Annotated in this window: 190 protein-coding genes, 1 pseudogene and 4 riboswitches (1 of these 195 cut by a window edge); of the genes and pseudogenes, 85 read left to right on the top strand and 106 right to left on the bottom strand. The window is 62.6% G+C overall.

What is annotated here, in order from left to right; all coding sequences use genetic code 11:
* A protein-coding gene (locus M0D67_RS17755; RefSeq protein ID WP_266239313.1) for a LamG-like jellyroll fold domain-containing protein crosses the window boundary here: on the bottom strand, positions 1-2,178 show its 5' portion. It extends 21 nt beyond the left edge of the window; 2,178 of the gene's 2,199 nt are visible here — the first part of the coding sequence; the start codon lies at positions 2,176-2,178; its stop codon lies beyond the left edge, outside the window.
* Between the two features lie 799 nt (positions 2,179-2,977).
* Here M0D67_RS17755 and M0D67_RS17750 point away from each other — a divergent pair.
* The 7 genes from M0D67_RS17750 (at position 2,978) to M0D67_RS17720 (ending at position 10,143) form a co-directional block, all read left to right on the top strand.
* Positions 2,978-3,436 carry a DUF2501 domain-containing protein gene (locus M0D67_RS17750; RefSeq protein WP_266239312.1) on the top strand — a complete coding sequence of 153 codons (459 nt, stop codon included), beginning with the start codon at positions 2,978-2,980 and terminating at the stop codon, positions 3,434-3,436.
* 19 nt (positions 3,437-3,455) lie between these two features.
* Positions 3,456-4,673: a chromate efflux transporter gene (gene chrA, locus M0D67_RS17745; protein WP_266239311.1), complete on the top strand. Its 1,218-nt coding sequence runs from the start codon at positions 3,456-3,458 to the stop codon at positions 4,671-4,673.
* Positions 4,674-4,889: 216 nt separating this feature from the next.
* Positions 4,890-5,060 carry a hypothetical protein gene (locus tag M0D67_RS17740; RefSeq protein WP_166618380.1) on the top strand — a complete coding sequence of 57 codons (171 nt, stop codon included), beginning with the start codon at positions 4,890-4,892 and terminating at the stop codon, positions 5,058-5,060.
* Positions 5,061-5,166: 106 nt separating this feature from the next.
* On the top strand, positions 5,167-5,679 hold the full coding sequence (locus M0D67_RS17735; RefSeq protein ID WP_171928377.1) for a sigma-70 family RNA polymerase sigma factor: 513 nt from the start codon (positions 5,167-5,169) through the stop codon (positions 5,677-5,679).
* 11 nt (positions 5,680-5,690) lie between these two features.
* Positions 5,691-6,695: a FecR domain-containing protein gene (locus M0D67_RS17730; protein WP_266239310.1), complete on the top strand. Its 1,005-nt coding sequence runs from the start codon at positions 5,691-5,693 to the stop codon at positions 6,693-6,695.
* A 116-nt stretch (positions 6,696-6,811) separates the two neighbouring features.
* Positions 6,812-9,313, top strand: a complete 2,502-nt coding sequence (locus M0D67_RS17725) for a TonB-dependent receptor (RefSeq protein WP_266239309.1) — start codon at positions 6,812-6,814, stop codon at positions 9,311-9,313.
* 68 nt (positions 9,314-9,381) lie between these two features.
* Positions 9,382-10,143 (top strand): hypothetical protein, encoded by a 762-nt coding sequence (locus tag M0D67_RS17720; RefSeq protein ID WP_171928380.1) that lies wholly within the window; start codon positions 9,382-9,384, stop codon positions 10,141-10,143.
* A gap of 329 nt (positions 10,144-10,472) precedes the next feature.
* On the opposite strand, the gene M0D67_RS17715 is transcribed toward M0D67_RS17720, so the two are convergent.
* Positions 10,473-10,760: a DUF4148 domain-containing protein gene (locus M0D67_RS17715; protein WP_266239307.1), complete on the bottom strand. Its 288-nt coding sequence runs from the start codon at positions 10,758-10,760 to the stop codon at positions 10,473-10,475.
* Between the two features lie 290 nt (positions 10,761-11,050).
* Here M0D67_RS17715 and M0D67_RS17710 point away from each other — a divergent pair, with 290 nt between their 5' ends.
* From M0D67_RS17710 to M0D67_RS17700, 3 genes are read left to right on the top strand one after another with little or no spacing between them, the layout of a single operon-like run.
* Positions 11,051-14,296, top strand: coding sequence for an efflux RND transporter permease subunit (locus M0D67_RS17710; RefSeq protein WP_266239306.1), 3,246 nt, complete (start codon positions 11,051-11,053; stop codon positions 14,294-14,296).
* A 19-nt stretch (positions 14,297-14,315) separates the two neighbouring features.
* A complete protein-coding gene (locus tag M0D67_RS17705; protein WP_154565909.1) occupies positions 14,316-15,548 on the top strand; it encodes an efflux RND transporter periplasmic adaptor subunit in 1,233 nt (410 codons plus the stop codon).
* Between the two features lie 27 nt (positions 15,549-15,575).
* Entirely contained in the window at positions 15,576-17,024 is a 1,449-nt protein-coding gene (locus M0D67_RS17700; RefSeq protein WP_266239305.1) for an efflux transporter outer membrane subunit, read from the top strand.
* Here the strand turns inward: M0D67_RS17700 and M0D67_RS17695 are convergent.
* The 9 genes from M0D67_RS17695 to M0D67_RS17655 all read right to left on the bottom strand — a co-directional run bounded on the left by M0D67_RS17695 (position 17,005) and on the right by M0D67_RS17655 (position 29,261).
* Positions 17,005-18,588 (bottom strand): heavy metal sensor histidine kinase, encoded by a 1,584-nt coding sequence (locus M0D67_RS17695; protein WP_154565907.1) that lies wholly within the window; start codon positions 18,586-18,588, stop codon positions 17,005-17,007. The two genes, M0D67_RS17700 and M0D67_RS17695, sit on opposite strands and share 20 nt — an antisense overlap.
* The gene (locus M0D67_RS17690; RefSeq protein ID WP_154565906.1) at positions 18,588-19,265 is read right to left on the bottom strand and encodes a heavy metal response regulator transcription factor; all 678 of its coding nucleotides are present in this window, start codon (positions 19,263-19,265) and stop codon (positions 18,588-18,590) included. The genes M0D67_RS17695 and M0D67_RS17690 overlap by 1 nt, the downstream gene beginning before the upstream one ends.
* Positions 19,266-19,415: 150 nt before the next feature.
* The gene (locus tag M0D67_RS17685; protein WP_171928386.1) at positions 19,416-20,327 is read right to left on the bottom strand and encodes an ABC transporter ATP-binding protein; all 912 of its coding nucleotides are present in this window, start codon (positions 20,325-20,327) and stop codon (positions 19,416-19,418) included.
* Positions 20,328-20,406: 79 nt separating this feature from the next.
* On the bottom strand, positions 20,407-21,378 hold the full coding sequence (locus M0D67_RS17680; RefSeq protein WP_266239304.1) for an ABC transporter permease: 972 nt from the start codon (positions 21,376-21,378) through the stop codon (positions 20,407-20,409).
* A gap of 105 nt (positions 21,379-21,483) precedes the next feature.
* Positions 21,484-25,107: an urea carboxylase gene (gene uca / locus M0D67_RS17675; protein ID WP_266239303.1), complete on the bottom strand. Its 3,624-nt coding sequence runs from the start codon at positions 25,105-25,107 to the stop codon at positions 21,484-21,486.
* Complete coding sequence (locus tag M0D67_RS17670) at positions 25,104-25,760, bottom strand: urea amidolyase associated protein UAAP2 (protein ID WP_054042339.1); 657 nt, start codon at positions 25,758-25,760, stop codon at positions 25,104-25,106. Before M0D67_RS17670 ends, uca begins: the two co-directional genes overlap by 4 nt.
* Before the next feature lie 11 nt (positions 25,761-25,771).
* Positions 25,772-26,527: an urea amidolyase associated protein UAAP1 gene (locus M0D67_RS17665; protein WP_266239302.1), complete on the bottom strand. Its 756-nt coding sequence runs from the start codon at positions 26,525-26,527 to the stop codon at positions 25,772-25,774.
* 57 nt (positions 26,528-26,584) lie between these two features.
* A riboswitch (guanidine-I (ykkC/yxkD leader) is annotated at positions 26,585-26,742 on the bottom strand.
* A 512-nt stretch (positions 26,743-27,254) separates the two neighbouring features.
* Positions 27,255-28,313 carry an isopenicillin N synthase family oxygenase gene (locus tag M0D67_RS17660; RefSeq protein WP_266239301.1) on the bottom strand — a complete coding sequence of 353 codons (1,059 nt, stop codon included), beginning with the start codon at positions 28,311-28,313 and terminating at the stop codon, positions 27,255-27,257.
* Positions 28,314-28,322: 9 nt separating this feature from the next.
* Positions 28,323-29,261 (bottom strand): sugar phosphate isomerase/epimerase, encoded by a 939-nt coding sequence (locus M0D67_RS17655; RefSeq protein ID WP_266239300.1) that lies wholly within the window; start codon positions 29,259-29,261, stop codon positions 28,323-28,325.
* Between the two features lie 156 nt (positions 29,262-29,417).
* Between M0D67_RS17655 and M0D67_RS17650 the strand changes: the two genes are divergently transcribed.
* The 4 genes from M0D67_RS17650 to M0D67_RS17635 all read left to right on the top strand — a co-directional run bounded on the left by M0D67_RS17650 (position 29,418) and on the right by M0D67_RS17635 (position 32,942).
* Positions 29,418-29,786 carry a MarR family transcriptional regulator gene (locus M0D67_RS17650; RefSeq protein WP_266239299.1) on the top strand — a complete coding sequence of 123 codons (369 nt, stop codon included), beginning with the start codon at positions 29,418-29,420 and terminating at the stop codon, positions 29,784-29,786.
* Between the two features lie 117 nt (positions 29,787-29,903).
* Positions 29,904-30,037, top strand: a riboswitch (guanidine-I (ykkC/yxkD leader).
* A gap of 173 nt (positions 30,038-30,210) precedes the next feature.
* Positions 30,211-31,254 carry an ABC transporter substrate-binding protein gene (locus tag M0D67_RS17645; protein ID WP_266239298.1) on the top strand — a complete coding sequence of 348 codons (1,044 nt, stop codon included), beginning with the start codon at positions 30,211-30,213 and terminating at the stop codon, positions 31,252-31,254.
* 68 nt (positions 31,255-31,322) lie between these two features.
* Positions 31,323-31,778 (top strand): hypothetical protein, encoded by a 456-nt coding sequence (locus M0D67_RS17640; RefSeq protein ID WP_266239297.1) that lies wholly within the window; start codon positions 31,323-31,325, stop codon positions 31,776-31,778.
* 120 nt (positions 31,779-31,898) lie between these two features.
* The gene (locus M0D67_RS17635; RefSeq protein WP_028194510.1) at positions 31,899-32,942 is read left to right on the top strand and encodes a rod shape-determining protein; all 1,044 of its coding nucleotides are present in this window, start codon (positions 31,899-31,901) and stop codon (positions 32,940-32,942) included.
* Between the two features lie 10 nt (positions 32,943-32,952).
* Here M0D67_RS17635 and M0D67_RS17630 read toward each other — a convergent pair whose 3' ends face one another.
* From M0D67_RS17630 to atzF, 9 genes are all read right to left on the bottom strand, one after another.
* Complete coding sequence (locus M0D67_RS17630) at positions 32,953-33,702, bottom strand: GntR family transcriptional regulator (RefSeq protein WP_171928394.1); 750 nt, start codon at positions 33,700-33,702, stop codon at positions 32,953-32,955.
* Between the two features lie 36 nt (positions 33,703-33,738).
* Positions 33,739-34,125, bottom strand: a complete 387-nt coding sequence (gene hpxZ, locus M0D67_RS17625) for an oxalurate catabolism protein HpxZ (RefSeq protein WP_154565895.1) — start codon at positions 34,123-34,125, stop codon at positions 33,739-33,741.
* Positions 34,116-34,811 (bottom strand): cysteine hydrolase family protein, encoded by a 696-nt coding sequence (locus M0D67_RS17620; protein ID WP_266239296.1) that lies wholly within the window; start codon positions 34,809-34,811, stop codon positions 34,116-34,118. The genes hpxZ and M0D67_RS17620 overlap by 10 nt, the downstream gene beginning before the upstream one ends.
* Positions 34,808-36,445 carry an ABC transporter ATP-binding protein gene (locus tag M0D67_RS17615; protein WP_266239295.1) on the bottom strand — a complete coding sequence of 546 codons (1,638 nt, stop codon included), beginning with the start codon at positions 36,443-36,445 and terminating at the stop codon, positions 34,808-34,810. Before M0D67_RS17615 ends, M0D67_RS17620 begins: the two co-directional genes overlap by 4 nt.
* Positions 36,446-36,448: 3 nt before the next feature.
* Positions 36,449-37,183 (bottom strand): cysteine hydrolase family protein, encoded by a 735-nt coding sequence (locus M0D67_RS17610; protein ID WP_266239294.1) that lies wholly within the window; start codon positions 37,181-37,183, stop codon positions 36,449-36,451.
* 61 nt (positions 37,184-37,244) lie between these two features.
* Positions 37,245-38,171 (bottom strand): ABC transporter permease, encoded by a 927-nt coding sequence (locus M0D67_RS17605; protein WP_266239293.1) that lies wholly within the window; start codon positions 38,169-38,171, stop codon positions 37,245-37,247.
* The gene (locus M0D67_RS17600) at positions 38,164-39,279 is read right to left on the bottom strand and encodes an ABC transporter permease (RefSeq protein ID WP_266239324.1); all 1,116 of its coding nucleotides are present in this window, start codon (positions 39,277-39,279) and stop codon (positions 38,164-38,166) included. The genes M0D67_RS17605 and M0D67_RS17600 overlap by 8 nt, the downstream gene beginning before the upstream one ends.
* A gap of 57 nt (positions 39,280-39,336) precedes the next feature.
* On the bottom strand, positions 39,337-40,434 hold the full coding sequence (locus tag M0D67_RS17595) for a BMP family ABC transporter substrate-binding protein (protein WP_054042313.1): 1,098 nt from the start codon (positions 40,432-40,434) through the stop codon (positions 39,337-39,339).
* Between the two features lie 40 nt (positions 40,435-40,474).
* Positions 40,475-42,346 carry an allophanate hydrolase gene (gene atzF, locus M0D67_RS17590; protein WP_266239292.1) on the bottom strand — a complete coding sequence of 624 codons (1,872 nt, stop codon included), beginning with the start codon at positions 42,344-42,346 and terminating at the stop codon, positions 40,475-40,477.
* Between the two features lie 349 nt (positions 42,347-42,695).
* On the opposite strand from atzF, the gene ggt reads away from it, so the two are divergent.
* Positions 42,696-44,282 carry a gamma-glutamyltransferase gene (ggt, locus tag M0D67_RS17585; protein WP_266239291.1) on the top strand — a complete coding sequence of 529 codons (1,587 nt, stop codon included), beginning with the start codon at positions 42,696-42,698 and terminating at the stop codon, positions 44,280-44,282.
* 34 nt (positions 44,283-44,316) lie between these two features.
* Here ggt and M0D67_RS17580 read toward each other — a convergent pair whose 3' ends face one another.
* Positions 44,317-45,078: a GntR family transcriptional regulator gene (locus M0D67_RS17580; RefSeq protein ID WP_154565889.1), complete on the bottom strand. Its 762-nt coding sequence runs from the start codon at positions 45,076-45,078 to the stop codon at positions 44,317-44,319.
* Positions 45,075-46,040, bottom strand: coding sequence for a polysaccharide deacetylase family protein (locus tag M0D67_RS17575; protein ID WP_154565888.1), 966 nt, complete (start codon positions 46,038-46,040; stop codon positions 45,075-45,077). Before M0D67_RS17575 ends, M0D67_RS17580 begins: the two co-directional genes overlap by 4 nt.
* A gap of 316 nt (positions 46,041-46,356) precedes the next feature.
* Between M0D67_RS17575 and M0D67_RS17570 the strand changes: the two genes are divergently transcribed.
* From M0D67_RS17570 to M0D67_RS17550, 5 genes are all read left to right on the top strand, one after another.
* Entirely contained in the window at positions 46,357-47,415 is a 1,059-nt protein-coding gene (locus M0D67_RS17570) for an ABC transporter ATP-binding protein (protein ID WP_266239290.1), read from the top strand.
* A gap of 152 nt (positions 47,416-47,567) precedes the next feature.
* Positions 47,568-48,863, top strand: a complete 1,296-nt coding sequence (locus M0D67_RS17565; RefSeq protein WP_154565886.1) for a PotD/PotF family extracellular solute-binding protein — start codon at positions 47,568-47,570, stop codon at positions 48,861-48,863.
* A gap of 119 nt (positions 48,864-48,982) precedes the next feature.
* Entirely contained in the window at positions 48,983-49,897 is a 915-nt protein-coding gene (locus M0D67_RS17560) for an ABC transporter permease (protein ID WP_154565885.1), read from the top strand.
* Positions 49,898-49,899: 2 nt separating this feature from the next.
* The gene (locus tag M0D67_RS17555; RefSeq protein ID WP_266239289.1) at positions 49,900-50,793 is read left to right on the top strand and encodes an ABC transporter permease; all 894 of its coding nucleotides are present in this window, start codon (positions 49,900-49,902) and stop codon (positions 50,791-50,793) included.
* Between the two features lie 965 nt (positions 50,794-51,758).
* The gene (locus tag M0D67_RS17550; protein WP_266239288.1) at positions 51,759-53,033 is read left to right on the top strand and encodes an acyl-CoA dehydrogenase family protein; all 1,275 of its coding nucleotides are present in this window, start codon (positions 51,759-51,761) and stop codon (positions 53,031-53,033) included.
* A gap of 137 nt (positions 53,034-53,170) precedes the next feature.
* Here the strand turns inward: M0D67_RS17550 and M0D67_RS17545 are convergent, their stop codons facing one another.
* Positions 53,171-54,145 (bottom strand): aliphatic sulfonate ABC transporter substrate-binding protein, encoded by a 975-nt coding sequence (locus M0D67_RS17545; protein ID WP_266239287.1) that lies wholly within the window; start codon positions 54,143-54,145, stop codon positions 53,171-53,173.
* A gap of 185 nt (positions 54,146-54,330) precedes the next feature.
* Here M0D67_RS17545 and M0D67_RS17540 point away from each other — a divergent pair, with 185 nt between their 5' ends.
* From M0D67_RS17540 to M0D67_RS17520, 5 genes are all read left to right on the top strand, one after another.
* Positions 54,331-55,389, top strand: a complete 1,059-nt coding sequence (locus tag M0D67_RS17540; protein ID WP_266239286.1) for an LLM class flavin-dependent oxidoreductase — start codon at positions 54,331-54,333, stop codon at positions 55,387-55,389.
* Positions 55,390-55,491: 102 nt separating this feature from the next.
* Positions 55,492-56,010, top strand: a complete 519-nt coding sequence (locus tag M0D67_RS17535) for an SLATT domain-containing protein (RefSeq protein WP_266239323.1) — start codon at positions 55,492-55,494, stop codon at positions 56,008-56,010.
* Positions 56,011-56,470: 460 nt separating this feature from the next.
* A complete protein-coding gene (locus M0D67_RS17530; protein ID WP_154560433.1) occupies positions 56,471-57,241 on the top strand; it encodes a DUF4118 domain-containing protein in 771 nt (256 codons plus the stop codon).
* A gap of 3 nt (positions 57,242-57,244) precedes the next feature.
* Entirely contained in the window at positions 57,245-58,129 is an 885-nt protein-coding gene (locus tag M0D67_RS17525) for a carboxylesterase (RefSeq protein WP_154560434.1), read from the top strand.
* A gap of 80 nt (positions 58,130-58,209) precedes the next feature.
* Positions 58,210-59,007, top strand: a complete 798-nt coding sequence (locus M0D67_RS17520; protein ID WP_266239322.1) for a MipA/OmpV family protein — start codon at positions 58,210-58,212, stop codon at positions 59,005-59,007.
* 61 nt (positions 59,008-59,068) lie between these two features.
* Here the strand turns inward: M0D67_RS17520 and M0D67_RS17515 are convergent, their stop codons facing one another.
* Complete coding sequence (locus M0D67_RS17515) at positions 59,069-59,773, bottom strand: YceH family protein (RefSeq protein WP_154560435.1); 705 nt, start codon at positions 59,771-59,773, stop codon at positions 59,069-59,071.
* Between the two features lie 223 nt (positions 59,774-59,996).
* Here M0D67_RS17515 and M0D67_RS17510 point away from each other — a divergent pair, with 223 nt between their 5' ends.
* Both M0D67_RS17510 and M0D67_RS17505 read left to right on the top strand, forming a co-directional pair.
* Entirely contained in the window at positions 59,997-60,569 is a 573-nt protein-coding gene (locus M0D67_RS17510; RefSeq protein WP_154560436.1) for a helix-turn-helix domain-containing protein, read from the top strand.
* A 12-nt stretch (positions 60,570-60,581) separates the two neighbouring features.
* Entirely contained in the window at positions 60,582-61,109 is a 528-nt protein-coding gene (locus tag M0D67_RS17505; RefSeq protein WP_266239285.1) for a GNAT family N-acetyltransferase, read from the top strand.
* Between the two features lie 112 nt (positions 61,110-61,221).
* Here the strand turns inward: M0D67_RS17505 and M0D67_RS17500 are convergent, their stop codons facing one another.
* Positions 61,222-61,854, bottom strand: a complete 633-nt coding sequence (locus tag M0D67_RS17500; RefSeq protein WP_168435690.1) for a LysE family translocator — start codon at positions 61,852-61,854, stop codon at positions 61,222-61,224.
* 232 nt (positions 61,855-62,086) lie between these two features.
* Positions 62,087-62,180, top strand: a riboswitch (glycine riboswitch).
* Between the two features lie 174 nt (positions 62,181-62,354).
* Here M0D67_RS17500 and M0D67_RS17495 point away from each other — a divergent pair.
* Positions 62,355-63,566: a D-amino acid dehydrogenase gene (locus M0D67_RS17495; protein ID WP_266239284.1), complete on the top strand. Its 1,212-nt coding sequence runs from the start codon at positions 62,355-62,357 to the stop codon at positions 63,564-63,566.
* A 211-nt stretch (positions 63,567-63,777) separates the two neighbouring features.
* A complete protein-coding gene (locus tag M0D67_RS17490; RefSeq protein ID WP_266239283.1) occupies positions 63,778-64,044 on the top strand; it encodes a BON domain-containing protein in 267 nt (88 codons plus the stop codon).
* Here M0D67_RS17490 and M0D67_RS17485 read toward each other — a convergent pair.
* The 4 genes from M0D67_RS17485 to M0D67_RS17470 all read right to left on the bottom strand — a co-directional run bounded on the left by M0D67_RS17485 (position 64,041) and on the right by M0D67_RS17470 (position 68,353).
* Positions 64,041-65,213 carry an acetate/propionate family kinase gene (locus M0D67_RS17485; protein ID WP_266239282.1) on the bottom strand — a complete coding sequence of 391 codons (1,173 nt, stop codon included), beginning with the start codon at positions 65,211-65,213 and terminating at the stop codon, positions 64,041-64,043. The two genes, M0D67_RS17490 and M0D67_RS17485, sit on opposite strands and share 4 nt — an antisense overlap.
* Before the next feature lie 12 nt (positions 65,214-65,225).
* Positions 65,226-67,619, bottom strand: a complete 2,394-nt coding sequence (locus tag M0D67_RS17480) for a phosphoketolase (protein ID WP_266239281.1) — start codon at positions 67,617-67,619, stop codon at positions 65,226-65,228.
* 373 nt (positions 67,620-67,992) lie between these two features.
* The gene (locus M0D67_RS17475; RefSeq protein WP_101563197.1) at positions 67,993-68,199 is read right to left on the bottom strand and encodes a hypothetical protein; all 207 of its coding nucleotides are present in this window, start codon (positions 68,197-68,199) and stop codon (positions 67,993-67,995) included.
* 31 nt (positions 68,200-68,230) lie between these two features.
* Positions 68,231-68,353 carry a hypothetical protein gene (locus tag M0D67_RS17470; RefSeq protein ID WP_266239280.1) on the bottom strand — a complete coding sequence of 41 codons (123 nt, stop codon included), beginning with the start codon at positions 68,351-68,353 and terminating at the stop codon, positions 68,231-68,233.
* A gap of 324 nt (positions 68,354-68,677) precedes the next feature.
* Between M0D67_RS17470 and M0D67_RS17465 the strand changes: the two genes are divergently transcribed.
* A complete protein-coding gene (locus M0D67_RS17465; RefSeq protein WP_257021129.1) occupies positions 68,678-68,803 on the top strand; it encodes a hypothetical protein in 126 nt (41 codons plus the stop codon).
* A 34-nt stretch (positions 68,804-68,837) separates the two neighbouring features.
* Here the strand turns inward: M0D67_RS17465 and M0D67_RS17460 are convergent, their stop codons facing one another.
* The 4 genes from M0D67_RS17460 to M0D67_RS17445 form a co-directional block, all read right to left on the bottom strand.
* Positions 68,838-69,542: an HAD family hydrolase gene (locus M0D67_RS17460; protein ID WP_171927091.1), complete on the bottom strand. Its 705-nt coding sequence runs from the start codon at positions 69,540-69,542 to the stop codon at positions 68,838-68,840.
* A gap of 15 nt (positions 69,543-69,557) precedes the next feature.
* Positions 69,558-70,595, bottom strand: coding sequence for a phosphogluconate dehydrogenase (NAD(+)-dependent, decarboxylating) (gene gnd, locus M0D67_RS17455; protein WP_266239279.1), 1,038 nt, complete (start codon positions 70,593-70,595; stop codon positions 69,558-69,560).
* 404 nt (positions 70,596-70,999) lie between these two features.
* Positions 71,000-72,322 (bottom strand): sugar efflux transporter, encoded by a 1,323-nt coding sequence (locus M0D67_RS17450; RefSeq protein ID WP_266239278.1) that lies wholly within the window; start codon positions 72,320-72,322, stop codon positions 71,000-71,002.
* Positions 72,323-72,450: 128 nt separating this feature from the next.
* Complete coding sequence (locus tag M0D67_RS17445; protein WP_266239277.1) at positions 72,451-72,831, bottom strand: DUF2628 domain-containing protein; 381 nt, start codon at positions 72,829-72,831, stop codon at positions 72,451-72,453.
* 355 nt (positions 72,832-73,186) lie between these two features.
* Here M0D67_RS17445 and M0D67_RS17440 point away from each other — a divergent pair, with 355 nt between their 5' ends.
* Both M0D67_RS17440 and M0D67_RS17435 read left to right on the top strand, forming a co-directional pair.
* Positions 73,187-73,507, top strand: a complete 321-nt coding sequence (locus M0D67_RS17440) for a thioredoxin family protein (protein ID WP_054035427.1) — start codon at positions 73,187-73,189, stop codon at positions 73,505-73,507.
* A gap of 41 nt (positions 73,508-73,548) precedes the next feature.
* The gene (locus M0D67_RS17435) at positions 73,549-74,568 is read left to right on the top strand and encodes a class I fructose-bisphosphate aldolase (RefSeq protein ID WP_154560446.1); all 1,020 of its coding nucleotides are present in this window, start codon (positions 73,549-73,551) and stop codon (positions 74,566-74,568) included.
* 36 nt (positions 74,569-74,604) lie between these two features.
* On the opposite strand, the gene M0D67_RS17430 is transcribed toward M0D67_RS17435, so the two are convergent.
* The 3 genes from M0D67_RS17430 to M0D67_RS17420 form a co-directional block, all read right to left on the bottom strand.
* The gene (locus M0D67_RS17430; RefSeq protein ID WP_266239321.1) at positions 74,605-76,758 is read right to left on the bottom strand and encodes a hybrid sensor histidine kinase/response regulator; all 2,154 of its coding nucleotides are present in this window, start codon (positions 76,756-76,758) and stop codon (positions 74,605-74,607) included.
* Between the two features lie 303 nt (positions 76,759-77,061).
* Positions 77,062-79,278, bottom strand: a complete 2,217-nt coding sequence (gene glgX / locus M0D67_RS17425; RefSeq protein WP_266239276.1) for a glycogen debranching protein GlgX — start codon at positions 79,276-79,278, stop codon at positions 77,062-77,064.
* 282 nt (positions 79,279-79,560) lie between these two features.
* Complete coding sequence (locus M0D67_RS17420) at positions 79,561-80,019, bottom strand: response regulator (protein WP_171927094.1); 459 nt, start codon at positions 80,017-80,019, stop codon at positions 79,561-79,563.
* Positions 80,020-80,778: 759 nt separating this feature from the next.
* Here M0D67_RS17420 and M0D67_RS17415 point away from each other — a divergent pair.
* A complete protein-coding gene (locus tag M0D67_RS17415; protein WP_266239275.1) occupies positions 80,779-83,100 on the top strand; it encodes a PAS domain S-box protein in 2,322 nt (773 codons plus the stop codon).
* A gap of 19 nt (positions 83,101-83,119) precedes the next feature.
* On the top strand, positions 83,120-84,226 hold the full coding sequence (gene zapE / locus M0D67_RS17410; protein WP_266239274.1) for a cell division protein ZapE: 1,107 nt from the start codon (positions 83,120-83,122) through the stop codon (positions 84,224-84,226).
* 32 nt (positions 84,227-84,258) lie between these two features.
* On the opposite strand, the gene tkt is transcribed toward zapE, so the two are convergent.
* The 3 genes from tkt to M0D67_RS17395 form a co-directional block, all read right to left on the bottom strand.
* Positions 84,259-86,343 carry a transketolase gene (tkt, locus tag M0D67_RS17405; protein WP_266239273.1) on the bottom strand — a complete coding sequence of 695 codons (2,085 nt, stop codon included), beginning with the start codon at positions 86,341-86,343 and terminating at the stop codon, positions 84,259-84,261.
* A gap of 230 nt (positions 86,344-86,573) precedes the next feature.
* Entirely contained in the window at positions 86,574-86,819 is a 246-nt protein-coding gene (locus tag M0D67_RS17400; protein ID WP_093644253.1) for a DUF6723 family protein, read from the bottom strand.
* Positions 86,820-87,085: 266 nt separating this feature from the next.
* The gene (locus M0D67_RS17395) at positions 87,086-88,192 is read right to left on the bottom strand and encodes a porin (protein WP_266239320.1); all 1,107 of its coding nucleotides are present in this window, start codon (positions 88,190-88,192) and stop codon (positions 87,086-87,088) included.
* A 283-nt stretch (positions 88,193-88,475) separates the two neighbouring features.
* Between M0D67_RS17395 and M0D67_RS17390 the strand changes: the two genes are divergently transcribed.
* Positions 88,476-89,702 (top strand): AAA family ATPase, encoded by a 1,227-nt coding sequence (locus tag M0D67_RS17390; RefSeq protein ID WP_266239319.1) that lies wholly within the window; start codon positions 88,476-88,478, stop codon positions 89,700-89,702.
* A gap of 33 nt (positions 89,703-89,735) precedes the next feature.
* Positions 89,736-91,487, top strand: coding sequence for a cobalamin biosynthesis protein CobT (locus M0D67_RS17385; RefSeq protein ID WP_266239272.1), 1,752 nt, complete (start codon positions 89,736-89,738; stop codon positions 91,485-91,487).
* Between the two features lie 16 nt (positions 91,488-91,503).
* On the opposite strand, the gene M0D67_RS17380 is transcribed toward M0D67_RS17385, so the two are convergent.
* Both M0D67_RS17380 and M0D67_RS17375 read right to left on the bottom strand, forming a co-directional pair.
* Positions 91,504-92,133, bottom strand: coding sequence for a glutathione S-transferase family protein (locus M0D67_RS17380; RefSeq protein WP_266239271.1), 630 nt, complete (start codon positions 92,131-92,133; stop codon positions 91,504-91,506).
* A gap of 98 nt (positions 92,134-92,231) precedes the next feature.
* Positions 92,232-92,597 (bottom strand): nuclear transport factor 2 family protein, encoded by a 366-nt coding sequence (locus tag M0D67_RS17375; RefSeq protein ID WP_154560454.1) that lies wholly within the window; start codon positions 92,595-92,597, stop codon positions 92,232-92,234.
* Positions 92,598-92,697: 100 nt separating this feature from the next.
* Here M0D67_RS17375 and M0D67_RS17370 point away from each other — a divergent pair, with 100 nt between their 5' ends.
* The gene (locus tag M0D67_RS17370) at positions 92,698-93,651 is read left to right on the top strand and encodes a LysR family transcriptional regulator (protein WP_266239270.1); all 954 of its coding nucleotides are present in this window, start codon (positions 92,698-92,700) and stop codon (positions 93,649-93,651) included.
* A gap of 124 nt (positions 93,652-93,775) precedes the next feature.
* On the opposite strand, the pseudogene M0D67_RS17365 reads toward M0D67_RS17370, so the two are convergent.
* A pseudogene (locus tag M0D67_RS17365) lies at positions 93,776-94,609 on the bottom strand (class II glutamine amidotransferase).
* An 86-nt stretch (positions 94,610-94,695) separates the two neighbouring features.
* On the bottom strand, positions 94,696-95,373 hold the full coding sequence (locus M0D67_RS17360) for a MarC family protein (protein ID WP_154560457.1): 678 nt from the start codon (positions 95,371-95,373) through the stop codon (positions 94,696-94,698).
* 347 nt (positions 95,374-95,720) lie between these two features.
* On the opposite strand from M0D67_RS17360, the gene M0D67_RS17355 reads away from it, so the two are divergent.
* From M0D67_RS17355 to M0D67_RS17345, 3 genes are all read left to right on the top strand, one after another.
* Entirely contained in the window at positions 95,721-95,936 is a 216-nt protein-coding gene (locus tag M0D67_RS17355; RefSeq protein ID WP_154560458.1) for a DUF3311 domain-containing protein, read from the top strand.
* Positions 95,933-97,405, top strand: a complete 1,473-nt coding sequence (locus tag M0D67_RS17350) for a sodium:solute symporter (RefSeq protein ID WP_266239269.1) — start codon at positions 95,933-95,935, stop codon at positions 97,403-97,405. Before M0D67_RS17355 ends, M0D67_RS17350 begins: the two co-directional genes overlap by 4 nt.
* A gap of 135 nt (positions 97,406-97,540) precedes the next feature.
* Positions 97,541-98,188, top strand: coding sequence for a glutathione S-transferase family protein (locus M0D67_RS17345; protein WP_266239268.1), 648 nt, complete (start codon positions 97,541-97,543; stop codon positions 98,186-98,188).
* 65 nt (positions 98,189-98,253) lie between these two features.
* Here M0D67_RS17345 and M0D67_RS17340 read toward each other — a convergent pair whose 3' ends face one another.
* Entirely contained in the window at positions 98,254-99,099 is an 846-nt protein-coding gene (locus M0D67_RS17340; RefSeq protein ID WP_266239267.1) for a phytochelatin synthase family protein, read from the bottom strand.
* Positions 99,100-99,291: 192 nt separating this feature from the next.
* Between M0D67_RS17340 and M0D67_RS17335 the strand changes: the two genes are divergently transcribed.
* The 3 genes from M0D67_RS17335 to M0D67_RS17325 are packed head-to-tail and all read left to right on the top strand — an operon-like array spanning position 99,292 to position 100,851.
* The gene (locus M0D67_RS17335) at positions 99,292-99,567 is read left to right on the top strand and encodes a metal/formaldehyde-sensitive transcriptional repressor (protein WP_154560462.1); all 276 of its coding nucleotides are present in this window, start codon (positions 99,292-99,294) and stop codon (positions 99,565-99,567) included.
* 13 nt (positions 99,568-99,580) lie between these two features.
* Complete coding sequence (gene dmeF, locus M0D67_RS17330; protein ID WP_266239266.1) at positions 99,581-100,642, top strand: CDF family Co(II)/Ni(II) efflux transporter DmeF; 1,062 nt, start codon at positions 99,581-99,583, stop codon at positions 100,640-100,642.
* 2 nt (positions 100,643-100,644) lie between these two features.
* Complete coding sequence (locus tag M0D67_RS17325) at positions 100,645-100,851, top strand: DUF1289 domain-containing protein (protein ID WP_266239265.1); 207 nt, start codon at positions 100,645-100,647, stop codon at positions 100,849-100,851.
* 9 nt (positions 100,852-100,860) lie between these two features.
* On the opposite strand, the gene M0D67_RS17320 is transcribed toward M0D67_RS17325, so the two are convergent.
* The 3 genes from M0D67_RS17320 to M0D67_RS17310 form a co-directional block, all read right to left on the bottom strand.
* On the bottom strand, positions 100,861-102,006 hold the full coding sequence (locus M0D67_RS17320) for a GGDEF domain-containing protein (RefSeq protein ID WP_266239264.1): 1,146 nt from the start codon (positions 102,004-102,006) through the stop codon (positions 100,861-100,863).
* A gap of 1,208 nt (positions 102,007-103,214) precedes the next feature.
* Positions 103,215-103,559, bottom strand: a complete 345-nt coding sequence (locus tag M0D67_RS17315) for a cupredoxin family copper-binding protein (protein WP_171927107.1) — start codon at positions 103,557-103,559, stop codon at positions 103,215-103,217.
* A 29-nt stretch (positions 103,560-103,588) separates the two neighbouring features.
* The gene (locus M0D67_RS17310) at positions 103,589-104,545 is read right to left on the bottom strand and encodes a metallophosphoesterase (protein ID WP_154560467.1); all 957 of its coding nucleotides are present in this window, start codon (positions 104,543-104,545) and stop codon (positions 103,589-103,591) included.
* A gap of 240 nt (positions 104,546-104,785) precedes the next feature.
* Between M0D67_RS17310 and M0D67_RS17305 the strand changes: the two genes are divergently transcribed.
* Complete coding sequence (locus M0D67_RS17305) at positions 104,786-104,977, top strand: hypothetical protein (protein WP_154560468.1); 192 nt, start codon at positions 104,786-104,788, stop codon at positions 104,975-104,977.
* A 117-nt stretch (positions 104,978-105,094) separates the two neighbouring features.
* Complete coding sequence (locus tag M0D67_RS17300; RefSeq protein WP_154560509.1) at positions 105,095-105,829, top strand: hypothetical protein; 735 nt, start codon at positions 105,095-105,097, stop codon at positions 105,827-105,829.
* 168 nt (positions 105,830-105,997) lie between these two features.
* On the opposite strand, the gene M0D67_RS17295 is transcribed toward M0D67_RS17300, so the two are convergent.
* From M0D67_RS17295 to M0D67_RS17275, 5 genes are all read right to left on the bottom strand, one after another.
* A complete protein-coding gene (locus M0D67_RS17295; protein ID WP_266239263.1) occupies positions 105,998-108,172 on the bottom strand; it encodes a M1 family metallopeptidase in 2,175 nt (724 codons plus the stop codon).
* Positions 108,173-108,731: 559 nt separating this feature from the next.
* The gene (locus M0D67_RS17290; protein ID WP_199203035.1) at positions 108,732-108,968 is read right to left on the bottom strand and encodes a hypothetical protein; all 237 of its coding nucleotides are present in this window, start codon (positions 108,966-108,968) and stop codon (positions 108,732-108,734) included.
* 10 nt (positions 108,969-108,978) lie between these two features.
* Positions 108,979-109,635: a glutathione S-transferase family protein gene (locus M0D67_RS17285; RefSeq protein WP_266239262.1), complete on the bottom strand. Its 657-nt coding sequence runs from the start codon at positions 109,633-109,635 to the stop codon at positions 108,979-108,981.
* 46 nt (positions 109,636-109,681) lie between these two features.
* Positions 109,682-110,134: an SRPBCC domain-containing protein gene (locus M0D67_RS17280; protein WP_266239261.1), complete on the bottom strand. Its 453-nt coding sequence runs from the start codon at positions 110,132-110,134 to the stop codon at positions 109,682-109,684.
* Positions 110,131-110,466 carry a metalloregulator ArsR/SmtB family transcription factor gene (locus M0D67_RS17275; RefSeq protein WP_266239260.1) on the bottom strand — a complete coding sequence of 112 codons (336 nt, stop codon included), beginning with the start codon at positions 110,464-110,466 and terminating at the stop codon, positions 110,131-110,133. Before M0D67_RS17275 ends, M0D67_RS17280 begins: the two co-directional genes overlap by 4 nt.
* 136 nt (positions 110,467-110,602) lie before the next feature.
* On the opposite strand from M0D67_RS17275, the gene M0D67_RS17270 reads away from it, so the two are divergent.
* The gene (locus M0D67_RS17270; protein ID WP_171927111.1) at positions 110,603-111,508 is read left to right on the top strand and encodes a LysR family transcriptional regulator; all 906 of its coding nucleotides are present in this window, start codon (positions 110,603-110,605) and stop codon (positions 111,506-111,508) included.
* 30 nt (positions 111,509-111,538) lie between these two features.
* Here M0D67_RS17270 and M0D67_RS17265 read toward each other — a convergent pair whose 3' ends face one another.
* Entirely contained in the window at positions 111,539-112,162 is a 624-nt protein-coding gene (locus M0D67_RS17265; RefSeq protein WP_266239259.1) for an HAD family phosphatase, read from the bottom strand.
* A gap of 274 nt (positions 112,163-112,436) precedes the next feature.
* Between M0D67_RS17265 and M0D67_RS17260 the strand changes: the two genes are divergently transcribed.
* Positions 112,437-113,204 carry a YkgJ family cysteine cluster protein gene (locus M0D67_RS17260; RefSeq protein WP_171927144.1) on the top strand — a complete coding sequence of 256 codons (768 nt, stop codon included), beginning with the start codon at positions 112,437-112,439 and terminating at the stop codon, positions 113,202-113,204.
* A 32-nt stretch (positions 113,205-113,236) separates the two neighbouring features.
* Here M0D67_RS17260 and M0D67_RS17255 read toward each other — a convergent pair whose 3' ends face one another.
* The 3 genes from M0D67_RS17255 to M0D67_RS17245 form a co-directional block, all read right to left on the bottom strand.
* Positions 113,237-114,388, bottom strand: coding sequence for a branched-chain amino acid ABC transporter substrate-binding protein (locus tag M0D67_RS17255; RefSeq protein WP_171927113.1), 1,152 nt, complete (start codon positions 114,386-114,388; stop codon positions 113,237-113,239).
* A 131-nt stretch (positions 114,389-114,519) separates the two neighbouring features.
* Positions 114,520-115,749 carry an FAD-binding oxidoreductase gene (locus M0D67_RS17250; protein ID WP_171927114.1) on the bottom strand — a complete coding sequence of 410 codons (1,230 nt, stop codon included), beginning with the start codon at positions 115,747-115,749 and terminating at the stop codon, positions 114,520-114,522.
* Positions 115,749-115,871, bottom strand: coding sequence for a hypothetical protein (locus tag M0D67_RS17245; protein WP_266239258.1), 123 nt, complete (start codon positions 115,869-115,871; stop codon positions 115,749-115,751). Before M0D67_RS17245 ends, M0D67_RS17250 begins: the two co-directional genes overlap by 1 nt.
* A 306-nt stretch (positions 115,872-116,177) precedes the next feature.
* On the opposite strand from M0D67_RS17245, the gene M0D67_RS17240 reads away from it, so the two are divergent.
* Complete coding sequence (locus M0D67_RS17240) at positions 116,178-117,581, top strand: PLP-dependent aminotransferase family protein (RefSeq protein ID WP_154560478.1); 1,404 nt, start codon at positions 116,178-116,180, stop codon at positions 117,579-117,581.
* A 122-nt stretch (positions 117,582-117,703) separates the two neighbouring features.
* Positions 117,704-118,789: a TIGR03118 family protein gene (locus tag M0D67_RS17235; RefSeq protein WP_154560479.1), complete on the top strand. Its 1,086-nt coding sequence runs from the start codon at positions 117,704-117,706 to the stop codon at positions 118,787-118,789.
* Positions 118,790-118,880: 91 nt separating this feature from the next.
* Here M0D67_RS17235 and M0D67_RS17230 read toward each other — a convergent pair whose 3' ends face one another.
* The 5 genes from M0D67_RS17230 to M0D67_RS17210 form a co-directional block, all read right to left on the bottom strand.
* Positions 118,881-120,236: a sigma-54 dependent transcriptional regulator gene (locus tag M0D67_RS17230; RefSeq protein ID WP_266239318.1), complete on the bottom strand. Its 1,356-nt coding sequence runs from the start codon at positions 120,234-120,236 to the stop codon at positions 118,881-118,883.
* Between the two features lie 349 nt (positions 120,237-120,585).
* Positions 120,586-121,749 (bottom strand): epoxide hydrolase family protein, encoded by a 1,164-nt coding sequence (locus M0D67_RS17225; RefSeq protein WP_266239257.1) that lies wholly within the window; start codon positions 121,747-121,749, stop codon positions 120,586-120,588.
* 263 nt (positions 121,750-122,012) lie between these two features.
* Positions 122,013-123,158: a porin gene (locus M0D67_RS17220; protein WP_266239256.1), complete on the bottom strand. Its 1,146-nt coding sequence runs from the start codon at positions 123,156-123,158 to the stop codon at positions 122,013-122,015.
* Between the two features lie 479 nt (positions 123,159-123,637).
* Positions 123,638-124,636, bottom strand: coding sequence for a DUF4148 domain-containing protein (locus M0D67_RS17215; protein WP_266239255.1), 999 nt, complete (start codon positions 124,634-124,636; stop codon positions 123,638-123,640).
* Between the two features lie 327 nt (positions 124,637-124,963).
* Positions 124,964-125,863, bottom strand: coding sequence for a DMT family transporter (locus tag M0D67_RS17210; RefSeq protein WP_154560483.1), 900 nt, complete (start codon positions 125,861-125,863; stop codon positions 124,964-124,966).
* A 471-nt stretch (positions 125,864-126,334) separates the two neighbouring features.
* Between M0D67_RS17210 and treA the strand changes: the two genes are divergently transcribed.
* A complete protein-coding gene (gene treA, locus M0D67_RS17205; RefSeq protein ID WP_266239254.1) occupies positions 126,335-128,002 on the top strand; it encodes an alpha,alpha-trehalase TreA in 1,668 nt (555 codons plus the stop codon).
* A 116-nt stretch (positions 128,003-128,118) separates the two neighbouring features.
* Here the strand turns inward: treA and M0D67_RS17200 are convergent, their stop codons facing one another.
* The 4 genes from M0D67_RS17200 to M0D67_RS17185 all read right to left on the bottom strand — a co-directional run bounded on the left by M0D67_RS17200 (position 128,119) and on the right by M0D67_RS17185 (position 131,216).
* Positions 128,119-129,234 carry an alkene reductase gene (locus tag M0D67_RS17200; protein WP_154560485.1) on the bottom strand — a complete coding sequence of 372 codons (1,116 nt, stop codon included), beginning with the start codon at positions 129,232-129,234 and terminating at the stop codon, positions 128,119-128,121.
* A gap of 212 nt (positions 129,235-129,446) precedes the next feature.
* On the bottom strand, positions 129,447-130,082 hold the full coding sequence (locus M0D67_RS17195; protein ID WP_168435693.1) for a carbonic anhydrase: 636 nt from the start codon (positions 130,080-130,082) through the stop codon (positions 129,447-129,449).
* A 187-nt stretch (positions 130,083-130,269) separates the two neighbouring features.
* Positions 130,270-130,773, bottom strand: coding sequence for a lipocalin-like domain-containing protein (locus M0D67_RS17190; protein ID WP_154560486.1), 504 nt, complete (start codon positions 130,771-130,773; stop codon positions 130,270-130,272).
* Positions 130,774-130,955: 182 nt separating this feature from the next.
* The gene (locus M0D67_RS17185) at positions 130,956-131,216 is read right to left on the bottom strand and encodes a DUF1488 domain-containing protein (RefSeq protein WP_154560487.1); all 261 of its coding nucleotides are present in this window, start codon (positions 131,214-131,216) and stop codon (positions 130,956-130,958) included.
* A gap of 240 nt (positions 131,217-131,456) precedes the next feature.
* Between M0D67_RS17185 and M0D67_RS17180 the strand changes: the two genes are divergently transcribed.
* Positions 131,457-132,950, top strand: a complete 1,494-nt coding sequence (locus tag M0D67_RS17180; RefSeq protein ID WP_171927120.1) for an MDR family MFS transporter — start codon at positions 131,457-131,459, stop codon at positions 132,948-132,950.
* Between the two features lie 59 nt (positions 132,951-133,009).
* Here M0D67_RS17180 and M0D67_RS17175 read toward each other — a convergent pair whose 3' ends face one another.
* Entirely contained in the window at positions 133,010-133,897 is an 888-nt protein-coding gene (locus M0D67_RS17175) for a LysR substrate-binding domain-containing protein (RefSeq protein WP_166618187.1), read from the bottom strand.
* Positions 133,898-134,081: 184 nt separating this feature from the next.
* On the opposite strand from M0D67_RS17175, the gene speB reads away from it, so the two are divergent.
* Together speB and M0D67_RS17165 are read left to right on the top strand one after the other, a co-directional pair.
* Positions 134,082-135,068, top strand: a complete 987-nt coding sequence (gene speB, locus M0D67_RS17170) for an agmatinase (protein ID WP_266239253.1) — start codon at positions 134,082-134,084, stop codon at positions 135,066-135,068.
* Positions 135,069-135,123: 55 nt separating this feature from the next.
* Complete coding sequence (locus M0D67_RS17165; RefSeq protein ID WP_266239317.1) at positions 135,124-136,224, top strand: polyamine ABC transporter substrate-binding protein; 1,101 nt, start codon at positions 135,124-135,126, stop codon at positions 136,222-136,224.
* Positions 136,225-136,243: 19 nt separating this feature from the next.
* Here the strand turns inward: M0D67_RS17165 and cobM are convergent, their stop codons facing one another.
* The 4 genes from cobM to cbiE are packed head-to-tail and all read right to left on the bottom strand — an operon-like array spanning position 136,244 to position 140,172.
* Positions 136,244-136,972, bottom strand: a complete 729-nt coding sequence (gene cobM / locus M0D67_RS17160; protein ID WP_154560490.1) for a precorrin-4 C(11)-methyltransferase — start codon at positions 136,970-136,972, stop codon at positions 136,244-136,246.
* A gap of 46 nt (positions 136,973-137,018) precedes the next feature.
* A complete protein-coding gene (locus M0D67_RS17155) occupies positions 137,019-137,741 on the bottom strand; it encodes a cobalt-precorrin-6A reductase (protein WP_266239316.1) in 723 nt (240 codons plus the stop codon).
* Positions 137,738-138,826, bottom strand: a complete 1,089-nt coding sequence (locus tag M0D67_RS17150) for a cobalt-precorrin-5B (C(1))-methyltransferase (RefSeq protein ID WP_266239252.1) — start codon at positions 138,824-138,826, stop codon at positions 137,738-137,740. Before M0D67_RS17150 ends, M0D67_RS17155 begins: the two co-directional genes overlap by 4 nt.
* A complete protein-coding gene (gene cbiE, locus M0D67_RS17145) occupies positions 138,826-140,172 on the bottom strand; it encodes a precorrin-6y C5,15-methyltransferase (decarboxylating) subunit CbiE (RefSeq protein ID WP_154560493.1) in 1,347 nt (448 codons plus the stop codon). The genes M0D67_RS17150 and cbiE overlap by 1 nt, the downstream gene beginning before the upstream one ends.
* 84 nt (positions 140,173-140,256) lie before the next feature.
* Positions 140,257-140,436: riboswitch (cobalamin riboswitch) on the top strand.
* A 92-nt stretch (positions 140,437-140,528) separates the two neighbouring features.
* Here cbiE and M0D67_RS17140 point away from each other — a divergent pair.
* Genes M0D67_RS17140 through cobJ form a run of 4 tightly spaced genes read left to right on the top strand, consistent with a single transcriptional unit; the run spans position 140,529 to position 145,268 of the window.
* Positions 140,529-142,139, top strand: coding sequence for an oxidoreductase (locus tag M0D67_RS17140; protein WP_302273375.1), 1,611 nt, complete (start codon positions 140,529-140,531; stop codon positions 142,137-142,139).
* A complete protein-coding gene (locus M0D67_RS17135; RefSeq protein ID WP_266239250.1) occupies positions 142,132-142,758 on the top strand; it encodes a precorrin-8X methylmutase in 627 nt (208 codons plus the stop codon). Before M0D67_RS17140 ends, M0D67_RS17135 begins: the two co-directional genes overlap by 8 nt.
* A complete protein-coding gene (locus M0D67_RS17130) occupies positions 142,759-143,490 on the top strand; it encodes a precorrin-2 C(20)-methyltransferase (RefSeq protein ID WP_154560496.1) in 732 nt (243 codons plus the stop codon).
* On the top strand, positions 143,478-145,268 hold the full coding sequence (cobJ, locus tag M0D67_RS17125; protein ID WP_266239249.1) for a precorrin-3B C(17)-methyltransferase: 1,791 nt from the start codon (positions 143,478-143,480) through the stop codon (positions 145,266-145,268). Before M0D67_RS17130 ends, cobJ begins: the two co-directional genes overlap by 13 nt.
* 73 nt (positions 145,269-145,341) lie before the next feature.
* Here cobJ and M0D67_RS17120 read toward each other — a convergent pair whose 3' ends face one another.
* The gene (locus M0D67_RS17120) at positions 145,342-147,966 is read right to left on the bottom strand and encodes an AAA family ATPase (protein ID WP_171927127.1); all 2,625 of its coding nucleotides are present in this window, start codon (positions 147,964-147,966) and stop codon (positions 145,342-145,344) included.
* Positions 147,963-149,105, bottom strand: coding sequence for a DNA repair exonuclease (locus tag M0D67_RS17115; RefSeq protein WP_266239248.1), 1,143 nt, complete (start codon positions 149,103-149,105; stop codon positions 147,963-147,965). Before M0D67_RS17115 ends, M0D67_RS17120 begins: the two co-directional genes overlap by 4 nt.
* A 195-nt stretch (positions 149,106-149,300) precedes the next feature.
* Between M0D67_RS17115 and M0D67_RS17110 the strand changes: the two genes are divergently transcribed.
* From M0D67_RS17110 to M0D67_RS17095, 4 genes are all read left to right on the top strand, one after another.
* Positions 149,301-150,581, top strand: a complete 1,281-nt coding sequence (locus M0D67_RS17110) for a DUF445 domain-containing protein (RefSeq protein WP_154560500.1) — start codon at positions 149,301-149,303, stop codon at positions 150,579-150,581.
* 137 nt (positions 150,582-150,718) lie between these two features.
* Positions 150,719-152,671: an AI-2E family transporter gene (locus tag M0D67_RS17105; RefSeq protein WP_266239247.1), complete on the top strand. Its 1,953-nt coding sequence runs from the start codon at positions 150,719-150,721 to the stop codon at positions 152,669-152,671.
* A 220-nt stretch (positions 152,672-152,891) separates the two neighbouring features.
* Entirely contained in the window at positions 152,892-154,601 is a 1,710-nt protein-coding gene (locus M0D67_RS17100) for an FAD-dependent oxidoreductase (RefSeq protein ID WP_266239246.1), read from the top strand.
* 19 nt (positions 154,602-154,620) lie between these two features.
* Positions 154,621-154,812, top strand: coding sequence for a hypothetical protein (locus M0D67_RS17095; RefSeq protein ID WP_097396572.1), 192 nt, complete (start codon positions 154,621-154,623; stop codon positions 154,810-154,812).
* A 98-nt stretch (positions 154,813-154,910) separates the two neighbouring features.
* Here the strand turns inward: M0D67_RS17095 and M0D67_RS17090 are convergent, their stop codons facing one another.
* The 3 genes from M0D67_RS17090 to M0D67_RS17080 all read right to left on the bottom strand — a co-directional run bounded on the left by M0D67_RS17090 (position 154,911) and on the right by M0D67_RS17080 (position 158,028).
* The gene (locus M0D67_RS17090) at positions 154,911-155,894 is read right to left on the bottom strand and encodes a 2-dehydropantoate 2-reductase (RefSeq protein WP_266239245.1); all 984 of its coding nucleotides are present in this window, start codon (positions 155,892-155,894) and stop codon (positions 154,911-154,913) included.
* Between the two features lie 88 nt (positions 155,895-155,982).
* A complete protein-coding gene (locus tag M0D67_RS17085) occupies positions 155,983-156,774 on the bottom strand; it encodes a class II aldolase/adducin family protein (protein ID WP_266239244.1) in 792 nt (263 codons plus the stop codon).
* A gap of 54 nt (positions 156,775-156,828) precedes the next feature.
* Complete coding sequence (locus tag M0D67_RS17080; protein WP_266239243.1) at positions 156,829-158,028, bottom strand: amino acid aminotransferase; 1,200 nt, start codon at positions 158,026-158,028, stop codon at positions 156,829-156,831.
* Between the two features lie 217 nt (positions 158,029-158,245).
* Between M0D67_RS17080 and M0D67_RS17075 the strand changes: the two genes are divergently transcribed.
* Positions 158,246-159,187, top strand: a complete 942-nt coding sequence (locus M0D67_RS17075) for a LysR family transcriptional regulator (protein ID WP_154567022.1) — start codon at positions 158,246-158,248, stop codon at positions 159,185-159,187.
* Between the two features lie 88 nt (positions 159,188-159,275).
* Here M0D67_RS17075 and M0D67_RS17070 read toward each other — a convergent pair whose 3' ends face one another.
* Both M0D67_RS17070 and M0D67_RS17065 read right to left on the bottom strand, forming a co-directional pair.
* Positions 159,276-160,094: a helix-turn-helix transcriptional regulator gene (locus M0D67_RS17070; RefSeq protein WP_154567023.1), complete on the bottom strand. Its 819-nt coding sequence runs from the start codon at positions 160,092-160,094 to the stop codon at positions 159,276-159,278.
* A 141-nt stretch (positions 160,095-160,235) separates the two neighbouring features.
* Positions 160,236-161,126, bottom strand: coding sequence for a LysR family transcriptional regulator (locus M0D67_RS17065; protein WP_171927136.1), 891 nt, complete (start codon positions 161,124-161,126; stop codon positions 160,236-160,238).
* Positions 161,127-161,253: 127 nt separating this feature from the next.
* Here M0D67_RS17065 and M0D67_RS17060 point away from each other — a divergent pair, with 127 nt between their 5' ends.
* On the top strand, positions 161,254-162,462 hold the full coding sequence (locus tag M0D67_RS17060) for an MFS transporter (RefSeq protein WP_266239242.1): 1,209 nt from the start codon (positions 161,254-161,256) through the stop codon (positions 162,460-162,462).
* 140 nt (positions 162,463-162,602) lie between these two features.
* Here M0D67_RS17060 and M0D67_RS17055 read toward each other — a convergent pair whose 3' ends face one another.
* The 4 genes from M0D67_RS17055 to M0D67_RS17040 all read right to left on the bottom strand — a co-directional run bounded on the left by M0D67_RS17055 (position 162,603) and on the right by M0D67_RS17040 (position 165,959).
* Positions 162,603-163,499 carry a MipA/OmpV family protein gene (locus M0D67_RS17055; RefSeq protein WP_168435996.1) on the bottom strand — a complete coding sequence of 299 codons (897 nt, stop codon included), beginning with the start codon at positions 163,497-163,499 and terminating at the stop codon, positions 162,603-162,605.
* Between the two features lie 518 nt (positions 163,500-164,017).
* A complete protein-coding gene (gene msrA, locus M0D67_RS17050; RefSeq protein WP_266239241.1) occupies positions 164,018-164,761 on the bottom strand; it encodes a peptide-methionine (S)-S-oxide reductase MsrA in 744 nt (247 codons plus the stop codon).
* A 19-nt stretch (positions 164,762-164,780) separates the two neighbouring features.
* Positions 164,781-165,293, bottom strand: coding sequence for a peptide-methionine (R)-S-oxide reductase MsrB (msrB, locus tag M0D67_RS17045; protein WP_154567028.1), 513 nt, complete (start codon positions 165,291-165,293; stop codon positions 164,781-164,783).
* Positions 165,294-165,428: 135 nt separating this feature from the next.
* Complete coding sequence (locus M0D67_RS17040) at positions 165,429-165,959, bottom strand: Lrp/AsnC family transcriptional regulator (protein WP_154567029.1); 531 nt, start codon at positions 165,957-165,959, stop codon at positions 165,429-165,431.
* A 161-nt stretch (positions 165,960-166,120) separates the two neighbouring features.
* Here M0D67_RS17040 and M0D67_RS17035 point away from each other — a divergent pair, with 161 nt between their 5' ends.
* Positions 166,121-167,137 carry a 1-aminocyclopropane-1-carboxylate deaminase gene (locus tag M0D67_RS17035; RefSeq protein WP_154567030.1) on the top strand — a complete coding sequence of 339 codons (1,017 nt, stop codon included), beginning with the start codon at positions 166,121-166,123 and terminating at the stop codon, positions 167,135-167,137.
* A 413-nt stretch (positions 167,138-167,550) separates the two neighbouring features.
* On the opposite strand, the gene M0D67_RS17030 is transcribed toward M0D67_RS17035, so the two are convergent.
* Entirely contained in the window at positions 167,551-168,441 is an 891-nt protein-coding gene (locus tag M0D67_RS17030; RefSeq protein ID WP_171927878.1) for a LysR family transcriptional regulator, read from the bottom strand.
* A gap of 135 nt (positions 168,442-168,576) precedes the next feature.
* Between M0D67_RS17030 and M0D67_RS17025 the strand changes: the two genes are divergently transcribed.
* Positions 168,577-169,302 (top strand): pirin family protein, encoded by a 726-nt coding sequence (locus M0D67_RS17025; protein WP_171927879.1) that lies wholly within the window; start codon positions 168,577-168,579, stop codon positions 169,300-169,302.
* Positions 169,303-169,398: 96 nt separating this feature from the next.
* Positions 169,399-169,812: a DoxX family protein gene (locus M0D67_RS17020; protein WP_266239240.1), complete on the top strand. Its 414-nt coding sequence runs from the start codon at positions 169,399-169,401 to the stop codon at positions 169,810-169,812.
* 87 nt (positions 169,813-169,899) lie between these two features.
* Here M0D67_RS17020 and M0D67_RS17015 read toward each other — a convergent pair whose 3' ends face one another.
* From M0D67_RS17015 to prpR, 4 genes are all read right to left on the bottom strand, one after another.
* Positions 169,900-171,054 carry an alkane 1-monooxygenase gene (locus M0D67_RS17015; protein ID WP_266239239.1) on the bottom strand — a complete coding sequence of 385 codons (1,155 nt, stop codon included), beginning with the start codon at positions 171,052-171,054 and terminating at the stop codon, positions 169,900-169,902.
* A 577-nt stretch (positions 171,055-171,631) separates the two neighbouring features.
* Entirely contained in the window at positions 171,632-173,224 is a 1,593-nt protein-coding gene (gene ahpF / locus M0D67_RS17010; RefSeq protein ID WP_266239238.1) for an alkyl hydroperoxide reductase subunit F, read from the bottom strand.
* A 152-nt stretch (positions 173,225-173,376) separates the two neighbouring features.
* Complete coding sequence (ahpC, locus tag M0D67_RS17005; protein WP_054035375.1) at positions 173,377-173,940, bottom strand: alkyl hydroperoxide reductase subunit C; 564 nt, start codon at positions 173,938-173,940, stop codon at positions 173,377-173,379.
* A 148-nt stretch (positions 173,941-174,088) separates the two neighbouring features.
* Positions 174,089-176,086 carry a propionate catabolism operon regulatory protein PrpR gene (prpR, locus tag M0D67_RS17000; protein WP_266239237.1) on the bottom strand — a complete coding sequence of 666 codons (1,998 nt, stop codon included), beginning with the start codon at positions 176,084-176,086 and terminating at the stop codon, positions 174,089-174,091.
* 170 nt (positions 176,087-176,256) lie between these two features.
* Here prpR and M0D67_RS16995 point away from each other — a divergent pair, with 170 nt between their 5' ends.
* The 3 genes from M0D67_RS16995 (at position 176,257) to M0D67_RS16985 (ending at position 179,399) form a co-directional block, all read left to right on the top strand.
* Positions 176,257-177,138, top strand: coding sequence for an oxaloacetate decarboxylase (locus tag M0D67_RS16995; RefSeq protein WP_266239236.1), 882 nt, complete (start codon positions 176,257-176,259; stop codon positions 177,136-177,138).
* A 275-nt stretch (positions 177,139-177,413) separates the two neighbouring features.
* Positions 177,414-178,850: an MFS transporter gene (locus M0D67_RS16990; protein WP_266239235.1), complete on the top strand. Its 1,437-nt coding sequence runs from the start codon at positions 177,414-177,416 to the stop codon at positions 178,848-178,850.
* A 114-nt stretch (positions 178,851-178,964) separates the two neighbouring features.
* Positions 178,965-179,399: a GNAT family N-acetyltransferase gene (locus M0D67_RS16985; RefSeq protein WP_266239234.1), complete on the top strand. Its 435-nt coding sequence runs from the start codon at positions 178,965-178,967 to the stop codon at positions 179,397-179,399.
* Here M0D67_RS16985 and M0D67_RS16980 read toward each other — a convergent pair.
* Entirely contained in the window at positions 179,396-180,265 is an 870-nt protein-coding gene (locus M0D67_RS16980) for a 2OG-Fe(II) oxygenase (RefSeq protein ID WP_266239233.1), read from the bottom strand. The two genes, M0D67_RS16985 and M0D67_RS16980, sit on opposite strands and share 4 nt — an antisense overlap.
* Before the next feature lie 386 nt (positions 180,266-180,651).
* Here M0D67_RS16980 and M0D67_RS16975 point away from each other — a divergent pair, with 386 nt between their 5' ends.
* Entirely contained in the window at positions 180,652-181,296 is a 645-nt protein-coding gene (locus tag M0D67_RS16975; protein ID WP_266239232.1) for a cation diffusion facilitator family transporter, read from the top strand.
* Between the two features lie 8 nt (positions 181,297-181,304).
* On the opposite strand, the gene M0D67_RS16970 is transcribed toward M0D67_RS16975, so the two are convergent.
* From M0D67_RS16970 to M0D67_RS16960, 3 genes are all read right to left on the bottom strand, one after another.
* On the bottom strand, positions 181,305-182,186 hold the full coding sequence (locus tag M0D67_RS16970; protein ID WP_154561853.1) for a 2OG-Fe(II) oxygenase: 882 nt from the start codon (positions 182,184-182,186) through the stop codon (positions 181,305-181,307).
* Positions 182,187-182,294: 108 nt separating this feature from the next.
* A complete protein-coding gene (locus M0D67_RS16965; RefSeq protein ID WP_171927885.1) occupies positions 182,295-182,774 on the bottom strand; it encodes a nuclear transport factor 2 family protein in 480 nt (159 codons plus the stop codon).
* A 239-nt stretch (positions 182,775-183,013) separates the two neighbouring features.
* The gene (locus M0D67_RS16960) at positions 183,014-184,609 is read right to left on the bottom strand and encodes an MFS transporter (protein WP_266239231.1); all 1,596 of its coding nucleotides are present in this window, start codon (positions 184,607-184,609) and stop codon (positions 183,014-183,016) included.
* Between the two features lie 109 nt (positions 184,610-184,718).
* On the opposite strand from M0D67_RS16960, the gene M0D67_RS16955 reads away from it, so the two are divergent.
* From M0D67_RS16955 to M0D67_RS16945, 3 genes are all read left to right on the top strand, one after another.
* Entirely contained in the window at positions 184,719-185,594 is an 876-nt protein-coding gene (locus tag M0D67_RS16955; RefSeq protein WP_266239230.1) for a LysR family transcriptional regulator, read from the top strand.
* 133 nt (positions 185,595-185,727) lie between these two features.
* Positions 185,728-186,390, top strand: a complete 663-nt coding sequence (locus tag M0D67_RS16950) for a hypothetical protein (protein ID WP_266239229.1) — start codon at positions 185,728-185,730, stop codon at positions 186,388-186,390.
* 140 nt (positions 186,391-186,530) lie between these two features.
* On the top strand, positions 186,531-187,883 hold the full coding sequence (locus M0D67_RS16945; protein WP_266239228.1) for a DUF2325 domain-containing protein: 1,353 nt from the start codon (positions 186,531-186,533) through the stop codon (positions 187,881-187,883).
* Positions 187,884-187,902: 19 nt separating this feature from the next.
* Here M0D67_RS16945 and M0D67_RS16940 read toward each other — a convergent pair whose 3' ends face one another.
* Genes M0D67_RS16940 through M0D67_RS16930 form a run of 3 tightly spaced genes read right to left on the bottom strand, consistent with a single transcriptional unit; the run spans position 187,903 to position 189,538 of the window.
* Positions 187,903-188,301: a winged helix-turn-helix domain-containing protein gene (locus M0D67_RS16940; RefSeq protein WP_233464923.1), complete on the bottom strand. Its 399-nt coding sequence runs from the start codon at positions 188,299-188,301 to the stop codon at positions 187,903-187,905.
* A gap of 52 nt (positions 188,302-188,353) precedes the next feature.
* A complete protein-coding gene (locus M0D67_RS16935; RefSeq protein ID WP_266239227.1) occupies positions 188,354-188,995 on the bottom strand; it encodes a nitrogen fixation protein NifQ in 642 nt (213 codons plus the stop codon).
* Between the two features lie 54 nt (positions 188,996-189,049).
* A complete protein-coding gene (locus tag M0D67_RS16930; protein ID WP_266239226.1) occupies positions 189,050-189,538 on the bottom strand; it encodes a molybdopterin-dependent oxidoreductase in 489 nt (162 codons plus the stop codon).
* A 242-nt stretch (positions 189,539-189,780) separates the two neighbouring features.
* Between M0D67_RS16930 and M0D67_RS16925 the strand changes: the two genes are divergently transcribed.
* Together M0D67_RS16925 and M0D67_RS16920 are read left to right on the top strand one after the other, a co-directional pair.
* On the top strand, positions 189,781-190,656 hold the full coding sequence (locus tag M0D67_RS16925) for an extracellular solute-binding protein (RefSeq protein ID WP_266239225.1): 876 nt from the start codon (positions 189,781-189,783) through the stop codon (positions 190,654-190,656).
* Positions 190,657-190,684: 28 nt separating this feature from the next.
* Positions 190,685-192,523, top strand: a complete 1,839-nt coding sequence (locus tag M0D67_RS16920) for an ATP-binding cassette domain-containing protein (RefSeq protein WP_266239315.1) — start codon at positions 190,685-190,687, stop codon at positions 192,521-192,523.
* 72 nt (positions 192,524-192,595) lie between these two features.
* On the opposite strand, the gene M0D67_RS16915 is transcribed toward M0D67_RS16920, so the two are convergent.
* The 4 genes from M0D67_RS16915 to M0D67_RS16900 all read right to left on the bottom strand — a co-directional run bounded on the left by M0D67_RS16915 (position 192,596) and on the right by M0D67_RS16900 (position 196,604).
* A complete protein-coding gene (locus M0D67_RS16915; RefSeq protein ID WP_154561837.1) occupies positions 192,596-194,038 on the bottom strand; it encodes a nicotinate phosphoribosyltransferase in 1,443 nt (480 codons plus the stop codon).
* A 113-nt stretch (positions 194,039-194,151) separates the two neighbouring features.
* Complete coding sequence (locus M0D67_RS16910; RefSeq protein WP_266239314.1) at positions 194,152-194,763, bottom strand: isoprenylcysteine carboxylmethyltransferase family protein; 612 nt, start codon at positions 194,761-194,763, stop codon at positions 194,152-194,154.
* A gap of 288 nt (positions 194,764-195,051) precedes the next feature.
* A complete protein-coding gene (locus M0D67_RS16905) occupies positions 195,052-196,254 on the bottom strand; it encodes an AAA family ATPase (RefSeq protein ID WP_266239224.1) in 1,203 nt (400 codons plus the stop codon).
* A 62-nt stretch (positions 196,255-196,316) separates the two neighbouring features.
* Positions 196,317-196,604, bottom strand: coding sequence for a hypothetical protein (locus tag M0D67_RS16900; RefSeq protein WP_154561831.1), 288 nt, complete (start codon positions 196,602-196,604; stop codon positions 196,317-196,319).
* 1,248 nt (positions 196,605-197,852) lie between these two features.
* Here M0D67_RS16900 and M0D67_RS16895 point away from each other — a divergent pair.
* The 4 genes from M0D67_RS16895 (at position 197,853) to M0D67_RS16880 (ending at position 204,754) form a co-directional block, all read left to right on the top strand.
* Entirely contained in the window at positions 197,853-199,289 is a 1,437-nt protein-coding gene (locus M0D67_RS16895) for a sigma-54 dependent transcriptional regulator (protein ID WP_171927891.1), read from the top strand.
* Between the two features lie 218 nt (positions 199,290-199,507).
* Positions 199,508-201,184: an MFS transporter gene (locus tag M0D67_RS16890; protein WP_171927892.1), complete on the top strand. Its 1,677-nt coding sequence runs from the start codon at positions 199,508-199,510 to the stop codon at positions 201,182-201,184.
* Positions 201,185-201,373: 189 nt separating this feature from the next.
* A complete protein-coding gene (locus tag M0D67_RS16885; protein ID WP_266239223.1) occupies positions 201,374-201,724 on the top strand; it encodes an NIPSNAP family protein in 351 nt (116 codons plus the stop codon).
* Between the two features lie 357 nt (positions 201,725-202,081).
* Positions 202,082-204,754, top strand: a complete 2,673-nt coding sequence (locus tag M0D67_RS16880; protein ID WP_266239222.1) for a mechanosensitive ion channel family protein — start codon at positions 202,082-202,084, stop codon at positions 204,752-204,754.
* Here the strand turns inward: M0D67_RS16880 and M0D67_RS16875 are convergent.
* From M0D67_RS16875 to M0D67_RS16850, 6 genes are all read right to left on the bottom strand, one after another.
* Positions 204,693-205,544 (bottom strand): alpha/beta fold hydrolase, encoded by an 852-nt coding sequence (locus M0D67_RS16875; protein ID WP_266239221.1) that lies wholly within the window; start codon positions 205,542-205,544, stop codon positions 204,693-204,695. The genes M0D67_RS16880 and M0D67_RS16875 overlap by 62 nt on opposite strands.
* 172 nt (positions 205,545-205,716) lie before the next feature.
* Positions 205,717-207,993 (bottom strand): ATP-dependent DNA helicase, encoded by a 2,277-nt coding sequence (locus tag M0D67_RS16870; protein WP_266239220.1) that lies wholly within the window; start codon positions 207,991-207,993, stop codon positions 205,717-205,719.
* Positions 207,990-209,756 carry a VRR-NUC domain-containing protein gene (locus M0D67_RS16865; RefSeq protein ID WP_266239219.1) on the bottom strand — a complete coding sequence of 589 codons (1,767 nt, stop codon included), beginning with the start codon at positions 209,754-209,756 and terminating at the stop codon, positions 207,990-207,992. Before M0D67_RS16865 ends, M0D67_RS16870 begins: the two co-directional genes overlap by 4 nt.
* Positions 209,757-209,874: 118 nt before the next feature.
* The gene (locus tag M0D67_RS16860) at positions 209,875-211,671 is read right to left on the bottom strand and encodes a S10 family peptidase (RefSeq protein ID WP_266239218.1); all 1,797 of its coding nucleotides are present in this window, start codon (positions 211,669-211,671) and stop codon (positions 209,875-209,877) included.
* A gap of 257 nt (positions 211,672-211,928) precedes the next feature.
* Positions 211,929-213,116 carry a pyridoxal phosphate-dependent aminotransferase gene (locus tag M0D67_RS16855; protein WP_266239217.1) on the bottom strand — a complete coding sequence of 396 codons (1,188 nt, stop codon included), beginning with the start codon at positions 213,114-213,116 and terminating at the stop codon, positions 211,929-211,931.
* A gap of 136 nt (positions 213,117-213,252) precedes the next feature.
* Positions 213,253-214,734, bottom strand: a complete 1,482-nt coding sequence (locus M0D67_RS16850; protein WP_266239216.1) for an RNA polymerase factor sigma-54 — start codon at positions 214,732-214,734, stop codon at positions 213,253-213,255.
* 333 nt (positions 214,735-215,067) lie between these two features.
* On the opposite strand from M0D67_RS16850, the gene M0D67_RS16845 reads away from it, so the two are divergent.
* Both M0D67_RS16845 and M0D67_RS16840 read left to right on the top strand, forming a co-directional pair.
* Positions 215,068-215,406, top strand: coding sequence for a BON domain-containing protein (locus M0D67_RS16845; protein ID WP_154561813.1), 339 nt, complete (start codon positions 215,068-215,070; stop codon positions 215,404-215,406).
* A gap of 208 nt (positions 215,407-215,614) precedes the next feature.
* Positions 215,615-216,184 carry an aromatic acid exporter family protein gene (locus M0D67_RS16840; protein ID WP_171927919.1) on the top strand — a complete coding sequence of 190 codons (570 nt, stop codon included), beginning with the start codon at positions 215,615-215,617 and terminating at the stop codon, positions 216,182-216,184.
* On the opposite strand, the gene M0D67_RS16835 is transcribed toward M0D67_RS16840, so the two are convergent.
* Positions 216,181-217,134: an AraC family transcriptional regulator gene (locus M0D67_RS16835; RefSeq protein WP_266239215.1), complete on the bottom strand. Its 954-nt coding sequence runs from the start codon at positions 217,132-217,134 to the stop codon at positions 216,181-216,183. The genes M0D67_RS16840 and M0D67_RS16835 overlap by 4 nt on opposite strands.
* Positions 217,135-217,251: 117 nt before the next feature.
* Between M0D67_RS16835 and M0D67_RS16830 the strand changes: the two genes are divergently transcribed.
* The gene (locus tag M0D67_RS16830; RefSeq protein ID WP_266239214.1) at positions 217,252-217,608 is read left to right on the top strand and encodes a carboxymuconolactone decarboxylase family protein; all 357 of its coding nucleotides are present in this window, start codon (positions 217,252-217,254) and stop codon (positions 217,606-217,608) included.
* Between the two features lie 25 nt (positions 217,609-217,633).
* On the opposite strand, the gene M0D67_RS16825 is transcribed toward M0D67_RS16830, so the two are convergent.
* On the bottom strand, positions 217,634-218,683 hold the full coding sequence (locus M0D67_RS16825) for an aldo/keto reductase (protein ID WP_171927902.1): 1,050 nt from the start codon (positions 218,681-218,683) through the stop codon (positions 217,634-217,636).
* Positions 218,684-219,021: 338 nt separating this feature from the next.
* On the opposite strand from M0D67_RS16825, the gene M0D67_RS16820 reads away from it, so the two are divergent.
* From M0D67_RS16820 to pdeR, 3 genes are all read left to right on the top strand, one after another.
* Entirely contained in the window at positions 219,022-222,357 is a 3,336-nt protein-coding gene (locus M0D67_RS16820) for an autotransporter outer membrane beta-barrel domain-containing protein (protein ID WP_266239213.1), read from the top strand.
* Between the two features lie 173 nt (positions 222,358-222,530).
* The gene (locus M0D67_RS16815; RefSeq protein ID WP_266239212.1) at positions 222,531-227,093 is read left to right on the top strand and encodes a DEAD/DEAH box helicase; all 4,563 of its coding nucleotides are present in this window, start codon (positions 222,531-222,533) and stop codon (positions 227,091-227,093) included.
* Between the two features lie 240 nt (positions 227,094-227,333).
* The gene (gene pdeR, locus M0D67_RS16810; RefSeq protein ID WP_154561799.1) at positions 227,334-229,337 is read left to right on the top strand and encodes a cyclic di-GMP phosphodiesterase; all 2,004 of its coding nucleotides are present in this window, start codon (positions 227,334-227,336) and stop codon (positions 229,335-229,337) included.
* Positions 229,338-229,448: 111 nt separating this feature from the next.
* Here the strand turns inward: pdeR and M0D67_RS16805 are convergent, their stop codons facing one another.
* Entirely contained in the window at positions 229,449-230,336 is an 888-nt protein-coding gene (locus M0D67_RS16805; protein WP_154561797.1) for a crotonase/enoyl-CoA hydratase family protein, read from the bottom strand.
* Positions 230,337-230,686 lie beyond the last annotated feature (350 nt).

Here is a 230,686-nt window from a genome sequence, read left to right as displayed (position 1 = left end):
AATCTGCTCCGCACTAAGCGCGTTGCGGTAGATGCGAAACTCATCGATCAATCCGTTGAAATACGGATCGGCTGAAAATTGCGATCGCCCAATCCAGTTCTGGTTCGTGCTTTCCAGCCGGAACGGCGCAAACGACGTCGCCGTGTTGGAGCCGATCTCCGCACCGTTCAGATACAGCGTACCGACGCTGCCCGATAGCGTCACAGCGACGTGCGCCCACTGCCCGGTAGGCAGCGCGACATTGCCATTAATGTCCTGCTCACCGGAGCCACCATTAAGCGTGATAGCGAAGCGCGCGAATCCGTTATTGGCGCGCGGGGTCAGCATCATGTAGCGGCCCGTGCCTGAACCGAAATCAAATACACGTTCCCAGGTCTTCGCTGCGTTCCAGTACACCCACGCCGCGATCGTAAAGTCCGACACGTCGGCCACGAAGTTGTCCGGCAGGCTGACATAACCCGTGCTGCCGTCGAGCGACACGGCATTGCCCTTCTTGCCGACCGCCCTGCTCGCACCGCCGACCAGCGTGCCGGTATGTCCGTTCCCGCTCGAATCCGCCGCACTGGTGCCACTGCTTTCGTCGAATGCCAGGTAGGTCTGCAGTTGCACCGCCGTGGTCACAACGGCCTCGTTTGACGCAGCCGATTCGCCGACCGGTGTCACCGCGGTCACGACGTAGTAATAGGTCCCGGCCGCAATACCGCTGTCCGTATAGCTGAGCAGATCGGTAACACCATTCGCAATGGACACGTAGGGTCCGCCCGACGTGGTGCCGCGCTTGACGTTATAGCTCGTCGCGTACGCCGTGCCCCACCACGACAGGATGACGTGTCCTGCGCTTGCGATCGCGACGAGTGCGCTTGGCGCTGCACCGCTTGCGATCGCATCCAGCGTGCAGGTCAGCGTCCCGTAGCCCAGTTGGTCGTAGCCGCCGCTGTTCGGTCCATAGTTGCCTCCGCCACCTTCGGGCTGGACCAATGTCGCGAACTTCTGCGTGTAAGGCGCGGCCAATCCCTTGCGATTGACGTAGTGGTTGTAGACCAGCGCCCAGCAAGGCCGCACCGTCCCCTGAGCCGAGGTCGAAAACACCGTCTGGTTCACGTTGTCTACATTGTTGTAGCGGACATAGGGCACGGTATAAAAGGTCGTGCCCGACTCGATCAGGTTGCTTTTCGCAACGTACTCCGCCCCCATGAGGAACCGGTTGTTGTCGTAACCGTAGAGATCGACACCCTGATTCCAGGCCATTTCGCAGATCGCTCCCCCCAGCGCGATGCCGAGCGTGGCGTGTCCCTGGTCACGCCCTGACTCCTGCCATTGGCCCAGGTAGCCCGGATGGACGTAGTAGACGGCCTGCAAAATCGCGCCGTTGCCCGCGCCGCTTTTGAAGTACGTGACAGCTTCATCGAATAGCGACTGGTCGTCGCACAGCACACCGATAGCCATGATCGATGCCACGTTGCACAGATCCCAGTTGGCCCAATAGTGAGTCACCTCGGTGTTGTTGTGCCGATTGATGAAATCGTGGTTGATCGGATAGAAGACGTTGCGCATCATGCTCTGGAAGCGCGCGAAGTCGGCCGTCGCCCAGCCTGAATAAACGCGCATGATTTCACCGGCATTGGCGAATTCATAGCCGTAGATGCCGGCCGCGAGATCGGCGTTGGTATCGCCGCCGATCCCGGTCAACGTCGACGACCAGGCGTTCATGATCTGCACCGCCTTGTCGGCATAAGCGGTGTTGCCCGAGACTTTCCAGCGCAATGCGCATGCGTACGCCGCCGCGACGTCATTGAACAGCAAGGAGTAGTTCTGCGAATGCACTCCGTCGCTACCCCGATAGACGACCGCCTGTGGGCGCGGTGTCCACGACAGGCTTGCATGACTGTTCGAGATCAGGATGTTCCAGCTATCGATCCAGGGAGACGCTTGCGCCGTGACCTTCTGGCCCATCCGATCGAAGTCGGCTTGGGTATGCAGCAGACCTGGATGCACAAACGCGCTGGACGACGAACTGCTCAATACTGCAGCTCGTGATGCGGCCGCCGACAGCGATGACTGGCCCCCCTGAGCCGACGATGGTCCTCCACCGTCGCCGCCGCAAGCGGACAGGGCCAACGCGCCCAGGCTATACAGAAATGTGCGACGCGAAATGCCCTCGGCGATTTGTTCCTGCATCGCCACGGTGTCGGAATGTCCAGACCGTGTTTCAGGAGCGTCTGAATTTACGTGTGCTCGTTGTGTATCGACCTTGCTCGATTTCGATCTCGTCATGCGCTTCTTCACTCCCGATGAGACGGTCCCGATGGTCGATTCATGAAACCATTCCGGGCGCCGTCAGTAGTTGGCAAACGTTTGCTTTTGCGGCCGCGATGTGTGCCGTCCGCACTCATCGGCGGACAACATCATTGCGGCCTCTTTCCCTGCTGCAGTTCAGTGAATGCTATTGAAGAATTCACACGTCTCGTGACACGCGCGTCGTGGCAGCCTGATTAATTTCGACCAACGATGACTAAAAATGCGGAATTAAATTGGCATCAGCGACGCCGCCGTGCCTATGTCATCAATTACAGCGATTGGCAATGCAGACACCGTGCGGATCGTGCTCGCCTGTACCGCGAGGCTGGATCAGATGTGATGACGAAACCTGCTGATGATCCCTGCTTCCTCAAGGTATACGGCCGAATTCACTCAGCCTGAAGGGTGAAAAACGGGTTCTTTATACAGGTGAAGATAATTTATTGCGGGAGATGTATGTTCAAAAAAATATTCAATAAAAAATAAGGAAATCCTTATATGGAAATCAGGATTAACTCACATGAAAATTAAAAATCTCATATTGTGGGCGCTGCCGTATATGGCGATGAGTACCGGTTACCCATCGCGCATGACAACATTTAACGTGACAACCCAGTCTGTCGCCCGTCTGAAAGGCACTATAGTAGGAGGACTTCCAGCCAGCAGAAGGAGTTCGAGTATGAAAGTACGCACGCATCGCGTCGCAGCTACAGGTATTTTGATCGCAGCATTGCTCCCTGTCCCGGCCGCCCAGGCGCAACTCGGCAACCTGCTCAACCAGGGCTCGGGTGGTGGATCGTCCGGTGGCCTCGGGAGCCTCGGCAGCATGGGGAGTGCCTTGTCAGGCCAGTCATTAACTTCCGGCAGCACCAGCAACGTCGCGGGTGTGCTCGATTTCTGCATCAAGAACAACTATCTCAGCGGCAACAGCGCATCTTCGGTCAAGGACTCGCTGATGAGCAAACTCCCGGGCGGCTCAAGTTCGGCCTCGTCCGACAGCGGCTATACCAACGGCGCCAAGGGCATCCTGAGCAGCGGCGACGGCAAGCAGCTAGACCTGAGCGGCGGCGGACTGAAGGAACAGGTCACGAAGCAGGTCTGCGACAAAATTCTCGCCCAGGGGAAATCCTTGCTTTGAGCGGGTGTGGAACATGTTCATGCAGAACGCAGAATCCGACACGCCCCTCGACGTGCCAGCACACAGTTCGCCATGGAGCCTCTTCTGCATTTTCCTGCGGCTCGGCCTGACCTCGTTCGGCGGCCCTGCCGCACATCTTGGCTACTTCCGCGACGAGTTCGTCAAGCGCCGCCGTTGGCTCGACGAGCACACGTTTAGCGATCTGGTCGCGCTGTGCCAGTTTCTGCCGGGCCCCGGCAGCAGCCAGGTTGGTATCGCGATCGGCCGTTTTCGTGGCGGCATCGCGGGTGCGCTGGCGGCCTGGCTCGGCTTTACGCTGCCGTCGGTGTTGTTGATGGTCGCGTTTGCCTACGGCTTTACCCATCTGGCGGAGGCGAACGGGCTTCATCTGCTGCGCGGCCTCAAGCTCGCGGCGGTCGCCGTCGTGGCGCAGGCGGTCTGGTCAATGGGACGCACGCTGTGCCCCGACCGCGCCCGCGTGACGATCGCGGCGGCGTCGGCCATCGCGGTTATCGTGCTCGGTGCAACTTACGGCCAGATCGCATCGATCGTCGTGGCGGGCATCGCCGGCGCCCTGCTTCTCAAATCGTCGACCGAGGTGCCACGTGCGCCGCTCGGCATGCCCGGCACGAAGACCGGCGCGCTTCTTTGCCTCACCCTCTTCGGGCTGTTGCTGTTCGGCTTGCCCGCGGCGGCCGCCTTGTTGCATGCCTATCCACTCCACCTGTTCGCGGCGTTCTACCGGGTCGGCTCGCTGGTGTTCGGCGGCGGCCATGTCGTGCTGCCGTTGCTGGAAGCGGTCGTCGTGCCGCGCGGCTGGCTCTCGACCAATTCTTTCATGGCCGGCTACGGCGCAGCCCAGGCGATACCGGGGCCGCTGTTCACTTTCGCGGCGTTTCTAGGCGCCGCCAGCACGGGTTACCCGGCGGGCATAACCGGGGCGCTGATCGCCACCGTCGCGATTTTTCTGCCGTCGTTTCTCCTGGTCGGCGCCGCGTTGCCGCTATGGGGCGAACTGCGGGCATTCGCGTCGATGCGTCGGGCGATGGGCGGCATCAACGCTGCCGTGGTCGGCATTCTGCTCGCCGCGCTCTACGATCCCGTATGGACCAGCGCGGTGCACAGCGGGCGCGATTTCGCGCTGGTCATTGTGGCGCTCGCGTTGCTCGGCTGGTGGCGCCTACCTTCATGGGCCGTGGTGCTGCTCACGGCGCTGCTCGCGTGGTGGATCGTCTGAATCCCGGTCCGCCATCGTTACCCGCCTGAAACGGCGGATGCATCGAGCTCAGGCGCGAAATCTGCTGCTCGATAGACCCGTTGATCGCATGTGCCGGATTCGTCCCGCTGCAAGCCAGTTCGGGCAAGCGACTGCAACGGCCCAATCGGGGCGACCGGTAAAGCTTTCCATAGCAGGCAAGCTGGTCCCGTCCGACGAACGAAAAGGAGAAAAACGATGACCCTGCTCATTTATCTCGCAGGTTGGATCATTCTGATCGGCGGTGTGGCGTGGGGATTGATGGCGCTGCATGTCGCACAACATACGATCGCGATCGTGGCGGTCATCATGCTCGGCCTCGCGGTGATCACGGGTGCCACCCGGGCCCGTAACCGCGACCGGTCATAGCGCCGGGCACGTTCGCATTTCCTCCTTACATTTTGTCATGCTATGATGCGAATCATTCTCATTTACAAGAGCGCCGCATCCATCGATCCGGCGCGTCCGGTAGGCCATGGCGGCAAACGAATCGGCCCTGCATCACGAGATGCAGGCGCTCTACAGCAATCATCACGGCTGGCTCCACGCGTGGCTGCGTAAGAAGCTCGGCTGCGCGCATCGCGCGGCCGACCTTGCGCACGACACGTTCGTGCGTTTGCTCGCCCGCGATGAACCGCTCGCCCTGGAAGAGCCGCGTGCGTTCCTGACGACCGTCGCGCAACGCGTGATAGCCAACTACTGGCGTCGCGAGCAGATCGAGCGCGCCTATCTGGAAGCATTGGCACTCGCCCCCGAAAGTTTTGCGCCCTCGCCTGAAGACCGTGCGCTGCTTCTCGAAGCACTGTGTGAAATCGACAGTCTGCTGGAGCGGCTGCCTGTCGCCGTCAAGCGTGCGTTCCTGCTGGCCCAGCTCGACGGCTTGAGTCATGCCGAGATCGCCGCGCAACTGAAGCTGTCCGTCTCGACCGTGAAACGCCATCTGGTGCGCGCCGGCGCGCAGTGTTTCTTTGCACTCAGCGCGGCCTGACGGATCGACGGATGAACGCGAGCGCGCGACCCGATATTCCGCAGCACATCGCCCTGCGCGCCGTGGAGTGGTGGATGGAGCTGCAATCCGGCGACGACACGCGCGCGCAGCAACTCGCGCTGGCGCGCTGGTGCGCGGAGCATCCCGATCATGAGCGTGCATGGCAACACATCTGCAGCGTCAGCAGCCGCTTCCGGGGCCTCGCTGAAACAGGCACGGACAACGCAGACACAGGTGGCGCGGCGGCCGCACGCGCTGCACTGACGCGTCCCGGCTCGGCGAAGCGCCGCGCGAGTGTCAAAGTCCTCGCGACCCTGCTGTTCGCCAGCGGCACGACATGGATTGCCGGTGAACACGTGCCGTGGCGCGCATGGAGCGCGGATGTGCGCACCGCACTCGGTGAACGCCGCACCATGACGCTTGCCGACGGCACCCGCCTGACACTGAACACCGACAGCGCCATCGATATCCGTTTCAGCAGCACCGAGCGCCGCGTGCGCCTGATCAAAGGTGAAATCATGATCGCGACCGGTCACAGCGACAGTGAGCGGCGGCCGTTCATCGTCGAGACCGCGCAAGGCAGTTTGCAGCCCTTGGGCACGCGCTTCGCCGCCAGACAACAGAGCACGCTCTGCCGCCTCGATGTGTTCGAAGGCGCTGTGCGGATCAATCCATTCGATGCCCCCGGCCTCGCGCCAGTCGTCCATGCCGGCCAACGCGCCCGCTTTACGCGTGATGACGTCAGCGCACTCGAGCCGATCAGCGAGAACGACGCAGCATGGACGGATGGTCTGATCGTCGCGAGCGGCATGCGGCTCGGCGACTTCGTGAACGAGCTCGACCGCTACCGCGCGGGGCATCTGAGCTGCGATCCCTCAGTGGCCGGTTTGCGGCTTTCGGGCACCTTCCCGCTCGCCGACACCGACCGCGTGCTTGACACCCTGGCGAGAACCTTGCCGATTGAGGTCGTATTCATCACGCGCTATTGGGGTAGCGTGCGCGCGGCTCGCTCTTAAAACCGACCTGCGCTACCGGCGCCGAAATTTTTTCGTCTGTTGTGAGCTGTTTTCGAATCTCGCGTGACAAGGGAGATGAGAGCAACACATCGTCTACCTTCCTGCGAGCTTTGAACATGGGACAGCATCGAAAGACCGGCGCCGGCAATGGCAGCCGTAGCAGCCGTGGCGCCTCGCGCGCGCGGCAGCCGGCACACTTCGCGCGGCATATTGCTACGGCCGCGCTGATCTCGGCGGGACTGCCGTTCAATGTCGTGCTGGCCGCCGATGCGCCATCCGCTTCGGCGGCGTCGCCGCGCAAGAGCTACGACATTCCGGCTGGCCCGCTCGAAGCGGCGCTCAATCGCTTCGGACGCGAGAGCGGACTGCTGCTGTCGTTTCCGGCGGCGCTGACCGACGGCCGCATGAGTGAAGGCCTGCGCGGCGATTACGGCATAGGGGAAGGCTTCGATCGAATCCTGCGCGGCACGGGGCTCGGCGCGGTGCAACAGTCCAATGGCAGCTATACGCTCGTGCAGCGCGCTGAGCCGTCGGCGGACAGCAGCAACGGGCGCGGCACCACCCTCCCCGCCGTGACCGTCAGTTCGTCGACGGTGAAAGCCGGCAGCTACCGGCCACCTGTCGACGCAGTGGTGACGCGTTCGGATACACCGGTGCTCGACACGGCCCAGGCCGTCAACATCGTGCCGGCCCAGGTATTGCACGACCAACGTCCGCGCAATCTCGACGACGCGCTCGCGAACGTGAGCGGCATCGTGCAAGGCAATACGCTGGCCGGCACGCAGGACACTTTGCTCAAGCGCGGCTTCGGCGGCAATCGCGACGGTTCGATCATGCACAACGGCATGCCGCTCGTGCAGGGGCGCGCGCTGAACGCGGCCGCTGACAGCGTCGAAGTACTCAAAGGCCCGACTTCGCTGCTGTATGGAATCATGGACCCGGGTGGCGTTGTCAACGTGGTGAGCAAGCAACCCTTGCTCAAACCGTATCACGCGATCTCCGTGCTCGGCTCGACGTACGGACACGGCCGCAATGGAGCCGGCGCGACCTTCGATACGACCGGGCCGATCGGGGACGCCGGCCTCGCCTACCGGCTGGTCGTCGATCAGACCGACGAGCAATACTGGCGCAACTTTGGTGAGCATCGCGAGACGCTCGTGGCGCCGTCGCTCGCATGGTATGGACGCGATACGCAGGTGGTGGTGTCGTACGAATATCGAAAGTTTCTCTATCCGTTCGACCGCGGCACGGCGCTCGACCCGAAGACCAACAAGCCGCTCGCCATCTCGAGCCGCGAACGTCTCGACGAACCGTTCAACGAAATGGACGGCGAATCGAACCTCGCGCAGATCAGCGTCGACCATCAGATCAACGCCAACTGGAGGGCGCACTTCGGCTACAGCTACAACCGCGAGACCTACGACGCGGGCCAGTTACGCGTGCAAGGCATCAACAGCACGACCGGCGCCGTGTCGCGCAGCAACGATGCGACGCATGGCGCGCTCAGCACGGACAGCTACGCGATCGCCTATGTGGACGGCCATTTCGACATCGCCGGTTTGCGCAACGATTTGCAGGTCGGTGTCGACGACGAATACCGCCGCATTTATCGCAAGGACTTGCTGCGCCAGGCCACGAAATATCCGTTCAACTATTTCCATCCTGTCTACAGTCTGGAGAGTCCGTCGACCACGGTGTCGGCGAGCGACAGCGATCAGACCGACACGCTGCACGACCGCTCGCTTTTCTTCCAGGACAGTTTGCACCTCACCGACAAGTGGATCCTGATCGGCGGCGCGCGTTTTCTGAGCTACAACCAGATCGCGGGAAAGGGCCGGCCATTTGTCGTCAATACCGACATTAACGGCACCAAATGGCTGCCGCGCGCGGGCGTGGTTTACAAATGGACCGACACGGTGTCGCTATACGGCAGCTATACGCAGTCGCTCAAACCGACTTCGACAATCGCGCCGCTCTCGTCGGGTGTGGTAATCGATTCATCGGTGCTGCCTGAGGAAGCCACCTCGTGGGAGCTCGGTGCCAAAGTGGCGATGCCCAACGGCCTGAGCGGCACGCTGGCGTTGTTCAATATCGACAAGAAGAACGTGCTGGTGCAGCAGTACAACGACACCACCAAGCAGACCGACTGGCGCACGGCCGGCAAGGCGCGTTCGCGCGGCGTGGAACTCGACGTGGCCGGCCAGATCGGCCAGCACTGGAGCGTAATCGCGAGCTACGCGTACATCGACGCGAAGACCACAGAGGACCCGCTTTACGCCGGCAAGCGGTTGTGGAATGCGCCGCAAAACACCGCATCGCTTGCGGCGGTGTATGACTTCGGCACGATCTTCGGCGGCGACCAGTTGCGCGTCGGCGCCGGCGCGCATTACGTCGGCCCGCGCCCGGGCGATTCGGCCAACAGCTTTACGCTGCCGGCCTACACCGTCGCCGACGCCTTCGCCACGTACGAGACGAAACTTGGCAATCGGCATCTGTCGTTCCAGCTCAACGTGAAAAATCTGTTCAACAAGACTTACTACCCATCGAGCGTAAACAAGTATTTCGTGTCGGTTGGCGACGCACGTCAGGTCTCTTTGCTGTCGACGCTCGAGTTCTAGGCCGTGCCGCCATCGCGCCTTGCACGTAATACACGCATTCACTTGATCAACACGGGACAGGAATCGTCATGAAACTTCAGAATCGCCGCACTGAACAGAGATCAGCGCCCGTACGTAACCGCCGGAGATTTCTCACCGCAGCAGCGGGCCTTGGCGCCCTGCTGGCTGTCGCGACACCTGCTGCGCGAGCGGCAACGAGCGGGCCACGCACGGGCAAGAAAATCGTGATGGTCGTGCAACTCAACGGGCCGAGCCTGGCTGTCGACCAGAAGATCGCGACACACCTTGAAGCGGGAGGTTATAGCGTGCGCACGCTGGACCAGGCGCAACCGCCGGAGGCAGTCGGCGATGCGGATCTCGTTGTTATTTCATCGACGGTTTCATCGAAACAGGTAGTGGGTGGCTGGCGCTATCTGGCCAAGCCGTTGTTGACATGGGAGAACGATTTACTCGATGACTTCGCGATGACGGGCAAGCGTCACGACGTCGATTTCGGCGAAGCGGAGAAAGAGCGTTACCTGTGGCTGGTTAACGCACCGCACCCGATCGCAGCCGGTTTGCCGGCAGGCGTAACGAACGTATATGGCAAACAGGCCGCGATGAGCTGGGGCAAACCAGGCTTGGGCGCGACGACGATTGCGACGTTATATGGGCAACCGGAGAAGGCGGCGATCTTCGCGTACGAGAAGGGTGCGACGATGGACTACGAGTCGCTGGCCCCGGCACGGCGGGTGATGTTTTTCCTGAACAACGACACCTTCAGCAACTTGTCGCCGGCGGGAAACAGCCTGTTCGACGCAGCGGTGGATTGGGCGATGGGTTTGAGTTGAAGAACACGGGCCACCGCGCCGAATAGAACGCGGGCGCGAAAAACGTAGTGGGCGGTTTTAAGAAGTACGCTTCGGCGCGCGCAGCGCCGCCGGAAGTATGACGCCCTTGTCACTGGCGTATGAGGGTGCACGAACCCAGATTCCAGATGCACCACTACCCTGTGCGAACTACGGGACCCGCTTAGCAGGAGTGGTTTGAGCTGCTTTCTCTTGCCTACTTCTCTTTGCAGCCGGCAAAGAGAAGTAGGTGCCGCCCCGCACAGGGGCAACGCTAATAGACCAATAGCAAATCAAGGAAAGGCCAACACCGCGGGAGTCCAGACACAGCATCAATTCGACGCCGACTCTGTTTGAGCCGCTGGCACACCTGCCGTCTTGGTAGCGTCAGCGCCATTCCCTCCATGCTGAATAGCATAAATCTCCCGATTCCGCGCAATCTCCGTCGCCGAAGGCGGATAGTCATTATTCCGCACCGGCACGAGCCCTTCAGCCTGAGCCTGCTTCAGCTGAGCAATGACCTCAGCGCGGGTCAATCCCGACGGACTAGATTGAGCAAAGGCAGTAGCCCCAAACGGCAGACTAAGAGCAGCAACAGCAATGGCGGTAAGCAATTTCATGATGTCTCTCCGAAGATGTGCAAGAAGTGAGTGGCTTGAACCACGCTTCCCATTGTTGCCATTTCATCTGTCGGAGCACTGACCTTCGGATTACCGTTTTGTTATCTACGCACCGCGCGTAAATCAGAACAAAAAACCCAAACCCCAGATAACAGAACGGTAATCTAGCGGACCATCAGCGGTAAGCGCCCTAACCCCACACTCCTGACATACGAAGAAGCCCGCGCCCCGCGCCATCAGGCGCATCAAAAACCCGCGCGCCTCCCTCAGCCTCTTTTCAGGAAACCGCCATGTGGATCGTCAAGCTCGCGCTGCGCCGCCCATATACATTCGTGGTCCTCGCGGTGTTGATCTTTATCGTCGGCCCTCTTGCGATACTGCGCACGCCGACCGATATCTTTCCGAACATCGACATCCCGGTGGTCAGCATCGTCTGGACGTTTAACGGCTTTTCCGCCCAGGATATGGCCAACCGCATCACCTCGAACTACGAGCGCGCGCTGACCTCCGACGTCGACGATATCGAGCATATCGAATCGCAATCGCTGAACGGCGTCTCGGTGGTGAAGATCTTTTTCCACCCCGGCGCGGACATCAATCGCGCGATTGCCGAAGCGGCCTCCAATTCCGCGTCGATCCTGCGCGTGCTGCCGCCTGGCACGCTGCCGCCGAACATCATCACGTACAACGCGTCGACGGTGCCGATCCTGCAGCTCGGACTCTCCAGCGACACGCTGTCCGAACAGCAGCTCTACGACCTCGGCAACAGCCAGATCCGCACGCAACTCGCGACGGTGCAAGGCGCGGCGGTGCCGCTGCCGTTCGGTGGCAAGGTACGGCAGATCATGGTCGATATCGATCCACGCGCGCTGCAGGCTAAAGGGCTTGCCCCGCTCGACGTGGTCAACGCCGTCAACGCACAGAACCTGATTCTGCCGGGCGGCACCGCCAAAATCGGCACGAAGGAATACAACGTGCAGATGAACGGCAGCACCGACACGGTAGCCGCGCTGAACGACCTGCCCATCAAGACGGTGGCCGGTGGTGTGGTGTACGTACGCGACGTTGCCCATGTGCGCGACGGCTATGCGCCGCAAACCAACATCGTGCGCAGCAACGGCAAACGCGCCGCATTGCTCACCGTCGAGAAATCCGGCAGCACGTCCACGTTGACCATCATCCAGCAGGTCAAGGCGATGCTGCCGCATATCGCGGCGGGTTTGCCGAGCGCCTTGCATATCACCGCGCTGTCCGATCAATCGGTGTTCGTGAAGTCGGCCGTGATGGGCGTGGCGCGTGAGGCAGTGATCGCCGCAGCCCTGACCGCATTGATGATCCTGCTGTTTCTCGGCAGCTGGCGCGCCACGCTGATCATTGCGGTGTCGATTCCGCTTGCCGTACTGACCTCACTGATCGCGCTTTCCGCGCTCGGCCAGACCATCAACATCATGACGCTCGGCGGGCTCGCGCTCGCGGTGGGTATTCTCGTCGACGATGCCACCGTCGCGATCGAAAACATCACGCACCATCTGGAGAACGGCGAGCCGCTGCACGACGCGATTCTGAACGGCTCGGGCGAAATTGCCGTGCCGACTTTCGTCTCGACACTGTCGATCTGCATCGTGTTCGTGCCGATGTTTCTGCTCTCCGGCGTTGCCCGCTATCTATTCGTGCCGCTCGCCGAAGCGGTGGTGTTTGCGATGATCGCGTCGTATTTCTTCTCGCGTACGCTGGTGCCGACCCTCGCGATGTATCTGATGCGTGCGCGCAGCAAGGCGCCAGTCACGGGCAACGGCCCGATTGCACGCCTGATCCGCTTTCAGGCCGCCTTCGAACATCGCTTCGAAAGGTTGCGCGAACGCTATCGCGGCGTGCTCGGTTCGGCTATTGCTAGCCCGCGCCGTTTCATCGCGATCTTTCTGCTGCTGTGTATCGGCTCGCTCGCGCTGGTGCCATTTTCCGGCCGGGATTTCTTCCCCGCTGTCGATACCGGCGAAATCCGCCTGCATCTGCGTGCACCGACCGGTACGCGTATCGAGGACACCGCGCGCATTACCGATGAAGTCGAAGCCCGTGTGCGCAGCATGATCCCGAAGCAGGAACTCGCAGCCATGCTCGACAACATCGGCGTGCCGGTGAGCGGCATCAACCTGACCTACGATTCATCCGACCCGATCGGCCCGGAAGACGCTGACGTGATGATCACGCTAGCAGCCGGACACAAACCCACCGCTGCCTATGTGGCGACGCTGCGCACGACGCTCTCCAAAGATTTCCCCGGCGTCACGTTTGCCTTCCTGCCCGCCGATATTGTCAGCCAGATTCTCAACTTCGGTTTGCCTGCGCCGATCGATATCCAGATCGTCGGCAACAAGCTCGACGCCAATCGCGTCGTGGCGAACCGCTTGCTCGCTCAACTGCGCGGTGTGCGCGGTCTCGTCGATGCGCGCATCCAGCAACCGGGCGACGAACCCGCGATCAATGTGAATGTCGACCGTACGCGAGCGATTCAGGCCGGCCTGTTGCAACGCGACGTGTCGCAGAACCTGCTGATCGCGCTCTCAGGCAGTTCGCAGACCACGCCGAATTTCTGGCTCGATCCGCACAACGGCGTCAGCTATCCGCTGATGGCGATGATGCCGCAGTACGACATCAACTCGCTGCAGGCGCTGGCCAATATTCCGGTCGCGCAGAACGGTGGCGCAAGTGCGGGCGTGGCGACGGCGTCCGCTGCGGCAACCGGCAACGGCCCCGCTCCGCAGAACCTGCTCGGCGCGATAAGCACGCTGACACGCGCCTCCCAGCAAGCCGTCGTCTCGCACTACAACGTGCAGCCGGTGCTCGATATTTTCGCTTCGGCGCAAGGGCGCGACCTCGGCGGCGTGGCGGCCGACGTGAACCGCCTCGTCGATCAGATCCGGCCGCAATTGCCGCCGGGCGCGTCGATCGTGGTGCGCGGCCAGGTGCAGGCGATGCACGACTCGTTCAGCGGCCTCGCAAGCGGCCTCGTGTTCGCGATCGCCCTCGTCTATCTGCTGATGGTCGTCAATTTTCAGTCGTGGCTCGATCCGTTCATCACCATCAGCGGTTTGCCGGGCTCGCTCGCGGGGATTGCGTGGATGTTGTTCAGCACGGGCACGACCGTTAGCGTGCCGGCGCTGACCGGCACCATTCTGTGTATCGGCATTGCCACGGCCAACAGCATTCTTGTAATCAACACCGCACGTGAATTCCACCACGGCGGCAAGCCGCCGCTGCAGGCCGCGCTCGAGGCAGGCTTCAGCCGCTTCCGTCCGGTGCTGATGACCGCGCTCGCGATGCTGATCGGCATGCTGCCAATGGCCCTCGGCCTCGGCGACGGTGGCGAACAGAACGCGCCGCTCGGCCGCGCGGTGATTGGTGGCCTTGCGCTTGGCACGGTGTCCACCTTGCTGTTTGTTCCGGTCGTCTACGGGATGGTGCATGCGTGGCTCGACAAACGCCGCGCGGCTCGCACTGCCGCAGAAGAATCCCGCGTTCCCGCCCGCACACTTTGACTCCGACGAGAACTAGCTCATGAACAATCCATCACTTCCGCCGGACCTCGGCGACAGGTCTGAACCGGCTGTTGAGGCTGATCGAGCCGCCAACATGGCCTCAAGCCCGAAGCCGGGCCGTCGCGTGTGGCCGTTCGCATTGGCTGGCCTCGCAGCGGCGTTGCTGATCGTCGGTATCGTGCCGCGTCTGCACGCAAGCGCAGCGCTGACACAACAGACGCAAGCGCAAAGCGTCCTCAGCGTGTCCGTGGTCGCGCCACGCCCCGCGCCGGCCGTCAACGAGTTGCTGCTGCCCGGCGCGGTAACACCATTCGCCGAAGCATCGATCTATGCGCGCACGAGCGGCTATCTCGGGCACTGGAACACCGACATCGGTGCCCAGGTGAAAAGCGGCCAGACGCTCGCCACGATCGACGCGCCCGATCTCGACGCACAACTGCGCCAGGCCCGTGCCGACGAAGCCACCGCGCAGGCCAACTTCGACTTCGCGAAGACCACGGCGCAGCGCTGGCAGGAGATGCTGAAAACGCAATCGGTCGCGCAGCAGGACGCCGATACGAAAGTCAGCGACATGGAAGCGCGTCGCGCGATGCTGGCGTCGGCGCAGGCCAATGTCGCCCATCTCGCCGAGCTGGTGTCGTACGAGAAGATCACCGCACCGTTCGACGGCACGATCACCGCGCGCAACGTCGATGTCGGCGCACTCGTGACGGCGGGTGGCACACCCGGCACGGCGGGTATGTCGGGCGAACTGTTTCACATCCAGCAAACCGGCGTGCTACGCGTGTTCGTCGACGTGCCTCAGAACGACGCGCCCTACGTCACGCCCGAGACCGGCGTTTATCTGACCGCGCAGCAATATCCCGGACGGCACATCGCCGCAAAGGTTGCGCGGACAACCGGCTCGATCGATCCGTCGAGCCGCACGCTGCGCGTCGAGGTCGACGTCGATAACAAGGATGGCGCGGTGATGCCAGGTGCTTATGTGCAGGTGCATCTGCAGTTGCAGTCGACCACACCGGCGCTCGATCTGCCGGTGAGCGCCCTGCTCTTCCGCCCCGACGGCGTGACGGTCGCCGTGGTCGACGGCAATGGCCGTGCGGCGCTCAAGACGGTGCACATCGGCCGCGACTTCGGCACGCAAGTGGAAATCACCACAGGCCTCGCGGCGACCGACCGCGTGATCGATAACCCAGGCGATTCGCTGAGTACCGGCCAGCTCGTGCAGATCGCGCCGGCCACGCATAGCTGAGCGCCAGTCATCGAAAGGACGAGCCGAATGTCTCCCATATCTCTTCCACGCCCGTTGTTCCGCCGTTCGATCGTGGCCACGCTGATCGGCGCACTGCTGAGCGCCTGCTCGACTTTGCCGCCGTACCAGCGCCCCACCGCAGATATCCCCGCACAGTACGCCGGCGCGGCGCCTGGCTGGACCCAGGCCGCACCTGCCGACGCCGCACCGCGGGGCCCCTGGTGGACGATCTTCAACGATCCGGTGCTGAACCAGCTCGAAGCGCGCGTCGACGTGTCGAATCAGACCGTGCGCAAGGCGGTCGCGCAGGTGCAGCAAGCGCGCTCGATGGTGGATTACCAGCGTGCCGGTTTCTTCCCGACCGTCACTGCCGGTGTCGCCCAGAATCGTTCGAGAACCTCGCAGAATCTCGTGGACCGTGCGCTGGCGGGCAAGACCATTCCCGACTATTCGGCCGGCGTATCGGCGAGCTGGGAGCCGGATCTGTTCGGCCGCGTGCGCGATAGCGTGACCAGCGCGAAGGCCGATGCTGAGGCGAGCGAAGCGGATCTCGAAGCCGTGCGTCTGTCGATGAGCGCCGATCTCGCAGTCGACTATTTCTCTCTGCGCTCGCTCGACACGCAAAAGAAGCTGCTCGACGACAGTGTGACCGCCTACGCCGCCGCCTTGAAGCTGCTGCAGCAGCAACTGAAAGACGGCGCGATCGATGCCTCAGCGGTCGCTCAGGCCACCACCCAACTCGAAGCGACGCGCACGCAGGACACCGACATCGACGTGACGCGCGCGCAGATGCAGCATGCGATTGCCACGCTGATCGGCGAGCCCGCCTCCACCTTCACGCTGCCGCCGAACGGATCGGCTGCGACGCCGCCGGCCATTCCCATAGGCGTGCCGTCGCAACTGCTCGAACGACGCCCCGACATTGCCGCTGCCGAACGGCGCGTGGCGTCGGCGAATGCACAGATCGGCGAGGCGCACGCGGCCTTCTTCCCCGATCTGGTGCTGTCGGCAAGCGCTGGGTTGGAAAGCACCTTCTTCGCGCCATGGCTGAGCGCACCGAGTCTGTTCTGGTCGCTCGGATCGCAACTCGCCGGCACGCTGTTCGACGGCGGCCGGCGCACGGCCACTCTGCATGGCGCGACGGCGCAATACGACGGTACGGTCGCCGACTACCGGCAATCGGTGTTGGTGGCCTTCCAGCAGGTCGAGGACAATCTGTCCGCCTTGCATTCGCTCGCGGACGAAGCCGCCTGCCAGCAGCGCGCGACCACGGCCGCGGATCTGTCGCTGCGGCTCACGACAAACCGCTTCAACGCGGGCGCGGTTAGTTATCTCGATGTGGTGACCGCGCAAACCATCGCGCTGACGAACGAGCGCACCGCGGATCAGATTGCGGCGCGGCAGTTGGAATCGAGCGTACTGTTGTTAAAGGCGCTGGGTGGGACGTGGGATGGCCCTAAACCCGCCGGAACGTAAGCACGAACCGCGTGCTCTGCGCGTCGCTCTCCGCATGCACCGTGCCGCCGTGCAACTCCATGATTGTGCGGACGATGGCAAGCCCGAGCCCCGTCGAACCCGTGGACCCTTGCGACACACCGGACGACGGCAAGGCGCTGCGCGACGGATCGACGCGATAGAAACGGTCGAAAATCCGTTCGAGGTGCTCGGCGGCGATCGGCTGCCCCTGGTTCGACACGGTGATACGCACCGAATCGGCCGATGCGCGAACATCGAGCGCGATCTCGCCGCCGCGTGGCGTGTAGCGAATCGCGTTGGCGAGCAGATTGCTGACGGCGCGACGAAACAGTTCGAGATCCGCCGTCAGCGTCGCCGCACCGGTGACCTGCACCCTGACATTCGCATCGTCAGCGATGCCCTCGAAGTATTCGGCGATCCGCGTCAGTTCCTGCCCCGCCTCGAACGCGCGCATATGTTTGACGAACTGCGGATGCTCGGCGCGTGCAAGAAACAGCACGTTTTCGATCATTCGGGAGAGCCGGTCGCACTCTTCCAGATTCGATGCGAGCAGGGATTCATATTCGTCGGTGGAGCGTGGCCGGGCAAGTGCGACTTCGGCGGCGCCGCGCATGTTGCTAATCGGTGTGCGCATATCGTGTGCGAGGTCGGCCGTGAAACGCGACAGGCGCTGAAAGCCGTGATCGACGCGTTCGAGCATGGCATTGAGCGCGCTTACCAGTGCTTCAAGTTCGCTCGGCACGCGCGCCACCGTGACCCGCGTGTTCAGGCGATTGACCGTAACGAGGCCCGCACTCGCCGCGATATCGCGCAAGGGCCGCAAGGCGGCACGAATCAGCAGATAGCTCAGCAGCATCGTCAGAATCACGCCGGCTGCGCCTGCCAGGTTGAGCTTGTCGCGATAGCGGTCGAGTAGCCGCCAGCGGTCGCTCATGTTGCGCGCAATCAACACGGTCGCGGTGTCGCCGTCGTGCAGCCGCGCGTCCGCGAGGATGCCGCGGATCGGTGCACCGTTGCGGCCGGTCCAGTTGCCGATATCCACGTCGGTGATGCGCGCCGCAGCGGGAATGCGCGTGAGCGGCGGCAGCGCGGCGATCGTCTCGACGCCGCCAGCTTCAGCGGTCTCGCCGGGGTCGTGGATATCGCTTGCCGCGCCTCCTTCGCCCGTTTCGCTTGCCGCATTGGGTGCAACGGAAGCATCAGGCGCATTTGAAACTGCCGAGGCAGCCCCGGTCGCCGCGTCACCCTGCGGCGCAAACGTCTCCCCGGCGTTGTGTTCGATCGACATACGCCCATCGGGACCGAACACCTCCATCGACATCGCTTCATTGCCCAGCACGATGCTGATCAACCGGTCACCGTGCTCGCGAATCCCTTTCGGCGTAGCGAGCTCCTCGGCGAGCCGCCGTGCGTGGCGCGCCGCCAGCACGATGTCGAGGTCGTCCTGCGCCTGGATCTGCTTCCCCAGCGCAAGGTACAGAAAACTCCCGGCGAGCACGAAAACCGCGAGCGTGGTGACACCGAAGGCAAGTGTAAGCGTCGCGGCGAGCGAGCGGCGGCGCATCAAGCGGCGTCCTTCAATTCGAGCACATAGCCGACGCCGCGTACCGTGTGAATCAGCTTGACGGGAAAGTTATCGTCGATCTTGGTGCGCAGCCGGCGGATCGCGACTTCGACGACATTCGTGTCGCTGTCGAAATTCATGTCCCACACATAGGACGCGATCTGCGTGCGGCTCAGCACTTCGCCCTGGCGGCGCGCAAGCAACTGCAGCAGCGAAAACTCGCGCGGCGTGAGGTCGATACGCACGCCGCCGCGTTTCACGCGCCGGCGATTGACGTCCATTTCCAGATCGCCCACCTTGATCAGTTCGCTTTCGCGCGGCGGCCCCCGGCGCGCCAGCGTGCGCACCCGGGCCAGCAATTCGACGAAGGCGAAGGGCTTGACGAGGTAATCGTCTGCGCCGAGTTCGAGGCCGCGCACGCGGTCGTCGACGTCGTCACGGGCGGTGAGAAACAGCACCGGCGTGGTACGCGTGGTGCGCAAGGTCTTGACGACGGTCCAGCCGTCCATGCCGGGCAGCATCACGTCGAGCACGATCACGTCGTACTCTTCTTCCTGCGCGAGGAGCAGCCCTTGTGGGCCATCGTTCGCGACATCGACCGCGTAGCCGGATTCTTCCAGGCCTTTCTTCAGATAAGCCGCTGTTTTGAGCTCGTCCTCGATCACCAGGATTCGCATGGGAGTGCTCCGCTGTGCTTGACCCTAAATCATACCGGCAAGCGGAGCGTCTGGTGATTACGATTCGGTAATGTTGGCCGGGGACGGCAGCCGGCCATACCCGTTCGCACAACGGCAAATGGCCACTCCCGGCTCAAGCGCGCTGCGTTCCTACTCGACGTTATCCGTCACATCCGTCATCCGGACCATATGCGGCTTGACGACATCGTCTTCCTCGTCCGCAGCCGTGGGTGGATGAATCAGTGCTTCGAGCCGCGCCTTGGTAGCAAGAAATTCCGGCGACGTGGCCTGCGAATAGTCGCGCGGACGTGGCACCGGCACCTCGATCAATTCCTGCACCTCGCCGGGATTTGCCTTCAGGACCAGGATGCGGTCGGCGAGAAAAATCGCTTCGTCCAGATCGTGCGTAATGAACAGCACGGTCACATCGATATTGCGCCAGATATCGAGCAAATGCGTCTGCATCTTCGCGCGGGTCTGCGCATCGAGCGCGCCGAACGGCTCATCCATCAGCAGAATCCGCGGCCGGTTCGCGAGCGCGCGAGCAATCGCCACGCGCTGCTTCATCCCGCCGGACAATTGATGCGGATACGCGTTGGCGAACTTCGTCAGACCGACCAGATCGAGCCATTGCAGCGCGTCGCGCTCAGCGTGCATGCTGCTGTGGCCGTTCATCTTCAAGCCGAACATGACGTTCTTTTTGACCGTCAGCCACGGAAACAGCGTGTAGCCCTGGAACACCATGCCGCGATCGGCGCCGGGCCCCTCTACCGGCTTGCCGTCGAGCAACACGCTGCCGCTCGTTTGCCGCTCGAGGCCCGCGAGAATGCGGATCAAGGTCGACTTGCCGCAGCCCGACGGTCCGATCACGCAGACGAACTCGCGCCGATGCGTTTTGAAGCTGATGCCGTTCAATGCGGTGCACTCGCCTTGCGCGCTCTCGAAGCGCTTGTCGAGATCGCGAACTTCGAGGATCACCTCGCGCGACTTCAGGCGGTCGAAACGCTCACGCACCGCTTCGGACTGGATAAGGTATGACGGAATCGGTTGCGGATTTAACATGATTGAATCCTTGAATGCGGTGCAATGAGGTGCTGTGCGCTGCGATGTGTGGCATCAGGCCGTGGCGCGATCGGTCCCGCTACGCCTTGAGCGTGCGGTCCCACGGAAACAGCTTGCGGCCGACATAGGCCAGCACGAGATCGGTGCCGAGTCCGATAATCCCGATCATCATGATCGCCGCATAGACGTTGTCGAAATGCTCATAGCGCGCCTGCTGCGTGATGTACCACGTGATACCGGAACTGGTACCGACCAGTTCCGCCACGATCAGATACGTCCATGCCCAGCCGAGCAGGATGCGCTGGTCGCGGTACAGGTCGGGCAGGATGCCGGGAATCACCACATGCGTTAGCAGCCTGAGTTTCTTCGTGCCGAGCGTCATTGCCGCTTCGAACAGGCCGTACTCCAGCTTGCGCGTGGTGTTCGCCACGATCAGCACCTGCTGGAACAGCGTGCCGATCACGATGATGGCAATCTTCGGACCGTCATAAATACCGAGGATCGCCACCATCAGCGCACCGAACGCGGGCGCCGGCAAGTAGCGGAAGAACTCGAAAAACGGCTCCTGCAGCCGCGCAATCGCGCTGTAAGTCCCGCAGACGATGCCGATTGGCACGCCGATCACCGACGACAGCAGAAAGCCCCAGAAGATCACCTGAATGCTGTGCCACAGGCTTTGATGCAGCCATACGCCGTCGCGCGACGCAGGGGGCGTCGTGAACGCGGTGTAGAACGCACGCAGCACTTCGTGGGGCGCGGGCAGGTAGACCGGGTTGACCGGCTCGCCCGTCGGCAATGCCGTGTGGCCGGCTTGCGCATGGCTCAGTTCGTCGGCGAACACGTCCTTGTCGACGCGCATGCCGGGCTGGAAATAGTCGACGCTGCCCGGGCTCTCGACCAGCACCTGCGGATGCCAGACGAACGGCACGTAGCTGACGATGCACCATACGAGAACCGGCAACAAAAACGAGCCGAAGCCCAATAGCCACTTGCCGCGTGCGGAGAGTTCGCGGCGCACCGCGAACCAGTCGCTTCTGTTAATTACGGTCATGGGATTCTCCGGGGCAGCGTTCGGTGTCGGAACTCGATCCGCCTGACTTGCAGCGCGACTGCAGCGCCACAAGCAACATCGATTTGAACAGTTCGTCGGCTTGCTTCATTTGCACGTTGCCTCCTCGGTGGTCCCGGCCGCCACGTCGGCACGCAGCACCATCAAGCGCTGACCCGCAACAACTGCCGCGCCGGCCGCACAATCGATCGTTTCGATCACACCGTCTTCGGTGACGGCAACGGACACTTCCATCTTCATCGATTCGACGATTGCCACTACCTGCCCTTCGCTCACGCGTTCGCCTTCGCTGACGAGCAGTTTCCAGACGCTGCCCGAGACATCGGCGACGATGCTCTGCTGACCGGCCGCCAATGCGTCGTCCGCCCCGTTGCCGGTAGCCGAACCCGCGTCGCTGCCCTGCTCGCCGACATACTCGGCGTGCCCCGCTGCGTTCCAGCGTTCGCGCTCTTCGTCGAACGCCGCCTGTTGCAGGCGTTTGAAGGCGGAGATCGATTCGGCTTCATCCTTCAAGAAGCGGTTGTACGCGCCGAGGTCGAACACCGATTCCTCGATCTCCAGACTCGCGCGACCTGCGATGAAGTCGGCGCGCAGCTCGGCCAACTCGGCCTCGCTGACTTCGTAGAAGCGGATCTCGTCGAAAAACCGCAGCAGCCACGGCTTGCCGGCTTCGAATTCGCGCGTGGTGCGATAGCGGTTCCACATCTGCACGGTGCGGCCGACAAACTGATAGCCGCCCGGCCCTTCCATGCCATACACGCACAGATAGGCGCCGCCGATTCCCACCGCATTCTCCGGCGTCCAGGTGCGCGCCGGGTTGTATTTGGTCGTGACGAGCCGGTGGCGCGGATCGAGCGGCGTCGCCACCGGCGCGCCGAGATAGACGTCGCCGAGACCCATCACCAGGTAACGCGCGTCGAAGACGATGCGCTTCACGTCGTCGATGCTATCCAGACCGTTGATGCGGCGAATGAACTCGATATTGCTCGGGCACCACGGCGCATCGGGCCGCACCGACTGCATGTAGCGTTCGATCGCGATCCGCGTCGACGGGTCGTCCCATGACAGCGGCAGATGCACGATGCGGTTCGGCACGCGCATCTCGTCGACGGCGGGCAGTTCGCGCTCGGCCTGCTGAAGATGCGCGAGCAAGGTGTCGTGCGACAGCGTGCGCGGGTCGAAATGCACCTGCAGCGAACGGATGCCCGGCGTGAGATCGACGATGCCGGGCAGCCGGTGTGCATCGAGCCAGTTCATCAACGCATGCACGCGAAAGCGCAAGTTCAGGTCCAGCATAAGCGGGCCGTATTCGACCAGCACGTTCTGATCGCCGGAGCGGCGGTAGACCACGCCCGTGCCCTCACCGGCCGATGGATCGCTGTAGAGAATGCAATCGTGAGCGTTGAGGTTTGTCGTTGCTGCGGTTGCTGTAGGTGCCGCAGACGCCATCGACAGCGCTTGCGCGCGTACCGGTTCGAACCGCACCGCATCCCCCGGCCGCAGTTGCCCGAGCTTCCATAGCTCGTCGCCCACCACGGTTACTGGACAGACGAAACCGCCGAGGCTCGGACCGTCCGGGCCGAGAATCACCGGCATGTCGCCGGTGAAATCGACCGCGCCGACCGCATACGCGTTGTCGTGAATATTCGACGGATGCAGCCCGGCCTCGCCGCCGTCCGTGCGCGCCCATTGCGGCTTCGGGCCGATCAGCCGGACGCCTGTGCGGCTTGAGTTGTAGTGAACCGTCCAGCGCGTGCCGTACAGCATCGCGATGTCGTCGGGCGTGAAGAAGTCCGGTGCACCGTGGGGACCGTCGAGCACGCCGAGGGTCCAGTCGTGCGTCAGCGCCGGCACGCGCGCCGGATCGAGTTGCGCGCCCGCTTCGCCGCGACCTGCGTCGGCGGCAAGATGCAGCACGTCGCCCTTGCGCAAGGCGCGCCCCGCGTGGCCGCCGAATTGGCCCAGCGTGAAGGTGGCCTTGCTGCCGAGATAATCCGGCACCTGCAAGCCGCCCTTGAGCGCGAGACAGGCACGCATGCCCGCGCCGGTCACGCCGCCGAGCTTGAGCACCGAACCCGCCGGTGCCCGCGTGACCTGCCAGAGCGTGGCCGGTTGGCCGTCGAGTGTGGCGGCGAGCGGCGCGCCGCCCAGCACGAACAGCGTCGCGGTGTTGAAGCGCAGTGTCGCGCCGACCATCGCGCATTCGAGTCCCGCCGCGTCGGCCGGATTGCCGAGCAGTTCGTTGGCAAGGCGGAACGACAGATCGTCCATGGGGCCCGACGGTGGCACGCCGATGTCCCAGTAGCCAACCCGTCCCGGCGTCTGCTGCACGGTGGTCTGCACGCCGCCGTCGAGCACGTCGATAGTGTGCGGCGCGAACACGAAGCGCGTGAGGAAGGCGGTGGTTTGCTCGCCGCGCGCGAAGGTCGCCGAACCGGCGATGGCGCGCAGATAGTCGAGGTTCGTCTCGATGCCGTACAACTGGGTTTGCGCCAACGCGGCGCGCATGGCGGCGAGCGCGGCATCGCGTGTTGCGCCCTTGACGATGATCTTCGCGAGCAGCGGGTCGTAAAACGCGCTGACTTCGGTGCCTGCATCGACCCAGGTGTCGACCCGCGCATCGGCGGAGAAAGCGACGTGGGTCAGCACGCCCGCGCTCGGCTGAAACTGCTTGTGCGGATCTTCAGCGTACAAGCGGACCTGGATGCTCGCCCCGCTGGGCGTCGCAACCAGCGTGTCGAGCGGCGCAAGTGCGCCCCCTGCCTGACGAATCATCCACTCGACCAGGTCGACACCCGTCACCTCCTCCGTAACGCAATGCTCGACCTGCAGCCGCGTGTTCACCTCGAGGAAATAGAAGCGCCGCGTGTCGGCGTCGAATACGAACTCGACCGTGCCGGCTGATTCATACTTCACAGCCTGCGCGAGGCGCACGGCACTCGCATGCAACGCCGCGCGTTCCGCTTGTGTCAGACCGGGTGCGGGCGTTTCCTCGATCACCTTCTGATTGCGCCGCTGCACCGAGCAGTCGCGTTCGCCGAGCGCGATCACGCCGCCCCGGCCGTCGCCAAAAATCTGCACTTCGATATGGCGCGCGTTCTCGACGAATTTCTCGATGTAGACACCCGCGTTCGCGAAGTTGGCCTCGCCAAGCCGGGCGACCGATGCGAACACGCTCTCCAGTTGTGCCGCATCGCGGCACAGCGACATGCCGATGCCGCCGCCGCCCGCGGTGCTTTTCAGCATCACGGGATAGCCGATCGATTCGGCCTCGCTTAGCGCGGCAGTTACATCAGGCAGTAGGCCGGTGCCGGGTAGTAGCGCCACGTCGTTCGCTCGTGCCAGTTCACGTGCCGTGTGCTTCAAGCCGAATTCACGCATCTGCGCGGGGCGCGGCCCGATGAAACGGATGCCCGCGTCTTCGCAGGCCTGCGCGAAAGCCGCATTCTCCGAGAGAAAACCGTAGCCGGGATGCACGGCATTCGCGCCGGTCGCACGCGCCGCCTCGAGAATCGCTGCGCTATTCAGATAGCTGGCGGCCGCCACCGCCGGGCCGATGCAGATCGATTCGTCAGCGAGCATCACGTGCATGGCGTGGCGATCGGCCTTTGAATAGACCGCAACCGACGCAATGCCGAGGCGTTTGAGCGTGCGAATCACACGGCAGGCAATTTCGCCGCGATTGGCAATCAGGACTTTGTCGAATGTCATTGGGCGTCCCAGATGGTCAGCCGCACGGGCGTCGGGTTGTAGCCGTTGCACGGATTGTTCAACTGCGGACAGTTCGAGATCAGTACGGTCACGTCCATCTCGGCGCGCATCTCGACGTATTTACCCGGTGCCGAAATGCCGTCTTCGAAGGTCAGTTTGCCGAGTGGTGTCACCGGCACATTCATGAAAAAGTTGATATTGCTGACGATGTCGCGCTTGGTGAGCTGCGTGCCCACGCCGCAGGTGCAATGCGTAATAGCATGCAGGAAACTGTCGCGGCAGCTATGCATATAGCGTTTGTCGAGCGCGTAACGCACCGTGTTGCTCTCGGCGGCACAGGCTCCGCCGAGCGTGTCGTGACGCCCGCAGGTGTCCGCGACGATGGTCAGCATCGGCTTGCCCAAGTTCGACATCAGCACGCTGCCCGCGGACAGATAGAGATTGCGTTGCGCGCGAATCGTGTCCTGCGCGCTGTAGCGTTCGAGCGGATCGGCGCTGTTGTAGAACAGCGTGTCGACGGCCTGATTGCCTTCCAGGTCGAGAATGCGGAACAGTTGGCCGCGTTTGATTTCATGCAGCCACGGCTCGCCGGAGGGCAGCGTGAGGTCGTAGACCGCGTGACGGATGTCGAGTTTGCTTTCGATGATAGGCATCGCGGGTCTCCTTAAACGAACAGACGATCGGTGTTGACGAAGCCGCGCCCGTTCTCAGGACAGGCGGAGCGGCAAGGATCGTCAGCCGGTACGGAGGCGTCGGCGGCGTACGCGCGATACGCGATCAGCTTGACGGGTCTCGGTTCGTATTCGGAGGAAGGGTTCAGCGGATGCGGTGCGCTCGAAAACGCGGCGAGCGTGTCCATTTCGAAGCGCAGATCGAAGGTCGCGCCGGCAGCGGAATGTCCCGCGACGAAGTCGAGCGAGCCATCCTCACCGATCGCGAGCTTGCTGAAAAAGTTGATATTGGCGACGAGATCGCGCGTGCCCAGACCGTGTTTGGCCAGTTCGAGCAAGAGGCTGTCGCGGCCGTTGCGGACCATCGCATTGCGATGTTGCTGATAGCTGGCCGCGCCGTATTTGTCGGCGAACAGTTCGGCGTCGCCGAGGCCGCCTAGCGGATCGTGCCAGCCGAGCGTATCGGCGGTGATCGACGCCATGACGCGGCCCATATCCGAATAGAGCACGTGACCGCGTGTCAGATGCGCGGTGTGTTGTGCCTTCAAGGTATCGGCCATGTTGTAGCGTTCGAGCGGTTCGTCGTGCCGGTAGAACACGGCGGCCAGATTGGCGCCGCCCTCGGGATCGACGATGCGCAGCGCCATGCCACGGCGCAGCACGCCGGACCAATGCGTGCCGGCAGGAATCACTGTTTCCCACAACACATGCGGGATCGGTGCGAGATCGACTGAGGTTTGCGTCGACATGGAGGCTCCAGGTATCGGTTGGGAAAAAGCATGAGAGGGCGATTGACCGACATCGCGACCTCCCGGGCTTTTATCCCTCCGTGGAGCCTCGCCGGCGCCTTGAAAGAAGGTGAACGGCAAGACCGGATTGCTCTCGGACCAGACATCGTGTGTGCGCTTTGAAGCCTTCTGGAAGCCTTTAAAGCGGTACGACCGGAACCCTAGCGATCCTGAAGATGATGCAAATTACTTCGCACCTCTCGCTGCGTAGCTAAGCGAGTTGCGTGCCAGCGTGATGTTGCTGAGGCCGCAGGCGCATTGTGGCAAGGGATTGAATGGTATCGGCGGCACAATGCGGCAAGCAGAGGTTCATTGGCTTGATGGCGCACGCACCACGGCCGAGGGCAAACCGGCACCAGTTGAATGCGCGAAGCACCATGATTGGGCCGCGCGATTACGTTTATCACAGGTCGTAGGGGCTCTGCACGATGGCACGGTGTGTGCGTGATAAGGCGTCACACACTTCACCGCCCTCATCCGACCATGCTCACGCTTGCCACGCTTCGCCGCACGCTCTACACGCTGATGTCGGCACGTTTCATCGAACTGCAAAAGCAACGGCGCCGCTCGTAGACTAGGCTGCGCGTTAGTTGAGAACCTGTGTCTTGCAAGCGCGTTCCGGCCAGATAACCAGCACTAAACGCGCTTCCGGGGCGGCCACACACACGGCCTCAATGAGTGCCATCAGTCAGGCAACATCCTGCTCAGTACCCGCATAACGAGCCTGCTGCCCAAAGCTCGCCAACCCCTTCGACCCCTCCGGCAACACCAACTCACCGCGCTCGAGGCGCTGCTTCAAATAGGTAAAGCTCTGCGCCGTCTGCGCGAACAGATGATCTCCCGCCGAAACCGGCGGGTATTTCGCCAGCGCCTCGGGTGTTGCAAACTGCGGCAGTGGCGCAACCACGGTGCGGTAGTCGCAGGCAAAGAAGAGCGGAAACGAGTAGCGCTCTTCCCTCACCTTGCGCACGCGATGTGACGTCGCCACGTACGTACCGCCCGTCCATACCTCCAGCATGTCGCCGATGTTCACGACAAACGCGTTGTCGACCGGTGGCGCGTCGATCCACTCACCCTCGCCGTTCATCACTTCGAGGCCAGGGGCCGTCGGCAGCAGGATCGTGAAGCACTCATAGTCGGTATGCGCACCGATGCCCGGCCGGTCTTCCGCGGACGGGTCGAAGGGATAGTGAAGCAGGCGCAGTTGGCTCGGGGGTTTCTGCAAATAGCTGTCGAAATGCGTCTCCGGCAAGCCGAGTGCAAGCGAGAAGCCCCGGAACAACGCGCGGCCGAGCGCGAACGCCGCCTCGTAGTAGCCGCCGATCGCTTCACGAAAGCCTGGCTGCTCGGGCCACAAATTCGGCCCGAGCATCGGCGTGCCGGCCCGGACATCCGGGTCGTCGGGCGGCAGTTCCCGGCCCGTGTCGAAACCTTCCTTCCTGTCGCGCTTGCCGCCTGCGAAAACCTCTTCGCCTTCGGGTACATAGCCACGATGCGCAGTCGATTTGCCGATGTAATAGCGCATCTTCCAGTCGTCGGGGGCGGCGAAGAACTGCTTGGCCTGATCTATTAGCGCAGCTTGCTGTGCACGCGAGACCTGATGGCCGGTGACGTAGAAAAAACCCGCGTCACGCGCCGCGCGGTCGAGTTCGCGGGCGGTTGCAAGACGCTGGTCGGGATCATCGCTAAAAAGGCCGCTGACGTCGACGATGGGCAGACGGTCGAAACGCGTGTGGGATTGGCTCATGAGCTTGGCTTATACGGGCTGCGGTTCGGTGGGCGATTGAGTCGGCGAATGCATTTGCGCGGACAGGTTCGCTTGCGATTCGGTTTGCAGGCCGCCACGCGCCTCACGTCCGGCAAGAAACGCCGCGATGTGACGTCGCTCTTCGCGCCCCATCCACGTGTTGATCTCCCATAGATCGGCCACCGGAGCATTCGTGAACGGCAAAGTGTGCAGATAACCGTCGGGGCCGAACTCGGGTGTCATCGTCGTGGTCGTATAGCCCCTATCGACCTGCGCGCTCCACAGCGCCTCCCAGATCCGCTGATGCGAGGCGAGGCAGTCCGCGTACTCAGGTGCAGCCGGATGCGGCACCTGCGGACCTTGCGGATAGCCAACACGCCCGTGCAGATGATGCGCATGCGGCGCAAGCTCGAGGATCGTGTCCCACTCGCTGTCGAGAAGACGCTCGCACACCGATACCCAATGGCTGAAGTCGCAAGTCAGCTTGAGGTCCGGCACGGCACGCGCGACGTCGCGGGTAATCCATGGGTTGTAGAACGAGCGGCCGCGATGCGTCTCGAAGCTGCAGATCACCTCGTGCTTCGCGGCGATTTCCACCGCGCGCGTGAAGAAATCCACCTGTGTGGCGGCCGGCCATGCGTCGCAGCCCGCCATCACATTGAAAAAGCGTGGCTTGAGTGGCTTGCCCCATATGATTTTTTCCTCGAAGTCGCGCAAGTGGTCCGCCGGCGTGGCGGACCGTTCCGGCACATAACTGCCCGCCGTCGTAATTTCCGCAATGAACTCGAGACGTTCATCCGCGATTGCCTGCGCAAACGCTTCACGCTCAACCCCACCCGTCGGAACCGGCGCTTCGATACCGTCGAACCCGGCGGCACGTACCATTGGCGCCGCATCATGCGGACCGCCGTCGAATCCCCAGAACGTCTTGAACAGTTCGAATTTCATCGCGTCTCCAATTACATGCAAAATTGCATGCAATGGTACACACGAAATTCCTTCGCCAATAAAATATCTCGGCTGCGCCATGCATAATTCTGGCGCGCCCGATTTCCGGCGCGATTCGCACTTAAACTGTGCACCCCTCCTCCTCGTGGTGAATCGATGAAGAAGAAACTTGCGCGTAACAAGGGGCAAGCCGTCGCGCGCGCCATTCTCGACATGGACTGGCAGTGGTCCTCGCATTTCGGCGACCTGGGGCTGAACGACCTCAACTACAGCGATCTGTTTTGCCGGATGTGGGTCGAACCGGAAGATGACTTCGCCAAGACGGCGCTCTACGAGTTCATGCCTGGCGTGAGCCGCCGCACCGCGGTGCGCTATGTACAGGAGCTGATCGACGCCGGCTGGCTGCTGGAGACGAGTTCCGAAGCGGATCGCCGCATCAAACGGATCAGTCTCGCGGCCTCGATCGAGGAACGCCTCGAGCAGTTTCTCGCCTACGTGCATCAGCGTTTTGCCACCTTGGATTGAGCCTTTGACGCCACGTCTGCGTTGAAGCATTCGCATAACAAGCACTCCGAGGCATCGCGCAATCCGGCTGGCATATTTCTCGCTAGATTAATTGCCGAGAGGTGCGGCAGCGTCGCATCTTAGGGATGCTAGGGTTCCGGTTCGCGAGAATGTCTGGTCCGAGAGCAGCCCGGTGCACCTGTTCGTTCGATTCGGACTTGATCCGGGAACGAGCTGGCCGCACTACACGGCGGGACAAAAGCCCGGGAGATTGGCGATAGCGATGCCTATCGTGCCTCTCCGTGGCCGGCGTTTGTCTCCCGCAGTTTTCGCACAGTGTCCGCACCAATCGGATTCTCGCGGGAATCGGTCATGTTGTTTTATCGCGCAGTCGCCGCGCGATCCAACTCAACAATCGCAATTGACCGGTCTCCTGGAGAAAACGATGAAACGCTTCGAATCCGCCCGTACGTCCCTCACCTTACTGAGCAGCCTTGCCTCGTCGCGCCGTGTGCGTGGCGCGATCGCCGGCGCTGCCGCCGCGGTCGCCATCGGCTTCGCCGCCGCGCCTGCACAAGCCGCCACACCCCTCGCCATCGGCTATAGCGACTGGCCCGGCTTCGTCGCGTTCCAGGTTGCCATCGACAAAGGCTGGTTCAAGGAAGCCGGCGTGGATGTCAATTTCCAGTGGTTCGACTACTCGGCTTCGCTCGATGCGTTCTCCGCCGGCAAGCTCGACGCGGTCGGCGCAACCAACGGCGATGCGCTGGTCACCGGCGCAAGCGGCGCCAAAAACGTGATGATTCTCCTGACCGACTACTCGAGCGGCAACGACATGATCGTGGCCAAGCCACCCATTCGCACCGTGGCCGGACTCAAGGGCAAGAAGGTCGGCGTCGAAATGGGTCTGGTCGATCACCTGTTGCTGGACACGGCGCTCGAAAAGCATGCGCTCAAGGAATCGGACATCACGCTCGTCAACGCGAAGACGAATGAGTTGCCGCAAGTGCTGGCGTCGTCCGGCGACGTCGCAGCGGTCGGCGCATGGCAACCGAACGCGGGCGAGGCACTCAAGCGCGTGCCGGGCTCACGTCCGATCTTCACCTCGGCCGACGCGCCAGGGCTGATCTACGACGCGATCACGGTCAATCCGGTCAGTCTGCAGTCGCGCAAGGCCGACTGGGTCAAGGTGATCAAGGTCTGGTATCGCTGCGTGGCTTACATCAACGATCCAAAGACGCAACCGGATGCCGTCAAGATCATGTCCGCGCGCGTCGGCCTGACGCCGGCCCAATATCTGCCGTTGCTGAAAGGCACGCACCTGCTCGACGCGACGGCGGCGAGGAAGGCCTTCGTCAAAGGTGACGGGCTGGACTCGGTGTACGGTTCGAGCGTGAACGCGGACAAGTTCAATGTACGCAACGCGGTCTACAAGCAATCGCAGAACGTGAGCGCCTATCTCGATCCGGCGCTGACCAATGCGCCGTAAGTAGCGCTGGCCGGGCGTCTATAGCTATACACGGTAATATGGGGGCAGCACGCTCCGTCGCTGCACACATGCGCTTCATTGCGGCGCCGGAGGACGGCCACAAGGAGGCAATCGTGTATAAAAACCGGTCTCGCTATCACGCCCTGGTTGCGCTGGCACCCGTACTGGCGCTGCTTTTGTCGCTTCTGCTGCTGGCCCAGCCGCGATCCGTGTTAGCCAGCGAAGATAGCGCCAACGGCAGCGCGGAAGCCGCGGGCCAGCGCGCCCGCTTTGCCAAAGAATTCTGCGGAGGCTCCGAGCAGGACGTGGTCGAGTACAAGGAGAAACTCAGAAAGGTCCTGACCGAAGCCAGCCAGTTCGATACGCGCTGGCAGTCGGGCTGGCAGCGCGGGGATAGCGATGCGATCCAGATGCGCGCGCTGCAACTCAACTCCCCGTCGGAATTCGCAGTGCGGGTCAAAAGCAACTGCGACCGCATCAAATGGCAGGGCGACAACTTGCTGCGAGCACGCCCGCCGAAGTAGCCCGGCGCCCGAAACTGTTATTCTTCCCTCTCTCCGGCCATCACCTGGTCGCCTGCCGCCTCCGGGCGGCATCCCAAGCGGCGCGCTCACGCGCCCGGCATCAGCGAGACAGGAATTTGCATGTTCGGTTTTTTGCGTGGCTATTTTTCCAACGACCTGGCAATCGACCTCGGCACGTCGAACACGCTGATCTATATGCGTGGCAAGGGCATCGTGCTGGACGAACCCTCGGTGGTCTCGATTCGTCAGGAAGGCGGCCCGAACGGTAAGAAGATCATTCTGGCCGTCGGCAAGGAAGCGAAACAGATGCTCGGCAAGGTGCCGGGCAATATCGAGGCGATCCGCCCGATGAAGGACGGCGTGATCGCCGACTTCAACATCACCCAGCAGATGATCAAGCGCTTCATCCAGATGGCGCACGAGTCGCGGATGTTCGCGCCGTCGCCGCGCATCATCATCTGCGTACCATGCGGGTCGACTCAGGTCGAGCGCCGCGCGATCAAGGAAGCCGCGCATAGTGCGGGCGCCTCGCAGGTCTATCTGATCGAAGAGCCGATGGCCGCAGCGACCGGCGCCGGCCTGCCGGTGTCGGAAGCGACCGGCTCGATGGTGGTCGATATAGGCGGCGGCACGACCGAAGTGGGCGTGATCTCGCTCGGCGGTGTCGTCTATAAAGGTTCGGTGCGCGTGGGCGGTGACAAGTTCGACGATGCGATCGTCAACTACATTCGCCGCAACTACGGGATGCTGATCGGCGAGCAGACTGCCGAGGCCATCAAGAAGGAAATCGGCTCCGCGTTTCCGGGCTCCGAAGTCAAGGAGATGGAAGTCAAGGGCCGCAATATGTCCGAAGGCATTCCGCGCAGCTTCACGGTGTCCAGCAACGAGATTCTCGAAGCGCTCACCGATCCGCTGAACCAGATCGTCTCGGCGGTGAAGATCGCGCTGGAACAGACGCCGCCGGAACTGGGCGCCGACATCGCCGAGCGCGGCATCATGCTCGCGGGCGGCGGTGCGTTGCTGCGCGATCTCGACCGCCTGCTCGCGGAAGAAACCGGCCTGCCGGTGTTCGTCGCCGAAGCGCCGTTGACCTGTGTGGTGCGTGGCTCGGGGATGGCGCTGGAGCGGATGGATAAGTTCGGCGGGGCGTTTTCGTACGAGTGAGGGTGGTCACTCAGGACACAAACGGCAACTTGCTATCGCGCGCGGCGGCCAGCATGGAAAGCGTGATCTTGCGCACTTCCAGCTTGCTCTGCGTGATATGCGCGCGCAGCAGGATGATCGCCTCCGTCACCCGGTTGCGTTCGATCAGGTTCAGCATGGTGGAGTGCTCGTCGTAGGTGGCGCTCGTGCGGTGCGGTTTGAGGAAGTCCAATCGACGCACGATGCGGATGCGCTCGGTCACTTCGTTATGCACGCGCAGCATCTCCGCGTTGCCGGTCGCCGCGACCAGTTGACGGTGGAAGTTCTCATCCATGCCGAACATCTTGACCGGGTCGCTCTCGCGCAATTCGGGCTCGACGCACCATATCGCCTTCAGCGCTTCGACGGCCGCATGCGCGACGTCGCCGCCCGCCCCCACGCGTTCGACGGCCGCCACTTCCAGCACGATGCGCAAATCGTAGAGCTGATCGAGCTGGTCGAAATTGATCGGCGAGACTTTCCAGCCACGCCGGAAGCCGACTTCCAGATAACCCTCGCGTTGCAAACGAAACAGGCCGTCGCGCATCGGCGTGCGCGACACGCCGTAGTGCTGCGCGATGCCGTTTTCGGAAAAACGGTCGCCGGGAAACAGGCGAAAGCTGAAGATATCGTTCTTCAACTGCTGGTACACCTGCTCGGCGAGCGGATTGGCGGCGCCCGGCACGGCAGGCGTGTCAGGCTCCGCGGGGGTCTCGAGCAGATTTGTCGTATCGTCGTTCATTGATGCCACATCCCCTTTTTTCTTATTATCGGCGTTTCATGGCATGGCGATAAGGCTGACGTGCGCCGCGACGATCTTCCAGCCGTCGGCGGGACCGAGCCTCGCCCACGTCTGCATCTGACGGCCGATCAAAGGCGTCGCATCACTGGTGAACTCAGTGCTGACGGTGGCGAAGTCTGTGCCGAACGTTGTTACCACGGTGCGATGCAGCTTGCGCGACTTCGGCACCGGCTCGCAGCTCTCGCGCCATGCACGGATCGCTTCGCCGCCATGCTGGATTTCGGCGATTCCATAGCGGACCGTCTCCGGCGTGTGCCAGAAAAGCGCGTTCATTGCCGCGACGTCGTTGTCGACCAGCGCCCGCTCGTATTCGACAAAGGCTGCCTGCACTTGCGCTACCACTTCGGGCTGATTTATCTCCATGCCGGGATCGTCTCGTCGAGTTTCGTCAATGAAGCAAGCGGCGCGGTCCAGCCGACAATGCCGCCTTGCGAGCGCACCATCTCGAGCGTCGCCTGTTTGAACGCGGGGAAATAGCTGGCGGTCGCATCTTCGACCAGCAGACTGTCGTAGCCGCGGTCGTTAGCTTCACGCATCGAGGTCTGCACGCACACTTCGGTGGTCACACCCGCAAACACGAGATGCGTGATGCCGCGCATCGCAAGCTCTTCACCGAGCCGGGTGGCGTAGAACGCGCCCTTGCCGGGTTTATCGATCACGAGTTCACCGGCAAGCGGCGTGAGCGGCTCGATGATTGCATTACCGGGCTCGCCGCGAATCAGGATGCGCCCCATGGGCCCTGCATCGCCGATGCGGGCATTGGGCGCACCTCTGAGCCGTTTCGCCAGCGGGCAGTCGGACAGATCCGCCGCGTGCGATTCACGCGTGTGCGCCACGAGCCATTGATGCTTGCGCGCGAAGGCCAGCAACGCCGCGACGGTCGGCACGATCTCAGCCAGCAGCGACACGTCGTTACCAAGCGATTCGCCGAAGCCGCCCGGTTCGATGAAATCGCGTTGCATGTCGATCACGATCAGTGCGGTTTTCGTGGGGTCCAATGTGAAGGGGCCCGGTTGGGCGTCGATCGTCAGCGGGGTTTGCTGTGTCATCCGATGGCTTCCTTCATTCTTTCTGCGGGTACGGCGCGATGCGCCGGCGTGTCGCCGTGCCCTGCCATATGCTGACCGAGCACGGTCCGATCCGCACGTGCCGCCGGCGTCTCGAACACCAGTTTGCCCTCCGCGATCACCACGATGCGGTCCGCCAGTTCGAGCAGTTCGTCAAGGTCTTCGCTGACCAGCAGCACTGCCGCGCCTGCATCGCGTGCAGCCATCAGACGGGCATGGATATCGGCGACGGACGCGAAATCCAGACCGAACACAGGGTTCGCGACGATCAGCACATCCACCGGCTGTCCGAGTTCGCGCGCCAGCACCGCGCGCTGCACATTGCCGCCCGACAGCGTGCCGATGGTTCGTTCGGGTAGCGGTGGACGCACGTTGAACTCGGCGATCAGCTGCGCGGCGCGCTCACGCACGGCACGCCGGTTGAGCCACCAGCCGCCGCGCCGCAAAGGCTCGCGATCGAAGTCGCGCAGCGCGAGGTTCTGCGCCACGCTCATCCCGGCGACGCAGGCGTTTTTCAGCGGCTCCTCGGGAATCGCGAACACGCGCCTTTGGGTCATCTCTTCGCGCGTTGTGTGATAGGCCTTGCCCGCTACCTCCATGTCGCCGGCTTTCACACGACGCTGCCCGACCAGCGCTTCCACCAATTCCTTCTGTCCGTTTCCGGAAACGCCCGCAAGCCCGAGGATTTCGCCCGCTCGCACGGACAGCGTCGCGTGCTTGACTGCCGAGTGGCCGCGATCGCCTTCGACTGAAACGTCGTGCAGTGCGAGACGTACTTGCGCCGTGTCGTCGACTGGTTTGCGTGGCAGGCGTTCCACGGTCACCGCAGCCATCACCGGCGCTTCGTCCCTCAAGGGGACTTCGTTCGGCGCATGGGTAGCGACGGTGCCCATCATCCACGCTGCGAGTTCGTCGCGGCTGGTGTTGGGAACCGCGCTCGTGCCGACTTGCCGGCCCTTGCGCAACACGGTGACGTCGTCGGCATAAGCCATCACTTCGCGGAACTTGTGCGTGATCATCAGCACCGTCAGCTCGCCGCGCGAGGTCAGATCGCGCATCAAGCCGAGCACTTCGTCAGCTTCTTGTGGTGTCAGGACCGAGGTGGGTTCGTCGAGAATCAGGAAGCGCTGCTGCAAATAAAGCTGCTTCAGGATCTCGAGTTTCTGCTTTTCACCAGCAGCGAGCATGGCCACCGGCGTGTCTAGCGGCAAGCGAAACGGCATGCGCTGCATGAACGCGGCAAGCGCGGCGCGCTCGCCCTTCCAGTCGATTTTCCACGGCATCCGTCCGCGCGCGAGCAACAGGTTTTCTTCGACCGATAGGCCTGACGCCAGCGTGAAATGCTGATACACCATGCCAATGCCGAGCGCCTGTGCATCGCGCGGCGATGCGATGTGGACCTCACGATCGTCGGCGGCGATCTGTCCGTCGTCGAGCACGCCGTAGCCGACCAGGCCCTTCACGAGCGTGCTCTTGCCCGCCCCGTTCTCGCCGAGCAGCGCGTGAATCGTGCCGGCTTTGACCTTGATCGAGACGCTATCCAATGCGCGAAACGCGCCGAACGTTTTGCTTGCGTTCAGCACTTCCACGCCCAATGCCTTCGGCGCCGTGGTCATGGTTTATCTGCCTGAAGTGGCCAGCGCCGCTGCTGGCGCAGCCGTCGTGGCCAGTAGCGTAGCCAGCAGCGCGTGTGAATCCGACACCGTGCCGAACACGCCGCCTTGCATGGTGATCATGTGCAACGCGGCGTCGTGATTGCTCTTGTCGGTCGCGCCGCAGCAATCGGCCAGCACCGTGCATTCGAAGCCGCGATCGTTGGCTTCGCGCATCGTCGTGTGGACGCATACGTCGGTGGTGATGCCGGTCAGCACCAGATTGACGATGCCGCGCGTACGCAGAATCAGTTCGAGATCCGTCGCACAGAAGGAGCCCTTGCCGGGTTTGTCGATGATGATCTCGCCTGGCAGCGGCTTCAGTTCGTCGATGATTTCCCAGCCCGGTTCGCCTCGCACGAGGATCTTGCCGCAGGGGCCGTCGTCGCCGATGCCTACGCCGTCGGTGCCCGCACGGCGGCTGCGCCAGCGTTTGTTCGCGGGCAGGTCGGAGAGGTCCGGGCGATGCCCTTCACGCGTGTGAATGATCGTGAAGCCCAGTTCGCGCATCGGTTTCAGCACGCTTTTGATCGGCTCGATCGGCGCGCGCGTCAGCGACAGGTCGTAGCCCATTTTGTCGACATAGCCGCCGTGGCCGCAGAAATCCGTCTGCATGTCGATGATCACGAGTGCCGTGTTGTCCGGGCGCAGGTCGCCATCGTATGGCCACGGGTACGGTTTCGCTTCGATGAATCGGTTCATGGCGGTGAGATCCTTGTTAGGTCCTGGCGGGGTCTTTGAAGGCACGCACGGTGGGGCAAGCTCAGCGAGTCAGGCTCAACTCGCCCGGCGCGCCAGCCAGCGTGCGATCCGGACGGCAATTGACGATCATGATCGCGAGCGTCAGCACATAAGGCGCCGCGTTGTAGAGGTAGTAGCCGCTCGTCACGCCGATCGCCTGCAACGCCGGCCCGAGCGCGCCGGCCGCACCGAACAGCAACGCGGCCCACAGGCAACGCAAAGGCTGCCAGCGCGCGAAGATCACCAGCGCGACCGCCATCAGTCCTTGTCCGCTGGAGAGCCCTTCGTTCCAGCTCCCCGGATACACCAGCGACAGATACGCACCGCCGATGCCCGCGAACACACCGCCCACCGCCGTCGCGGCGATGCGCACGCGCGTGAGCGGATAGCCCATGGCGCGCGCCGTCTCGGCGTGATCACCGACGAGCCGCAGCACCATCCCCCAACGGGTATTGCGCAAGCCCCATTGCAGAACGAAGGACAACACCACGCCGATCACGAACAGCAGGTTGATATGCAGCGCGTTATGCAATTGTGGCGACGAGGTCCACGTGCCGAGGTCGATGAACGGCAGCATCGGCGCCTGCGGTTCGATGAAAGGCTTGCCGAGATAGAACGCGAGCCCGGTGCCGAGCAGCATCAACGCGATGCCGAACGCAATGTCCGACACGCGCGGCAACGAGCACACGAGGCTGTGCAGACAGCCGAGCAGCAAGCCTACGAAACCGGCCGCAAGCACGCCGGCCCACGGCGAGCCGGTCAGAAAAGCGCCGGCATAGCCGCTCATCGCGCCTGACACGAGGATGCCTTCGAGGCCGAGATTTACGCGCCCGCCCTTCTCGGTTAAACACTCCCCGAGACTGACGAACAGATAAGGCGTGCTGACGCGGATCGCACCGGCGAACAGCGACAGCAACAAGATCACGATGGGCGAGTGCATATCAGGCATGGGTCTGCTCCAGTTGCACGGGAAGGTCGGTCTGCGCGGCTGCCTGCAATTTGACGCGCCATGCGGCGATGCGCCCGCCAAGTGCTTCCCACGCGAGCAGGTTGGCGAACAGCAGACCTTGCAAGACGAGCGTGGTGGCGTCGGGGAGATCGAGCCGACGTTGCAGCAGAGAACCGCTCGCCTCGATGCCGCCGATCATCAGCGCACACGCGATGATCGCGAGCGGATTCTGCCGTGCAGCGAACGCGACGAGGATGCCCGCGTAGCCATAACCCGCGAGCAAGGACGCATTAGCGCTGCCCTGCACCGCCGCCACTTCGAACATGCCGCCGAGTCCCGCCGCAGCACCGCCCAATACGCACGCGGCAAGGGCCAGCAGATTGACCGGCAAGCCGACCAGACGCGCCGCGCGATGACTGCCGCCCACCACGCGCATCGCAAAGCCCTTGGTGCTGAACTTTACGAACACCCACGCCGCGATGCACGCGACGACGCCCCAGAACAGTCCCCAGTGCGTGTCGAGTCCGGGGATCGAGCCGATCATCATCGCGTCGGGCACCGGATAGGTGGACGGTTTGTTCAGGCTTGCGGGATCGCGCAGCGGCCCTTCCACCAGATGTTTGAATAGCGCGATCGCGATATACGACATCAACAGGCTGCTGATCGTCTCGTTGACGCCACGCCACTGCCGCAACGCGCCGACCGCACCGATCCAGATACCGCCGGCCAGCATGCCGGCCACCGCCATCAACGGCGTGGCAATCAGCCACGGCGTGCCGTGCGGCAGCATCTGCGGGACGATCGCCGCGGACATGCCGCCGAGCGCGAGCGCGCCCTCGCCGCCAATTACAATCAGTCCAACCTGGGCGGGCAGCGCGACGCACAACGCGGTTAACATCAACGGCGACGCGCGCAGCAAGGTGCTCTGCCACGCGAACGACGAGCCGAAAGCGCCCTCAAAGATCAGCCCGATCGCATCGAGCGCCGGCTGCCCCTGCACCAGCAGGAACAACGAAAACAGCAGCAGCGTGCCGAGCACCGCCAACGCGGTCGGCAACGCGGGCAAGAGCGACAGCATCACTCTCGCGGTAGGGGCATTGGGGCGCATCACGGCTCCTTCGCTCATGCAAACTCACGCACACTCACACAATCACGCAGGCCACGATCAAATCTGACCGACGACGCCTGCCACCAGATAGTTCATGCTTTCGAGCGTGTAATCGGTCTGTATATGGCTCGCGCCGGAGGCGATCGCCGTGCCGCCCTTGTTGTCCTTCATCGGTCCTTTGAAGATCACGAAATTGCCGGCCACCATGCTTCCTTTGATCGAGTCGGCGTTCTGCTTCGCCGGCGCGGTGACTTTCGCGCCGTACGGCGACATCTTCACGAAGCCTTCTTTCAAGCCGCCGCGCAACACATTCGGTTGCGGCGTGCCGGCCTGTGCGCCCGTGACCAGTTGCTTGTACGGCGTCGCCCAGTCCCATTCCGCGCCGGTCAGATAGCCTTTCGGCGCGAGCGCCGCCTGGCTCGCGTGGTAACCACAACTCATCGCGCCGCGCTTTTCCGCCGTTTCGACGACCACCTTCGGGCCATCGACGTGGCAGGTCAGCACATCGCAACCCTGATCGATGAGACTGTTGGTGGCTTCCGCTTCCTTCACCGGCATCGACCAGTCGCCCGTGAAAATCACCTGCGTGGTGATCGACGGATCGACGGACTGCGCGCCAAGCGTGAACGAGTTGATGTTGCGCAGCACCTGCGGAATCGGTTTGGCGGCGACGAAGCCGAGCTTCTTGCTCTTCGTCATGTGACCCGCGACCACGCCGTTCAGGTACTGGCATTCGTCGATATAACCGAAGTAGCTGGTGATGTTCGACGGGTTGCCCTGCTTCCACAAACCGCCGCAATGCGCAAAACGCACCTTCGGATATTTGGCCGCCATCTTCAGCACATGCGGATCGAAGTAACCGAACGAGGTCGCGAAAATCAACGTCGCGCCGTCCTGTTCGATCATCGCTTCCATGGTTTTCTGCACGGCGATGGTTTCGGGCACGTTCTCCTCTTCCACCACCTTCACGTCAGGCATCTTCTTGATGACAGCGGCAGCGGTCGCCTGAGCCTGGTTGTAACCGTAGTCGCTGCGTGCGCCGACGTAGATCACGCCGACCGTCGTCTTCGGCGCGGCAAACACCGATTGAATCGGCAGGATATTGCCGAGCGTCAACAGGCTGGCGCTCTTGATGAAATTGCGGCGACTGGTCATGGTGTCCAATTCCTTGTGGAGAGGTGAAGAGCGTTGGCCTTCAGTTGACGTTCAGGCTGTCGAGATAAGCGAGCCAGCCGCCAAACGAGGTGATGTCTAGTGCGCCGCTGTCGTCGCTAACCGCCGACGGTTCGCAGATGAAGCCCTTCACCGTGAGGCCGTTGGCGAGTTGCACGGAGCCGATACCGAGCGGTGCGGGCACGTCGGCGACAAATTTGCCGAAGGTGCGCAGCGGCATTTCCCAGACTTCCACGGCAATGGGTGCGCCTTGCTGGTCGGTGACGCGCACCAAGCCTGGCTTGGGCGGCTGCGTGTTGGCAAGCGCGTAAAGCGTGTAATCGGCGGCGGTTTGCGTCGCCATGACAAAACGCGCGCCGGCTTCCTGAAGCTGCCAGTTCAGCGGCTGGCCGCGCAGATGCGCACCGACCACGGCAAGCGCGATGGTCTGCTCCTGAAATGGCAGTGGTTCGATCGTGTTGGCCGCGGCTGCGGTTTTCTTTTCAGTCACGGTCGTGGCCACAGCCTCGCTCTCGCTCCGAGCCTCGGCCTCGCTTGCGAACAGCGCCTGGATCCGCGCGCCCAACTCGGCGAGCCGACGGTCCGCGCCGCTCGGCGCGATCAGTGTGACGCCAGCCGGCAAGCCGTCCTGGCGACGCCGGCACGGCACGGCCAACGCGCACAGATCGAGCAGGTTGACGAAGTTCGTGTAGTAGCCAAGCTGGCTGTTCAACTCCACAGGATTGGCCTGCACATCGGCGATCAACGGATGCGTCGGCGTGGTCGGGACGATCAGGATGTCGATCGTCTCGAAGAGCTGTTCGGCGTGCCGCTTCAGATCGGCGAGCGCGTACTGGCCATTGAACGCGTCAGCGGCACTGTAGCGATCCGCTTTGCCGATCACCGTTGCGACGACCGGATGGACCGCTTCGTGATGCGTCTCGAAGAATGAACCGAGCGCGGCGCGCCTTTCCGCCACCCAGGGGCCGTCGTAGAGCAGCGCGGAGACCTGTTTGAGCGGCTGGAAGTCGATCGGCGTGGGCGCGAGATGCAGATGGGTAGAGAGCGTATCGAGTGCGGCTGAGAAGGCCTGATTCGCCGCTGCGTCCCCGTAGAACTCGAGATGATCCGGCACGCCGATCCGCGGCGCGCTACGCAGGAGACCGAGACCCGGTACCTTGCGCGAGTAACCGTCGAGCGGATCGAAGCACGCGATTTCATTGAACACGCGCCATGCATCGTCAACGTCGTGCGCGAACACCGAGATCGTGTCGAGGCTGCGGCACGCCGGCACCACGCCGCGCTTGCTGACGAGTCCAAGCGACGGCTTCAGGCCGACAAGCCCGTTGAACCCAGCCGGCACGCGCCCGGACCCGGCCGTGTCGGTGCCGAGCGAAAAGGCCACGCAACCCGCGGCCACAGCAACCGCCGAGCCTGAACTCGACCCGCCCGACACGCGCTCTGGATACTCGGTGTTCCGCACCGCGCCGTAAGGCGAACGCGTGCCGACGAGACCGGTCGCGAACTGGTCGAGATTGGTCTTGCCGATCAGGATCGCGCCGGCGTCGATGAGGCGCTGCACGGCGAATGCCGAGGTGTCCGGCGTATAGCTGAACGGCTCGCACGCGGCGGTGGTCGGCAAGCCGGCAACGTCGATATTGTCTTTGACCGCGAACGGCACGCCGAACAGCGGCATCCGTTCGAACACGGCACTGCCCTGCTCTTCGTAAAGCGCTTCGAGCGCGTGGGCGCGGGCCTCTACGTCCGCAGCGGGCACACGCAGGATCCAGACTTCCGGCCGGTCGATTTCGGCGATACGGGCAAGCGCCGACGCCACGGCCTCAGTCGGCGTAAGACGTTTGGCGGCATAAGCCGAGAGGAGGCTACGGACCTTCAGGGGCGACGAAATTGGCACTGGTTTTTCCTTGAGTTCAATCTTGAATACAAGTTTGGACTCAAATTAGCAGGAGCTATGCCAGGTGACTTTCAAGTTCGCCCGAACGCGCTGTCAGCCTTGCCAGGTTTGGTTTTGCGACGATTTACCGGCGGCGAGGACGGGCCGCGCTGCCGCCTTTCGATCAAAGCGTCATGGTGCAGCGCTCCCCAACTCGGGGCTCCTGCGCCTGCATTCGAGCCTGGCGCGCAGCGGCGCGCCGCGATCGCACGTTACCGCTACGTGCCGATTTTTTTCGGCGCCGTGCGCGAACTTATACTCGCTACTCCGACGACCTCACTCACTGCTCATCCCCCGTAGCGGAGCATCGATGCACGACACCCGACTCGCCAGTTCGACTGCCGGCATGGTCACCAGCCCTCATGCGTTGGCGAGCGAGGCGGGTCGCGACGTATTGCGTGCGGGCGGCAACGCGATCGAAGCCGCGATCGCGATCGGCGCGGCGCTCTGCGTGACGTATCCGCATTTCACCGGGCTCGGCGGTGACGCTTTCTGGGTGATCGGCGACCGGCAAGGGATGTTGCGCACGGTGTCGGGCATCGGCCAGGCCGCACAGCAACTGCCCGCGTTCACAGGCGCCATTCCACTGCGAGGTGCTGCCTCGGCACTCACAACGGCCGCGACCGTGGATACATGGCATCAGGCGTATGAGATCAGCAAAGACGCATGGGACGGCGCGCAATCGTGGTCGTCGCTGTTCGACCGTGCGCTGGAATATGCAACCGATGGCTTCCCGGTCACGCCCTCGCAGCATTTCTGGCAAAGCATGCGGGCGGACGAATTGCACGCCCTGCCCGGCTTCGCGGCAACTTTCGCGCCGCACGGCCATATTCCTGCCATCGCCGAACGTTTCGTGCAACCTGCGCTGGCGAAGAGCCTCGAGCGGATTGCCCGTTTCGGCGCGCGGGAATTCTATGAGGGCGAGCTTGCAGAGCGGATCGCACATGGTTTGCGTGAAGCCGGCTCGCCGCTGACGTTGAGCGATCTGGCGCGAACGCAAGCACGCGATGAGGCGCCGTTACGGGTGGCCTATCGTGGCGGCGAACTGGTCAGCATGCGGCCGCCGACTCAAGGTGTGACGACCTTGCAGATCATGGGCATGCTCGATCGCTTCGATATTGCGCAGATTGCCGAGGGCAGCGCCGACTACTACCACCTGCTGGTGGAAGCGGTGAAGGTCGCGTTCGTGGACCGCGACCGCTTCGTGTCCGATCCTGAGTTCAACTCCGTGCCGGTAGACGACATGCTGTCGCCCGCCGCGCTCGATGCGCATGCACGCTCGATCAACCTGCGTGAAGCGCGCGCATGGCCTCATGTGTTCCGCCCGGGCGACACGGTGTTTATCGGCGCGACGGATAGCGAAGGCCGCAGCGTCAGTGTTCTGCAAACGGTTTACTTCGACTGGGGTAGCGGCGTGGTGGCGCGCGATACGGGGATTCTGTGGCACAACCGCGGCGCGTCATTCAGCACGAATCCCCGGCATCACAACGCGGTGCAACCGGGCAAGCGGCCGTTCCATACGCTCAACCCCGGCATGTACCTGAAGAATGGCCGGCCACATCTGCTGTTCGGCACGCAAGGCGCCGACGGTCAGCCGCAAACGCTGGCCGCGATCCTCACGCGGCTGATCGACTACGGGATGGACCCGCTCACTGCCCTCGCCCGTCCGCGCTTTCTGCTTGGCAAGACTTTCTCCGATACACGCGATGCGTTGAAGCTCGAAGAAGACGCCGGCGCCAACGTGTTCGCCGAACTCGCTGCACGTGGACATGAGGTGAGCGCTATTCCGGCGCAGAGTCCGTTGGCGGGCCATCCAGGCGTGATCCGCATCGAGTCGGACGGTGCAGCATCAGGCGCGCACGATCCACGTAGCGACGGCCGTGCGCTTGGGGTTTGAGTCAGCCGGGCATCAAGCGGTCGCGTGTCGCCACTCACGTAGTTTCCCGCGCTGACGCATTGGCGTAGCCAGTGATGCCGAGCAACTGGCCCAGGCTCTTCTCGCCGCGCATCCGCGAGGTTTCGATCCGCTCCTGGATATCGCGAAGGTGCGCTTCCATATGGGCCATAGCGCCCGCTGCATCGCGTGCCTCGATGCAATCGACAATCGTCGCATGTTCAGCGTGCTCGCACGGCGCGTGCCCCGGTGGTTCATATACGCCGACAATGAGCGAGCAGCGCGAAACCAGTTCCTTCAGATAGTTTTGCAGGATCGAGTTGCCCGCGAGCGCAGCGATGCGCATATGAAAACCGCTCGCGAGCGTGGCCCACGAAGGCTGGTCGAAGCGATGCATCGCCTCGTGTTCGCTCGCCAGTTGCTGGCGCAAGGCCTTGATGTCCTGGGCGCTCGCGCGCTGTACGGCCAGCTCGACCAGCATGCGTTCAACGGAGCGCCGCGCTTCGAAGATCTCGCGCGTTTCCTCCGGCGTCGGCTCGGCGATCACTGCGCCCTTGTTCGGCCGCAGCACGACGATGCCGTCGTAGGCGAGCTTTTCCAGCACGCGCCGCACGACCGCGCGGCCCACGCCGAACAGTTGGCACAACTCGGGCTCCGGCAGCTTCGTGCCGGGCGTCAAACGGTGGTTCAGCACGCCGTCGAAGATCGATTGATAGATGCGCTCGTCGACGTCCGCTTCTTCCTTCGGTGTTTTTCTGGCGGTGACCGCGCCAGCTTTCGGGTTGGTGCTCGTGCTCATGCGACCTCCGGGCGCAACACGCCGTCCCGCTCCAGTTCGTCCATGTGATGCGCGATTGCGCCCGGCGTCGTGATCCACACATCGCCTTTCGCTCGTGCCGCGGCGATATGGTCGAGTGCGCGGCGCAGATGCCGTAGTCGATATGGCTGCCCCACCAGATAAGGATGGAGCGCGATACCCATCACGAGCGCCTGCGGCTGCGTGCCGCGATTAGCCTGTTCAAGCATCTCGTCGAACTGATCGACGATCATGTCGGCGAACGCGCGGCCGTCCATATGGCGGCCCACCATCATCGGCAGATCGTTGAGTTCCTGCGGGTACGGAATCGACCATAACGGCCCACTGCGTGTAGCCATGCGTACCGGACGATCGTCGTGACACCAGTTCAGCGTATAGCGATAACCGGTCTCGGCCAGAAGGTCAGGCGTCAGGTGCGATTCGGATATCCACGGTGAGAGCCAGCCCTGCGGTGGCGTGCCGGACGCTTCGGCGATACGTTCGCGGCAATGCAGAAGCAGTTCGCGTTCGCCGTTTTCGTCGAGGTCGCTTTGCCGGTGTGCATTGGTGTGACCGTGACCGATCAGTTCGTCGCCACGCGCCACGCAGGCCGCGATCAACTCCGGGCAATGGTCGTAGAGCGCGGTATTGATGAGCGTGCCCGCAGGCATTGCCAGTTGGTCGAACAGTTCGATACAGCGCCACGCGCCCACGCGGTTGCCGTACTCGCGCCAGCTATGGTTCAGCACATCCGGTTGCGGCGAAATCGGGCCGAGCGCGGCGCCGAGTCCCTCGCCGAACGCAAAGTGCTCGATATTGAAGCCGAGATAGACCGCGAGCCCGCTATCGCCGGGCCAGCGGAACGCATCGCTGTCCGTGATCGGGCGATAGGAAAAGCGGCCATGGGTGGCGATCGATTGACGGGCGCGATTCTCTGCTGCGGGCATGTTCCGTGTGTCGTTCATGTAAAGAAGCCGTGAGTGACTAAAAGCGACGCGTGGCGCCCTGCATGAACCGAGTTGGCCGGATCATGCCCCGGGACGGACCGAAGACGCACCGCGATTGCGCAAAAGAAACGCTTTGATCGCTGACGATCGACGCTGCGGATCGTTTGCAATATGTGAGCCAACTCGTCGACGTTAAGCACACCGGCGCGTTTGCAATCCGCGACCACTACGAAGCGACGGATGGCACATGTCTTGCATTTGGATGGCTTCGCCGAGGCATCGCGTGTGGTTTTGCGTGCGTCAGCACTTCGCCGTTCACGAGGACACCCACTCCATGATTCAGCCTGCTTCAACGGTGCTCGAAACTACAGCCGCCGATATCGAACTGGTGCACGTGTCGAAGCAATACGGCGACTCGCTTGCCGTCGACGCCGTCGATCTGCGCATTGCCGGCGGCCAGTACTGCTGCCTGCTCGGGCCCTCGGGATGTGGCAAGACCTCGACCCTGCGCATGATCGCCGGGCATGAATCGGTCACCGAGGGTGACATTCTGATCGCGGGACGCAATGTCACGCGGGAAGAACCCGCTGCCCGCGGCACGGCAATGGTCTTTCAGAACTACGCGCTGTTCCCGCATCTGAGCGCGCTCGATAACGTCGCGTTCAGCCTGAAAATGCGCGGCATCGCGAAGGATGTGCGCCGCAAGCGTGCCGGTGAGCTGCTGGAACTGGTCGCGATGTCCGCGTATGCCGAACGCAAACCGGCGCAACTGTCGGGTGGCCAGCAGCAACGTGTGGCGCTCGCTCGTGCGTTGCTGAATCAACCGGGTTGTCTATTGCTCGACGAGCCGTTATCAGCGCTCGATCCGTTCCTGCGCGTGCAGATGCGTGCGGAACTCAAGCGCTGGCAGAAAGAACTCGGCATCACGTTCGTGCACGTCACACATTCGCAGGAAGAAGCGATGGCGCTTGCCGATCTGGTGGTCGTGATGAGTCACGGGCACATCGAACAAAGTGGCTCGCCGCACGAAGTCTTCAATCGCCCGCGGACTGAATTCGTCGCGCGTTTTCTCGGTGGTCACAACGTATTCAACACGAACGGCCGCTCGTTTACCGTACGCGCCGATCATTTGCGGGTGGTGCCGCACGGCGTCACGCCCGTCCAGACCGCAACCGGTGAGAGCGGCCTGACGCGGATTGGCGGCGTGCCCTGCAAGGTACGCGAAGCGGAGTACCAAGGCACCCATTTACGCATGACGCTCGATCCGCTCGACGGCTCGCCTGAACTGATTTCGCTCGTGAGCGACGGCGACTATGACCCTGCGCGGCTCGGCCCCGACGCGCGTGTGGTGGTCTGGTGGAACGAGCAGGACGCGCATCCGCTGGCGGCCTGAGCAGGTGCGCGGTTGTGTTCTGCCTTGCGCGACATGGCGGCGCAAAGAACGTCTCTGAACGAGTAGCGTGAACCGAGCTTCAACTGAACGACAAACAGGCGCTGATCGAACATCAAGCGCGCATCAAACGAACGTCAACTGAGGAGAAGGCAATGAGTGAAGCGAACGAGAGCCCGGCAGCGGCCGCATCCGATCTGAAGGAAAAGGGCCTGTCACGCCGCACGTTCATCAAGGGCGCTGTGGCGGCGGCCGGCATTGCCGGTTTTCCGTACGTGCATGCGCAGGAGAAGATCACGTTGCGCTACCTCGGCACGGCGGTGAACCAGAGCGCCGACATCGCGAAGAAATTCAAGGAAGACACAGGCATCGACATTCAATACGTGCCGGTGACGACTGACGACGTGGCCAAGCGCATCATCACGCAGCCTAACTCGTTCGACATTGTCGACACCGAATATTTCGCGCTCAAGAAACTGATCCCGGCCGGCACGCTCGCGGGCATGGACGCGAAACGTATCAAGCTCGCCGACAAGATCACGCCGGTGTTGACACGCGGTGAAGTGAACGGCAAGAAGATCGGCGATCAGGGCACCGCGCCGAAAAAGGTGATGTTCCTGACCGGCCCGCGCTCCACGGAATTCTCCGCAACGCCGACCGAATGGATGACGCTGATCCCGACCACATACAACGCGGACACGCTCGGCATCCGTCCCGACCTCATCAAGCGGCCGATCGACAGTTGGGCCGAACTGCTCAATCCGCAATTCAAGGGCAAGGCGGCGCTGTTGAACATTCCCGCGATCGGCATCATGGATTCGGCAATGGCGATCGAGGCGATGGGTCACGTGAAGTACGGCGACAAAGGCAACATGACCAAGGCCGAAATCGACCAGACCATCAAGATCCTGATCGAAGCGAAGCGCGCCGGCCAGTTCCGCGCGTTCTGGAAGGATTTCAACGAAAGCGTGAACCTGATGGCGTCGGGCGAGGTGGTGATCCAGTCGATGTGGTCGCCGGCCGTAACCAAAGTACGCACCATGGGCGTCGCGTGCAAGTTCCAGCCGCTCAAGGAAGGCTATCGTTCGTGGGCGTCAGGTTTCGGCTTTCCGCGCTCGCTGCAAGGCAAGAAACTCGACGCTGCGTACGAGTTCGTCAACTGGTTCCAGGACGGGTGGGCAGGCGCCTACCTGATGCGTCAAGGCTATTACTCCGGCGTGCTCGAGACGGCGAAAACGCACATGCAGCCTTACGAATGGGACTACTGGATCGAAGGCAAAGCTGCCGCGCAGGATATCAAGGCACCTGACGGCCAGTTGCTCGAAAAAACCGGCACGGTGCGCGACGGTGGCTCGTACAACCAGCGCATGGGGGCGATTGCCTGCTGGAATGCGGTGATGGACGAGAACATCTACATGGTTCAGAAGTGGAACGAGTTCATCGCAGCTTGAGCGTGGCTTGAGCGTGACTTGAGCGACTGAATCGCATGCCGGACTGCCGGTGCATGACATGCCGGCAGTTCTTCGATGACGCGGTCATGCCGCAAAAGTGCTTCCACTGATATCCGCCCATGGCAACGATCGACCTTCCCTCTCACGCGCAGGATGAGCCCGTCAAACACCGGCGCGCGCCGGCATGGTTGCAGGCGACGCCGCTTTCGCTCACGTTCCTGCTGTTTTTCATCGTGCCGTTGGCCATCACGTTGATCGTCAGTTTCTGGGACTTCAACGAATACCAGATCATCCCGGCGTTCACGTTGAAAAACTACGCGGCGATTTTCAACGGCTGTTCGTCGATGACGGACGTCTGTGTGACCTTGAAAACGTACTGGTCGACGCTCAAGTTCTGCGCGATCGTATGGGCCGTGACCTTGCTGCTGGGTTTTTCGATCGCTTACTTCCTCGCGTTCCACGTGCGCACGACGAGCATGCAGACAATCCTGTTCCTCGTCTGCACGATTCCCTTCTGGACGTCGAACGTGATCCGCATGATTTCCTGGATGCCGTTGCTCGGCCGTAACGGGCTCGTCAATCAGGCACTGCTGGGCGCGCATCTGATCGACCAGCCGCTCGAATGGCTGCTGTATTCGAACTTCTCGGTCGTGCTGGCGTTCGTGCACCTCTATACGTTCTTCATGATCGTGCCGATTTTCAACGCGATGATGCGGATCGACCGCTCCTTGCTCGAAGCGGCACGCGATGCGGGGGCGAGCGGCTGGCAAGTGATTCGCGACGTGGTGTTGCCGCTATCGAAGACCGGCATTGTGATCGGCTCGATCTTCGTGATCACGATCGTAATGGGCGATTTCCTGACCGTCGGCGTGATGGGCGGCCAGCAGATCGCATCGGTCGGCAAGATCATTCAGGTCCAGACCGGCTACCTGCAATTTCCCGCCGCGGCAGCCAACGCGATCATTCTGCTGGCTGTCGTGTTGATGATCGTGTGGGGTCTGACGCGGGTGGTCGATATCCGCAAGGAGCTGTGAAGATGCAGGCCATTCGCCTCAAACATCGGGAGCGTCGGCCGGCCAGCTTTTACTGGCTCGCGTTGCTGTTCGGCTTGTTCGTCCTGTTCCTCTATGGACCGGTCATTACGATTTTCATTCTTTCGTTTCAGGGACCCGAGGGCGGGCTGACGTTTCCGATGCGTGGCGTGTCGTTGCACTGGTTTGCCGCGCTGCGTGACGGCGTCGGCGATGTCGACATCTGGGGTGCATTTGCGCGATCAGTGCGGCTCGCGCTGGCTGTGACAGTGTTGACGGTGCTGTTCTCGGTGGCAGCCGGATTGGCTTTTCGCCGGCGGTTTCGCGGGGATACGGCGGTCTTTTACGTCTCGGTCGCCAGTCTGATCATGCCGTCCATTATCGTTTCGCTTGGGGTCGGGCTGACGTTCCGGTTGCTCGATAACGGTGTGAAGTATCTCGCTTCCGCGTGGGGGTATCAGTCGTTTGCCGATACCGATACGACGTCGATGGGCTTGTTCACGTCGGCGCTGGGTGCGCATTTGACGTGGACGCTGCCGTTCGGTTTGCTCGTGATGTTTGCTGTGTTCAACCGCTTCAATCCTGCTTATGAAGAGGCTTCGCGGGATCTTGGCGCCACGCCGTGGCAGAGCTTCCGGCACGTTGTTTTGCCTATCATCGGACCTTCGGTTGTCGGCGTCGCAATGTTTGGTTTCACACTTTCATGGGATGAGATTGCGCGTACCTCGCAGGCGATTGGAGATCAGAATACCTTGCCGCTCGAATTGCAGGGTCTTACCACGTCGGTGACGACGCCTGTGATTTATGCGCTTGGGACGATGACCACGGTCTTGTCGCTCACGGTTATGGTTTTGTGTTTGCTCGCGGTGCGGGGGTTGGGGCGTCGGCGGGTGAAGTAACGTTTCTTTGCCTGCTCGGCGCTTGTTTTTCTGTTTGCCTGGGGTGTTGGCTTTTCCTTGTTCTGGCCTTGGTGCCTTTCCTTGCATTGTTAGTGGTCTATTAGCGTTGCCCCTGTGCGGGGCGGCACCTACTTCTCTTTGCCGGCTGCAAAGAGAAGTAGTCAAGAGAAAGCAGCTCAAACCACTCCTGCTAAGCGGGTCCCGTGGTCTGCTGCGGGTAGTGGTGCATCTGGAATCTGTGTTCGTGCCCCTGCATACGCCAGTGACAAGGGAGTCATACTTCCGGCGGCGCTGCGCGCGCCGAAGCGTACTTCATAGAACCGACCACTGCGTTTTGGCGCCCGCGCCTCGCCACCGAACCGCGACTCGTCACTGCGTCACCACCGCGATTGTGATTAGAACGGCAACCGCAATCGCCTACCGCAGCTGTGACTGTGACCGAGACGATGATTGCAGTACACCGACGCATCGTTTGAAATGGGGGTTCCGGGTGAGTGCAGAGGCGCGTCGCCGAGGCGAAGCCGATGGCCCCACGGACCTCAAACGAAGCCCGTGGTTTCCCATGCAGACCCGTCCGCGACGCACGTAGTGCGGAGTGGGAGCTGATGAATCCCTTGTCACTGACGCGGAATGTGCGAGAACACGGATTCCAGATGCACCACTACCCGCAGCAAACTACGGGACCCGCTTAGCAGGAGTGGTTTGAGCTGCTTTCTCTTGCCTACTTCTCTTTGCAGCCGGCAAAGAGAAGTAGGTGCCGCCCCGCACAGGGGCAACGCTAATAGACCACTAACAATGCAAGGAAAGGCCAAAGCCCAGGCACACAGACAAACAAGCGCCGCGCAGGCAAAAAAACCATTTCACTCCCCGTTCTAAGAATCAACCAAATACTTGGTTGCCCACCCCCTTCCCCTCCCGTACCGTTCTCAGATTGCGCTCGGCGCCCGGCCCGCTCTGGAGAACTCATGCCAACATCTGAATCGCACGCATCCCCGAATCCCACCACCGCAGATGCAGCAGACCCGTTCGGCGAAAACGAACTAACCCAACGCTTCGCACCTGTATTCGCCCGCATCGCCGAAGGTGCAGTAGAACGCGAACAGAATCGGGAACTGGCCTACGCGCCGGTGGAATGGCTGCGCGAAGCCGGATACACCAAACTGCGCGTGCCCAGGCGCTTCGGTGGCGAAGGCATCTCGCTGAAAGCGTTCTTTGCGTTAGTCACGCGTCTCGGCGAAGCGGACTCGAACCTTCCGCAAATCCTGCGCGTGCACGGAGGATTTATTGAATCGCTGCTGGAAAATGGTGATGAATCGTTGCGTGACCGATGGTTCACGCGTATCGCACAAGGTCAGATTATCGGCGGCGCCGTTTCCGAACGCACCGGCGTGACCAACAACAGCGTACGTCTCACCCAAAGCGACGGTGCGTGGCATCTCGACGGCGAGAAGTACTACACCACAGGCACGCTCTACGCCGACTGGGTCGACGTTACCGCGCACGACGGCGAAAGCGACGTCCGCGTACTCGTCAAAACCGATGCGCCAGGGCTCGCCCGCATCGACGATTGGGATGGTTTCGGGCAGCGTCTGACCGGTAGCGGCACGGCACGTTTCGATCACGTGCCGGTCTCACTCGACAATCTGTACCGCCGATATAACGCGTCCGAACCACGCCGTAACAGTCTGCTTACTGCGTACTATCAGGCACTGCATGTCGCGAACCTTGCCGGTATCAGTCGCGCGGCACTGCGCGATGCGGTGGCGTTCACACAAGGTAAAACGAGAACCTTCGGCATTCCGGGTGAATCGAGCCCGCGCGACAATCCCTTGGTGCATCGTGTAGTCGGCCGGCTTGCAAGCCTTGCGTACTCGACGCAGAGCATCAGCGCTTCGCTAGCCAGCGCGATCGATGAAGTGTCGGTCGCGCGGCAGGAAGGCCGCACTGACGAACAGACCTATGTGCGCCTCGACATCCAGACTTTCCAGGCGCAGCAGATCGTCATCGAACAAACCCTGCAAGCGGCGACTTTGTTGTTCGAAGTGGGCGGTGCATCGGCGACCAGCGAGACGCGCCGCTTCGATCGGTACTGGCGCAATGCGCGTGTGCTGGCGTCGCACAATCCGGCAATCATCCGCGAAGCCGCTATCGGTGATTTCTATCTGAATGGAACTGCGCACAAGGAAAGGTTTGGCGTGGCGCGGAATCCGGAAGTCTCCGCGGCGGCTGCTCAGCTGTAAAAAAGTATCAGGTCGAGGTGCCCGCCTATGCCGCGGCGCACCCGGCGCGCTAAAACGACTAAGGCCGCTCACGCGGCCTTAGAACTTTTTGCCCGGCAGGAATCTGGTTCGACGCTGGATCCAACAGGTTGCTCAGATCACTTCGCCGAGGGCGTCCAGATACGGATGTCCGTCGCTTTCAAAGTGGCGGGAATCAGCCCCGCGGCGCGATACGTGTCGGCGATGCGCTGCTGTTCGGCCAATTGATCGCGTTTCACCGGCACGATGTCGTAGCTGCGACGGCTATTGGCCAATTCGACAGTCGGTTCAGGAGTATTGCCCCACACTGGCCCGAGAATCTGTGCGGCTTCCTGGGGATGTGCCTTGACCCACTTGCCCGTCGTGTTCAATTCGTCGAATACGACGCGCAGCACATCGGGATGCTTGTCAGCGAAGGTCGTTGTCGCCGTATAAAAACGGTTGTATTGAGCGACGCCGCCGCTGCCGTCCGCGATCACACGAACATGCGCCTCACGCTGCTGGGCCGCGAGAAACGGGTCCCAGATGGCCCATGCATCGATATTGCCGCCGCGGAAAGCGGCGAGCGCGTCGGGCGCCTCCAGATAGCGCACCTGTATATCGTTGATCGTCAGACCCGCTTTAGCCAAAGCGCTCAGCAACAGGAAGTTGCAGCCCGAACCTTTGGACACCGCCACACGTTTGCCCTTCAGGTCCGCCACCGAATGAATCGGCGAATCCGGCGGCACAATGATCGCCTGGGCGGTCGGCGCAGAGGTCTCTTCGGCGTAATAGGTCAGCGGCGCATTGGCGGCCTGCGTAAAGAGCGCAAAGGCATCCGCCACATCCGCATGCAGATCGACGCTGCCGGCGTTGAGCGACTGCAGCAGGCCCGTCGAGAACTCGTGCCAGCTCACGTCATAGCCGAGCGCGTTGAGCTTCTTCTCGAGGGCGCCAGTTCGCTTCAACAGAATGAACAGCGTCGATGAGCGCTGGTAGCTGATCGACACCGTTTCGTTGGCGCATGCCACGTCGGTCGACAGCACGCCGCCCATCAACGTCAGGCATACGCAGAGGCGTCGCAGGCTTCGGGAGCCGGAGAAAGCGAGGGGCATCGATCGAGATCCATGTGAAGTGGGTATGCGGAATCGCTGAATATATAAAAGAATGACACACGGCCAAAGACTGATTTCATCGATCGATATGGGTAGAAATTGGAACGCGTGGCGGCGGTATCGCTCATCATTCGAAGTTTGATGCGACTTGAAGCGCACGCTTTCACCGTGGAGATTTCTGCGTTATGTCGACACTCCCTCCCCGCTTCGGCGTCTGGGCACTGGTTCATGGCAGCCGCGCCGCGCTGCAGGACCCCGATGAACCGTACGACGCGTCGTGGGCGCGAAACAAAGCCCTCGTTCTCGAAGCCGAGCGGCTCGGTTACGATTCCGTGCTGGTCGCGCAACATACGATCAATCCGCACAATCCCGACTTCGATCAGCTCGAAGCGTGGACCGCGTCGGCCGCGCTCGCGACGCTAACCGAACGCATCGAGATCATCGCCGCCATCAAGCCGTATCTGTATCACCCGGTGGTGTTGGCAAAGATGGCGCAGCAGATCGAACACATCAGTGGCGGGCGCTTCGCGATCAATCTTGTCAACGCGTGGAATCGTCCTGAGCTGGAACGCGCCGGTATCGGCTTCGCGGAGCACGACGCGCGTTATGCGTACGGTCGCGAGTGGATCACAGTGGTGGATTCCTTGCTGCGCGGCGAGCGTACGCGTTTTCGCGGCGAGCATTTTAATGTGGATGACTATCTATTGCGCCCCGCGGATCCGTTTCGCAACCGTCCGCGCATCTACGTCGGCGGCGAATCGGAACCGGCGCGGGAACTGGTCGCCGGCAAGGGCGACGTGTGGTTCATCAACGGCCAGCCACTGGACGCCGTCAAAGCGTTGATCGCGGATGTCTCCGGCCGCAAGCGCCCCGCTCCGCACGAGCCGCTGCGTTTTGGTTTGTCGGCCTTCGTCATCGCTCGTGAGTCCGGCGAGGTCGCCGATCAGCACCTCGCCCATCTGTTCGCACTGGCCGCAAAAGATGCCCCGCTACGTGAGCAACAGAAATCGAACATCGACCCCAAGGCGGTGATGTTCCAGACCTTCGCGCAAACGCCGCGCGTGGGTTCGAACGGCGGCACGGCGGCTGGACTGGTCGGCAGCTATGACACGGTCGCGCAGCGGATCGCCGATTTTCATCGTGCCGGGATCGAGTTATTCATGTTGCAATTCCAGCCGTTCGAGACTGACATGCGCATTTTTGCCGAAGAAGTGATTCCGCGGGTACGTCACCTGCTCGGCTGATCCGGGCGAGGTCCGCGGCTTTCGGCGCGTCGCACTCATGTGGCACAGTATCGTCAGGCGCATGCGCTACGCTTGCGATACTGGACAGCCCCGATGAGCGAGATGAAGAACCCGACTGCCTACGAGCCCCCGGTCGACGAAGACCAGCTTCTGCTGAAGTGGATCCGGCGCGCGCGTGAATCCCAGATGAGCCATTACGACATGGCCGACCTGCTATCGGCGCGGGACCGCAGCGTCGGCTGGCTGGTCACCGCATTGACCGCGTTTGTGGGGACGGCCGTGTTTGCGTCGCTGACTTCGACCGCCGTCTCGCCGGCGCTCAGGATCTTCGTGGGCTTCGTGAGCGTTGCGGCGGCGGTCTCAGCCGCGCTGCAAACCTTCCTCAGATATGCGGAGCGTGCGGAAAAGCATCGCGCGGCGGGGGCCCGCTATGGCGCTGTGCGGCGCAGGCTGGAAGCGATCTTCGCAGGTGACGCCGACGCACGCGATGGCCACTATCTCACCGCGATCCGCGACGAACTCGACCGGCTCGCTGAAGATTCACCGAACGTGCCGCCGCGAATTTTCTATCGCACCCAGCGAACCCTGTCCGCCGAACCGCGACGAAGCCGCGATGCCTGAGCGACCCGGTTGACTGTAGTTGTCGAAGAATGCGGGGTCGTCGTAAATGTTCTGTGTCATTTGTAAATGGCATTAACTTCAATTGAAGCAACGCGACCGCTGATGTATATGCGCGGGACCCGCAGCGTGTCATTTGCCCATGCAGTTTCAATTGCTGGGATCAACCACAATTCCTGTCGAGGCGCCTGACAGCCTATATAGGCCGCGCCTTGCGGCCCTTAAGGGTCACTTAAGCGTCACTTAAGGACATTGCCTGCACAATGCTCGGTGGTGAGAATACCCCTATCTACAGGCATGTTTTTCCACCACTCATTCGAAACACGATAGTCCCGCCCGGCCTTCCGGTATTTACGTCTTTCCGGGCCTTGGCGTCCGCCCGATTATGGTATCGTCCGACCTGCGCTTTAAGGCGCATTGCCACACTCAATCGGGAAGCGCAATCGCTCCCTAAAAAAAGATTATGGAAGTCCAAAACGCCCGTCGTTGGGCACCACGGGGAACCCGCGTCTGGCTCACCGCGGCCGCCGCATTGGCGATCGCGAGCGGAGTACGCCTGTTGCTCCATCCGCTGCTGGGACCGATCATGCCGGGCACCGCCTTCTATATCGCGGCGGCGCTGGTCGAGTACTTTTGCGGGCTGGCCCCGGCGCTTACCGTCATGGTGCTCGGCCTGGGTATCGCCGACTATCTGTTCGTCCCGCCCTACGCAACCATCGACGTATTCGATCGCGCCGACCTCGTCCTGCTGGTCTCGTATCCGTTGGTGACGCTGCTTGTCATCGTGCTGATCGAACGCCTGCGCCGCTCGCAGTTTCGTGCCGAACTGATCGCGTCCGTTGCGCAGTCGCGCTATGAAATGCTGCTGCGTCACGATAACGAACGCATGCTGGCACGCCGCGGCGTCGACGAAACACACCGGCTGCTGCGCCACCTGTCCCATCACCACAGGACGTTCATTTTCATTCAGGCGCTCGAGCGCAACGCGTTACAGCCGGGCAACGACGTCAAGCCGCAAGGCGTGCTGCCGCGCCTGCCCAACCAGATTGCACCGGGCCCGCGCTTCGCCGATGTCGATCCCGACGACATCCAGCGGCTCAGCAAGGCGCTGTGGCCCGGCAGCCATCGCGTGCACCTGAAAAGTGGCGATGGTCCGTCGAAGCTGACCGAGTGCATGTGCGAACGGTTCACCACCCACGCCGGCGAGTTTCTCGTCCTACGGATCGGAGCCTGATCCATGAGTCAACCGACGAGTCTCTTCTTACCCGGCGACGATCATGCCGTGCTGATGTTGCACGGCCTGTCGAGTTCGCCGCTCGAATTGCGTTTTCTCGCCCGCTATCTGAACGCCGAGGGCTTTACCACCTGCGCGCCCGTCCTGCCGGGCTACAGCGCCGGCTCGGAAGAAGAAGCGATGGAGGCGTGGCTCGAGGCGGCCGTGCGCGAGTACGACGCGTTGGCCGAGCGCTTTGCCCGCGTCTCGATCTGCGGGCTATCGATCGGCGCGGCCCTGGCGCTGGCACTGGCGCATCGCCGTCCAGGGGCGCAGTCGCTTGTATTGCTGTCACTGACGCTCTCATACGACGGCTGGGCGATCCCCTGGTATCGTTTCCTGCTCAACTGGGCGTACTTCACGCCGATGCGCAAACGCTGGCGCTACCGCGAGGAGGCGCCGTTCGGCCTGCGCAACGAAGCGCTTCGTGCAAAGATCGCCCGCGCGATGCAGCGCAGTGACTTCAGCGAAGTCGGTCCGTCGACGATTTCATTGCCGGCATTGCACCAGGCGAGCCGCCTCGCCGCGAGCGTGCGCACGCAGGTACGCGACATCAAGACCGATTGCCTGATTGTCCATGCGATCGACGATGAGACGTCGAGCCCACGCAATGCACGTTTTGTCGCCACGAATATCGGCGCTGCCTTTTTACGCACAATCTGGCTGGATGATTCGTATCACATGATTACGTCGGACAACGAGCGCGAAATCGTCGCGCGCGAAACCACCCTGTTTCTGCGCGAGAGCGAAGCCGTCCATAGCGGCGACGACGGCAAACAACAGGTCGTCTCGAAGGCTCTGGCGCGACGCCTCAGGCAACTCGCGGCGCTTGGCAAGGAGCGCGCATGACGGCGGATACCACGCTGAGGTTCGGCAAGCCCACGCGCGTTTCGCTGCGTACCACCCTCAGGTTCGGCAAACCCGCACGCATGTCGCTGCTGCTCGCCGCTGCGCTTGGCCTTTGCGCTGCGCATGCTGCCCACGCGGACGATGCAAGTCCGAACGCGACGACTGACGCCAGCACCGGCGCGGCCACCGACAGCAAATGGAAAATCGGCGTGGGTCCTGGCGTGGTGATTACGCCCAAGTACCCGGGGTCCCGCCAGTTGAGCGTATTCCCGTTCCCTGCGCTGGACATCTCATACGACGACCGGATTTTCTCGCAAGGCCCAGACGTGCTCGGCGTGAACGTGCTGCGCGGTCCTGCCTATCACGTGGGCGCTGCACTGACTTTCGATTTCCAGATGCGCAAGGAGTCCGACGATCCGCGCCTGCATGGACTTGGTGATGTGAATGGCGGGCCGAAACTGAAGCTCTTCGCCGACTATACGTGGTGGGCGTTTACCGGGTCGGTGGCGTTGTACCAGGATATCGCCGGGCATCACCAGGGGACGACGGTCAGCACGGATTTCGTCGCATCCGCACCGGTTGGCGGCTGGTTGTTCTCGGTGGGACCAGGCTTCACCTGGGCGAATGGTACTTATACGCGGACGTTTTTCGGCGTGTCCGGGCAGCAGAGCGCGGCGTCAGGTTTGCCCACGTATAACACCAGTGCAGGCGTGCGGGACGTCCACATGAACGCCATGATGACTTACGACTTTTCGAAGCACTGGAATGGCTCGGTTTCCGCGACTTTCGGGCGACTGGAGCACGACGCGGCGAATAGCCCGATTACCGAAAAAAGATTCGAGCTCAATACGCTCGCTTCGGTGAACTACAAGTTCTAGTTTCTGGTTTCTCGCGCGCTCGCAGCGTGCGAGAAACCAACCGCCAATCACCAATCGCGTTTCAATCCCCCGTACCCAGCTCTTCAACTTCAATCCCCAACTCGGCAGCCATTCGCCGCACCACCACCCGAAGCCGGCTCACCTCGTCGGCAAGCCGCTTCTGTTCAGCTTTGACCGCCTCGAACGCCGACAGCGGCACGACCTCATCGTCCCCGCCCGGCTGGGCAAGATCGCTTGCGCTGACTTCGCCGCATAGCAGATGCATCCAGCGATTTTCGCGCTCGCCCGGCGTGCGGGCCAGCTTCACCACCCGCGGCGGATCGTTGGCAGCCAGTTCGTCGAGAAACGCCTCGACCGACGAGATGTCGGCAAATCCATGCAGACGCGCGCTGTTCAAGCGCAACTCGGCTCCGGTCTGCGGACCGCGCAACAGCAACGTGGTCAGTAACGCTGCCGACTGGCTCGGCAACCCCAACACCCGATTCATGTTGTGTTCGAAACGCGGTACACGGCTGCTGCTGCCTTCCATCACCAGGCTCAGCCGCTTCAATCCGTCGATGGCGGTCAGCACCTCGGCTTCGGTCGCATTCATCACCGGCGCGCGGCCGGTTTTCTGATTGCAACCCAAGGTCAACGCGTTCAGCGAAAGCGGATAACTATCCGGCACGGTGTGCTGCTTTTCGACGAGCACACCAAGCACGCGCCCCTCAAGCAAGGTCAAGGCGCGGATGGAGGGACGGGAAACAGCGTCGGGAGTGGAGTTCATAGAAGATGTCGCGGCATGCGCCGCCGGGTCTCGTGGATGGTGTGCCTTACCGTTGCACAGCCTGGCGGCGGGTTTTAGTTGGTGGCCACTATGATAAACGGCCCGGCCGCTCGCAGTGTACGAATCTCCGCAATGGCGAAGCGTGCCCGGACCGTGTTCGCATCCGGTTCGGCGCATTTTTGTTTCGTTGACGGATTCCCATATTCGAGATAATTTCCCGGATATGGAAAATACACTCGCCGACGACAACGCCATCGACCGCCGCATCGCCCAGCGTCTGCGCGGATTACGCGCCGAGCGCAACTGGTCGCTCGACGATCTCGCCAAGCTGAGCAACGTCAGCCGCGCCACCCTCTCGCGCCTCGAGAACGCCGCCGTGAGCCCCACGGCGAGCGTGCTGGGCAAGCTCTGCGTCGCCTATGGCTTGCCGATGTCGCGTCTCATGCACATGGTCGAAGATGACTTCGCGCCGCTGGTGCCGCGCGACGCGCAGCCGGTCTGGGTCGACCCGAGCGTCGGCTTCCGGCGCCGCTCCGTGTCGCCACCCGCTCAGGCGCTGAGCGGCGAGGCGCTGGAGTGCGAACTCGATGCCGGCGTACGCATCACATACGACGCGTCGCCGAGAGCCGGCCTCGAACATCATCTGATCCTGCTTGAAGGGCAACTGCAGATCACCGTCGACGGCCGAAGTCACGATCTGCAACCCGGCGACTGTCTGCGCTACCAGTTGTTCGGCCCCAGCGCTTTCGTCACGCCCTCGCATAGCGCGGCGCGCTACATCCTCTTCATCGTCTGAGTTCGAGCCACCATGAACGCGACTACCATCACGACCTTTTCCGCCGACGACCTCGTTCGCCATCTGCCCGAACTCGGCGCGCTGCTGCGTGCCTGCGTCCATGACGGTGCGAGCGTTGGCTTTGTATTGCCGTATAGCGTCGAGGAGAGCGAGGCGTTCTGGAGCGGCAAGGTTCTGCCGTCGCTGCGGGCAGGCGCGCTGGTGCTTTTTGTTGCTCGCCATGGCGAGGCGATCGCCGGCACCGTGCAACTCGATTACAACACGATGCCGAACCAGCGTCATCGCGCCGAGGTGCGCAAGCTGCTGGTCCACCCCGCGTTCCGCCGCCAGGGCATCGCCAAAGCGCTGATGGCGGAACTGGAACACCGTGCGCACCAGTTGCAGCGCAGCCTGCTGACGCTCGATACGCGCACCGGCGACAAGGCCGAGCCGCTCTATGCCTCGCTGGGTTATCAGACGGCCGGAGTGATTCCGCAATTTTGCCGCGACACGCTGGAGGAGCGGCTTGATTCAACCACCATCATGTACAAGACGCTGTGAGCGTGACGCAGGCAGGCCGCCTGTGATGCACCACGAGCATGGTAGTCGATACTGACCGATGCTCGGCGAGGAAGGCCGCGATGCAGACTCAGGCGAGTCTGGATCGCGTGGCTTAACGGCGCGAATCGAGCGCGATCCGTACGGCCAGACCGGCGAGCACGGTGCCCATCAGCCAGCGTTGTACCTGTAGCCAGATCGGCCGCCCAGCGAGAAACCCGGCGATCGAACCTGCCATGGTCGCAATCAACGCGTTGATCGTGACGGAGACGACGATTTGCACGCAACCCAGCGCGATCGACTGCGTGAGCACGCTGCCGTGCTCCGGTGAAATAAATTGCGGCAGCAGCGACAGATACATCACCGCGATCTTCGGATTCGCGAGGTTCGTGACGAGCCCCATGGTGAACAGTTTGCCGCGGCTGTCGTGCGGCAGGTCGCGCACCTGGAACGGCGAGCGGCCGCCCGGCTTGACCGCCTGCCACGCCAGATACAGCAGGTAGAGCGCGCCGCCGAAACGCAGCGCGTCGTACGCGTAGGGCACCGTCAACAGCAGTGCGGTGATACCGAACGCCGCGCAAAACATGTAGAACACAAAGCCGAGCGCGACGCCGCCGAGCGACACGAGCCCGGCGCGCCGCCCCTGGCAGAGTGATCGGGAGATCAGATAGATCATGTTCGGGCCGGGCGTGAGCACCATGCCGAGCGAGACCAGGGCAAAGGCAAGCAGCGTTGTGGCAGCGGGCACGGCGTTCTCCTGTGGGAATTGAAGTCGGGCAATGCCGCCAAATATAGCCGACGCCGCCGGTTCAAGCCTTAAACCCCCACGTAAAAAGTCCCTATAGGCAGTTGAATGGCTTTGATTGCGCCAGTGGGGCGGACGCGCCGTTGCATATGGCACCGTACTGTGCCGATTGCGCGCTGCATCGAAAGAAACACTTGCGGTGAAATTTATTGCCCGGTATCGTCGAGCCGTTCTGCAATGCAGCGCGGGAGAGATCGTCAGAGGATTGTGACGACGCCGACGGAGCAACCGCCCCGGAAACTCTCAGGCAAAAGGACCGCGCAGCTGGAACATCTGGAGAGCGGCGCCATGCGCGCCCACCGAAGGGGATTCCCTGCATACCGCTTGCATCGCAAGCGTATGCTCACAGGAAGAAACTCTCAGGTACATGGACAGATGGGGCATCGACGCCGGTTTCGACACGAAATCGACACCGGTGATGCTCAACTACTCTGGACCATGTCATGTCACGAATCGCCATTATCGGCGCCGGCATTACCGGCGTTACGACTGCTCACGCCCTTGCGCAGCGCGGCCACCATGTCACCGTGTTCGAACGTCATCGCTATGCGGCGATGGAGACCTCGTTCGCCAACGGCGGCCAGTTGTCCGCGAGCAATGCCGAAGTCTGGAACAGCGCGGCCACGGTGCTGAAGGGCTTGCGTTGGATGCTCACGCGCGACGCCCCGCTGCTGCTCAATCCGATGCCCACGTGGCACAAGTATTCGTGGATGGGTGAATTTCTGCGGCAGATCCCGCATTACCGCACGAACACTGTCGAAACGGTGCGGCTCGCGATTGCTGCGCGTGAGCATCTGTTTTCGATTGCCGAGCGCGAAGGGATCGACTTCGATCTGGAGCGGCGCGGCATTTTGCACATCTACAAGACGCGCAAGGAATTCGATGCGGCCAGCAAGGTGAATGAACTGCTGCGCGAAGGTGGGCTGGACCGGAATCCGGTGACGTCGAACGAGTTGCACACGATCGAGCCAACGTTGCATGGCGATTTTTTTGGTGGGTTTTTTACGCCTTCCGATTCCACTGGCGATATTCACAAGTTCACGCGCGGGTTGGCTGATGCTTGCGTGCGGCATGGTGTCGAGTTTCACTACGACGCGGAAATTACGGCGATCGAGCAGCCGGCTGAGGGACGGTTCTCGTTGATGGTCAATCTGGAAGGTGAGTCGCAACAGTTTGCTTTCGAGCGGATCGTGGTGTGCGCCGGTGTGAAGAGCCGCGACTTCGCGGCGATGCTTGGCGATCACGTGAACGTCTACCCGGTTAAGGGGTATTCGATCACCGTATGTCTCGATGATGAAGTGAGTCAGCAGAACGCGCCCTGGGTAAGTTTGCTCGACGACAGCGCGAAGATCGTGACGAGCCGGCTTGGCGTGGATCGGTTCCGGGTTGCGGGGACGGCGGAGATCAATGGGTTCAATCGGGATATCCGGTCGGATCGGATTGCGCCGCTGGTCGACTGGACTCGACGGTATTTTCCTGAGGTGTCGACTTCGAAAGTGATTCCTTGGGCGGGGTTAAGGCCGATGTTGCCGAGTATGTTGCCGAAGGTCGGACGCGGAAAACGGCGCGGCGTTTTTTATAACACCGGGCATGGGCATTTGGGGTGGACGTTGTCGGCGGCTACGGCGCAGGTTTTGGCGGGTTCCATTCAATAGGGCTTGTTTGCGTGCGCGGCGCTTACTGCCATACTTCCGGCGGCGCTGCGCGCGCCGTCGCGGTTGTTCATCGAACCCGCCGCCGCGCTTTTGCGATGATGCTTACTAGCCTGGACTCGATCTGACTGGTAGTCCGGAAGCGTCGCCAAAGGCAAATCCAGCTACATCTGCTAGTGTTGTCCAATCGGTGTCCACTCTCGAGGGAGTCTCCATGACCAGATCCCGCTCCGTCACGCGCAGCAACCCAGGCATGCGGCTCACTGATGAACAAATCGCCGCAGAAGCCACGAGACGCTTGGCATGGGATACGGCCGTCCCCCCAAACACCCTGCAAGTCAAAGTCTCACACGGACGCATCACCCTGCTCGGTGTACTTCAACATAACGAGCAACGAGCCGCTGCACTTGAAGACGTTTCCCGCCTGTTCGGCGTCACCGGCGTCTCTGATCACGCCATCGTCAAAGCGAAGTTGCCCTAACCCGCTTTCGCTCGCAACAGCATCCGGCAATGCCTCGCGATCTGCTTCTCCTCCTCGGTGTGAATCGCCCTCACCTTCCCCGCTGAATCCCCTTCCGATAGCCCCAAAAACGCAAGCCCCTCGCACACTCGCTTACGAATCTCCTGGCTGTGTTCGCCGATCCCACCCGTGAACACCAGCAAATCGATCCCACCCAACAAAGCCGCATAGGCGCCGATCGTCTTGCGCACGGCCGTAGCAAACGCATCCAGCGCCAGCGATGCATTCCCATCGCCCGCGGCGGCGCGCTTTTCCAGCGCCTGCATATCACTTTCGCCATCGGCGTAACCGGCGAGGCCGCTCTGGCGATTCAACAGCGTCTCCAGCGCATCGGCATCGAGCTTCTCCACGCGCATCAGATACAGCAGCACGCCTGGGTCAAGGTCGCCGCTTCGCGTGCCCATCGGTACGCCGCCGGTCGGAGTGAGACCCATCGACGTATCGACGGATTTGCCGTTCTGCAATGCACATAAACTCGACCCGTTGCCCAGATGGGCGAAGACTGCTCGCGGCGGCAAATCGGCACCGAGCCGCGCCACCAGCGATTCATACGACAGCCCGTGAAAGCCGTAGCGAATCACACCGGCCTCGGCATAACGGCGCGGCAACGCAAGCTGCGCCGTGCGTGCCGGCAGTGTGGAATGAAACGCCGTATCGAAGCAGGCGAAATGCTCCGCGTCGCCGAAAATCCTGGTTGCCTCGTCGATCAATGCCAGCGCCGGTGGAATGTGCAAGGGCGCAAAGTGCACAGCGTCCTGCAAGCGCTGCCGGACTTCAGCTGTCAGGCGTTGATGCGTTCGCAGATGCGGCCCACCATGCACCACGCGATGCCCCACCGCAACAGGACGCCCGCGCTTCTGCTCCGCAAGCACGCGTGCGAGCTTCTGCAACGCGTCGGTCTGCGACTCCAGCACATCCTCTTCTTGCACCAGTACGCGGCCATCAGGCGACTTGATGCGCAAGCTGCCGTCGCCGCGGCCAATACCTTCGGCGCTGCCTTCCAGCAGCAATGTTTCGTCGCCGCCGGAATGCGTGGAGCGCGCAAACAGTCCGAATTTCAGCGACGACGACCCGCTGTTCAACACCAGAATCGTCGGATTCGGGTCGCCGGTCTTCTCATGAGTCTCCATGGCACGCTCCGCTCAGCCCTTCCACGTCCAGTTGCGGATCTCTTCCTTGTCGATGCCCTCGGCATGCGCATAAGCAAGATGCTCGATGATCTGCCCACGCAGCCACTCTTTCGCGTGGTCGCCGACACCGCGCAGCGCCGGCACGCGATCGATCACGTCGATAGCCAGCGAGAAACGGTCGACCTGATTGATGATCGCCAGTTCGAGCGGCGTATTGATGTTGCCTTTCTCGTGGTAGCCGTGCACGTGCAGATTGCCGTGATTGGTGCGGTTGTACGTGAGTTTATGCACCAACGACGCATACGAATGGAAGTTGAAAATCACCGGCGTGCTGGTGGTAAACAACGAATCGAAATCGCGATCGGACAGACCGTGCGGATGCGCATGTTCAGGCATCAGGCGGAACAGATCGACCACGTTGACGAAGCGGATCTTAAGCTCGGGAAAACGCTCTTTCAGAATCTGCACGGCGGCAAGCGCTTCCATTGTCGCGATGTCGCCTGCGCAAGCCATTACCACGTCCGGCTCGACGCCCTGATCCGTCGACGCCCAATCCCAGATGCCAATGCCCTTGGTGCAATGCGTAACGGCCGAATCCATGTCGAGATACTGCAGATGCGGCTGCTTGTCGGCCACGATCACGTTGACGTAGTCGCGCGAACGCAAACAATGGTCGGCGACGCTCAGCAAACAGTTCGCATCGGGCGGCAGATAAATGCGCACCACGTCCGGGCTCTTGTTGGTGACGACATCGAGAAACCCCGGGTCCTGATGCGTGAAGCCATTGTGATCCTGGCGCCATACCAGCGACGTGATCAGCAGGTTGATCGAGGGCACCGGCTGCCGCCAGCCGAGATCGCGCTTCGCTTTTTCCAGCCACTTGGCGTGCTGGTTGAACATCGAATCGATCACGTGGACGAACGCTTCATAGGTGGCAAAAAGTCCATGGCGTCCGGTCAGCACGTAACCTTCGAACCAGCCTTCGAGCGTGTGCTCGCTCAGCATCTCCATCACGCGGCCGTCCACCGAGAGTTCACCGCCGTCAGCGTCGCTTGCCATGGTTTCGGCCAGCCAGGTTTTCTCGGAGGCCTCGTAGATAGCCGTCAGCTTGTTGCTGGCGGTTTCGTCGGGTCCGAACACGCGGAAGTTCGTCATGTTGTTGCGCATGACGTCGCGCAGAAACGTGCCGAGCACCTCAGTGGGCGACGTGTACGAGCCGCCAGGCTTTTTCACCGCTACCGCGTAGTCGCAAAACGCCGGCAGGTCGAGCGTTTTGCACAGCAGGCCGCCATTCGCATGCGGATTGGCGCTGATGCGGCGCGTGCCTTCAGGCGCGAGTTCGCGCAGTTCCTCGACCAGACGCCCTGTTTTGTCGAATAACGATTCCGGTTCATAACTGCGCAGCCAGCTCTCGACGAGCTTCAGGCTCTTGCTATTCGTGACCGGATCGAGCACCGGCACCTGGTGCGCGCGCCACGAGCCTTCCACCTGATGGCCGTCGACTTCCTTCGGCCCGGTCCAGCCCTTCGGCGAGCGCAGCACGATCATTGGCCAGCGCGGCCGCGTTGCATCATTGGCTTCACGAGCATGCTGCTGGATCGCGCGGATTTCACCGATGCATTGTTCGAGCGTCGCGGCCATCTGCTGATGCATGGTGTCCGGATCGTCGCCTTCGACGAAATACGGCTTGTGGCCATAGCCGATCAGCAACGATTCGAGTTCCTCGCGGGGAATCCGCGCGAGGATCGTCGGATTGGCGATCTTATAGCCGTTCAGATGCAGAACCGGCAGCACCGCGCCATCACGAATCGGGTTGAGGAATTTGTTCGAGTGCCATGAGGTAGCCAGCGGTCCGGTTTCCGCCTCGCCGTCGCCGATCATCACCGTGACGATCAGGCCGGGGTTGTCGAAAGCCGCCCCGTAGCCGTGCGACAGGCTATAGCCGAGCTCGCCGCCTTCGTGAATCGAACCCGGCGTTTCGGGCGTGCAATGTGAGCCGATGCCGCCGGGAAACGAGAACTGGCGGAAGAAGCGCTGCATGCCGGCTTCGTCCTCGCTGCGGTCAGGATAGATTTCCGAGTAGTGGCCCTCCAGGTAGCAATGAGCCAGCGTGGCAGGCGCGCCATGGCCCGGTCCGGCGACATAGATCACGTTCAGATCGAGCTTTTTGATCAGCCGGTTCAGATGCACCAGCAGGAAGCTTTGCCCGGGGTCCGAGCCCCAATGGCCCAGCAGGCGATTCTTGATGTGTTCGGGTTTGAGCGGTTCACGCAATAGCGGGTTGTCGCGCAGGTAGATCATGCCGGCCGAGAGGTAGTTGCAGGCGCGCCAGTAGCGGTCCATCTTGCGCAACGTTTCGGGCTCCAATGTTTTCGGCGGGGACGGACGGGAGGTTGCTTCGGCCATGGTGCCACTCCTTGAAAAGGACTGTCAGGCTGGTTAGCGGGTGCTGCAGCGATTGTTCGCGACGCGATCAGTGAAGAAAAACTGGCAATGGCGGCCGTCCTGTCATGCGCATGACATAACGCAAGCGTAGGGAAAAGGTCCGTTGTGCAAGGTTCCTGGGGGCGGGCCGGCGATCGTCAGGGGTGTGACAGGACATGCGCGTCATGGTTCGGCGCGATCGTCCAAAGCTTGATCTTGCGACGCGTGTGCGTCGCTTTCGTGTAGGCGCGGGAAGCGCCGATAGGGAATTGGCCGATCCGATTGCCGGCCCGAACGTTGGCTAACGCCCGTTCGATTGTTTGTTCGTTCGTTTGCGGGTGTTCAGTTGAAGGCCTTACACCGGCTCTTTCTCTTTCCGTTGTGGTGGCTGGTAGCGCCATTTGCTGGCATTGGGATCGTTGCGGGTGTCGTCGCGTTCGCGTTGCTCGGCGCGCGCTTCGTCGGCGCGGCCGAGTTCGGCGCGCCGGTCGCGCACGGCGCCAGGCGAATCGGACTGACGCAACGGCGACGGCGAACGTCGCGGAGCAGGTATTGGTGACATGGTGCCTCCCTTTTCGAGGATGTGTGACGAATCAACGTTTCTTGCCAGTCCAACGGTGGTCCGGGCGGTGCAGGAGACGAAGCTGACGCAGGTACATCGAAGCGCCGAACATCAGCGCCATGCCTGCTACGATGCCCCAGATTGCGGATGTCATGATTTTTCCTTGGCCCGCCGGCCGCACTGCGTTTGATCGCCTGCGACGTGAAAGTGGGCATCCGATTGAGCGCGCGGTCGATTTTCAGCAAATCGGGTTACGACGCGCGCCAAGCAAGGATCATGCGCTCAATTGGCCGCCGTGTCTGTACGCTGTTGGACTGTCCGGCTGACGGGCGCGGTTGGCGCGGCAGAAGCCGCCGGTCTTGCGCCAAACTTTAAGTGGGCATTAAGTGAATGCGATTAAGCTCTTCATGCTAAATGCGCGACGGCGGGCCGCATCTGGCGCATCCTCTGCTGCTCGCCCTCTATCTGAACGGCCACCATGTCGACACCCAGCCGCCTCAAAGGGCCCCTGATTCTCCTTCTCTCGCTTGTGCTGTTGTGCGCCGGTGTCGCCGTGCTGGTGGGCGTGTTCGGCTTGCTGGTCAAATTGCTGGGCCTTGGCTAGCAAGCCACCCGGTGGGCGCTGAAAGGCAGAAAATCTAGGCGCCCCCTACCGTCCCGCCGCTCAGAAGCATATCGACGTCGATATCAGCCAGCTCCCCAATCCTCTCGATGGTCACATCCGCGGGCGGATTGCTGGAAATCTCCTTGGGATCGAATGCGTAGTGCCCTTGGCGAGGGAAAACCGTAGTCAGCGTCTCTCCCCAGGCCTTCTTCATGGCGGTCAGAATCCGCAATTTGTCGTCCACCATCACATAGTGCCGGGCTGGATAGCACTCCATCACCTGATCGAGCATCTGTTCCTTATGGATGTAGATCAAAACCCGTCCCCCTACCTCTTCCCATAGGCCCGAACGGGAAATCTTGCGCGGCTGGAACACCACATCGCCGTCGGACAAAATCACCGCAGGCCCCCACTGCGACACATGTTTGATCGCATCCAATGCCCCCGGATACAGCCGGTTCGCAAACGGATAATCGATCAGAAACGCCGACATCAACAACAGGCGTGTGTCCCGAGGGTTCTCCAGCCGATACCGCTGCAACGCGCCGAGGTAATCGGCGTAGCCAAGCTCCGCCCGCAGACCTTCGAAAATTTCCCAGTACCGCGCACAGTTCTGCTCGCCGAACTCCCGTTTCATCTGCGCGCGTAAATCCGCCAGCACATGATCGTTGTCCAGCAACGTGTTATCGCAATCGAATAGAAAGACGACGTCGTGAGGCGTGGTATTAGAGGCTTGCATTGCGGCTCCCCGGAATTAGCTCTTGTGTCCATCGGCCGGCGTGGCCGCTTTCTCGACGTGACCGCCGAAGTCGTGCCGCATGGCCGACAACACCCGGTTCGCAAAATCCGCGTCGCCCCGCGAACTGAAACGCGCGAATAGCGCCGCGCTCAGCACCGGCGTCGGCACGCCTTCGTCGATCGCTGCCGCCACCGTCCAGCGCCCTTCGCCCGAATCCGATACGCGCCCTGCGTAGCTTTGCAGATCGGCGTCGCTGACAAGCGATCCTGCTATCAGGTCCAGCAGCCACGAACCGATCACGCTGCCGCGCCGCCATACCTCGGTGACCTCGGCGAGATTCAGTTCGTATTGGTAAAGCTCGGGACGGCGCAGCGGCGATGTTTCGGCATCGGCTTCGCGCGCGTGTTTGCCGGCATCGGCGTGACGCAGAATGTTCAGGCCTTCGGCATACGCGGCCATCATGCCGTATTCGATGCCGTTGTGGACCATCTTCACGAAGTGCCCGGCGCCCTGCGGACCGCAATGCAGGAAGCCCTGATCGGCCGTGCTGCTGCCGGCTGCGCGCCCCGGCGTGGCAGGCGCTGCGCCCGCACCCGGAGCAAGCGTCGAGAAAATCGGTTCGAGCCGTTTCACGACTTCAGTCTCGCCGCCGATCATCAGACAGTAGCCGCGCTCACGTCCCGCGACGCCGCCGCTCGTGCCGACGTCCACATAGTGAAGCCCGCGCTGTGCGAGTTCGGCGCTACGGCGTATGTCGTCGTGGTAATAAGAGTTGCCGCCGTCGATCACAATGTCGCCGGGCTCCAGCAAGGGCACGAGGTTCTCGAGCGTCCTGTCGACCACCGCCGCGGGCACCATCAGCCACACTGCGCGCGGTTTTTGCAGTTGCGCGACCAGGTCTTCCAGCGATGCGGCACCCGCGACGCCGTCCTGTTTCAGTTTTTCCACCGCCGCCAGTTGGACGTCGTAAGCGATGCATTGCTGACCGCCCTTCGTCAGGCGCCGCACCATGTCCGCGCCCATGCGTCCCAATCCAATCATGCCTAGCTGCATATCTCGCTCCGGAAAGTGTCTCGTTGCGCTGCTCGATCTGGCTCGGTGTGCTGCGGCCATGCCGCGCGCTCCGCAGGCGGCAAGTGGCTCTCCTAACTGTAGTTGCGTTTTGTGTGATCCGACGGACACACGGTAGCAGGCTCGCACCGTCCATGCAGTGAATCGGGCACCCCTGCCTGCATCAAACGACAATACGCTTCTTTGGTGAGGTTTTGCGCAGCCAGAAGTTCCGGACGTGCTTCGGTATGCGCTGCAGTCAGGACGTAGGCTTCGATTTAGCTAACTGCCTTCTTACACTTCTGGCACGGGATAAAGCGCGACGCTTTCGCGGGCGCCGCCGCATGTGGGCATGGATCGGATCGGCTTGAGCGCGCCAAGGGCGTGGCAAGTACGAACTGCAAGCCCTATTGCCGGCGCGCCTGGACCTTCTCGTATTGCTGGAGCGCGAAACGCCGCACCGCACGCCACATGAGCGGATAACGATAGCCCGGCACGGCAAACAGCACCAGCGCACAAAGCGCCAGCAATCCGCAGAACAGGAAGGTGCCGCGATAGCTGAATGCCTCGACCAGCAAACCCGACAACACGCCGGAGAGAATCGAGCCGACCCGCGCTGCGTTGAAGAATAACGCCGTCGCGCGGCCCGGCGCATGCGGCATCAGATCCTGTACGTAGACCATGCCGAGGCACGAAGTCACCGCGACCACGAACGCGTTGAGTATCTGCATCGGGATCAGCACGTGGACGGTCCCCGCCACGGACATTGCGACGAAATACAGCGCGTGAACCGCTGCGCAGGCGGCCAGCCAGTTCGGCTTGTGCAGCGTCGACGACTTCGCGCCGAGCGCGAGCATCATCGGAATTTCCGTCAAGGCGCCGAGCCCGAGCATCACCGACACGTCGAGATGCGTGCCGTTCAGGCCGTGCACGATGTAGAGCGGCAGCACGATCATGGTGGCGTTCGCGGCGAGACCCAGCAAGGTGAGCGCAGCCACGGCACGGCGGATGTCGTTCTGCGAGGCGACGCCCGGCAAGTCCTCGTGCGCCTCTTCGCCGGGTGCGGTCAGCGGCGGCACCGTGATCGAGGCCGACGGCTCCGAGGCCGTGTCTTCGACCGTGTGATCGCCCAGATGGCCTTGCGGCTCCCGCATGCGCCAGACAATGGTCGCGCAGGTCGCGAAACTTGCCGCCGCGAACAGGAAGAGCCCATAGAAGCCGGCGCCGGCGAGCACCAGTGCGCCCACCGACGGCCCGAACACCCACGCCGCCGAGAGGATGGTCCGCAAGGTGGCGCTGGCGAATGCGCGCTCCGCGGGGTCCGGCACCGGCAGTGCCGCGCGGCTGAACGAGAACACCATCGAGATGGCCGAGCCGCCCGCGCCGATGAAGACAATGCCGACCGCCAGCAGCAGCCGGTAGTCACGCACTACGCATAGACAGAGATAACCGAGAGCGGCGGCCACCAGTGCCGCCAGCAGCAACGGCCGATGCCGTCCGCTCGTGTCGCTCCAGCGGCCGGCGAAGGTGCTGGCGAGCACCCCGCTGGCAGCGATCAGCGTCATGAAGATGCCGAGCCTGAGCGGCGTCATGCCGGCGCGCTCTACGCCGAACAGCGACAGATACGGAGCGGTGAACGACATCGCCACACCAAGCATGAGGGTGGCGGCGGCCAGCGGCTTGAAGCCAGGGATGTGCAGCAGGTCGAAAAAAAGGGAGGTTTTCAACACGGGTGGCGGTGGGTCAGGGAAAGCGAGTCTGCGACGCGCGATGCGCGGCGCAGACTTCGTGGCCGGAACGAACGGGGCATTATCGGCCTGGCTTGCCGACGCGTAAACCTGCGCCCTCGCATCCCAATTCAGGGGATCTGCTCAGGGGGATGTACGTGAGTGGCTTGAGCCTCAGCACTATCCGCTCCCGCCGAACTGCCCTCGCCCGCCGGACGCACGACGACGTATCCGCGCTGCTCGAGCGTCCAACGGTGCCACTGGTTGCCATAAACACCACAGACAACGCCGAACAGCACCGACAGCACCAGCCCGATCGTGCCGATCGTTTCACCCCACAAGCCCGAGAAAAACAGCAACGTGTTGACCGCCAGCATGATGAAAGTGGCAAACCACATTCTCTTCGACATGGCCCAAACGAAGCCCAATAGCAACGCGCCCCAACTGAAACCGGTGGCGACCGCAACCGTTTCATCCTTGCCGGGGTGCCGAAGGTAGATCTTTTCTGCCATGTCCTTTCCTGAACGCGATGGTGCCTCGAGGGCGAATCATGACGTTTAACATGTCACGCTGACAAGAATATGCGTTTGTGTGAATACAGGCACTGGCCGAGGAACAACACGTTAGCGTTGAGGACTTTTTCCAGAACCCTGCAGGTCAGGATGCTTTGGCGCTGGCGGTAACGCAATGCGCGAGGTAGCAGGTTTTGTGCTTCGGCTGGCATTGTGGGTTTGCCTGCGCACAGGCAACTGCCACCCGCGCTGACGATCCTGACCATAGCTGCTACTCTTACAAAAATCGACGGGCAGCGAGACTCCGCGACAGTGGAAAGCCCTGCCGGCACAGGTAAAAAGCACCGGAGCACTCATGGCAACCCGAACAGCCTATTCCCCCAAAGCGCCCGCACGAGCCGAAGTCGACGCCTTCCCTGGCGTCACGGTCATAGAATTCGGCACGGACTGGTGCGGCTACTGCCAGGGCGCACAAGCATCGATCGCAAAAGCTTTCGAACCGCATGCCGGCATCAGGCATCTGAAAATCGAAGACGGTCCCGGCCGCCCGCTGGGCCGGTCCTTCAAGGTGAAACTCTGGCCCACGCTGATCTTCATGCGCGACGGCGCCGAAGTCGCACGCATTGTGCGCCCGGCTAACGCCACTGAGATAGCCGAGGCTTTCGCGTCGGTCTGACAAGACTTCATCCGCTAACCGGATTACTGGGAGCACACTTCATGGACACCCGTAGCGAGCTGCAAGCCACCGTCGATGCGATGGCCCAACCCGGCAAAGGTCTTCTCGCCGCCGACGAAAGCGGCCCGACCATTGCCAAACGCTTCAAGACGATCGGTCTCGAATCCAGCGAGGAGAACCGCCGCGCCTATCGCAATCTGCTGCTGACCACGCCGGGTCTTGGCGAATTCGTGAGCGGCGTGATCCTTTACGAAGAAACACTCGGGCAGAAAGCGGACGACGGTACGCCTTTTCCGCAACTCTCCGCGAGGAACGGCATCGTGCCCGGCATCAAGGTGGACCTCGGCAAGATTCCGCTCGCGCTCGCCCCGGGTGACGAAATCACCGAAGGCCTCGACGGCCTGGCCAGGCGTTTCGTCGATTACAAGCGACAAGGCGCGCGCTTTGCGAAATGGCGCGCGGTCTACAACATCACGGCTAGCTTGCCGAGCCGCCTAGCCATCGAAGCGAATGCCGACTCCCTTGCGCGCTACGCGGCGATCTCGCAGGAAGCGGGCATCGTGCCGATCGTCGAACCGGAGGTACTGATGGACGGCGATCACACCATCGGACGCAGCGCGGAAGTGACTGAGGCCGTGTTGCACGAAGTCTTTAACGCACTGCACCGGCATCGCGTGGTGCTCGAACACATTCTGCTGAAGCCGAGCATGGTGCTGGCGGGTTCTGAACACGCTCAGCAATCGTCGACCTCGGACATCGCGGCGCATACGGTGCGGATACTGAAGCGCACGGTGCCGTCGGCGGTGCCAGGGATCGTGTTCCTGTCCGGCGGGCAAACGCCGGAAGAGGCAACGGCCAATCTCGATGCAATGAATCGCCTCGGGCCGCTGCCGTGGAATCTGAGTTTCTCGTATGGCCGCGCGTTGCAGGAACCGCCGCTGCAAGCATGGAAGGGTCAGGCGAGCAACGTCAAGGAAGCCCAGCAGGCGTTGCTCAAGCGCGCCCGCCTGAACAGCGCGGCGGCGCTCGGCAAGTACGACGCTTCGCAGGAAAAGAGCTAGTCTCGTGACGAGCGGCTCGCGCTTGCCGAAGCGGCCTTACGGTTCGCAAACAACCAGCGCGTGCAGCTCGTCAATATTGAAGGGTTTGGCGAGTATCGCTACGCCGAGCCGGCGCGCCCGTTCGAGCTCGTCGGCGTAGCCGGTCATCAGCGCGATCTTCTGCGCCGGCCACGCGCTGCGTACTTTCTCCGCAAGGTCGATGCCGTTTAGCTTGCCAGGCATCTGAATGTCGGACAGCACGAGTTCGAACTTCGCGCCACCGCTCAGCGCGTCGAGCGCCAGGTCGGCGGTCGGCTCATGCCGCACTTCGCAGCCGAAGGTTTCCAGCACGGCGGCTACGCCCGCCGCCACCTCTTCGTTGTCTTCGACCAGCAATACGACGCCCATTGGAGCCGGTGCCGGCTGTTGCGCAGTTTCTACATCGGGCAGTACCGCCTTCTGCCGATCGCGATAGCGCGGCAAATACAGTCTGACCGTTGTGCCACTGCCCGGCACGCTGTCGATTTTGGCCGTGCCGCCGGCCTGTTCACACATGGCAAGGACCTGGGCGAGGCCGAGGCCGGAGCCCGAGCCGCGCAGCTTGGTGGTGAACAGCGGCTCGAACGCGCGACGGGCGACGCCTTCGGGCATCCCTTCGCCGTCGTCGGAACAGGCAATCAGCACGTATTCGCCGTCGGGCAGCAAGGTGTCGCTGCCCACCAGACGGTTGTTCTGGCAACGGATCACGAAGCGGCCACCGCGCGGCATCGCATCGCGCGCGTTGACCGCCAGATTCATGATCGCGAATTCGAGGTCGGTCGGGTCGGCCAGCACCTGCCAGACGTTGTCGACCATGTTCAAGGCCATTTCGATGTTGTCGCCGAGCGCCGCGTCGATGAGTGGCGCGGCGCTCGGCAACCATGTGGCGAGGTTGACCGGTTCCTGCTTGACCGGCTGTTTTTTCGCCACGCTCAGGAGCCGCCGTGTCAACGATTCCGCCGTGGCGGTGGCGCGCTCGACGGCCTGCACCTCTTTTTCCAGGTTGTTATAGCGCTTCAAGCGCGCGAGTTCGGTGTTGGCCGATACGACCATCAGCAGATTGTTGAAATCGTGCGCGACATTGGCGACGAGATTGCTGAGCGCACCCATGCGCTGCAATTGCCGGCTCGACGCCTCGGCAGAAAGACGCATCGCCACTTCGCCTTGCCAGCGCTCCCACGCGCGGCGCTCGCCGGCAAGCTGGCGCAATGAGAAAAACACCAGCAGCCAGATCGCCACGCAAGGCACGGCCGTGATCGCCGCGATCGCCATGAAATGCTCGCGCCACGCGGCGCCGATCGAGCCCGCTTCATACGCGCTCATCACATAGAGCGGGTAGTCGCCGACGCGGCGAAACGCCAGCAGCCGTTCAACGCCATCGACCGTTGACGTCAGACGGATATGGCCGAATAACTGTTTGTCGCGCAATGCCGCGATGAACGCGCTTTGCTGGGTAGGCTTGGCGCCGCTCGGCCACGCCGGATAACGCACCAGCAAGCTGCCGTCCTGACGGTACAGACCTAGCGAGAGCGACGTATCGCCATTCGTCAGTTCACGGTAGAAGCGCGAAAAGTAGTCGGTGCGCAACGCCACAGACACCACGCCCAGGAATTGCCCATTCTCGCCCGAGCGGCCGGTCGCAGTGTTGAACACATTGGTTTGCGACAGCGGCCCGAATAAGGGTAGTGAGAAATAGGGTTGCGGCCGCATCGCCTTGGCGGCAGTGAAGTCTTCACGTTGACTATTCGACATGACCGGCGCCGGATAAGCGCGACTCGACACCAGCAGTTTTCCATCCGCACCGAGCAGGTAAATCGATGCGACCTGCGGAAAGTCACCGCCGATTTGCCGCAGACGGTCGTGCAAGCCGGCTTCCTGCGCGCGAATCTGCGCGTCATTGTCGTTGCCGAGCAGGTCGACGATACGCGAGGCCATCTGCTGGTCGAGGTCCAGCACCTTGACGGCCTGTTCCTCGGTGACGCGCGCGAGCCGGTCGATCATGTCGTTCGAATCGGCAATCCGGCGCTGGTAATCGAAATACCCGTAACCCGCGAGGCAGGCCAAAGGAAACACAATCGAAACCGCGAGCACGATCAGAAGCACGCGCCGCGTCACCGCGAAATTACGCGACGGCATGGGGAAATCGACTGCAACACGTTCGGCACGTTGCACGGTCACGATCTCCATGAAAGATGAGTACGGGTCGGGGTGGTCGTGCACGACGCGCCCCGCGTTGTCCGTGCGCTTTTTCCGCTCCCCGGAATTTACCGCACTTCCGCCGTTCTCCATAGCGTGGCTCGTGACGGAAACGACGCACGTGTGGCGGCCGTTAGTCGGGCACACGCATTGCGCACGTAGGGCGTCCACTGATAGGCCGTTCACCGCGTGTTGCAGCGCGGTGAAGAACACTCAGGCGAGTTGGTTCCGGGTAGGTCCCATTTAGTCAGACGTAACGGGTCATGTGAACCGCACTCGTCACGTTCCCGCCGGGCGTTCGTTCTCGTCAGTGGTGAGTTGTTCTTCCAGGCGATCAAACACGCGTTGCGTCGCGCGGCTTGGCGCGTCGAGTGCGAACAGCAGCAGTGAACGGCCCGTCACCTGATAGGCGTCGCCGGCGCTGAATTGCGGCAACTCTGCGCGCACCGGCATATTCGTATCCAGCAGACAGGTCCACTGATCGCCCTCGGGAATCTCGGGCAGCGTGAAATTGACCACGTCGTGATGCGCGTTCAGCACCAGCAGCAAGGTCGCGTCGGACGCGGGACGTCGAATGCCGCTCGCCTGAGCGCGTCCGTCGATCACGAGGCCGAAGCAGCGCATCGACGGATCGTCCCACTGTTCCTGCGAAAGATCGGTGCCGTCAGGAGAAAGCCAACGCGCGTCGGTCACGTCGAGCGCCTCGTTGTATTCGCCGGTGAGAAAGCGCCCGCGACGCAGTACCGGTAGACGATGGCGCAGCGTGGTCAGATTCTTGACGAACTCGGTCAGTGCACGGCCGTCGTCGTCGATGCCTTCCCAATCGACCCAACTGATCTCATTGTCCTGGCAATACGCGTTGTTATTGCCCTTCTGCGTGCGGCCGAATTCGTCGCCCGCGAGGATCATCGGCGTACCTTGCGAGAGCAGCAACGTGGCCAGCAGATTGCGTTTTTGACGCTCGCGTTGCTGCCGGATCTCCGCATCGTCCGTCGGGCCTTCGATGCCCATGTTCCATGACTTGTTGTCGGAGTGGCCGTCCTTGTTGTCTTCGCCGTTGGCCTCGTTGTGCTTGTCGTTGTACGAGACCAGATCGTTGAGCGTGAAGCCGTCGTGCGCGGCGACGAAGTTTACGCTGGCCCATGGACGGCGCCCACGATGGTTGAACTTGTCGCCCGAACCGGTCAGGCGCTTGGCAAGATCGGGGACTTCGCCTTCGTCGCCCTTCCAGTAGCCGCGCACCGTATCGCGAAAGCGATCGTTCCATTCGGCCCAGCCGGGTGGAAAGCCGCCCACCTGATAGCCGCCGGGGCCGCAGTCCCACGGCTCGGCAACCAGTCGCACGGCGGAGAGCACCGGGTCCTGCCGGCAACTGTCGAGGAAGCCGCCGCCTTCGTCGAACCCGTGCGTTTCACGGCCGAGAATCGTGGCGAGGTCGAAACGGAAACCGTCGATCTTCATCTCCGTCACCCAGTAGCGCAAGCTGTCGGTGACCATCTGCAGCACGCGTGGATGGGACAGATTGAGCGTGTTGCCGGTACCGGTATCGTTGATGTAATAGCGCGGCTCGTCCGGCATCAATCGATAGTAAGACGCGTTGTCGATGCCTTTGAAGGAGATCGTCGGACCACGCTCGTTGCCTTCCGCGGTGTGGTTGTAGACCACGTCGAGAATGACTTCGAGGTTGGCATTATGAAAACGGTCGACCATCTCCTTGAATTCGCCGACCGAGTCGATCGACGACGCGAAGAAGCGCGGGTCGGCCGCGAAGAAGCCGATCGTGTTGTAGCCCCAGCAATTGGTGAGGCCTTTGTCGAGCAGATGGCTGTCGTTGACGAAGGTCTGAATCGGCATCAATTCGACCGACGTAACGCCGAGGCTTTTGATGTAATCGAGCACCACCTGCTGGCCGAGTCCCGCAAAGGTGCCACGCAAATTCTCCGGTACTTCGGGATGACGTTTGGTAAATCCGCGCACGTGCGTTTCATAGAAGATCACGCGCTCCCAGGGCAGCGCATTGCGTTCCGGATGACTCCACGAAAAGTTGGCGTCGACCACCTTGCACTTCGGCACGAAGGGCGCGCTGTCGCGCTCGTCGAATGACAGGTCGCCCTCTTCCGAATCAAGCGTATAGCCGAAAATTTCCGGCGCCCATTTGAGCTCGCCGATATGCGCTTTGGCGTAGGGGTCGAGCAGGAGTTTGTTCGGATTGAAGCGATGTCCTTTTTCCGGTTCATAGGGTCCGTGGACCCGATAGCCGTACACGGCACCCGGTTTCAGATTCGGCACGAACACGTGCCAGACCTCGTCGGTGTACTCCGGAAGCTCGATGCGTTCGATTTCTGTCTCGCCGGTTTCATCGAACAGACAGAGTTCGACTCCGGTTGCATGCGCTGAGAACAGCGCGAAGTTCACGCCGCTTCCGTTCCACGTCGCACCAAGCGGGAAAGGTGTGCCTTCCGCGATGCGCGTCGAATAGCTGGCCTGGGATGACATAGGGATTCCTGTGGAAGCTGAAGGCGCTTGCGCACGTGTTTTAAGCGCGCAAGCTTGCTGCTCCAGCAAATTATGGACCTGAGTGTTGCGCGCGCAGCACAAGGCGTCCTTCAGGCAACTACGGAAAAACGCACGGACGTCGCAGTGCAAGCACTGCATACGATGCATTCGCCGTGCATGAATGGAGACAGGAATGACGCGGGCTAAAGAGTGTCCGCTGAACCGGCTGACCGGTGAGAACTTCGCAGAGGAATTAACGCATCGGGCATAAATACGCCGTCTTTACTGTGGTCCCACAGTATGCAACGCGGCGGCAGACTCGAGCACGCGCAAGAGGCGCTCCGGTGTCAGGGGTTTGGCACAATGCGCATCGAAACCAGCGGCCTTGGCGCGCACCTTGTCTTCGCGCGAAGCAAAAGCCGTACAGGCCACCAGCAGCATGTCCGAAGTCAACGGGTTGGCCCGCAGGCGGCGAGCCAGCTCGAGACCATCGAGGCCGGGCATCTTGATGTCGAGCAGAACGGCGAACGGCTGCCATTCACAGGCCATGCCGCACACGGCGAGCGGATCGCACAGCGCGCGGCACTCGAAGCCGTCGGCGCTCAGCAGCATCTGCAAAGCTTCGGCCGCCTCGCGGTAATCGTCGACCACGAGCACGCGACGGTTTGATGCCATCGCATACTGAATAGTCCGCCAAACCACGACGTCATCGCTCTCGTCCATTCTGTCGTCGAACGTCACCCTGGTCTCCCGGCTTCTTTCTGGTGCCACGTTTGGGCATCGAGGAACATGCGTGCAAGATTCGCTCCCACCGCGCGGCAAGCGCTTATCGCTCGCCAGGCACACGCTTCGGTTTTCGCCACACCACGCTCGATCCGCCGCTGCACACGCGCTACCTCATCACCATACCGTACTGGGCCGACTACCGCTTCCTGATTTATGCTGTCTTGACGCCTCCGGACACATCGTGCGCAAGCACGGAATATTGCGTTGAAATACGGATGAAACGCACTTCCGCCGTGCATGCCGCCCTTGCTGCGTGCATTGCGCATGGCTTTATATTCACCTTTGCATCATCGGCCCGTTGTATACGAGCGAATATAGTCACTGCGAGTTGGGGAAAACACGCAAACTTCAGTTGAAGGAAAACGCGAAATTTTGTCGAAAAACGGCGTCGCATTGAGGATTCCTGCTTGCGGGTTATCCCGCACAGCCGGGCTGAGACCGCCGTCGCGAACCGGGCATGCCAACGATACGAATGACTTTTCCATGTCGGCGCGCAGCCCAGGCCTCGCGGCGAGACTGCGGTAACATTCCGCATCGATGCCGGGCCTGGCGTATTCCCTACCCATCCCGGCAGGCCACAGGACTCGACGATGAGCGTCACGAAGCGCAACAACGTAAAGATTTTCGGTAGCGGCAAGCGGACCATGATGTTGGCGCATGGTGTCGGCGACCAGCGCATGCAACGCCACCTCGCGCCGCTGAGCCTGTAAGACGATGCAAAGCACGCACCGCCCCTTGCCGTCCGCCGATACCTTGTTCGAGCACGCCGCCTGCGGCCTGCTCGTGACCACCCCCGACGGCTGGATCCTGCGTGTGAACGCAACCTTCTGCAGTTGGCTCGGCTATAGCGCGCCGGAGCTTGCCGAGGTAAAGCACATTCAGGATCTGCTGACAGTCGACAGCAAGGTGTTCCATCGGACGCACTGGTCGCCGCTGCTGCAAATGCAGGGTTCGGTGGCCGAGGTCAAACTGAACATGCTGCATCGGGACGGCCACATGGTGCCGATGCTGCTCAACGCGGTGCGCCGCGATCACGGCGAAAGCAGCTACCTCGAAGTGGCGGTGCTGATCGTCGCGGATCGTCACAAGTACGAGCAGGACTTGCTGCTTGCGCGCCGCAACGCAGAAGCGTCTGTCTCCGCGCATCAACTCGCTCAGAAAGAATTGCAGGAAAGCCGCGACGTGCTGAGCCTCGCCATGCGCGGGGCGCGCATGGGTGCGTGGTCGCACGAGTCGAAGTCAGGCAAATTCTGGTGGAGCCGCGAACTGGAAGCGCTCGCGGGCTTCGCCGAGGGACGGTTTGCGAAAATGCCCGGTGGCTTTTTCGAACTGATTCATCCCGGCGACCTGATTGCGCTCAACGAGGCAGTCGATCATGCAGTGAAAAGCGGTGACGACTACGTCGCCGAATTCCGCTTCCTGCATGCAAGCGGCGACTGGTGCTGGATGGAAGGCCGTGGCCGCGCCACCTACGACCGCCAGGGCGAGCCGCTGACAATCTACGGCCTCGGCATCGACATCACCGAGCGCAAGGACGCGCAGACCGTGCTGCTGCGCCAGGCAGCGATTTTCGAACACCTGAGCGACGCGATCGTTATCACCGACCTGCGCGGCAACATCACCGATTTCAACGCCGGAGGCGAGCGCGTGCTGGGTTATCGCCGGCGCGAAGTTCTCGGCAAGCCGATCGCCATGTTCTATCCGCCGGAAGACGCGTTACGCATCCGCCGGGAAGTGCTCGCCGCCCTCGCCGCGGACGGCACGTGGCGCCGCGAACTGACTTTCGTGCGGCGCGACGGCACACGCGGGGTCTGTGAAACGGTGGTCAAACCGCTGGCAAACGCGCGTGGCGACATCTATGGCGCGGTCAGCGTGAGCCGCGACATCACCGGGCGCAGGCGTGCCGAACAGCAATTGCAGCGCCTGAATCTGGAACTCTCAAAAGCCGATCGCCGCAAGGACGAATTTCTCGCCACGCTCGCGCATGAGTTGCGCAATCCACTCGCGCCGATGCGCAACGTGCTCGAAATCCTGCGTCTGAAGGAATTCGCCGACCCGCAATTGAGCTGGTCTCGCGACGTGTTCGACCGGCAATTGCAGCACATGACGCATCTGGTCGACGACCTGCTGGAAGTGTCGCGCATCACGCAGGGCAAGCTCGAATTGCGCAAGCAGCGGCTCGAACTCGCGCGTGCGATGCAATCCGCCATGGAAGCGGCGCGGCCCACCGTGCAGGCGTCGGCGCATCATCTGAGCGTGACGTTGCCGCGCGAGCCGCTCTATCTCGACGCCGATCCGACACGCCTGTCGCAGATGATTCTGAACCTGCTGAACAACGCGGCCAAGTACACGCCGCCCGGCGGCAGCATCTCGCTCGCCGCGGAGCGCGAAGGCGATGAAGCGGTGATCGTCGTGCGCGATTCCGGCATCGGCATTCCGCGCGAGCATCTGGACAGCGTGTTCGAAATGTTCTCGCAACTCGCCCCGGCGCTGGAGCGCTCGCAAGGCGGTCTCGGCATCGGTCTCGCGCTGGTGCGCGGCCTCGCCGAACTGCACGGCGGCACGGTCGCCGCATTCAGCAACGGTCCAGGCACCGGCAGCGAGTTCGTGATCCGCCTGCCACTATCGAAAGCGACCCCGGAGCAGTCGGAGAGTTCGCCGGCCGAGATGCCGCGTACGGCAGGTTTGCGCGTCGTGATCGTCGACGACAATGCGGACGCCGCCGATAGCCTCGCCATGGTGCTCGAACTCGAAGGCCACGAGGTGCGCACGGCCGGCGACGGCATCGCCGGACTGGAACTGATCGGCGAATTCGCGCCGCAGGCGGTGATTCTCGATATTGGCTTGCCGCGTCTGAACGGCTATGAATTGGCGCGGCGCATTCGCCACGATCATCAGGACGCCGACATTCTGCTGATCGCCGTCACCGGCTGGGGTCAGCAGCAGGACAAGCAGACCGCTGAAGAAGCAGGCTTCGACCATCATTTCACCAAGCCTGTCGATCCGCGGGAGTTACAACGCGTATTGAGCCGCTAACGCACAGAAACTTCAGCCTATGCTCGATGATCAGGTAATCAGTGCCCTCGCCGCGCACGACATCGTTCCCGATGCAACTCAGCGCGATGCCATCGCGGCGCTCGTCACGTTGCTGGGCGCAAACGGGACAAACGGGCGACGCACAAAGTCCGGTTCCACGCCGGCACATCCGGGCGTCTATTGCCACGGCTTGCCCGGACGCGGCAAGAGCCTGGTGGTCGATACGGTATTTGAGCTGGCAAGCTGCCGGAAGCGGCGCCTGCATTTCCACGAATTTCTGCGCGAGATGAACCGGCGCCTGGTGAATGAGCCGCGCGGCGACGACCGGCTGGGATCGGTCTCGCGACAATGGCTCGATGACGTGGAGCTGCTGTGCTTCGACGAATTTCACGTGCACGATATCGCCGACGCGTTCCTGATGGGCCGGTTTCTCGATACCGCGATCGGCCTGGGCACGCGCATCGTGCTGACCTCGAACTACGCACCGGACGCCCTGCTGTCCGACCCGGAGTTTCACGAGCGTTTCCTGCCGACGATCGAACAGATCAAACGTTGCTTCACGATGATTCACTTCGACGGCGCACGCGATTATCGTTTCGGCGGCGAAGAAGCCGCGCTGTCGCATTTCTTTGCACCGCTCGACGCGGCAACTGGCGACGCGCTCCTGGAAATTTTCGAGCGCTATGAAGGCAACGAGACGCTGGAGCCTGCCACCGTCAGCGCGGCAGGCCGGCCGCTCGCCGCGCGCGCCGCAGGTGCTGCGTTGCTATGGGTGGACTTCGACAACCTGTGCGTGGCGAGCCGTTCACACCTTGACTATCTGGACCTCGCCGAGCATTGGCACGGTCTGATTCTCGACCAGGTGCACACTGAATGGCTCGCCAAAGCGCATACGCTGCAGCGGCTCATATGGCTTGTCGATATCTTCTACGACCGCAAATGCGCGCTGTTCATCGCGTCCGATCAGCCGATCGAGGCGGCGCTGAGCGGACTCGAAGGCGCGCACGATCTGTCGAGAACGCTGAGCCGTCTCGCCGAAATGCAATCGCGCGGTTATCGCAGCACGCTCGACAACACTGCCGGCAGGATTGAGATCGCTGCAGCGCAGACGGTCGTTCAGCCATGACAGCGGCGTGAACGACCGTCTGCAGACACACCCTACGCCTTGCTGCTCTTACCCTTCACCCGCGCAATCTGCTGCTTCGCCGCGTCATACACATGCTCGGACGTGAAGCCAAACCTCTTCTTCAGATCGGCGAACGGCGCGGACGCGCCGAACGTATGCATCACCACCTGCGCGCCGTGCCGCCCGACATAGCGGTCCCAACCCAGCGTTGCCGCCTGCTCGACAGCGACGCGCGCATCCACATCGGGCGGCAGCACGGAATCCTGATAGGCCTCGTCCTGTTGCTCGAAGATGTCCCACGACGGCATCGACACCACTCGCGCCGCGATCCCTTCACTCTTGAGCTTCTCGTAGGCGTCGGCGCATAGCGACAATTCGCTGCCCGTGGCGAGCAGAATCACTTCAGGCTTCTGCCCGTCAGGCGCATCGGCGAGCACGTAAGCGCCCTTCTGCACGCCTTTGGCCGACGCATAGCGCGTGCGGTCCAGGGTCGGCAACGCCTGACGCGACACGACGATGCACGACGGCCGCCGCGGATGTGACATCGCCACGCGCCACGCTTCGGCGACCTCATTCGCGTCGCCCGGGCGCAGCAGGGTCAGTCCCGGCACGCCACGCAGCGAAGCCAGTTGCTCGATCGGCTGATGGGTCGGACCATCCTCGCCGACGCCGATCGAATCGTGCGTGAACACGTAGATCGCCGGCACTTCCATGATTGCGGAAAGGCGAATCGGCGGCTTCATGTAGTCGCTGAAAATCAGAAAGGTCGAACCGAACGGGCGCATATTCGACAACGCGAGCCCGTTCACCGCCGCGCCCATGCCGTGCTCGCGAATCCCGAAGTGCAGGTTGCACCCGCCATAGTCGTCGGATTCGAAGCTGCCCGCGCCTTCGAACTTCAGATTCGTTTTGGTGGACGGCGCGAGATCGGCCGCACCGCCGATCATCCAGGGCACGCGTGCGGCAATCGCGTTGAGCACCTTGCCTGAGGAGTCGCGCGAGGCGATGCCCTTCGGGTCTGTATCGAACGTGGGGATGTCGTTGTCCCAGCCCTCCGGCAATTCGTGCGCTTCCATCTGCGCGAATTCGCGTGACAGTTCCGGGTATTGCTTGTTGTACGCGTCGTACTTCGCCTGCCATGCCTCGCGCGCCGCCTTGCCGCGCGCGCCGATGCCCTGCGCGAAGCGTTCATGCACGCCGTCCGGCACGTAGAAGAACTTGTCTTCGGGCCAGCCATAGAACTTCTTGGTCAGCGCCACTTCTTCGACACCGAGCGCCTCGCCATGCGCAGCGGAGGTGTCCTGCTTGTGCGGGGCGCCCCAGGCGATGATGCTGTGGACCACGATCAGCGTCGGCCTGTCCGTGATGCTTTTTGCTTCGGCAAATGCCGCTTCCAGCCCCGCGGCGTCGTTGGCATCGTTTACGTGCATCGTGTGCCAGTTGTAGCCGCGGAAACGGCTCTCCACGTCGTCGCTATAAGCGAGGTCGGTGTGGCCCTCAATGGTGATGCGGTTGCTGTCGTAGATCCAGATCAGATTCGACAGCTTCAGATGCCCTGCAAGCGACGCCGCTTCGTGCGAGATGCCTTCCATCATGTCGCCGTCGCCGCATAGCGCGTACACGCGGTAGTCGAACAGGGGCGCATCGGGTTTGTTGAAGTGGCTTTCGTGCCAGCGTGCCGCCATCGCCATGCCGACGCTATTGCCTAGCCCCTGGCCGAGCGGACCGGTGGTCGTCTCCACGCCGCTGGTCATACGAAATTCGGGGTGGCCAGGCGTCCTGCTGTCGAGCTGGCGGAAATGTTCGATGTCGTCGAGCGAGACGGCGGGCGCACCGGTCGGCTTGCCGTCGTGGTCCACGGCCTTGACGTTCGCCAGATGCAGCAGCGAGTACAACAGCATCGACGCGTGCCCCACCGAGAGCACGAAGCGGTCGCGATTCGGCCACAGCGGCTCGTCCGGATCATAAACAAGGTGGTTTTGCCACAGATGGTAGGCGACCGGCGCCAAAGCCATCGGCGTGCCGGGGTGACCGGAATTGGCCTTTTGCACAGCGTCCATCGACAGCGTGCGAATCGTGTTGATGCACAACTGATCGAGGGCGGGATCGTTTTGCATGGGGACACTCCTTGTTCGGCGGTTGGAGGCATCGCCGGGACGCGTATTGAATCGGCGTGGTCGGCGACCGGTGTTCGTCTGGAAGAACGTGGAAGAACGCTTGAGGACCACAAGGCTCATCGATGATGCGCCGATGCGCGTAAATCTGCACGGCGCGTTACATCCTGTGCCGTGTTGTGCCGATGATTGGAGATGGTTCTTTCAAACGGCTTGCGGCTTTACCTGGCGCGTTACTTCTCGGGGGCCGCACGGTCGGCGGCCACGATCTCGCGGCCGTAGTCGATCGCCGCGCGGCGCGCCTCGTCGGCAGTCGCGTACGGGCCGATCTCGGGTGCGCCATCGAATGGAAACAGAATCCGCCTGTCGGCTTTTCTGACGACTTTCAATCCACCTATGTAACGGCCGTCGCCTGTTCCGTGATAGCTGGCGTAAATCTCGAAGTCGTCGTCAACCACGTCGGCCTTATGTCGCGCCATGTGTATATCCCTATCCCTGCACCTCTGGTCCGGTGCGCCTATTCGAATGGCAGCAAGCTGCGTACCGGCGTTCAGCAATACCTGTTCCACCCGAAGCGGAATCGGCTCAGCGCGAGATTGGGAGGGGAGTAAAACAGCGCGCACTGGAAATCCGATGAACTCGGCTCCAGTGCGCCTGGGCAAATCGACACGCGGTTGTTGTTGCCTCAACGGGTTGCGGCGACCGTCGTACGGACGGCCGTTACGAACGTACCACTGAAGCCGCATTAAAACTGATGCAGCATCCCGACATACGCGCCGGTTTGCGATTCGCCGGCGAGTGGACTCGTGTTATTGGTGGCATCGCGCGGCGACGCTTCAAGCGAAAAATTCGAGTTGCTGCCGTTGCGCACGTAGCCCACCGTGCCGTACACGAAGGTCCGCTTCGAGAGGTTATAGGTGGTGCCGAGCACGTACATCATCGCGTGGCCGGACGGGTCGTGCGCGGCATCGCTGCTGCCGTCGCCGACCTTGATGTAATAGCCGCCCGCCGTCACCGCCCAGCGCGACTGGATGTTGTACGTCGCGCCGAGCCAGTAGTGATCGGCAGTGTCGGCCACGCCCGCCGGTGAATCCGGCGCCGAGTAATGCGTATAGGCGCCCTGAATCTTCCACGCATCGAAATGCACATTCGCACCGGCGAAATATTCGCGCGAAGCCTGGAAGATATTGCTGAAGCGGCCGTTGCTGTCACGCAGTTCGTCGTAGATGCCGCGCACGTCGAAGAGCGGCGAGTGATACGTCAGCATGATGCCGTCGGAGCGGCCAAACTCGCCTGCTGCACCGCTGTTGAACGCGCCCGCCTGATTGCCGAAAGCGTATTGCGCCTGCACGTCGAAGCCCCAGAACACCGGGCTGTGATACTCGACGTTGTTGCTCGTCTGCTGCCAGTTACGTCCGCGCACGAGCGATGCCGACGAAAATGCCTCCTGCACGAACGGGTCGAATTCCCACACGCCGTCGCTATCGATGAACAGATTGCGCCCGGCCTGCAGCGTGCCCCACTGGTCGCTCTTCAGGCCGACGAAAGCACGCCGTGACCACAACCGTCCGCCACCCGTGGTGCCGTTCATGATTTGCAGACCGGTTTCGAGGTTGAAGATCGCATTCAGCCCGCCGCCCAGATCTTCATTGCCTTTGAGGCCCAGCATACTGGTGCCCCAATCGCCGCCTTCCGCACTCCAACGGGTCGAACTGCCGCCCGCGCCATTATTGATGTGATTCAGGTATTCCACGCCGCCGTCGAGACGGCCATATAACGACACGCTGGTTTGACCATAGGCCAGCGGACTGATCACCGCCAGCGCGGCCACTAATTTTGTATGTAGTCTCATCATTGTTTTGCCGTGAGTTTCTTTGTCGAGAATAGAATGTTGTAAAACTACACGTTTCGCGCCGAACTATAGGTGATCGGTGCTTGCTGGCCTATCCGTTTGACGCAATAAGCATTTGCGGACTGCGCGCCCGGCATTGAAAATCCGCAGTGGAATTGGCGCGCCTCAAAAGAAATCCTCATCGATGAGATCGAAAGGTACTCACGATAAGATAGTCGGTCATTCGGCATCAGCCAAATAGAAACGCATTGATCGTTTGCCCATTCATCCTTTGCCACTCGCCATGAACGTGCCTGAACTGACCGAAGACGAAAACCTTGGCCTTTACCAACGTGCGACAGAAAACGGCGCGGAATGGTGGCGCGTCAGCGTGGCGGACCGGCCGGAAAACTATCGGCTCGAGCATGGTGTCGATGGCGGCAACGGCACCGGATCGGTCGATATCGATCTGGTGGTCGACGCGGAAAACCTGCGCGCGAAGCTGAAGAAGTGGCGCCGCGAAGGTTTTGCAATCGATACGCCCGACGCCGCGGACGAAGCAGGCGCTGCAGAACGGGTGGCCTTCATGCCGGAGTTGCAGCGCGTTGCGGCGCTGGCCTCGGCGGCGAAGCGCCATCTGCAGATAGAGGACGCGGGCGAAACGGTACGCATCGGTCGTGTCGACGTGCCCTGCGGCGTCGACAATCCGCTCGTGCCTCGCATCAATCCGGCCTATCTGTTTTCCGAGCGCTTTAACGACATCGTCGAAGATATCGTGGAGAACCGGCGCGTCATGCTGATCGGTCACACCGGCGCCGGCAAGACCAGCCTGATTGAACAGGTCGCCGCGCGCTCGCATCACGGCGTGTTGCGCTCGAACATGAACGGGCAAACCACCGTCGGCGATTTTGTCGGCTTCTGGACGGTCAAGGGCGGCGAGACGATCTGGGTGGACGGCGTGCTGCCCACGGCGATGCGCGAGGGCCTCTGGCTGATCGTCGACGAAATCGATTTCGCCGAGCCGTCGATTCTCGCTGCCCTCACCGCCGTGCTCGAACCGCACGGGCGTCTCGTGCTGAAAGAGAAAGGCAATGAGATCGTCGCGCCGCATCCTGCGTTCCGGCTGTTCGCGACGGCCAATGCGGTCGGTGCGATGAGCCAGTTCCGTCATCTGTATCAGGGCGCGAATCTGATGAACGAGGCGTTTCTCGATCGCTGGCGCGTCTATATGTTGGACTATCTGACGCCCGCCGAAGAAGCCGACGTGCTGATGCGCACCCTCGCCCCGCACATGACACGCGCGCTCGCCGCCACCCTCGCCGCGATTGCCGCCGACTGCCGTGCGGCGTTCGCTCGCGAAGACCTGTCGAGCGCATTCTCCACGCGGCGCCTGCTCGACTGGGCCGAGTTGATGCTGCGCACCGGCGAACCCGAACGCGCCGCCGGTCCTGCGATCTATGCGAAGGTTAGCCCCGAAGACGCAGCGCTGATTCGCGGCATCGTTCGCCATCACATTGCGCCGGCTGCCTGACGGTCAGTGACCACGACACGCACAACACGCACCATGAACGCCATGCACGCAATGCGCGACACGCGAGGCTTCGCGTTTGAATCGACGCTCAGCAAAGTGGCGCGCGTGCTGACCGGGCAATACGGCGTGACGGTCGCCTTCAGTCCGGATGGGCCCCGCGTGGAGCCGGGCCGCATCGTGATTCCCGATTACGAGTTGAGCGGCGGCGTCGAGCGCGACGTGCTGATCGGCTATCTGGATCTGCTGGTGGCACGCGCCAAACATTCGTCACTCGCACAGATGGACGCGCTGCCGCCGGGCGTGGCGGCGAATCTCGCGCAGGTGATCGAGGATCGCCGCGTTTCTTCGCAACTGCTCGACGAGTATCCGGGCGCACGCTGGTTCATCGGTAAACTGCGAGCGCATGCCGCTGAGCAGGCGCGGCAACGCTGGCCGAAGCTGCATTGGCGCGACCGGCTGGTCTGGCTGGTGGAGCGCGCGCTGTGGGACGAGCAACCGACCCGGACCGAAGCGAGCCATTCCCTGCTGGCCGCGCTGCACGCCGCCCAGGATCTGCTGGACGAGTCGCGCAGAAGCCGTTCGACCGCGCATAGCATCGCGGCAGCGCAGGCCTTGGTGGCGCGCGTGCGGGCTTTGTCGGCGGGCGATGTCAACAGCATGGTGTTCACCGCGGATCCGGTTGAAGACATCGACACGGAAACCGCCGCGTCTTCCTCGGCGCCACTCGACGATGACGACACAGCCCTGCCCGATCAGGACAACTCAGCCTCACCGCCGTCCGATAAAAGCGGTGGCGCGCAAGCGGAAAACGCGGTGGGCATGGGGCAATCGCTAGCCGATGCACAGCAAGCGTCGGCACGTTCCGAAGGCGAAGCCGGTACCGCTTCAGACACCGCTCGCGCGCGGCTATCGATTCCGCTCGCCACCGAATTCGACGAGATCACCGACGTCACCGGTCAAGGCGACAGCGCGACATGGCGCGAGCTTCGCGCGCAAGCCCGAGCGGACACCGCGCCGCTCAAGGAGAAACTGGAGCGTGCGCTGAGCGCGGACGAACGCATCCGTTGGCGTCGCGAACAGGAACGCGGAGAGATCGACCGCACCTCGCTCGCCAAACTGGCGACCTCGCCCGGTTACCGCACGCCGTTTCGCACGCAGCGGGCAGCCAAAGGGCGCGACGTCGCGGTGACCTTGCTGATCGATCGCAGCGGCTCGATGGCCGGGCGCAAGATCGAGCTCGCGCGCCTGTGCGCGACCGCGCTGTGCGATGCGCTGACGCAGTTGTCGTTCGACTGCGAAGTGCTTGGCTATTGCTCGCTCGAGTCCACGCCGATGAAGCAACTGTATGAGCGACAACTGGCGGCCGGCGCGGATTTGCAGCGCTATAACCGCTTTGTCGAGCGACTCGATCTGAAAGTCTATAAACGCTTTGGCGCGACGGATCTGAGCGGGATCGCCACGATCGATTGCGGCCACGAAAATCCTGACGGCGAGGCGCTCGCCTGGGCCGTGACGCGGCTCGCAGATCATCAAGCCGAGCGGCGGATCCTGATCGTGTTCTCCGACGGCTATCCGTCGACCGGCGACGGTGACCCGCAGGTACTGCGCCACGATCTGCGCGAACGCGTCGCGGCGATCCAGAAGCGCGGCATCGAACTGCTGGGAATCGGCGTGCTGACCGATGCGGTCGAGGACTTCTATCCACACAACGTGGTGGTGAGCCGCCTTGCCGAATTGCCGTCGACGGTGTTCTCGGTGTTGAGTTCGATGCTGCTGACGCGCTAGTGTCGCGAGTTAGAAGTTACTGAGCGAGTGCCATGGTCTTCGAAATGGCGGTGATCACCGCAGGCCTCGCAGAGACATCCGAAAACCACCGAGCGACATTTGGCGTCTGCTCAAGGCTCGCGCCGACCGACTCGTGCCGCCAGATCCAGCCAAAGTGCGCGATATCCGCGATCGAGAACTCGCGACCGGCAACGAACTTGCCCCGCTCCAGCGCACGTTCAAGTACACCCAACGTGCGGTTGACCTCGGCCAGCGCCCGCGCTGCTGCTTCCGGTGCCGCAGATGCCTGGAGCTTCACCAGGAAGGCCTGCAGGAACGCTGGGCTCAGCCCGGAGGCATGAAAGAATAATTGTTCGAATACCAGGGCGCGCTCGACGCCTGCCTTGGGAAGCAATTTTCCAGTCGCCTCGGCGAGATAGACCAGTATGGCGGCCGACTCGCTCAGCGCAATGTCAGCTTCGCCCAGGATGGCTTGATCCACCAGGACAGGGACCTTGGCATTTGCGTTCATGGCCTTGAAGGCATCCGACTTCTGTTCACCCTTGCGCAGGTTGACCGGCACGAGTTCATAGGGGACGCCCATTTCTTCGAGGGCGATCGTTACCTTGACGCTGTTTGGCGTTGCGTACGCATGTACTTTGACCATTTGAAAGTTCCTTTGATTTGAATTGTTTCCTGGCATGCCACCCGTTGAGCGCAACCCTCGCTGCGTCGCGATCAAACACCACGTGAGCGTTGCCAGGATTAGGTCGGAAGAGCGTCGAGGAAGACGTAGAGTGCTGCAATCTTGCCGTCACGAACGATGATCACGTCGATGCCGGTGTAGTCCGGCGCTTCGCCGGGCGCGCCTGAACTCCATGCGAGACGCCCGGCGTTGTGCAGAGTCTGTGGCTCGCCAACAGGCGTGTAGACGAAGTGAGGGTGCGTCGCGCGCAGCTCCCCCGCAAACTTGTCGAGTGCGTCATGGCCGAGGAAGATGCCCGGCGGAACGTAGAGCGCACAGTCGTCGGTGTACAGCTCTTTGATCGCGGCGCGACGTCGGATTGGGTCCCCTTCGCCGAATACCTCTTGAAGGTTGCGGTGGAGCAGTTCATGGGTTCGGTCAGACATAGCTATTCTCCTTGGTTCATTCTTTCGGAGAGACAATCTTGCGGCGAAGCGCGATAATGCGAAATAGAAATGTTTGAAATCAATCGTTGCAGGATTGTCGATGTCAAAACTACCGGACTTCGAAGGGATCGCGATGTTCGCCAAGGTTGCCGAGGAGCGATCATTCGCGGGCGCAGCGAGAGCAATGGGGGTATCCGTGGCCACCGTTTCGCGGGCGGTCACCCGGCTGGAAGAGCGCCTGGGCGGCACCCTGTTCAATCGAACATCTCGTCGCCTTGCCTTGACCGACTACGGTCACATGATGGCTGAGCGCGCATCCAGGATCTACGCTGACGCCGAGGACGCGGAGAACTTCGCCCGTGAAACCTCCAGCCGGCCGCGAGGGCTCGTCAAGCTTGCCGCGCCCCTTTCCTTCGGTGCCCGCTGGGTCGCGCCCCTTCTGCCAGAGTTTTTCCGAACCTACCCTGAAATCGCTGTCGATCTTCACCTAACCGATGCCCACGCCGACCTGATCGGAGATGGCTTTGACGCCGCGCTTCGGATCGCGATCCTGGAAGACTCGTCCCTCGTTGCGCGCCTTATCGTGCCGGTGCGCCGCTTTGTCGTTGCGTCTCCAGGCTACCTCGCCCGATACGGCCGGCCGCAGCATCCTGACGATTTGAGAGCCCACCAATGCCTCACCTATGCGAACAGATCCAGGCGTGACGTTTGGCGATTCACGAATGAGGCCGGCGAGGAATGCTCTGTTACCCCTACGGGTCCGCTGCGCGGGACGAGCGTCGAGGCGCTTCTGCCCACAGCCCTCGAAGGCTTCGCGATCACCGAACTCCCTGAGTTCGTCGCCACACAGTATTTCCGCGACAAGCAGCTTGAACCGATACTCACCGACTGGCGCCTGCCTGAGGGCGGTCTCTACTTCGTGACGCCGACGGCCCGCGCCCGTCCCGCCAAGGTGGGCGCGTTGGCAGACTTCCTCATTGCCAGGCTAACTGTCGCGCAATGGAGCGCCGAAGCAATGATGGCGTGGAAGCCACCGAAGCAACGCAGGAAGTAAGCCGTGAGTTGCTCGCGCTCGCTCTCAGTCGACACCCGTTGCGCCGTGGGTCGTGCACACGACGAGGCGGCCCATATTAGTTGAACGAACTTCCAACTCCCGACACCAGCGCATCAAAGCGCGCCTACGCCAGTTGCGGCTTGAACGGATACTGATCGATCTCTCCGCCCCGCGCGACCACGGCCGTGCTCTCCGGAATCTCCTCCCACCAGCCAGGCAAATCCGACAGTGGCTCCGACAACACGAGGAACGCGTCTTCGCCCGCCGTCGCGATGCGCGGGTCGTCCGGATACAGGTCGTGCAGATGCCGGAACGAGGTGCTGTGAAAGAGCGAGCGCGACTGCCCTTCGCTCGAATAGCGAACCGCGACGATCTGCTAGCCGTCAGTGGCGCATACGGTCATGTTCAGCGGCTCATCGACACCGTGCTTGCGCCCGACGTCCTCGACAAAACCGACCATCCGCTCGAGCGCGGTAACCGGCGCGAGTTCGAGGCCGAAAGTCAGCGCCAGCAAAAACAGCACCTCGGAATCCGTCGAACCTTCGATTGACGGGAACAACTCGGGATCGATCGCCAGCATCAGATCGCGGCGTACCAGCGGAAAGTTACGCACCAACCCGTTATGCATGAAGAGCCACCGCCCGTAACGGAACGGATGGCAGTTGGTTTCCTGCGACGGCGTGCCGGTGGCCGCACGGATGTGCGCGACGAACAGCGGCGCGCGGATGGCCCGCGCCGCCTCGCGTAAATTGCGGTCGCTCCACGCGGGCTGGATGCAGCGGTAGCGAAACGGGATGTCGGTGGGATGACCGTACCAGCCGATGCCGAAGCCGTCGCCGTTCGTGGTGGTCTGGCCGAGCCGCGAATGCAGGCTCTGGTCGATCAGGGAGTGTTTGGCGTTGAACAGCACCGTTTCGGGTTGCAGCGCGTTACCGGTATAAGCGAGCCAGCGGCACATGAGTTCTCCTCCGGTTGCGACGAAATGCGACGAGATGTCTGACGAACCACGCGCGAGCCTCGACCAGGCGCGCGTGCCGCCAACCGCTATTTGACCACGGGTTGCATCTGGGCGATCGGAATCAGGAACTCCGAAAAACCGGTCAGGATAATCTGCACGCCGATGCACAGCAGCAGGAACGACGAGACGCGCATCGCAACCTTGGTGCCGTCCACGCCGAGATACTTGGCGAACACCACCGCCCGGCTGTAGATCAGATACACGGTGGCCGCCACCAGAAGCGTGATCACCACCGACGCGATGCTCGACAGCACGAACGCCGAGAGTTTATGCGTGCGGTTCGCGGTCAGCGCGACCGCGGTAGCGATCGAACCCGGCCCGGTGGTGAGTGGAATGGTGAGTGGGAAGAACGCTTTCGACGTGGCGTTATCCGCGTCCACACGCTTGACCGCCGGCTGCTCGGCCGGCTGCGTGTCGGGCGCGTTGAGCATCTGCCAGCCGCCGACGGCGACCGCGAGGCCCCCGCCGATGCGCAATGCCTCCATGGAGATGCCGAAGAAATGGAGAATCGGGGTGCCGACAAAGAAGGCGACAAGCAACACGCACATAACGTTGAAGGCGATTTTCTTGGCGAGCGCCGTGCGGTCTTCCGTGGTGAGCGATGCTGTCCGGTCGAGAAAGACGAACGCCATGCCGATTGGGTTGATGATGCTGATCAGCCCGGTAAAGCCAAAGAGGATGTCCGAGATCAGACTTTCGACCATATGCGATCCGTTTCGGGCAGCGGCGCGGGCGGACTGATCGACTGACTGCCCACCGGCGCGCCACGCCAGGTTGAAGTGCCGGACGCCTTCGGGCGGTCCAGATTGATGCTCGCGTTGCGTGGGTCAGATGATATCGCGGCGCGGCACGCAGATTGGCAAAAAACGGGGCGATGCACACAGCGCGCGGCGCTGCACCGCAGCAGACGAGCGCCGAAAGATGCGCGCACAACTTTCGGAAAGCCTACACTTTTTTGACTTACTTTACGTAACCGAAGCATCAGGCATACAGTCCCCAGCGAAGCCGCACTTTCAACGAGACGTACTTACCGGTTCGAGGAGCTGCCCCCATGTTGCTTCGTGTACTCGCCGCGCTGCCGTTCATCGGCATTCTGCTCGGCGTCCCGTTTGTGAATCGTGTCGAGCCGCTGGTGCTCGGCATGCCGTTCGTGCTGGCCTGGATCGTCATGTGGGTGGTGCTGAGTTCGATCATCATGGCGATCATCTACCGTCTGGACCCGAGCAACCGGCAGCTTGCAACTGATGCCGAGGAGGTCCGATCATGAGCGCACTCGTCATCATTGCGGCCATTACGCTGTTTGCGCTGTACCTGGGCGTGCGCGCGCGGCGCGGCCACGACATGAGTCTCGAACAGTGGACCGTGGGGGGCCGCAGTTTCGGCACTGCGTTCGTGTTCCTGCTGATGGCGGGCGAAATCTACACTACCTTCACGTTCCTCGGCGGCAGTGGTTTTGCTTATGGCAAAGGCGCGCCGGTCTACTACATTCTTGCCTACGGCACGCTGGCGTACATCCTCTCGTACTGGATGCTGCCGCCCGTCTGGCGTTACGCGAAGAATCACCATCTCGTCTCGCAGCCGCACTTCTTCTCACGCAAGTACGACAGCCCGGCGCTCGGCACGCTCGTCGCGCTGGTCGGCGTGGCCGCGCTCATTCCGTACCTCGTGCTGCAACTCAAGGGCCTCGGCATCATCGTGGCGACCGCCTCATATGGTGCGATTTCGTCGACGGCCGCCATCTGGATCGGCGCCGCGGTGGTGACGTCTTACGTGACCATCTCCGGCGTGCGCGGCTCCGCGTGGAATTCGGTGGTGAAAGATACGCTGATTCTGGCGATCGTGCTGTTCCTCGGCATTTATCTGCCGTTGCACTACTACGGCGGCTTCGGCGAGATGTTTCACGCCATCGACGCCGCGCGTCCAGGCTTCCTGACCTTCCCGGCGAAGGGTTCGAGCGTGACCTGGTTCCAGTCGACCGTGCTCCTGACCGCGCTGGGCTTCTTCATGTGGCCGCACACGTTCGGCTCGATTTTTACGGCGAAGGACGAGCGTATTTTCCGGCGCAACGCGATGGTGCTGCCGCTGTATCAGTTGATTCTGCTGTTCGTGTTCTTCGTGGGCTTTGCGGCGACGCTGAAGGTGCCGGGCCTGAAGGGTGGCGACATCGACCTGTCGCTGTTCCGTTTGTCGTTGCAGACTTTTGACCCGTGGTTCGTCGGCGTAATCGGCGCGGCCGGGATTCTGACGGCGCTGGTGCCGGGCTCGATGATTCTGACGTCGGCGTCCACGCTGCTCGCCAACGACGTGTATCGCGGCATGGTGAGCCGCAAGGCGTCGGACGCGACGGTGGCCAAGCTCGCACGCTTCCTGGTGCCGGTGGTGGCGCTGGTGGCGGTGGGTTTTACGCTGCATGGCGGCGAGACGATCGTGGCGTTGCTGCTGATGGGCTACAGCTTCGTGACCCAACTGTTTCCGGCGGTGATCTGCAGTTTGCTGCCGCACAACCGGGCGACCAAGTACGGCGCGTTTTGCGGGATTCTTGCGGGCGTCGCGGTCGTCACGCTGACGACGACCATGCATCTGAGTATCGGGCAGTTGATGCCGTTTTTGCCTGACGCGTTGAAGGACGTCAATATCGGCTTCCTGGCGTTGGCCGTGAACGTGATTGTTTTTGCCGTGGTGAGCGCTGTGACGCAGCCGCGGTCGGTCGAGCAGACTCACGCGCCGGTGCATTGAGCGTTTCTTCGCATCTTTCTGCATAGCGGTTGAAGGGGTTGGTCGCTTAAGGCGCCAACCCCTTTTTTCGCGAATCGCGCTAGACTTCGCCCGAATTGAAGTCGATCGAATCGAATGAGTATGCGGAGCGAATGAATGGACTATCGTCTTTACTACTCGCCGGGCGCGGCAAGCATGGCCGTTCACTGGATGATGATTGAAATGGGCATCCCGTTCGATGTCCATCTTGTCGACATCGACGCCGGCAATCAGCGAAACCCTGACTATCTGCGGCTGAATCCCTCGGGCCGTGTTCCCACGCTGGTGGTCGACGGAACGCCGCGCCACGAGTCGGCCGCGTTGCTGATGCTGCTCGCCGAGCGGCATCCTGAAGCCGCCCTCGCGCCGGCTCCGGGTTCCGCCGACCGGGCCGCGTGGCTGGAACTGATGATCTATCTGGCCAACACGCTGCTGCCCGCCATGCGCGACTGGTTTTACGCGGACGTCGACGGCGATCCTGCCGGCGCCGTAGCGGTTCAAGCGCTCGCGCAGCGGCGCATCGAAGAAGCCTGTGACAGGCTCGACGCCGATCTCGCCGACGGACGTGACTATCTGGTCGGCGGCAAGCTCAGCACGGCCGATTTCCTCGCCGTCATGCTGATGCGCTGGACACGCAACATGCCACGCCCCGCGCTCGGCTGGCCGCATCTCGCGCGCTATATCCGCGGGCTGCGGGCTCTGCCCTCGTTCATTGAATTGAATGCGCGAGAGGGGCTTACCGAATGGCGCAACCAGGATGATTGATGCGCGCGCAACTAATTTTCGCTCGTCGGCGGTTGGCGTGACCGCCTGGTTGTGAACAACGTCAGTTAGTTCGAGTTCGCGCGCGTGCCGACGATCACGATGCCGCGTGAAAGTCCGCTCACGTTGTCGACCGCTTGCGCCCCTGCATACAGTTGCGTGACCGGTACCCAGACGGCCGGATACTTGTAGCGCGCCACATCGAGAAGCAACGCGCTGTCGCTCGCCGCGTCGTATGCGGCAAGTGGCGACCAATGGCCGCCCCCTGCTTCGCCTATCTCCACCCGCCTGAAGTTCAATAACGCAAAGCGGTCGCTATGGCCCGTCGTGTCACGAATCAGATCGCGAAACTGACCGAGCGTCAGGTCGCCGGCATGGAAGCTCCTCACCTCGACAGGAAATGCGCTTAGGACCGTGCTGAGCTGGTCGAGCGTCATGCCCTCCTTCGATACTCGCGCGGCGTTGGCCACCTGCGGATCGACGCTGCGAAAAAAATCCTCTTGCGAGAAGAATGGGAAATCCGGGTACTGCGTCGACTCGGGACGGCGAATGCCCAATGCATTGAGCGCCATCACCGAAGTCGCGACCGAACAGTAGGCTTCGTTGCGCTGCGTTTCGAAGTACTGCGAAAGCGGCCAGTACGACTGGTTATTGGCGTTGGCCATCAAGCGCTTCTGGCCAACTGGCTGCGTCAGCGCGATCAGATTCGGTGGAACGGGCAGCGGCCCGTCGGCTGCGCGCGCCGTGCCCGATGCGGGGGCTTGATGCGTATCTTGATGCGAGGTTTGATCCGTGGCTTGATTTGCAGCCGGTGGCAGCGACGCGCATGCCGCCAGTGTCGCCGTCAGCACAACAACAATCCACTCAGGCCGGCTTACGCGCTGCATGGCGCGCATCAACGAATATCTGGACATTAACCCTTCCGCTGCGGATGACTTGGGAACGACTTCGGCCAAGCCGACGCATTTCATCCCGCATCGGCGAACCCCGATTTTTTAACACGAAACAGCTCGGCGTGTGAATGTGCGGCCCGGAAGCCGGCGAACTGAACCGCGTCCGTTCGATCTGATAAGATATACCCCCCTAGGGTATTTTCGAGAGCATTCATGGGCCACACGATTCGGGAAAAACAGAAGCTTCTCAACCGCGTTCGCCGCATCAAGGGGCAGATCGAGGCCATAGAACGCGCACTCGAAGACGAGCGCGGCTGCGCCGACGTCCTTCAGCAGATCACCAGTTGCCGCGGCGCGATGAATGGTCTGTTGGCGGTCGTGCTCGAGGACCACATCAGAAATCACCTGGTGGATGCACATACTGACGAGGACCCCGTCGGCAGCGCCACCGAACAACTCATCGAAGTTGTTCACAGCTATTTCAAGTAAACCGGAGCAGGACATGAGTGACTTTAGAAACGCCGCCTTCGGCGCGGGGCACGATCATATTTTTCTGGGCGCCGCCCATGAAAAGAACGAACGCAGAACATGGGCGGTGATCGCTTTGTGTACCGTGATGATGGTTGCCGAAATCGTCGGCGGCAGCCTGTTCGGTTCGTTGGCGCTCGTGGCGGATGGCCTGCACATGTCGACGCACGCGGGGGCGATGCTGATCGCGGCGCTCGCTTATACGTACGCGCGCAAGCACGCGAGCGACTCACGTTTTGTATTCGGTACTGGCAAGCTGGGCGACCTCGCGGGATTCACGAGCGCTATTGCGCTGGCCATGATTGCGCTGCTGATCGGTTACGAAGCTGTGTCGCGCTTTCTCTCGCCGGTGCCCATTCATTTCAGTGAAGCGATTCCGATTGCAGTGGCCGGTCTGCTGGTAAATCTGGCAAGCGTGTGGCTGCTGCGTGGCGATCATCACGGACACAGCCATGGGCATGGTCATGGGCACGGACATCATGGTGACGAGCATGAAGAACACGCTCACGGGCACGAGGATCACGATCACGCAGAGGGTCACGCCCACGACGCTCACGACAATCACGCTCACGCGGCCCATCACGATGCCGAAAGCGCGGCCCAACGGGATCACAACATCCGCTCGGCCTACATTCACGTGATCGCGGATGCCGCGGTCTCGGTACTGGCCATCATCGGCCTCGTTCTCGCGCGTGAATTCGGCTGGCTCTGGATGGACCCGCTCGCCGGCATCATCGGCGCGCTGGTGATTGCAAACTGGTCATACGGACTGATGCGCGACACGGGTGCGATTCTGCTCGATATCAACCCCGACCAGCGCATGACGGAAAACGTGCGCCACGCCATCGAAGATAACGGCGACAAGGTGCTCGATCTGCACGTCTGGCGCGTAGGCCCCGGTCATATGAGTGCGGTAATATCGGTCGCGACCCAGGAAACGCGCCATGACTCGCGTTTCTATCATGCGTTGCTGAAACGCTTTAACGGACTGTCGCACGTCACTGTCGAAGTCAACCCAACGGAACAGATCGCCTGAAGATGGCAATTCAATCACCCTGCATCGACATTTGCAAAATCGACGGCAAAACAGGCTTCTGCATCGGATGCCTGCGCACCCGGGACGAGATTCGCGAGTGGAAAAACATGACCGACTACCGGCGCCATCAGGTTATCAATGACGCCTCGCGCCGCAAGGCCAAGGTAAAACCGGAGGTACCGGAGACGCCGGAGACGCAAACGTCCTAGAGACGCCTGTCAGTTCGCCGGATCAGCGAACGCATAACTGTTCTTGCCACTGCGCTTGACCCGGTACATCGCCTCGTCGGCCGCGGCCACGAGGCGACGGTAATCGCCGACGAGATCCGGAAAACTGGCGATGCCGATGCTGGCGCGAACCAGCCCGACCCCCATCTCCTCGTCCGTCTGAACCACGCAGGCGATGAGCCGCCGGGCGATTTCGCCGAGCTCCGCATTCGTTGAAAATTCACGGACCAGAACGGCGAATTCGTCGCCGCCGATCCGGGCGACGACATCGACTTTACGCACCGACTCGCGAAAACGTTTCGAAACCGCGATCAGAAACTCATCGCCGACGCGGTGACCAAGCGAGTCATTGACCTGCTTGAATCCATCCAGATCGATATACAGCAAGGCAATCTTGCACGGCCCGGTGCGCGCGGGCACTTTCGTCGCCGCCGCTTCGAGCGTGGCAAACAGCTTGCGCCGGTTCGGCAAGCCGGTCATCGCGTCGTGCAGCGCCGCCCATTCGAATTCGTGCGACTGTCCTGCCAGCAGACGATTCCGTTTGGCATACATCCCCAGCGCGGTGATCAGCATGCAGAACAGCAAGGCCGCCGACGCGATCAGCGTGCGTGCGACATGGGCAATCCGCACGCGCACATCGGCGCTGTCGGCATCGCGCTGCGCCCGCCACCAGGCCGACACGGTACCGAGCACGGCGTCCGTGTCGCGCAGATCGGCGTCAGGTGTGAGCGAAGCTGGCGGCAGACGCGGTGCCGCCGACGGGGTCGCATTCACAAGCGCCGCGAGCAACGCGAGGCGATGGGCAAGTTCGGTACGCGCGTGCCGATACCCGGCGGCACTGGCATCCGTGGCGTCGGGCAGTTGCTGCCAGAGGCCGACCAGATTCCGGGCGCTTTCCGCCCGTTCGACCGCTTCGAGAACGAGCCCCGCGTATTCCTGCTTCAACTGATCGGAAAAGATCGTCCGGATTTGCAGCGCCAGATACAGAAGGCCGATCAGCAGACAAACCAGCGCGGCGGCGGCGATCGCAGCCGGGCCCGGCCGGAAGCGGATCGCGAGAGCGCGCCCACGAGCGGCGCGAGGGGGACGCGCCCGCTCAGGGATGGGAATAGATGTCTTGCCGGCTTCCATTGTCATGCTGCCGGTAACTTACGCGACGAAAGAACGAACCCATCCGGGCAAACAGACTGCCTTTGTGCCTGGCATTTGCCGCCGAAGCGGCGCGACGATCCTGCTGCGCGAGACGCGCGTCTCTGCCTGACCGGCCGGACGCCAACTGCTGCGGAGCAGGTTTGGATGGGGGCGCCGCGCGTTGAGCGGCGGGCGTGGAAGACGCGGCCAAAACGGCGGTTGTTGCGTCGGACACGCCGGTTTGGCTAACCGTATGCGCCGGGAGTCGCGTCACTGGACCAGACCAGGAGGCCAGTTTTCCGCCTTCTTCTCCGCCCGGCGCTGCCGCTGCTGCCTGCATTCGTGCTGTTGCCGGTGGATTTACTGTTGCCTGCGTGCCCGTCGTCGCCGGCGCAACTGCTGTTACCTGCGCTCCCGTTGTCACCGCTTTTACTGAGGGTGCTTGCATACCGCCCGCTGTCCCCTCCGCTGCCGCTGCCGCTGCCGCCGTCGCCAATCGCGGCGCTGCCGCGAAAGTTGCCGGTCGTGGCGTCGCAATCGATTTCGCCAACGCCGGCCCTGCAGCGGCTGACGCAGGCGTGCCGAGCGCCTGCCGCGCGCGCGCCATCGCCTCGGCATACGCTTGTTGATCGTGGTTGAACCAGACACCGTACGCGACCGTACCCACTACGCCAAAAGCCAGCGCGCTTGCCGTCGCGACACACAGGACAAGACGTCCAAATCGCACAGGCGGTGCCGCAGCCGCCGGCTCAGCGCCAGCATCGAAGCCAGTATCCGGACTCTCTACGGCAGATTTTGAAAATTCGGTATCGTTGAACATCGCAATACTCTCCGGAATCCTCACATGTCTGACACGTCGGCAGACATTGTTAATACGATTCAGCGGGGTCGATCTGGCGTTGTTGTTGGAAGAATTTATCCCGCTCGCCGGGTAGCGACAACACGGTAATGCTGCGCTTTAAACGCGCGCTTTGCGAGTCCGCTTTGCGTCGATGAGACAGGTAAAAGATTCAACGCCGCGCCTATCCACGGGCTGGGCCGCGAGCGCTTGCAGGCCGCCTCCACGTGGCGGTGGAGGCAGCGATGGGGACATGCACGGCAACTCCGCGTCACGCAATAAACACGCCAATCTGGAGCGCGCTTATCGGCAGCGACGGCTTAAAACGCCATGCATGCCCAGTGGGGCGCAGGACGCCCCACACCCGATCCGTCACCTATTGCACGGTGATCGTTTCTTTCATATTCGGGTGGATGCCGCAAAACACCTTGTAGACGCCCGGCTTATCGAACTTGAACTGGAACGAGTCGTTCTGATCGAGCGCGGCGGAGCGGAACATGCCCGCATCGTTCACGACCGTATGCGGCTCGCCGTCGAGATTTTTCCACGTCACCGTCGAGCCGGCTTTGACCGTCAGCGCCATCGGCGAAAACATGAAGTTCTTGATCACCACGGCGCTGGGCGTTTCCGCTCGCGCAACGGAAAGTCCGGCCGATGCCGCGATGAGCGTTGTGCTCCCGAGCAGTACAAAGAACGCGCGGCGAATAGCATTGTTTTGCATAAGTGATCTCCTGCGAAAAAATTCTGGAATCAAACGAGTGTCGTATCGGCAAGCGTCGCCTTGCGCGGATGACCCACGATCTTGATGCTGGTCACCCCTAGCATCTTCGGGAGCTGATCGCTTGCTACCGTAAGCGGCCCGGGGCCGGGACCGTTGCCGGCGGTCGGCTGCGGATAGGCTGTCGAGCGGGCGGTATGGAAAGTGATATTGCCTTCGACCTTCGACACGATCTGATGAATATGGCCGTTCAACACGGTCACCGAGCCGAAGCGCTTCAGATAGCTCATGGCCTGACCGGCATCGCCTGTGCCCCACCCCCACGGTTCGTAGATCGTCCACATCGGCATATGGGCAAAGACGACGATCGGCGTGCTGGACGAGCGGCCCTTCAGGTCATTTTCGAGCCAGGCGAGTTGGTCGTCGCCGAGACCGCCCAGGCCGTTAGGCTTGAAATGCATCACGTTGACGAGTCCGACGAAGTGCACGCCGTTGTGGTCGAAGCTGTAATAGCCTTTGTTGTCCGACGCCTTGCCGAAGCGGCTGAAGTATTCGGTTCCGGGGCCGTCCGTCACGTCATGCTCGCCGGGCACGGTGTGGAGTTCCGTGATATTCAGACCCGACATCAACTGCGCCGCGAGATCGAACTCCGCCGGCTTGGACAGATGCGTGATGTCGCCCGTGTGGATGGTCAGCGCGGGCTTGACCGGCATGGCGTTGACGTAGTCGATCGTCTGTTTGAGCGTGCCCGCGACGTCCGGGTTGGCTTCTTTGTTGAAGCCGATATGCGAATCGCTGATCTGCAGGAAAAGCGGCACGCCCATGGACGTCGCGGATGATTTCGCGTCGGCCGCGAGGGCCAGTTCCACTGGCGTGAGAATGCCGCCGGCAAGAACGAACACCGTACCTACGCCGCCGAAAGCGAGACATTTCAGGGCGCCACGGCGTGACGGGTTGAATGCAGGATCGGATGAATGATGTGACGACATGTTGACCTCACGATAGGGATTCGCAGGCAAACCGCGGGATCATCCGGCGGGCCACACGACTCGGTTCATCAGGAAGACTGGCGTGCCGACGGTTTTATTCCATGAAAAAGAAAATTAGTGCCGGCTGATGAATCCAGCCGTACAGGCTTACATGTGCGGCGTCTGAACAAACGGGAAATGGGAATAGCCGCGCCGCGGCGGCGGTTATGCAGGTGAGAGCAACTGAAAGGAGTAGCCAACATGGACATCATCGATATGGCCCGTGCCTCGGGCATGGCGGTCATCCTGGACGGCAGGATTGGCCGGGAGGAATACCAGAGCGTGTGCGGTTCGCTATCCGCGCTGCAGCGATTTGCAGAAGCGGTGCGCCAGGGTACGGTGCAACCGAGCGGACATCGGAAGCGCACCGCCGCCCCCACTCGCAGGGCGTGAGGGGCTGAGGAGCTTGAGACGGCCGGCGCGGCCGCAAGCTCGACGCGGTTCAACTGCGGCCTCCCGTGCCGCTTTCCGAAGCATACAAATTGAAAGGAGGTCAATGTGCGCCCGGAATTGTTGCCCGTTCTGCGCCGCCTGCAACTCGGATCGGGCGTGGTGCTGCTTATTTATCTGTTTTTGCACCTGGTCAATCACGCGCTCGGCATCTGGTCACTCGATCTTGCCGGGCGCGGACTCACGCTCGCCCTGTGGATCTGGCATAGCGAGCCCGGCACGATCCTTCTGTACGGTGCGGCCATGCTCCATTTCGCGCTGGCTGTGCGCACGATTTACGGGCGTCGCCACTGGGCGCTCCCGCCCGAAGAATGGATCCGGTTGTGGGCCGGACTCAGCCTGCCCCTGCTGCTCATCCGGCATGCGGTAGCGACGCGCCTCGCGACGTCGCTGTATGGCTTCGAGCCGAACTACGAGCGGATCGTCATATCGCTGATCACGAGCGGCACGCAGGGTCTGCAACTTGCTCTGCTCGCGCCAGGCTGGATCCATGGCTGCCTCGGCGTGTGGTTTCGATTGCGTCACTATCCGGCGATGCAACGCGCGAGGCCCGCCCTGCTGACCCTGCTCGTTGGTTTGCCATTGCTGTCGGCCGTGGGTTTTCTGCGGATGAAGCAGGCCGTCGTGGCAATGCATGTTGTTCTCCCTGCGCCTGATTCGAAACTGCTGATGCACCAGCTTGCACTCGATACGTGGCGTCACAGTCTCGTTTCGCTTTACCTTGCCGTGGTCGTCAGCGCGCTTCTAGCGGGTCTGTTGCGGAATTGGCTGGAGCGCCGACCGAGTTCGGCATGAGCGACACGAGCATTCGACCGCTTATCCACGCGGATGCAGATGTCAGAGCAGGGTAGAAAACGCTGCGCTCGCTCGATGCAGCAGACGTGCCGTGGCCCGCATCGCATGAGGATGCGGGCCACGGCCCTGCCTTTTACTACGGCCCGTACAGCTACGGGCTTTCCGGGCTTATTGCCCTTGCTGCGCTTGCGGCTTCAGCTTGAACTTGCCCTGATAGCGGATCGTCGGACGCAGCGACTGTGGGGTCGGCGCGGTCATCAGCAACTGACGCGCCAGCGGCGTAGCCGTCGGGCTGAGCGAGCCAATACTGGTTGCCCGCGACGGATCCGCCAGACCATTCTTCACCAGCAGCTTGGCCTCGAGTTGCAGACTGGTCAGCAAAACCGGATCCTTCAGCGCGTTCCCCTGCGCCAGCAACTGACTCCACGCGTTGTTGCTGTAGTTCGTCACGTAGTAGTCGAGACCGCTCGGATCCGCGAGCACCGCGGAACAGCCGTTAAGGCGCACCTGCATTTGCGTGTCCTTCATCGCAACCGTCTTGCGCGATGTCAGTCCGTCACCGTAGGCGAGCGTCAACGGAATAGTCCATTGCGTGCCGGGGTACTGGTTCTGGTTCGGGAAGGGCGACTGCTTCAGCGTGACCACGGTCTGATTGGTCGTCAGATCGCACTGGGTGTCGAGCGACAGCAAAGGCACGCCGGTTTGCCGCACGAAACTGTCGCCGATCGCGACCATCGGCTCGCCGCTCGCCTTGGCCAGTTCGTCCCACAAGCGCTTCGGCGTGCCGTTGCCGAGCGCATAGTCGGCCAGATACGACTGCAGCCCTTTGCGCAACACGTCCTCGCCGAGATAATTCTCCAGCATCTTCAGCACATGGCCGCCCTTGTCGTACGTAAAGGCGCTCGCGCTCAGCACGAAGTCGTTCGAGGCCCAGCCGTTGAAGTTCGGCTGCACCGGGAACGAAGTGGATTTCAGATCGGCGTTGATGACCGCATACTTGTTCTTCACGTCGTCGACCCAACTGAAGCGGTCCGGGAAGAAGCGCACCTTGGTCTTGTTCTCGAAGAACGTCGCGAACGATTCGTTCAGCCACGCGTCGTCCCACCAGTCGAGCGTGACCAGATCGCCGAACCACTGATGCGCGGCTTCATGCGTCAAAACCGTCACGCCATAGTCGGACATGGTGGTGCCAGGCGCCGGCAGAATATCGTCGGCGAATTCGAGAATCGCGCCCCAGTTCTCCATCCCGCCGAAGTTCAGATCCTTCTGCTCCTTGAACGCGTCGTTTGCGGCGATCGTGTCGAACTTGGTGAGCGGCAACGGAATGCCGGTATAGCGATAGTAGTAATCGAGCGCCTGCTTGGTCTGCTGCATGGCCGGTTTCGCCCAGTCGCGCATGCCGGGCGGCGTGAAGATGCGCAGATGGAGACCCTTATGGTCAGGCAGCGGGCTCGAGAAGTCGTCTTCGAGAATGTCGAACTGGCCACCACCGAAGAAGAGCAGATACGAAGGCATCGGCGGCGTCTTTTCGAACGACACCAGTTTGTAGCCGCTGTCCACATTCACGGCCGGCTTTTCCGCCGCGTTCGAGACGACGTTCCAGTTCTGCGGGACTTCCGCACTCACCTCGTAGGTGGGCCGGAAAGCCGGTTCGTCCCAACCCGGGAACCATTGCCGCGCGAGGTTCGATTCGCCTTGCGTGAGAATCGCGCCGCTCGTCGTGCCATCGGTCGACTTCAGGTCGACGCGGAACACACCCTCCGCCGCGGAACAACCCGGATAGGGATCGTTGCCGCAACTGCCGCCAGTTTTGGCGACCGGATCGTCGTAGGTCTTGAAGTTGATGATGCCGCTCCACTCCATGTGCAGCGAGTAGTTGCCGGCCGCGATCTGCCCGCTCACGGGCCGAAGCTGGTAGAAATCGCCGTCATCCTGCGGCGTGGCGATCAGTTGGATGTTGCCTGGCTGCAGCGTGATCGTGCCGTTCGTGAACTTGACGCGATGCCCGGCAATCGTGATCGCGTTGACGGCCTTCAGCACCTTGATCTGGACGTCCGCGCGGCCGTCGAATGAAGAGAGCGCCGGGTTCGGCCGGAACCACAGCTTGTAGTTGATCGGTGTGACCGTATCGGGCAATTCGACCGGCGGCACGCTCTTGTTGATCGATGCGTCCGCAACGATCGGCGCAGTGGGCGGCGCAAGCGCCACATCGGAGGCGGCGGCCGGCGCCTGGGCGGACTTGCTCGAGAGCGTCGACGAGCTGTCTGAACCGCCGCAGCCCGCCAGGACCATTATTCCGGCGAACGCCAGGCACTGTATCTGCAATCGGAAATTTATACGCATAGTTAATCCTCGACTGACAAAATCGGCATAAAGAAAGTGCGATGAGTGCTTAAGCTGTGTTTCTCTGTTTTTTCAGCAAAAAAGGTCTCCCGCACTAGCGCCGGATTGCTAGCGAGAATATATGGGCGTGTTACTGCCTCAGCACTTGTGGCTGATTTTCGGATTGCACTTTTTAATAATTACAATACTTTCAGAAAGGCGACGTGAGCCGTTTTTCTGCAGTTTCATGCGATCGCCTGACTGACGGACAAAGCGGCGGCTCGCCTGCGTCTCCGAGCAGGTGGACAGGAACCGGGTCAGTTTTAGCGACAGTGCGTAGCCTAGATTGGCAAACGTTCTCGTGTCAACTTCCTTTCACAATCTTTCCTGAATGAGTGCACTACGTATGCAAATAGAATGGATGAAGTAATCGGCAGAGTTAATACTCTAAAGGCGGGATACGCGCACATTTCTACGAGAAACTTTATTTTATTGCAGTGCGGAGTGTGCTATTAGACGTGGCGACAGCCAATGTTTTTAAAATTAACTAGCTGTTGAGTCCACGAAAGAAAATAAACCATTAACGAATGAAGTGGCCGCAAATCGGCATCGCACTCAGGCGCGCATAGAACGACGACTGTCCGCCGCGGACATCGGCGAATTGATCGGCCGCCAACGCGGAGCCGGCGGCAGCGCCGATCGCGATCAACACGATCGCGATTCGGCGCAGACGCCCGGCACGGCCGATCAGCGTGCCCGACACGCTACGCCAACTGGCGAGCAAAGTCATGGCGAGTGCAACGATCGCGCAGCACATGGTCGTGCCTTCAGGCGTGGAGCGCAGCGTTCGCAGCGGAAGTGCCGGAAGTCTCCGAGCGCACCGGAAACGGATTGCGCCATGCTTCGATGGTGTTCAGCTGATCGTGCCAGCGCTGTATTTCCGGAAACTCATCGAGCGGCATGGCGGTTTTTTTCGCATAAGGCAGCGCGATGGCAACGGAAAAATCCGCGACGCTCAGGCCGTCTCCGAGCAGCCATTTGCGACCTTTGAGTTGCTGGTTGAGCACGCGGGCAGACTTCCGAAACATGCCCTGTTCTTCAGCGACTTTCGACGAGTCGGGTCCGCCGAGTGCAAACATCGGCTTGATGATGGACTCGAAGTAAAGCGCGCCGGCGTGCGGATAAAAATGGTGGCTGTTCCAGCTGAACCAGCGCAGAACATCGATCTGCCGGTCATCACGCGGCCAGAGGTCGGACTCTGCACGCTGCGCGAAATGGCTGATGATCGCGTCCGCTTCCCAGATGATTCGCTCGCCGTCGACGAGGCACGGCACCTTGCCATTCGGATTGATCGCCAAATAGCCCGGCTTGCTCTGCTCGCCCTTCGTCAGATCGACCAAGGCATAGTCAATCGGCAAGCCTAAATATTTCGCTACTGCACAGGTTTTCCGTGGAGCCAGTGTTTCAGCGTAATAGAGCTTCATATTCAACCTCGGTATGAGTTGAGTTCGTTTCCGATGCGCGTCAGCGTCAGTTGTCTTCGACTTCCGGTTGCGCCACGAACGCGTCGAGCTTATCCAATGCGGGGCTCCAGCCGGTCTGATGAGCGTCGCGTTCGGCCTCGTCGAAGAACTGCGCGTGCGTGAGAGTGAGCTCGGTTCCGTCTTCAACGGGGCGCAGCCTGATGGTGACGAGCGAGCGCCACTCGGGGGTGGTGACCCACTCCCACGTAAAGACGAGCTTGCGGTCCGTTTCGACTTCCAGGTATTCGCCGCGGCAGTCGTGCGTTTTGCCGTCCAGTGTCTGGAACACCACGCGAAATTGGCCGCCCACGCGCGGATCGGCTTCGGCGCTGAGCACTGGCCCCGCGTCAGGCCCCCACCAGCGCGCCATCAGTTCGGATATCGTCCACGCTGCATAAACTCGGGCTGGCGGGGCTTTGATGCGCCGCACGATAGTCAGGCTCGGCTTTTCCTGGGTCATTCCTCGTGTCCCTCCACAAAATCGGCAAGCCGGTCGAGGCTCGCGGACCAGAAGCGCTCATAGCGCCTCAACCATGCCATCGCCTCCTCCATCGGCCCTGCGACCAGATCGACCGAAACGGTCCGTCCGCTCTTGGTACGCGCCACCAGACCCGCGTCGCTCAGCACGTCGAGGTGCTTTATGACCGCCGGAAGCTTGAGCGGCAGTGGCCGCGCGATTTCCGTAATCGACAGGCCGGGCTCCCGCTCAAGGCGAGCGAGGATGGCCCGGCGTGTCGGGTCCACGAGGGCGGAAAACGTACGATCGAGTTGACTGACTGGAGACTTTGCCATATGGTGAACTATAGGCAGTGAACGAACGGTGTCAAGATTTTTTGTGAGCGAGCCACGGCGCGCGCACTCCTGTTTGCGGCCCATCGCCAGTCCGTTCTAGACTGCGGATCGGTCACATTCGAGAGGACAAGCCGGTATGGACCTTCTTCAAGGCATGGCAGTGTTCAAGCGTGTCGTCGATGCATCGAGCTTTTCGAAGGCGGCCGATTCGCTGGAGATGCCGCGCGCGTCGGTGTCGACGCTCGTGCAGAATCTGGAGAGCCATCTGGGGGTACGCCTGCTGAATCGCACCACGCGCAGCGTGCAGGTCACCGACGACGGCGCGCTCTACTATGAATACTGCACGCGCATTCTGGCCGAGGTCTCCGACGCCGAGTCCGCGTTGTCGAACAAGCGGTTGAACCCGCGCGGCACGATTCGGGTGGATACGTCCGCCACTTTTGCCGCTAACGTGCTGCTGCCCGCCATGCGCGATTTCTATGCGCGCTTCCCGGACATCACCGTGAAGCTGGGACTGGGCGACCGCAACGTCGATCTCATGCAGGAAGGCGTCGATTGCGTGATCCGGATCGGCGTGCTCGACGATTCGAATCTCGTCGCGCGGCCGATCGGCAGTGTCCGCATGAGCATCTGCGCCGCGCCGGCGTATCTCGAGCAGATGGGCGAACCCGCCACGCCCGACGACCTCGACCGCCATCGAGCCGTCAATTACTTTTCCGCGCGCACGGGGCGTACCTATCCATTAGAGGTTCAAGTGGACGGAGCGCGGGTCAGAAAACCACTGGACGGCATACTCGCGGTCAACGAAGGACTGGTGTATGTGATGTCCGCAATCGAAGGATTGGGGATGATTCAGGTTCCGCGCTTCATGGTCGCAAAAGCGATCCAGGCCGGCGCGTTGCGCGAAATCCTGCGCGCCTACCCATGCCCGCCTCTGCCTCTTTCCTTGCTGTATCCGCATCGTCGCCTGAGCATGTGCGTGCGGGTATTTAGCGAGTGGGTTCACGAACTCGCGCAGAATAATCCGGACCTCAACGGCTAGCAGTACGGTTAACCGCGCATCCCGGCCGCCTCACGTCCGCTCGATCAATCCGCAACGCTCCAGCTCCGCCGACAACGCTTCTGCACTGACAAACTTGTATCCCTGCAGACCGGCGTCGCGTGCGCCGGCCACGTTGGCATCCGTATCGTCGACGAAGAGCGTTTCGGCCGCTGGAACACCGAGTTGCTCCACGCAGCGAAGATAGGTTTGAGCGGCCGGCTTCGCTGCGCCGAACGCGGCGGACGCATAGACGTGCGGACCGAACAGTTGCGCGACCGGTGGATTCAGAAAGCCGATATGGTCGGTGAGCAGGCGGCAGTTGTTGGTGAGCACGGCGATCCGGTGGTGTTCGGCGACGCGTTCGGCGAGTGCGAGCACTTCTTCATTCGGCGTGATCGATGCGTGGCGCGCGCTCAGCCAGTCTTCCCGACTGACGGGATAATTCAGCAGTTCGCCGAGCGCGGCCAGATAGTCGTCGTCGCTGATCTGCCCCGCGTCGGCACGAGCTTCGAGCCCGGAACCCCAGATCGCGTGCCGTACAGCCTCAGGCGTCTGCCCGGAAATTGCCGCCAGACGATCGACCCGCGCCGAACGGTCGTAGTGGGACAGGACGCCCTCCATGTCGAACAGGACCAGCGTGATGGATGCAGTCATGCTGTCGGCCTCGCATCGAAAGCTTCTAGAAATCAACATGCCATCCGACTGTAGGCCATCGGACGACGATCGGTTTCTATTGTGCCTCGGCTGGCCGGCGACGCCATGCGCCGCATGAACGAAAAGAGATCAAGCGTACAGGCGCAAACCGCCGCCAGGCAGGGACCTTGGGCAGCGCGGCGAGTCCACAGCAAAAATTTATCGGATTCACAGTCAGAATCTTTCCTCCGCCTCGACTAAGACCCGCGTAGACTCTTGCGACGAGGAATTTAACGTGAACGACATCAATTTCGAATGCACTGCATGCGGCAAATGCTGCCACGATTTGCGCCTGGCACTGACGATTGCCGAGGCTATCACCTGGCTGGAGCGCGGCGGCCACATGGAACTCATCTGCGAGGCCATACCGTGGCCCGTCGAGCCCGAGCCGGGCAATGCGCAAGCTGAGTACAAACGGGCGCGTTCTTCGCCTGCAATGAGCGGAAGCCTGCCTGTCCGTATCTCGATCGTTCTCGCCGCGGCGTTCGATGGAGCCTGCCCCAATCTGGGCGCCGACATGCGCTGCGGAATCTACGAACAAAGACCGCTGGTGTGCCGGATCTATCCCGCTGAAATCAATCCTTTCGTCGTGCTGGCACCGGAAAACAAGGCGTGCCCTTCAGATGCGTGGCAGAAGACGCCGCTGCAAAGGCACGGAATCCTTGTCGATGCTACGACCGTCGAACGCGTCGAGCAGTCGCGTCGCGCGAATCAGCTCGAGGCGCCGCTGCGCATGCAGGTATGCCTCGAACTGGGACTGAACCATGCCGCGCTCGCGAACGAAGGCTTTGTCATGATTTCGCCGGATAGCGAGGCGCTGCTGACTGCCCTGCGCAAGATTCGCGCGACGCCGGAATCGCAAGACGCAGCCGCGCAGTGGACATTTGTGTCGAATCGGGCGGGAACCCTGGAAACGCTTCTGTCGGTGGGCGCCACCGGTCACCTCGCTGAACCCACCGCTGCCGGCAATTCCCGGTATCACGGATTTTTCCCGCCCTCATAACCGCAGAACCGCCGGCAGCTTCTGGCAGAGAACTATGCTCCGCTGCCGCCCACCGTCTTGATGCTCTTCCATTGTCCTTGCTGGACCTGAAACAGCGTGTACGGCGGCTTGATCAGATCGCCATACGGGTCAAAGGTGATGTTGCCGGTTACACCGGTAACCTTCACTTTCGACAGGCTGTCGACGATCTTCGCGCGATCGAGCGAATCGGCCTCGTGAATCGCCTTGATCATGGCGAGCGCGGCGTCGTACGCAAACGGTGCGTACAGTTCGACATCCTGATTGAAACGCGCCTTGTAGCGCTTGCCGAACTCCTGCGCGGCAGGCAGCTTGTCGAGCGCCGGACCCGGCTCGAGATCCTGAGTACCGTCACCTGCCGTGCCGGCGATCTGCAGGAACGCATTGCTCTTCAGCGCACCCGCGCCGAACAGTTGCGCTTGCATGCCAAGCGAGCGCATCTGCTTGACCAGCATCGCGCCCTGTTCATCCAGACCGCCGAAGAAAATCAGATCGACGTTCTTGCTCTTGAGCGTCGTCAGAATGGCGCGAAAATCCACGGCCTTGTCATTCGTGAACTCACGATCGACGATATTGCCATTCGCTTCCTTTGCGCCCTTTTCGAACGCATCCGCGAGCCCTTGCCCGAATGCCGTACGGTCATCGATGATGCCGATGCGCTTCGCCTTCATCTGCTCCACCACGAAATGCCCCGCCACGACACCGCCAATGCCGTCGTGCCCCATGGTGCGGAACACGTTCTTGTAGCCTTGTTTGGTGAGTTGCGGATTGGTGGAGCCCGGCGTGATCATCGCAATGTTCGCCTGGTGATAGACCGTCGACGCCGGAATGCTACACCCCGAGTTGTAGTGACCGATCACGCCGACTACGCCGTCGTCGACCAGTTTCTGCGCGACCTGAATCGCCACGCGCGGGTCCGCCTGATCGTCCTGCACATCGAGCACGAATTTGACCGGTTTTCCGCCGATCACCGGATGTTTCGCGTTCTCTTCATCGAGCGCTAATTGCGCGCCATACTGCAGATCCTTGCCGACCCGTGCAACCGGTCCGGTCAACGGTCCGACGAAACCGATCTTGACGACTTCAGGATCGGCCGCCCACGCAGACGGTAGATACGTGACGAGTGCACAAACTGTGGCACTCAACAGCCAATTGCGGCGATTCATGATGCGCTCCTTGCGAGATGTAACGTCGCGCGATGTGTAGGTTGGCCGATCCGATGCGCGACGCGTCGAATCCGTCCTGCGGTGCTAGTCGTGAAACAAGAAAATCGGTGCGGTCAAAACCTCTACGAAAGTCAAAAGCGCGTGGCCGAGTAAGGCGCGAGATCGAGCGGCGGCGCACGCTGCGCGATCAGATCGGCGACGATGCGCCCGCTCACCCCCGCTAACGTCAGTCCGAGATGCTGATGGCCGAATGCGTAGATCACCCGTTCGCTCACACGCGAGCGTCCGAGCACCGGCACACCGTCCGGCAACGTCGGACGAAACCCGAGCCAACTGCTATCCGGCTTATCGAGCGCGGGTAACGCGCGTTTCGAAGAAAACGTCAACAGATCGATCAGCGAGCGGTTGCGCGTGTCGCCAAAACCCGCCAGTTCGACCGTGCCGGCGACGCGCAGGCCGTCGCTCATCGGCGTCATGTAAAAGCCGCGCTCGGCCCAGCCGACCGGTCGCGAAACCAGTTGTTGCGCGCCGGGAAAGCGGACGTGATAGCCGCGCTCCGTGTCGAGCGGAACCGCGTCGCCGCATTGTTTGGCGAATTGGGCGGAGCGCGCGCCAGTGGCGATCACAACGTGACTGAAGCGGCGCGCGGCGCCTTCGATCGTCACGCTCGCGCCGTCAGCCGCAGGCTGCACTGCGTCGACGGTCGAGCGCTGCAGTGTCAGCCCCTGGTCGGCAAGCTGCAGATAAAGCGTCTGCAGAAAGCCATGTGGATTTGAGAAATGCCAACTGTTACTGAACAATACGCCGCGCTCGAATATCGGCGCGAGCGACGGTTCGAGCGCACGGATGTCGCTGCCGCCCAGCACGTCGAAGGCAACGCCTAACTGGCGGCGCAGATCGAGTGCAGGACGCGCGGCATCGAACGAAGCTGCGTTCGAGTACAGATAGAGACATTCGCGGGGCCGGACGAAACGCGCCAGTTCCGCGTCTGCAAGCAGCGGCGCATATCCGTCCTGCGCCTGATCGAGCAACGCGGCGAGTGCCGTGGCGCTCGCCTCATAGCGCCGCGGCAGCGAGCTCATCATGAAACGCGCGAGCCACGGGGCGAGGTGCGGCAGGTAACCCCAACGCAATCTGAACGGGCTGTCGTTCGATAACAGAAAGCGCGGCAAATCGCGAAACACGGACGGGTTGTTGACCGGAATGCACGCATAGTGCGCGAAGGTCCCCGCGTTGCCGAAGGACGCACCCTGCCCCACGCCGGCCGGATCGAACAGCGTGACTCGATGGCCGTCGCGCATCAGCGCCGCAGCGCTCGCGAGGCCGATGAATCCCGCACCGATGATGGCAATCTCCGGCATCACTCGCGTCCTTGCATTTCGCAGCCGTCGCCCGAGAGCGCGTGCATCGTGACATGCCGCTCACTCGCCAGCGCGCCAGGCTTCGGCGCGGATGAGGCTGGAGGAGACTGCGGAAAACTCATCTGGAAACTCCTGCGGACAGAATCAGGACACTGCCCGGCGACGCCATGGCACGCACGCCACCAGACAAACTCTGGCAATCAGAATCACACAATATTTTTTTGTGTGCAATTAAAACTCACATTGTGTGGCCCTGGCATTTTCCCTGGATGGCCTATGGCGCAGTCCTTGCAAACACGGGCGCACCGGACGCCAACCGTTCTGGAGCGCCGTTTTTAGGCGTTGCGGCGGCGCTTGTCTGGTATAGAATCGGCAAAATTCCGCACAATCGCGGACAAAGTCGATTTTGTATGGAGACATCAGTTCTTATGGCTTCTGGCAAAGACACAGCGCGTGGGGCCAACGGGGCGCCGGCGCAGACGAAGCGTTCCACCTATGTCGAGGTGTCCAGCTCGATCGAGAACGAGATTCGCAGCGGCGTCTATCCGCCGGGCAGCCGCCTGCCGCCGCAGCGGCAACTGGCTACCGAACTGGGCATCAATGTGTCGACGGTCTCCCGCGCGTACAAGGAATTGCAGTTGCGCGGACTGGTGATCGGCAGCAAACGGCGCGGCTCGCTCGTCACCGGCGGTGCCATGCCGAGCGTCGACCCTGCGCCGCCGGCCAGCAACGCGGCGATCGACCTGACCGTCAACCGGCCGGCCACCGGCGAATTCCTGAACTGCCTCGCACGCACGCTGGCAGAATTGCCGCGCGATCCGCGTTATCCGCAATTGCAGGAGTACCAGCCGCCGCAAGGTCCCGCCTGGGCGCGCGCCGCCGGCGCCCGCTGGATGGCCGCGCCGGGCTTCACACCGGCGCCCGATCACGTGGTGGTCACGAGCGGTGCGCAGCACGGCTTGTATGCGGTGCTGAACAGCCTGATCGGCACCGACGGCGTAATCCTCGCCGATCAACTCACCTACTACGGGTTGAAAGCACTGGCTCCAGTGTTCCAGTTCGAGATCGTCGGCATTCCAAGCGACCGCGAGGGCTTGCTGACCGACGAGGTGGAGCATGCCTGCCGCCGTATGCCGGTGAAGGCGATTTTCACCGTACCGAATCTGCAGAACCCGACCGTGACGACGATGAGTCTCGAGCGCCGCATGGCGCTCGTCGACATTGCCCGCCGGCACGGTGTAGCGATCATCGAAGACGACGTTTACGGGCCGCTGGTTTCGCAGCGGCTGCCGACCATTGCGAGCCTGTGTCCGGAACTGACGTTCCACCTCGCGGCGACCTCGAAGATTCTCGCGCCCGGCTTGCGGCTCGGCTACCTGCTGAGTCCGCCGGACAGTTCCGCGCTGTGTGCCGAGGCGGTGCGCACCACCGCGTGGATGCCCGCGCCGATGTCGATGCTGATCGCTTCGATCTGGATCGAGGATGGTACGGCGCGCCACATCATGGACGCGCAGCTTGCCGAAATTCGCGCGCGACAGGACCTGGCTCGCGAGTTGCTGCCGCAGGAATTGCTGCAGACCGACCCAGCGTGCATGTTCGTGTGGCTTAAGTTACCGCCGCCGTGGCGTGCCGATGATTTTGCTGCGAATGCGAAGGCGCGTGGTGTCGTGGTGATGCCTTCTTCGGCGTTTGCGGTGGACAGGTCGGAGATCGAACATGGCGTGCGGATCAACCTCGCCTGTGCGACGAGCCGCGATCAACTCGTGAGTGCGTTACGGCTGTTGACGGGCACGCTGAAGGATCGTCCTCGGGCACTGTTCGGCACGATCTGATCGACGGGCACCCGGGCCGTCGCCTCAGATCAAATCAAATTTTTCAACCGCCAAAGGAATAAACCCGCCACCCAGCACGTTCAATAACCGCAACAACCATCGGTCCTGAGAGAGGTGCGGTCATGAAGTCTGTGCTTACAGTGTTGAGCGCCGTGGTGAGCGGCGTGGCGTTGACGGGTCTTGTCGCGTGCGGGGGCGGTTCGGGGTCGATCAATACGCAATCATTTACTGCGACCACGCTGGTCTCCGATGGCGCGGTTTCCGCGCCGCACACCGACGCCAATCTGAAAAATGGATGGGGCATTGCGTTCAATCCGAAGGGTGTCGTCTGGGTCGCCGACAACGGAACCTCAGTCGCCACGCTCTACGATGGCAACGGCGTGCCGCAATCCCTGGTCGTCAGCATTCCGAACGGAACCAGCGGCCCAGCGAATCCGACCGGCATCGTATTCAACGGCACGACGGATTTCACGGTCAGTCAGGGTGGCAAGTCCGGCGTAGGCGTGTTTATCTTTTCCGGCGAAGGCGGCACGATCACCGCATGGGCGCCCGCGGTCGCGCCCACGAACGCGATCGTCATGTTCGACGACGGCAGTGGTGGCGCGGTCTACAAGGGGCTCGCCCTCGCCAGCAATGGCACGGCGAACTTCCTCTATGCCACCGACTTTCACAACAACAAGATCGACGTGTTCGACAAGAACTTCGCGAAGGTCGCCATGTCCGGCAACTTTCAGGACGCTGCGCTGCCGGTAGGCTTTGCGCCGTTCGGCATACAGGCAATTGGCGGAAAACTCTTCGTGACCTACGCCAAACAGAACGCAGTCGCGCATGACAACTTAGACGGCCCTGGGCTCGGCTTCGTCGACGTATTCGATACGGGCGGCAAGCTACTGCAGCGCTTCGCATCGGCTGGCCCGCTGAACGCACCGTGGGGCGTCGCACAGGCGCCGGGCAACTTCGGCCGCTTCAGCGGCGACATACTGATCGGCAATTTCGGCGACGGCACGATCAACGCTTTCGATCCGGCAAGCGGGCAATCCCTCGGCACCGTCAACCTGTCGAACGGAACCACGTTCGTGCAACAGGGGCTCTGGGGTATCGCGTTCGGCAACGGACTCGATAATCAGCCGACCAACACGCTGTTTTTTGCTGCGGGGCCTAACGACGAAGCGGATGGGGTCTATGGGCGCATCGACGTGAAAATGTGAACGACGCCGCGCGCGGCGCAGTGCCGAATGGGCGCTCGCGATTCGAGTGAACAGGTTACCTGACTGCCGCACACGATCTTCGCCTCAAGTGTCACATTTCGGCGGCGCTGTCTTCCCCATACCGCATGCCACGCGCGCCCAGCAAACGGTACAGCGTCGCGCGTGAAATGCTGAGTTCGCGCGCGGCGTCGCCGAGCCGCCCACGATGGCGCAGCAGCGCGAGTTCGATGGCCTGCCGCTCCGCTGTCTCGCGTGCCTGCGCAAGCGTCAGGGGCGCGGTCGCGACGTAACCCGACAGTTCGAGATCGTCCGCGGTAATCGTGCGCCCCTCCGACATCACAATGGCGCGACGAACCCGGTTGATCAGTTCCCGGACATTGCCGGGCCAGTCGTATTGATGCATCGCCGCGATCGCGTCGGGAGAAAAACCGTAGAGCCGGCGGCTCGCATCTTTCCTGTAGCGATCCAGTGTGTACAGCGCGAGCAGTTCGATGTCCTTGCCGCGCGCGCGAAGCGGCGGCTCGTCGATTCTCAGCACGCACAAGCGGTGATACAGGTCAGCACGAAAGCGCCCGTGTTCGATCGCGGCCTCCATATCGACGTGCGTGGCGGAGATGATGCGCACGTCGACATCGATCGAACCGTTGCCGCCCAGGCGGTCGATGGTGCTTTCCTGCAGAAAGCGCAGCAGGCTCGCCTGACTCTCGAACGGCAGATCGCCGATTTCATCGAGAAACACGGTGCCGCCGTGCGCGGCTTCGACGCGCCCTATTCTGCGTTGATTCGCGCCGGTAAAGGCGCCGCGCTCGTAGCCGAACAACTCGGACTGCAACAGATGCGGCGGAATCGCACCACAGTTGATGGCGACGAACGGCGCGTTGCGACGCGGCGAGTGCGCGTGAATCGCCGCTGCCGTCAGCTCCTTGCCCGTACCGGATTCACCGGAGACAAAAACGGGCGCGTCGGTGGCGGCCACTTTGCGGATCGAGCGGAATAACGCGAGCATGGCATCGCAGGTGCCGATCATCTCGTCTTCTGCCGAGGACGTATCGACGAACGCCGGCTCGCCGAGCGAGATCATGCCGCAGGCATGGCCTACCGTATCGACAATCCTGACGTTCGCAGCGGGGAGTGTCACGTAATCGAAGCAGTAGTCGCGCACCAGCCTGCGTATGGCGGCGTCATCGAGTTCCGGCGCGGCGGTCATCGCGACCCAGCCGATGTTTGGCATCGCGAGGCAAGCTTCCAGCGCGGCAATGTCACAGGGATCGAACACGCTCGACAGATCGGCCAGCCCGGCCGCCAGCGAGCCATCATCCACGGCCTGGCGTACGTCACGAACCGAGCCGATGACTTCGACCTCCCAATCGCGCTCCTCGAAACTCGCCAATAGATCCGGCGAAGGATCGCGCGTGAAGTAGATGACACGCCGCTTGATGGCCTTCATTTTCTGCATTGTTTTTTTGTTTTCCCGCCGAGCCTGCTCTGAAACCTGTTGCGGTCAGGCCCATCGTCGCGGCATTGTTCTTGTTGCTCCATGGCCGCGGATGCCTGTCCTCGCGAATCAGGCGCGTACCGGGAGCTGCCATTTCATGATGCATCGGGTTTTGGCGAGTCGGCGGTGTTGCAGACGTCGGCTGACGAAAAACCGGATCCGACAACGACGGTCGATCATACGCGGCTGCATGGTCGCCGTGGTGCGTCCTGACCTTATTTGATGATTGAATCCGCAAGCGCACCGCGCGGCGCATCGGAGTCGCTATCGAACTGGCGTCTTGTGCGCCGCCACAGTGGCGTCAACGCACCTCGCGCCGCAACTTCCTGAAAAACTTGCGAATCTCGGCAGCGAGCAAATCAGGTTTTTCCATTGCAGCGAAATGCCCGCCGCTCGGCATGTCGGTCCATTGCACGACGTTGAAGGTTCGCTCGAGCCACGTGCGCGGTGGGTGATTGATCTCCTTTGGGAATTGGGCGAATCCGACCGGCGGCACGACGCGTTGCCCCTCGGCGAAGCGCATCGGCTGCAGACGGTTTTCCCAATACATCTGCATCGCCGTTCCAATACTCTGCGTGTACCAGTAGAGCGAAATGTTGGTGAGCAACTCGTCTTTCGAAAACACCCGCTCGATGTCGCCGTCGCAATCGCTCCACGCGCGAAACTTCTCACCGATCCATGCCGCGAGCCCCACCGGTGAATCGTTCAGCGACGCCGCCACGGTTTGCGGTTTCGTGGTGTGCATATGGGCGTAGCCGCCTTCCAGCGCGGCCCATTCAGTCTTCTCCCGCAGATAGGCTTCCTCCGCGGGCGTAAGCGGTGTCTGCGCGGTACCGCTCGCGGGCTCGTATGAGCTCGGCAGAAAGTTGAGATGAACGCCGTCGACATGCTCATGATGCCGCGCCGCGAGTGCGATCGAGACGCCGGCGCCCAGATCGCCGCCTTGGGCGCCAAAGCGCTCGTAACCGAGGCCACGCATCAGTGAAGCCCACAAATCCGCCACCTGAAACGCGGAAGTACCGGGCTCTACGGGAGCCTGCGAGAACGCAAAACCGGGCAGCGATGGAACGACGACGTCGAATGCATCGGCGGGATCACAGCCGAATGCGCCCGGATCGCATAACCGGTCGAGCAGTGCGTGGAACTCGAAAAACGATCCCGGCCAGCCATGCGTAATCACGAGCGGATAAGACGCCGGGCCGACCCCGCGCCGATGCACGAAGTGCACGCGCTGACCGTCGACCTCGGCGAGAAATTGCGGTTGCAGATTCAATCTGCGCTCCGCCTCGCGCCAATCGAAACGGTCGACCCAGTACTGCGCGAGTTCGCGCAGCCAGGCAGAATCGGCGCCCTGCTGCCAGGCAGGGGACGGCGTCGCCGGTGCCCAACGTGTCGCGTGAATCCGCCGGCGCAGATCGTCTATGTCAGCGTCAGGCACGGCAATCTGAAACGGCTCTATCTGCATGTCAGTTCATCCGGCACAGGGGGTGGGGATAACAGGCGCTTCGGATTCGATGGCGCTGTTCACGGCAAACCAGCAAGGGCCAAGGCACGAAGCGAGCATGAAGCGCACGGCGCGCACGAAGCAATCTGCATGGTACACAATGAGCGCGATTCTCGTTTAGCGCGCCGGAGACCTTCATGGTTGCAGCGCTCACTGCTCTACGGCAAACAGGAAAGCCCGCGAAATGCGGGCTTTCTTTACAGCTTACTGCCTACACCAGCCGCTCAGAAGCGGTGACGGATACCCACCGTGCCGACCACCTGCGAATCGGTCGCCGAGCGGCTCACGCCGACGATATCCGCCGTGATGCCCGAGTCCCCCACGCTGCCGACGTGCTGGTATGCCGCTTCAACATACACATCGGTACGCTTGGACAAGGCATAGTCGGTCTGCAACGTGATCTGCTGGTACTTCGGACTCGCGCCGTTCAGACGTGCATCGGTGTACGTGTATGCGCCCGACACCGTCCATGCCGGCGTGAATGCGTAACGTGCGTTCACTTCATAGTTCGTGAAGCGCGCGCTGCCGCTGGTCAGCGCGAAGCCGCTCGTCGTGCCCGAGGCCGAAGATCCGATCGACGTTGCGTTGCTCAGTTGCGTCTGCGTGAACACAAGGCCGACGTTGGCCGCGCCGAACGCGTAGTTCACGCCAGCGCCATAGGTGCGCTGAAGGCCCGCGTTGAACGTGGAGTCGCCGCTTGCCACGGCACCGCTCGTGTTGGTCGTCGAGCCGCCGCCGTTGAGTTGCAGGTAGCCCGCAGCGAACTTCAGGCCGCCGAATGCGTACGATGCGCCGACGCTGTAGGCGCGGCTGTCCGCGAAGCTGCCCGCTGCATTCGAGAAGCCGTACAACGCACCGAACTTTAAGCCGCCGTAGTCGACACTCTGGAACTTGACCGAGTTGTTGATACGCACGGAGTTGTTCAGGTTGTCGTTGTCGTACGGGTGCGATGCGAGCGTGCCGCCGTATTGCGTGCCGTTCAGCGCGAGCGGGGCGAGATAGTCGACCACGCTGTCGTACTGGCGACCCAGCGTGACCGAGCCGAACTGGTCGCTCGACAGACCGACGAAGGCCTGACGGCCGAACTCACGGTTGTTCTGCCCCAGCTTGCCGGTCGACAGATTGAAGCCGTTTTCCAGCACGAAGATCGCCTTCAGGCCGTTGCCCAGATCTTCCGAACCGCGCAGGCCCCAACGGTCGCCGTTCAGGATGCCGCTGGCTTGCTGGAAATTGCTGCTGCCGCCCGAATTGCTGGTGTAGGTCAGACCCGTATCGATCAGGCCGTACAGCGTGACCGAGCTTTGTGCGTGGGCGGCACCCGCGGCGCCGATGAGTGCGAGCGAGAGGCCCGACAATACGAATTTATTCATGGATTTCTCTCCTGATTGGAATAGCGGATGCTATCGATCGGCCGAGAATATCTCACTAATCGCAAGACTGTTTTTCAGTTAATTACAGCGTTGTGTTTATGCGACGTAAATGATTTTTCAGATTGCCGATCATTTCACGTAACAGCCGGTCTGCCGCCAGAAATTAAATGGGGCGTACTCCTCTCGCGAGCACGCCCCAAGTGCTTGATTTAGTGCCTCTCTCGGAGAATCAAGCCGGCGCAGAATAGCATGACGAATCTCTTCCAACAACGCATCCCGGGCGATTTATATTCCAATTAATTTCAATTGAAATAAATTGGAATATCTTGCCATATAAACAAACTCATTCAGGCGATTATTTCGGAAATTGAAAATAGTCATTGTTAGTTTTAAAAGCTGCCGAAAAATTGCATTGCACGGACAAACCCAGTTCTGCCCGGCTCGCTGCATCGCTGCGTTAACCAGCGCGCTGAGCCGCGTCACGGACGCGGTGCGCCAGTCATGCTCGGTGCGCCGCCGGGGCCCGCCGGGTCCGGATTGCCGAACGTGGGCAGGCTGCCGTCGGCGCGGGCGCGGGCGATCTCCGCGCGTACCTGCGCGCGGGTTTTTGGCCCGCTCCCGGATTTCAACAGCGTGCTGGTGGCGGGCGCGAGCTGAGGTGGCGATGGCGCCGGTATCGCTTGCGGGGTTAGCTGGGCTTGTGGGGCTTGTGGGGCTTGTGGGGTTAGTGGGCCTGGCGGCGCTGATGTCGGCTCTGTTGGCTCTGTCGGCTGTATCAGCCGTATCGGCGCTGACACGGCAGGCGCGTTGATTACGTTGGAGAGTACCTTCGCCTCGGCCGGAACAGAGGATGACGAGCTCGCAGCAGCAGGTGCGCCAACGCCACTCGTTCTCCCGCTCGACAGGCTACCCGCGCCAACCGCGGCTACTGCGGTTTCGGGAGCATGCCGGGTCTTCGAGTCACTGGAGGACGCACGGTTCGAGTGTTCGCGCGTCGCTACGTAGCTTTCGTGCGAGTGGCCTGTTTTCCCTGAAGACGGCGCCGAAGATCGCGCCGATTTCGCCCCTTGTTGCGTTGGCTTCTTCCCATGCACAACGGCCAGCGCGTGCTGCGTCTGCTTCGCGCGCGCCTCGACTTCTCTTTGCAGCGCAAGAACCTGATCGTCGTCCCGATGTGCTGAACGCACCGCGTCCAGTTGCGCCCGCGCGGAAACAAGATCGTTGCGCTGCAGACTATTGCGCGCCGCCTGGAGGTCCCCGGCAATGGCCGCCGCTGAATCGCTGTGTGCAGCGACCGGCCCGGAACTCACTGAACCAGTTATCGTGTCGCCACGTGTGGTGCGAGATGCATTGTCACGCTCCAGGCCGAGTTCGTCCGTTGACAGCCAGCTTTTGTCCGCTTGCGAAATATAAGCCGCGATCGCAACCGCGCCGACAAACAGGCCCGTGAGAACGATCTTCCTGGGTTCGCTAACCATGACGTCTCCCTCTCGAATCGTGGACATGCGCGTTTGCCGTATCGCAAACGGGCCCGAATTCATCAGAGGGTTCGCAGCGAATCAATCGACGCCGCCGCAACGGCCGCGAGTTCGGGCCGGCGCAGTCACGCACGAATAAGAGTGCAAGCTGGATGCGTGCTATCTACTATTTATAGTCGCCAAACGTCGATTCGTCCGCTTGCGTAGGGCGTGTTGTCCGAAAAAGCCAGCTTACTGACCAGGCTTTCCTAGGACGATTGTTTGAACTGCGAAGCAATAAATGCGAGTTTGAATCCGGCGTTTGAATTCGGCGAATGCAGCGCAGAGCTACACAAGCGGACCTTCAGTCTGCTTGCCTCGCACGGCGACCGCAATCGAGCTGCCGACAATCAACGCAATGCCGAACAACGACATGCTGCCGATCGTCTCGCCCCACACGATGTAACCGAACAGTGCAGCCCACACGATGCTCGTGTAGTTATACGGCGCGAGCGCACCGGCGTCGGCCTGTCGAAATGCCATTGTCATCAGCAACTGCCCTGCCGTGGCGAACCCACCGAGCAAGGCCATCACTGCGAGTGCTTCGATCGAAGGCGTGCGCCACGCGAAATATAGCGATGCCCCGGTGACGATCGTGCCGATCACCGTGAAGTACAGCACCGTGGTGCCCGAATCGTCGGTGGCGCGAATCCGCTTGATCTGAATGATCGACAAAGCACCGAAAAACGCGCTCGAAATCAGCAGGACCGGACCGAGCCAACTCGAATGCGAACCGTCCGGACGCACCACGAACAGCACGCCGACAAAACCGATCGCGGCGGCAAGCGCATCGCGCGGCTTGAGCGTTTCCTTCAAAAGCAGCGGTGCAAGCACGATAACCAGCAAAGTCTCCGAGTAAACGATCGCCACCGCTTCGCTGAGCGGCACATAGGGCAGCCCTGCAAAGAACAGCCCTGACGCGCCGAGTAACGTCAGCGCGCGCAAGGTCTGTCCACGCACATCCATCTGCCTGAGACGCTCGATGAGCGGCTTGCCGCGCAGGCAAACCGCCACCGCAGGCAACAAGCCGAACAGCATCCGGAAGAACGTCACTTCATTGGCCGGATAGGCGAGCGCCACGGATTTCGCCAGAGCATCGACGAGGGCGAAGCAGAACATCGAAACGAGAATCAGCGCGACGCTGCGCAACGGCACGGCTCTATTCCGGACGGCGGTGATGGGCGGCATGGGTTTTCCTGGGAACGCGCGAAGCAGCGCGTCGCTTAGGTTTCGCCTCCGGTGAAAGGGAGGCGTAATCGGAAAACGGATTATGCCTGCTGCGCCCCGCGCGATCGACTGGAAAAACCTGAACAAACAGCGCGCGTCGATCAAGGTGGAGTATGTGCACGGCGCGGGTCCGGCCAGCATAGCCCGGCGGCGCAGGGCCCCGGGGCACTCAGAATCGTGCCGTCGGATTCGCTCGTGACGTCGAACTGAAGGAGGCTTAAGAAGGCTTAGTTAGTCGCTCGGCAGCGCGCAAGCTGCCGAGCGACTGGTGCAGTCGAATGCCAGCGGCTTGCGCAGCGCACCTCGGCGCATTCCTCGCGCATAGTTTGAACCGGCCTCCGTTTTGTGCGATGCTACCCGCGCCCCTGCAAACATGAAAAGAAAGAGGGCGTGAGGCAGACCAATCCTGTTGTCCATTCCTCAGGAGGAGACATGATTGTGTCATCGCAATTGCGCCGCATCGGCCTCGCCCGTCGTCTGACATTCGCCCCGCCGCTGGGCGCTGCCAGTTTAAGAAAAGCATCCGCCGTTTCCAGCTTCGTTTTCCTCACCAGTCTCATCGGCGTCTGTCATGCCGACACCCAGGTCGGCGGCACGCTTCCTCCCGCTCCCGACAAGCTATACGGCGATCTTTTCATAGCCGTGCAAACCGCGCAGATTTATCCGGACCAGAAGACTTTCGTCGACGCAACGCCGAACGCCGATCCTGCCGCGATCGTGCAACTGTACGAACAGCAGAAGAACAATCCCGGTTTTTCGCTGGCGAACTTCGTCAACCAGTACTTCACTCCGCCGAGCGAACCTGTCATCACACCCCCGGCGAATCAGACGCTGCGCGAGCACATCAACTGGCTATGGCCTGCCCTCACCCGCACCACGACGAGCGCGCCGGCAAACAGTTCGCTGATCCCGTTGCCGAAGCCGTACGTGGTGCCGGGGGGCCGTTTCCGCGAGGGCTACTACTGGGACACGTACTTCACGATGCTGGGTTTGCAGGAGTCGGGGCACGAAGATCTCGTCGACAACATGCTCGACAACTTCGCCTATGAGATCGATACGTTCGGCCACATCCCGAACGGCAATCGCACCTACTACCTCGACCGTTCCCAGCCGCCGTTCTTCTCGTACATGGTGGCGCTGGCGGCGAAAGTGGAAGGCCGCAGCGTCTATCAGAAGTATTTGCCGGCCCTGCGCAAGGAGTATGCGTACTGGATGCAGGGAGAGACCTCGACGCAACCGGGTCAGGCAACCCGCAACGTCGTCGTGATGCCGGATCGCACGGTGCTCAACCGCTACTGGGATGAACTCGATACGCCGCGTGACGAGTCCTATCTGGAGGACATTCAGACCGCCAGGCAGGCAACGGGCCGCAATCCGAACGAGGTCTACCGCGAGTTGCGGGCGACCGCCGAGAGCGGCTGGGATTTCAGCTCCCGCTGGTTCGGCGACAACATGACACTCGCGACGGTGCGCACCACATCGATCATCCCGGTCGATCTGAACAGCCTCATGTTCCACCTTGAAATCACCATCGCGAAAGGCTGCGGCGAGACGCGCGATTTCCGCTGTGTCGGCGAGTTCGCTGAGCGCGCCGCCAAACGGGCGCTCGGCATCAACAGGTACTTGTGGAACGCCAAGGGCTACTACGGCGATTACGACTGGACGCTTGCGAAGCCGCGCGACAACAAGACTGCGGCGATGGTGTTTCCGTTATGGGTCGGTGCGGCGTGGCCGGACCGCGCGCAAAAGACGGCTCAGCAGGTGCAGTCCGTCCTGCTGCAACCGGGCGGCCTTGCGACGACCACCTACAACACCACGCAGCAATGGGATGCACCGAATGGCTGGGCGCCATTGCACTGGGTCGCGATCGAAGGCCTGAAGCGCTATGGCCAGGATGCGCTTGCGCAGCAGATCGGCACGCGCTTTCTGGCTGACGTGAAAGGCGTTTACGCGTCGGAGAACAAGCTGGTCGAAAAGTACGTGGTGGAAGGTGCGGGCACCGGAGGGGGCGGCGGTGGCGAATATCCGCTGCAGGACGGCTTTGGATGGACCAACGGGGTGACGCTCAAGCTGCTCGATCTGTATAGCCCGGGTGACTGATCTGCACGGTGAAGCCATGCAAGGAGGCGCACACGTCGCCCATAGCGGCGTGTGCGCGGAAGCGCCGATTACGAAATCAGCCCTGCGGTTCGCTGCGTGACGAAGCCCAGGCTCACTCAGCGCTTCGCGTCTTCGTCCATCGTCGGGTAATCGATGTAGCCTTCCGCGCCGCCGCCATACATCGTGTTCTTATCCGGCTCGTTTAGCGGTGCGCCGACCCGGAGCCGCTCGACCAGATCCGGATTCGAAATAAAAGGTCGGCCGAACGCGATCAGATCTGCCCGTTTTGCCTTGAGCGTCTTCTGCGCGAGCTCCCTGTCATAGCCATTGTTTGCCATGAACAATCCGTCGAATGCCTGGCGCAACACCTGCAGATCGAAGCCGCCCTCGACGTCACGCGTGCCCCCCGTGTCGCCTTCGATGACATGCAGGTAGACGAGCTTGCGGGCATTGAGTTGCTTCACCACATAGGTGAAAAGGGGTTCGGGATCGCTGTCGGCGATATCGCCGAAGCTGCTGAGCGGAGAAATACGCACGCCGACGTGCTCACCACCCCAGACGTCCGTCACGGCATCGGCCACTTCCAGCAACAGGCGCGCGCGATTTTCAATCGAGCCACCATATTGATCGGTTCGTTGATTGGTCCTGTCGCGCAGAAACTGGTCGAGCAGGTAGCCGTTTGCCGCGTGAATTTCCACGCCATCGAAACCGGCGGCCTTCGCGTTTTGCGCGGCCAAACGATATTGCTCGACGATGCCCGCCATTTCCGAGGTTTCAAGTGCGCGCGGCGTGACGAGCGGCACGAAGCCGTCGTCGGTATAGGCCTGGCCTTCGGGTTTGATCGCCGACGGCGCTACGGGCAACGCATTACCCGGCTGCAGCGACGGATGAGAAATACGGCCCACGTGCCACAACTGCAGGTACATATGGCCGCCCTTCGCATGCACGGCATCGGTAATATGTTTCCACGCCTGCACCTGGGCATCGTCATAAATGCCAGGCGTGAACACATAGCCCTTGCCTTGCGGTGAAATCTGCGTCGCCTCGGCGATGATGAGACCGGCAGTTGCACGTTGCGCGTAATACTCGATGGCCAGTTCGCTCGGCACATCGGCCACCTTCGCGCGACTGCGCGTCAGCGGCGCCATCACGATGCGATTGGGCAACTGCAGCGGCCCGAGCGCGACCGGTTCGAACAGGTAACTATCGATGTGCGCGGATTCGGTCGACATGGCGGCTCCTTGAAAAAGATCCAATGCATCGAAAGGCGGCTAGCTGCCTGACTCGTAGCGCGCCATCGAGCGGCGTCATCGGCGCGCGTTGCAACACACGGTGGAGCGGTGTCGTCGGCTCCAGGCGCTCTGGCAGTATAGGCGGCTATCCGGAACGCCGAAGAGGTTTTCCGGTTTTACCGCACCCGCTTTTCGCGGGCCGCCATGCACGGCTAGACAACATAAATTTCAGGGTTGTCCACCAACGGCAGAAACTCTCCTGTGCGCCCATCGAGTGCGAGCATTGCGCCGCTTTCGATATTGAAAATCCAGCCATGCAGTCGCAGCGTTTTGTTCGCGAGGCCCACGGCCACTGACGGATGCGTGCGAATGTTCGCGAGTTGAGCCATCACGTTGTCTTTGACCAAGGCGTCGAGACGCTCGGCATCTGACGCATAAGTCCGCGACGCGTTGATCGCTTTCGCCGCGTCGGCGTGACGGAGCCAACCCGCCACGGCCGGCAGATGATCGAGGTTTTTGCACGTGCAGATCGCCGTCATCGCCCCGCAATTGGAGTGCCCGCAGATCACGATATCCCGCACACCCAGTACCGCCACCGCGTATTCGACGGTGGCCGACACGCCGCCTGGCTCCGGGCCGTAAGACGGCACGATGTTGCCCGCGTTGCGGATCACGAACAACGCGCCGGGCTCCACCTGGGTCAATAACTCGGGAACGACACGGCTGTCCGAGCAGGTCACGAACAGCGTGCGCGGACTTTGCGCAATCGACAAACGTTTGAACAATGCGCTTTGCTGCGGAAAGACTTCGCGTTGAAAGCGGATGAATCCTTCTATGATTTCCTGCACGACATTCTCCGGATAGTCAAAGCCTCAGCCTGCCGAGTCCGCGGCAAAGGTCCAAGGCGTGTCTGCGATCGGTTGGCGCGACTATACCGCAGCGCGAATCGTATGCCCGCAAACACCACCGCCGAAGACAAGTTCGACAACGCGTAGAGGCCACCGAGATTGTCACCGTGATTGCAGGCGAGGCGCGCTATTTGATTCGTTGCCACACGACTTTCGACGATCCATAGCCGAAGGCGCCAGGCGTGATGTATGTCAGCCGGTCACCGTCGAGCGTAAATGGGCGGCGCTGGACATCCGCGTCCCAGTTCGGAAACGTACTCTTTTGAATGTGAAAGACGATAATCCGCGCCGCCGGGTCCACGGTATACGTGCCGAAATGCGCGACGCTGCCGCGAGCGATCTTTGCGTTTTCTTCCGCCGTGCCTTGCTGCCTCTCCCCTGAAGCGAACTTCGGCAGGTCGGAGTTCAGCACGAGCAGCACGTAGCGCCCATCACTGCCGAAGACGAGTTGCCCTTGCGGATGCGGACCGAGCAATTCCACTTCGTTGCCGCTCCTCGCCACCGTCAACGAGACAAGCGACCACGACCCCACGAGGCTGTCCGCTGCTTGAGCAAAAGCGTTTCGCACTGGCGCGCACCATGCTGCGAGCGCGATCACGATGACGGCGAAGACTCGGTAAGTTGGTTTCATGACGCTCTCCACGCGTGCGAGGACATGAGGTCAGACGAATCCATCGCGCTTCGCTGGTGCTGCGGATTGGGTTCGGGTGCTTTGAAGCCTAGGTGGTTTGCAAGTGAAAAGCTATTGGAGCAGGCCCGGCGCGCAGATGCCGGACCGCCCCCCCCTAAGTCAAGAATTGGGCCGCTCAGCCCTCAGTTGAAATCCGCGGTTTCGAGCTCCACGGATCGTCCCCCGTTTTTTTCGAGGACCCGCCGCGTAGCGTTTTCAATCCGCGCGCGATTGGCCTCGAAGGTACCGACCAGATCGTGGGCCGATGGTCCCGCGTTGCCGAAATGGTCGTTCAGCGCGTCCAGCGACACGCTGCACCAGACGTCAGCCCCATCGACATTGGCTTCGAAGGCGACGCGCGCCGCTGCCACCACTTCACGGCGTCCGGTGAATTCGATCCTCATAATGACCCTCCATTTGGCGAAAGTAGCGGTGAACGCGCAAAGGCTGTACCAGGCTGCCGCTTTAAAGCCGAATCAAAGCGGCTTGAGCCTGGCCATCGCTGCGCGCGTTCAGAGCGCACATTCTCCGCAAGGTGCATACTCGACATCGGCCGCTTTTGTGCGGCCGCGCTTTTGCGTCGCGGCGTGCATGCCACCTTTCACGCCGTCAGACGCTTCCAACATCCTAATACTACCCGCCCCATGTCCCGCAGCCCGCAATCGTCGCGTCCTTTAGTCATTGCCGCAGTCATGGCATCAATGGCGATGGTCGCCATCGAAGCCACCATCGTTTCCACCGCCATGCCGCAGATCGTCGCGCAACTCGGCGATCTGCATCTGTATAGCTGGGTTTTTTCATCGTTCCTGCTGACGCAAACCGCGATGACCGTGGTATTCGGCAAGCTCGCCGATCTCTATGGACGCAAGCCGGTCATGCTTGCCGGCATCGCCATCTTTCTGCTCGGCTCGGTGCTGGCCGGCTTCGCCTGGTCGATGCCCGCCATGATCGTATTCCGCCTGATTCAAGGCGTCGGCGCGGGCGCGATCCAGCCGGTCACGCTGACCATCGTCGCCGACCTCTATCCGGCGCGCGAACGCGGCAAGGTGCAAGGTTATCTCGCCAGCGTGTGGGCCATTTCAGCGGTGGTCGGGCCGATGGTGGGCGGCTTCATCATTCACAACCTGTCGTGGGCGTGGATCTTCTGGATGAACGTGCCGATCGGCCTTGCCTCGGCAGCCGGCTTCATCGCGTTCCTGCGCGAATCGGAACGGCATGCGCGTCCGTCGATCGACTTCGCGGGCGCGGCACTGTTCATGGCGGCGATCGCGGCACTGATGATGGCGCTGACTTACGCCGGCGACGACGACATCGCCAAGGCATCGCTCGCGGGCGGCGCGTTCATGCTGTGCCTGCTGTTGTTCGTGTTCCAGGAACGCCGCGCTACTGAGCCGATGATCTCGTTCGCGCTCTGGAGCCGCCGGCCGATTGCCGCGTGCAATGCAGCAACCGTGCTGTCCGGCATGATCCTGATGGGCTCCACCACCTTCCTGCCGATGTATGTTCAGGGCGTGCTGCACCGCTCTCCGGTGGTCGCCGGTCTTGCGCTCACGATGATGATGGTGGGCTGGCCGGCGGGCGCGACGCTCGCGGCGAAATCATTTCACCGTATCGGCTTGCGGCGCATTCTGATCGGCGGCAGCGCGTTCATCCCGATTGGCGCGGTGCTGCTGTTGTTCCTGCAGCCTGGCGGCTCGCCGCTCATCGCGGCGTTCGGCTCGCTCATCATGGGCTTCGGCATGGGCACGTCGAGCGTCAGTTCGCTGGTGCTGATCCAGGAAATCGTCAAGATGGATGAGCGCGGCAGCGCTACCGCATCGAATCTCTTTTCGCGCAATCTCGGCAGCACGCTGGGCGCAACGCTGTTCGGCGCGGTGCTCAACTTCGGGCTCAGCCACTCGAAGGACGTCGCCGTGGTCACGTCGGATCAGTTGAAGGCGCTGTTGCAGAATCAGGTGGCAAGTCTTGCCGACAGCGACATGATCCGCATGGTGTTGCATCAGTCGCTGCACCTGACCTTTATCTCGATCTTCGCGATTGCGATTTTTGTGGTCGTGCTGCTGGGCTTCGTGCCGGCGATCAACATCGGGCCGGCGAAGCAGGTGCCGCTTGAAGCGTTATCGCCACTTGAGGACTGAGCTTCGCTACGCGCCTGGCACCATCGTGACGTTTGCCTTCGCCATGAAACTGCGGCGCGTCAACCACCGTCCCGGCAGAGCCTCACCATCCACGCATAAACCGCATCCACCGCCGCGGAGCGCGCCGGTTGGGCGGAGCGCATCAGCCAGAGCGGCGCGAGTGCGAAGCCTGGGACCTGCGGCAGGACCTCGACCCGCCCGCTCGTCAACGCGTCGCCGGCGGTGAGCCGGGACACCATCGCGATACCCGCTTCCCGCTCGGCTGCCGCCACGAGAATGCGGGGGTCGTCGACCGTCATCGCGCGCCGCGTGCGCAAACCGCCGCGCCTTAACTCAGGCAACCACGGCGCCCACTCCGGACGCTGCTCGAGCACCAGCAAAGGCGCCTGCGTCAACACCTCGGGAAAGGGCGCCGAACGCAGACGGCGCGCGGTCGTGGGCCCGCAGATAGCGACCGCCTCCTCGTCGAGCAACGGCTCGCAGATCACTTCGGGCGTGCGGATCTCCTTCGCGGAAACGATCAGGTCGACATCGACACGATCGATCTCGTTGACCTCGTCCCCGGTAACGAGCCAGATCTCGATGTTCGGCATGGCCTCCGAAAACGCCGGCATGCGCGGCATGATCCAGCCCATCGCGAACTGCGGCGCGCAATAGATGATCACCGAGTCAGGATTGCCATAGGGTTCGATGCGATCGCGCCCATCCGCGAGGGTCGTCATCGCCGACGTCACGGTCTGCGCAAACAGCACGCCGGCGGCCGTCAGCGCAACGCCGCGCCCGATCCGCCGGAACAGCGGCACCCCGGCCCATTCCTCGAGTTGCTGGATCTGATGACTGATTGCCGATTGGGTCAGCGCGAGTTCTTGCGCCGCGCGCGTGAAGCTGCCGAGACGCGCGGCGGCGTCGAAAGCGAGCAAGGCCTGCAGAGGGGGAAGTCTACGCATCGGGTCGCCACGGTCAGGGGAGATATTAGAAATATCGATACTTCCAGCAAGATTCTTCGCTTTTCGCCGGAATATTGCCTCGCAATCATAGCGCCAGTTGCCCTTCACACGCCGCATGCTGTTTCGTCAGACATGAGAAATATTTGTGTGACGGCGCTCACTGAAACTGACCGGATCGACGTGTATGACCCTGAACCTGAACGCTTTGCACCCCGCCTCGACCGCCCCTGCCGCGGGCACTGACGCGGCCGGCCAACCCCATGCGCCCACCTACGCCGGCGTGCTGTCCTTCATGCGCCGGCCCTATACGCGCGATCTCATCGGCGTCGACGTCGCCGTATCGGGCATTCCGCTCGACCTCGCGACCACCTTCCGCCCCGGCACGCGTTTCGGCCCGGCGGGCATGCGTGCCGCCTCGGTGCAACTGGCCGAACTGGGCGCGTTTCCGTGGGGCGTCGACCCGTTCGATCATCTGAACGTGGTCGACTACGGCGACTGCTGGTTCGACGCCCACAACCCGCTCGGCATTCGCGACGCGATCATCGCCCATGCCCGCGAGATTCTCGCCACGGGCACCCGCATGCTGACGCTCGGCGGCGACCACTACATCACCTACCCGCTGCTGGTCGCGCACGCTGAAAAATACGGCAAGCCGTTGAGCCTGATCCACTTCGACGCGCATTGCGACACGTGGCCGGACGACAACCCCGATTCGCTGAATCACGGCACGATGTTCTACAGGGCGATCCGTGAAGGGCTGATCGATCCCGCGCGCTCGGTGCAGATCGGCATTCGCACCTGGAACGACGACTTCATGGGCGTGCGCATTCTCGACGCGCCGTGGGTCCACCGCAACGGCACACAGGCGACCATCGACGAAGTGCTGTCGATCGTCGGCGATGCGCCCACCTACCTCACCTTCGACATCGACTGTCTCGATCCGGCCTTCGCACCCGGCACGGGCACGCCGGTGGCGGGCGGCCTGAGCTCGGCGCAGGCGCTGGAAATCGTTCGCGCGCTGGGCGCCGTGAATCTGGTCGGCGCGGACGTGGTGGAGGTGTCGCCACCCTACGACCACAGCGACGTCACCGCGCTCGCCGCGGCCCACCTTGCCGCCGATATGTTGTGCCTGATGCGCAATCAGAAGCTGCAACGCCATCAGCGTATGTAAGGCCGCGACCGCTCTGTTGAATCCTCTCTGGACGACCATCATGCCCCACACCTTCATGAAGCCGAGGCCGACCGCGCCGCTGCTGGCAGCGCTGTTGTTCTGCGCGTTCGGCACCGCCGCGCACGCCGACGAAAAGCAGCTCAATCTGTACAACTGGGCCGACTACATCGCGAAAGACACCGTGCCGAACTTCGAGAAAGAGTCCGGCATTCATGTGCAATACGATGTCTACGACGGCGACGAAACCTTGCAGGCGAAACTGCTGACGGGTTCTACGGGCTACGACGTTGTGGTGCCGACCTCGAACTTTCTCGCCCAGCAGATCCAGGCCGGCATCTACCAGAAACTCGACAAATCGAAACTGCCGAACCTGGTGAACCTCGACCACAGTCTGCTCAAGCTGGTCGCCGATGCGGACCCCGGCAACCAGTACGCGGTGCCGTGGGCGTGGGGCACCACGGGGCTCGGCTACAACGTCACGCGGGTCAAAAAGATTCTTGGCAACGATGCGCCGCTCGATAACTGGGACATCCTCTTCAAGCCCGAATATCTGAGCAAGCTGAAGAGTTGCGGCGTATCCATACTCGATGCGCCGACCGATGTGTTCGCGGTCACACTGCACTATCTCGGGCGCGATCCGAACAGCGTGAATCCGGCCGACTACCAGGCCGCGTACGACGCGCTAAAGAAGATCCGCCCGTACATCACGCAGTTCAACGCGACGAGTTATATCAACGATCTTGCGGGCGATGACATCTGTTTCGCGTTGAGCTGGTCGGGTGACGTGTCGATGGCGAGCCATCGCGCGCGCGATGCCAACAAGAGTTACGAGGTCAAATACTTCATCCCTCAAGGCGGCGCGCCGGTCTGGTTCGACATGATGGCGATCCCGAAAGATGCGCCGCATCCGGAGGCGGCGCTCGACTGGATCAACTACATCGAGCGCCCCGAGGTTCATGCCGGGATCACCAATGCGGTGTTCTATCCGAATGCGGACGCCGCCGCGCGCAAATTCGTGCGGCCGGAAATTCTCAACGATCCGACCGTGTACCCGCCTGAGTCCGTGTTGAAAACGCTGTTTCTGCTCAAGCCCTTGCCCGCTCAGATCAAACGTCTGGAGGGCAGGTTGTGGGCGCAGTTGAAAACAGGGGGATAACGAATCGGCGGTGTACGGATCAGCCGCCTTTCGCGTACAACGTCGACTCCGCGAATCCTTCAGCCGCCAGCACCTGTCCCACCAGGATCAGCGCAGTCCGCTCTATGTTGGTGGACTGCACTTTGCCGACGATATCGTCGAGCGTGCCGGTGATCTTTTCTTCATCCGGCCAGCTCGCACGATAGATCACCGCGATCGGACACGCGCCGCCGTAATGCGGCCGTAGTTCATCGACGATGCGGGCAAGATGGCGCACGCCGAGGTGAATCGCCATCGTCGCGCGATGTCTCGCGAGGTCGGCGAGTTGTTCGCCGTCCGGCATCGTCGTTTTGCTTGCAAAGCGCGTGAGGATCAGCGTCTGCGAAATATTGGGCAAGGTGAGTTCGCAGCCGAGGGTCGCCGCGCATGCCGCGGTTGCCGTCACGCCCGGTACGATCTCGTAGCGAATGTCGAGTTCGCGAAGTCTGCGGATCTGCTCGCCGATCGCGCCATACAAGGACGGGTCGCCGGAATGCACGCGTGCCACGTCCTGGCCTTTGTCGTGTGCGGCCTTGAGTAAGGCGACGATCTGATCGAGGTCGAGCTCGGCGGTATTGACGACTTGCTCCGCGCTATGCCCCTCTAACACAGCGGCCGGCACCAGGGAGCCGGCGTACAGGATCACCGGGCAGCCACGCACGAGGCGCTGCCCTTTCACCGTGATCAGTTCCGGGTCGCCGGGACCCGCGCCGATAAAAAACACCGTCATTCACTACTCCATGATTCGTTTGGCCGGCATGACATGCATGCGCCATTTAACCTATGACTTGCAATGCTTCCAGCAAGTCGGCCACGCTTGCAAAATCGCGATCGACTGCGGGCAATGCAGGGCGCCGCAGCATGACGACCGGCAAGCCGCGTTCGCGCGCGACTTCGAGTTTCGCTTCCGTGGCGCTGCCACCGCTGTTTTTGCTGACGACGACATCGAATGCTTCCGCGCTGAACAGCGCTCGCTCCCCTTCGAGCGTAAACGGCCCGCGTGTCGCCAGAATCCGCGCACGTGGATTGGCTTCGTGTGCGTCGAGGCAGCGTATTGTCCAGAACTGCTGCGGCGGGATTTCGTCGAGATGCGCGAGCGGTTCGCGTCCGAGCGTGAACAGTGGCCGCTTGAATGAAGAAAGCGCGGCCGTAAGTTCGGTCCAATCGTCGACCATGCGCCAGTCGTCGCCAGCTTGCGGCTGCCAGCCCTCGCGGCGCAGCGCCCAGCACGGTACCTGCACGGCGCCGCTCGCTTTCGCGGCATTGGCGCTGATCTGCGCGGCGTACGGATGTGTCGCGTCGATCACGAGGCTAATGCGTCTGTCCTCGATATAACGCGCCAACCCTTCGCTGCCACCGAAGCCGCCCACGCGCACCTCGCATGACAGATCGTCCGGCACCTTGCCAAGGCCCGCGAGACTGTACACATGCTCAGGGCCGAGCTGTCTGGCGATCCGCAAAGCGTCGCCGGTGCCGCCGAGCAGCAGGACCCGCATTATTGCGCGGCTCCGATCAGATTGCCCTGGCGATCGATCGCAAACATTTCGACCGCGACCTGCGGCGGCACGATAGCGCGCGCGACGGCCAGCGCGTGACGGCAGACGATATCGCCGAGTGGTACCTGCCGCGCGTGAGCCAACGCGACCGCCTGCTGACTCGTATTGGCGGCGAGGATCGCCGCCTGCAACGCGTCGTCGGCGCCATACTCCGCAGCCCAGGTCGCAAGCCGTTCCAGATCGATGCTCGAATTGCGGCTATGCAGATCGAGATGCCCGGCCGCCAGTTTGCTGAGTTTGCCGAAGCCGCCGCACACGCTCAAGCGCTCGACCGGCGCACGCTTCATATGCTTGAGCACCGCGCCGACGAAGTCGCCCATTTCGATCAGCGCGATGTCCGGCAGACCGTAATGCGCGCGCATCGCGTCTTCGCTTGCGTTGCCGGTGCAGGCCGCGAGATGCAGGTAACCGTTCGCCCGCGCGACGTCGATGCCCTGATGAATCGATGCGATATAGGCCGAGCACGAGAACGGCCGGACGATGCCGGTAGTGCCGAGAATCGACAAGCCGCCGAGAATGCCGAGGCGCGGGTTCATCGTTTTCAGTGCAAGTGCTTCGCCGCCTTCGACGCCGATCGTCACTTCGAAGCCGCCGCCGTACCCATGTTCCGCCGCGAGCTCGGTCAGATGCTCGGTCATCATCTTGCGCGGGACCGGATTGATCGCTGGTTCGCCGACGGGCAGCGTGAGGCCGGCGCGCGTCACGGTGCCAACGCCTGGCCCTGCGCGGAAGATCACACCCGGTTCGGCAAGCAGTCGCACGCGGGCGAATACGATCGCGCCGTGTGTCACGTCGGGGTCGTCGCCAGCGTCTTTCACCGTGCCCGCTTCCGCGCCGTCGGCGGTCAGGCGGCAGAACACCAGCGGCATCGGCACATGCTGGCCCTTCGGCAACACGATCTCCGCGACCTCGCTGACGATACCCGCGAGCAACAGACGCGCGGCCGCGAGCGACGTCGCGGTGGCGCAACTGCCGGTCGTGTAGCCGCTACGCAGCGGCGCGGGTTGTTCGGGCGTCTCTTCGCGCATTACGGGTGGGGTGGTGAGTCTGCGGGGGTGGCTGAGGTGCCGGATGTGCAAATGGCGGCATTGATGCCACTAGCGGCGTTCGTGCTGCTCGTATTGCTCGTGCTGTTCGCGCCGCTCGCACGGAACGTGCCGTCGGCGCCGTCAGCCAGCTTCGTGACCTCCAGCAGCGTGATCGGCAGCGCCTGGCGCCACGTATCGAAGCCGCCAAGCGGCTGTGCGTCGGCCAGCGCAATGCGGGTCAACGTGCCACCGTGTTGCTCACGCCACGCTGCCAGCGCGGCCTCGCCTTGCAAGGTCACGGCATTGGCAACCAGACGTCCGCCGTCGCGCAGACGCGCCCAGCACGCGTCGAGCACGCCCGGCACCGTCACGCCACCGCCGATGAACACGGCATCCGGCACAGCCAATCCTTCCAGCGCATCAGGCGCGCGGCCAGCCACCAGTTGCAGACCCGGCACGCCCAACGCATCGCGATTGTGCTCGATGAACCGCTGCCGCTCCGCGTGCCCTTCGATCGCAATCGCGCGGCAGGTCGGGTGCGCGCGCATCCATTCGATGCCGATCGAGCCGCTGCCCGCGCCCACGTCCCATAGCAATTCGCCGGGCGTCGGCGCGAGGCGTGCCAGCGTGATCGCGCGGACGTCGCGCTTGGTCAACTGACCGTCGTGGCGAAAGGCGTCGTCGGGCAAGCCGACGGTCAGCGGCAAACGCGGGGCGCCTTCCGTTGCACGGCATTCAAGCGCGATCAGGTTCAACGCTGCCACTTCGCCCGCAGACCACTGGTCCGCACGGCCATCGATACACCGCTCCAGATCGCCGCCCAAATGTTCCAGCACGGTCATCCGGGTCGCGCCGAAACCGCGCGCATTCAGCAGTTCGGCCAGCGCGGCGGGCGTGCGCCCATCGGCACTCAGCACGAAGACGCGCGCGCCGTCGTGCAGATGAGCATTCAGCGTCGGCAATGGCCTTCCCACCAGCGAAACCGTGGCGACGTCCTGCAACGGCCAGCCAAGCCGCGCGGCCGCCAGCGACAACGACGACGGCGCCGGCAATACCCGCAACTCGCCTGCCGGCAACTGCCGCGCGAGGGTCGCGCCGACGCCGAACAGCATCGGATCCCCACTCGCCAGCACACACACCGACCCCGTACGCTCGGCCAGCAAAGGCGCGAGATCGAACGGCCTGGGCCATGCCTCACGGCGCGCGGCGAGGCGTGCGGGCAGCATCGCCAGATGACGTTCGCCGCCATAAACCACCGACGCTTCCAGCAAAGCACGCCGCGCGGGCCTCCCCAAGCCGGCGAAGCCGTCATCGCCTATGCCCACCACGGTCAGCCACGCCGGCATGCATCCATCCTCATTCTGTATCTTCAAATAATGCGCTGTGCCACGCCGATCAAAGCGTCCAGCCTCGTTGTGCTGTTCGAAAAAAGGCATAATACAGCCGCCGGTGCCCTTCGGGGCCGAAGAGGGAACACAGTGTTGCTGTGGCTGCCCCCGCAACTGTATGCAGCGAGTCCGCCTGCGCTCCGCGCCACTGGTTCGACCGGGAAGGCCGCGGCGGACCATGACCTGCCAGCCAGGAGACCTGCCGGCCAGACTGTTCGTGCCAGCCTACATCGGGCGGGGTGTACCGATGCCGCAGCAATCGCCGCTTTGCGGCTTGCTCGGGCCGTCGCGCGACGCTAAACCCGGTGTCCGTCTTGAATCAAGCTTCGCCCTCCACTGCTTTGCCCGATGCGGCCCTCGCGCTGCGGCCCTCGGCGTGCCCGGGGCTGCTGCGCATCGTCGCGGCGCGCGATGGGGGGATTTGCCGGATCAAATTGCCCGGCGGTGAGTTGAGCGCGGCGCAGGCCGCGGTGATCGCCGACGTCAGCGAGCGGCATGCGGCCGGTGTGGTCGAGCTGACCAATCGCGCGAATCTGCAGGTGCGTGGCGTGCGAAGCGGGCATGAAGCGGCGTTGATCGCGGCGCTGGTCGATGCGGGGCTTGGGCCGATTCGGGCGACCGGTGCGGTGGATGCTGACAGCTTGCTGCTAAAGACCTTGGCAAATACTTCAACCGCATCTCGGTTCGGCGCAGCGGATGCTTCGAATACGCGACCGACGACCGCACGACAAGCTCCTACCGCAATTTCGGCGTCCGCTGCGGACGATGTGCGCAATGTGATGGTGAGCCCAACTGCCGGGCGCGATCCATTTGCGCTGTTCGATACGAGGCCGCTTTGCGTCGAACTGCTCACGTTGCTGCAATCCGAAGCGCGTTTCGCGGCGCTATCGCCCAAATTCGCGCTACTGCTCGATGGTGGTGAGCGTCTTGCCAGACTCGATCATCCACATGATGTCTGGCTCGCGGCGACGCAAGCTGAAGACGGTGTGCGATTTGTGCTTGGATTGGCAGGTTGTCCGCCTGCTGTGGCGAACGCGGACGTTGACGTCAATGCCGATGCCGATGCCGATGCCTTCCCGCATATCGCGCGTACCGGCTCGCATAGCGCCGTTGACCATCCTCATCCGAATTACGCAGGCGCTCTCGCCGCAGTGCTGCCCGCGCAAGTCACAGACCTCGTCCGCGCGCTGCTGCATACGTTCCTCGATCTGGCCGCCCCAGATGCCACGCGCATGCGTCACCTGCTCGCCACGCATCCCGTCGACGCGCTATTGCAGCACGCTCAAACGTACGTCGATTTCCCACTGTCACGCGACACATCGCTTGCAAACTGGCTACGCCCCACGGCCGCCGATACCACGCTGCGACTCGGCGCGCACGCACAGCGAGTCGTGGGAATGCTGCACGTAGGCGGCCAACCGCCGCTCGGACGCCTCGACGCCACGACCTTGCGCGGCCTCGCCACGCTCTCGCAACAGCAAGGCAACGGCACGCTGCGCATCACGCCCTGGCAAAGCGTGTTACTACCGGATATCGCAGCCGATGCCGCACCCACCGTGCTCGCTGAAATGAACGCGCTAGGCCTCGCATGCGATCCAGCGCAGCCTATGACACGTCTGATCGCCTGCGCCGGTTCCACAGGCTGTGCAAAAAGCCTCGCCGACACCAAAGCCGATGCGTTACGGCTAGCAGATCGCTTACCCGACGGCGTCGACGTCCATCTGAGCGGCTGTCCGCGCTCATGCGCTGCCGCACATTGCGCGCCGTACACGCTGCTGGCTGCGGCGCCCGGCATCTACGACCTTTATCGACGCGACGGCCAGCCGGGTTTCGGCTCGCGCGTCGCGCACCAACTTACGATCGAACAAGCCGCCGACATGCTCGCCCCATTGGCATACCCGGCCCGGAGCCCCTCAGATGCTTGATTACATTCGCGACGGTCAGGAGATCTATCGCCAATCCTTCGCGACGATACGTGCGGAGGCCGACTTGTCGCGCATCCCTGCCGACCTCGAGAAACTCGCGGTGCGCGTGATCCATGCCTGCGGCATGGTCGACGTCGTTGAAGATCTTCAGTTTTCCGAAGGCGCAGGCACCGCGGGCCGTACGGCACTGGCGCAAGGCGCGCCGATTCTGTGCGATGCCGGCATGGTGGCGCAAGGCATCACGCGCGCACGCCTGCCCGCGAACAACGACGTGATTTGCACGCTGACGCATCAGGACGTGCCCGCACTCGCACGCGAACTCGGCAATACGCGCTCGGCGGCTGCGCTCGAATTGTGGCGGGCCCGGCTGGCCGGCAGCGTCGTCGTGATCGGCAATGCGCCGACCGCCCTCTTTCACTTGCTCGACATGCTCGATGCCGGCGCAGCAAAACCCGCACTGATCCTAGGTTTTCCGGTCGGTTTTGTCGGCGCGGCCGAATCGAAAGCGATGCTTGCCGAAGACAGTCGCGGCGTGCCCTACGTCGTGGTTCACGGTCGACGCGGCGGCAGCGCGATGGCCGCCGCTGCCGTGAACGCACTGGCGACGGAGGTCGAGTAAATGACGGTGCAAGGACGTTTATTCGGACTGGGCGTGGGCCCCGGCGACCCTGAGCTCATCACACTGAAAGCGCTGCGCTTGCTGAAAGCGGCACCCGTGGTCGCGTATTTCGTCGCAAAGGGTAAGAAGGGCAACGCCTTCAGCATCATCGAGGCGCATCTGCATGACGCTCAACAGCATCTGCCGCTCGTTTATCCCGTCACGACCGAAGCGCTCGAACCGCCGCTTTCGTATGAAGTGATCATCGCCGACTTCTATGACACCGCGGCGGAGGTCGTCGCCGGCCATCTCGACGCGGGCCGCGACGTAGCGGTGATTTGCGAGGGCGATCCGTTTTTCTACGGCTCGTACATGTATTTGCACGACCGCCTCGCGGCGCGTTTCGAAGCCGAAGTCGTGCCCGGCGTGTGCTCGATGCTCGGCGGTGCAGCGGTACTCGGCTCGCCGCTGGTGTATCGCAATCAGAGTTTGTCGGTGCTCTCCGGCGTGTTGCCTGAAGACGAACTGCGGCGGCGTCTCGCCGATGCCGACGCTGCCGTCATCATGAAACTCGGCCGCAATTTCGATAAGGTGCGGCGCGTGCTCGGCGAACTGGGACTCGCGCATCGTGCGCTTTATGTCGAACGCGCGACCATGGGCAATCAGCGCATCGTGCCGCTTGACGAAGTCGACCCGATGGCCTCGCCGTATTTTTCGCTGCTCGTGGTGCCGGGGGAAAAATGGCAAGGTTGACGCCGCCCGCGATCGTGATTCTCGGTGCGGGCGCGCTGGAGACCGCACGGCGTATCCAGATGTTGTATGCCGGTTGCCAGGTGCATGCCTTGCAGGGCCGAGTCGAGGCTGACGTCTCATACACGGAACTCCGCACGCATCTGTGTGATCTGTATGCGCGCGGTACGCCGATCATCGCGTTGTGCGCCGCCGGGATCGTGATTCGTTGCGTCGCGCCCTTGTTGTCGAATAAGGGCGTCGAGCCGCCGGTGCTGGCCGTTGCAGAAGATGGGAGTGCGGTCGTGCCCTTGCTCGGTGGACTTGCGGGAGTCAACGTGATGGCTCGCGAGATTGCGGCTGCGTTGAACGTGTCGCCTGCGATTACAACGAGTGGCGAACTGCGCTTTGGAACGTGTGTGCTCAATCCGCCTGAGGGCTATGCGCTTGCCGATATAGCGCAAGGCAAGCGCTTCGTGTCTGATCTGCTGGCGGGTGAAAGCACGCGCATCGAGGGTGAAGCGCCGTGGCTCGATGACGCGCAATTGCCTCGCTCTGAATCCGCACGTCTCGCGATCCGCGTGACGCCACGTGCGTGGGATGGGCGGGATGATGAGTTGGTGATTCATCCGCGGAGTGTGGTGGCGGCAGTGACCGTGCCGAGTGCCGCTGCGCATTCCAATACGGATACGGACCTCGGCGCAAATTCCGGTGCTGATTCGCAGACGGCTTCCGGCGCTCGAATCGCCGCGCTGGTACAAGAGGCATTGGACGCGCACGGTCTTGCACCACTCTCGCTCGCGGCATTGCTGGTTCCTTCCGAACACATGGCAAACCCGGCGCTCGCCGATGCCGCGGCGAGCCTGAACGTGCCGCTGCGTTTTGCCCAGGCGGGCCCGGAGGACGGCGAGCCGCCGAGCAATTTGCTGCATGCCGCGCTGCGCGTGCCTTATCAAACCTTGCATGACGACGCGGACGCAGGGGTTGCACTCGCGTTGGCCGCGTTGGCAATCGACCCGGACACGATTGGCCGTACGCGCGGCCGCTTGACCGTGATCGGCCTCGGCCCCGGCAGCGCCGATCTGATGGTGCCCGCCGCACGAACGGCGCTGAACGAAGCCACCGATATTCTCGGCTACGAAACCTACGTGAAAATGGCCGGCCCCTTGCGTGCCGACCAACGCGTACACGGCACGGACAATCGCGAAGAGATGCAGCGGGCGCGCCATGCGTTCGAACTCGCGAGCACTGGACGGTCAGTGGTGATGGTGTCGTCGGGCGATCCCGGCGTGTTTGCGATGGCGGCAGCGGTGCTTGAAGCGCTCGAAGAAGGCGCTTCGACGAACGCTGACTGGCGCTCGGTCCAACTCGCCATCGTGCCGGGAGTGTCCGCTGCCATGGCAACTGCGGCGCAAGCCGGCGCGCCGTTAGGCCATGACTTCTGCATGCTGTCGTTATCCGACAATCTGAAACCGTGGACCATCATCGAAAAGCGCCTTCGGCATGCGGCCGAAGCGGATCTGGTGATGGCGTTCTACAACCCGATCTCTCGCGCACGGCCGTGGCAATTGGATAAAGCGCTGGACATCGTGCGGGACTATCGCGCTGCCGCGACGAAAGTCGTGCTCGGCCGCGATATCGGTAGACCCGGCAGCACACTACGCACGATCACGCTCGGTGAACTGCGCTCGTCCGATGTGGATATGCGCACGATGGTGATCGTGGGGTCATCGACGACACGCGCGTTTGCTAACGGTGTCGATGGCGGGGAATGGGTTTACACGCCGCGGTGGTATGAGTGAGCACAGTGGGTTATTTTCGCCCCATCCCCCTCACCATTGCCTCCATTTGCACCCCATCCGCCCGCGCGATGCCCTATGCCGCCACCTTCAAATCCTCAATCGCCCGCTGCCTGACGCCCAGATCATCCCAAAGCTCCGGATGGCACGTGAATACCAGAATCTGATGCCGCGTAGCCGCATCGATCAACGCCCGCTTGATCGCATCGCGCCGGGTGGCATCGGTATGCACGGCTGCGTCGTCGAGCATTAGCAAGGTGGGACGGCCTGACGCCTTCAAAAGATCCGCATACGCCAGCCGCGTCAGAATGCCGAGTTGCTCCCGCGTCCCGAAGCTCAACGCATCGAGCGTGTCCGCGCGGCCATAACGGTCCAGCGTCGCCGGACTCAGATCGTCGCTGAGCGCAATCGTCGACTGCGGGAAAATCCGCTTCAGATAGTGCCCGAGCCGCTCGGTCAACGGCGCGCGCAGTTGCGCCACCGCCGCATCACGTTCGTCGACAAGCACTTCGTCGAGCAGACTCAAAGCGCTCGCTCGCAAGCTGAGTTCTTCCTTACGGCGCGTGGCCTGTTCGACTGAAGCATTTACTGTAGCGAGACGCTCCCCGAGCCCAGACGCGCCAACCGTCTCGAGCTGACTGCGCAACTGCGCGATCCGCAGTTGCCGTTCGTGCTGCTCGTTGCGCGCAAGTTCTGCCGACGCCCGATAGCGCTTCGCTTCAGCCGCCGGATCGTCGAGACGCGCAGCTTCCAACTCACGCTCACGTCCTTCAAGCTGTTTCTTCAGCGCCTCGACCTGCACACGCTGCTCGACGATTTTCGTCTGCCACAGCGAGCGGTTGCGGCAGAACGCCTCGTCGCCCAGTTGCGCCTCCTTACGCTGGAGTTGCGCGGCGAGCGATTCCGTCGTGGCCGTAGCGGTCGACCGCTTTTCCGCCGCTTGCGCCAATACTTTTCGGGCGGCGTCCAGCGCATCACGTGCGATGTCGGCGTTGCGGCGAGCCTCGTCGAGCGGTGGCGCGCCGGAGACATCGGGCAAGGCCGCAAGCCGTCCGTTAGCCGACTGCAATCGCGCATCCGCCGAAGCCAACGCAGCCCGCAGCGCGTCGATACCCTGCGGCGCATGCACCTCAAGAATCTTCGCCTGGCTTTTCTGCTGCGCGACCAGCGTCTTCCACTGCTCGTGCCTGGCCTCGGCCTCACCCAGCGACGCCACGCCCAGCGTCTGCAACAATTGCGCATGCTGGGCTTCGAGCGACGCCAACTCGGATAACCGCGCAGACAGATCGGAGACGCCCGGAATCACCCGCAACTCACCGAGTTCGCCAAGACCGATCAGTTTTTCCTCGTCGAGCCGCAGCACGCCCTCGCCGTTTACCTCTGCATCGCCGACGGTGATCGCGCCATTCAACCGGTATTCGATGCGCGTCATCGCCGCTTCGGTCCGCGCGCGCAGCACGGTCAATTCCGCATCGAGCGACTGGAGCCGCTTCAATTGCGCCCCGTCGATCTCGAGCGCGGCCGCTGCGCGGGTCGCCTCCAGCACGGCCTCGTTCGCCTTGCCGGCGGCTGCGATCGAGGCTTCGAGCCGCTCGCTCTCGGTGCGGTGCAGAGCTATCTGACTGCGCAAATCGCCCGCGGTTACCGCGGCGTTCGCCAGTTCATACGCACGGTTGGCATCGGCGTGCGCCTGTTCAAATTTCGCCACGCTCGCCTGAGCCTGCGCATGTTCGTCCTGAACCGCCGAGACATTGGCCCGTGCGGCGTCGAGTTGCTGCCGCTCGCGTGCAACGGCTGCTTCGAGTTCAGTCGCCGCCTGTTCCTGCTGCAACGAAAGCGCCAACTCTGCGTCCTTCAATTGCAGCGACTGGGAGAGCCCCTGAAGACTGCGTTCGAGTTCGGCCGCGGCGTCGGCGCGCTGTTGCGCCTGCACGGCCTTCTGCTCATGAAGCTCCCAGGGGCGCTTGTGTTGCGCGTCGTCGAAGGCTTCCTGCTGCGTGGCAAGCCGGACGATGTTCTCGTCGAACTGCTGGCGCTGCTGCTCCAGTTCGTCACGCTCTTCGATCAGCGCCGCCAACGCCTGTTCGACCTCGGCCAATGGGCCGGTGGACTTCTGCGTACGCGCCGTGAGCAGTTGCCGGAGCTCGCGCTGCACCGCCGCGATCAGCGCATCCTCACCCGCCGATTCATGACCGCCCGACAGTTGCGACAACGCATCGCGCAGATACTGCGCCGCATGTCCCGTGGAATCGCGCACCTCCTGCGTACCGCCTTGTTGCACCCACAACAAACCGGGGACACCGGCGTTTTCCGCCTTCAGCGGCCCACGCGCGGCCCGCGAAAAACCGAGCAGCGCGGCGAGCTTGTCTTCGGCTTCGTCTTCGCCGAACACCGCTTGACCGATCTTCAATTCGCAGCGCTGCCGGGTGACGAACTGCTTCGACAGCCTGCAGGCCGTGCCGTCCATGTCGAATGTCACTTCAACCGACGGCTGCCCGCTCGCCTTGCCCCACGGCAGCAGGTCTTTCAGATGCGAAGCCTTGTAGCGCTCGAGAAACACCGCCCGCACGGCTTCGGCGATCGTGCTCTTGCCGGCCTCGTTCGGGCCGGTGAACAGATTGAGTCCGGGCCGCAGATCGTCGATGACGAGCCGTCCGGTGAACTGCTTGAACTCCTGAATCGCGATGCTTTCCAGCTTCATGCGGACCTCGCTTCGCGCGGCAGTTCACGTTGAAAACGCGCCAGAAGCAATAACGCCTCCGCCGCGCGCTTGACCTGTTGCGGGTCAGACTGCGGGTCCTCCTGCAAGCCTCGCAGACGCGCCACCACTTTCGCGAGGTAGCCGCTTTGCGCGCCGAGTTCGGCGAGGTCGTCGGCGGTGGGCAGCACCTGCAGACCACTCAGATCGACGCGTAGTGCACGCACCCGCGCGCGGGTCTCTTCCACCGCGACGTGAATGGCTTCGGCCTCGGCCAGTGCAGTCGAGCCGCTTACGGTCACCCGCAGCACGTCATGACTGCCCAACGTGCTGAGTCGCAGCTTGAGCGAATCGACGTCGGTCGGCACGGAGATCCCCTCTTCCCAGCGATGCCATTGATATTTACCGACCCGCACCGCTTCAACGGACGGCACGGCGCCAGGCTCGGTCAGCGTGACGTCGAGCATGAAGCCCGGATCGTTGGCGCGGAAACGGTCCTGCTCGTGCGTGCCGGCATACCAGGTGCGTTCGTCGACACGCAAATAACCGTGCCAGTCGCCGAGCGCGAGATAGTCCAGACGCGCGCTCGCTGCACGCGTCGGCGCGATCGGGTTCGACGAATCGATGCCCTCCTGCAGAATCCCACTCACGCTGCCGTGCGCGAGTCCGATACGGTAATAGCCGGGCGGCGTCTCCGTCGTGTCGAAGAAACCCGTCGTGTCGTCGTAAGTGATGCGTTGCGTGAGCGGCGCGCAAAGCAACGCGCACTGGCACGCGTCGAGCGTCACCACGCCGGGTTCGAGCACCAGTCGTACGTTCGGTGCGACGCAGTTCAGCCGCTGCGCACGGGTCCACACGCTCTCGACCAATGCGGCATCGTGATTGCCCGGCAGCATGATCCACGGCCCGGAAAACGCTTGCAGCGCGCCGAACAACCGGCGGATCACCGTGTCCGAAACGGTCTGCAGGTCGAATACGTCGCCGGCGACCAGCACGGCGTCAACCTTGCGCGCCGCCGCTTCCTCCGCGATCCGGCGCACTGTCTCGAAGCGCGCTTCCGCGAGGTGCGCGGCTTCGTCCGGCTCGAACTGGCCGAATTGCGTACCTATCTGCCAGTCCGCGGTGTGCAGAAACCTGATCACTGTGCCTCCATTCCGTTCAATTGCATCGTCACTCAATACTCATTCGGCGCTCATGTTACCGCGCCTGCGGGTCAAAGAATGTCCCAAGCCGGCGCCACACGGCCCGAACAGCGGCGCTACACTCGCGTTTCTGGACCAGCACGCCAATCGCACCGCACCATTCCAATCAACTAGAACTCCGCTGCCCTGCTGCCGATGAACAAAGAAACCGAACTGAAGAAGGCCAAGCGCACCCCATTGCTGTTGCTGGCGGCCGCCGCCTGCGTTTTCCTCGTGACCGCCTTCATGCCGCGCGGCCTCTGGGTGGACGGCATCAAAGCGATAGCCGAGGCCGCCATGGTCGGCGCGCTCGCCGACTGGTTCGCCGTCGTCGCACTGTTTCGCCGCGTACCGATCCCGATCGTCTCCGCGCACACAGCGATCATTCCAAAGAACAAGCACAAGATCGCCGATAACCTCGCGGTGTTCGTGCAGGACAAATTTCTGGACGTGCCGTCGCTGGTCGGGCTGATCCAGAAACACGACCCGGCGCAAAGCATCACCGGCTGGCTGACGAAACCGGCCAATACCGCGCGCCTGGGCGACTACGTGGTCAAACTGACAAGCGGCATTCTCGAACTGACCGACGACGTTCGTATCCAGGTCTTCATCAAGGACGCCTTGCGCGACGTGCTCGCCAAAGTCGATCTGTCGCAATCCATGGGCTCGATTCTCGACACGCTCACCAAGGATGGCCGTCATCAGGAATTGCTCGACGCCGGCATCGAGCAGGTCGTGACGCTGTTGCGCGAACCGCAGGCGCGCGAGTTTATCGCTGAGCGCATCGTCGAATGGGTGAAGAGCGAATATCCGACGATGGAGATGATCCTGCCGTCGGCATGGCTCGGCGAAAAAGGCGCCGAAACGATCGCCAATGTGGTGAACCGGATGCTCGAGCAGATCAGCGAGAACCCCACTCATCAGCTGCGCCAGAAATTCGACGACGCGGTGCAGAAGCTGATCGTCAAACTCAAGACCGATCCGGCATTCCTGCAGAAAGGCGAGGAACTGAAGCGTTATCTGGTGGAAGGCGAAGCACTCAGCACGTATGTGAAGGACATGTGGGGCGAATTGCGCGCATGGCTCAAACGCGATCTGCAAAGCAACGATTCGGCCCTGCACGCCCGGGTGATGGCAATGGGCCAGTGGGTGGGCCGCGAGCTGGCGCATGACCCCGCGCTGCGTCAGTCGCTGAACGACCACCTGGAAGAAGCGGCGCGCGCCATGGCGCCGGATTTTGCCCAGTTCCTCACGCGCCACATCAGCGATACAGTGAAGAACTGGGACGCACACGACATGTCACGGCAAATCGAGCTGAACATCGGCAAGGATTTGCAGTACATCCGCATCAACGGGACGATTGTGGGCGGCTTTATCGGCTTGCTGCTGTATGCGAGCTCACAGCTATTCGAGCTGTTGCGTTTGCACATGGGCTAAGGGATGCGGCCGCCGCACGCCAAAGCGCCTACAATCCGGGCATATGAATTGCTCGGGCGCTTTAACTGACCGCCGCCGTTCCATCCGCGCGAACCCTCAGCAAAAGCGACAGCGCCACAACATCGAGAAGTGTGTTCATGAAAATATCGTTACCGCCGCCTGGGCGGCCGAACCGCGTATACCCGCCGGGCACGCCCAGTCTGCATGGTTTGGCCTCGGTCATCACCGGCGTCGTGGTGGTCAGCGCACTGTACTTCGGCCGCGAGGTGTTGATTCCGATCACCCTCTCCGTGCTGCTCAGCTTTCTGCTAGCACCGCTGGTGCAGGCGCTGCGGCGCTTGCACATGGGCCAATTGCCATCGATCTTTATCGCGGTGCTGTTCGCCCTCGCCACCTTGCTGGCCGTCGGCGGGCTGATCGGCGCGCAACTGGTGCAACTGGCGGGCGATCTGCCGCAGTATCAGGCGGCGATCGAGCAAAAGATCGAGACGGTGCAGGAGAAAACCGTCGGCCGGGCCGATTCGCTGATGAGCCGCGCCGCCGCCACGCTGCAACGCGTCGCGCCGACCAAGCCGAGCCCGCCGCGCCTCACCGGACGCGCGGCGCGCAACGCACCCGCTGTGCCGACGCCCGTCGAAGTACACGAGCCGTCGCTCACGCCGATGCAACTCGCTCAACGCGCACTATCACCGGCAATTGCGCCGATCGAGACCACCTTTATCGTACTGGTCGTCACGATCTTCATCTTGTTGCAACGCGAAGACCTGCGCGACCGTTTGATCAGTCTTTTCGGCTCGCGCGATCTGCACCGCACCACCACCGCGATCAACGACGCCGCCGGGCGGCTCAGCCGCTATTTCGTCGCGCAACTGGGCGTGAATCTCAGCGCGGGCGGGATCATCGCCATTGGGCTCGCGATCATCGGCGTGCCGGGCGCGCTGCTGTTCGGCGTGATTGCTGCGTTGCTGCGCTTCGTGCCGTATATCGGCATCTGGATCGCCGCGATTCTTGCCGTGTTTCTCGCGGCCGCCATCCAGCCTCAATGGACGATGGCGGTCTATACGCTGATCCTGTTCATCGTCGTCGATGTGGTGGCCGGACAGATTGCCGAGCCGCTGCTGTACGGTCATCGCTCGGGGCTGTCGCCGCTGGCCGTGGTCGTGGCGGCGATTTTCTGGAGCTGGCTGTGGGGGCCGATCGGCCTCGTGCTGTCCACGCCGCTCACGCTGTGCGTCGTCACGCTGGGCCGCTACGCGGATCGTTTGAACTTTCTCACGGTGCTGCTGGGCGACCAGCCTGCTCTCACGCCTGCGCAGAACTTCTATCAACGGCTTCTGGCGGACGATCCGCACGAAGCCATCGTGCAGGCCGAGCGGTTGCTGCGCGAGATGTCGCTGATCGATTACTACGACAACGTCGCGCTGGAAGGCCTCAAGCTTGCGCGCAACGATGCGATGCGTGGGGTGTTGATGCCTGAGCAACTGGCGCGAATCAATGACGCACTGGTCGATATCGTCGAAAACCTGGAAATTGCCGACGGACTGCCGGATCGTCTGTCGCGCACGGAACCGGCCGACTCCGCTGGCGCAATGTCAGCATCGGCGACGGCCGATCTTTCGGATCGGCACGACAGCCACAATTCGGCCCATCCGCCGATGCACCATGAAACCGACAGGGCGTCGGTCCTGTGCGTGCCTGGACGCGGCGCGTTCGATGAGGTCACCGCGGCGATCGCCGTGCAATTGCTCGGCCGTCAGGGTCTCGCGCCGATGATCGCCACGCACTCGGGCTATCGCAGCGCGCATGCCGACGAACCGAGCTTCAAGGACGCGCCGATCATCTGCATCATCTCGCTCGACGCGCCGGAGTCACCGCCGTATCTGCGCAACATGCTGCGGCGCACGCGGGAATGGCGGCCGCGGGCGACCTTGGTTGTGGGCGTGGGTGGCGCACCGGAAGCCGGTCCGGAGATGGGTGCAACCGGCGCTTCGCACGCGGCGCCGACGTTCCGCGCGATGATCGAGGAATGCCGGATGGGAGCGAGCGTACAGCACTCGCGCCAGGCTTCGCATCTGGCCGGAGCGGACTAGGCGAGTCCGCGCGGTCTGCATTGCGCGATTCAGAAAGGCCGCAGGGTGCGTAAGCGCCCTGCGGCCTTTCTATCGCCGGAACGCCCAGTCCTTGTACCCAAAATGAGGACAGCCAGCCACCACCCCTCCTTCATACTTCACCTATCGATTCGCACCGCCTCCAGAGCGCACTCAAGCCGCGGCGGGCAATCCATCGGCAACGAAGATCCAGGAGACCCGCATGAGCCGCAGTTTCAAACCCTATCCGTTCACGCCGCGTCACTATGCGGGCGTGGTGCCGCCGCTGGTCGACGGATGCGACCCTGTGCGGCGCCCCGTAGCGATTGTCGGGGGCGGTCCGGTAGGCATGACGCTGGCGCTTGCGCTGGCTCGCCAAGGCGTACGCTCGGTGTTGATCGAAGCCGACGACGGCGTCTGCACCGGCAGCCGCGCAATCTGCATTTCACGCCGCAGCCTGGAGATTTTCAAACGCCTTGGCGCAGTGCACGGTTTTCTGCAAAAGGGCTTGCCATGGACCGGCGGCCGCAGCTTCTATCGCGATGCCGAAGTGTTCCGCTTCGCCATGCATCAGGACGACGAGCAATCGCTGCCGCCGATGATCAACATCGCGCAATACCAGATCGAGCAGTTGCTGCTCGACGAAGTGGAACACCATACCGATCTGATCGAAATCCGCTGGCAAACCCGCGTGACCGGTATCGAACAACATACCGGCAACGGCGCCACGCTCGACCTCAGCACCGGCGACACCGCGTGGAAAATGCGTGCAGATTGGGTCGTCGCGTGCGACGGCGGCCGCAGCACGATTCGCGAGGCACTCGGCCTCAAGCTCACCGGCACCACGTACGAAGGCCGCTACGTGATCGTCGATATCGAACTGGAGAGCGAGCGCGCCACCGAGCGTCTCGCCTATTTCGATCCGCCTTCCAATCCCGGCTCGACGGTGCTGGTGCACAAGCAGCCCGACAACGTCTGGCGCATCGACTACCAGCTTCGCGACGATGAAGATCCCGAGGCCGCGATCAAGCCTGAAAACGTCATGCCACGCGTGCAGAGCGTGCTCGACTCGATGGGCGAAACGGGCGAATGGTCGCCGATCTGGATTACGGTCTACAAGGCCAACGCGCTGACGCTCGAACGCTACCGGCACGGCTCGGTGCTGTTCGCGGGCGATGCCGCGCATCTCGTGCCGATTTTCGGCGTGCGTGGCGCGAATTCCGGCATCGACGACGCCGACAATCTCGGCTGGAAACTCGGTTGCGTCGTCAACGGCATTGCATCGGACCGCCTGCTCGACAGCTACAGCGACGAGCGCCTGTTTGCGGCGCGTGAAAACCTGAGCTACGGGATGAAGAGCACGGAATTCATGGCGCCGCCCTCGTTCGCGTTCGACCTGATGCGCCAGGCAGTCCTGGGACTTGCCGCGCATCATCCGGCCGTGCGGCCACTGATCAATCCGCGGCAGACGCATGCGATTGCGTATGCCGAGTCGCCGCTCAATCGGGTCGCCGCCATTGCATCAGGCGCGTTCGCCAGGGGTCCAGCGCCGGGCACGGTCCTGCCGGAGTGCCGACTTCAACGCATGTGCGACGGCGTAGCAGTCGATCTCCATCTCACCGATCTGCTCGGGCCATGCTTCACCGCACTTCGCTTCGGCGCGGACATGGCGCAAGACGAAGCATGGCAGCAATTGCATCATGCACTCGGCGAACATAGCATTCCGTTCAAAGCGATCACGCTGGTCACAGGCGACGCACCGCGCGCCACCGTCCCGCACGTGGTCGATCCGGCGGGACACTTGCATGAGATGCTCGATGCCACGCCGGGCACCGTCTATCTGATCAGGCCGGACGGTCATGTGCTCGCCCGCTGGCGCAACGGCAACGCGACGAACGTGCAAAGCGCCGTGACGGCCAGTCTGACGAATTGACGCAAGAGGAACCCACACCATGACCGATAGCGAACTCGACCTCGTCTACACGACGCTCTGCAAGACACTGACCGCTGAAGGCGAAGCGCAAGCACCCTTATATCTGGCCCGTCTTGCGCTGCTGTGCATGACGGAACTCGGCGATACGCAGCGAGCGCTGTCGTTGATCGAAGCGGCGAAGCTGCCGGCCTCTTCCGCAGTGGCTGCGTGATGCGGAAAGCCCGTTACATAAGACGCGAAACATAAGACGAAAAAAAACCGCCCCGTTGATCATGCGGGGCGGCTTCTTGTCGGAAGTCGGAACAACATTCACTGCCGGGGATACAACCCCAACGTACTCGCATGCAGGCGCGCGAGGCCGAGCAACGCGTCCGTGTAAGGTGTCGGCACGTCGGTAAGCTGCCCCAGTTCACGCACCGCAGCCACCAGCGCGTCGAGTTCGACCGCCTTGCCGGCTTGTACATCCTGCAGCATCGAGGTTTTCATCGCGCCGAGTTTGAGCGTGACCTCGTGACGATCCGCCGGCGCCTGTTCGATCGGAATACCGAAACGCGCGCCGATCTCCTTCGCTTCCAGCATGATGCTCGTGACGAAGTTGCGCACCAGTTCGTCGCTGAGAATCCGGTCGGTGGTCGCGCCGGTGATGGCGCTGATCGGATTCATGGTCATGTTGCCCCACAGCTTGTACCAGACGTCGCGCTGAATCTGCTCCGACATCGACGCGTTGAAGCCCGCCGCGGCCAGCGTGGCGGTGAGCGTTTTGACGCGTTCGCTCGTTCGCCCCCACGCCTCGCCGACGATCAGCCCATTGCCCTGGTGATGCCTGATGACGCCCGGCGACTCGATCAGACAGCTCGCATGCACCACACAGCCCACTGTCTGCGCGGTCGGAATCGCGGCGGCGATCGCGCCGTCAGGATCGATCGACTTTAACCGTTTGCCGGCGAAATCACGGCCGAGCCCGTCGCAGAACCACCATGGCACACCGTTCATTGCCGTCAGCACAATCGTCTGCGGGCTCAGCAACGGCGCGATATGCGCGGCCACCGACGCCATCGCCGGCCCCTTGACCGCCACCACAACGAGGTCCTGCACGCCGAGATCCGCCGGTTGTTCACTCGCCGTCACCTTCACCGCGTGCGTCACGCCGCCTTCGATCAGACGCAAGCCGTGCTGCTGCAACTCACTGAGTGTCGCGCCGCGCGCCACCACGCTCACGTCGTGGCCGGCCTGTGCGAGCTTCACCCCCATCCAACCACCGATCGCGCCGGCACCGTAGATACCTACTTTCATTGCTTCAATCCTTGCTTTAATCGTCGGAGCAATCTTCGCCTCAAGTCTCGCGTTAATCCTTGCGCCGATTCTTGTGTTAATCCTCGCGTTAATCCTTGTAGCTCGTGTCGATGCGATCCACGCGCCGCACCAGCGCATCGAACACGTCCTGTCCCGCACCGTGACGTGGATCGAATTGCAAAGAGTCGCGCGAGCAACGGATCGCCACTTCTTCCGGCACCAGCCGCGCGCGGCCCATCGAGAACGTGGCCATCTGGATTTCGCACGCGCGGTTGAGCGTCCACAGAATAGCGAAAGTCTGCGGCAACGTGTGGCCCCATGCCAGCAGGCCATGATTGCGCAAGATCACCGCTTGCCTGCTGCCGATATGTTCGAGCAGACGCGGCCCTTCCTCCGCATGCACCGTGATGCCTTCGAAGTCGTGATACGCAATGCGGTCATACAACTGCGCGCTATAGAAGTTGGTTTGCTCCAGGCCGTTTTCGAGGCAGGCCACCGCGACGCCGGCCGTGGTGTGCGTGTGCATCACGCAGTGCGCATCGGCCAGGCCTTCGTGAATCGCCGCATGCACGACGAAACCCGCAGGGTTCACCGGATACGGCGAGTTGTCGAGCACGCGTCCTTGTGCGTCGATCTTCACGAGATTGCTCGCCGTCACTTCGCTGTAGTGCAGGCCGAACGGATTGATCAGGAAATGCCGCTCGCCGCCGCTCACGCTCGCCGGCACGCGCAATGTGATGTGGTTATAGATCATCTCGCTCCAGCCGAGCATGTCGAAGATGCGATAGCACGCGGCCAGTTGCACGCGCGCCTGCCATTCGTCGGGGTGCATCCCGGCGGCCTTTTTAGGGCTCGCAGTCGGCATTTCAAGAGTCGTCATCAGGGTCTCCGTTTTTATCGTTCGTTATAGGCAAGCCGTTGCGAGTAATAGCCGTTATGCGCCTGCCACCACCGCCGCGATCGACGACGCCACATAGCCGGCATTGCGCGCATTCAATCCGGCGACGCACATGCGTCCCGAACGCAGTACGTACACGGCGTATTCGCTGCGCAAGCGCTCGACCTGGGCTTCGCTCAATCCCGTGTACGTGAACATGCCGCGCTGCGCGACGTAACGCGCGCGCATCACTTCATCGACGCGGCCTGCTAGGCCTTCGTAGATCGTGCCGCGCATGGCGAGAATCCGTTCGCGCATGGTGGCGAGTTCCGCTTCCCAAGAGGCACGCAAGGACGCGTCGGACAGTACGTTGGCGACGAGGCGCGCACCATGCGTCGGCGGATTGCTGTAGTTGGCGCGCACCGTCGACATCAATTGACCGAGCACGCGAGCCGCTTCTTCCTTGCTCTTGCACACCACGCTCAGCGCACCGCAGCGCTCGCCGTACAGCGAGAAGTTCTTCGAAAACGAATTCGCGGCGATCAAGGGCACGCCCGCATCGGCGAGCAGGCGTACGCAGGCGGCATCCTCCTCAAGGCCTGCGCCGAAACCCTGATACGCCATGTCGACAAACGCAATCAGTTTGCGGCGCTGCAATACCGGCACCAGTTCCGCCCATTGCGCCGGGCTCAGATCGACGCCGGTCGGGTTGTGGCAGCACGCATGCAGCAGCACGATGCTCTGTTCCGGCAAGCGGTCGATCGTGTCGAGCATGTCAGCGAAACGCAAGCCACCGGTGTGTTCGTCGTAATACGGATACGTGTTGACCGTGAGGCCCGCGCCTTCGAACACCACGCGATGGTTTTCCCAGCTTGGATCGCTGATCCAGATCTGCGAGGCCGGGAAATAACGCTTCAGAAAATCCGCGCCGACTTTCAACGCACCCGAACCGCCGATGGTCTGCAAGGTCGCGATCCGACCCGCGGCACGTGCTTCGTGGTCCGCGCCGAACACCAGAGCCTGTGCTGCGTCGCGGTAGAGCGGCAGGCCCGCCATCGGCAGGTAGGAGCGTGGGCCGATCGATTCGAGCAGCGCGGTTTCGGCGCGCCGCACGGCGTCCATCACCGGCAGCTTGCCGGCGTCGTCGAAATAGATGCCGATGCTCAGGTTGACCTTGTTGGGCCGCGGATCGAGTTGAAAATCCTCGTTCAGGCTCAGAATCGGGTCGCCCGGATAGGCGGGAATATGGTCGAACATGGCAATTCCTTGAGTGGAGCCCTGCATGTGGCTGGATTGCGGCCTGCGTATACCCTGAGTGTGGACTTGTTGCAGGCTGGTCGTAGCAGCGTGGGCGAGTCGGAAGTCTAAGCGGGTTTCCTGCTTCGCGTCGATGAGGACAAGTGTCGACCAATGGCACGCTATCTACAATCAATCGATTTTTCACGATTCGTAAGTTTTTCTTTAGAATCGCCTGATGCCACTCACACGCGTCACCATCCGTCAGTTCGAAGCGTTTCTCGCCATCGTCGATTTGCACAGCATCGGCGCGGCGGCGGAACGGCTCGGGCTGACCTCGTCGGCGGTCAGTCAGTTGCTGGCCGAACTGGAAACGGAACTGGGCTTTCGCCTCTTCGACCGTACGACGCGGCGCGTCAATCTGTCGAGCGCGGGGCAGGATTTCCTGTCGTCGGCCGAATCGGTTTTGCGCCATGTGCGCGCCGCCGCCCAGTCCGCCGACGACATCCGCAATCGCGCGGCCGGGATCGTGCGAGTCGGCGCGCCGCTGGTGCTCGCGGCGACCGCGCTGCCGGCGGCCATCGCCGAATATGCGCGCGACAAACCGAAAGTGGTCGTGCGCATATGCGACACCGTGGTCGAACAGTTGGTGGAGCGTGTGGAAAGCGGCGACGTGGATCTCGCGATCGGCCCGGATCGTCAGAGCGGCACGCGGGTGCGTTGCGATCCGGCCTTCGCGAGCCCCTGGGTGATGTGGTGCGCGCCGACGCATCCGTTGAACACACGGCGCCGGGTGCAGTGGCAGCACTTGCGCGGCGTGCCGATTGTTGCCACCGGCCGCGACCACGAGCGTGCAGTCGAACAGATGCTGGCTAATCTGCCGGCGGAGGCACGCATCATTCCCGTGGACGTGGTGGACAACGTAACCACAGCGTTCGGTCTGGCTTCGCAGGGGCTTGCTGTGACGCTCGCGCCCGCCTATGTCGCGCCGCTCGCGCGAACCTTCGGGCTGGTGATGAAGCGGATCGTCGATCCTGAAACGATCCGTGAAGTGTGCGTGTATCGTTCGACCGAACGTGCGCTGTCACCGCCCGCGGATGGATTCGCGGAATTCATCATGCCATGGCTGAAGCGCTGGGATCGCGAGACGCAGGTCGATGCGCGGGCAAAGCGCGGATGATTTTGTCGACGCGAGCTCAATAGTGCTTCGGCGGCTCTTCTTCGACCGTCTCGCAGCTAATCTACGGCTGCAAATTCGGCGCGCCGGTTCAAGACCGCTCAGGCAGCAGACATAACGCGAACAACTGGCGCTGGCTCGAGATCCCCAGCCGCGCGTAAGCGCGCTTCTGATACGTAATCACGCTGGTGGCCTTGACGCCCATTTGCTCCGCGATCTCGGCGGCGCTGGCGCCTTCGAGCGTGCCGCGCAGCACGTCGATCTCACGCGGCGTCAGCGCCGGGCAGGCACGTCTGACCCGTGCCAGCATCGCGGCTGCCGTGCCTTGCTGATGCTGCCCATTGAGCGCGTAATGGCTTTTTACAGCGTGCGCGAACAGATGCGCCATGCTTTCCACATGCTCCAGTTCGCCTGGCTGAAACACGCCGTATGCGCTGTCACGATACAGATTGATCGACAGCCAGACGCTTTCCATCGGTTGCAAAAGCAGCGACAGCCGGTCGGACACGTTGGGCTGCGCGTAGCAGGCGGCGCGGTACGCTTCGTTTTCGATTTCTTCGCTTTGCTGCTGATGCAGCACTAACGCCTCGCGCGCCTGCTTCGCTTGCGAGCCGCCGACGATGGCGCGGTTTCCGTCGAGCGCATAAAAGTGCGTGGCGTAGCGATCGGCGACATCACGAAGGAAGCGGCCGCCGCGATGGTCGGCGGCGGAGACGGTGCGCGGTCTCGCGTCGAACTCGTACGCGAAAACCGTGCACTGCGACACGGGAAGCGTGTCGCCAACCGTTTTCAGAATGCTTGCAGCAAGCGCGTCCGGGTCGTCATGTGAGATCGACATGACGAGGTCGGTAACACGCGAGGTGTTGATGTGCCCGCTGCGGGCCGGTGTGGATATGCGCCAGGAACGCATGATGATGGCGAGGTCACGCTACGTGGAGTTTGGTCCGGCAAGCGTAGCACAATGAAGCATTGCACCTGATGCTGCTCTGCCTGCACGGCGAAAACCGCTCACGCTGCCGAGCCCTCGCAAACCCTTCGGCGGGGGATATAGCTACAACGTCCCCAACTTGACAGCAAGGAAATCGACCAGCAGCCGGGTCCTCTGTGGCAGCCGCCGCGTCCTCGTCCACATTGCATGCAACGGCAAAGGTGTCAACTGAAAATCCGTGAGCAAAACCTCAGCCTTGCCTGCCTCGACCCATTCCTGAATCTGCCAGAAGGCAGCGACCCCAACCCCCATACCACCCAGCACGCCCGCATTCACCGCCGCAACCTGATTGCTGTCAAAGCGCCCCGCCACGTTCACCGCAATTTCGTTGCCGTCCGGCGACGTAAACACCCACCGCCCGGGATGCGGCACGCCCGTTCGAACGACACAATCATGTCTCACCAGATCCCGCGGATGCGACGGTCTGCCGTGTTCGGCAAGATAAGCCGGCGCTGCGAACACCACCCGCCGAAGCGTGCCGATCCGCCGCGCCACCAGCCGTGAATCAGGCATTTCGCCTATGCGGATCGTCACGTCCGCGCCGGTCTCTGCCGGATCGCGATACTCGTCGCTCAGATCGAGCGACAACGCCAGTTGCGGATGACGCTGCAAAAATTCCGCGACAAGCGGCGCGACGAATTTTGGTCCGAACAGTGTGGGCGCATTGATGCGCAAACGCCCGGTGAGCCTGTGCAATTCCTCCGCGAGTTCGGTGCGCGCCAGTTCGAGTTCGGTCAGCGCGCCTTTGACGCGTTCGTAAAAACGCATGCCGGCCTCGCTCGGCTGCGAAGTGCGGGTGGTTCGCACGATCAGGGTCGATCCGTGCGCGCGCTCGAGCACCTGAAGCGAGCGGCTGACAGCCTGCAACGACCGGCCAAGCCGGCGCGCGGCGTTCGTCAGACTGCCCTCCTCGACCACTGCCACCAAGGTTTCCAGATCGCGCAATGCATCCATCGGCGATTCTCCCGTTTATCGTGAGGATGTATCCAATTCCGTGCGAATTGTGTTTGTCTGATGGGAGAGTAGCATCGATTCACTTTGACTTTACGGGTAGCCCGGCGATGGACTCATCCACGATTCAATGCCCGACGGCAGCCCAAGCGGCTACGCCGCCGGCACAGAGCGTTCCGACCGCGCGCTTCGCCGCGATGGTCGCGGTTGCCGTGCTGCCCCTGCGTCACAAACGTTGATTGGCCCGCTCGACGCCTCGCTGCATCTCGGCGCATGGACCACGCTCGTCACCGCATTGACGCTGTTCGGCTATGCGGTCGGCCTCGTCGGACTTGTACCGCTGATCGACCGCCTGCCCAATCGGCCTCTGATTGCGGCGACGTTGTTCGCGCAGATCGCGTGTCTTGCGCTGGCCGCCATCGCGCCGCTCGCGCCGGTGTTTCTGGCGGCGTCGTTCGCCGTCGGCGTGACGTCGAGTGTCGTGCAGATGCTGGTGCCCGCCGCGGCGTCGCTCGCGCCGCCGGCTTCGCGGGGCAAAGTCGTCGGCAATGTGATGAGCGGTTTGATGCTCGGCATTCTGTTATCACGGCCGCTTGCCAGTGTGATCGGCGGCGCACTCGGCTGGCGCGCGTTTTACGCAGCCGATGCTCTGCTGCTCGCTGCTGTCACGCTCGTCGTGGTGCCACGGGTGCCGGATAGCCGTCCCGTCGGCGCGCCGCCTTATGCCGCGTTATTGGCGTCAATGGTGCGACTGGTGGCGCATGAGCCCGTGCTGCGCCGCCGGGCGTTGTATCAGGGCCTGCTCATGGCCGGCTTCAATGCGTTCTGGAGCAGCGTTGCCATTGTCCTGACGCGCGCGCCACTCGGGCTGAACAGCACCTCCGTCGCGCTCTTCGCGTTAGCCGGCGGCGGCAGCGTGTTCATCGCACCATTGGCAGGCCGTGCCGGCGACAGGGGCTGGTCGAAGCCCGCCAGTATGCTCGCTCACGCGGTCGCCATCGCAGCCGCACTGCTGGCGGCATTGGCGCTGACTTCGGGTGTGTCGCGCGTCGCATCGATCACCATGCTGGCTGTGGCCGCATTCTTCATCGACGGTGGCGTGATTGCCGATCAGGCGCTTGGTCGGCGCGCAATCAATCTGCTCGCGCCCGAATCGCGTGGCCGGGTGAATGGGCTCTATACGGGGCTCTTTTTCGTCGGCAGCGCGGTAGGCGCCACCAGCGCCGGGCCGGCGCTTGCGTGTTGGGGCTGGCCCGGTGTATGCGTCGCCGCGTTGGGGTTTTTCGCTGCGGCAGCGGGGCTGCATCTGCGCGACAGTTCGCGTGGGTGCGACACATGATCGATCTTGTGACCGATCGGAGGCGCGTGTTCATGACGTCCACACGCGATGCCATTCGGCGGCCTTGATACGGTCTTCAGCACCTGGAGCGACGCGCCAGAATCGCGCGCCTGCGTCCATACCCTCAAATAGACGCTGCATCAGAAGCGATAGTTAATGGAAATATCGGCCACACCGGTGGCCCTGCTGTGCGTAATCGGACTATTGCCCGCGCTGCCGACCAGTTCTTCAAATGCGCCGTCGGCAGTGGCAAACCAGTGCTTGTCGAACAGCCACACTGCGCTAATGCCGAAACCCACCGACTTGAAACCGGCACTCGCGTGATACTGCGAGTATTGCGAGTGCGCCGCCTGATTCTGATTCACACCGTACCAGCTGTTCATGTACTTGGAGTCCGCGAGTGTCACGTTCGGCCCGGCAAACCAGAAGAATTGTTTGGTGCTGCCCGGCATCGGCAAATAGGCGCCGAGATCGCCGATCCAGCCGTTGGAGCCGCCGAAATAGCGTCGGACGTCGGCGCGCAGCACGAGCGGGAAATCTTTCGACACAACATATTCCCCCGCGAGTTTGACGCCCGGCGCCTGATTGATGTTGCCGAGACCGTTCAACTCCTCCGGATCGTCATGGCCGCGACGCCCGAGATCGTAGACGACCCCGAGACTCGCGCGCCAGTTCTGCCCTTGCGCGAAATTGACCCCAAGGCCTTCGCCGCTCGAAAAGTAGAACAGATCCTTGTAGCGCACGTCGATGCTCGGACCGGCCATTACGTGATACCGGTCGGAACCCTCATAACGCGGCTGGAACGACGTTGCCGCGCCGATACGCACCTGCCATTCGGGAATATCCGGCTGCCACATCTTCTGCAGCGGAATGCCCACCGAATACTGCCATTCGCCCAGCGGCGAAGGAGTTTGGGCCAAGGCCGAAGCCGGCAAAACGCCGATACCGCCGAGGGTCACGGCGACCAGCGATGTTGCCGCGATGCTTGTTTCTTTTTTGCGAATCTTGCCGATCCGCTTTCTACGGCTGTTCGACACCGGAAGCCTCCGTTCCTCGCGTATCGCGACGGGGTTTAGGTTCTCACCCGAGGTCCGCAATGGATTGCAAACTTCCAGGTGACCGCTGCAATGCTACGCGCGGCACGTAATTCTTTCAGCGAACGACACGCACTGCCGGCGAAACGCGCTGTCCGAACCTGGTGCCGCCCAGCGTAAATTGGGCATCTGCACGAACAGAGACGTGCGAAAGAATTGCCGACGTACGCTCCTTTGCAAAATGCGGGCCTGGTCCCCGGAAAGCCGGCTTGGATCGGCTTCGGTTGGATCGGGTTGGCTCGATGAGGTCGGACAGGAGAATCGCAAGGCAGCCCGGCGGTCGCTGCCAGGCGTGCCGTGGCGATGTTGAGAGGCAGAATACAGTCGCAAAAAAAATCCGGCGCCGCGCGATGCGGCGCAGGAACAGGGCGATTAGCGCCGGTGCGGCGTTCACCTCTTTGCAGCTGCCTTGTTATTTTGCTCTATTGCGCTGCTGGACTGCGCCGATTTGTAGCGCCGGCTTACTGTGCCGCTTCGACCAGCACGGGCTTGTCGCGATAGAGATTCGGAAACAGACGCTTCAGGTTGGCGACCTTCGGCATGTCGTTGATGGCGATATACGCGGAGTTCGGATGCAGCGTCAGGTAGTTCTGGTGGTAGGACTCGGCAGGATAGAAGCCCTTGAACGGCTCCGTTTTCGTGACGATCGGCGCCGGGAAGGCATGCGCCTTCTCGAGTTGAGCGATATAGCTTTGCGCGACGTGCCGCTGCATGTCATTCAACGGGAACACTGCCGAGCGGTATTGCGTGCCGCTGTCCGGCCCCTGGCGGTTCAACTCGGTCGGGTCCTGAATCACAGAAAAGTAGACCTGTAACAACTGCCCATAGGTGACCTTGGTGGGGTCGAACGTGACCTGCACGGATTCCGCGTGGCCGGTTTCGCCGCCACTGACGGTCTCATACTGTGCAGTGTCGCGCTGGCCGCCCGAATAACCCGACACCGCCTTCGTGACGCCCCGCACGTGCTGGAACACGCCCTGCACGCCCCAGAAGCAGCCGCCCGCGAACACGGCGGTTTCTTCGTGCGCGGTTGTGGCGGAGATCGGTTCGTCGACAGCGGGCGGCGCAATGACAACCCCAGCTTCCGACGAGAATGCCATGCGCTGCGCCAGCAGCAGCGCCAGCGCGCCGAGCCCGACCGAAAGCGCGATGGCCGCCCCGCGCGAGCGGGCCGGTTTGCCGATGATGCGTTTCTCGATGTTCATGATGTCCGTCCTGATTCGATCAACTCGTGCCGCGCGCGGCAGGCGTGAAAGTCAACGCGAGGCCGTTCATGCAATAGCGCAGGCCGGTCGGTTTGGGGCCGTCGTCGAATACGTGACCCAGATGGCTGCCGCAGCGCCGGCACAGTACTTCGTCGCGCGTCATGCCGAACGACTTGTCGGTATGCGTGATGACTGCGTGATCCATCGGCTGCCAGAAACTGGGCCAGCCGGTGCCGCTATCGAACTTCGTCTTCGACGAAAACAGCGGCAGCGCGCAACCGGCGCACCCGAATGTGCCGGCGCGGTGCTCGTCGTTCAGTGGGCTGCTGAATGGGCGCTCCGTGCCCGCTTCGCGCAACACGCGGAATTGCGCGTCCGTGAGCAGCTTGTGCCATTCGGCGTCGCTGTGCGCGACCTCGTAGGCCGCTGCTGTGCCTAGCTCCGCTGCGCCTGCCGTGCGCCAAGCCGCGGTGCCGCCGGCGAGCGACGCCGCGCCGATTAACCTGAAGAATGTCCGTCTGTTGCAAGCCATGATGATCGCCCCGGAAAGTCCGTACCGTTCACCCGTTCAGGCGCTAAGCGCGCCGCCCGCGAGTGGTCCCGACACTTAGTCGTCCAGCAAGGGGATTTATGACAGCATGCGCGTCTTTTTGCGTGACGGCAGCGGCTACAGCGGAAATTTGGTGGTCGACAGGATTTCCTTGAGCACCATGAACGAGCGGATTTGACGGACGCCGGGCAAGTAGAGCAACTGTTCCGCATGCAGCCGATTGAAGCTGTCGCTATCGCGCGTGCGGATCGTCATGAAATAGTCGAACTCGCCGGTCACGACGTGGCATTCCATGCACCCTGCCACCTTCTGGGCCGCCTTCTCGAACTCGGCAAACGACTCCGGCGTAGACCGATCCAGCACCACGCCGATGATGACCAGCATCCCCGCCCCGGCCGCCTTCGGGTCGATCAACGCGACGACACCGCGAATCAGCCCCGACTCCTTCAGCCGCTCGACGCGCCGCAGACACGCCGGTGCACTCAGTTTGACTTTGGCCGCGAGCGCGACGTTCGAGATCGACGCGTCGGTTTGCAGTTGACGCAGGATCGCCCGGTCGATGCGGTCGAGCGTGTGAAGCGGATCGGCTTCCGCGGATGAGGGTGCGGCGGCAGTCATCGATACACCACGAACTTTTGTTGCGCTCATTGGTTCCTGTCCGGATTTTTATTAGGTCATTTTTGAATGAATAGTTTTAAAAGTATGTCGAATGGAATTTATTTGCAAGCTCATTTCTAGCGCTTTTCCCTACCATTTGTTGTAACGCGACTGCTTGCTGCTCGCGTCAAACCTACAATTTCGGAGCTGCCATGAACCTGCAACGATTCCCTCGCTACCCGCTGACTTTTGGGCCCACGCCGATCCAGCCGCTGAAGCGTTTGAGCGACCACCTGGGCGGCAAGGTGCATCTCTATGCGAAGCGCGAGGACTGCAACAGCGGCTTTGCCTTCGGCGGCAACAAGACGCGCAAGCTGGAGTATCTGATTCCGGAGGCGTTGGCGCAGGGTTGTGACACGCTGGTGTCGATTGGCGGCATCCAGTCGAACCAGACCCGCCAGGTGGCTGCAGTTGCGGCACATCTGGGGATGAAGTGCGTGCTGGTGCAGGAGAACTGGGTCAATTATTCGGACGCCGTATACGACCGCGTCGGCAACATCCAGATGTCGCGCATTCTGGGCGCGGACGTCCGCCTGGTTGCCGACGGTTTCGACATTGGTTTTCGCAAGAGCTGGGAGGATGCACTGGAGAGCGTACGCGCCGCGGGCGGCAAGCCCTACCCGATCCCGGCCGGCTGTTCCGACCATCCGCTGGGCGGCCTCGGCTTCGTCGGCTTTGCTGAAGAAGTCCGCCAGCAGGAAGCCGAACTGGGCTTCAAATTCGACTACATCGTGGTGTGTTCCGTCACCGGCAGCACCCAGGCCGGCATGGTAGTGGGTTTCGCCGCCGACGGCCGCGCCGAGCGCGTGATTGGCATTGATGCATCCGCGAAACCGGCACAGACGCGCGAGCAGATCACCCGAATCGCGAAGCAGACGGCAGAAAAAGTCGGCCTGGACCGCGACATCACGAGCGAGGACGTGGTACTGGACGAGCGCTACGCCGGCCCCGAATACGGCTTGCCGAACGAAGGTACGCTGGAGGCGATCCGTTTGTGCGCGCGACTCGAGGGCGTGCTGACCGACCCTGTGTACGAGGGCAAATCGATGCACGGCATGATCGACATGGTGCGAAACGGCGAATTCCCGGAAGGCTCACGGGTGTTGTATGCGCACTTGGGCGGCGTGCCGGCGCTGAACGGCTACAGCTTCATTTTCCGGAACGGGTAAGCGGCGGTAGGTCTGGGAGCGGCGAGTGGCGGACGGTGATTAGTTTGCCGCGGCAAGGTCCGCCGCTGCTCCGCGAAGTGTCGCTGATCAGCGGCGAAGCCGAAGCCCGTGGTTTCCCATGCAGACCCGTCCGCGACGCACGCAGTGCGGAGTGGGAGCTGATGAGTCCTTTGTCACTCACGCTGAATGTGCGAGAACACGGATTCCAGATGCACCACTACCCGTTGCAAACTACGGGACCCGCTTAGCAGGAGCGGTTTGAGCTGCTTTCTCTTGCCTACTTCTCTTTGCAGCCGGCAAAGAGAAGTAGGTGCCGCCCCGCACAGGGGCAACGCTAATAGACCACAAACAAAACAAGGAAAGGCCAAAGCCCTAGGCACACAGACAAACAAGCGCCGCGCAGGCAAAAAAAATCAAACCACTAACCTCTTCCTCAACTCCCCCCGCAAAAACTCAACAAAAACCCGAATAGTGACAGAGCTCTGCCGATGCTGCGGATAAACAGCATAAACAGTCGCCGCCGAAGGCAAAAACTCCTCAAGAACAGTCACCAGCAACCCACTCCCAACCGCATCAGCAACAATAAAATCAGGAAGCCGAACAATCCCCAACCCAGCCACAGCTGCATCGCGAATCAACTCCCCATTATTAGCCCGAAGCGGCCCATTCACCTCAACTCCCTTCGAGACCCCATCAACAACAAAATCCCAACTCACAACCCCACCATGCCCATACAACAGACATGAGTGCCGAGCAAGGTCAGCAGGCACAACCGGCGCCCCCCGCCGCCGCACATACCCCGGACTACAACACACCACCATCCTCACATCCACAAGCTTCTGCGCAATCAACGTGGAATCCGGCAACGTACCAATCCGAATCGCCATATCGAACCCCTCGCCCACCACGTCGACGGTGCGATCGCTCAACTCCATATCGAAGCGCACGTCGCTATGCTCGCGCAGAAAGCTCGCCACCAATGGCGACAGATGCATCATCCCAAACGACATCGGCGCACTAACCCGCAAGAGCCCGCGCGGCCCAGCGCGCCGCAACGACATCGCCTGCTCAGCGTCTTCCACCTCACCGAGAATGCGCCGCGCACGCTCATAGAACTCCTGACCGAGCTCGGTCACGGCCAGCTTGCGCGTGTTGCGGATCAGCAATTGCACGCCAAGCGCCTCTTCCAGCGCCATGACTCGCCGGCTGACGAACTGCTTGGACAGCGCCAGCCGCTTTGCCGCGGAGGTGAAGTTATGGGCGTCGACCGTGGCGACAAAGATCCGCATATCATCGAGTTGCATCGTATTGTCCACCTCATGGAGACAGTGTTTCCAGTTTTCGACATATTATAACCATCCTGATTGACCTACACTGTCTTTCATGGATCGCGGCCAAACATCTGGCCGGATCGCACAACAGAACCAAGGAGAAATACGATGATCGAAATCAGACACGCCAATCAACGCGGCCGCGCGGAGCACGGCTGGCTTAGCTCGCGTCATACGTTTTCCTTCGCGAACTATCACGATCCGAAGCAGAACGGCTTTTCCGACCTGCTCGTGATCAACGACGACCGTGTCGCACCGGCACAAGGTTTCGGCAAGCACCCGCACCGCGACATGGAGATCTTTTCGTACGTGCTGGAAGGCGCGCTGGAACATAAGGACACGATGGGCACCGGCTCGGTGATCGTGCCGGGCGACATCCAGTTGATGAGCGCGGGAACCGGCGTCGCGCATAGCGAATACAACCATTCGAAGAGCGACCCGGTGCACTTCATGCAAATCTGGATTGCGCCGGCGCAGAAAGGCACCACGCCGCGCTATCAGCAACGGCGCTTTGGCGCGGACGAGAAGCGCGGTGTGCTGCGCCTCGTAATGTCGCCGGACGGTGCGAACGACTCGCTGGTGCTGCAACAGGACGCGCGGATCTATGCCGGTCTCTTCGACGGTGACGAAACTGCGCGCCTCGAACTGGCCAGTAATCGCTATGCTTATATTCACGTGGCGCGCGGCAGCGTCACGGTGAATGGCGTCGAGCTCGGCGAAGGCGACGGCGCGCGGATCCGCGGCGAAGAAGCCCTGACCTTCACGCAAGGTCACGACGCGGAGGTGTTGGTGTTCGATCTGCGTAACATTGAAGTATCGGAGTTGTGGGCTTAAGCGGCTCAATCCTGTCGATAGATCTGGCCGGCTTAAGCGTGGCTCGCCGCGAAGTTTGCGGCGAACCGCACCCTTCCTTACCTACAGAGAAAAATCATGCGCTATACGCTATTTGAAAACCAGAAAGATACATTCATTCTCGTCGCCCGCATCCTGTTGATGGTGCTGTTCGTGATGTTCGGCTGGTCGAAGCTGACCGGCTTTTCCGGCACCGTCGCTTATATGACGTCGACCGGCGCGCCTGCGCCTGAGTTGTCGGCGGTCATCGCCGTCGTGATGGAGTTAGTGGTGGGCATCGCGCTGGTGGTGGGCTTCTATACGCGGCCGCTTGCGTTGCTGCTTGCGATCTATACGCTGGGCGCGGCAATCATCGGCCATCACTATTGGAATATGACGGGCGCGATGCAGTACGACAACATGATCCACTTCTACAAGAACATCAGCATCATGGGTGCACTGCTGTTGTTATGCGTGACCGGGGCCGGTAAGTATTCAATCGACCGACGTTAAGGCTGCGCTGCCGGCCTTCGATAGGCTCGGTAAAAAAGCCGCCCGGCATTGCCCGGGCGGCTTCCTCTTTGCAAGAAGCAATCCACGTTAGCCGGCAAACTGCGCCAACACCCGCTCACGAATGGCCGGCCGGATATTCGACTGCGCCATGTTGCCTTGATAATGCGCGACCACTCGCGGGTTCATCACGCGGAACCATAGTGGCGGCACGTACGCGAGCATGATCATCGTCGCGTAACCGGAGGGCAATTGCGGCGCGCCGTCGAAATGACGCAGTGCCTGGTAAGAGCGCGTCGGATTCGCATGATGATCGGCGTGACGCTGCAGCTGATACAGAAACAGATTCGTCACGATACGATTGCTGTTCCATGAGTGCTGCGGCTGGCAGCGCTCGTAACGGCCACTTGCGAGTTGCTTGCGGCCGAGCCCGTAGTGCTCCAGATAGTTGACCACTTCGAGCAGCGAGGCTCCGTACGCTGCCTGAATCAGCAAAAACGGAATCACCGTTTTACCGAACAGCGCGATCATCGCGCCCCACAGCACGACGGTCATCGCCCACGAGTGCAGGACTTCATTGCGCCATGTCCAGGGCGATTTGCCGAGGCGTTCGAGCCGATGCTTCTCGAGGCGCCACGCCGACGCGATGCTGCCGAATACCGTGCGCGGCAGAAACCGCCAGAATGATTCGCCATAGCGCGCGCTCGCCGGATCGGGCGGCGTAGCGACACGCACGTGGTGTCCACGATTGTGTTCGACGAAGAAATGGCCGTAGGCGACCGGCGCCAGCGTGATCTTGGCGAGCCATCGTTCGAAACCATCCGTCTTGTGACCTAGCTCGTGCGCGGTATTGATCGATACGCCAGTCGCTGCGCCAAGCGAGAGAGCAAAACCCAGATAGTCGTGCCACGTCAGAGCGTGCGTGCCGACGATCCATAGCGCGCCGAAGAACGACACGTATTCGATGAAGGTGGCCAGATAGACCACGCGGCGGTAATAACGCTCCCGTTCGAGCGTGGGGACGACCTCCTCGGGCGGATTGCTCGGATCGTCACCGATCAGATAGTCGAGCACCGGGATAATGCCGAACACGAAAATCGGCCCGAACCACCAGAAAATATGCCAGCCAGTCTGCAACGCCAGATTGGCCGCATGCAGCGGCAAGGTGATGGTGAGTGCACCCAGCAGCCACAGATAGCGCTTGCTGTCGACCCACCGAGCGGGGGCCGCTTGCGATGTTGCCATTGTCTCCCTCCTTGTTTTATGTCGCCTGGTATCGGCAAGCTGTGCGCTTGCGAGCCAGTACGCATGTCGGCGGGACCGTGCCCGACTCCCAGATTTATATGGCCTGCCGGGTGGGATAGCCAAGGAATTGGCCTAGATGGGAGGCTCCAAACGAAGGGGCCGTTGATGGGGCATTCGGGGTGGGCGTCGAGCGGGTGAATGAAACGGGTGTTTGGGGTGCGGCAAACGCCGCCTGCGAGTTGCAGCCCCGCCAGGGGTTCCACCTGCTGCAGTAAGTCGCGCGTCGGCCGCTTGACCGCGGTTGGTCAAATTCATATAATCAACGCTCAAAACTACGTACGAGCGGGTGTGAAAAACGTAGCGCCGCCCGGGTCACCGGGTTCCACCTGGAGTGGAAATTTCGCCGCAAGGTGAATAGAGAGTCCCGCATGCGACGGCTGCCGAAAGGCAGCCGTTGGTTTTTGTGCCTCGCCATCGCGGCTAGGGGCGAATCTTGCGCCCCTCATAAGTTGCCCGCAACCTAGCACAAACAAAAACGGCGGCCCGCAGGCCGCCGTCCACTACTCACACAACACCGTCAAACTGTCGCTTCGGTTTCAGCTTCGCTCACCACTTCGTCCACATCGCTGCTGCGGATCAAATGATCGAACGCGGAGAGCGATGCCTTCGCACCCTCGCCCACAGCAATCACGATCTGCTTGAACGGCACCGTGGTCACGTCGCCGGCGGCAAATACGCCCGGCACCGAAGTCGCACCGCGTGCATCAACAACGATCTCGCCGTGCTTCGACAACTCGACCGTGCCCTTCAGCCATTCGGTATTCGGCACAAGACCGACCTGCACGAAAACGCCTTCGAGTTCGATGTTCTTCGTTTCGCCTGAACGCAGGTCCTTGTAGACCAGACCGTTGACCTTCTTGCCGTCGCCGGTGATTTCCGTGGTCTGTGCCTGCGTGACGATCGTCACGTTGGCAAGGCTGCGCAGCTTGCGTTGCAGCACTTCGTCGGCACGCAATTGCGCGCCGAATTCGAACAACGTCACTTCACGGACGATACCCGCGAGATCGATCGCCGCTTCGACGCCCGAATTACCGCCGCCGATCACCGCAACGCGCTTGCCCTTGAACAGCGGACCATCGCAATGCGGGCAGTACGCCACGCCGTGGTTACGGTACTCGCGCTCGCCCGGCACGTTGATTTCGCGCCAACGGGCACCCGTCGCCAGAATGATCGTCTTCGCCTTCAGCACCGCCCCGTTCGCCAGACGCACTTCGTTGATGCGGCCCGGGATCAGCGCTTCAGCGCGCTGCACGTCCATGATGTCGACTTCGTAGCTCTTTACGTGCTGTTCGAGCGCCGTGGCGAACTTCGGTCCTTCGGTTTCCGTTACGGAGACGAAGTTCTCGATCGCCAGCGTATCGAGCACCTGGCCGCCGAAGCGTTCCGCCACGACACCCGTCGCAATACCCTTGCGCGCCGAGTAAATCGCCGCAGCTGCACCCGCCGGGCCACCGCCGACGATCAGCGTATCGAACACCGGCTTCTTTTCCAGTTCCTTCGCCGCACGCGCACCGGCATTGGTGTCGAGCTTCGCGAGGATTTCCTTCACACCGCTGCGGCCCTGGCCGAACACTTCGCCGTTCATGAACATGGTCGGTACCGCCATGATCTGGCGCGCTTCGACTTCGTTCTGGAACAACGCGCCGTCGATCGCGACGTGGCGGATGCGCGGGTTGATCAGCGCCATCACGTTCAGTGCCTGAACAACTTCCGGGCAGTTCTGGCATGACAGCGAAAAATACGTTTCGAATTGATAGTCGCCGTCGAGACTGCGGATCTGTTCGATCACCGCGTCGTCGAGTTTGACCGGATGGCCGCCGACCTGCAAAAGCGCAAGGACGAGCGACGTGAATTCATGCCCCATCGGAATGCCGGCGAAACGAATACCGGTTTCCTTTCCCGGCTCGCCGATCGAAAACGACGGCTTGCGTTCGCTGTCGCCGCGACGTTCGACCACGGTGACGCGTTCCGACAACGTCGCGATATCGTTCAGCAATGCCAGCAGCTCTTGCGATTTCGCGCTGTCGTCGAGCGAGGCGACGATCTCGATAGGCCTGCTAACCTTTTCGAGGTAGGATTTCAACTGAGTCTTAAGATTGGCGTCCAGCATGGCTATTCGATTCCGTGACGAGGGGTGTTGGGTCCCGGGCGCCGCACGCATCCGGGTAGGAGGCGCACAGTCCGGGGACGTGCGAACCGCTGTATCAAGCGGTCCGCACGGCAATGCGCCGTGAGGCGCTTACTGCGAAAGGCTTTTAGACTTTAGATCTTGCCGATCAGGTCGAGCGACGGGGTCAGCGTTTCTGCGCCCGGCGTCCACTTGGCGGGGCAAACTTCACCCGGGTGAGCCGCGATGTATTGCGCAGCTTGCACCTTGCGCAGCAGTTCGCCGGCGTCACGGCCAATGCCGTTGTCGTGAATTTCGGCCAGCTTGATCTCGCCTTCCGGGTTGATCACGAACGTGCCACGCAGTGCCAGGCCTTCTTCTTCGATCAGCACGTCGAAGTTGCGCGAGATTGCCAGGGTCGGGTCAGCGATCATCGGGTACTTGATCTTCTGGATCGTGTCCGACGTGTCGTGCCATGCCTTGTGCGTGAAGTGCGTATCGGTCGAAACGCTGTAGATTTCGACGCCGAGCTTCTTGAATTCGGCGTAACGGTCTGCCAGGTCGCCCAGTTCGGTCGGGCAAACAAACGTGAAGTCAGCCGGGTAGAAAACGAAAACCGACCACTTGCCCTTCAGGCTCTCTTCAGTGACGGTCTGGAAGTCGCCATTGTGATAAGCCTGTGCCTTGAACGGTTTAACTTGACTGTTGATGATCGGCATTTACTGAGTCCTCTTTCGGAGTGGTTGGAAAGTGGAGTCAGTATGTCAGACGTCACTTAATAGGTAAAGCGGTGTGTTTAAATTATTTCGATAGTTTATTACTATTTGACTGGCTACCGGCGACTATTGCGTCGCACCAATTCTGGGATCAGTCTCTCATGAGCCGCCAGAGGGTCGTGCGGCCGATGCCCAACGCCCGGCTTGCTGCAGCGCGATTGCCGTCAGCCTGTTCAAGAGCGCGTATGACATCCTCGCGGGTGGGTGAACGACGGCCCGAGGCGTCGCCGTTGGCGTGGGCGGGGGCCATGCCGCCATGCACGTCCGCGGCTGTCTGCCGCATCCGCCCGAACTCCGGAAACACTGCCTGCAGGTCCTGCCAGCCCTCACCGGCCGAGTCGCTCAGATAAATCGCGGCGCGCGCCAGCAGATTTTCCAGTTCCCGCACATTGCCGGGCCACGCATAGTGCTCGAACAAAGGCGCGAGGAACGCCAGCACCCGCTCGAGCGCGGCTCCCGACAGCCCATATTGGAGCGCACTGCGGTTCAACAAATGCCGCGCCAGTTGCGCGACATCGCCGCGTCTTTCGCGCAGCGGCGGCAATTCTATCTGAAGCAGATTCAGCCGAAAATACAGGTCCGCGCGAAACGCACCCTGCTCGACCAGCGCGTGCAGATCGCGATGGGTGGCGGCAATCACCCGCACGTCGACGGGGGTTGCGCGCCCGGAGCCGAGCTTCATGACCTCGCGCTCCTGCAACACCCGCAGCAACCTGCTTTGCAGCGCCGCCGGCATCTCGCCGATTTCGTCGAGGAAGATCGTCCCGGTGTGGGCGATTTCGAAGAGCCCCGGCTTGCCTCCCCGGCGCGCGCCGGTGAACGCGCCTTCCTCGTGACCGAACAGTTCGCTCTCGATCAGCCCTTCAGGGAGCGCCGCGCAATTGAAGGCGACAAACGGATTGCCGCGCCGCCGGCTGGCATTGTGGATGCCCTGCGCGACCAGTTCCTTGCCGGTGCCGCTTTCGCCGCTCAGCAGCACGGTGGCATCGTGAGCCGCGCCAGCCCGCGCCAACCGCCGCACCCGCTCGAGCGCCGCCGAACTGCCGATGAGATCGTCCAGATGGTGCCGCGCGACCAGATGCTTGGGCCGCTGGCTGGTGCGTAGCGAGCGGTCGATCCGCTGCGCGACCAAGGCGTCCTGCACCGTGACCACTGAGCCCGAACGCAAGCCCTGCTCGAGGATCGGCACACAGTTGACGATCAACGCGCGGCCGCCGATCTGTTCGATACGCTCCTCGACCGGCAGGTCATGCTCGAGCGTCTCGCGCAGTAACGGGCCGACAGCGCGCGTCAATTGCGCCGGGACGTCCTGGTCGCGGTCGAGGCCGAGCAGATCGAGCATCGCCGGATTGACTGCTTCGAGCTGACCGGCGTCGTCGAAGGCGGCCACGCCGTCGCGCAGATGGGCGACGATCGTGTTCAGGCGTACCCGCTTCGACTCCTTCTGGCGGCTCACACGCGCCAGCTCGACCGAGCGCTCGAACGCTTCTTCGACCGCGCCCAGCGAGTACAGGAAGACGCTCTCCAAGCCAGCTTGCTGGGCAAAATCGCAGGCCATGCCGGGGCCGATGATGACGCTGCAGCCCTCTGCTGCGAGCCCCGTGACCGCGAGCCGCACTTCATCGATCGAACGGTAGGCGCGCTGTTTCAGGCCGACGTTCAACCACGCGCTCAGGTCCGCGAGTTCGTGCGAGATGGTTTCGTGCAGGACAAGGCCAATCTTTGCGCCGGGCCAGGTCGTCGTGGCGCGGGTGATTGCGCTCAGCACGTCGAAGCCGTTCACCTTGACCATCACCACCGGCACGCTCAGGTTGTCGCGCAGGTAGGCGCCGTTCGATCCGGCTGCCAGCACGACATCGACCGAGCCCGCGTCTACATAGGCTTGCAGGGCGGTGACGGCGGCACCGTAGCCTTCCCGGACCGAAAAGAACCTGGCCCGCCCTGTGTAACGCGGCGCGACCGTCTCGCAAAGCGATTGCAACCGGCTGATACTGACCAGGGCGACGCCTGGGCGGCCGGGATTGGAATTGGCAAGGGACGATGTGAAAGTGGACACTGCGACGCTCCGCTCGTAGCTGGAACGTTCCATGAAACGTTTCATGGAACATATCGGCTATTCTGCCATGAACTGCGGCACGGCCCCTTTCCGCCTAAGCTTTTGATTGTCCGGCACAAATCGTGAAACGCGGCAAATGGCATGCTTCCTGCAAATTCAGCTCAGCGTTCTATCACTCACTTCCCATCTGGAGACACACCGTCATGAGCACTTCCGCTAATCGCCGCGCCGCGTTCCGCGCCAAAGTCAACCAACGCCAGGGCCTGCTCGTGCCGGGCGCCTTCAACGCGATGAGCGCGCGCGTGATTGAAGACGCGGGTTTCGAAGCGATCTACATCACGGGCGCGGGCGTCACTAACATGTCGCTCGGCCTGCCCGACCTCGGCTTCATCGGTCTGGCCGAAGTCGCCGAACATTGCGCGCGGATTCGTGATGCGGTCGCGCTGCCGCTGATCGTCGACGCCGACACCGGCTTCGGCAACGCACTGAACGTGCGCCAGACCGTGCGGGTGCTCGAGCGCAGCGGCGCCGACGTGATCCAGTTCGAAGACCAGATCATGCCGAAGAAATGCGGCCACTTCTCCGGCAAGGAAGTCGTCAGCACGAGCGAGATGGTCGGCAAGATCCGCGCCGCTGTCGACGCTCGCGAAGACGGCAACCTGCAGATCATGGCGCGCACCGATTCGGCCGCTGTCCACGGCATCGAAGACGCGATCGAGCGCGGCCATCGTTTCATCGAGGCCGGCGCGGACATTCTGTTTATCGAAGCGACTGAATCGCTCGCCGACATTGAGCGGTTGCCGGGGCTTTTCGACACGCCGCAATTGATCAACATCGTGATCGGCGGCAAGACGCCGGTTCAATCGCGTGAAGCGCTCGCCAAGCTCGGCTACGGCATCGTCCTGTACGCAAACGCGGCGCTGCAAGGCGCGGTGCTCGGCATGCAACGCGCGCTCGGCACGTTGAAGAGCAATGGCCGTCTCGATGAAGACGCATCTCTCGTCGCGCCGTTCAGTGAACGCCAGCGCCTTGTGAACAAACCGCTGTACGACAAGCTCGATCGCCAATACGCGGCGAAGGACTGAGCGGCAAGAAAGCCGTGTTTCCGGCGAGGTCTTCGCCGCGTTGGCGTGGACCGCCGCTGTCTGCAGCGGATTGTTGCGTTACGATGCTGGGCTGGCTGACGCCAAACAGGCCGCAACCTCGTTGCCCATCCATCGAGGGATGCCGGAAACACGCTTTCGAAAGGTTGTCGCAAGAACATGAAGTCAACACAATCGCGCGGGACATGCCGGCACGCTAAAGACGCCAAAGGCGTCATCGAATCCACACGCAACGGCAAGGTGTCGAGGACGGCGCCATGACCGGCGGCGCACGCAATTCACATGTCGGCTGGCTGCCGTATATCGTCGCGGCCACCTTCTTCATGGAGTATCTCGACACCACGGTGATCGCCACTGCCTTGCCGCAGATGGCGCACTCGTTCGGCGTTGGGCCGAACAGCCTGAGCCTTGGCATGACGGCCTACATGCTGGCGCTGGCGATTTTCATCCCGGTGAGCGGCTGGGTCGCCGACCGCTGCGGCTCGCGCACGGTATTCTTCAGCGCGATCGGCGTATTCACGGTGGCTTCGGTGTTGTGCGGCTTGTCGCAGAACGTGACCGAATTTACCGTCGCGCGGCTGCTGCAAGGCATGGGTGGCGCCATGATGGTGCCGGTGGGCCGTTTGATCGTGGTCCGCAGCACGGAAAAGAGCCGGATGATGCAGGCGATCTCGACCATCACCTGGCCGGCCATTGCCGCACCGGTGGTCGGACCGCCAGTGGGTGGCTTCATCACCACCTATGCGTCATGGCGCTGGATCTTTCTGCTGAACGTGCCGTTCGGTCTCGCAGCGATGGCCGTCGCGCTCGCGCTGGTCCCGAACCTGCGCGGCACCGAACGCAAGCCGCTCGACGTCGTCGGCCTTCTGCTGAGCGCCACGACGCTCACGGCGATTCTGTATGGCGCTGAACTGGCGAGCCAGCCCGGCGAAAATGCCTGGGTGGCTGGCGCGTTCATTGTCGGCGGATTGCTGATGGGCGTGGTGGCGTTCCAGCATGCGAAGCGTCACCCGCATCCGCTGATCGACGTCTCCACGCTGAAAATCCCGACCTTCTCCGTGACCGTGGTAACCGGCTCGTTCACCCGGATCGGCATTGGCGCGGTGCCGTATCTGATGCCGCTGCTGTTCCAGGTCGGTTTCGGGTTGTCGGCGTTCAAGTCGGGCCTGTTGTTGCTCGCGAGCGCGCTCGGCAATCTCGGCATGAAGGCGCTGACCACGCGCATCCTGCAACGCTACGGTTTCCGGATGGTGTCGATTATCGACGTGGCGGTGGCCGGCATTTTCATCATTGCCTGCGGGCTGTTGACGCCGAACGTGCCGCTCGTGCTGGTGCTGTTCGTCGTGTTCATCTACGGCGTGGCGCGGTCGATGCAATTCTCGACGCTTGCCACCCTCGCCTACGCCGACGTCGCACAGCCGCAGATGAGCGCGGCAAGCACGCTATGGAGCGCCGCCGCCCAGATGACGATCGGACTGGGCATTGCCTTCGGCGCCGTCTCGCTGCGCGCAGCAGCGTTCTTCAACGGCGAGACGACCGGCCGCGTATTCACCCTGGACGATTTCCGCCTCGCGTTTCTGTTTGCCGGCGTGCTAACACTGGTGTCCGTGACCGGCTACCTGGGTCTCGCGCGCGACGCCGGACAGAGCATTGGCGGCGGCTCGCGCGGCACTGAAGATCCGGCGAAGGGTTGAGCTCGCAGCGGACTGGAAGGATGGAAAGGTTTGAAGCGGAGTTGAAGCAGCGGCGCAGCGCCCAAGCGGCGCCGCATCCTTTGATTGCTTGATCAGAACAAGCGGAGACGCGCAGTGCAAGCAAACGATTCGACGATTTCGAGCAACAAGGCCGACCTCGACATAGAGATGGTCTACGCGTTTCTGTCGCAGGAAACGGCGTGGGCGAAGGGCATGCCGCGCGAGACGTTCGACCGGGCGATAGCGGGGTCGCTATGTTTCGGCGCGTATATCGAAGGCAGGCAGATCGCGTTTGCCCGCCTGATCACGGACCAGGCGACATTCGCGTACCTGTGCGATGTATTCGTGTTGCCGGCGTACCGTGGCAAGGGATACGCGTCGGCGTTGATGAAGCATATATTCGGCAGCGCATCGCTGACCGGTTTGCGCAGAATCGTGCTGGTGACGACAGACGCCCACCACGTCTACGAACCGCACGGCTTCAAGGGACTGGCGACGCCGGAGCGTTATATGGAAGTCCACAACCCGGACGTTTACAAAACGGCTTAAGCAAAGACCCCTTCCCTAATCCACTTGGTCATAATCCATTTCTCGCCTTCCAGAACAGGCGCTCCCCCATGCAAGCTCAAGGGATCGAGCTGCCGCTCCCCGTTCATATAGCGGAAATAGACAGCGCCACCGCGCCTGGGGGCGACAGAGACGCCGGCATCGGGGAAAAAAGTCTCCCCTCCAGCCGCCACGTCGTTGAGATACACAACCAGTGTGGCAACCCGCTGACCACCGCGCTCCATATGCACGGCGCTCCCCGTCTGTGACGGCGGAAAATAATCGAAGTGCGCCCGATACTCAGCACCAACGCCATACCTCAGCACCTGCAAGCCTTCGCCATTCTCGACCGGCCAGTTCATCAGACTGGCAAAGCGCATTTCGAGCCGCTCGAGGAAAGGGTCCGCGCCTCGGTGATACCAGGCGCCTTCGCTGGTGCGATTGGGAATCACGTCATTCGAGCCGTTCTCCGGATTGACGGTGGTGGACCGCTTGAGCAACGGACGCGACCGTTCGATCATCTCATCGCACTCCTCGTCTGACATCATGTCGGCAAACGCGACGATCTGCGGGCGCTCGCAGCGCATCAGCACCTTGACGTCGCGGTCATAGGCGCGAATCACATTGCCGGCCGCGACCGGCGCCGGATCGTAGCGGTATTCGCCCGCAGCCGCCTCGATACCGGACGGCGCGGCAGCAACGGCCGCGCGAGCCGCCTCGGCGGCATCGAACGATGCGTTCACCGTGGCTTGCGCGAGTTCCGACTCGAAGCCGACGCCTACCATGGCATCCACCAACGCCGCCGGGCTAAAGCCGCGCTCGACATGACTGTTCAACCAGGTTTTCACGGCATCATTTACGACAGGCATACGTCTCATCCCACATCCAGAGTTCGCTCGCTCAGCACGCGCGGACCGGGCGTGCTGCCGATCGGGCGATGCTGACTAAAGCGAAGGATGATAGGTGGCCGTCCCGCCACATTTCACGCGACGATTCGGAAACGGGCCCTAGCTGAAACGCATTGAGCGTCGGATTCAACGCATCGCGAGCTACGAAATATCCTACTCACCGACGCCCGGGCGGACGAGGTGGTCCTGATCGCCGCTAGCCGTTGCGGCACTGTCATTTGCGCGCCACGTTCGACGGGTACTTTCCTGCGACAACCTAACCCGTCCCGCCCCGATGCCACAGCCTTCCGTGCGCGACAGCGACTGCCACAGCCACAGCCACAGCCGCACCACACAAGGCGGCCGCTTTGCTTAAAGCCGCCTCCACCAGTGCACTGCTCAACGCCTTTCTCATGGCGCTGCAGATTGCCATCGGCCTGACAGCGCATTCGGACGGGCTGGTCGCGGACGGTGTCCACACCTTGAGCGATCTGGCCGCCGACGGCGTCGTGCTCATCGTGCTGGTTCTCAGCTCGAAACACCTGAACGCAAGGCCGCGTGAAGGGGATGGCAACACCGTGCAAGCCCTGGCATCCCTCTTCATCGCCGCCCTGCTGATTGTCACGGCAGCCGAAATGCTCTGGCACAGCATCGGCCAAACCGTCACGTTGAGCGGCAACACGAAGATGCAAGTCGGCGCGCTCGCCGTCAGCGGCTTCGTCACGATCGCCAAGGAAGCGTTGTTCCGCTACCTACGCGCCGAAGGCCAGCGCACCCGCTCGGCGATTCTGCTGGCAAGTGCATGGCATGCGCGAATGGATGCGGTGTCGGCGCTGGTCGCGACCCTGGGGGTGGCCGGCAGCATCGCGGGCATACCGATGCTCGACCACGTGGCAGGCTCGGCAATCGGCCTGATGATCATGCGCATGGGCTGCGTCGGCGCGCGCAGCGCATTGAAGCAACTGTCAGCCGGTGCTCCGGGAAAAACCGCCGCACCGCACGCGGCCGAATAGCGCGCGCCTCAGCCGTAGGCGCGCTCGCGCATCCACTTCGTCATGATCCATTTGTCGCCGCCGAGCACCGGCGCGCCGCCGTGCAAGGTCAATGGATCGAGTTGACGCTGGCCGTTCATATAGCGGAAATACACCGCGCCACCCTTGACCGCCGCGACTGACATGCCCGCTTCCGGGAAGATCGTCTCGCCGCCGTCGGGCACGTCGTTCAGATAGATCACCAGAGTCGAGACGCGCTGGCCGCCTTGGGCGGTATGCACCGCGCTGCCGGGCTGATCGGGCGGGAAATAATCGAAGTGCGGGCGATATTCGCCGGTCGTGCCGTAATGCAGAATCTGCAGCCCCTCGCCGTTTTCAACCGGCCAGTTCATCAGACTCGAGATGCGGCGGTCCATCTTTTCGATGAACGCGTCTTCCCCGCGCTGGTACCAGATGCCTTCGCTGGTGCGGTTGCGGATCACGTCTTCCTTACCGGTGGCGGGATTGACCGTGGTGGAGCGTTTCAATCGATGACGCGAGCGCTCGATCATCTCGTCGCATTCGTCAGGCGAAAGCACATCCCCGAACACGATCACCTGGGGCCGCTCGCAGCGCATCAACACGCGGACGTCACGATCGTGCGCACGGATCGTATTGCCGCGCGCAACGGGCGACTCGTCGTATTGGTAGGTCTGTGACGCGGTTTTGACCAGGGTGGCCTCGGTCGCTACGGCCGCCGAGGCCGCTCCCGCGTCCGCCGGGTTCATGCCGAACGCTTTGCGCACTTCCGCGCGCGCGGCTTCCGTGGCGAAACCGGCTTGCACCATCGCATCGATCATCGAGTCGATGCTGCAACCGCGCGCTACGTTGCTGCTTAGCCACGCTTCCCATGACGCATCCACTACCGGCATAGAACTCCCCGCTTGTCGATATCACGAAATACTGCATCAACTGACCGGTTCATAGCAAGACTGGGGGAATGCGCCGGGCTGATCCCAGGCTGCCCCCCGGCTGACCCGTTACGCGCGGCGCTGCCGGCGTCGATAGAGGTCGAGGCCTTTTCTCGCCTGCGCCCTGATCGCGCCCTGCACGAAAGGTGTCCAGCCGAGCAGCAGGCCCTTGATCCCCAAAGCCTCACGGGCCCAACGCCCAAGGTCGAAGGTATCGCGGTGTTCGACGATGCGGCCCTCGCGGAACCCGAAGCGGGCGTCGATGCTGTTCACCACCGTGCGGCCCGTCTGACTGAATGTGTAACGGGCTACCCAGTGGGCGCGGCCGTTGAGCTCGTCCGCTTCGACGCCGTCGAACGTCAGCGAGAAATCCTGCGCGCGCGACACCAGCATGCGCCACATGTCGCGGGCCTCTTCGCCGCGCAGCTCGCCAAAGGCCGGATCGCTGAAGACCACATCGTCGGCATAGCAGGCAGCCATCGTTTCCGCGTCGCGTTGCTGGAACGCGGTGTAAAAACGCTCGATCAGTTCGGTGTTGGGATGGCTCATTTTCTTGTGGTTATGCGTTACCCGGTCAGCCGGTCGTGGAAACGGCCCGGAAAGGAGCGCGCGCCAGGATTTGAGTTTGAGCGCGCACGAGCAGCACACGATATCGGAAAATGCGGCGGCCGTGGTCGAGCCGACTGCTTCGAAGGCAGAGCGTTAGCCGGTGAACGTCAGCGCGTCGGCGCAGCGATGCTCAATTTCTGCAGCGAAGAATCGATTAAGCGCACGGCACGATTGCTCCGCTAACCGTTGGCCGCAATCCCACGGACCCGTGCAGTTTCACCTCTGCGACCCAGCAGCCAGATTCCCGCTGCAATTGACGCCGCCGCCGCAGCAGCCAGATAGAGCGCCGCGGCAAAGCCACTGGCAAAGCTGGCATGCGCGGCCGACACCACCGTGGCCCTGAGAGCCGGCGGCAGATGCGCGGTGGCCTGCGCCATATCTCCCGCCAGCAGGCGCGACATGAAACCCGCGTCGAGCGCAGCGCTGATATCCGGCGTCATGGGCGTGCCCGCCACGAACACAGCGTGCGTGCGGGCCGCGAGTACCGCGCCCAGCACACCCACCGACGTGACGATGGCCGTGAAGCGCGTTGTCGTGCTGATACCGGACGCCATGCCGGTTCGATCCGGCGGCACGCACGCCATGATGGCCTTCTGCGTATCGCCATTCATGATCCCCGCGCCCAGCCCGGTTACGACCATGCCGAGCGCCACCAGCGCATAGCGTGCGTCGCCGGCGACCAGCGCCGTCAGCAGATTGCCGGCCGCGATCAGCAACAGCCCGCTCGACAGCAGGGCCATGCCCGACAAGCGCTTTGCGAGCGCCGCGCCGATGTACGGCCCGAGCACCATCGCCAGCGCGAACGGCAACATGCCGACGCCCGCCCTCACCGCTGACAGGCCGAATGCGTTCTGCAGATACAACGGCAAAAACGTCATCATCACCTGAGCGCAGGCAGCGTAGCCGAACATCGCGAGCACGGCGGCGACGAAGCGTGGCTGGCGAAACAGCGCAAGATCGACCATCGCATGCGCCCGCGAGCGTTGCACCTGAACGAATGCGCCAAACAGCAGCACGCATGCCACGAGCCTGGCGCCGGTTGTCCAGCTCGCAAGCCCGTCGGCCGGCACCTCGATCAACGCCCAGATACCGAGCGCAAGCGCAAGGCCGAACAGGATGCTGCCGGCGGCGTCGAGCGGACCGGGCTCGGGATTGCGCGACTCGCGAATCGAGCGCAACGCGCACCACGCGAGGACGGCGCATACGGGCAGATTGAGCAGGAAGATCCAGCGCCAGCCGAGCCATTGGGTAATCACGCCGCCGACGAGCGGCGCCACCGTCGTCGCAAGGCCCATGCAGGTGCCCCACACGGCCCATGCCCGCACGCGCGCGGGTTCTTCGTGGAAGGTGTTCGCGATCACGGCGAGCGCCGCGGTGAGCAGCATCGCGGCGCCGACGCCCTTGACCGCGCGCGCCACGTTCAGCATGGCCGCCGATGGCGCCGCCCCGCAACCGAGCGACGCCAGAAAGAACAGCGAGAGCCCGAGCAGCAGCATCCGCTTACGGCCGACGCGGTCGGCCAGAGCACCCGCGGGCAGCAGACACGACGCGAAAGCGACCATATACGCGCTGACCACCCATTCCACATCGGCAAAACTCGCGTGAAACGAGCGTGCAATCGACGGCAACGAGACGGCCACGACGTTGGTATCGAGCACGATCAACGCACAGGTCGCCGACGCGGTGGCCAGCACGAACGCGGGGTTGACGGGTTTTGAGTCTTTGGAGTCTGACGACTGCACCGGCTGTGCGGGACGGGGGGACGTGGATGACATACAGGCAGGTGGCGTCGAATCGAAGTCATACGATGGTAGCGACGCATCTATTGCCTGTCATTGGCATAGAATCACAAAATAATTAGCTCCGGCGGAAATACCGAAAACCATGCGAAAGCTCGAACTCCGCCATATTCACGCATTCGTTTGTGTCGCGAAGCATCTTCACTTCTCCCGCGCCGCGGATGAATTAGGCATCGCCGCCCCAACGCTAACCAAGCTGATCCAGGAAGCGGAACGGTTGCTCGGTGTGCGGCTCTTTCATCGCACCAAGCGGTCGGTGACATTGAGCGCGGCCGGCAGCGCCTACCTCGCCGAAGCGCTCAGCGCGCTTGACCACCTCACGCGCGGCGAAGAGCGCGCGATTCTCGCCGAGCGCGGCGAGTTGGGCAGGATCGAAGTCGGCTACGTCGCTTCGGCTGCCTATGCGGGCGTATTGCAACGGGCGGTCGGCGGCTTTCGCTCCAGGTATCCGGGCGTCGATGTCTCCATTCGCGAGGTGCCGATGGACGGCGCGGCCGAGATGCTGCGCGATGGCCTGCTCGACGCAGCCTACGTCCGCCCGCCGATGCCACTCGTCGACGGTATTCAGGCAAGCACCGTGCACCGCGATACGTTCGTCCTCGCGCTGCCGGAAAATTGCGCACTCGCCCGTTTACCCGACATTAAACCCGCGCAACTGCACGATCAGTGTTTCGTGCTGCCGGAACAGGAAGCCGGTACCTTCGAAGTCGCACGGCGCGGGCGTTTTTCGCCGCGGCTCGGGTCACGTCCCGGCACGCTCGCGGCGGTGTTGGCCTGCGTATCGCTAGGCGGTAATGTGGCGGTCGTACCGCATACCCTCGCTGATTGCATCGCGTTGCCGGGCGTCGTCTACCGAGGCATCGCCGGCAAACCTATCGCCTCGGAAATTGCCATTGCCTATCGAAAGTTCGAACGGGCGGCGGCTGTGCGCGCATTTCTCGAGTTCGCACAGGGCAGCTAAAACCGCCCGCGCTACCCTCGCGCCACCTTTCGTTATATCCTCTCGAATATCACGGTATGCTTTTGTGCAGCGCGGCAACTCGCCCGCCGATCGCGTACGACGAAGCGAAACAAGCAAGCAGGAGCCAGCAGCAGTGCCTAGTCGACCCACATTGCGACCCACCTCGTCCGACCCGGCGGGGCGCCGCCCGAAAGAACTTCCGTCGACCATCGTCGCGGTGAAGTCGGCGTCCGAACGTGGCCGCGCCGAACTGATCCGCGACGTCGTCGATGCTTACCGGCGCCTTTACGGCAGCGTGCAGCGCTTCGTGCTGATGCTGGCTGGCGACCAGTTGAACTTCGCGTCGGTGGGCACGTCGGGCTCGCACTCATTGAACCAGTTGCTGTCGATCCTGGCCGAACAGGCCAAGGCGGCGGGTTTTGCCCGTCTGCGCGATCTGAAAGCTTCGATCGAAGAAGCGCGCTCGGCCGAGCAACTTCGCGACGCGATCTTCTCGGATGCGTTCAGCAACGACCTGGCCGCGTTACGCAAGGTGGTGGCGGAACTCGAGCGGCTCGATACCGCGTTTATCGGCCTGTGCGTTGGGCATGTTCTGGATCAGCATGCACGGGCAGCCGGCGGCGCAGAGCCGACCGTCGTCCGTCGTGCCGCCGGCCGCACCACCGCGGCAGCTCCCGCCACCGGTGCTGCCGCCGCTTCTGCCGCTGCTTCTGCCACGGTTTCTGCCGCCGCTTCAGCCACGATCACTCAGCGCAAATCACGCGCTGAGCGGACGCTCGTCCACCCGAACGACTAATTCGTCATTGCCGCATATGAACGTTTTCCTTCGCCGATCGCTATATCTTTTCGAATATATCGCCAGCAGCGCCGGCATGGCGCGGATGTCCAGCAAGCACGTTCAATCAGCCTGACGCCAGATCCGGATTCGAGGTCCTCATGCACACACCGCCGTTTCGTCTCGCCCAGCCTTCGCGCCTCAAACTGTCCGGCGACGAGCTTGCCGGTACCGGCTTGCGCGTGGCCGATCCGTCCTGCACGCCCGCCAAGGTGTCGTTCTCGAACACCAAACGGCGCGCGCGCCTCGCCGAGCTCGATGGCCAACTGCATTGCTCGATCATCGGCACCTGTCTCAGCACGCACGAACTGCGCAAGCTGGTGCCTAAATTCACTGGCCTCGATCGCCGGGACGCGAGCGATCTGGAGATTCATCACTCGGCCGTCGAACTCGCGATCGATGGCGGCGCGGGCGCCAAAGCCCTGCACAAGTTGCTCGACGAGCACTATGCGGCGGCGATCCGCCGCTTCGACAAAGCCGCCGACGACGTCGAACTGCTGAAGCTCTGGGACGAAGCGCTGAAAAGCGGCGAGATCCCGCCTGCTTACTGGGCTTTGATGACGCATCCGTGCGCGACCCTGCATGTGCGCCAGAAAGCGTTCGGCGAATTGCACATGCTGTCGCATCTGGTCGGCGCGGCGAATCGCGCGGACATCCGCAGGCTGGTTGCGCTCGAAGCGGAAAACGCCGAGTTGAGAGAGAAAGTCGAGCGGCAGCAAAGCCGCTTGCAGGAAATCAGCACGCAGCGCGACGCAGCGATTGCCGCGCTCAGCGAGCAGATCGCGCAACTCACCGCCGCGGCCACGCGCCAGACGCCGGCGGATCCTTGCGATCTGGAAGCGGAGATATCGAAGCTGCGCGACAAGCTCGCCGATAGCGATCAGCGGGTGGCGTTGCATACGAGCCGCCGTGAGGCCGCTGAACAGCGCACGCTGCAGGAACAAGGCGCTGCACTCGCGTTACGCAAGAGCCGCGATCAGGCGTTGGCGCAGCTCCTGTTGGTGCAGAACGAATGCGACGCGCTGGAACGCGCGACGGTGGATGCTGGGGACAACAGCAATGGCGCGCAGACGCGGCAAGCCAGCCTCGACAGCGTGCGCGGCAAACGGATTGTCTACGTGGGCGGCCGCCCCGGCTCGAATGCCGCGCTCAAGCGGCTGGTGGAGGCCGCCGGTGGCGATTTCGTGGTGCACGACGGCGGCGTGGAAGATCGCAAGGGTCTGCTGGCCGCCGCGTTGCCGGGCGCGGATATCGTCGTGTTTCCGGTCGACTGCGTCGATCATGATTCGATGAATACGCTCAAACGGGTGTGCGAGCGCCATCAGATCGACTATCACCCGTTGCGCACGGCAAGCGTGGCGAGCTTTGTCGAATTGGTGGGCCGGCTGCGTCCCGAGCATCTTGCCCAGTTGGGCAATCCGCCGCCCTCGGCGTTTTGTCTGCGCCACGGCTGAGCTGTGAGTAAGGCCGTGCTCAGGAACGAATCAGCCTGGTCAACTCAGCGATCTGTTTCGCGCAGCTTCGTTGAGCCTCGACTTCGACATCGCGGTACAGATGAATGATGCGTTCGCCGACCGGCGTCAGCGTACAACCGCCGCCGCTTTGACCGCCCTGCTCCGAGTGCGTGGCCGGAGTTTTCAGCGAGCGGTTCAGCTCGTCGATCAGCAGCCATGCACGCCGGTACGACATGCCGAGGCTGCGCGCCGCAGCCGAGATCGAGCCGTATTCGCGCACGGCCTCCAGCAGTTCGACTTTGCCCGGCCCGAGCGCAACAGCGTCGCCGCTGCGGATACGCATTCTGAAGCGCACTTCGGGGCGCGGTTTCGCGGATTTTGTCGGGGGGCTTGGTTTGGTTTTCACGGTATCAGCCATGCGCGAAAGCATACACGAACCGCCTCGCGCTGCCATCCTGGCTGAATGGCCTTCAGGGGTGGCCGGGAAAGCAATGTCCATAGTCTTCGCAGCCCGGGCAACCGGGCGCCGGGCCGGGCTGAAGCCCTAAGGAAAGCGCACGTTGCTGGGCGAGGAATTTCTTCCAACGCAGATTATCGACATTCAGCAACACGAGCGCGGGGAAATAGCGCGTCAGCATCCATGTGACTTCTTCCCGGCCCGCAAGACCGAGGTCGCGCCACAGGTGATCCGGCCGCAAGCACGCATGAGCGATGATTGAGGCGAGGCAGCGCACGTCGTTCGTGTCGACGGCGGCGCTGGCATACGTGAGCAGCAGCGCATGCAGCGTTTCGACGAATGTCGCGTGTTCGCTGGTGTCGACGGGTGGCAATCCAGGCAAGGATGCAAACACGGGCGCAGGTGCGTGCACAAAGTGCCGCTCCAGTAGCGCGCGCCACGCGGGCTGAGGCAACCCAAGCAGGGTGAGTTCGTCCCGGACGTCGCGCGCGGCAATCAGCCTGGCGAACAATTGCGTATCGGGTGACGCGGCGTCCGTGGCCGCGGCGAGCCACTTCGCCGTGCGCTCGGCAACCCGCGCATCAAGCGACACAAACAGCGGTTCGCGGCTGGGCGCGGCAGGTTCCGCAACAGGCGAAGGCGGTTCGTCAGACATGGCGGCGGCACGATGAAGAAAATCGAACCATATTACGCCCGTCATTCGAATCACCTACGCCAAAGGCTTCAAAACATGCGCCTCGATACGCGCGAGCCGTTTGACGTGGCGTGGCGCGGGCAGAATGTCCGAACCGGAAAACAGAATCGGCGCACCGTCTTCAGCATTTAGCGCGCGGCCATCGCATCCGTAAGCAACCAGCACGTTCTCGCCGACCGGCGTGTTGAACAGTTCATGCCACGAGAATGTCACGACGTAGCCATCGTGCCCCACCGCCACGAACACCGTACGCTTGAACTCGCCCGGCACCTCATTCGGCAAACCCGCTTCCGAGATCAAGGTCGTCAGACGCACACCGCGGTATGGCTCAACGCTGCGGATGAACCGATTCGTCGTGTAGCAACGCAGATCGAATGGCCTGGCTAGCACGCTTTCGTAACGCTTGAGCCGCTCGAGGTCGAAAGACAGCGTCCGCTGGAACCGTCCACTCAGGACAAGCGCGCTTTCAACGGCAGGCGCGGCAATCACATTCACACTATCCATACGCGGTTATCTCCAGCATTGAGGCCTGAGCGGCTTGTTCACTCGTTATTTCCGTGTGTATATTACGCTGCGATAGACGCCTCGGTGCAAAAGCGTATCGATACGCAATATATCGCCAGGCATATCGGCCACTCCGCCGGCGTCGTCCACATCTATTGACCACACGGAGTGCGCAGCGACCCACAACGCAATGCGATGACGTCGTAATATAGCGCTCTTAATAACGTACCGGGGTTAATCGCATGATTCGCAAGCTGCTTGCTTCTTTCGTGGTCGCCGCCGGCCTGGCGACGGTCGCGCCCGCCTTCGCGCAGGACGACACGGTCAACGTGCTGTACGCCGGTTCGCTCGTCAATCTGATGGAGCGCAGCGTGGGGCCGGCCTTCGAAAAGGCCACCGGCCAGCACTTCCGCGGCTATGCAGCGGGCTCGAACAAGATCGCCAACGAGATCAAGGGCAAGCTGCGCCGCGGCGACGTGTTCATCAGCGCGAGCCCGAAGGTGAACACCAGCCTGATGGGTCAGGCGAACGGCGACCACGTCACGTGGTACGTGAACTTCGCCGAATCGCCGTTGATGATCGGCTATAACCCGCAAAGCAAGTTTGCTGCGGACTTCAAGAACAAGCGCTGGGATCAGGTGTTGCAGGAGCCGGGCATCCGTATCGGCCGTACCGATCCGAAGCTCGATCCGAAAGGTGCATTCACCGTCGAGATGATGACCAAGGCCGCGGATCTGTACCATCAGACGGACCTTGTCGAGAAGACGCTGGGCGACGCGGAAAATCGCGAGCAGGTTTTGCCTGAAGAAACGCTGGTGGGCCGCCTGCAATCCGGCCAGCTCGATGCCGGCTTCTTCTATTCGACCGAAACGTCCGACCTGAAAATTCCGGCGCTCCGTCCGGCGCCCGAATTGCAGGCCAAAGCGAGCTACACGCTGACGATCCTCAGCGATGCACCGAACCATGCGGGTGCGAGCAGCTTCGTCGACTTCCTGCTGAGCGCGCAAGGCCGCGCGTTGCTCAAGCAACACGGCGTGGACGTCATCAAACCGACCGTTACCGGCAATGTGCAAGCCATGCCGCCTTCGGTGCAAGCCGTGATCGACGCCGCGCAATAAAGCGGTGGAACAGGCGGTGAAACAGGCGGTGAAGCGCTCCGCCGCGCGACCCCTGCTGTGGCTGGCCGCGCTGCTTGCCGTCTATTTGTGCGCGCCGTTTATCGCGAGCGTGCCGCAACTCGGCGCGGCCGATTGGCCGCATGTCGATTGGCGCGCGGTGTGGTCGGCGGTCGGCATATCGGCGGCGAGCGCCAGCGTGGCCTCGTTCGTGATTCTGCTCGGCGGCGTGCCGCTCGGCTATTTTCTGGCGCGCTCGAACTCGCGCAAGATGGCGCTGCTCGGCTTCGTCGTGCAGTTACCACTCGCCTTGCCGCCACTCACGAGCGGCGTGCTGCTGCTGTTTCTGCTTGGGCCCTATAGCTGGGTCGGCCGCTTCACCAGCGGGGCGCTAACAGATTCGTTTGCCGGCATCGTGCTCGCGGAAATCTTCGTGGCCGCGCCCTTCCTGATCATCGCCGCGAAATCGGCGTTCACCGCCGTGGACCCCGTGCTCGACGACGTGGCCGCGACGCTCGGCCATCATGCAAGCAGCCGCTTCTTCCGCGTAATGTTGCCGGTTGCCTGGCCGGCGATTCGCGCGGGACTTGCGCTGGCGTGGTTGCGTGCGTTCGGCGAATTCGGCGCGACGGTGATGGTGGCCTATCACCCCTATTCGCTGCCGGTGTACACGTACGTCGTATTCGGTGGCCAAGGCCTGCCGGCGATGATGCCCCTGCTGCTGCCGACGCTCGCGATTGCGATTGTCTGCGCGGCGTTGTCGATTTATAGCCTTCGGCAGAAAACCTCGTTTGAACAAACCGAAAACGGCGACGACTCGCTGGAACCCGGCACGGATCTGACGGCACGCCGGGGCGAAACTTCCGATCGTCGTCTAGCCTTTCATTTGCAGCGCCGCTTGGGCGCGTTCGAACTCGACATAGCGTGGACGCCTGCCACGCGACGGCTTGCGATCATCGGCCCGTCGGGCTCCGGCAAATCACTGGCATTACGTCTGATTGCAGGGCTCGAATCCAACGCATCCTGTTCCGTTCGGCTCGGCGCAACTGACTTGAGCGCGCTGCCGCCCGAGCGCCGCCAGATCGGTTATATGCCGCAAGATTACGGTTTGTTCCCGCACATGACGGTGGCGCAGCAACTCGCGTTTCCCGTCGACGCCGATGCAGCCAGCGCACGTTACTGGCGCGATCATCTCGGCCTCGCGCAACTGGTTGCGCGCTTGCCGCATCAATTGTCGTTCGGTCAGCGGCAACGTGTGGCGCTGGCGCGGGCGCTCACGCGTCATAGCGAATTGCTGCTGTTCGATGAGCCGTTCGCTGCACTCGATACGCCGCGGCGGCGTCGCTTGCAACAGTCGCTGCGGGCGTTGCAGCGCGAGATTGCGGCGGTGACCATCATCGTCACGCACGATCCCGACGAAGCGGCTTTACTTGCCGACGAGGTTCTGGTTGTCGAACAGGGGCGCGTGCTGCAGGCGGGTTCCATCGATGGGGTGTTCGAACGGCCGGCTTCGATGCGGGTTGCCGAATTGCTCGGTTTGCACAACGTCGGCGAAGGTTTGATGGCCGCGCCTGGGCGAGTTGAGATTGGCAATGGGTTGACGATCGCGACCGGAGATAGCGGTTTTGCTATTCCTGCCGGGCAACGGGTGATGTGGCGCATCTCGTCCCACGCCGTGGTTATTTCGTCCGGTGGCCCCTATGCCGGCATGGTCGATGCGGTTGAGTTACGTCGCGGCGAGCGGTATGTCCGCCTGAATATCGCGGGGGTGCGCTTCGACATCGCGAACGAAGATGCCCGGTTGCGGGAAGGCAGCCCTTGCCGGATTGATATTGACGGTTCCGGCGTGTCGGTCTGGATTGTGAGCTGACGCGTCGTTTGGTTTGGCTCTGGCAGCGGCATGACGGCCCGGCCTCCGCCGTTGCCGGAAACAGACATCCGTCTAAGCCTCACCCGCGTGAGCCCTCTTCCGGACTTCGGAAAACGCCATATCCACGAGCAGTTTTCCAGAATCGAAAACGGTGACGAGCGCCTCGTCCCAATCCCCTTCAACAGTGCGGTCATCCCACACCACCGGCAACGTCACCGTCCGATACTCGCCTGTGTGACGGTTCACCAGCAACGTAAGCCGCCCTTTCATCGACCGCTTGCCTGCATCCGTGACCGGGTCCTTGTGTACGTCATGCCATTCGTCCCCAAGCCGGATGGCCGAACACTTCATGGCGAACCGCTGTGTATCGCGGTTGATCTGCTGCAACAAAGCGCCCCCCATGCCGAAGACGATGTTGTCGGCCGCAAAGCCGGCCTCATCCATGCCCGCCAGGATCGCCTCGATCGAATCCGGATTCACGCCATCGCCCTGAATCACGCGCACGTGATTGAGCACGCGCCGCCCCTTGCCGTTCACCGTCGAGCCGAACGACGCCTCGAGCGCCCGCATGGTCTGCAGGACAATCGTCAGCGGATCGCCGGAGTCAGGCCGGATCACCAGCGTGCCGCCAGAATCGAGCACCGCCTGCTTTAACTCCGTGCCCCATACCTCGAGCGCGGCGAACAGGTCGTAGGAATCGGACACCACCGAAACGATCGCCCCCGGCTTGCCGAACTTCTCGATCATGTTGCGGAATGCGTCGGTTTCACGCTCGCGCCCCCATGATGTGATCGTGCTGTGCTCCGCGGCCGGCACCGAAAACGCCGCCATTGGCTCGTTGTAGTAGTGGTTCGCCGCAACCACGCCAAGCACCGTGTCCGAGCCCATGAAGCTGACAAGATGCGCCGAGCCGCCAATCGCCGCCGACTCCGCGCTCGACACCCCGCGCGCGCCGAAATCGTGCAGTTTGAATGGCAACTGCGTGAGGTCGTCGCTGCTTTTCTCCAGATACGCGCGGATCGTATTGCGCAGATGCCAGCTTTGCGTCGCGACTGTAATCGGATACCACACGCGCATCAGCATCGTTTCCAGATACGAGGCCAGCCAGAACACCTGCGGATCGTCGCATTCGACCGTAACCAGAACGTTGTGCGTGGGCACGACCGAGCCTTCCGGCACCGCGCGAATCCGCACCGGCAGATAGCCGTCGTAGTGTTCGACGATGTAACGCCAGCCGGCTTCGTTGAACGGTTCGCCATGCGCCGTGAAAAACGCCTTCGCCTGCTCGATCATCCCGGCGGTAATGGGGCGGCACAGATACTCCTTGATCAGCATCTGAAGGCCAAAGAACAGCGTGCGGTCATAACGTCCGCCGCGCGACTCGATGTATGAAAACATCGCCGACGCTTCCGGCGGATATTGCAGGTAGTGCGACGCCTTGTACGAATCCGTGTTGAGGATCGGATTGGACAGGATCGACGCCATGTCGATGAACGGATTTATATCGTTTTGCATGGATGATGTTGCGCTCGTGCGGATCGCTCAAAGGTAATCAGGCGGGTTGGGTTTTTGCCGTTGATCGCCGCTCATTGCGGCTTGCACCGTAAGAATAACTACACGATACACCGTCAAAACACGCCCGGAATCACCCTGAACCGCACCTTACCTCTGTACGTCCGATACCGCTCGTCGTCGGACAGGAGCCGCTCCTCCCGCACAATGCGTCCTACCTGCAGCGCAAACTGGCATCCGTAGACGATCACGTTCTGAATCCCGAAGTTCGCCAGCAAAAAACCAATGTCCGTCACGAAATACCCCAGGTACATGGGATGACGCACGAACCGGTAAGCCCCGCGGGAAACAACCCCGCGATTGGCGGGCAAAATGCCGAACGACCTGCGCAACGAGACCTTCGCGAACAATTGCCAGAAAATCCCCAGCAATTGCAACGACGCGCCGGCCGTCTCTGGAATAAGTTGAGTGCCGGGCGAAAGCCGCACAGCAAGAAAATAGAACGTGCCGCCCACCGAGCAGATGAAAGCGAAAGGCGTCCAGTCACGGTGGATGGGCACCCGCGCGAATAGCGACAACCCCAAGGTCATGAACGCACTTACCACGAGCAGCAGCAAGGTGATCCGTGTGGGCGCCGCGAGCCATTGCTTGACCGCCGCGTAAGTGAAGATGCTCAACATGAGCGCCGCGGCAGCGCGTGCGAGGATTTCGGTCAACGCTTCGCGCATGCCGCCAGCCGGCGTCACGTCGTCCAGATCGTCTACGCGAGGTACTGCTCCCGCCGGATCGCCGTTCTCGGCATCCTGCAGACGGCCCGCACTATCGAATTCCCGTGAGGATGTGGTCTTTGTCATGGCATACTCATTTCGATATGCGAATTATTTTTCAAGCCCGCTGCATAAAGGCTTCCGGTCCGTCAGTGTCGCAGCGTAGCAGCCACACCAGCCGAATGTCCATATCATGCCACGCTCGCCCGAATTCAATTCCGGCGAGCGAGTCGCGGTGATCGGATTGGCTCAGTGCCCCGGCTTCAGTTGCGGCGGCACGGTCGGCCGCGCAGCGAACAGGCGGCCGAGCATCCCTTTGCGGGGCTCGGCGATGGGCGGCCACAGCATATCGGAGAGCAGGCGGATGCCTTGCGCCAGCGCGCTGTCGTGGGCGGAAGTGACGAGCGGCACACTGCGGTTGAGCGCCTCGTCGACCTGCTTTTCGTCACGCGGAAGCTGGTGCGCGACCTTCGCGCCGAGCGTCCGTTCGAGCGTCGGCAGGTTGATGCACGCGTTCTTGTCGTATTGATTCACCACAACCCGCACCTTGCCGGGCGGATAGCCCAATTCCTTGAAAATATCGAGCATCCGGCGGCCGCCGTGCAGGTAAAGCAGGTTTTGCCGCACCACCATGCAGATTGCATCGCTGTGATCGAGTGCATGGATCGTCACCGAATTGAGGCTTTGGCCGATGTCGATCAGCACCGCGTCGTACCGCTCGCGCGCCAGCGTGAGAATCTGCTTCAGTTGCTCGGGCCGCAGTTCGGCGGCCTTCAGCGGGTCGCCGGCCCCCGCCAGCACGTCGAGGTTCGCGTGGACGTGCATCACGCAGGCGTCCAGCAAAGCGGCGTCGAGCTGGTCGATCCGCGAGCACAGATCGAAGAGCGTCGCGGGTGGCGGTTTGTTGGCCATGAGCAGGCTGGCGTCGGCGAATTGCTGGCTGAGATCGATCAGCAACACGCGCCTGTCGCGCAGTGCGGCGAGCGACCACGCGAGATTTACAGCGATCAGCGTGGTGCCGCTGCCGCCCTTGCACGATGCGAACGAGACGACCCGCCCGGCACGGCGCACGCCCGCACTTTTTTTCGCGGCGATATGCGTGAGCACGGTGGCGATCTTGTATGCATCCAACGGCCATGACAGCACATGCCGCACGCCGACGCGCATCGCCGCGGTCAGCAAAGCAGCGGACGGCGCCTGCGTAACCAGAATGCAATGCAAAGCAGGCGAGCAGGCCAGCGCCTCCTCGACGCCGTCCAGCTCGTGCGCGCTCAGATCGACGTCGTCGACGATCAGCAGGTCGGCGCTCCTGATTGCGCGGGCGTGCGTGCGCAGTTGCCGCGCCGTGCAGTAAGCGGTGCGCAGGCGATACTCCAAGCCGCTTTCTTCGAGGCGCGCGACGATATGCGGCATGCGCTCGGCGCTGGACGAAATCAGGAAGATGTCGATCATGTCGGGTCTCCGCCGGACTAAGGCCTTCCCGTAGGCAAGGCCGCATCGATAACAGTCGACATTCAGGTGTAGTCGTCGGGATCGGATTGGTAGATATCCAGAGCCCGATCGTGGCCTCGTTCGGTCGAAACCGGGATCTCGTAGATCGCCTCGCGCAATACGTCGCGTTGGATCTCGGCCTGAGCCTTGCGTTTCATCGCCTCGGCGATCACCAGCGTGAGCAGGTCGGCCGACGGCGCGGCGAACAAGGGTCGCTGCCGCGCAAAGTGAAGTTGGTAGGAGAAACCGGCGCCGTGCGCCGTGGTGTGCTGGTCCAGCCGCAATGCAACCGGCTTGCTGATCGTTTTCATGACACCCCCCGCTTGATTCCGCTTGATGGGCCATTCAAGGCCGTATCCAGGTAAGCCGTGCCCGCGCTAGTGCGCGGGCACGGCGCCCGGTTCACCTCGTAGCGTGCGCCCCTCTATGGAGACTCAGGCCGTTCCTCCCCGCTTCTTCGCGCCGGCCGGTCCTTACCGTGCGCTGCCCCTTCCCTGTTTTGTACGTCGCGTGCCCGCAAATTGCCCGAGCGCGGTGCCTGTCATTCTTGCGGTCGACTTCGGCCATCCATTTCGGCCGTCGACTTCGAGTCCGTCCAATATGACGGAAAAAGTGGCGAGGTCAGTGCTTCACGTTGTCCGGTGACGAATGGCCGATACCCCGTATCGATCATTCACCCCGTTTTTTTTGACATCCGTTTTTCAGTGGCCCCGCCGCACCCTCGCAAGACACATCGGCTTCCCCGGCCGTGCTCACGAAGACTATGTTTGCCGCCGGGCTCCGGCTGCTGCTTCCCCGAGCCTCAGAAACCAGGCGGCAACGCATTTCCTTGTGAGGCTCCTATTGCAATGGCTGTGCCATGCACCTTCAATCCCTTGTCGCACCGTGATTTTCGCTGCAACGCGTCTCGCCGGACCCGGCCTTTCGTCACACTTGATTCGGATTCGACACGCGAGGGGTTCACCCGCTAACGCAGTGCGGAAGGATCTCCCTGTTTGCAGGACCGGACGCTCGCTTCTTCGGACCACGTCCGGCCGCGCTTTGCGGCGTAGCCCGGTCAAATATGCCGATGCTTCGGGCCACGAAGCAGCCTTGGCAGCCGCTGCCCAATGTGTCGCAAGCTTGAGACACGGTGATTCGACGGCGCGGCATCCGTGGCACGCATGACCGCCATGCGATTTGCAATCGCTATGTGGGATTCCGCACATAGTCGCGGTTGCCCCACCATTTTTGAACGGCAAGCACGCACATCAAAGCGGGAAAAACGTTTCTGAATCCAGATTTGTTTGTATGGCGCTCGAAAGCGCTTTCGCTTATCGTTAAGCCATGCGCCACGTAGAGCGCCTCTGTCAGACCACAAGGCGAAACACGGCTTTTGTGATTCGGGGATGAAATAGTCGGGCGGTTTCAGCGTTGAACGCTGTTCTGCTAGCTGTCCGAAGTGCAGCGGCTCACGCCGCCGCATGCCCCCGCCATTGCCGCTACCGTGAAATTGTCATTGCCGGTCTGTCCAGTTCGTCGAAGAGCAGTTCTGAGAGCCGCAACAACCCGGGGGTCACATGAACACGACTTGCACGCCTGCCGACACCGAACGCACCGTTCTATACGTGGCGAACTCGCCCGATCGGGATCTGGCCAGCTTCCTGGCCGTATCCGGCTGGCAAGCGGTGCACGCCAAAAGCACGGCAATCGCCGAACGCATGATCGAGCGCGACAACATCAAGGTCGGCCTCGTCGAATTGCCCGGTGACTGCACGTCCCAGCATTTGTCCGCTCTCGCCTCCTGCATGCGCCGCGTCGAAACCAATTGGGTCGCGCAGATCGCGCCGGGCCAGTCGGACGACGAACTGGTCAGCCGCTTCATCCTCGATTATTGCTTCGATTTCGTGACCCGGCCCTGGCTGAACGAGCGGCTGGTATTCGCGCTCGGCCACGCGCACGGGCTGTCGAGCCTGCGGCATCCGCCGACCGCCCCCGAGCCTTCGCTCGGCCGGCACGGCATGGTTGGGCAATGCGAGGCAATGCAGCAGTTGTACCGGCGCATCGACAAATGCGGCGTGACCGACGCGCCAGTGTTCGTCGCCGGCGAATCGGGCACCGGCAAGGAACTGACCGCCCGTGCGATTCATGAGCGCTCGCCGCGCGCCGGCCGGGCGTTCGTCGCGATCAATTGCGCGGCCATTCCGCCGAGCCTGCTGCAAGCCGAATTGTTCGGCCACGAGCGCGGCGCCTTTACCGGCGCCTTGCAACGCAAGATCGGCCGGATCGAAAGCGCCAATGAAGGCACCCTTTTTCTGGATGAAATCGGCGACATGCCGCACGAATGCCAGGCGGTGCTGCTGCGCTTCCTGCAGGAAGGCACCATCGAACGGCTGGGCGGCAATGGGCAAATCAACGTCGACGCACGGGTGATTTCGGCGACCCACGTCGATCTGGACAAAGCCGTCGAAGACGGCCGCTTCCGCGCCGACCTGTATCACCGCCTGTGCGTGCTGCGGCTCGTCGAGCCGCCCTTGCGCGAGCGCGGCGGCGACATCAAGCTGCTCGCCAACTATGCGCTCAGCATGTACCGGCAGGACGGCGCGCGTAAATTGCGCGGGCTGTCGAGCGACGCGATCGTCGCCATGTCGAACTATCCGTGGCCGGGCAATGTACGCGAGCTGATCAACTGCGTGCGCCGGGCCGTGGTGATGAGCGAGGGCCGCTTTATCACGGCAAGCGACCTCGGCCTGCCGGAATCCGACAACGGACCGGCCGTGACGCTGGCGGAGATCCGCAGCAAGGCCGAAAAGGACGCCATCGAGCACGCGTTGCAGCGGCACGGCTACAAATTGTCCGAGGCCGCGGCCGAACTCGGCATTTCGCGGGCCACGCTGTATCGCCTGATGCACGCGAGCCGGCTGCATCAGGACCCGGCGGCCGGACGCGCGTCGCACGCCGACGGCGGTGCGGATGCCGACGACGAGGCAGAGCGGCAGGCGCCTTCGCTGGTTTGACCTCGCTGGTTTGGCCTCGCTGGTTTGACCTCGCTGGTTTGACCTCGCTGGTTTGACCTCGCTGGTTTGACCTAAGACCGCCTGAACGGGCAAACCCCGGCAAATATTGCCGCGACCGCGCCGCCTGGCGCGGCTCGGCCGGCCTTGCGTCGTAACCGCCTATCGGTTCTCCCTTGGCGTTGCTATGCTGAAAGCCGTTCATCCACCCTGGAGTGGACTTGGCCGATCAGCACGCCCCGGCGCTCGTGCGCCGCCCTTCCTCCACGCTCCCCGCCCAGGCGAGCCCGTGCGACGCGCTCGCCATCCACACTCAGCCCCTCAGCTTCGATCACCCGTGCCGGCGCAAAAAGCTCGCACTCGCCGCGACCATCCTCGGTTCGAGCATGGCGTTCATCGACGGCTCCGTGGTCAACGTCGCGCTGCCGTCGATCCAGACCGAACTGGGCGCGAGCGTCGCGGCGATCCAGTGGGTCGTCAACGCGTATCTGCTGTTTCTCGGTGCGCTGGTGCTGGTGGGCGGCTCACTGGGCGACAAGCTCGGCCGGCGCACTGTGTTCATCGCGGGAATCGGCTTGTTCACGCTGGCCTCGATCGGCTGCGGCCTGGCGCCTGGCGTCGGCGCCCTGATCGCGGCGCGCGCCGCGCAAGGCATCGGCGCGGCGCTGCTGGTGCCGAGCAGTCTCGCCATCATCGGCGCGGTATTCGACGACAAGGAGCGCGGCAAGGCGATCGGCACCTGGGCCGGCGTGGGCGCGATCACGTCGGCGGTCGGGCCGGTGGCGGGCGGCTGGCTCGTCGATGCGTTTTCGTGGCGGGCGATTTTCTTTCTGAACGTACCGATTGCGTGCGCAACCATCGCGCTGGCGGTCGTCGCCGTGCCGGACAGCCGGCAGGAAAAAGACCCATCGCACCTGGACCCTGCGTCCAAAGGACTAGCGCTGCCCAGGCTCGACTGGCCGGGCGCCGCCACAGCCGCCGCAGGGCTCGCCGCGTTGACCTACGGCCTGACCATCGCCTCGGCGCGCGGCTTCGGCGACCGCTGGGTGCTGGCGTCGATCCTCGGCGGCCTCCTGGTGCTGTCCGGTTTCGTCGTGCTCGAAGCGAAGACCCGCAATCCGATGATGCCGCTCGACGTGTTCCGTTCGCGTGACTTCGTCGGTGCGAATCTCGTCACGCTGCTGCTTTACTTCGGGCTGGGCGGCGCGCTGTTCTTCCTGCCGTTCACGTTGATCCGCGCGTATGGCTATAGCGCGACCGAGGCAGGCGCCGCTCTGCTGCCGGTGCCGGTCACGATCGGCCTGTTGTCGCGCTTCACCGGTGGCCTGACGAGCCGATACGGCGCACGGGCCCTGCTGGGCATCGGGCCGGTGATCGCGGCGGTCGGCTTTGCGATGCTCGCGCTGCCCTGGGTCCGCGGCGAATATTGGCGCGGCTTCTTTCCGGCGCTCGTCGTGCTCGGGCTCGGCATGACGATTACCGTCGCACCGTTGACGACGACAGTGATGACATCCGTCTCCGCCGCCCGCACGGGTGTCGCCTCGGGCATCAATAACGCCGTCGCCAGGGTGGCGAGTCTGCTAGCGATCGCAGTGCTCGGGATCGTGTTCGTGTGGTCGCACGATGCGGCGCTCGACGCGCGGCTCGATGCGTCGAACGTGCCGCAAGCGGCGCGTGAGACGGCACGGTTGACGCAAGGCACGATGAATGCGAGTTCGGCGCCGCCGGGCGCAACGGACGCGACGACACGAGCCGAAGTAGCGCGCGCGCAAGCCGAGGCACTCGGGGTTGCCTTGCGGGCGGTAGCGCTGGTATCGGCGATGTGCGCACTGGCCGGCGCGGCGCTCGCGGTGTTGACGATCCACGAGGCTAGCGGAAAAACAGCCGCGCGAGGCTAAGGAGTGAGCCTCGAGACACGGCGCCGCTTGCGATCTGCGCGGGCTTTCATACCGCCATTGAACGCGGCCATTAAATGCCGCGCGCGCCGCTCAACGACAGTTCAGACAGCAGTGAAACGTCGCAGTCGAGCAGTCTCCATACTGATACTCACCTGCTTCTAACAACCGCACCCGATCGGGAGCTTGCACATGACAATTACCTGCTTCATCCGCTATCAGATCGACGCATTCCAACGCGATGCCTTCAACGACTACGCTCGCAACTGGGGCCGCATTATTCCGCGCTGCGGCGGCCATCTGATCGGCTACTTTCTGCCCCACGAAGGGACCAACGACGTCGCCTGGGGATTGATCGCGTTCGACAGCCTCGCCGCGTACGAAACGTATCGGGCGCGGCTGCGCTCCGACGCCGAAGCACGGGAAAATTTCCTGTTTGCGCAGACGAAGCGCTTCATTCTGCGCGAGGAGCGCACCTTCACCGAGGCGGTTGAAGGCACGCTCGGCGTGGCGGCAACGGACTCGGTGGAAGCAACGGAATAGGCATTGCCGGGCCTGAGCGCCCCTATGGTGCGGAGCCAGTGCGCTTTCGCGCCAGCCCTTTTGCCGACGCAGCGCCGCGCGTGGCTGCGTCCGCGCATGGCCGCCTGTCACACGGCGCCTGCCGCCTCAAGCCGCGCGATCTTGCGCGCTACGCCGTGGACGGCGCCCCTGCCAGGCAAGCTTTCTGCTACCTGACGTTACAATTCGGACCAACTGGCCGAACCTCCGCGTGAACACCGATAGCCGCCGCGGATGGAACTTGTACGACTCAACGCGTGTCGGTCCAAGGTCACGCCGCCGCATCGACCCACGCGTCCCGGCATCGCCGTCCGCACCTGGTACCCCGCCTTACACCCTATGCGCAAAAAACTCCACGCCTGGCTTGTCATTTTTCTCCTCCTGAGCGCCTCGCCGGCCTTTGCCGCCGCGGCGCAACCCGCCACCTCCGCATCAGCGGCATCCGGCGCCGCGCCCACCCTGACGCCCGAGCAGGCCCGCCAGGCCCTCAGCGTCCTCAATGACCCGACACGCCGCGCGCAAGTCAGCGACACGCTACAGGCGATCGCCGCAGCGGGCGCACTCAGCGCACCACCTGCCTCTGCGGCCGCGGCTGCGTCGGCACCCGCTGCGGCCAGCAGCGCCAGCGCGCTCGTCCCAGCCGCCTTCCAGTCCAATGGCCTCGCCTCGCAACTGGCGCGTCAGGGCGCGCATTGGGCCGTGCACCTCGGCAAGTCATTGCGCAGTTCCGTCGCCGCGCTGCTCGACGCCGCTTCGGTGCGTGCCTGGTGGCATTGGCAATCGACCAACCCGCAAGCGCGCGGCGTGCTCGGCCAGGTCGCATGGTCGCTGCTCGCGGCACTGCTGCCCGCGCTCGCGCTTGAATGGCTCGCGCGCCGCCTGTTGCGCCGCGCGTACACGGCCCTCGCCGCGCGCCGCGAACGTGGCGATGAAGACGGTGCATCGCAAGCCGACCTGCCAGTCGACGTCCAGCCGCAACCGGCCGATGCGCCGAATGCCGCGCCGCCGCTGCCAGTTTCCCCGGCATCGCCCGATGCAACGGCACAGGCGGCGAAACCCGGCGCGCCCATTACGACGCCTACGCCCGCCACTGGCACCACCGGCAAAGCCACCGAGGCCAAAGGCGAGCAGAAGGCCGTGCATCACCTGACGCTGCTGCAGCGCCTGCCGCGCGCGCTCCTGACGATGGTGCTGCGCCTGTTGCCGCTGGCGGTGTTCGTCGGCGCAGCGAGCGCGCTGATGTCGATCTTCACCGAGGACGGCACGCCGCAAGACCGCGCGCTCGATTCGCTGATCGACATCTACGTGCTGTGCCGCCTGATTGTGATAGTCAGCGGCTTCTTCCTGCAGCCGAGCGCGCCGCGCCTGCGCCTGTTGCGCATGAGCGATGCGTGGGCCGTTTTCGTGCAGCGCTGGATTGTACGGATCGTCGCCGTGGTCGGCGCCGGTTCGGCGATCGCGGAGATCGCACAGTCGCTCGGCCTGAACGACGCGGCGCATCTCGCGCTCATGAAAGTGGTCGCGCTCGCCGGCCACATCATGATCTCGATTCTGATTTTGAAATGCAGGAAGCCGGTCGGCGAATTGATCCGCAGGCGCTTTGCCGCGAGCGAATCGCTGCAAATGTTCGGCAACGCGCTCGCCGATGCGTGGGCAGGGTTCGCGGCCTTCGTGGTGATGGCGCTGTGGTTCGTCTGGGCGCTCGACGTGCAGAACGGCTATCGCACCCTGCTGCATCTCGGCGGCATTACGCTGGCGATTCTGGTGGGCGCGCGGGTCGTCGCGATCGTGATTTTTGGCGCCATGGCGCGGCTATTCAACGTACAGGGCGACGCGGAGAAGTCGCTCGTGCAACAGCATGCCTACCGCTATTACCCGCTGGTGCGGCGGGTCGTCGCGTGGATCATCGGCATCGTCACCGCGCTGGCGCTGCTGCAGGTTTGGGGCGTCGACGTGGGCGAGCTGTTCCGGGCCGGTTCGATCGGCCATCGGCTGGCTTCGGCGCTGGTCACGATCGGGGTCGCCGCGGTGATCGCGCTGGTGGTATGGGAAGGCGCCAACGTGTCGATCGAACGGCGGCTGGACCGCTGGACCACCAGCGGAGACCTCGTGCGCGCCGCACGTCTGCGTACCCTGCTGCCGATGCTGCGCAGCGCGCTCTTTTGCGTGATCGCGCTGGTGGTGGTACTCACTGGCCTGAGCGAACTCGGTGTGAACATCGGGCCGCTGCTGGCCGGCGCGAGTATTTTCGGCGTGGCGCTCGGCTTCGGCTCGCAAAAGCTGGTGCAGGATTTCATCACCGGCATGTTCCTGCTGATGGAAAACGCCATGCAGGTCGGCGACTGGGTCACGCTCGCGGGCGTATCCGGTACGGTTGAATATCTGTCGATCCGCACCGTACGCTTGCGCGGTAGCGACGGTTCGCTCTTCACCGTGCCGTTCAGTTCGGTCACGACGGTGAACAACACCAATCGCGGACTCGGCAATGCTGCGGTGAAAGTGAATATCGTGTTCGGCGAGGACGTCGATCTGGCGATCGCCACGCTGAAGGAAATCGGCGCCGCGTTGCGCGAAGACGAGAAGTTCAAGGACGGCATCCTGTCCGACTTCAGCTTCTGGGGCGTGGATGGCGTGGATGGTTCAGCGGTCACGCTGGCCGGCCAGATCCAATGTCGCGACACCGCGCGCTGGGGCGTGCAGCGCGAATTCAACCGGCGCATTCTCGACCAGTTCAGCGCGCGCAGCATCGAGATCGCGAACCCGCAGCGGCATCTGCTGACGTGGGACCCTGAGAGCGTACCGGCCCAAGTCGAATCGAACGGCGCAGCGGATGACGGTCCCAACGCTGCAGCGAAAGGCAAACCGCCTTCAACGGCGCCTGCCGGCACCTCGCTGAAAGCGGCGGCCGGCAAGGCCGACGCACCGGTTGAAGATCAAGTGCCGGTCGACCCTAAGCCGGCCGGTGGCCCAGGAACGCCAGCAAATCCTGGTTCAACTTCTCCGCATGAGTGAAGTACAGGCCGTGGCCGGCGCCTTCATAGACGTTCAGTGAAGCGCCTTGGATCAGCGCCGCGGTCGGCCGTCCGGTGAGCTCGAGCGGAGCAGAGGCGTCCCGGTCACCTTGCACGACCAGCGACGGCACCCGGATGCGGGCCAGCTCCGCGCGGAAATCGGTGATGGTCTGGATACGGGCGAGTTCGAGCATGGCCTGATGCGAGGTCTGCAGCATCATGCGGATCGTCCAGTCCAGCGGCGCGCGCGACACACCTGGGCCGAAGTACGGTGCGGCATTCGCCTCGATCCAGTCGGGGAAGGAACGGCTCAGCGCGAGGCGGCCCTGCTCGAACAATGCGGCGTCGATCCCGTTGGGGTTGTCTTCGGTTTTCAGCAGATATGGCGTCGCCGCGGGCGCGATGAACGCAATCCGGGCCACGCGTTCCGAACCGTGCCGCGTCAGATAACGCACCACTTCGCCGCTCGCGATCGAATGTGCGACCAGTGTCACGTTGGTCAGATCGAGTGTGCTGAGCACGCTGTCGAGATCGTCGGCGAGCGTGTCGAAGTCGTAGCCACGCCCGGGATCGCTCGAACGGCCGTGGCCGCGGCGGTCATACGCGATGCAGCGGCAGCCGAGGCGCGACAGCGGTTCCATCTGATAGGACCACATGTCGGAATTCAAGGCCCAGCCGGACAGGAACACGAGCGGCGCGCCTTGCCCCCAATCGCGATAGAAAAGGCGCGTGTGATCGGCGGTGCGGATCGTATTGGGATCGTCGGTGAGATACGGTGCGGTCGCGTTCATGGAAGCATCCTTACCTTGGGTCGGAATCGTCGTGCCGTGCTGCCACTTTGCCTGGCGGATGTAGGCAGGTCGATTACCTGAGAGGTAAAGAGATGGGCTTGCAAGCCACCGACGAGGCGCTTATTGCAGCGGCTTATTGCAGCGGCTTATTGCAGCGGCTTATTGCATTGGCTTATTGCACCTGCCACCAGCGCGGCAACAAGCGCCGCACTTCCGCCCGCCGATACCGGTCATCGATCAGATGCACCACACCCTGATCCTGCTCCGTGCGAATCACGCGGCCAGCGGCCTGCACGACCTTCTGCAAGCCCGGATACAGATACATGTAGTCGTAGCCGTTGCCGAACTTCGCCTCCATCGTGCGGCGCATCTGCTCGTTGACGTCGTTCATCTGCGGCAGGCCGAGCGTCGCGATGAAGGCGCCAATCAGTTGCTGCCCGACCAGATCGATACCCTCGGAGAACGCGCCCCCTAGCACCGCGAAGCCGACGCCCTGGTTCATGGTGCGAAAGCGCGCAAGGAACGCGTCGCGCGCCGCCTCGTCCATGCCCTGTTCCTGTGCCCATACCGGCAGTTCGGGATGACGCGAGCGCATCAACCCCATCACCTGTTGCAGATACTCGAAGCTGCTCAGGAACCCGAGATAATTGCCCGGCTGCGCGGCGTACTGCTTTGCGATCAGATCGACGATGGGTACGAGCGAGCGTTCGCGATCCCGCCAGCGCGTGGATACGTTGCCGGCCACCCGCACCTGCAACTGCTCGGCGCGGAACGGTCCTTCAACGTCCAGCCAGTTCGTCTGCTCCGGCAGACCCAGCGTGTCGCGATAGAAATGATGCGGATTGAGCGTGCCTGAAAACATCACTGTGGTGCGCGCGGCCGCGTAACGCCCCGCAAGAAACGGCGCCGGGATCACGTTGCGCACGCACAGCGTGCTGCTGCTTTTGTCGCGCGGCGCGTAGCGATCCGCGGTGAGCGTGATGTCGAAAATCGAATGCTCGCCGAATTGCTCCGCCAGCGCGACGAAGTGCATGGCGTCGAAGAAAAATCGCAGCGATGCTTCGTCGATCGAAAGCGGCGCTTCGGCGAGTTGATCCGTCACCGCGCCGATCAGATTCTGTGCGGCCGAAAGCAGTTTACCGGGGACGTCGGGGTAGACCTGATACGCGTCGGTCTGGGCGCGCTTGACGGCGTTCCACTCGCGCTGAAGCCGCTCAAGCGGCTTCTTCAATGTCGCAGGCGCGGTTTTGCGGGCGAGCCGGAACGCCGCCTGATCGAGCGACGCGCTGTACATGCGCCGTGCCCGCTCGAGCAGGTTGTGCGCCTCGTCGACCAGCACGCCGACGCGCCACTGATTGATCTGCGTGAGCGCGTACAACATCGCGCTGCTGTCGTAGTAGTAGTTGTAGTCGCCGACCACCACGTCGGACCAGCGCGCCAGTTCCTGCGCGAGATAGTACGGGCAGACGTCGTGCTGGAGCGCCGCTTCGCGCACCGACACCCGGTCGAGCCGCGGGCCGGCCAACGCCGCGCTGCGGGCCGCGTCGAGCCGGTCGTAGAAGCCGCGTGCAAGCGGACAGGACTCGCCGTTGCAAGCCTTGTCGGGATGCTCGCAGGCCTTGTCGCGTGCGACCAATTCCAGGGTTCTCAGCGGCAAGCGCCCAGAAGTCAACTCGGCGCTTCGATGGAGCGTTTCGATCGCATCGAGGGCAAGCGCGCGGCCCGGCGTCTTCGCGGTCAGGAAGAACACGCGGTCGATCTGATCCGACGCACACGCCTTGAGCAGCGGAAAAATCGTCGCCAGTGTTTTGCCGATGCCGGTCGGCGCCTGCGCCATCAAGGGCTTGCCGTCACGCGCCGCGCGATACACCGACACCGCAAGCTCGCGCTGACCACTGCGGAACTGGCCATGCGGAAACTGCAACGCACCGAGCGCGGCATTGCGCGCGGCGCGATGGGCCTCTTCCTGCACAGCCCAATCGAGAAAGCGCTCGCATTGCTCGACGAAGAAAATCTCCAGCTCACGCGCCGTGTGCGTTTCGGTCAGCAAGGTTTCCTTCTGACTGCCGACATCGAAATACACCAGCGCGACCGTCAATCCGGCGAGCCCGAGGGCCTGGCACAACAGATGACCGTACACCAGCGCCTGCGCCCAATGCAGGGTGCGGTGATTGGCGGGCATCCGTTCGAGCGCGCCACGATGGGTCTTGATCTCTTCCAGCCGGTTCGACACCGGGTCGTAACCGTCGGCGCGGCCACGCACGGTCAAACCGCGATGCGTGCCGGTCAGCGTGACTTCGGCCTCATAGCCACTCGTGCGCCGCCCGGCGACCGTCACATGGCCGGCCATGCCTTCCAGCGAGGTAGGCGCGGGTGTGAAGCGCAGATCCAGATCGCCGCGCCGCGCGGTGAATTCGCACATCGCCCGGACGGCGACCACGTAGGTCATGGGGTGATCTCCGTCACGACTTCCGACGCGACGATCTCTTCATCGGCCCATCGCACGTCGAGCACGCGCACCGGCATGCCGTGCTGCGCGCAGTACGCGAGCCAGCGGATCTGGTTGTCCTGCAAGCGGTCGCCGGGGCCTTTCACTTCGATCAACTCATAGCGGCGCTCGGCCGGCCAGAACCGAATCAGGTCCGGCAGGCCCGAGCGGTTGCCGCGGATGTCACGCAGCAGACGCTCGAACCATAGTTTCAGATGCGCGGCAGGCAGGCAGTCGAGCGCCAACTCGACCAGTTCCGGCGTCAGCAAGCCCCAGAATACGAACGGCGATTGCAGACCCGCCTTGCTTTGCAGATGCCGCAGAATCGTCTCGCGATAGGCATTGCTGTCGAGTTGCGCAAGACACGCGGCGAATTGTTCCGCGCGGCGCGCATGAAAATCCGGCGCATGCAGATCGGCCGGTCCGCGCTGGAACGGATGAAAAAACGCGCCGGGCAGCGCCGCGAACACCGGCTCCCAGCACAGCAAGCCGAACAGCGAGTTAATCAGCGCGTTTTCGACGTAATGAACCGGCGCCGCGTCGCAAGTCAAATGATCGCGCGCGACGTATTCGACCGCTTGTGGCGCGTCTGGCCTCGGCAGCACCAGTGTGCGGCGCTCGACCGGCCGGGCGGCGGGCACACGCGGCACCCGCTCTCCGCGCTTGCGCTGCAAACGCGGCAACATGCGCTCGACGCGCTGCGCCTCCTCTTCGCTTTCAGGTTTGGCCGCGGCTTGCGAAGCGAGGGCGAAGGCTTCGTCGAATCGCTCGCTGCGTTCCAGCACACGCAAGCGCCGATGGCGCGCGCCGGGCCATGCGCAACGCTCATAGACCGCGAGCGCGGCGGCCCAGTTCTGCTGACGCTCGCAATGCTGGCCGATACGAAACAGCAGTTTCGCGCGACGCGTTTCGAGCCAGGGATTCGAGGTTTCGATGGCGGCAATTGCGGCGACGAGTTCGTCAATCGCCTCTGACTCCGCGTCACCCGTGGGGAGCCATTCCAACGCTTCACGGCACCCATGTAACGCAAGATAGACGTCGACGTCCGCGCGTTGCTGGAATGCGCGCGACGACGGCGCGAATGCAACCTTCTCGTACTGGAACACGCCGAGATCGGCAAGCACGAACTCCGACCAGTCCTGCTGCAAATTGCCGAAGAACATCAGGCGCAGACGCTCGCAAAGGGGCGCGATGGCGACGTGGAAGACGCGGTCGGTGGTCTGGCCGTGCCATGCGGACAACGGATGCGCGGCGGTGCCTCGTCCGTCACATTCGCCCTCGCCTTCGCCTTCGTAAAACGGCCGCAGCGTTTCCAGCAGATCGGGTTTGCGCAAGCCTTTCGCGCCAGGAATCAACGCGATGGCGTCCGCAAAGATCAGCAGCAACTCGGGGCGCGTGGTGAGCGCGAACAGATCGTCGAGCGTCAGGCCCGGTTCAGTGTCGACCCAACCGAGCACTGCCAGGGGCGCAACCGCCTGCAAAGGACAACCGATCTCGTCGTAAGAAAGACGGCTGGAGCGGAACAACGTGCCCTTGCGCATCAGCATGCGAACCAGCAACGCGCGCGAGGGCTGCGGCAAGGCGGCGAAATCGCGCAGGAAGCCGTGTTCGTGCGCGTCCAGCAGATCGTCGTAACGCTCGGCGAGCCACGCCAGCGCACGCTCGAAGTTCAGCAGGTAATAGGGGACATCAGAACGGAGGTCTGACGGAGCATCTGTCGCCACGGGGTTTTCATGAAACCTGTATGTTTATACAGTGATGATATCAAAATCCGTGGGAGAGACGGCTGACAATGCGGCAAGGGAGCTAGATTCCTTGCGGTGCCGCCACCCACATGCCAGCCTAGCCCGCGCCCGCCGCATAGAAGCTCGCCAGGTCCCGCTTGAGCGCATGCAACGCGACATCGTCGAGATAGATCATGTGCCCGGTCGGGTAGTAGGCGATGCGCACGTTGGCGCGCAGCGGCGCATCGATGCCCAGATGCGCGAGCGCGTACTCGGTCGCATAGAACGGCGTGGCCAGGTCGAAATAGCCGTTCAGCGACATCACGCGCAGATGCGGATTCTGCCGCATCGCTTCGGCGAGATCGCCCGCCGCATACGGCACGGACAAGTGTTCCCCCCACCACTCACGGTGTTTCCAGTCCCATTGCGTCAACGCGTCGTCGTTGAAGACGCGATAGCGGTCAGCAGGCGTGAAGTGCAGGTCCTGCGCAAAATGCTGATGAAGCGCGGCGTCGAAAGCGCTCGTCACACTGCTCACCGATGCGTCGTAATCGGGACGCTCGGACACGCCGTCGTACTCGAGTCCTTTAAAGCGTGCATCGAAACGGCCAATGCTGCGCGATTGATCGCGCAGCAATTGATTGCGAAAACGCGAGGGATAGAGACGCAGGCGGCTTCGCTTCACGTAATCGACGTCGAGCCCGGTGAACTGCGCGACGCGTGCGGCGATTTCGTCGCGCTGCGCGTCGGGCAACGCGTCGCCCTGCGCGAGCGCTTGCGCATAAGGCCCGCGGGCGAACGCGCGGGCCTCGTCGAGGAAGGCCGGCAGACTGGCCGGCTTTGGCACGATCTTGTCGTGGTACCACGCGATGGCCGCGAAGCTCGGCAAGTAGCTCTCGCTCTTGAAATCGAAGCCGGGTGAAAACGCCGAGGAATCGAGCACCGACGACATCAGGATCACGCCATTCAACGCGATATTGTTTTGCCCCAGTTGATACGCGAGCATCGCGGCGCGCGCGGTGCCATACGATTCGCCGAGCAGGTACTTCGGCGAATTCCAGCGCTGGTTGACCGTCAGATAGCGGTCGATGAATTGCGAGAACGCGTCAAGGTCCTTGTCGACACCCCAGAAGTCCTTCCCCGTGCCATGCCCGACAACCCTCGACAGGCCTGCGCCGACGGCATCGATAAAGACCAGATCGGTGGTATCGAGCAGGCTATCGGGGTTGTCGTCCAGCACATACGGCGCGGGCGGAGTGCTCGCGGGACTCGCCGTGCGCACCCGCTTCGGTCCGAACGAGCCGATCAGCAGGAACACGCTGCCCGCACCCGGTCCGCCGTTGAAAAGGAACGTGACGGGACGTGTCGAGGGCGCCTTGGTCGCGACGGTGTAGGCGGTATAGAAGACGCTCGCATTGGCCTGCCCGGTTTTGTCACGCAGCAGCAGGTTGCCCGCCGTCGCGGTGTAGTCGATGTTGCGGCCGCCGAGCCGGATCGAATGCTGCGTCACGGCAGCGCTTTCCGGCGGTACAGGGATCGGCGAGGTCTCGGGTTTGACAGCGTGCGGCGGGTTGTCCTGCGTATCGTTCTGAGCGGCCGCGGAAACCCGTGGCGGATGGCCGGTACGAGATGGATTTGCGCGCGGCTCCATGACTGGCTGGCCGTTCGCATCGACGGTCTGGCCGGCAGTGTCTGCCTGGGCGCCAGGCGCGCCGGGCACGCTTACCGAGCTAGCCGGCGCGGTGGCTGTTTCCGTGTCGGCAGCCGCAGTGGCTGAGTCGTCCAGTTCGGCCGCCGCGCACATCTGACTGAACGTGGTGATGACGGCAAGGACCAACGCCATCGCCACCAGCGCAGCCGCCATGGATCCTGCCATCAGTGATCGGCGCCACGAGAGATAGAAGCGAATGGCCATGGGGTATCCGGCTGCGAGTCGATAGGCGTCGATGTCCCGATTGTCCAGCTTAAGACGAATCAGGCGACTGATTCTTGACGCAAGCATCGAAGCCGTCAATCGAAAACGGGCTCTAACGCGCGTCCCTCCCAAGCCGCATCGTTTCCTTGGGGAAAACGAAAGTAATACGAAATACTTAAGAAAGCCGCTCCGCTATTGCGGCGCCACGAGGACTTCGTCTGACGTTCGCGGCTTGGGCGGCTTTCCCTGTTCACAGCCTACGCCTTCATACGCACCGGCAATCCGCCGACGAACGCAGCAATCCGTTCGCACGCGTCGATCAGGCTTGCCTCGTCGACCACGAAACCCAGCCGCACGAAGCCATTCGCGGTCTCGCCGAAGGCGCTGGCGTCAAGCAGCGACACGCCTTGTGCGCGAAACAGTTGCCAGGTGAAATCGACCGTATCGAGGCCCGTGCCGCTGACGTCGACCATCATGAACATGCCGGCTTCCGGCAACAGGCAACGCAAGCCCGGCACGCGGTGCAAGCGCTCGAACACGACGTCGCGGCGGCGCCGGTAAATCTCGCGCATCTCGGCGACGATCGGCGCCTTGTTCTGCAGGGCCGTCAATGCAGCCTGCTGGATGAAGCCGGGCAAGCCATACAGCATCGCCAGCGCGAGCCGCCCCATATGCTCGATCAGCGTGGCAGGCCCGATCGCCCAGCCCACACGCCAACCCGCCATTGCATGTGATTTCGACAGACTGCCGAGCGTCACCGTGCGCTCCGCCATGCCCGGCAACGCGGCGATGCTCACGTGCTCGCGCTCGAACGTGAGATCCGCATAGACCTCGTCGGAGAGCACCCACAGATCGTGCTCGCACGCGATCTGCGCGATGCGTTCCAGATCGGCGCGCGGCATCACCACGCCGGTCGGGTTACAGGGGGTCGCGAAGAAAATGGCCTGGGTGCGCGGCGTGATGGCCGCTTCGAGCGCATCGCAGTCGAGGTGGAACGCCCGCGCCGGATCGACCGGCACCGGCACGAGCGTGGCGCCCGCCGCGCGCACGCAGGCCTCGTATGTGAGGTACATCGGCTCGGGGACGATCACTTCGTCACCCGCTTCCAGCAGACACAGCGAGGTCGCGAACACGCCGTTCTGCGCCCCCGCCGTCAGGATCACGTTGGCCGCGCTCACGGCGCAACCGGTGGTGCGCGCATGGTCTTCGGCAATCGCCGCCCGCACCGGCTCACGCCCGGACACGGCGCTGTAATGCGTATCGCCGCCGCGCAACGCCTCGATGGCGCGCTCGACGATCGGCGCGGGCGTCGCAAAGTCGGGGTCGCCGACGCTCAGCACGATCACGTCTTCGCCATTGGCGAGCGCCTGTTGAGCGACACGATGGATTTCCCACGCCGACGTACGCCTGCCCTGCAAACGCTCAACCAGATTCGAATACTTCATGGAACTCACCCCGTTTCGACTTGAGCCGCCAATGTAATGGGGCGCGTGCGAAACGTCCAGATACGAAAAAGCGCCACGCGAGTACTGAGTCTCGTGTGGCGCTTCACTGAAGCCCTGGCCCCAAAGGGCAATGCGTTTAAACCTGGCGGCGCAATTCCGCCGGCGGCACTTTCATCAAGTGACGATATTTCGCCACGGTGCGCCGCGCCACCAGCACGCCCTGATCCGCGAGCATCCTGGCGAGTGTCACGTCCGACAGCGGATCGTGCGTGTTCTCCGCGGCGATCATTTCCTTGAGCAGCGCACGGACGGCCGCGGCCGAACAGGTGCCGCCGCTTTCCGTGCCGAGTTCACGCGGGAAGAAGTGCTTGAACTCGAAAATGCCGCGCGGCGTAGCCATATATTTGTTGCCGGTCGCACGCGAGATGGTGGACTCGTGCAGACCGAGCTCCTCGGCCACATCGCGCAGCACCATCGGCCTGAGCGCGATTTCACCGTACTGGAAGAAGGCTCGTTGATGCGCGACGATGCATTCGGCCACGCGTTGAATCGTATCGAAACGCTGCTGCGCATTGCGGATCAACCAGCGCGCTTCCTGCAATTGCTGCGCGAGCGGCGAGCGGCTTGCACCGGCCGACTGCGCGAACAGCTCGGCGTACATGCGATGGATGCGGGCGCGCGGCTGCACGGCCGGGTTGATCGTCACCGCCCATTTGTTGCGCACCTGACGCACGATCACGTCCGGCACCACGTAGTTGTCTTCGGTACGGCCGTAGTTGTTGCCCGGCTTCGGATCGAGCTTGCGCACCAGCGCGCAGGCCACCCGCAGTTCCTCGGCGCTGCAGCCGATCTGCTTTTGCAGTTCAGCCTGTTCGCGGCGCGCGAGACGTTCCAGATGATGGTCGACGATTTGCCGCGCCACATCGCGTCCCGGCGTGTCAGCGGGCAAGGCGTTGACCTGCAGCGACAGACACTCGGACAGCGAGCGCGCGCCGAGACCGGGACGATCGAGCGATTGCACGAGCCGCAGCGCCACCAGCAATTCTTCTTCGGTCAATTCGGGTTCGAGGTCGACGCTATCCGCAAGCTCGGAGAGTTCCTGACGCAGATAGCCGTCGTCGTCGAGCGCCTCGATGATGAAGCGGGCCACCGCGCGGTCACGGTCGTCGAGTCGATACAGACGCAGCGAGTCGTGCAACTGCTCGCGCAAGGTCGGTTGGGAACGCGCCCATTCAGCGGGATCGCTGCTGTCGGAGTCGCCGTTCTGGCGCGTCGAACTGCGGCTGCTGTAGTCGCCCGAAAAGTCGCCGGGTATGTCGTCCTGCCCTGCGCTTTCCATCGTGTCGCCGCCGCTGTTGTCAACCGGTGACGATTCGGGTTCGGCCGCGGCGACCGTGTCCGTGGCGGGTGTCGCGCCGGCATCATCGCCTGGCGCTGTGGTGGCAAGCGCGACGTCTTCCGTGTCTGTCGAGTCGTACTCGAGGAAGGGATTGGTGTCGAGTGCGGTGCGCAACTCCTGCTGGAACTCCAGAGACGACAACTGCAACAGGCGCACCGATTGCTGCAGACGCGGCGTGAGTGCGAGGGACTGCCTTGCGCGTAGTTCAATTGACGGCATTGTAGTGAGGTCCCGTTAATAGCTGAGAAAAGGTATCTCACCTCATTACAGCAACTGTCATACCAGCTCGCCCAACACCCTGTTTTTTCTGAGTTTTGCCTTTTCAGGCCCGCCGATTGCGCAGTGGGCGAGCGCCCTTTTTACAAGAACCCGGCAATTTCCGGTCGCGGGCCTTACGGACCATTGGACAGCACGCCACACGTGGCCGCCCCTCTATTCCTCAGCCTAAACGCATGCGCAGCAACGGCTTCTCCCGACCTCGGGCATTCGTGCGGTGTACCAGGCACACAGCTTGCGGATCAACACTTTTTATCAACACCCGAAGGAGAAACCATGAAGACCATTCAATTTCTGAAGACCGCAGGCAGCATCGCTTGCGTCGCATTCGCACTGAACGCTACGGCGCAAACCAGCGGTTCGGCCCCGTCGGCAGCATCCGAAACCATCGGCCAGCACGTCGACGACGGCACCATCACCACCAAGGCCAAGGCCGAACTGCTCAGCGCGAAGAACGTCAAATCGACCCACATCCATGTGAAGACCCGCAAGGGGGTGGTATGGCTCACGGGCTCGGTGCCGTCGGCTGACGACAAGGCCGCAGCAGGAGAGGTCGTGAAAGGCATCGATGGCGTCTCGAGCGTGAGGAACCATCTGAAAGTCGTAGCGGAATAACGTAGCGGACTAAGCGCGGCATCTTCGCCGCTGTCCCGTTTTAGGAAACCACCACGCCGGAATCGCGCTGAAAAATACGCGCGGCCGGCAGGCATGCGCCCGGACTACGCGGCGGTGCCGCGATCGTACAGTCGCTCGACACGACGCCCCGCCGTCGACCTCGCTAGAATACGAATCCCTCGTGCTGCGACAAGCTCCTCCCCATCCAATGACCGCTCCCGACGAATCAAGACGTGAAGCGCGGACGAACGCCGCCAATTCGCTGTTTGCTTTTCTCAAGGCGCTGCCGCTGGGCGACCGGCTGGCCGAAGGCAGTGTGATGGCCGCGCAGGCGGTGGCCGGCGGCAGCCTTGCTTTCGTGATCGGCCGTTGGCTGCATACGGAGCAAGCTTTCTGGGCCGCGATTACGGCGATTGCGGTCAGCCAGCACAGTTATATCGACACCCGCAATCTGTCGCGCGATCAGTTCATCGGCGCGATGGTCGGAGCCGTTTGCGGGCTCATCGGCGCAACCCTCGGCGGTGGCTATCTCGCCGCTTACGCCGCGACCGTTGCCGCGGCAATCGTGATTTGCTGGGTCGTGAACGTGGGCAGCGCCGCGCGTCTGGGCGGCATTACGGCGACCATCATGCTGCTGGTGCCGGGCGTCGGTTCGCCGTGGGACAAGGCCTTGCTGCGCCTCGGCGAAGTCACGTTGGGCACGGTCTGCGCACTGCTGGTGACCTTGATCATGTCGAGGATAGAGAAGCACTGGTACGGCAGAACCGACAAAGCCTAGCCGGATTTCTGATCGTTCTCTTGCGGTTGACGCCGGTAACGCCCCGGCGTCGCGCCGACGCTCTGCTGAAACGCCTTGCCGAAGGCGGCTTCCGATTGATACCCCACTGCCTCACCGATCTCCGCGGCGCTGCGCTGCGTGCGTAGCAGCAGATCGCACGCGATCGTCATACGAATCTGCGTGAGGAAATCCATCACCGTCATAGCCGCACGCTCGTTGAAATGGCGCGCGTAAGTTGCGCGGGACATCGCCGCGCGTTCACCGAGCTCGGCAATCGTCCACGCCCGTTCGGGGGCGTCCAGCATGCCCTGTACCGACGCACCCAGACGCACATCGGCCAGCAGCGCCAGCACGCCTGCGCTCGATGCATTCTGTTCGCCATGCACGCGCAAAGCCATCGCGAAGAGCGCGTGGCTCAATGCGGTGACGATCGCGAGCGCGCCGGGCTGACGTTGTTCGGCTTCGGTTCGCATCAACGCAATCACCGTCTGCAGCGCGCCGAGCGTTTGCACGCCGCCGAGCGACACGTGAAATGGATCCGGCAGCGCGTTGAGCAGCAACGCCGAGGAACCGGGCGCGTAGACGAACCGGCCGCATAGAAGATCGAGATCGGCGCCGCCCTCGTGCTCGTCATTGCGCTCGTCATTGCGGCGCAACGGCAGCATGCCGTCATGACTCAACGTCAGCGGCGCGGTGGAAGCCGCTCGCCCGATATCGCGCACCCGATGCGCGGCGCCACGCGGGAACAGCATGAAATCCCCCGCCTGCAGCGCAACCTGCGCGCCACCCGCAGTCTCGACGACGCACGCTCCATCCAGCACCAGATGAAACGGTGCAATGCCCGCCTCCATCGGCGCGTGATCGATGTCGAAGCCGCCCGTGAGCAGGCAACGCAGATCGAGGCTGGCTTGCGGCCGGGCGAGGTCGATCAGTCGGCTGAGCGTATCCATGAGACGGTCGCGCTAAAAGTTGAGCGAATCGAGTATTCAGGATATCGCGGCACAGCGCAATACTTTGCCTAACGACACCGGCACCCGCCGGGGCGTGGCAAACAAAGGAGCACTGTCATGTTGAACTGGATCGATTACCGCAAGGAACTGTTCGGCCGCATCGGCGAGATCGCCAAACTGTCGCTGGATACGGTGAAGGCCTATCAAACGATGTCGAGCGCGGGCCAGAAGGCCGACCTTCTCGGTGCGAAGACGCGCGAGCTGATTTCGCTTGCGGTGGCCGTGAGCTTGCGATGCGACGGCTGTATCACCGTGCACACTGCCGAAGCGTTGAAACACGGCGCGACACGTGAAGAGATCGCTGAAGCGCTCGGCGTGGCGGTCGCCATGAACGCGGGCGCCACCATGGTGTACTCGGCACGCACGATGGACGCCGTCGCCGCTTATCAGGCGGATAGCAAGCAGGCAGATTGAGGGAAGCGGCGCCCACTACGCGCCGTTACGCCGGATGACGCGCCTCTTCAAGCTGCTTGCGGCGCACTTCGCCCTGGCGTTCCAGCATCCAGCCCGGGTACTCAGCCGGCAGCGTGCTGACCTGATCGAGCTTCGCAAGGTCGTCGGCGGTCAACGTGACGCCGGTGGCGGCAATGTTGTCGTCGAGTTGCTCGACTTTCTTCGCCCCGACGATCACCGAGCTCACCACGCGTTGATGCAGCAGCCACGCAAGCGCGATCTGTGCCACCGACACTTTCTTCGTCTCCGCGATATCGCGCATCACGTCGATACAGTCATAGGCGCGCTCGCGATTGACCGGGGGAAAATCGAAGGTCGTGCGACGGCTGCCCGCTTCGCCCTGCTGCTCGCGCCCATATTTGCCGCTCAGCAAGCCGCCCGCGAGCGGACTCCACACCATCAATCCAAGTCCTTCGCTGTGCAGCATCGGCACGAGTTCGCGTTCGAGGTCGCGGCCCGCCAGCGTGTAATACGCCTGGAGCGATTCAAAGCGCGCGAGGCCGAGGCGCTCCGCAATGCCCAGCGCCTTCACGATCTGCCACGCGGCCCAGTTCGACACCCCGACATAGCGCACATGGCCATGCTGAACCAGCGTATCGAGCGCGCGCACGGTTTCTTCGATCGGTGTGGCCGGATCGAAACCGTGGATCTGATACAGGTCGACGTGGTCGAGTTGCAGGCGCTTCAGGCTCGCCTTGATCCCGTCGATGATGTGATAACGCGAGGCCCCGCGCGCGTTCGGAAACGCTGCCGTCTGGCCGAATACTTTGGTTGCGACCACAACCTTGTCGCGCGGCACTTTCAGGTTCTTCAACGCCTGACCCGTGATCTGTTCGGACAGGCCATCGGCATAGACGTCGGCCGTGTCGATGAAATTGATGCCCGCATCGAGCGCCCGGCCGACCAGCCGCTCCGCGTCCCCCTGCTGCAGATCGCCGATCTGCTTCCAGATGCCCTCGCCACCGCCGAAGGTCATCGTGCCCAGGCACAGCTCTGAAACAAACACACCGGTACGGCCTAACTGGTTGTATCGCATCGTCGAGACTCCATCGTGGATTCGTGAATCGGTGAGCCGTACAGAGTACTGCACCTGGAAAATTTCGACAGGACCCGGCGTGAGTTCTGACCAGCCATCCGGCGAACGTATGTTTCAAACCACTTACGGTTCCCGCAGTAGTTACCGCAGCTTTTTTGGCCCGGAAAAATTTCCTTCTTTGCCAAAAGCGAGGCGCCATGCGGGTCTCCGGCAAGCGTCGGCGATGCGCAACATACCCGTAATGTCATGCCGGGGGCATTTGGAAAGTTCTGGTAAGGCGTGTATAAGTCTGACCATTCCGCTCGTATGGTGCAGTGCCTTTAACAAGGACCGTGCGTATGAAGAAGAAGAAAACATTTGGAATCGGCCTCGGCAGCGTCGTGCTGCTCTCAAAGGCATTCACCCCTTCAGCGATGGCCGCGTGCAGCAATACCGCGCCGCCGAGCAACACCACAGTCACCTGCACGGGCAGCGGCCTCGCCGCCGTCGTTGCGCAAACCGGCAGCACCGGCGTGACGATCAATGCCGATAGCACCGCCTCGGGCAGCTTCGTGCACAGCACCAATGCAGTTGTCTTCAGCGTCGACACCAATAGCACGATCAACAGCAGCGGCAACTTCGCGCTGACGGGCGGCGGCGGTACGGGCACCGCGCGCGGTGCCGTGTTGCTCGGCGTGGGCAATGGCAATCAGATCACCAACGCGAGCGGCGCGGTCATCACCACGAGCGGCGCCTTCAACGACGGCATGGCCGCCAACGGCAGCGGCAACACGCTGATCAATCGCGGCTCGATCACCACCAGCGGCCCCAACGCTTACGGCATGACGGCCGCGTGGGGACAAACGAACGTCGGCCAGTTGAACAACACGTTGATCAACAGCGGCACGGTGACGACCTCGGGCAGCAACGCGCGCGCGGCATCGATTCTCGGCGGCAGCGGCACCATTAACAACAGCGGCACGTTGACTACCACGGGCGCGGCCAGTCCAACCGCTTATCTGCAAGGCAATAATGACCAGTTGATCAACAGCGGCACGATCAGCGCGAGCGGCAGCGGTTCGGATGCGGTGTTTTCCAACACTGCGGGATCGAGCTTCGTGGCGACGATCCAGAACCTCGCGGGCGGCAGCATCATCAGTCAGAACGGCTCCGGCATCCGCACGCTCAACGGCAACAGCACCATCATCAATGCGGGGCTCGTGCAGAGCGGCATCGGCACGGCCATCACGATGGGCAACGGCAACGATTCGCTGATTCTGCAAACCGGTTCGGTGATCAACGGCGCGGCCGACGGTGGCGCGGGATCGAATACGGTGACCTTGCAAGGCACGGGTACGGCGTCGAATGCGTTTACCAACTTTCAGACCTTGCTGATGCAAGGCACGCAGTGGAACTGGACCGGTAGCGGGACCTTCACGCTCGCACATGTGCAGACCGGCACGCTCAATCTCACCGGCACGTTAGGCGCGAGCGCGGCGGCGCTCGTCGATAGCGGCGCGACCTTGCAGGCGAACGCGGTGAACCTGCCCACCAATGTCACCGACAACGGACTCGTGCGGTTTGCCCAGGACAACGCGGGCACCTACACGGGATCGATCAGCGGCACAGGCGCAGTCGACAAAACCGGGGCCGGCGTGTTGACGCTTGCGCCGGCTGCGGCGAACGGCAACACCTACTCGGGTGGCACGACGATCGATCAAGGCACGATCGCCGTCGGCGCGGACAACGCGCTCGGTGCGAACACGGGCGGGCTCACGTTCAACAGCGGCACGCTGCAACTGACGACAAGCTTCGACCTCGCCGGCACGCGTGCCATCACGTTGGCCGCAGGCAGCGGCACGATCGATACACAATCCTTCGATACCACGCTCTTCCAGGCGGTGAGCGGGACCGGCGCGTTGACGAAAGCCGGCAGCGGCAGCTTGCTGATGACCGGCGTGAGCACCTATAGCGGCGCAACCACAGTCGCGGCGGGCACCCTCGCGATCGGCGATGCCACCCATGCCAACGCGGCGTTGACGGGCGGCGGCGCCACCACGGTGGCTTCAGGCACGACGCTCGGCGGCTATGGCAGCGTGACGGGCGCGGTCACGAACAACGGCACACTCGCGGTGGCGAATGCATTGCCGTCGTTTGCCAGCGAGGGCAACGGCGCGTTCTCGATCAACGGCTCGCTGGTGAATGCCGGACTCGTGCAGATCGGCGGACCTGCCGCAGGCGGTGTGGGCAACCGCTTGAATGTGACGGGCAACTATGCCGGACAAAACGGCACCATCGGATTGAACGCCGTCGTCGCCGGCGACGGCGCGGCGTCCGATCGCCTCGTGCTGAGCGGCGGGACAGCCACTGGCTCAACGCGCCTGCAAGTCACGAACGTTGGCGGCCAGGGCGCACAAACAGTAGCTGACGGCATTCAAGTGATTCAGGCGACCAACGGCGCCACCACCGCCTCGAGCGCTTTTACGCTGGCTGCACCGGTTAAAGCCGGCGCATATTCCTACTATCTGGCCAAAGGCGGTGTGAGCAGCGGCACCACGGACAACTGGTATTTGCGCAATACGGTTGCGCCGCTGCCGCCCACAACGACACCCGGCCAGCCACCGGTCACGACGCCGGGCGCCCCTGGCGAGCCGCCTGTTGTCGCGACCGGCATACCGATTGCGGCCGAGGGCACGCCGCCCTTGCCGCCCGCGCCGCCCGCCGGCTCGGCCGCCACGCCGCTGTATCGCGTCGAAGTGCCGGTCTACGCCGCGGCGCCCGGCGTCGCGCGTGAACTCGGCCTGATGCAGATCGATACGTTCCATGACCGGCAAGGCGATCAGGCCTTGCTGAGCGAAAGCGGCAAACTGCCTGCCGCATGGGGCCGCGTGTGGGGCGGCCACAGCGTGCTGAGCCAGGACGGCACGGCAAGTCCGCAATTCGACGGCTCCGTGTATGGCATCCAGGCCGGGCAAGATCTTTACGCCGACAGCAGTGCGAGCGGCCAGCGCAATCACTACGGTTTGTTCGTCGGTTTCGCGCGGGCCACCGGCGACGTCGACGGCTTCGCGCTCGGCGTGCCCAACCTCGCTGCAGGCCATCTGGCGATCAATGCGTACAGCCTCGGCGGCTACTGGACGCATACCGGCCCGAGTGGCTGGTACACGGACGCCGTGCTGATGGGAAGTTCATTGACCGTCGATCCGGTCTCGCGCGACGGCCTCGCTAAGACGACGCACGGCAACGCGGTGACCGGCTCGCTCGAAGGCGGTCTGCCGATTCCGCTCGGCGCCGGGCTCACGCTCGAACCGCAAGCGCAACTCGTGTGGCAGCACCTCTCGCTGTCCGATTTCAACGATGGTGTATCGAGCGTCGGCTTCAACAGCGGCAATACTTTCGTCGGACGAATCGGTGCGCGCCTGCAAGCTCAGTTCGATGCCTTCGCGATCGCGTGGCGGCCCTATCTGCGCGTCAGCTTCCTACGCGAATTCGGCTCCGACGACAAAGTCACCTTCGGCGGCGGGACCGTGATTCCGGGCACCGTCGGGCAAACCGCGGCGCAACTCGGCGCGGGCGTGGTCGGTAAGTTCAGCACGTCGGGCAGCGTCTTCGCGACGCTCGGCTGGGTAACGAATCTGGGTGGCGCACACCAGAGAACGGTAACGGGCGACGCAGGCGTGCGTTGGGTCTGGTAGTTTTGCGCCGTGCCGTGCCGTGCCGTGCGGCAGGTGCGGTGCGGGCCGCTCCCGCAGTGATTGCCGCCTTATTCCGCGCGATAGCCGCCACCCAGGCATCGGCAAAGCCGCCGAAAACCTGCCAGACTGATTGTTGATCCTTGAAACAGGCCGGCGCTTGCCGCCCTCTGGATATGGCACACCGCGTCCCCATCTATGCCAGCATGACTTCGGCCTCGACATCCGCCACCGCCCTGGACGCGCGCTCTGATTCTTCGCGCTTCGATGCGGCATTGCAGGCAACTTCAGATGCTACTTCGGGCCACGCTTCGACCCCCGCTTCAGGCCCTTTCACGCCCGGCGCGCTGGATGATTTCCATCCGGCAGTAGCCAGTTGGTTCCTGAAGACCTTCCCCGCCCCCACCGACGCCCAGGCTGCCGCCTGGCCGCAGATTCGCAGCGGACGCTCGACCCTGGTGGCCGCGCCCACCGGTTCGGGCAAAACCCTCACCGCCTTCCTGTCCGCGCTCGACGAACTCGTCCAGCAAGGCCTGGCCAACGGCGGCGCGTTGCCGGACGAAACCCTGGTGGTCTACGTTTCGCCGCTGAAAGCACTCTCCAACGACATCCGCATCAATCTGCAAGTGCCTTTGCAAGGCATCGCGGCGGAACTCGACGCGCGCGGCATGCCGCCGCTCGACATCCGCACGGCCGTACGCACAGGCGACACCACGCAGCAGGAACGCAACGCGCTGAAAAAACGCGCGCCGCATATTCTCGTGACCACGCCGGAGTCGCTATACGTCCTGCTCGGTTCGGATTCCGGCCGACGTATGCTGTCGACCGTGCGCACAGTAATCGTCGACGAAATTCACGCGCTCGCCGGCAGCAAGCGCGGCAGTCATCTGGCGCTCAGCCTCGAACGGCTCGACGCGCTGTGTCAGCGGCGCTTGCCGCGGATCGGTCTGTCGGCGACGCAAAAACCGGTCAGCGCAGTCGCGCGCTTTCTGGTGGGCGATGCGAGCATCGAAAGCGATATTCCGGCGGACTGCGCGATCATCGACGTGGGCCACATTCGCGAGCGCGATCTCGCGCTGGAGATTCCGCCCGTGCCGCTCGAAGCGGTGATGCCGAACGAAGTGTGGGAGCGCGTCTACGATCGCCTCGCCGAACTGATCGCGACGCATCGCACCACGCTGATTTTCGTCAACACGCGCCGCATGGCCGAACGCGCGGCGCGCCATCTGACCGAGCGGCTCGGCAAAGACGTAGTCGCCGCGCACCACGGCAGTCTCGCCAAGGAACATCGCTTCGACGCGGAGCAGCGCCTCAAACGCGGCGAGTTGCGGGTGCTGATCGCGACCGCTTCACTGGAACTGGGCATCGATATCGGCGACGTCGATCTGGTCTGCCAGATGGGTTCGCCGCGCGCGATCGCGCCGTTCCTGCAACGTGTGGGGCGCTCGGGCCACCACGTGGGCGGCATGCCGAAGGGCCGGCTCTTTCCGGCTTCGCGCGACGATATGATCGAATGCGCCGCGCTGCTCGATTGCGTCCGGCGTGGCGAACTCGACGCGTTGCGGATTCCGCGCGCGCCGCTCGATGTGCTTGCGCAACAGATCGTCGCCGAGGTATCGAGCGCCGAATGGGGCGAAGACGCACTGTTCGAAATGCTGAGGCGCGCGGCCCCCTATGCGGGCCTCGAACGCGAGCAATACGACGCCGTGCTGCGCATGCTCGCCGTTGGCTATACGAGCCGTAACGGCCCGCGCGGCGCCTATATTCATCGCGACGTGGTGAGCGGCACCTTGCGCGGCCGGCGCGGCGGCAAACTGGTCGCCGTGACGTCAGGTGGCACGATTCCCGAGAACGCCGACTATGCGGTGGTGCTCGAACCGCAGGCGATCAATATCGGCACCGTCAACGAGGATTTCGCCGTCGAGAGTCTCGCCGGAGACGTGTTTCAACTCGGCAATGCGTCGTACCGGATTCTGCGGATCGAGAGCGGCCGCGTGCGGGTCGAGGACGCGCAAGGGCAGCCGCCGAATATTCCGTTCTGGCTCGGCGAGGCGCCAGGGCGCAGCGATGAACTGTCGTTCGGCGTCGCGCGCTTGCGTGAGCAGATCGGGCGCCTGCTCGATGGGCGGGAGGCCGATGCGGTGGTAGCGATCGACGAGGCGTGTTCGACCGGGACCGACAGCGAAGTCATGAATACGCGCCTCCAACGCGCAATCGACTGGCTCGTCGACGCTCTCGGTCTCGACGAAGCCGCCGCGCGGCAAATCGTCGACTATCTCGCCCGCGCACGCGCCGCGCTCAGCGTGCTGCCGACGCAAAACACACTCGTGATGGAACGCTTCTTCGACGAATCCGGCGGCACGCAACTCGTGATCCATGCGCCGTTCGGCAGTCGCGTGAACCGCGCGTGGGGTCTCGCGTTGCGCAAGCGTTTTTGCCGGACCTTCAACTTCGAACTGCAAGCCGCCGCTACCGAAGACGCGATCATCCTCTCACTGACCGGCAGCCATTCCTTCGTACTCGACGAAGTATGGCGCTACCTCCATTCGAACAGTGCCGAGCACCTGCTGGTCCAGGCGCTGCTCGACGCGCCGCTCTTCGGCGTGCGCTGGCGCTGGAATGCGACCACCTCGCTCGGCCTGCCGCGTTATACCGGCGGGCGCAAGACCCCGCCGCAATTGCAGCGCATGCGTAGCGAAGATCTGCTGGCGAGCGTGTTTCCCGAACAGGCCGCGTGCCTGGAAAACATCGTCGGCGAGCGCGAACTGCCGCGTCATCCCTTAGTCGACCAAACCGTCGACGATTGCCTGCACGACGCGATGGACAGCGAGAGCTGGATTGCCTTGCTGCGTCGTATCGAACAGGGCGAAGTGCAACTGATCGCCCGCGATCTGCCGGCGCCCTCACCGCTTGCCGCCGAAATCCTCACAGCCAAGCCCTACGCCTTTCTCGACGATGCGCCGATCGAAGAGCGCCGCACGCAAGCCGTGCAGAACCGCCGCTGGAGCGATCCGTCCAGCGCCGACGACCTCGGCGCGCTCGATGCCGACGCGATCGACAGCGTGCGCGACGAGGCATGGCCGCAGGCACGCACCGCCGACGAGATGCACGAAGCGCTAACGGGTCTCGCCTGCATCACCGAGGCCGAGGCGCGCAATGTCGAAGACTGGCCGGCCTGGCTCGCGTTGCTTGCCGAATCCGGTCGCGCGACCCGTCTGCGGATCGCTGCCGACGACGCGCTGTGGCTGCCTGCCGAGCGCCTGACCTGTTTCCAGGCGCTCTACCCTGACGCCCGGTTTGAACCGCCGCTCACCGTACCAAACGGCTACACCGATCCGTGGAGCGCCGACGACGCCCTGCTCGACGTGCTGCGCGCCCGGCTCACTGGCTTTGGCCCGCTGCCTGTACGTGCGATCGCGCAGGCACTGAACTTGCGCGCAACGTCGGTCGAACACACGCTGACGCGCCTCGAAGCGGAAGGCTACGTGATGCGCGGCCGCTTCTCGCCGGGCGCGACCGAGGAAGAATGGTGCGAGCGTCATCTGCTTGCGCGGATCCACCGTTACACGGTGAAACGCTTGCGACGCGAAATCGAACCGGTGGAACGGCACGACTTCATGCGTTTTCTGTTCGAGTGGCAGCATTTGACGCCTGACGCCCGCAGCGAGGGACGCGACGCTTTAGCCGCCGTACTCGACCAGATGGAGGGTTTTCAGGCCGCGGCAGCCGCATGGGAAGAAGACATTCTGCCCACGCGCGTGAAGGCGTACGCGAACATTTCGCTCGACGAACTATGCCGTGCCGGCAAGATCGTCTGGACGCGCCTGACCGAGCGGGCGCGCGGTGCCGCGGGACCGGTGCGCAGCACGCCGATCGTGCTTTTGCCGCGCGCACAGGTACGCGTCTGGCGCGCGCTGATCGACCCGTCGAAACAACCGGAGCTATCGGCGCGCGCGCAGAGCGTCCATGACACGTTATCGCAGCATGGCGCAATGTTCTTCGACGAATTGCTGGCCGAGGTACACGGCTTGCGCATGGAACTGGAAAACGCGTTGGGCGAGCTGGTTGCCGCGGGCCTCGTGAATTCCGACAGTTTCGCCGGCTTGCGGGCGTTGTTGAAACCCGTCGCCAAACGCAGTGCTTATTCCAGTAGCCGGCGTGTCAGGTCGAGTGCATTGATCGGAGGAATGGACGACGCGGGCCGCTGGGCTCTGGTCAGCCGGCAGCCCGTTGTTGCTGCAGCCGAAGCATCGCCGGCGCGCCGTCAGCAGTTCGCCCCCGAAATACTCGAGCATATCGCCATGACGTTGCTGCGCCGCTATGGCGTGGTGTTCTGGCGTTTGCTCGAACGCGAGGCCGAGTGGTTGCCGCCGTGGCGGGACCTGTTGCGCGTGTTTCAGCGGCTCGAAGCACGCGGCGTCATTCGCGGCGGGCGGTTTGTGAATGGCCTCGCTGGCGAACAATTTGCTTTACCGGAAGCGATTCCGATCTTGCGCGAGGTTCGACGGCATGCGAACGATGGTGCTTTTGTGTGTGTCGCAGGAACCGATCCTTTGAATCTTGCCGGTACGTTGCTGGTGGGTGAACGCGTGCCTGCTGTCGCTGGAAATCGGGTCTTGTATCGGGATGGAATCGTTATCGCGACGCTTGTCGCAGGGGCTTTCTGGTTTGACCCCACGGTGGAAGCGATTCCCACAGAGCGGGAGCACGCCCGAAGCGCGTTGGCCCGGCGGTTTTGAGGCAGTCCTGAGGTAATTCCACGGCAGTTTCAGTGCCGTTTCGATGCGATTTCGAGGCTTCATACCAGCGCGCACGCCAAAATAAAAGCCTTAAGACGAAGGCCATCACGACCGTTAATGTTTATAGGCCCGAACGCCAGCCGCTTCGCTACAATGGGGCCAGTCTTTAAGTATGATGAAGACTGTTTGCCGCCACCCCACCTTCATGGTTGGCTCATCGGCACACTGCCCGGGGATCTCATGAACGACGACCAACACGATCAGGTGCTGTTTGCCCAGTTCGGCACAAGCAGCCCTTGCTGGCGTCTGTCGAACGACAGCAACGCGCTGGAACTCACGCCCGTCACCGGCGACGTGCCGGCTAATGTCGCCATTCCGCTGAATCCCCAACAGGCCTCGCAGATCCGCTGCCTCACCGGTGTCACCTCGCACCTCATCCTCGACGTGCGGCTGTTCGGCGAACCGCTGCGTCTGCACCTCGTCGGTAAAAAACTCGCCAGCAATACGTGGGCAGGCACCGCCTCGGCCTACGACGATACGGAATCCGTCGCACGCGACCTCGTCCACGGTCTGTCTTTCGCCGAACAGGTCGTCTCCGAAGTCAATTCGGTCGTGGTCATCGTCGACAGGCACGGTCGCATACAGCGCTTCAACCGTCTCGCCGAGGAACTCACCGGCGTCAAGGAAGAAGACATCGTCGGCCGCAATGTGTGGGCGCTGTTCATGAGCACCGAGTCCGGCGCGGCGTCGAGCCAGAACATCACAGGTTTCTTCAATCGCGGCGTCTCGTACGAAGTCGAGCGGCGCGTGAAAACCCTTCGCGGCGAACGGCTATTCCTGTTTCGCAACAAGTTCGTTCACAGCGGCAGCGGCGTCGAAGAACAGTTTCTGATCTGCTCAGGCACCGACATCACCGAAGAACGGCTCGCGCAGGAACGTCTCACCGAACTGGCGAACACCGATTCGCTCACCGGCCTCGCCAATCGCAACGCGATCCAGGACAAGATCAGTGCCGCGATCGAAGCAGCCGCGCGAGGCGAATCGGTCGGCGTGCTGTTCCTCGACCTCGACAACTTCAAGAAGGTCAACGACCACTACGGCCATGTCTTCGGCGACCGGCTGATTCGCGATGTGTCGTCGGCCATCAGCACCTGCCTGAACGAAGGCGACGTGCTCGCGCGCCTCGGCGGCGACGAGTTCATTGTGCTCGCCGCCCAAGGCACCGCCCACGATCTCGAAGCCACCGCGCAGCGCATTCTCGAACGCCTGCGCACGCCGTTCAGCCTGGGGCTCGTCGAGGTCTACACCGGCTGCTCGATCGGCATCGCGCGCTATCCGGAACACGGCAACGACCTCGAATCGCTGATCCGTTCGGCGGACACGGCGATGTACGTTGCCAAAGACGAAGGCAAGCGCACCTATCGCGTGTTCTCGCCCGAGATGAACCGCAAGGTCGCCGAGTACATGTGGCTCGACACCAACCTGCGGCGCGGTCTCGAAGAGGGCCAGTTGACGCTGCACTATCAACCCAAGATCGTGCTCGCCACCGGCGTGGTGCAGGGCGCGGAAGCGCTGGTCCGCTGGAACTCGCCGGAGCGCGGGCAGATCATGCCGACCGAGTTCATCCGCTATGCGGAAGAATCCGGGCTGATCGGCGTGCTCGGCCGCTGGGTCATGGAAACGGCCGCGAAGCAAGCGGCCAAATGGAAGGCGGACGGCTACAACCTGCGCATCGCGATCAATGTGTCGGCACGGCAACTGGTCGACACCGCCGTGGTGCGGCATTTCAGCGAAGCGCTGCAGCGCGCGAATCTCGATCCGTGTCTGATCGACCTGGAACTCACCGAAAGTTGCCTGATCGAGGACGAAGCGGCGGCAATCGATCTGATCAAGCAGTTTCGCCAACTCGGGGCGCAGGTTCATCTGGACGACTTCGGCACCGGCTATTCGTCGCTCTCGCAGTTGGGCCGCATTCCGCTCGACGTCATCAAGCTCGACCGCAGTTTCGTCCGCTCGATCAATGCCGACACCAAAGCGCAAGCACTCGTGCGCTCCATGGTGGTGGTCGCGCAGGAGCTGAATTTCAAGGTGGTCGCCGAAGGCATCGAAACCGAATCGGAAGAGGTGTTCATGAGGGGGCTGGGCGTCGAATACGTACAGGGCTTCCTGTACGGTCAGGCCATGCCGGTCGCGGAATTCGAACGCTGGTTGCAGGATAGGCAGAAGCTCAGACTGATTGCCTGAGCTTCCACGCGCCCGAAGGGCGTCCCCCGCTCCGAAGGAAGTCCCCTTGGGGGATTGGGGGGTTGGGGGACCCGCCCGCGGCGGCTCGATATCCTCGAGACCCGGGGCGATTCAGGCGAAATTGGCCGCGCTGGAGGCCGTCTGGCGCAGGTTCGAAGTACGGCGGTTCTGCAGCATCACCAGCCGCTCCATAAAGACGAGGTCCTTCTCCTCGATCGTGAAAGCGGCATTCACCCAGTCCTCGGTAATTTCCATCAGCTCGGCGCGCGAGAGTTGCAGCACCCGCTGACGCGCCCGCAGCATCGCGCGGATCCCGTTCATTTTCGGCCGGAGCGTATCGATGAAGGTGCGCGTCGCCATATAGGCGTCGCCCGGTTCGAATAGCTGATCGACCAGTCCCTTGCCGAAGTGCCACTCAGCGGTGTGCGACTCGCCCATGCCGATCAGTTCCTCGGCCAGACGCATCCCCACCTTGCGCGCGACCAGAGAATAGCCGCCCATGCCCGGGAACAGATTGAACGCGATCTCCGGAAAGCCCATGCGTGCGTCGTTCTGCGCCAGCAGGAAATGATGCGCGAGCGCCGCCTCGAACCCTCCTCCAAGCGCTGTGCCCTCCACCATCGCGATTGAAATCGCCCCCGTATCGAAACCGCGCGCCGCCGCGTGCACGCAATCGACGCAGGCGCGCGCGTACGCCATCAGCGCCTGGCGCTTGCCGGCGCGGATCGTGTCGGCGAAGAAATCGAGGTCGCCCCCAACGTTGAACATGGTCGGAATCAACGAGCCGGTCACCCAGAAATCGATCGGCAAGCCGGACTCTCGTGCTGCCTGCGCGAGACCCAGAATGTCATGCACCAGATCGAGATTGAAACAGGGACGCGGCTGCGCCCGCAGCATCATCCACATGATGTTGCGGCCTTCTTCGTAGTAGGCGGAGACTTGCGACAAATTGCCGGCCTCAAGGAACGGACGGCAGGCGTGGTGATTATGCAGGTTCATTTTGAACGGTCCTTTTAAGGTTAAACACTGGCATTGCAATGCGAGCCTAAAGCAGACCGGAATCGGATGGGAGCGGGGTAACCAACAGATGAATGCAACACGCGCGTGAAGCCTCGCCAGATGGCGCTCTGCGGGGCGGCGAACGGACGGACAAAAGATGCTGCGGACGCAAACGCTTGCGCACCGAAGAAGGGCGAAATTAGCCCGCAAATGAGCACCCGGCCGCAATCAATTAGCGAACGAACAAAGCTTGAATTTCTTGCCGGATTTGAAAGAAAAAGAAATAGTCGTCGATTAGGGAAACGCTGATTAATGAAGCTCGGCGGTCATCGCGAACGTAGCCGAGGACG

This window comes from Paraburkholderia sp. SECH4, from assembly GCF_030511745.1.
In the GTDB taxonomy this organism is placed as follows: Bacteria; Pseudomonadota; Gammaproteobacteria; order Burkholderiales; family Burkholderiaceae; genus Paraburkholderia; species Paraburkholderia madseniana.
This window is presented reverse-complemented; position numbering and strand designations above follow the sequence as displayed.

Bases quoted from the DNA above. Each gene is read 5' to 3' on its own strand.
- M0D67_RS16900 (WP_154561831.1), bottom strand. From the start codon at position 196,604: ATGAAAACGATCAGCAAGCCGGTTGCATTGCGGCTGGACCAGCACACC.
- M0D67_RS17495 (WP_266239284.1), top strand. From the start codon at position 62,355: ATGTCACGAATCGCCATTATCGGCGCCGGCATTACCGGCGTTACGACT.
- M0D67_RS17670 (WP_054042339.1), bottom strand. From the start codon at position 25,760: ATGCCTATCATCGAAAGCAAACTCGACATCCGTCACGCGGTCTACGAC.
- M0D67_RS17285 (WP_266239262.1), bottom strand. From the start codon at position 109,635: ATGAAGCTCTATTACGCTGAAACACTGGCTCCACGGAAAACCTGTGCA.
- M0D67_RS16910 (WP_266239314.1), bottom strand. From the start codon at position 194,763: ATGCGCGAAGCGTTGACCGAAATCCTCGCACGCGCTGCCGCGGCGCTC.
- dmeF (WP_266239266.1), top strand. From the start codon at position 99,581: ATGAGTGACTTTAGAAACGCCGCCTTCGGCGCGGGGCACGATCATATT.
- M0D67_RS17660 (WP_266239301.1), bottom strand. From the start codon at position 28,313: ATGAGCCAATCCCACACGCGTTTCGACCGTCTGCCCATCGTCGACGTC.
- M0D67_RS17015 (WP_266239239.1), bottom strand. From the start codon at position 171,054: ATGGCAACATCGCAAGCGGCCCCCGCTCGGTGGGTCGACAGCAAGCGC.
- M0D67_RS17340 (WP_266239267.1), bottom strand. From the start codon at position 99,099: ATGTCCAGATATTCGTTGATGCGCGCCATGCAGCGCGTAAGCCGGCCT.
- M0D67_RS17725 (WP_266239309.1), top strand. From the start codon at position 6,812: ATGGGACAGCATCGAAAGACCGGCGCCGGCAATGGCAGCCGTAGCAGC.
- M0D67_RS17075 (WP_154567022.1), top strand. From the start codon at position 158,246: ATGCCACTCACACGCGTCACCATCCGTCAGTTCGAAGCGTTTCTCGCC.
- M0D67_RS17445 (WP_266239277.1), bottom strand. From the start codon at position 72,831: ATGGCAGAAAAGATCTACCTTCGGCACCCCGGCAAGGATGAAACGGTT.
- M0D67_RS16965 (WP_171927885.1), bottom strand. From the start codon at position 182,774: ATGAGCCATCCCAACACCGAACTGATCGAGCGTTTTTACACCGCGTTC.
- M0D67_RS17270 (WP_171927111.1), top strand. From the start codon at position 110,603: ATGGACCTTCTTCAAGGCATGGCAGTGTTCAAGCGTGTCGTCGATGCA.
- M0D67_RS17280 (WP_266239261.1), bottom strand. From the start codon at position 110,134: ATGACCCAGGAAAAGCCGAGCCTGACTATCGTGCGGCGCATCAAAGCC.
- M0D67_RS17025 (WP_171927879.1), top strand. From the start codon at position 168,577: ATGATCGAAATCAGACACGCCAATCAACGCGGCCGCGCGGAGCACGGC.
- M0D67_RS16905 (WP_266239224.1), bottom strand. From the start codon at position 196,254: ATGATCGACATCTTCCTGATTTCGTCCAGCGCCGAGCGCATGCCGCAT.
- glgX (WP_266239276.1), bottom strand. From the start codon at position 79,278: ATGTCATCCCAGGCCAGCTATTCGACGCGCATCGCGGAAGGCACACCT.
- ggt (WP_266239291.1), top strand. From the start codon at position 42,696: ATGCACGACACCCGACTCGCCAGTTCGACTGCCGGCATGGTCACCAGC.
- M0D67_RS17210 (WP_154560483.1), bottom strand. From the start codon at position 125,863: ATGCCGCCCATCACCGCCGTCCGGAATAGAGCCGTGCCGTTGCGCAGC.
- M0D67_RS17630 (WP_171928394.1), bottom strand. From the start codon at position 33,702: ATGAACGACGATACGACAAATCTGCTCGAGACCCCCGCGGAGCCTGAC.
- M0D67_RS17325 (WP_266239265.1), top strand. From the start codon at position 100,645: ATGGCAATTCAATCACCCTGCATCGACATTTGCAAAATCGACGGCAAA.
- M0D67_RS17095 (WP_097396572.1), top strand. From the start codon at position 154,621: ATGACCGATAGCGAACTCGACCTCGTCTACACGACGCTCTGCAAGACA.
- M0D67_RS17680 (WP_266239304.1), bottom strand. From the start codon at position 21,378: ATGACCGTAATTAACAGAAGCGACTGGTTCGCGGTGCGCCGCGAACTC.
- M0D67_RS17485 (WP_266239282.1), bottom strand. From the start codon at position 65,213: ATGGAGACTCATGAGAAGACCGGCGACCCGAATCCGACGATTCTGGTG.
- M0D67_RS16915 (WP_154561837.1), bottom strand. From the start codon at position 194,038: ATGCAAAACGATATAAATCCGTTCATCGACATGGCGTCGATCCTGTCC.
- M0D67_RS17605 (WP_266239293.1), bottom strand. From the start codon at position 38,171: ATGCCTGATATGCACTCGCCCATCGTGATCTTGTTGCTGTCGCTGTTC.
- M0D67_RS17295 (WP_266239263.1), bottom strand. From the start codon at position 108,172: ATGCGTATAAATTTCCGATTGCAGATACAGTGCCTGGCGTTCGCCGGA.
- M0D67_RS17555 (WP_266239289.1), top strand. From the start codon at position 49,900: ATGCAGGCCATTCGCCTCAAACATCGGGAGCGTCGGCCGGCCAGCTTT.
- M0D67_RS17645 (WP_266239298.1), top strand. From the start codon at position 30,211: ATGAAACGCTTCGAATCCGCCCGTACGTCCCTCACCTTACTGAGCAGC.
- M0D67_RS17215 (WP_266239255.1), bottom strand. From the start codon at position 124,636: ATGGTTAGCGAACCCAGGAAGATCGTTCTCACGGGCCTGTTTGTCGGC.
- M0D67_RS16830 (WP_266239214.1), top strand. From the start codon at position 217,252: ATGTTGAACTGGATCGATTACCGCAAGGAACTGTTCGGCCGCATCGGC.
- M0D67_RS17730 (WP_266239310.1), top strand. From the start codon at position 5,691: ATGAACGCGAGCGCGCGACCCGATATTCCGCAGCACATCGCCCTGCGC.
- M0D67_RS17650 (WP_266239299.1), top strand. From the start codon at position 29,418: ATGAAGAAGAAACTTGCGCGTAACAAGGGGCAAGCCGTCGCGCGCGCC.
- cobJ (WP_266239249.1), top strand. From the start codon at position 143,478: ATGGCAAGGTTGACGCCGCCCGCGATCGTGATTCTCGGTGCGGGCGCG.
- M0D67_RS17235 (WP_154560479.1), top strand. From the start codon at position 117,704: ATGAAGTCTGTGCTTACAGTGTTGAGCGCCGTGGTGAGCGGCGTGGCG.
- M0D67_RS17575 (WP_154565888.1), bottom strand. From the start codon at position 46,040: ATGAACGACACACGGAACATGCCCGCAGCAGAGAATCGCGCCCGTCAA.
- M0D67_RS16990 (WP_266239235.1), top strand. From the start codon at position 177,414: ATGACCGGCGGCGCACGCAATTCACATGTCGGCTGGCTGCCGTATATC.
- M0D67_RS17715 (WP_266239307.1), bottom strand. From the start codon at position 10,760: ATGAAATTGCTTACCGCCATTGCTGTTGCTGCTCTTAGTCTGCCGTTT.
- M0D67_RS16875 (WP_266239221.1), bottom strand. From the start codon at position 205,544: ATGAACGCGACCGCACCGTATCTCACCGACGATCCCAATACGATCCGC.
- treA (WP_266239254.1), top strand. From the start codon at position 126,335: ATGATTGTGTCATCGCAATTGCGCCGCATCGGCCTCGCCCGTCGTCTG.
- M0D67_RS17685 (WP_171928386.1), bottom strand. From the start codon at position 20,327: ATGTTAAATCCGCAACCGATTCCGTCATACCTTATCCAGTCCGAAGCG.
- M0D67_RS17105 (WP_266239247.1), top strand. From the start codon at position 150,719: ATGAAAATATCGTTACCGCCGCCTGGGCGGCCGAACCGCGTATACCCG.
- M0D67_RS17480 (WP_266239281.1), bottom strand. From the start codon at position 67,619: ATGGCCGAAGCAACCTCCCGTCCGTCCCCGCCGAAAACATTGGAGCCC.
- M0D67_RS17315 (WP_171927107.1), bottom strand. From the start codon at position 103,559: ATGCAAAACAATGCTATTCGCCGCGCGTTCTTTGTACTGCTCGGGAGC.
- M0D67_RS16955 (WP_266239230.1), top strand. From the start codon at position 184,719: ATGCGAAAGCTCGAACTCCGCCATATTCACGCATTCGTTTGTGTCGCG.
- tkt (WP_266239273.1), bottom strand. From the start codon at position 86,343: ATGCAAAACGATCCCGCCCTCGATCAGTTGTGCATCAACACGATTCGC.
- M0D67_RS17350 (WP_266239269.1), top strand. From the start codon at position 95,933: ATGAGCGCACTCGTCATCATTGCGGCCATTACGCTGTTTGCGCTGTAC.
- M0D67_RS17335 (WP_154560462.1), top strand. From the start codon at position 99,292: ATGGGCCACACGATTCGGGAAAAACAGAAGCTTCTCAACCGCGTTCGC.
- M0D67_RS17290 (WP_199203035.1), bottom strand. From the start codon at position 108,968: ATGTGCTGCGCGATCGTTGCACTCGCCATGACTTTGCTCGCCAGTTGG.
- M0D67_RS17380 (WP_266239271.1), bottom strand. From the start codon at position 92,133: ATGGTCAAAGTACATGCGTACGCAACGCCAAACAGCGTCAAGGTAACG.
- M0D67_RS17090 (WP_266239245.1), bottom strand. From the start codon at position 155,894: ATGAAAGTAGGTATCTACGGTGCCGGCGCGATCGGTGGTTGGATGGGG.
- M0D67_RS17225 (WP_266239257.1), bottom strand. From the start codon at position 121,749: ATGCAGATAGAGCCGTTTCAGATTGCCGTGCCTGACGCTGACATAGAC.
- cbiE (WP_154560493.1), bottom strand. From the start codon at position 140,172: ATGCCGGCGTGGCTGACCGTGGTGGGCATAGGCGATGACGGCTTCGCC.
- M0D67_RS17695 (WP_154565907.1), bottom strand. From the start codon at position 18,588: ATGCGCCGCCGCTCGCTCGCCGCGACGCTTACACTTGCCTTCGGTGTC.
- M0D67_RS16980 (WP_266239233.1), bottom strand. From the start codon at position 180,265: ATGCCTGTCGTAAATGATGCCGTGAAAACCTGGTTGAACAGTCATGTC.
- M0D67_RS16995 (WP_266239236.1), top strand. From the start codon at position 176,257: ATGAGCACTTCCGCTAATCGCCGCGCCGCGTTCCGCGCCAAAGTCAAC.
- prpR (WP_266239237.1), bottom strand. From the start codon at position 176,086: ATGGAACGTTCCAGCTACGAGCGGAGCGTCGCAGTGTCCACTTTCACA.
- M0D67_RS17530 (WP_154560433.1), top strand. From the start codon at position 56,471: ATGGAAGTCCAAAACGCCCGTCGTTGGGCACCACGGGGAACCCGCGTC.
- M0D67_RS17665 (WP_266239302.1), bottom strand. From the start codon at position 26,527: ATGTCGACGCAAACCTCAGTCGATCTCGCACCGATCCCGCATGTGTTG.
- M0D67_RS16940 (WP_233464923.1), bottom strand. From the start codon at position 188,301: ATGGCTGATACCGTGAAAACCAAACCAAGCCCCCCGACAAAATCCGCG.
- msrB (WP_154567028.1), bottom strand. From the start codon at position 165,293: ATGGCTTGCAACAGACGGACATTCTTCAGGTTAATCGGCGCGGCGTCG.
- M0D67_RS17465 (WP_257021129.1), top strand. From the start codon at position 68,678: ATGTCGACACCCAGCCGCCTCAAAGGGCCCCTGATTCTCCTTCTCTCG.
- M0D67_RS17395 (WP_266239320.1), bottom strand. From the start codon at position 88,192: ATGAGACTACATACAAAATTAGTGGCCGCGCTGGCGGTGATCAGTCCG.
- ahpF (WP_266239238.1), bottom strand. From the start codon at position 173,224: ATGCTGGACGCCAATCTTAAGACTCAGTTGAAATCCTACCTCGAAAAG.
- M0D67_RS17750 (WP_266239312.1), top strand. From the start codon at position 2,978: ATGAAAGTACGCACGCATCGCGTCGCAGCTACAGGTATTTTGATCGCA.
- M0D67_RS16930 (WP_266239226.1), bottom strand. From the start codon at position 189,538: ATGGATAGTGTGAATGTGATTGCCGCGCCTGCCGTTGAAAGCGCGCTT.
- M0D67_RS16945 (WP_266239228.1), top strand. From the start codon at position 186,531: ATGCACACACCGCCGTTTCGTCTCGCCCAGCCTTCGCGCCTCAAACTG.
- M0D67_RS17490 (WP_266239283.1), top strand. From the start codon at position 63,778: ATGACCAGATCCCGCTCCGTCACGCGCAGCAACCCAGGCATGCGGCTC.
- M0D67_RS17360 (WP_154560457.1), bottom strand. From the start codon at position 95,373: ATGGTCGAAAGTCTGATCTCGGACATCCTCTTTGGCTTTACCGGGCTG.
- M0D67_RS16855 (WP_266239217.1), bottom strand. From the start codon at position 213,116: ATGAAGTATTCGAATCTGGTTGAGCGTTTGCAGGGCAGGCGTACGTCG.
- M0D67_RS16860 (WP_266239218.1), bottom strand. From the start codon at position 211,671: ATGGCCATTCGCTTCTATCTCTCGTGGCGCCGATCACTGATGGCAGGA.
- M0D67_RS17245 (WP_266239258.1), bottom strand. From the start codon at position 115,871: ATGAGTTTTCCGCAGTCTCCTCCAGCCTCATCCGCGCCGAAGCCTGGC.
- M0D67_RS17700 (WP_266239305.1), top strand. From the start codon at position 15,576: ATGTCTCCCATATCTCTTCCACGCCCGTTGTTCCGCCGTTCGATCGTG.
- M0D67_RS17640 (WP_266239297.1), top strand. From the start codon at position 31,323: ATGCGCTTCATTGCGGCGCCGGAGGACGGCCACAAGGAGGCAATCGTG.
- chrA (WP_266239311.1), top strand. From the start codon at position 3,456: ATGCAGAACGCAGAATCCGACACGCCCCTCGACGTGCCAGCACACAGT.
- M0D67_RS17345 (WP_266239268.1), top strand. From the start codon at position 97,541: ATGGACTATCGTCTTTACTACTCGCCGGGCGCGGCAAGCATGGCCGTT.
- M0D67_RS17475 (WP_101563197.1), bottom strand. From the start codon at position 68,199: ATGTCACCAATACCTGCTCCGCGACGTTCGCCGTCGCCGTTGCGTCAG.
- M0D67_RS16925 (WP_266239225.1), top strand. From the start codon at position 189,781: ATGATTCGCAAGCTGCTTGCTTCTTTCGTGGTCGCCGCCGGCCTGGCG.
- M0D67_RS17610 (WP_266239294.1), bottom strand. From the start codon at position 37,183: ATGAACCGATTCATCGAAGCGAAACCGTACCCGTGGCCATACGATGGC.
- M0D67_RS17510 (WP_154560436.1), top strand. From the start codon at position 59,997: ATGGAAAATACACTCGCCGACGACAACGCCATCGACCGCCGCATCGCC.
- M0D67_RS17165 (WP_266239317.1), top strand. From the start codon at position 135,124: ATGAAGCCGAGGCCGACCGCGCCGCTGCTGGCAGCGCTGTTGTTCTGC.
- M0D67_RS17635 (WP_028194510.1), top strand. From the start codon at position 31,899: ATGTTCGGTTTTTTGCGTGGCTATTTTTCCAACGACCTGGCAATCGAC.
- M0D67_RS17190 (WP_154560486.1), bottom strand. From the start codon at position 130,773: ATGAAACCAACTTACCGAGTCTTCGCCGTCATCGTGATCGCGCTCGCA.
- M0D67_RS17035 (WP_154567030.1), top strand. From the start codon at position 166,121: ATGAACCTGCAACGATTCCCTCGCTACCCGCTGACTTTTGGGCCCACG.
- M0D67_RS16820 (WP_266239213.1), top strand. From the start codon at position 219,022: ATGAAGAAGAAGAAAACATTTGGAATCGGCCTCGGCAGCGTCGTGCTG.
- M0D67_RS17385 (WP_266239272.1), top strand. From the start codon at position 89,736: ATGAACGCCATGCACGCAATGCGCGACACGCGAGGCTTCGCGTTTGAA.
- M0D67_RS17180 (WP_171927120.1), top strand. From the start codon at position 131,457: ATGTCCCGCAGCCCGCAATCGTCGCGTCCTTTAGTCATTGCCGCAGTC.
- M0D67_RS17085 (WP_266239244.1), bottom strand. From the start codon at position 156,774: ATGACGACTCTTGAAATGCCGACTGCGAGCCCTAAAAAGGCCGCCGGG.
- M0D67_RS17710 (WP_266239306.1), top strand. From the start codon at position 11,051: ATGTGGATCGTCAAGCTCGCGCTGCGCCGCCCATATACATTCGTGGTC.
- M0D67_RS17580 (WP_154565889.1), bottom strand. From the start codon at position 45,078: ATGAGCACGAGCACCAACCCGAAAGCTGGCGCGGTCACCGCCAGAAAA.
- M0D67_RS16815 (WP_266239212.1), top strand. From the start codon at position 222,531: ATGGCACACCGCGTCCCCATCTATGCCAGCATGACTTCGGCCTCGACA.
- M0D67_RS17220 (WP_266239256.1), bottom strand. From the start codon at position 123,158: ATGAATAAATTCGTATTGTCGGGCCTCTCGCTCGCACTCATCGGCGCC.
- M0D67_RS17100 (WP_266239246.1), top strand. From the start codon at position 152,892: ATGAGCCGCAGTTTCAAACCCTATCCGTTCACGCCGCGTCACTATGCG.
- M0D67_RS17540 (WP_266239286.1), top strand. From the start codon at position 54,331: ATGTCGACACTCCCTCCCCGCTTCGGCGTCTGGGCACTGGTTCATGGC.
- M0D67_RS16895 (WP_171927891.1), top strand. From the start codon at position 197,853: ATGAACACGACTTGCACGCCTGCCGACACCGAACGCACCGTTCTATAC.
- M0D67_RS17275 (WP_266239260.1), bottom strand. From the start codon at position 110,466: ATGGCAAAGTCTCCAGTCAGTCAACTCGATCGTACGTTTTCCGCCCTC.
- pdeR (WP_154561799.1), top strand. From the start codon at position 227,334: ATGAACGACGACCAACACGATCAGGTGCTGTTTGCCCAGTTCGGCACA.
- M0D67_RS16970 (WP_154561853.1), bottom strand. From the start codon at position 182,186: ATGCCGGTAGTGGATGCGTCATGGGAAGCGTGGCTAAGCAGCAACGTA.
- M0D67_RS17305 (WP_154560468.1), top strand. From the start codon at position 104,786: ATGGACATCATCGATATGGCCCGTGCCTCGGGCATGGCGGTCATCCTG.
- M0D67_RS17505 (WP_266239285.1), top strand. From the start codon at position 60,582: ATGAACGCGACTACCATCACGACCTTTTCCGCCGACGACCTCGTTCGC.
- M0D67_RS17030 (WP_171927878.1), bottom strand. From the start codon at position 168,441: ATGCAACTCGATGATATGCGGATCTTTGTCGCCACGGTCGACGCCCAT.
- cobM (WP_154560490.1), bottom strand. From the start codon at position 136,972: ATGACGGTGTTTTTTATCGGCGCGGGTCCCGGCGACCCGGAACTGATC.
- M0D67_RS17390 (WP_266239319.1), top strand. From the start codon at position 88,476: ATGAACGTGCCTGAACTGACCGAAGACGAAAACCTTGGCCTTTACCAA.
- M0D67_RS17040 (WP_154567029.1), bottom strand. From the start codon at position 165,959: ATGAGCGCAACAAAAGTTCGTGGTGTATCGATGACTGCCGCCGCACCC.
- M0D67_RS17735 (WP_171928377.1), top strand. From the start codon at position 5,167: ATGGCGGCAAACGAATCGGCCCTGCATCACGAGATGCAGGCGCTCTAC.
- M0D67_RS17595 (WP_054042313.1), bottom strand. From the start codon at position 40,434: ATGACCAGTCGCCGCAATTTCATCAAGAGCGCCAGCCTGTTGACGCTC.
- M0D67_RS17545 (WP_266239287.1), bottom strand. From the start codon at position 54,145: ATGCCCCTCGCTTTCTCCGGCTCCCGAAGCCTGCGACGCCTCTGCGTA.
- M0D67_RS17570 (WP_266239290.1), top strand. From the start codon at position 46,357: ATGATTCAGCCTGCTTCAACGGTGCTCGAAACTACAGCCGCCGATATC.
- M0D67_RS16885 (WP_266239223.1), top strand. From the start codon at position 201,374: ATGACAATTACCTGCTTCATCCGCTATCAGATCGACGCATTCCAACGC.
- M0D67_RS17375 (WP_154560454.1), bottom strand. From the start codon at position 92,597: ATGTCTGACCGAACCCATGAACTGCTCCACCGCAACCTTCAAGAGGTA.
- M0D67_RS17740 (WP_166618380.1), top strand. From the start codon at position 4,890: ATGACCCTGCTCATTTATCTCGCAGGTTGGATCATTCTGATCGGCGGT.
- M0D67_RS17230 (WP_266239318.1), bottom strand. From the start codon at position 120,236: ATGAAGGCCATCAAGCGGCGTGTCATCTACTTCACGCGCGATCCTTCG.
- gnd (WP_266239279.1), bottom strand. From the start codon at position 70,595: ATGCAGCTAGGCATGATTGGATTGGGACGCATGGGCGCGGACATGGTG.
- M0D67_RS17460 (WP_171927091.1), bottom strand. From the start codon at position 69,542: ATGCAAGCCTCTAATACCACGCCTCACGACGTCGTCTTTCTATTCGAT.
- M0D67_RS17705 (WP_154565909.1), top strand. From the start codon at position 14,316: ATGAACAATCCATCACTTCCGCCGGACCTCGGCGACAGGTCTGAACCG.
- M0D67_RS17615 (WP_266239295.1), bottom strand. From the start codon at position 36,445: ATGACCACGGCGCCGAAGGCATTGGGCGTGGAAGTGCTGAACGCAAGC.
- M0D67_RS17150 (WP_266239252.1), bottom strand. From the start codon at position 138,826: ATGCGCGAAGAGACGCCCGAACAACCCGCGCCGCTGCGTAGCGGCTAC.
- M0D67_RS17520 (WP_266239322.1), top strand. From the start codon at position 58,210: ATGTCGCTGCTGCTCGCCGCTGCGCTTGGCCTTTGCGCTGCGCATGCT.
- M0D67_RS16805 (WP_154561797.1), bottom strand. From the start codon at position 230,336: ATGAACCTGCATAATCACCACGCCTGCCGTCCGTTCCTTGAGGCCGGC.
- hpxZ (WP_154565895.1), bottom strand. From the start codon at position 34,125: ATGGAGATAAATCAGCCCGAAGTGGTAGCGCAAGTGCAGGCAGCCTTT.
- M0D67_RS17470 (WP_266239280.1), bottom strand. From the start codon at position 68,353: ATGACATCCGCAATCTGGGGCATCGTAGCAGGCATGGCGCTGATGTTC.
- ahpC (WP_054035375.1), bottom strand. From the start codon at position 173,940: ATGCCGATCATCAACAGTCAAGTTAAACCGTTCAAGGCACAGGCTTAT.
- M0D67_RS16880 (WP_266239222.1), top strand. From the start codon at position 202,082: ATGCGCAAAAAACTCCACGCCTGGCTTGTCATTTTTCTCCTCCTGAGC.
- M0D67_RS17130 (WP_154560496.1), top strand. From the start codon at position 142,759: ATGACGGTGCAAGGACGTTTATTCGGACTGGGCGTGGGCCCCGGCGAC.
- M0D67_RS17070 (WP_154567023.1), bottom strand. From the start codon at position 160,094: ATGCGTTCCTGGCGCATATCCACACCGGCCCGCAGCGGGCACATCAAC.
- M0D67_RS17265 (WP_266239259.1), bottom strand. From the start codon at position 112,162: ATGACTGCATCCATCACGCTGGTCCTGTTCGACATGGAGGGCGTCCTG.
- M0D67_RS17515 (WP_154560435.1), bottom strand. From the start codon at position 59,773: ATGAACTCCACTCCCGACGCTGTTTCCCGTCCCTCCATCCGCGCCTTG.
- M0D67_RS17175 (WP_166618187.1), bottom strand. From the start codon at position 133,897: ATGCGTAGACTTCCCCCTCTGCAGGCCTTGCTCGCTTTCGACGCCGCC.
- msrA (WP_266239241.1), bottom strand. From the start codon at position 164,761: ATGAACATCGAGAAACGCATCATCGGCAAACCGGCCCGCTCGCGCGGG.
- M0D67_RS17400 (WP_093644253.1), bottom strand. From the start codon at position 86,819: ATGGCGCGACATAAGGCCGACGTGGTTGACGACGACTTCGAGATTTAC.
- uca (WP_266239303.1), bottom strand. From the start codon at position 25,107: ATGACATTCGACAAAGTCCTGATTGCCAATCGCGGCGAAATTGCCTGC.
- M0D67_RS17120 (WP_171927127.1), bottom strand. From the start codon at position 147,966: ATGAAGCTGGAAAGCATCGCGATTCAGGAGTTCAAGCAGTTCACCGGA.
- M0D67_RS16960 (WP_266239231.1), bottom strand. From the start codon at position 184,609: ATGTCATCCACGTCCCCCCGTCCCGCACAGCCGGTGCAGTCGTCAGAC.
- M0D67_RS17255 (WP_171927113.1), bottom strand. From the start codon at position 114,388: ATGAATCGCCGCAATTGGCTGTTGAGTGCCACAGTTTGTGCACTCGTC.
- M0D67_RS17655 (WP_266239300.1), bottom strand. From the start codon at position 29,261: ATGAAATTCGAACTGTTCAAGACGTTCTGGGGATTCGACGGCGGTCCG.
- M0D67_RS17565 (WP_154565886.1), top strand. From the start codon at position 47,568: ATGAGTGAAGCGAACGAGAGCCCGGCAGCGGCCGCATCCGATCTGAAG.
- M0D67_RS17720 (WP_171928380.1), top strand. From the start codon at position 9,382: ATGAAACTTCAGAATCGCCGCACTGAACAGAGATCAGCGCCCGTACGT.
- M0D67_RS16850 (WP_266239216.1), bottom strand. From the start codon at position 214,734: ATGCCGTCAATTGAACTACGCGCAAGGCAGTCCCTCGCACTCACGCCG.
- M0D67_RS16935 (WP_266239227.1), bottom strand. From the start codon at position 188,995: ATGTCTGACGAACCGCCTTCGCCTGTTGCGGAACCTGCCGCGCCCAGC.
- M0D67_RS17065 (WP_171927136.1), bottom strand. From the start codon at position 161,126: ATGGATGCATTGCGCGATCTGGAAACCTTGGTGGCAGTGGTCGAGGAG.
- M0D67_RS17110 (WP_154560500.1), top strand. From the start codon at position 149,301: ATGAACAAAGAAACCGAACTGAAGAAGGCCAAGCGCACCCCATTGCTG.
- M0D67_RS17535 (WP_266239323.1), top strand. From the start codon at position 55,492: ATGAAGAACCCGACTGCCTACGAGCCCCCGGTCGACGAAGACCAGCTT.
- M0D67_RS17060 (WP_266239242.1), top strand. From the start codon at position 161,254: ATGCCCGACGGCAGCCCAAGCGGCTACGCCGCCGGCACAGAGCGTTCC.
- M0D67_RS17370 (WP_266239270.1), top strand. From the start codon at position 92,698: ATGTCAAAACTACCGGACTTCGAAGGGATCGCGATGTTCGCCAAGGTT.
- M0D67_RS17250 (WP_171927114.1), bottom strand. From the start codon at position 115,749: ATGCCGGAGATTGCCATCATCGGTGCGGGATTCATCGGCCTCGCGAGC.
- zapE (WP_266239274.1), top strand. From the start codon at position 83,120: ATGCTCGATGATCAGGTAATCAGTGCCCTCGCCGCGCACGACATCGTT.
- M0D67_RS17135 (WP_266239250.1), top strand. From the start codon at position 142,132: ATGCTTGATTACATTCGCGACGGTCAGGAGATCTATCGCCAATCCTTC.
- M0D67_RS17415 (WP_266239275.1), top strand. From the start codon at position 80,779: ATGCAAAGCACGCACCGCCCCTTGCCGTCCGCCGATACCTTGTTCGAG.
- M0D67_RS16835 (WP_266239215.1), bottom strand. From the start codon at position 217,134: ATGGATACGCTCAGCCGACTGATCGACCTCGCCCGGCCGCAAGCCAGC.
- M0D67_RS17525 (WP_154560434.1), top strand. From the start codon at position 57,245: ATGAGTCAACCGACGAGTCTCTTCTTACCCGGCGACGATCATGCCGTG.
- speB (WP_266239253.1), top strand. From the start codon at position 134,082: ATGACCCTGAACCTGAACGCTTTGCACCCCGCCTCGACCGCCCCTGCC.
- M0D67_RS17020 (WP_266239240.1), top strand. From the start codon at position 169,399: ATGCGCTATACGCTATTTGAAAACCAGAAAGATACATTCATTCTCGTC.
- M0D67_RS17620 (WP_266239296.1), bottom strand. From the start codon at position 34,811: ATGACACAGCAAACCCCGCTGACGATCGACGCCCAACCGGGCCCCTTC.
- M0D67_RS17080 (WP_266239243.1), bottom strand. From the start codon at position 158,028: ATGTTCGACCATATTCCCGCCTATCCGGGCGACCCGATTCTGAGCCTG.
- M0D67_RS17310 (WP_154560467.1), bottom strand. From the start codon at position 104,545: ATGTCGTCACATCATTCATCCGATCCTGCATTCAACCCGTCACGCCGT.
- M0D67_RS17185 (WP_154560487.1), bottom strand. From the start codon at position 131,216: ATGAGGATCGAATTCACCGGACGCCGTGAAGTGGTGGCAGCGGCGCGC.
- M0D67_RS16845 (WP_154561813.1), top strand. From the start codon at position 215,068: ATGAAGACCATTCAATTTCTGAAGACCGCAGGCAGCATCGCTTGCGTC.
- M0D67_RS17690 (WP_154565906.1), bottom strand. From the start codon at position 19,265: ATGCGAATCCTGGTGATCGAGGACGAGCTCAAAACAGCGGCTTATCTG.
- M0D67_RS17355 (WP_154560458.1), top strand. From the start codon at position 95,721: ATGTTGCTTCGTGTACTCGCCGCGCTGCCGTTCATCGGCATTCTGCTC.
- M0D67_RS17320 (WP_266239264.1), bottom strand. From the start codon at position 102,006: ATGACAATGGAAGCCGGCAAGACATCTATTCCCATCCCTGAGCGGGCG.
- M0D67_RS17200 (WP_154560485.1), bottom strand. From the start codon at position 129,234: ATGTCGACCGAATCCGCGCACATCGATAGTTACCTGTTCGAACCGGTC.
- M0D67_RS16870 (WP_266239220.1), bottom strand. From the start codon at position 207,993: ATGACCTACGTGGTCGCCGTCCGGGCGATGTGCGAATTCACCGCGCGG.
- M0D67_RS17435 (WP_154560446.1), top strand. From the start codon at position 73,549: ATGGACACCCGTAGCGAGCTGCAAGCCACCGTCGATGCGATGGCCCAA.
- M0D67_RS17600 (WP_266239324.1), bottom strand. From the start codon at position 39,279: ATGCGCCCCAATGCCCCTACCGCGAGAGTGATGCTGTCGCTCTTGCCC.
- M0D67_RS16825 (WP_171927902.1), bottom strand. From the start codon at position 218,683: ATGCGATACAACCAGTTAGGCCGTACCGGTGTGTTTGTTTCAGAGCTG.
- M0D67_RS16840 (WP_171927919.1), top strand. From the start codon at position 215,615: ATGACCGCTCCCGACGAATCAAGACGTGAAGCGCGGACGAACGCCGCC.
- M0D67_RS17550 (WP_266239288.1), top strand. From the start codon at position 51,759: ATGCCAACATCTGAATCGCACGCATCCCCGAATCCCACCACCGCAGAT.
- M0D67_RS17440 (WP_054035427.1), top strand. From the start codon at position 73,187: ATGGCAACCCGAACAGCCTATTCCCCCAAAGCGCCCGCACGAGCCGAA.
- M0D67_RS17560 (WP_154565885.1), top strand. From the start codon at position 48,983: ATGGCAACGATCGACCTTCCCTCTCACGCGCAGGATGAGCCCGTCAAA.
- M0D67_RS17240 (WP_154560478.1), top strand. From the start codon at position 116,178: ATGGCTTCTGGCAAAGACACAGCGCGTGGGGCCAACGGGGCGCCGGCG.